237 protein-coding genes, 6 tRNA genes and 41 pseudogenes are annotated in these 192,138 nt (G+C 44.9%); 144 read left to right on the plus strand and 140 right to left on the minus strand.

Annotated features, from left to right (window positions below; all coding sequences use genetic code 11):
- Positions 1 to 747, minus strand: a pseudogene (locus JCM11217_RS04795) (hypothetical protein); the annotation flags it as partial.
- A gap of 584 nt (positions 748 to 1,331) precedes the next feature.
- Between JCM11217_RS04795 and JCM11217_RS04800 the strand changes: the two are divergent.
- A complete protein-coding gene (locus tag JCM11217_RS04800; RefSeq protein ID WP_243678388.1) occupies positions 1,332 to 2,039 on the plus strand; it encodes a hypothetical protein in 708 nt (235 codons plus the stop codon).
- Positions 2,040 to 2,522: 483 nt separating this feature from the next.
- Here JCM11217_RS04800 and JCM11217_RS13915 read toward each other — a convergent pair whose 3' ends face one another.
- The 4 genes and pseudogenes from JCM11217_RS13915 to JCM11217_RS04820 all read right to left on the minus strand — a co-directional run bounded on the left by JCM11217_RS13915 (position 2,523) and on the right by JCM11217_RS04820 (position 6,067).
- A complete protein-coding gene (locus JCM11217_RS13915) occupies positions 2,523 to 2,798 on the minus strand; it encodes a hypothetical protein (RefSeq protein ID WP_243678389.1) in 276 nt (91 codons plus the stop codon).
- A 182-nt stretch (positions 2,799 to 2,980) separates the two neighbouring features.
- Positions 2,981 to 3,897, minus strand: a pseudogene (locus tag JCM11217_RS04810) (fumarylacetoacetate hydrolase family protein).
- A 46-nt stretch (positions 3,898 to 3,943) separates the two neighbouring features.
- Positions 3,944 to 5,011 (minus strand): FAD-dependent oxidoreductase, encoded by a 1,068-nt coding sequence (locus JCM11217_RS04815; RefSeq protein WP_054842244.1) that lies wholly within the window; start codon positions 5,009 to 5,011, stop codon positions 3,944 to 3,946.
- Between the two features lie 213 nt (positions 5,012 to 5,224).
- The gene (locus tag JCM11217_RS04820; protein ID WP_054842245.1) at positions 5,225 to 6,067 is read right to left on the minus strand and encodes an ARMT1-like domain-containing protein; all 843 of its coding nucleotides are present in this window, start codon (positions 6,065 to 6,067) and stop codon (positions 5,225 to 5,227) included.
- 120 nt (positions 6,068 to 6,187) lie between these two features.
- Here JCM11217_RS04820 and JCM11217_RS04825 point away from each other — a divergent pair, with 120 nt between their 5' ends.
- The 4 genes and pseudogenes from JCM11217_RS04825 to JCM11217_RS04840 all read left to right on the plus strand — a co-directional run bounded on the left by JCM11217_RS04825 (position 6,188) and on the right by JCM11217_RS04840 (position 8,765).
- Positions 6,188 to 6,697, plus strand: a complete 510-nt coding sequence (locus tag JCM11217_RS04825) for a hypothetical protein (protein WP_054842246.1) — start codon at positions 6,188 to 6,190, stop codon at positions 6,695 to 6,697.
- Positions 6,694 to 7,050 (plus strand): hypothetical protein, encoded by a 357-nt coding sequence (locus JCM11217_RS04830; RefSeq protein WP_054842247.1) that lies wholly within the window; start codon positions 6,694 to 6,696, stop codon positions 7,048 to 7,050. The genes JCM11217_RS04825 and JCM11217_RS04830 overlap by 4 nt, the downstream gene beginning before the upstream one ends.
- Complete coding sequence (locus JCM11217_RS04835; protein WP_243678390.1) at positions 7,028 to 7,498, plus strand: YkgJ family cysteine cluster protein; 471 nt, start codon at positions 7,028 to 7,030, stop codon at positions 7,496 to 7,498. The genes JCM11217_RS04830 and JCM11217_RS04835 overlap by 23 nt, the downstream gene beginning before the upstream one ends.
- 37 nt (positions 7,499 to 7,535) lie before the next feature.
- Positions 7,536 to 8,765: pseudogene (locus tag JCM11217_RS04840) on the plus strand (DegT/DnrJ/EryC1/StrS family aminotransferase).
- A 53-nt stretch (positions 8,766 to 8,818) separates the two neighbouring features.
- On the opposite strand, the gene JCM11217_RS04845 reads toward JCM11217_RS04840, so the two are convergent.
- Positions 8,819 to 9,010, minus strand: coding sequence for a chromatin protein Cren7 (locus JCM11217_RS04845; protein ID WP_054842248.1), 192 nt, complete (start codon positions 9,008 to 9,010; stop codon positions 8,819 to 8,821).
- Between the two features lie 261 nt (positions 9,011 to 9,271).
- On the opposite strand from JCM11217_RS04845, the gene JCM11217_RS04850 reads away from it, so the two are divergent.
- The gene (locus JCM11217_RS04850) at positions 9,272 to 9,937 is read left to right on the plus strand and encodes a PRC-barrel domain-containing protein (protein WP_054842249.1); all 666 of its coding nucleotides are present in this window, start codon (positions 9,272 to 9,274) and stop codon (positions 9,935 to 9,937) included.
- Between the two features lie 2 nt (positions 9,938 to 9,939).
- On the opposite strand, the gene JCM11217_RS04855 is transcribed toward JCM11217_RS04850, so the two are convergent.
- The 6 genes from JCM11217_RS04855 to JCM11217_RS04870 form a co-directional block, all read right to left on the minus strand.
- Positions 9,940 to 10,152 carry a hypothetical protein gene (locus JCM11217_RS04855; RefSeq protein WP_054842250.1) on the minus strand — a complete coding sequence of 71 codons (213 nt, stop codon included), beginning with the start codon at positions 10,150 to 10,152 and terminating at the stop codon, positions 9,940 to 9,942.
- A 35-nt stretch (positions 10,153 to 10,187) separates the two neighbouring features.
- Entirely contained in the window at positions 10,188 to 10,847 is a 660-nt protein-coding gene (locus JCM11217_RS04860) for a RimK family alpha-L-glutamate ligase (RefSeq protein WP_243678391.1), read from the minus strand.
- A 35-nt stretch (positions 10,848 to 10,882) separates the two neighbouring features.
- Positions 10,883 to 11,101 (minus strand): hypothetical protein, encoded by a 219-nt coding sequence (locus tag JCM11217_RS13920; RefSeq protein WP_243678392.1) that lies wholly within the window; start codon positions 11,099 to 11,101, stop codon positions 10,883 to 10,885.
- A gap of 77 nt (positions 11,102 to 11,178) precedes the next feature.
- Positions 11,179 to 11,361 carry a hypothetical protein gene (locus JCM11217_RS13925; RefSeq protein WP_243678393.1) on the minus strand — a complete coding sequence of 61 codons (183 nt, stop codon included), beginning with the start codon at positions 11,359 to 11,361 and terminating at the stop codon, positions 11,179 to 11,181.
- A 122-nt stretch (positions 11,362 to 11,483) separates the two neighbouring features.
- Positions 11,484 to 11,750 (minus strand): hypothetical protein, encoded by a 267-nt coding sequence (locus JCM11217_RS13930; protein ID WP_243678394.1) that lies wholly within the window; start codon positions 11,748 to 11,750, stop codon positions 11,484 to 11,486.
- 16 nt (positions 11,751 to 11,766) lie between these two features.
- Entirely contained in the window at positions 11,767 to 11,985 is a 219-nt protein-coding gene (locus tag JCM11217_RS04870) for a hypothetical protein (RefSeq protein ID WP_054842251.1), read from the minus strand.
- A 106-nt stretch (positions 11,986 to 12,091) separates the two neighbouring features.
- Here JCM11217_RS04870 and JCM11217_RS04875 point away from each other — a divergent pair, with 106 nt between their 5' ends.
- The 5 genes from JCM11217_RS04875 to JCM11217_RS04890 all read left to right on the plus strand — a co-directional run bounded on the left by JCM11217_RS04875 (position 12,092) and on the right by JCM11217_RS04890 (position 14,464).
- Complete coding sequence (locus tag JCM11217_RS04875) at positions 12,092 to 12,313, plus strand: hypothetical protein (protein WP_054842252.1); 222 nt, start codon at positions 12,092 to 12,094, stop codon at positions 12,311 to 12,313.
- A 35-nt stretch (positions 12,314 to 12,348) separates the two neighbouring features.
- Positions 12,349 to 12,783, plus strand: a complete 435-nt coding sequence (locus JCM11217_RS04880) for a hypothetical protein (protein ID WP_054842253.1) — start codon at positions 12,349 to 12,351, stop codon at positions 12,781 to 12,783.
- A 138-nt stretch (positions 12,784 to 12,921) separates the two neighbouring features.
- The gene (locus tag JCM11217_RS13935; RefSeq protein ID WP_243678395.1) at positions 12,922 to 13,200 is read left to right on the plus strand and encodes a hypothetical protein; all 279 of its coding nucleotides are present in this window, start codon (positions 12,922 to 12,924) and stop codon (positions 13,198 to 13,200) included.
- Positions 13,197 to 13,583, plus strand: a complete 387-nt coding sequence (locus JCM11217_RS13940; protein WP_243678396.1) for a hypothetical protein — start codon at positions 13,197 to 13,199, stop codon at positions 13,581 to 13,583. The genes JCM11217_RS13935 and JCM11217_RS13940 overlap by 4 nt, the downstream gene beginning before the upstream one ends.
- On the plus strand, positions 13,583 to 14,464 hold the full coding sequence (locus JCM11217_RS04890; RefSeq protein WP_054842254.1) for a PfkB family carbohydrate kinase: 882 nt from the start codon (positions 13,583 to 13,585) through the stop codon (positions 14,462 to 14,464). The genes JCM11217_RS13940 and JCM11217_RS04890 overlap by 1 nt, the downstream gene beginning before the upstream one ends.
- Here JCM11217_RS04890 and JCM11217_RS13945 read toward each other — a convergent pair.
- The 4 genes from JCM11217_RS13945 to JCM11217_RS13955 form a co-directional block, all read right to left on the minus strand.
- Positions 14,444 to 14,614: a winged helix-turn-helix domain-containing protein gene (locus tag JCM11217_RS13945; RefSeq protein WP_243678514.1), complete on the minus strand. Its 171-nt coding sequence runs from the start codon at positions 14,612 to 14,614 to the stop codon at positions 14,444 to 14,446. The two genes, JCM11217_RS04890 and JCM11217_RS13945, sit on opposite strands and share 21 nt — an antisense overlap.
- A gap of 29 nt (positions 14,615 to 14,643) precedes the next feature.
- A complete protein-coding gene (locus JCM11217_RS04895; protein WP_054842255.1) occupies positions 14,644 to 14,919 on the minus strand; it encodes a hypothetical protein in 276 nt (91 codons plus the stop codon).
- 99 nt (positions 14,920 to 15,018) lie between these two features.
- Positions 15,019 to 15,447: a hypothetical protein gene (locus JCM11217_RS13950; RefSeq protein WP_243678397.1), complete on the minus strand. Its 429-nt coding sequence runs from the start codon at positions 15,445 to 15,447 to the stop codon at positions 15,019 to 15,021.
- Positions 15,444 to 15,728, minus strand: coding sequence for a hypothetical protein (locus JCM11217_RS13955; RefSeq protein ID WP_243678398.1), 285 nt, complete (start codon positions 15,726 to 15,728; stop codon positions 15,444 to 15,446). The genes JCM11217_RS13950 and JCM11217_RS13955 overlap by 4 nt, the downstream gene beginning before the upstream one ends.
- A gap of 53 nt (positions 15,729 to 15,781) precedes the next feature.
- Here JCM11217_RS13955 and JCM11217_RS04905 point away from each other — a divergent pair, with 53 nt between their 5' ends.
- Positions 15,782 to 16,900, plus strand: coding sequence for an aminopeptidase P family protein (locus JCM11217_RS04905; RefSeq protein WP_054842355.1), 1,119 nt, complete (start codon positions 15,782 to 15,784; stop codon positions 16,898 to 16,900).
- 316 nt (positions 16,901 to 17,216) lie between these two features.
- Here the strand turns inward: JCM11217_RS04905 and JCM11217_RS13960 are convergent, their stop codons facing one another.
- The 3 genes from JCM11217_RS13960 to JCM11217_RS13970 all read right to left on the minus strand — a co-directional run bounded on the left by JCM11217_RS13960 (position 17,217) and on the right by JCM11217_RS13970 (position 18,927).
- Positions 17,217 to 18,077, minus strand: a complete 861-nt coding sequence (locus JCM11217_RS13960) for a hypothetical protein (protein WP_243678399.1) — start codon at positions 18,075 to 18,077, stop codon at positions 17,217 to 17,219.
- A 62-nt stretch (positions 18,078 to 18,139) separates the two neighbouring features.
- Positions 18,140 to 18,655 carry an HD domain-containing protein gene (locus JCM11217_RS13965; RefSeq protein WP_243678400.1) on the minus strand — a complete coding sequence of 172 codons (516 nt, stop codon included), beginning with the start codon at positions 18,653 to 18,655 and terminating at the stop codon, positions 18,140 to 18,142.
- Complete coding sequence (locus tag JCM11217_RS13970; RefSeq protein WP_243678401.1) at positions 18,628 to 18,927, minus strand: hypothetical protein; 300 nt, start codon at positions 18,925 to 18,927, stop codon at positions 18,628 to 18,630. The genes JCM11217_RS13965 and JCM11217_RS13970 overlap by 28 nt, the downstream gene beginning before the upstream one ends.
- A gap of 58 nt (positions 18,928 to 18,985) precedes the next feature.
- On the opposite strand from JCM11217_RS13970, the gene JCM11217_RS13975 reads away from it, so the two are divergent.
- The 3 genes from JCM11217_RS13975 (at position 18,986) to JCM11217_RS13985 (ending at position 20,164) form a co-directional block, all read left to right on the plus strand.
- Complete coding sequence (locus tag JCM11217_RS13975; RefSeq protein ID WP_243678402.1) at positions 18,986 to 19,183, plus strand: NAD(P)-binding protein; 198 nt, start codon at positions 18,986 to 18,988, stop codon at positions 19,181 to 19,183.
- A gap of 67 nt (positions 19,184 to 19,250) precedes the next feature.
- Complete coding sequence (locus JCM11217_RS13980; RefSeq protein WP_243678403.1) at positions 19,251 to 19,571, plus strand: hypothetical protein; 321 nt, start codon at positions 19,251 to 19,253, stop codon at positions 19,569 to 19,571.
- 146 nt (positions 19,572 to 19,717) lie between these two features.
- Positions 19,718 to 20,164, plus strand: coding sequence for a hypothetical protein (locus JCM11217_RS13985; protein ID WP_243678404.1), 447 nt, complete (start codon positions 19,718 to 19,720; stop codon positions 20,162 to 20,164).
- A gap of 2 nt (positions 20,165 to 20,166) precedes the next feature.
- On the opposite strand, the gene JCM11217_RS04920 is transcribed toward JCM11217_RS13985, so the two are convergent.
- Entirely contained in the window at positions 20,167 to 21,300 is a 1,134-nt protein-coding gene (locus JCM11217_RS04920; protein ID WP_054842356.1) for a tyrosine--tRNA ligase, read from the minus strand.
- A gap of 128 nt (positions 21,301 to 21,428) precedes the next feature.
- Here JCM11217_RS04920 and JCM11217_RS04925 point away from each other — a divergent pair.
- From JCM11217_RS04925 to JCM11217_RS13995, 3 genes and pseudogenes are all read left to right on the plus strand, one after another.
- Positions 21,429 to 21,738, plus strand: a pseudogene (locus JCM11217_RS04925) (DUF371 domain-containing protein).
- 51 nt (positions 21,739 to 21,789) lie between these two features.
- On the plus strand, positions 21,790 to 21,948 hold the full coding sequence (locus JCM11217_RS13990) for a hypothetical protein (protein WP_243678405.1): 159 nt from the start codon (positions 21,790 to 21,792) through the stop codon (positions 21,946 to 21,948).
- A 143-nt stretch (positions 21,949 to 22,091) separates the two neighbouring features.
- Positions 22,092 to 22,520 carry a hypothetical protein gene (locus JCM11217_RS13995; RefSeq protein WP_243678406.1) on the plus strand — a complete coding sequence of 143 codons (429 nt, stop codon included), beginning with the start codon at positions 22,092 to 22,094 and terminating at the stop codon, positions 22,518 to 22,520.
- Positions 22,521 to 22,536: 16 nt separating this feature from the next.
- Here JCM11217_RS13995 and JCM11217_RS14000 read toward each other — a convergent pair whose 3' ends face one another.
- From JCM11217_RS14000 to JCM11217_RS04965, 10 genes and pseudogenes are all read right to left on the minus strand, one after another.
- A complete protein-coding gene (locus tag JCM11217_RS14000; RefSeq protein ID WP_243678515.1) occupies positions 22,537 to 23,001 on the minus strand; it encodes a hypothetical protein in 465 nt (154 codons plus the stop codon).
- 78 nt (positions 23,002 to 23,079) lie between these two features.
- Positions 23,080 to 23,477: pseudogene (locus JCM11217_RS14005) on the minus strand (NAD(P)-binding domain-containing protein); the annotation flags it as partial.
- 116 nt (positions 23,478 to 23,593) lie between these two features.
- Entirely contained in the window at positions 23,594 to 24,517 is a 924-nt protein-coding gene (gene hemC / locus JCM11217_RS04940) for a hydroxymethylbilane synthase (RefSeq protein WP_054842256.1), read from the minus strand.
- A gap of 27 nt (positions 24,518 to 24,544) precedes the next feature.
- Positions 24,545 to 24,910 carry a hypothetical protein gene (locus JCM11217_RS04945; protein WP_054842257.1) on the minus strand — a complete coding sequence of 122 codons (366 nt, stop codon included), beginning with the start codon at positions 24,908 to 24,910 and terminating at the stop codon, positions 24,545 to 24,547.
- Positions 24,889 to 25,965 (minus strand): hypothetical protein, encoded by a 1,077-nt coding sequence (locus JCM11217_RS04950; RefSeq protein ID WP_054842258.1) that lies wholly within the window; start codon positions 25,963 to 25,965, stop codon positions 24,889 to 24,891. Before JCM11217_RS04950 ends, JCM11217_RS04945 begins: the two co-directional genes overlap by 22 nt.
- 50 nt (positions 25,966 to 26,015) lie before the next feature.
- Positions 26,016 to 26,411, minus strand: a complete 396-nt coding sequence (locus tag JCM11217_RS04955) for a hypothetical protein (RefSeq protein ID WP_054842259.1) — start codon at positions 26,409 to 26,411, stop codon at positions 26,016 to 26,018.
- Positions 26,402 to 26,677 (minus strand): hypothetical protein, encoded by a 276-nt coding sequence (locus JCM11217_RS14010; RefSeq protein ID WP_243678407.1) that lies wholly within the window; start codon positions 26,675 to 26,677, stop codon positions 26,402 to 26,404. The genes JCM11217_RS04955 and JCM11217_RS14010 overlap by 10 nt, the downstream gene beginning before the upstream one ends.
- Before the next feature lie 23 nt (positions 26,678 to 26,700).
- On the minus strand, positions 26,701 to 26,856 hold the full coding sequence (locus JCM11217_RS14015; RefSeq protein ID WP_243678408.1) for a hypothetical protein: 156 nt from the start codon (positions 26,854 to 26,856) through the stop codon (positions 26,701 to 26,703).
- 193 nt (positions 26,857 to 27,049) lie between these two features.
- A complete protein-coding gene (locus JCM11217_RS04960) occupies positions 27,050 to 27,286 on the minus strand; it encodes a hypothetical protein (protein ID WP_054842260.1) in 237 nt (78 codons plus the stop codon).
- A gap of 29 nt (positions 27,287 to 27,315) precedes the next feature.
- Positions 27,316 to 27,519, minus strand: coding sequence for a helix-turn-helix domain-containing protein (locus JCM11217_RS04965; protein WP_054842261.1), 204 nt, complete (start codon positions 27,517 to 27,519; stop codon positions 27,316 to 27,318).
- A gap of 133 nt (positions 27,520 to 27,652) precedes the next feature.
- Here JCM11217_RS04965 and JCM11217_RS04970 point away from each other — a divergent pair.
- A pseudogene (locus JCM11217_RS04970) lies at positions 27,653 to 28,609 on the plus strand (isoaspartyl peptidase/L-asparaginase).
- 12 nt (positions 28,610 to 28,621) lie between these two features.
- On the opposite strand, the gene JCM11217_RS04975 reads toward JCM11217_RS04970, so the two are convergent.
- Complete coding sequence (locus JCM11217_RS04975; protein ID WP_243678409.1) at positions 28,622 to 29,905, minus strand: amidohydrolase; 1,284 nt, start codon at positions 29,903 to 29,905, stop codon at positions 28,622 to 28,624.
- 14 nt (positions 29,906 to 29,919) lie between these two features.
- Positions 29,920 to 30,631, minus strand: a pseudogene (locus JCM11217_RS04980) (diphthine--ammonia ligase).
- Positions 30,632 to 30,795: 164 nt separating this feature from the next.
- Between JCM11217_RS04980 and JCM11217_RS04985 the strand changes: the two are divergent.
- Entirely contained in the window at positions 30,796 to 31,038 is a 243-nt protein-coding gene (locus JCM11217_RS04985) for a hypothetical protein (RefSeq protein ID WP_054842263.1), read from the plus strand.
- 481 nt (positions 31,039 to 31,519) lie between these two features.
- On the opposite strand, the gene JCM11217_RS04995 is transcribed toward JCM11217_RS04985, so the two are convergent.
- Both JCM11217_RS04995 and JCM11217_RS05000 read right to left on the minus strand, forming a co-directional pair.
- Positions 31,520 to 32,458 (minus strand): malate dehydrogenase, encoded by a 939-nt coding sequence (locus JCM11217_RS04995; protein WP_054842265.1) that lies wholly within the window; start codon positions 32,456 to 32,458, stop codon positions 31,520 to 31,522.
- Positions 32,459 to 32,588: 130 nt separating this feature from the next.
- Positions 32,589 to 33,673, minus strand: a pseudogene (locus JCM11217_RS05000) (L-threonylcarbamoyladenylate synthase).
- Between the two features lie 127 nt (positions 33,674 to 33,800).
- Here JCM11217_RS05000 and JCM11217_RS05005 point away from each other — a divergent pair.
- A pseudogene (locus tag JCM11217_RS05005) lies at positions 33,801 to 34,324 on the plus strand (metal-sulfur cluster assembly factor).
- A 55-nt stretch (positions 34,325 to 34,379) separates the two neighbouring features.
- Positions 34,380 to 34,802, plus strand: a complete 423-nt coding sequence (locus JCM11217_RS05010) for a hypothetical protein (RefSeq protein ID WP_054842266.1) — start codon at positions 34,380 to 34,382, stop codon at positions 34,800 to 34,802.
- A gap of 24 nt (positions 34,803 to 34,826) precedes the next feature.
- Here the strand turns inward: JCM11217_RS05010 and JCM11217_RS05015 are convergent, their stop codons facing one another.
- From JCM11217_RS05015 to JCM11217_RS14025, 3 genes and pseudogenes are all read right to left on the minus strand, one after another.
- Positions 34,827 to 35,288, minus strand: coding sequence for a helix-turn-helix domain-containing protein (locus JCM11217_RS05015; RefSeq protein ID WP_054842267.1), 462 nt, complete (start codon positions 35,286 to 35,288; stop codon positions 34,827 to 34,829).
- Between the two features lie 93 nt (positions 35,289 to 35,381).
- A pseudogene (locus JCM11217_RS14020) lies at positions 35,382 to 35,892 on the minus strand (hypothetical protein).
- Entirely contained in the window at positions 35,856 to 36,365 is a 510-nt protein-coding gene (locus tag JCM11217_RS14025) for a hypothetical protein (RefSeq protein ID WP_243678410.1), read from the minus strand. Before JCM11217_RS14025 ends, JCM11217_RS14020 begins: the two are co-directional and overlap by 37 nt.
- 130 nt (positions 36,366 to 36,495) lie before the next feature.
- Between JCM11217_RS14025 and JCM11217_RS05025 the strand changes: the two genes are divergently transcribed.
- Complete coding sequence (locus JCM11217_RS05025; RefSeq protein WP_054842268.1) at positions 36,496 to 36,792, plus strand: hypothetical protein; 297 nt, start codon at positions 36,496 to 36,498, stop codon at positions 36,790 to 36,792.
- Positions 36,793 to 36,809: 17 nt separating this feature from the next.
- Here the strand turns inward: JCM11217_RS05025 and JCM11217_RS05030 are convergent, their stop codons facing one another.
- The gene (locus JCM11217_RS05030) at positions 36,810 to 37,379 is read right to left on the minus strand and encodes an alpha/beta fold hydrolase (RefSeq protein ID WP_243678411.1); all 570 of its coding nucleotides are present in this window, start codon (positions 37,377 to 37,379) and stop codon (positions 36,810 to 36,812) included.
- Positions 37,380 to 37,606: 227 nt separating this feature from the next.
- On the opposite strand from JCM11217_RS05030, the gene JCM11217_RS05035 reads away from it, so the two are divergent.
- The gene (locus JCM11217_RS05035) at positions 37,607 to 38,197 is read left to right on the plus strand and encodes a hypothetical protein (protein WP_243678412.1); all 591 of its coding nucleotides are present in this window, start codon (positions 37,607 to 37,609) and stop codon (positions 38,195 to 38,197) included.
- 67 nt (positions 38,198 to 38,264) lie between these two features.
- Here the strand turns inward: JCM11217_RS05035 and JCM11217_RS05040 are convergent.
- A pseudogene (locus JCM11217_RS05040) lies at positions 38,265 to 39,018 on the minus strand (isopentenyl phosphate kinase).
- Between the two features lie 91 nt (positions 39,019 to 39,109).
- Complete coding sequence (locus JCM11217_RS05045) at positions 39,110 to 40,147, minus strand: polyprenyl synthetase family protein (RefSeq protein ID WP_054842269.1); 1,038 nt, start codon at positions 40,145 to 40,147, stop codon at positions 39,110 to 39,112.
- Between the two features lie 155 nt (positions 40,148 to 40,302).
- Here JCM11217_RS05045 and JCM11217_RS05050 point away from each other — a divergent pair.
- Together JCM11217_RS05050 and prf1 are read left to right on the plus strand one after the other, a co-directional pair.
- Positions 40,303 to 41,498, plus strand: a pseudogene (locus JCM11217_RS05050) (thiolase family protein).
- Between the two features lie 91 nt (positions 41,499 to 41,589).
- Positions 41,590 to 42,695: pseudogene (prf1, locus tag JCM11217_RS05055) on the plus strand (peptide chain release factor aRF-1).
- Between the two features lie 20 nt (positions 42,696 to 42,715).
- On the opposite strand, the gene JCM11217_RS05060 reads toward prf1, so the two are convergent.
- From JCM11217_RS05060 to JCM11217_RS14035, 5 genes are all read right to left on the minus strand, one after another.
- Positions 42,716 to 43,000 (minus strand): MoaD family protein, encoded by a 285-nt coding sequence (locus JCM11217_RS05060; RefSeq protein WP_054842270.1) that lies wholly within the window; start codon positions 42,998 to 43,000, stop codon positions 42,716 to 42,718.
- A gap of 51 nt (positions 43,001 to 43,051) precedes the next feature.
- Positions 43,052 to 43,336, minus strand: coding sequence for a MoaD/ThiS family protein (locus tag JCM11217_RS05065; RefSeq protein WP_054842271.1), 285 nt, complete (start codon positions 43,334 to 43,336; stop codon positions 43,052 to 43,054).
- A 77-nt stretch (positions 43,337 to 43,413) separates the two neighbouring features.
- Entirely contained in the window at positions 43,414 to 43,905 is a 492-nt protein-coding gene (locus tag JCM11217_RS05070) for a DUF1641 domain-containing protein (protein ID WP_243678516.1), read from the minus strand.
- Positions 43,906 to 44,084: 179 nt separating this feature from the next.
- On the minus strand, positions 44,085 to 44,354 hold the full coding sequence (locus JCM11217_RS14030) for a hypothetical protein (RefSeq protein WP_243678413.1): 270 nt from the start codon (positions 44,352 to 44,354) through the stop codon (positions 44,085 to 44,087).
- A 139-nt stretch (positions 44,355 to 44,493) separates the two neighbouring features.
- Positions 44,494 to 45,093, minus strand: coding sequence for an FAD-dependent oxidoreductase (locus JCM11217_RS14035; RefSeq protein WP_243678414.1), 600 nt, complete (start codon positions 45,091 to 45,093; stop codon positions 44,494 to 44,496).
- A 290-nt stretch (positions 45,094 to 45,383) separates the two neighbouring features.
- Here JCM11217_RS14035 and JCM11217_RS05080 point away from each other — a divergent pair, with 290 nt between their 5' ends.
- Complete coding sequence (locus tag JCM11217_RS05080; protein WP_243678415.1) at positions 45,384 to 46,544, plus strand: ABC transporter permease; 1,161 nt, start codon at positions 45,384 to 45,386, stop codon at positions 46,542 to 46,544.
- Between the two features lie 6 nt (positions 46,545 to 46,550).
- On the opposite strand, the gene JCM11217_RS05085 is transcribed toward JCM11217_RS05080, so the two are convergent.
- Positions 46,551 to 47,921, minus strand: a complete 1,371-nt coding sequence (locus JCM11217_RS05085; RefSeq protein WP_054842272.1) for a tRNA (N(6)-L-threonylcarbamoyladenosine(37)-C(2))-methylthiotransferase — start codon at positions 47,919 to 47,921, stop codon at positions 46,551 to 46,553.
- 119 nt (positions 47,922 to 48,040) lie between these two features.
- Here JCM11217_RS05085 and JCM11217_RS14040 point away from each other — a divergent pair, with 119 nt between their 5' ends.
- Positions 48,041 to 49,234, plus strand: a complete 1,194-nt coding sequence (locus JCM11217_RS14040; protein ID WP_243678416.1) for a hypothetical protein — start codon at positions 48,041 to 48,043, stop codon at positions 49,232 to 49,234.
- On the plus strand, positions 49,201 to 50,007 hold the full coding sequence (locus JCM11217_RS14045; RefSeq protein WP_243678417.1) for a hypothetical protein: 807 nt from the start codon (positions 49,201 to 49,203) through the stop codon (positions 50,005 to 50,007). The genes JCM11217_RS14040 and JCM11217_RS14045 overlap by 34 nt, the downstream gene beginning before the upstream one ends.
- On the opposite strand, the gene JCM11217_RS05095 is transcribed toward JCM11217_RS14045, so the two are convergent.
- Entirely contained in the window at positions 49,970 to 50,614 is a 645-nt protein-coding gene (locus JCM11217_RS05095) for an HAD hydrolase-like protein (RefSeq protein WP_054842273.1), read from the minus strand. The genes JCM11217_RS14045 and JCM11217_RS05095 overlap by 38 nt on opposite strands.
- Before the next feature lie 105 nt (positions 50,615 to 50,719).
- Here JCM11217_RS05095 and JCM11217_RS05100 point away from each other — a divergent pair, with 105 nt between their 5' ends.
- Positions 50,720 to 50,950: a hypothetical protein gene (locus tag JCM11217_RS05100; RefSeq protein WP_054842274.1), complete on the plus strand. Its 231-nt coding sequence runs from the start codon at positions 50,720 to 50,722 to the stop codon at positions 50,948 to 50,950.
- A 199-nt stretch (positions 50,951 to 51,149) separates the two neighbouring features.
- Positions 51,150 to 51,733 (plus strand): annotated as a pseudogene (locus JCM11217_RS05110) (substrate-binding domain-containing protein).
- Here JCM11217_RS05110 and JCM11217_RS05115 read toward each other — a convergent pair.
- From JCM11217_RS05115 to JCM11217_RS14070, 8 genes are all read right to left on the minus strand, one after another.
- Positions 51,721 to 52,332, minus strand: a complete 612-nt coding sequence (locus tag JCM11217_RS05115) for an ATP/GTP-binding protein (protein WP_243678418.1) — start codon at positions 52,330 to 52,332, stop codon at positions 51,721 to 51,723. The pseudogene JCM11217_RS05110 and the gene JCM11217_RS05115 overlap by 13 nt on opposite strands.
- Before the next feature lie 11 nt (positions 52,333 to 52,343).
- Positions 52,344 to 52,493 (minus strand): ATP/GTP-binding protein, encoded by a 150-nt coding sequence (locus JCM11217_RS14050; protein WP_243678419.1) that lies wholly within the window; start codon positions 52,491 to 52,493, stop codon positions 52,344 to 52,346.
- Positions 52,494 to 52,537: 44 nt separating this feature from the next.
- Positions 52,538 to 53,680, minus strand: coding sequence for an MFS transporter (locus JCM11217_RS05120; RefSeq protein WP_054842277.1), 1,143 nt, complete (start codon positions 53,678 to 53,680; stop codon positions 52,538 to 52,540).
- A gap of 145 nt (positions 53,681 to 53,825) precedes the next feature.
- Positions 53,826 to 54,449: a hypothetical protein gene (locus JCM11217_RS05125; protein WP_243678420.1), complete on the minus strand. Its 624-nt coding sequence runs from the start codon at positions 54,447 to 54,449 to the stop codon at positions 53,826 to 53,828.
- Positions 54,450 to 54,491: 42 nt separating this feature from the next.
- Positions 54,492 to 54,593 (minus strand) — tRNA-Ala (locus tag JCM11217_RS14055).
- Positions 54,594 to 54,846: 253 nt separating this feature from the next.
- A complete protein-coding gene (locus tag JCM11217_RS14060; protein ID WP_243678421.1) occupies positions 54,847 to 55,584 on the minus strand; it encodes a hypothetical protein in 738 nt (245 codons plus the stop codon).
- Positions 55,571 to 55,840, minus strand: coding sequence for a hypothetical protein (locus JCM11217_RS14065; RefSeq protein WP_243678422.1), 270 nt, complete (start codon positions 55,838 to 55,840; stop codon positions 55,571 to 55,573). Before JCM11217_RS14065 ends, JCM11217_RS14060 begins: the two co-directional genes overlap by 14 nt.
- A 62-nt stretch (positions 55,841 to 55,902) precedes the next feature.
- Complete coding sequence (locus JCM11217_RS14070) at positions 55,903 to 56,322, minus strand: hypothetical protein (RefSeq protein ID WP_243678423.1); 420 nt, start codon at positions 56,320 to 56,322, stop codon at positions 55,903 to 55,905.
- Between the two features lie 70 nt (positions 56,323 to 56,392).
- Here JCM11217_RS14070 and JCM11217_RS05135 point away from each other — a divergent pair, with 70 nt between their 5' ends.
- From JCM11217_RS05135 to JCM11217_RS05160, 6 genes are all read left to right on the plus strand, one after another.
- On the plus strand, positions 56,393 to 56,791 hold the full coding sequence (locus JCM11217_RS05135; protein WP_243678424.1) for a hypothetical protein: 399 nt from the start codon (positions 56,393 to 56,395) through the stop codon (positions 56,789 to 56,791).
- Positions 56,792 to 56,953: 162 nt separating this feature from the next.
- A complete protein-coding gene (locus JCM11217_RS05140) occupies positions 56,954 to 57,337 on the plus strand; it encodes a hypothetical protein (protein WP_054842279.1) in 384 nt (127 codons plus the stop codon).
- Between the two features lie 8 nt (positions 57,338 to 57,345).
- The gene (locus JCM11217_RS05145) at positions 57,346 to 58,710 is read left to right on the plus strand and encodes a GMC family oxidoreductase (protein ID WP_054842280.1); all 1,365 of its coding nucleotides are present in this window, start codon (positions 57,346 to 57,348) and stop codon (positions 58,708 to 58,710) included.
- 47 nt (positions 58,711 to 58,757) lie between these two features.
- Positions 58,758 to 59,102 carry a hypothetical protein gene (locus JCM11217_RS05150; protein WP_243678425.1) on the plus strand — a complete coding sequence of 115 codons (345 nt, stop codon included), beginning with the start codon at positions 58,758 to 58,760 and terminating at the stop codon, positions 59,100 to 59,102.
- 370 nt (positions 59,103 to 59,472) lie between these two features.
- Complete coding sequence (locus JCM11217_RS05155; RefSeq protein ID WP_243678426.1) at positions 59,473 to 59,979, plus strand: hypothetical protein; 507 nt, start codon at positions 59,473 to 59,475, stop codon at positions 59,977 to 59,979.
- Positions 59,980 to 60,013: 34 nt separating this feature from the next.
- Positions 60,014 to 60,337: a hypothetical protein gene (locus JCM11217_RS05160; RefSeq protein ID WP_054842283.1), complete on the plus strand. Its 324-nt coding sequence runs from the start codon at positions 60,014 to 60,016 to the stop codon at positions 60,335 to 60,337.
- Between the two features lie 222 nt (positions 60,338 to 60,559).
- On the opposite strand, the gene JCM11217_RS05165 is transcribed toward JCM11217_RS05160, so the two are convergent.
- Together JCM11217_RS05165 and JCM11217_RS05170 are read right to left on the minus strand one after the other, a co-directional pair.
- A complete protein-coding gene (locus JCM11217_RS05165; protein ID WP_054842284.1) occupies positions 60,560 to 61,030 on the minus strand; it encodes a hypothetical protein in 471 nt (156 codons plus the stop codon).
- Between the two features lie 200 nt (positions 61,031 to 61,230).
- A complete protein-coding gene (locus JCM11217_RS05170) occupies positions 61,231 to 61,890 on the minus strand; it encodes an RNA 2'-phosphotransferase (protein ID WP_054842285.1) in 660 nt (219 codons plus the stop codon).
- Between the two features lie 89 nt (positions 61,891 to 61,979).
- Between JCM11217_RS05170 and JCM11217_RS05175 the strand changes: the two genes are divergently transcribed.
- On the plus strand, positions 61,980 to 62,327 hold the full coding sequence (locus JCM11217_RS05175; RefSeq protein ID WP_054842360.1) for a hypothetical protein: 348 nt from the start codon (positions 61,980 to 61,982) through the stop codon (positions 62,325 to 62,327).
- 16 nt (positions 62,328 to 62,343) lie between these two features.
- On the opposite strand, the gene JCM11217_RS05180 is transcribed toward JCM11217_RS05175, so the two are convergent.
- The 6 genes from JCM11217_RS05180 to JCM11217_RS05195 form a co-directional block, all read right to left on the minus strand.
- Complete coding sequence (locus JCM11217_RS05180; RefSeq protein WP_054842286.1) at positions 62,344 to 63,069, minus strand: CoA-transferase; 726 nt, start codon at positions 63,067 to 63,069, stop codon at positions 62,344 to 62,346.
- Positions 63,070 to 63,152: 83 nt separating this feature from the next.
- Positions 63,153 to 63,524: a CoA-transferase gene (locus JCM11217_RS14075; protein ID WP_243678427.1), complete on the minus strand. Its 372-nt coding sequence runs from the start codon at positions 63,522 to 63,524 to the stop codon at positions 63,153 to 63,155.
- Positions 63,509 to 63,661: a hypothetical protein gene (locus JCM11217_RS14080; RefSeq protein WP_243678428.1), complete on the minus strand. Its 153-nt coding sequence runs from the start codon at positions 63,659 to 63,661 to the stop codon at positions 63,509 to 63,511. The genes JCM11217_RS14075 and JCM11217_RS14080 overlap by 16 nt, the downstream gene beginning before the upstream one ends.
- Positions 63,662 to 63,696: 35 nt before the next feature.
- On the minus strand, positions 63,697 to 63,882 hold the full coding sequence (locus JCM11217_RS14085) for a CoA-transferase (RefSeq protein ID WP_243678429.1): 186 nt from the start codon (positions 63,880 to 63,882) through the stop codon (positions 63,697 to 63,699).
- Between the two features lie 142 nt (positions 63,883 to 64,024).
- Complete coding sequence (locus JCM11217_RS05190; protein ID WP_243678430.1) at positions 64,025 to 64,204, minus strand: hypothetical protein; 180 nt, start codon at positions 64,202 to 64,204, stop codon at positions 64,025 to 64,027.
- Positions 64,205 to 64,209: 5 nt separating this feature from the next.
- A complete protein-coding gene (locus JCM11217_RS05195) occupies positions 64,210 to 64,449 on the minus strand; it encodes a hypothetical protein (RefSeq protein WP_054842288.1) in 240 nt (79 codons plus the stop codon).
- Positions 64,450 to 64,524: 75 nt separating this feature from the next.
- On the opposite strand from JCM11217_RS05195, the gene JCM11217_RS05200 reads away from it, so the two are divergent.
- Entirely contained in the window at positions 64,525 to 65,010 is a 486-nt protein-coding gene (locus JCM11217_RS05200) for an NUDIX hydrolase (RefSeq protein WP_054842289.1), read from the plus strand.
- Here JCM11217_RS05200 and JCM11217_RS05205 read toward each other — a convergent pair.
- On the minus strand, positions 64,985 to 65,266 hold the full coding sequence (locus JCM11217_RS05205) for an acylphosphatase (protein WP_054842290.1): 282 nt from the start codon (positions 65,264 to 65,266) through the stop codon (positions 64,985 to 64,987). The genes JCM11217_RS05200 and JCM11217_RS05205 overlap by 26 nt on opposite strands.
- Before the next feature lie 48 nt (positions 65,267 to 65,314).
- Between JCM11217_RS05205 and JCM11217_RS05210 the strand changes: the two genes are divergently transcribed.
- Positions 65,315 to 66,982: a serine/threonine-protein kinase gene (locus tag JCM11217_RS05210; protein ID WP_054842291.1), complete on the plus strand. Its 1,668-nt coding sequence runs from the start codon at positions 65,315 to 65,317 to the stop codon at positions 66,980 to 66,982.
- 2 nt (positions 66,983 to 66,984) lie between these two features.
- Here the strand turns inward: JCM11217_RS05210 and JCM11217_RS05215 are convergent, their stop codons facing one another.
- Entirely contained in the window at positions 66,985 to 67,395 is a 411-nt protein-coding gene (locus JCM11217_RS05215; RefSeq protein WP_054842292.1) for an FHA domain-containing protein, read from the minus strand.
- A 59-nt stretch (positions 67,396 to 67,454) separates the two neighbouring features.
- A pseudogene (locus JCM11217_RS05220) lies at positions 67,455 to 67,798 on the minus strand (30S ribosomal protein S26e).
- Between the two features lie 183 nt (positions 67,799 to 67,981).
- Here JCM11217_RS05220 and amrS point away from each other — a divergent pair.
- Positions 67,982 to 69,131: pseudogene (amrS, locus tag JCM11217_RS05225) on the plus strand (AmmeMemoRadiSam system radical SAM enzyme).
- A gap of 1 nt (position 69,132) precedes the next feature.
- Here amrS and JCM11217_RS05230 read toward each other — a convergent pair.
- From JCM11217_RS05230 to JCM11217_RS14110, 6 genes are all read right to left on the minus strand, one after another.
- Complete coding sequence (locus JCM11217_RS05230; RefSeq protein ID WP_243678431.1) at positions 69,133 to 69,405, minus strand: hypothetical protein; 273 nt, start codon at positions 69,403 to 69,405, stop codon at positions 69,133 to 69,135.
- Positions 69,395 to 69,535: a hypothetical protein gene (locus tag JCM11217_RS14090; RefSeq protein ID WP_243678432.1), complete on the minus strand. Its 141-nt coding sequence runs from the start codon at positions 69,533 to 69,535 to the stop codon at positions 69,395 to 69,397. The genes JCM11217_RS05230 and JCM11217_RS14090 overlap by 11 nt, the downstream gene beginning before the upstream one ends.
- Before the next feature lie 150 nt (positions 69,536 to 69,685).
- The gene (locus JCM11217_RS14095; RefSeq protein ID WP_243678433.1) at positions 69,686 to 69,925 is read right to left on the minus strand and encodes a hypothetical protein; all 240 of its coding nucleotides are present in this window, start codon (positions 69,923 to 69,925) and stop codon (positions 69,686 to 69,688) included.
- A gap of 103 nt (positions 69,926 to 70,028) precedes the next feature.
- Complete coding sequence (locus tag JCM11217_RS14100) at positions 70,029 to 70,283, minus strand: hypothetical protein (RefSeq protein ID WP_243678434.1); 255 nt, start codon at positions 70,281 to 70,283, stop codon at positions 70,029 to 70,031.
- Positions 70,243 to 70,572 (minus strand): molybdopterin-dependent oxidoreductase, encoded by a 330-nt coding sequence (locus tag JCM11217_RS14105; RefSeq protein WP_243678435.1) that lies wholly within the window; start codon positions 70,570 to 70,572, stop codon positions 70,243 to 70,245. The genes JCM11217_RS14100 and JCM11217_RS14105 overlap by 41 nt, the downstream gene beginning before the upstream one ends.
- A complete protein-coding gene (locus JCM11217_RS14110; RefSeq protein ID WP_243678436.1) occupies positions 70,569 to 71,495 on the minus strand; it encodes a hypothetical protein in 927 nt (308 codons plus the stop codon). The genes JCM11217_RS14105 and JCM11217_RS14110 overlap by 4 nt, the downstream gene beginning before the upstream one ends.
- 44 nt (positions 71,496 to 71,539) lie before the next feature.
- Between JCM11217_RS14110 and JCM11217_RS05240 the strand changes: the two genes are divergently transcribed.
- Positions 71,540 to 72,685 carry an FAD-binding oxidoreductase gene (locus JCM11217_RS05240; RefSeq protein ID WP_054842293.1) on the plus strand — a complete coding sequence of 382 codons (1,146 nt, stop codon included), beginning with the start codon at positions 71,540 to 71,542 and terminating at the stop codon, positions 72,683 to 72,685.
- A 5-nt stretch (positions 72,686 to 72,690) separates the two neighbouring features.
- On the opposite strand, the pseudogene JCM11217_RS05245 reads toward JCM11217_RS05240, so the two are convergent.
- Positions 72,691 to 74,113 (minus strand): annotated as a pseudogene (locus tag JCM11217_RS05245) (amidohydrolase).
- A 305-nt stretch (positions 74,114 to 74,418) separates the two neighbouring features.
- Here JCM11217_RS05245 and JCM11217_RS14115 point away from each other — a divergent pair.
- Complete coding sequence (locus JCM11217_RS14115; protein ID WP_243678437.1) at positions 74,419 to 74,586, plus strand: hypothetical protein; 168 nt, start codon at positions 74,419 to 74,421, stop codon at positions 74,584 to 74,586.
- Positions 74,587 to 74,667: 81 nt separating this feature from the next.
- Positions 74,668 to 75,142 (plus strand): annotated as a pseudogene (locus JCM11217_RS05250) (PaREP1 family protein).
- Positions 75,143 to 75,152: 10 nt separating this feature from the next.
- Here JCM11217_RS05250 and JCM11217_RS05255 read toward each other — a convergent pair.
- Both JCM11217_RS05255 and JCM11217_RS05260 read right to left on the minus strand, forming a co-directional pair.
- Positions 75,153 to 75,253: transfer RNA gene (locus JCM11217_RS05255), tRNA-Ala, on the minus strand.
- 25 nt (positions 75,254 to 75,278) lie between these two features.
- Positions 75,279 to 76,001 carry a GNAT family N-acetyltransferase gene (locus JCM11217_RS05260; protein WP_054842294.1) on the minus strand — a complete coding sequence of 241 codons (723 nt, stop codon included), beginning with the start codon at positions 75,999 to 76,001 and terminating at the stop codon, positions 75,279 to 75,281.
- Between the two features lie 85 nt (positions 76,002 to 76,086).
- Between JCM11217_RS05260 and JCM11217_RS05265 the strand changes: the two genes are divergently transcribed.
- Positions 76,087 to 77,208 carry a Clp1/GlmU family protein gene (locus JCM11217_RS05265; RefSeq protein ID WP_054842361.1) on the plus strand — a complete coding sequence of 374 codons (1,122 nt, stop codon included), beginning with the start codon at positions 76,087 to 76,089 and terminating at the stop codon, positions 77,206 to 77,208.
- Here JCM11217_RS05265 and JCM11217_RS05270 read toward each other — a convergent pair.
- Both JCM11217_RS05270 and JCM11217_RS14120 read right to left on the minus strand, forming a co-directional pair.
- Positions 77,205 to 78,113 (minus strand): DUF4147 domain-containing protein, encoded by a 909-nt coding sequence (locus tag JCM11217_RS05270; protein ID WP_243678438.1) that lies wholly within the window; start codon positions 78,111 to 78,113, stop codon positions 77,205 to 77,207. The two genes, JCM11217_RS05265 and JCM11217_RS05270, sit on opposite strands and share 4 nt — an antisense overlap.
- The gene (locus JCM11217_RS14120; RefSeq protein WP_243678439.1) at positions 78,110 to 78,535 is read right to left on the minus strand and encodes a DUF4147 domain-containing protein; all 426 of its coding nucleotides are present in this window, start codon (positions 78,533 to 78,535) and stop codon (positions 78,110 to 78,112) included. The genes JCM11217_RS05270 and JCM11217_RS14120 overlap by 4 nt, the downstream gene beginning before the upstream one ends.
- Before the next feature lie 53 nt (positions 78,536 to 78,588).
- On the opposite strand from JCM11217_RS14120, the gene JCM11217_RS05275 reads away from it, so the two are divergent.
- From JCM11217_RS05275 to JCM11217_RS05285, 3 genes are all read left to right on the plus strand, one after another.
- Positions 78,589 to 79,203 (plus strand): haloacid dehalogenase, encoded by a 615-nt coding sequence (locus tag JCM11217_RS05275; RefSeq protein ID WP_054842295.1) that lies wholly within the window; start codon positions 78,589 to 78,591, stop codon positions 79,201 to 79,203.
- A gap of 164 nt (positions 79,204 to 79,367) precedes the next feature.
- Positions 79,368 to 79,820 carry a hypothetical protein gene (locus tag JCM11217_RS05280; RefSeq protein ID WP_054842296.1) on the plus strand — a complete coding sequence of 151 codons (453 nt, stop codon included), beginning with the start codon at positions 79,368 to 79,370 and terminating at the stop codon, positions 79,818 to 79,820.
- 64 nt (positions 79,821 to 79,884) lie between these two features.
- Entirely contained in the window at positions 79,885 to 80,658 is a 774-nt protein-coding gene (locus tag JCM11217_RS05285; protein WP_243678440.1) for a SagB/ThcOx family dehydrogenase, read from the plus strand.
- 54 nt (positions 80,659 to 80,712) lie between these two features.
- On the opposite strand, the gene JCM11217_RS14125 is transcribed toward JCM11217_RS05285, so the two are convergent.
- Together JCM11217_RS14125 and JCM11217_RS14130 are read right to left on the minus strand one after the other, a co-directional pair.
- Positions 80,713 to 80,919 carry a hypothetical protein gene (locus JCM11217_RS14125; RefSeq protein ID WP_243678441.1) on the minus strand — a complete coding sequence of 69 codons (207 nt, stop codon included), beginning with the start codon at positions 80,917 to 80,919 and terminating at the stop codon, positions 80,713 to 80,715.
- A complete protein-coding gene (locus JCM11217_RS14130; protein WP_243678442.1) occupies positions 80,916 to 81,161 on the minus strand; it encodes a DUF2258 domain-containing protein in 246 nt (81 codons plus the stop codon). Before JCM11217_RS14130 ends, JCM11217_RS14125 begins: the two co-directional genes overlap by 4 nt.
- A 118-nt stretch (positions 81,162 to 81,279) precedes the next feature.
- Between JCM11217_RS14130 and JCM11217_RS05295 the strand changes: the two genes are divergently transcribed.
- On the plus strand, positions 81,280 to 81,552 hold the full coding sequence (locus JCM11217_RS05295; RefSeq protein ID WP_243666457.1) for a DUF211 domain-containing protein: 273 nt from the start codon (positions 81,280 to 81,282) through the stop codon (positions 81,550 to 81,552).
- A gap of 2 nt (positions 81,553 to 81,554) precedes the next feature.
- The gene (locus JCM11217_RS05300; RefSeq protein WP_054842297.1) at positions 81,555 to 82,034 is read left to right on the plus strand and encodes a hypothetical protein; all 480 of its coding nucleotides are present in this window, start codon (positions 81,555 to 81,557) and stop codon (positions 82,032 to 82,034) included.
- 29 nt (positions 82,035 to 82,063) lie between these two features.
- Here JCM11217_RS05300 and JCM11217_RS05305 read toward each other — a convergent pair whose 3' ends face one another.
- Together JCM11217_RS05305 and JCM11217_RS05310 are read right to left on the minus strand one after the other, a co-directional pair.
- The gene (locus JCM11217_RS05305; protein WP_054842298.1) at positions 82,064 to 82,483 is read right to left on the minus strand and encodes a Trm112 family protein; all 420 of its coding nucleotides are present in this window, start codon (positions 82,481 to 82,483) and stop codon (positions 82,064 to 82,066) included.
- A gap of 57 nt (positions 82,484 to 82,540) precedes the next feature.
- Positions 82,541 to 84,309, minus strand: a pseudogene (locus JCM11217_RS05310) (succinate dehydrogenase/fumarate reductase flavoprotein subunit).
- Positions 84,310 to 84,413: 104 nt separating this feature from the next.
- On the opposite strand from JCM11217_RS05310, the gene JCM11217_RS14135 reads away from it, so the two are divergent.
- From JCM11217_RS14135 to JCM11217_RS14145, 5 genes are read left to right on the plus strand one after another with little or no spacing between them, the layout of a single operon-like run.
- Positions 84,414 to 84,566, plus strand: a complete 153-nt coding sequence (locus JCM11217_RS14135) for a hypothetical protein (protein ID WP_243678443.1) — start codon at positions 84,414 to 84,416, stop codon at positions 84,564 to 84,566.
- On the plus strand, positions 84,563 to 85,411 hold the full coding sequence (locus tag JCM11217_RS05315; RefSeq protein ID WP_243678444.1) for a hypothetical protein: 849 nt from the start codon (positions 84,563 to 84,565) through the stop codon (positions 85,409 to 85,411). Before JCM11217_RS14135 ends, JCM11217_RS05315 begins: the two co-directional genes overlap by 4 nt.
- 3 nt (positions 85,412 to 85,414) lie before the next feature.
- Positions 85,415 to 86,521 (plus strand): DUF373 family protein, encoded by a 1,107-nt coding sequence (locus tag JCM11217_RS05320; RefSeq protein WP_054842299.1) that lies wholly within the window; start codon positions 85,415 to 85,417, stop codon positions 86,519 to 86,521.
- The gene (locus tag JCM11217_RS14140; RefSeq protein ID WP_243678445.1) at positions 86,481 to 86,873 is read left to right on the plus strand and encodes a hypothetical protein; all 393 of its coding nucleotides are present in this window, start codon (positions 86,481 to 86,483) and stop codon (positions 86,871 to 86,873) included. Before JCM11217_RS05320 ends, JCM11217_RS14140 begins: the two co-directional genes overlap by 41 nt.
- Entirely contained in the window at positions 86,867 to 87,253 is a 387-nt protein-coding gene (locus tag JCM11217_RS14145; RefSeq protein ID WP_243678446.1) for a hypothetical protein, read from the plus strand. Before JCM11217_RS14140 ends, JCM11217_RS14145 begins: the two co-directional genes overlap by 7 nt.
- Here JCM11217_RS14145 and JCM11217_RS14150 read toward each other — a convergent pair.
- From JCM11217_RS14150 to JCM11217_RS05345, 5 genes are all read right to left on the minus strand, one after another.
- Positions 87,250 to 87,432 carry an orotidine 5'-phosphate decarboxylase / HUMPS family protein gene (locus tag JCM11217_RS14150; RefSeq protein ID WP_243678447.1) on the minus strand — a complete coding sequence of 61 codons (183 nt, stop codon included), beginning with the start codon at positions 87,430 to 87,432 and terminating at the stop codon, positions 87,250 to 87,252. The two genes, JCM11217_RS14145 and JCM11217_RS14150, sit on opposite strands and share 4 nt — an antisense overlap.
- A 488-nt stretch (positions 87,433 to 87,920) precedes the next feature.
- The gene (locus JCM11217_RS05335) at positions 87,921 to 88,361 is read right to left on the minus strand and encodes a hypothetical protein (protein WP_054842300.1); all 441 of its coding nucleotides are present in this window, start codon (positions 88,359 to 88,361) and stop codon (positions 87,921 to 87,923) included.
- Between the two features lie 61 nt (positions 88,362 to 88,422).
- Entirely contained in the window at positions 88,423 to 89,424 is a 1,002-nt protein-coding gene (locus JCM11217_RS05340; protein ID WP_243678448.1) for a CCA tRNA nucleotidyltransferase, read from the minus strand.
- Positions 89,391 to 89,795, minus strand: a complete 405-nt coding sequence (locus tag JCM11217_RS14155) for a nucleotidyltransferase domain-containing protein (RefSeq protein WP_243678449.1) — start codon at positions 89,793 to 89,795, stop codon at positions 89,391 to 89,393. Before JCM11217_RS14155 ends, JCM11217_RS05340 begins: the two co-directional genes overlap by 34 nt.
- Before the next feature lie 53 nt (positions 89,796 to 89,848).
- Entirely contained in the window at positions 89,849 to 91,204 is a 1,356-nt protein-coding gene (locus JCM11217_RS05345; RefSeq protein WP_243678450.1) for a hypothetical protein, read from the minus strand.
- Positions 91,205 to 91,354: 150 nt separating this feature from the next.
- Here JCM11217_RS05345 and JCM11217_RS05350 point away from each other — a divergent pair, with 150 nt between their 5' ends.
- The 10 genes from JCM11217_RS05350 (at position 91,355) to JCM11217_RS05380 (ending at position 98,367) form a co-directional block, all read left to right on the plus strand.
- Positions 91,355 to 92,476: an NDP-sugar synthase gene (locus JCM11217_RS05350; protein WP_054842302.1), complete on the plus strand. Its 1,122-nt coding sequence runs from the start codon at positions 91,355 to 91,357 to the stop codon at positions 92,474 to 92,476.
- A 37-nt stretch (positions 92,477 to 92,513) separates the two neighbouring features.
- Positions 92,514 to 92,999 carry a 30S ribosomal protein S13 gene (locus tag JCM11217_RS05355; protein WP_054842303.1) on the plus strand — a complete coding sequence of 162 codons (486 nt, stop codon included), beginning with the start codon at positions 92,514 to 92,516 and terminating at the stop codon, positions 92,997 to 92,999.
- 227 nt (positions 93,000 to 93,226) lie between these two features.
- Entirely contained in the window at positions 93,227 to 93,724 is a 498-nt protein-coding gene (locus tag JCM11217_RS05360) for a GNAT family N-acetyltransferase (protein ID WP_054842304.1), read from the plus strand.
- A 20-nt stretch (positions 93,725 to 93,744) separates the two neighbouring features.
- Positions 93,745 to 94,221, plus strand: coding sequence for a hypothetical protein (locus JCM11217_RS05365; protein ID WP_243678451.1), 477 nt, complete (start codon positions 93,745 to 93,747; stop codon positions 94,219 to 94,221).
- A gap of 31 nt (positions 94,222 to 94,252) precedes the next feature.
- A complete protein-coding gene (locus JCM11217_RS14160; RefSeq protein ID WP_243678452.1) occupies positions 94,253 to 94,432 on the plus strand; it encodes a hypothetical protein in 180 nt (59 codons plus the stop codon).
- Positions 94,433 to 94,570: 138 nt separating this feature from the next.
- Entirely contained in the window at positions 94,571 to 95,839 is a 1,269-nt protein-coding gene (gene glmS / locus JCM11217_RS05370) for a glutamine--fructose-6-phosphate transaminase (isomerizing) (RefSeq protein ID WP_243678453.1), read from the plus strand.
- Positions 95,758 to 96,330 carry an SIS domain-containing protein gene (locus JCM11217_RS14165; protein WP_243678454.1) on the plus strand — a complete coding sequence of 191 codons (573 nt, stop codon included), beginning with the start codon at positions 95,758 to 95,760 and terminating at the stop codon, positions 96,328 to 96,330. Before glmS ends, JCM11217_RS14165 begins: the two co-directional genes overlap by 82 nt.
- Positions 96,327 to 97,193 carry an NDP-sugar synthase gene (locus JCM11217_RS05375; RefSeq protein ID WP_243678455.1) on the plus strand — a complete coding sequence of 289 codons (867 nt, stop codon included), beginning with the start codon at positions 96,327 to 96,329 and terminating at the stop codon, positions 97,191 to 97,193. The genes JCM11217_RS14165 and JCM11217_RS05375 overlap by 4 nt, the downstream gene beginning before the upstream one ends.
- The gene (locus tag JCM11217_RS14170; protein WP_243678456.1) at positions 97,151 to 97,300 is read left to right on the plus strand and encodes a hypothetical protein; all 150 of its coding nucleotides are present in this window, start codon (positions 97,151 to 97,153) and stop codon (positions 97,298 to 97,300) included. The genes JCM11217_RS05375 and JCM11217_RS14170 overlap by 43 nt, the downstream gene beginning before the upstream one ends.
- 251 nt (positions 97,301 to 97,551) lie before the next feature.
- Positions 97,552 to 98,367 (plus strand): hypothetical protein, encoded by an 816-nt coding sequence (locus tag JCM11217_RS05380; RefSeq protein ID WP_243678457.1) that lies wholly within the window; start codon positions 97,552 to 97,554, stop codon positions 98,365 to 98,367.
- A 133-nt stretch (positions 98,368 to 98,500) separates the two neighbouring features.
- Here the strand turns inward: JCM11217_RS05380 and JCM11217_RS14175 are convergent, their stop codons facing one another.
- Positions 98,501 to 98,845: a hypothetical protein gene (locus tag JCM11217_RS14175; RefSeq protein WP_243678458.1), complete on the minus strand. Its 345-nt coding sequence runs from the start codon at positions 98,843 to 98,845 to the stop codon at positions 98,501 to 98,503.
- 119 nt (positions 98,846 to 98,964) lie between these two features.
- Positions 98,965 to 99,432: a hypothetical protein gene (locus tag JCM11217_RS14180; protein ID WP_243678459.1), complete on the minus strand. Its 468-nt coding sequence runs from the start codon at positions 99,430 to 99,432 to the stop codon at positions 98,965 to 98,967.
- Positions 99,433 to 99,553: 121 nt separating this feature from the next.
- Between JCM11217_RS14180 and JCM11217_RS05390 the strand changes: the two genes are divergently transcribed.
- The 3 genes from JCM11217_RS05390 (at position 99,554) to JCM11217_RS05400 (ending at position 100,832) form a co-directional block, all read left to right on the plus strand.
- Positions 99,554 to 100,066: a hypothetical protein gene (locus JCM11217_RS05390; RefSeq protein WP_054842305.1), complete on the plus strand. Its 513-nt coding sequence runs from the start codon at positions 99,554 to 99,556 to the stop codon at positions 100,064 to 100,066.
- Positions 100,056 to 100,523, plus strand: coding sequence for a DUF1743 domain-containing protein (locus JCM11217_RS05395; protein WP_243678517.1), 468 nt, complete (start codon positions 100,056 to 100,058; stop codon positions 100,521 to 100,523). The genes JCM11217_RS05390 and JCM11217_RS05395 overlap by 11 nt, the downstream gene beginning before the upstream one ends.
- A 78-nt stretch (positions 100,524 to 100,601) precedes the next feature.
- The gene (locus JCM11217_RS05400; protein WP_243678460.1) at positions 100,602 to 100,832 is read left to right on the plus strand and encodes a hypothetical protein; all 231 of its coding nucleotides are present in this window, start codon (positions 100,602 to 100,604) and stop codon (positions 100,830 to 100,832) included.
- Positions 100,833 to 101,004: 172 nt separating this feature from the next.
- On the opposite strand, the gene JCM11217_RS05405 is transcribed toward JCM11217_RS05400, so the two are convergent.
- Entirely contained in the window at positions 101,005 to 101,652 is a 648-nt protein-coding gene (locus JCM11217_RS05405; RefSeq protein WP_054842308.1) for an HAD hydrolase family protein, read from the minus strand.
- A 220-nt stretch (positions 101,653 to 101,872) separates the two neighbouring features.
- Here JCM11217_RS05405 and JCM11217_RS14185 point away from each other — a divergent pair.
- The 4 genes and pseudogenes from JCM11217_RS14185 (at position 101,873) to JCM11217_RS05420 (ending at position 104,937) form a co-directional block, all read left to right on the plus strand.
- A pseudogene (locus JCM11217_RS14185) lies at positions 101,873 to 102,579 on the plus strand (aconitase X catalytic domain-containing protein).
- A complete protein-coding gene (locus JCM11217_RS14190) occupies positions 102,573 to 102,734 on the plus strand; it encodes a hypothetical protein (RefSeq protein ID WP_243678461.1) in 162 nt (53 codons plus the stop codon). The pseudogene JCM11217_RS14185 and the gene JCM11217_RS14190 overlap by 7 nt, the downstream one beginning before the upstream one ends.
- A gap of 313 nt (positions 102,735 to 103,047) precedes the next feature.
- Positions 103,048 to 103,464 carry an HAD family acid phosphatase gene (locus tag JCM11217_RS05415; protein WP_243678462.1) on the plus strand — a complete coding sequence of 139 codons (417 nt, stop codon included), beginning with the start codon at positions 103,048 to 103,050 and terminating at the stop codon, positions 103,462 to 103,464.
- Positions 103,465 to 103,506: 42 nt separating this feature from the next.
- Positions 103,507 to 104,937 carry a glutamine amidotransferase gene (locus JCM11217_RS05420; RefSeq protein WP_054842309.1) on the plus strand — a complete coding sequence of 477 codons (1,431 nt, stop codon included), beginning with the start codon at positions 103,507 to 103,509 and terminating at the stop codon, positions 104,935 to 104,937.
- Here the strand turns inward: JCM11217_RS05420 and JCM11217_RS05425 are convergent.
- Positions 104,906 to 105,298: a CPBP family intramembrane metalloprotease gene (locus tag JCM11217_RS05425; protein ID WP_054842310.1), complete on the minus strand. Its 393-nt coding sequence runs from the start codon at positions 105,296 to 105,298 to the stop codon at positions 104,906 to 104,908. The genes JCM11217_RS05420 and JCM11217_RS05425 overlap by 32 nt on opposite strands.
- Positions 105,299 to 105,424: 126 nt before the next feature.
- Positions 105,425 to 105,667: a hypothetical protein gene (locus JCM11217_RS05430; protein WP_054842311.1), complete on the minus strand. Its 243-nt coding sequence runs from the start codon at positions 105,665 to 105,667 to the stop codon at positions 105,425 to 105,427.
- Positions 105,668 to 105,791: 124 nt separating this feature from the next.
- On the opposite strand from JCM11217_RS05430, the gene JCM11217_RS14195 reads away from it, so the two are divergent.
- From JCM11217_RS14195 to JCM11217_RS14205, 3 genes and pseudogenes are all read left to right on the plus strand, one after another.
- Positions 105,792 to 106,379, plus strand: a complete 588-nt coding sequence (locus JCM11217_RS14195; protein WP_243678463.1) for a hypothetical protein — start codon at positions 105,792 to 105,794, stop codon at positions 106,377 to 106,379.
- Positions 106,352 to 106,579: a hypothetical protein gene (locus JCM11217_RS14200; protein WP_243678464.1), complete on the plus strand. Its 228-nt coding sequence runs from the start codon at positions 106,352 to 106,354 to the stop codon at positions 106,577 to 106,579. The genes JCM11217_RS14195 and JCM11217_RS14200 overlap by 28 nt, the downstream gene beginning before the upstream one ends.
- A 62-nt stretch (positions 106,580 to 106,641) precedes the next feature.
- Positions 106,642 to 108,289 (plus strand): annotated as a pseudogene (locus JCM11217_RS14205) (DNA-directed DNA polymerase I).
- A 183-nt stretch (positions 108,290 to 108,472) separates the two neighbouring features.
- On the opposite strand, the gene JCM11217_RS05440 reads toward JCM11217_RS14205, so the two are convergent.
- The 3 genes from JCM11217_RS05440 to JCM11217_RS05450 form a co-directional block, all read right to left on the minus strand.
- Positions 108,473 to 108,916 (minus strand): DUF2286 domain-containing protein, encoded by a 444-nt coding sequence (locus JCM11217_RS05440; RefSeq protein WP_054842362.1) that lies wholly within the window; start codon positions 108,914 to 108,916, stop codon positions 108,473 to 108,475.
- An 82-nt stretch (positions 108,917 to 108,998) separates the two neighbouring features.
- Positions 108,999 to 109,544, minus strand: a complete 546-nt coding sequence (locus JCM11217_RS05445; RefSeq protein WP_243678465.1) for a CDP-alcohol phosphatidyltransferase family protein — start codon at positions 109,542 to 109,544, stop codon at positions 108,999 to 109,001.
- 51 nt (positions 109,545 to 109,595) lie between these two features.
- Entirely contained in the window at positions 109,596 to 109,943 is a 348-nt protein-coding gene (locus JCM11217_RS05450) for a PadR family transcriptional regulator (protein WP_054842312.1), read from the minus strand.
- A 128-nt stretch (positions 109,944 to 110,071) separates the two neighbouring features.
- On the opposite strand from JCM11217_RS05450, the gene JCM11217_RS05455 reads away from it, so the two are divergent.
- The 4 genes from JCM11217_RS05455 to JCM11217_RS05470 all read left to right on the plus strand — a co-directional run bounded on the left by JCM11217_RS05455 (position 110,072) and on the right by JCM11217_RS05470 (position 112,858).
- Positions 110,072 to 111,358: a Glu/Leu/Phe/Val dehydrogenase gene (locus tag JCM11217_RS05455; protein WP_054842313.1), complete on the plus strand. Its 1,287-nt coding sequence runs from the start codon at positions 110,072 to 110,074 to the stop codon at positions 111,356 to 111,358.
- A gap of 138 nt (positions 111,359 to 111,496) precedes the next feature.
- The gene (locus JCM11217_RS05460) at positions 111,497 to 111,904 is read left to right on the plus strand and encodes a hypothetical protein (protein ID WP_054842314.1); all 408 of its coding nucleotides are present in this window, start codon (positions 111,497 to 111,499) and stop codon (positions 111,902 to 111,904) included.
- Positions 111,905 to 111,997: 93 nt separating this feature from the next.
- A complete protein-coding gene (locus tag JCM11217_RS05465) occupies positions 111,998 to 112,723 on the plus strand; it encodes a hypothetical protein (protein ID WP_054842315.1) in 726 nt (241 codons plus the stop codon).
- 58 nt (positions 112,724 to 112,781) lie between these two features.
- A tRNA-Asn gene (locus JCM11217_RS05470) sits at positions 112,782 to 112,858 on the plus strand.
- Positions 112,859 to 112,988: 130 nt separating this feature from the next.
- Here JCM11217_RS05470 and JCM11217_RS05475 read toward each other — a convergent pair.
- Complete coding sequence (locus JCM11217_RS05475) at positions 112,989 to 113,534, minus strand: nicotinamide-nucleotide adenylyltransferase (protein ID WP_054842316.1); 546 nt, start codon at positions 113,532 to 113,534, stop codon at positions 112,989 to 112,991.
- Between the two features lie 165 nt (positions 113,535 to 113,699).
- On the opposite strand from JCM11217_RS05475, the pseudogene JCM11217_RS05480 reads away from it, so the two are divergent.
- From JCM11217_RS05480 to nucS, 4 genes and pseudogenes are all read left to right on the plus strand, one after another.
- A pseudogene (locus JCM11217_RS05480) lies at positions 113,700 to 114,896 on the plus strand (citrate synthase/methylcitrate synthase).
- A gap of 54 nt (positions 114,897 to 114,950) precedes the next feature.
- Positions 114,951 to 115,181, plus strand: coding sequence for a hypothetical protein (locus JCM11217_RS05485; RefSeq protein ID WP_054842317.1), 231 nt, complete (start codon positions 114,951 to 114,953; stop codon positions 115,179 to 115,181).
- On the plus strand, positions 115,178 to 115,555 hold the full coding sequence (locus tag JCM11217_RS05490; RefSeq protein WP_054842318.1) for a hypothetical protein: 378 nt from the start codon (positions 115,178 to 115,180) through the stop codon (positions 115,553 to 115,555). The genes JCM11217_RS05485 and JCM11217_RS05490 overlap by 4 nt, the downstream gene beginning before the upstream one ends.
- 229 nt (positions 115,556 to 115,784) lie before the next feature.
- Positions 115,785 to 116,362, plus strand: a pseudogene (gene nucS, locus JCM11217_RS05495) (endonuclease NucS).
- Here nucS and JCM11217_RS05500 read toward each other — a convergent pair.
- Both JCM11217_RS05500 and JCM11217_RS05505 read right to left on the minus strand, forming a co-directional pair.
- On the minus strand, positions 116,363 to 116,914 hold the full coding sequence (locus JCM11217_RS05500; protein WP_054842319.1) for a hypothetical protein: 552 nt from the start codon (positions 116,912 to 116,914) through the stop codon (positions 116,363 to 116,365).
- 53 nt (positions 116,915 to 116,967) lie between these two features.
- Positions 116,968 to 117,672, minus strand: coding sequence for a phosphoribosyltransferase (locus JCM11217_RS05505; protein WP_054842320.1), 705 nt, complete (start codon positions 117,670 to 117,672; stop codon positions 116,968 to 116,970).
- A 107-nt stretch (positions 117,673 to 117,779) separates the two neighbouring features.
- Here JCM11217_RS05505 and JCM11217_RS14210 point away from each other — a divergent pair, with 107 nt between their 5' ends.
- From JCM11217_RS14210 to JCM11217_RS05520, 7 genes are all read left to right on the plus strand, one after another.
- Complete coding sequence (locus JCM11217_RS14210; RefSeq protein WP_243678466.1) at positions 117,780 to 118,019, plus strand: EamA family transporter; 240 nt, start codon at positions 117,780 to 117,782, stop codon at positions 118,017 to 118,019.
- Entirely contained in the window at positions 118,001 to 118,141 is a 141-nt protein-coding gene (locus tag JCM11217_RS14215) for a hypothetical protein (protein ID WP_243678467.1), read from the plus strand. The genes JCM11217_RS14210 and JCM11217_RS14215 overlap by 19 nt, the downstream gene beginning before the upstream one ends.
- A gap of 62 nt (positions 118,142 to 118,203) precedes the next feature.
- Positions 118,204 to 118,650: a DMT family transporter gene (locus tag JCM11217_RS14220; RefSeq protein WP_243678518.1), complete on the plus strand. Its 447-nt coding sequence runs from the start codon at positions 118,204 to 118,206 to the stop codon at positions 118,648 to 118,650.
- A 56-nt stretch (positions 118,651 to 118,706) separates the two neighbouring features.
- The gene (locus JCM11217_RS05515) at positions 118,707 to 119,201 is read left to right on the plus strand and encodes an ERCC4 domain-containing protein (RefSeq protein WP_243678468.1); all 495 of its coding nucleotides are present in this window, start codon (positions 118,707 to 118,709) and stop codon (positions 119,199 to 119,201) included.
- Between the two features lie 130 nt (positions 119,202 to 119,331).
- Complete coding sequence (locus tag JCM11217_RS14225; RefSeq protein WP_243678469.1) at positions 119,332 to 119,499, plus strand: hypothetical protein; 168 nt, start codon at positions 119,332 to 119,334, stop codon at positions 119,497 to 119,499.
- Positions 119,500 to 119,540: 41 nt separating this feature from the next.
- Complete coding sequence (locus JCM11217_RS14230; RefSeq protein WP_243678519.1) at positions 119,541 to 119,678, plus strand: hypothetical protein; 138 nt, start codon at positions 119,541 to 119,543, stop codon at positions 119,676 to 119,678.
- A 70-nt stretch (positions 119,679 to 119,748) separates the two neighbouring features.
- Positions 119,749 to 119,979 (plus strand): histone family protein, encoded by a 231-nt coding sequence (locus tag JCM11217_RS05520; RefSeq protein WP_013336951.1) that lies wholly within the window; start codon positions 119,749 to 119,751, stop codon positions 119,977 to 119,979.
- A 51-nt stretch (positions 119,980 to 120,030) separates the two neighbouring features.
- Here the strand turns inward: JCM11217_RS05520 and speD are convergent.
- Positions 120,031 to 120,431: pseudogene (gene speD / locus JCM11217_RS05525) on the minus strand (adenosylmethionine decarboxylase).
- 75 nt (positions 120,432 to 120,506) lie between these two features.
- Between speD and JCM11217_RS05530 the strand changes: the two are divergent.
- The 4 genes and pseudogenes from JCM11217_RS05530 (at position 120,507) to JCM11217_RS05540 (ending at position 123,787) form a co-directional block, all read left to right on the plus strand.
- Positions 120,507 to 120,974 carry a hypothetical protein gene (locus JCM11217_RS05530; RefSeq protein WP_054842321.1) on the plus strand — a complete coding sequence of 156 codons (468 nt, stop codon included), beginning with the start codon at positions 120,507 to 120,509 and terminating at the stop codon, positions 120,972 to 120,974.
- A gap of 14 nt (positions 120,975 to 120,988) precedes the next feature.
- Positions 120,989 to 121,150 carry a hypothetical protein gene (locus tag JCM11217_RS14235; RefSeq protein ID WP_243678470.1) on the plus strand — a complete coding sequence of 54 codons (162 nt, stop codon included), beginning with the start codon at positions 120,989 to 120,991 and terminating at the stop codon, positions 121,148 to 121,150.
- Complete coding sequence (locus JCM11217_RS05535) at positions 121,129 to 122,028, plus strand: diphthamide synthesis protein (RefSeq protein WP_243678471.1); 900 nt, start codon at positions 121,129 to 121,131, stop codon at positions 122,026 to 122,028. The genes JCM11217_RS14235 and JCM11217_RS05535 overlap by 22 nt, the downstream gene beginning before the upstream one ends.
- 62 nt (positions 122,029 to 122,090) lie before the next feature.
- Positions 122,091 to 123,787, plus strand: a pseudogene (locus tag JCM11217_RS05540) (TCP-1/cpn60 chaperonin family protein).
- Here JCM11217_RS05540 and JCM11217_RS05545 read toward each other — a convergent pair.
- The 4 genes from JCM11217_RS05545 to JCM11217_RS05560 form a co-directional block, all read right to left on the minus strand.
- Positions 123,776 to 124,552 (minus strand): hypothetical protein, encoded by a 777-nt coding sequence (locus JCM11217_RS05545; protein WP_054842363.1) that lies wholly within the window; start codon positions 124,550 to 124,552, stop codon positions 123,776 to 123,778. The pseudogene JCM11217_RS05540 and the gene JCM11217_RS05545 sit on opposite strands and share 12 nt — an antisense overlap.
- 30 nt (positions 124,553 to 124,582) lie before the next feature.
- Positions 124,583 to 126,121, minus strand: a complete 1,539-nt coding sequence (gene tadA, locus JCM11217_RS05550; RefSeq protein WP_054842322.1) for an ATPase, T2SS/T4P/T4SS family — start codon at positions 126,119 to 126,121, stop codon at positions 124,583 to 124,585.
- A 28-nt stretch (positions 126,122 to 126,149) separates the two neighbouring features.
- Complete coding sequence (locus tag JCM11217_RS05555; RefSeq protein WP_054842323.1) at positions 126,150 to 126,983, minus strand: TFIIB-type zinc ribbon-containing protein; 834 nt, start codon at positions 126,981 to 126,983, stop codon at positions 126,150 to 126,152.
- Between the two features lie 109 nt (positions 126,984 to 127,092).
- The gene (locus tag JCM11217_RS05560; RefSeq protein ID WP_054842324.1) at positions 127,093 to 127,443 is read right to left on the minus strand and encodes a hypothetical protein; all 351 of its coding nucleotides are present in this window, start codon (positions 127,441 to 127,443) and stop codon (positions 127,093 to 127,095) included.
- Positions 127,444 to 127,500: 57 nt separating this feature from the next.
- Between JCM11217_RS05560 and JCM11217_RS05565 the strand changes: the two genes are divergently transcribed.
- Positions 127,501 to 127,923, plus strand: a complete 423-nt coding sequence (locus tag JCM11217_RS05565) for an Lsm family RNA-binding protein (protein ID WP_054842325.1) — start codon at positions 127,501 to 127,503, stop codon at positions 127,921 to 127,923.
- Between the two features lie 69 nt (positions 127,924 to 127,992).
- Positions 127,993 to 129,489: pseudogene (gene tgtA / locus JCM11217_RS14240) on the plus strand (tRNA guanosine(15) transglycosylase TgtA).
- A gap of 151 nt (positions 129,490 to 129,640) precedes the next feature.
- Here the strand turns inward: tgtA and JCM11217_RS05585 are convergent.
- Positions 129,641 to 130,299 (minus strand): annotated as a pseudogene (locus tag JCM11217_RS05585) (PAC2 family protein).
- 171 nt (positions 130,300 to 130,470) lie between these two features.
- Here JCM11217_RS05585 and JCM11217_RS05595 point away from each other — a divergent pair.
- The 4 genes and pseudogenes from JCM11217_RS05595 (at position 130,471) to dcd (ending at position 133,699) form a co-directional block, all read left to right on the plus strand.
- Positions 130,471 to 130,701, plus strand: a complete 231-nt coding sequence (locus JCM11217_RS05595) for a 30S ribosomal protein S17e (RefSeq protein ID WP_054842331.1) — start codon at positions 130,471 to 130,473, stop codon at positions 130,699 to 130,701.
- Positions 130,702 to 130,735: 34 nt separating this feature from the next.
- Positions 130,736 to 131,276: pseudogene (locus JCM11217_RS05600) on the plus strand (Hsp20/alpha crystallin family protein).
- Between the two features lie 44 nt (positions 131,277 to 131,320).
- Complete coding sequence (gene metG / locus JCM11217_RS05605; protein WP_054842332.1) at positions 131,321 to 133,081, plus strand: methionine--tRNA ligase; 1,761 nt, start codon at positions 131,321 to 131,323, stop codon at positions 133,079 to 133,081.
- A gap of 75 nt (positions 133,082 to 133,156) precedes the next feature.
- Positions 133,157 to 133,699, plus strand: a pseudogene (gene dcd / locus JCM11217_RS05610) (dCTP deaminase).
- Between the two features lies 1 nt (position 133,700).
- Here the strand turns inward: dcd and JCM11217_RS14245 are convergent.
- The 5 genes from JCM11217_RS14245 to JCM11217_RS05625 all read right to left on the minus strand — a co-directional run bounded on the left by JCM11217_RS14245 (position 133,701) and on the right by JCM11217_RS05625 (position 136,194).
- Entirely contained in the window at positions 133,701 to 134,177 is a 477-nt protein-coding gene (locus tag JCM11217_RS14245; RefSeq protein WP_243678472.1) for a hypothetical protein, read from the minus strand.
- Entirely contained in the window at positions 134,174 to 134,569 is a 396-nt protein-coding gene (locus JCM11217_RS14250; RefSeq protein ID WP_243678473.1) for a hypothetical protein, read from the minus strand. Before JCM11217_RS14250 ends, JCM11217_RS14245 begins: the two co-directional genes overlap by 4 nt.
- A 415-nt stretch (positions 134,570 to 134,984) precedes the next feature.
- Complete coding sequence (locus JCM11217_RS05620) at positions 134,985 to 135,656, minus strand: pyridoxal-phosphate dependent enzyme (RefSeq protein WP_243678474.1); 672 nt, start codon at positions 135,654 to 135,656, stop codon at positions 134,985 to 134,987.
- Positions 135,583 to 135,849, minus strand: a complete 267-nt coding sequence (locus JCM11217_RS14255; RefSeq protein ID WP_243678475.1) for a pyridoxal-phosphate dependent enzyme — start codon at positions 135,847 to 135,849, stop codon at positions 135,583 to 135,585. Before JCM11217_RS14255 ends, JCM11217_RS05620 begins: the two co-directional genes overlap by 74 nt.
- Before the next feature lie 268 nt (positions 135,850 to 136,117).
- Positions 136,118 to 136,194 (minus strand) — tRNA-Ala (locus JCM11217_RS05625).
- 376 nt (positions 136,195 to 136,570) lie between these two features.
- Here JCM11217_RS05625 and JCM11217_RS05630 point away from each other — a divergent pair.
- From JCM11217_RS05630 to JCM11217_RS14270, 7 genes and pseudogenes are all read left to right on the plus strand, one after another.
- Entirely contained in the window at positions 136,571 to 136,870 is a 300-nt protein-coding gene (locus JCM11217_RS05630; protein WP_243678476.1) for a hypothetical protein, read from the plus strand.
- An 81-nt stretch (positions 136,871 to 136,951) separates the two neighbouring features.
- Entirely contained in the window at positions 136,952 to 137,323 is a 372-nt protein-coding gene (locus tag JCM11217_RS05635; RefSeq protein ID WP_243678477.1) for a hypothetical protein, read from the plus strand.
- 61 nt (positions 137,324 to 137,384) lie between these two features.
- A pseudogene (locus JCM11217_RS05640) lies at positions 137,385 to 139,260 on the plus strand (phosphoadenosine phosphosulfate reductase family protein).
- Between the two features lie 22 nt (positions 139,261 to 139,282).
- On the plus strand, positions 139,283 to 139,495 hold the full coding sequence (locus tag JCM11217_RS05645; RefSeq protein WP_054842334.1) for a hypothetical protein: 213 nt from the start codon (positions 139,283 to 139,285) through the stop codon (positions 139,493 to 139,495).
- Between the two features lie 23 nt (positions 139,496 to 139,518).
- A complete protein-coding gene (locus JCM11217_RS14260; RefSeq protein ID WP_243678478.1) occupies positions 139,519 to 140,007 on the plus strand; it encodes a hypothetical protein in 489 nt (162 codons plus the stop codon).
- Entirely contained in the window at positions 139,977 to 140,210 is a 234-nt protein-coding gene (locus tag JCM11217_RS14265; protein ID WP_243678479.1) for an aminotransferase class V-fold PLP-dependent enzyme, read from the plus strand. The genes JCM11217_RS14260 and JCM11217_RS14265 overlap by 31 nt, the downstream gene beginning before the upstream one ends.
- Positions 140,156 to 140,716, plus strand: coding sequence for a hypothetical protein (locus tag JCM11217_RS14270; protein WP_243678480.1), 561 nt, complete (start codon positions 140,156 to 140,158; stop codon positions 140,714 to 140,716). Before JCM11217_RS14265 ends, JCM11217_RS14270 begins: the two co-directional genes overlap by 55 nt.
- Here the strand turns inward: JCM11217_RS14270 and JCM11217_RS05655 are convergent.
- A pseudogene (locus tag JCM11217_RS05655) lies at positions 140,706 to 141,419 on the minus strand (7-cyano-7-deazaguanine synthase). The gene JCM11217_RS14270 and the pseudogene JCM11217_RS05655 sit on opposite strands and share 11 nt — an antisense overlap.
- A gap of 227 nt (positions 141,420 to 141,646) precedes the next feature.
- Between JCM11217_RS05655 and JCM11217_RS05660 the strand changes: the two are divergent.
- Positions 141,647 to 142,910 (plus strand): annotated as a pseudogene (locus tag JCM11217_RS05660) (MmgE/PrpD family protein).
- Between the two features lie 271 nt (positions 142,911 to 143,181).
- A pseudogene (locus tag JCM11217_RS05665) lies at positions 143,182 to 144,814 on the plus strand (DNA topoisomerase VI subunit B).
- Positions 144,815 to 144,876: 62 nt separating this feature from the next.
- On the opposite strand, the gene JCM11217_RS05670 reads toward JCM11217_RS05665, so the two are convergent.
- Positions 144,877 to 145,332: a DUF123 domain-containing protein gene (locus JCM11217_RS05670; RefSeq protein WP_054842335.1), complete on the minus strand. Its 456-nt coding sequence runs from the start codon at positions 145,330 to 145,332 to the stop codon at positions 144,877 to 144,879.
- Positions 145,326 to 146,012: a hypothetical protein gene (locus JCM11217_RS05675; protein WP_054842336.1), complete on the minus strand. Its 687-nt coding sequence runs from the start codon at positions 146,010 to 146,012 to the stop codon at positions 145,326 to 145,328. Before JCM11217_RS05675 ends, JCM11217_RS05670 begins: the two co-directional genes overlap by 7 nt.
- An 84-nt stretch (positions 146,013 to 146,096) precedes the next feature.
- Here JCM11217_RS05675 and JCM11217_RS05680 point away from each other — a divergent pair.
- The 5 genes and pseudogenes from JCM11217_RS05680 (at position 146,097) to JCM11217_RS05695 (ending at position 149,316) form a co-directional block, all read left to right on the plus strand.
- Positions 146,097 to 147,112: pseudogene (locus JCM11217_RS05680) on the plus strand (RNA-guided pseudouridylation complex pseudouridine synthase subunit Cbf5).
- Positions 147,113 to 147,309: 197 nt separating this feature from the next.
- Positions 147,310 to 147,753 carry a radical SAM protein gene (locus tag JCM11217_RS14275; RefSeq protein ID WP_243678481.1) on the plus strand — a complete coding sequence of 148 codons (444 nt, stop codon included), beginning with the start codon at positions 147,310 to 147,312 and terminating at the stop codon, positions 147,751 to 147,753.
- Positions 147,750 to 148,472 carry an SPASM domain-containing protein gene (locus tag JCM11217_RS14280; protein WP_243678482.1) on the plus strand — a complete coding sequence of 241 codons (723 nt, stop codon included), beginning with the start codon at positions 147,750 to 147,752 and terminating at the stop codon, positions 148,470 to 148,472. The genes JCM11217_RS14275 and JCM11217_RS14280 overlap by 4 nt, the downstream gene beginning before the upstream one ends.
- On the plus strand, positions 148,472 to 148,654 hold the full coding sequence (locus JCM11217_RS05690; RefSeq protein WP_054842337.1) for a hypothetical protein: 183 nt from the start codon (positions 148,472 to 148,474) through the stop codon (positions 148,652 to 148,654). The genes JCM11217_RS14280 and JCM11217_RS05690 overlap by 1 nt, the downstream gene beginning before the upstream one ends.
- 107 nt (positions 148,655 to 148,761) lie before the next feature.
- A complete protein-coding gene (locus JCM11217_RS05695) occupies positions 148,762 to 149,316 on the plus strand; it encodes a GNAT family N-acetyltransferase (protein ID WP_054842338.1) in 555 nt (184 codons plus the stop codon).
- Positions 149,317 to 149,332: 16 nt separating this feature from the next.
- Here JCM11217_RS05695 and JCM11217_RS05700 read toward each other — a convergent pair.
- Positions 149,333 to 149,424 (minus strand) — tRNA-Leu (locus JCM11217_RS05700).
- A gap of 116 nt (positions 149,425 to 149,540) precedes the next feature.
- Between JCM11217_RS05700 and JCM11217_RS14285 the strand changes: the two genes are divergently transcribed.
- The 4 genes from JCM11217_RS14285 to JCM11217_RS14300 are packed head-to-tail and all read left to right on the plus strand — an operon-like array spanning position 149,541 to position 151,243.
- Complete coding sequence (locus JCM11217_RS14285) at positions 149,541 to 150,101, plus strand: ABC transporter ATP-binding protein (protein ID WP_243678483.1); 561 nt, start codon at positions 149,541 to 149,543, stop codon at positions 150,099 to 150,101.
- A 41-nt stretch (positions 150,102 to 150,142) separates the two neighbouring features.
- Positions 150,143 to 150,787 (plus strand): hypothetical protein, encoded by a 645-nt coding sequence (locus tag JCM11217_RS14290; protein ID WP_243678484.1) that lies wholly within the window; start codon positions 150,143 to 150,145, stop codon positions 150,785 to 150,787.
- Positions 150,787 to 151,089, plus strand: a complete 303-nt coding sequence (locus JCM11217_RS14295) for an ABC transporter permease (RefSeq protein ID WP_243678485.1) — start codon at positions 150,787 to 150,789, stop codon at positions 151,087 to 151,089. Before JCM11217_RS14290 ends, JCM11217_RS14295 begins: the two co-directional genes overlap by 1 nt.
- 7 nt (positions 151,090 to 151,096) lie before the next feature.
- Positions 151,097 to 151,243, plus strand: a complete 147-nt coding sequence (locus tag JCM11217_RS14300; RefSeq protein ID WP_243678486.1) for a hypothetical protein — start codon at positions 151,097 to 151,099, stop codon at positions 151,241 to 151,243.
- 4 nt (positions 151,244 to 151,247) lie between these two features.
- Here JCM11217_RS14300 and JCM11217_RS05715 read toward each other — a convergent pair whose 3' ends face one another.
- The 3 genes from JCM11217_RS05715 to JCM11217_RS05725 form a co-directional block, all read right to left on the minus strand.
- On the minus strand, positions 151,248 to 152,456 hold the full coding sequence (locus tag JCM11217_RS05715; protein ID WP_054842339.1) for an MFS transporter: 1,209 nt from the start codon (positions 152,454 to 152,456) through the stop codon (positions 151,248 to 151,250).
- A 38-nt stretch (positions 152,457 to 152,494) separates the two neighbouring features.
- Positions 152,495 to 153,151 (minus strand): SDR family oxidoreductase, encoded by a 657-nt coding sequence (locus tag JCM11217_RS05720; RefSeq protein WP_243678520.1) that lies wholly within the window; start codon positions 153,149 to 153,151, stop codon positions 152,495 to 152,497.
- 154 nt (positions 153,152 to 153,305) lie between these two features.
- Entirely contained in the window at positions 153,306 to 153,854 is a 549-nt protein-coding gene (locus JCM11217_RS05725) for a nucleotidyltransferase family protein (RefSeq protein WP_243678487.1), read from the minus strand.
- 342 nt (positions 153,855 to 154,196) lie between these two features.
- On the opposite strand from JCM11217_RS05725, the pseudogene prpB reads away from it, so the two are divergent.
- Positions 154,197 to 155,142, plus strand: a pseudogene (gene prpB, locus JCM11217_RS05730) (methylisocitrate lyase).
- A gap of 57 nt (positions 155,143 to 155,199) precedes the next feature.
- On the plus strand, positions 155,200 to 157,200 hold the full coding sequence (locus tag JCM11217_RS05735) for a 3-hydroxyacyl-CoA dehydrogenase/enoyl-CoA hydratase family protein (protein WP_243678488.1): 2,001 nt from the start codon (positions 155,200 to 155,202) through the stop codon (positions 157,198 to 157,200).
- A 182-nt stretch (positions 157,201 to 157,382) separates the two neighbouring features.
- Here the strand turns inward: JCM11217_RS05735 and JCM11217_RS05740 are convergent, their stop codons facing one another.
- From JCM11217_RS05740 to JCM11217_RS14310, 3 genes are read right to left on the minus strand one after another with little or no spacing between them, the layout of a single operon-like run.
- On the minus strand, positions 157,383 to 158,030 hold the full coding sequence (locus JCM11217_RS05740) for an ABC transporter permease (RefSeq protein ID WP_243678489.1): 648 nt from the start codon (positions 158,028 to 158,030) through the stop codon (positions 157,383 to 157,385).
- Positions 158,031 to 158,035: 5 nt separating this feature from the next.
- Positions 158,036 to 158,476 carry a hypothetical protein gene (locus JCM11217_RS14305; RefSeq protein ID WP_243678490.1) on the minus strand — a complete coding sequence of 147 codons (441 nt, stop codon included), beginning with the start codon at positions 158,474 to 158,476 and terminating at the stop codon, positions 158,036 to 158,038.
- A 50-nt stretch (positions 158,477 to 158,526) separates the two neighbouring features.
- Positions 158,527 to 159,153, minus strand: a complete 627-nt coding sequence (locus JCM11217_RS14310) for a substrate-binding domain-containing protein (RefSeq protein WP_243678521.1) — start codon at positions 159,151 to 159,153, stop codon at positions 158,527 to 158,529.
- 154 nt (positions 159,154 to 159,307) lie between these two features.
- Between JCM11217_RS14310 and JCM11217_RS05750 the strand changes: the two genes are divergently transcribed.
- The 7 genes and pseudogenes from JCM11217_RS05750 to JCM11217_RS14330 all read left to right on the plus strand — a co-directional run bounded on the left by JCM11217_RS05750 (position 159,308) and on the right by JCM11217_RS14330 (position 163,244).
- Entirely contained in the window at positions 159,308 to 159,871 is a 564-nt protein-coding gene (locus JCM11217_RS05750) for a hypothetical protein (protein WP_243678491.1), read from the plus strand.
- A gap of 286 nt (positions 159,872 to 160,157) precedes the next feature.
- Positions 160,158 to 160,615: pseudogene (locus JCM11217_RS14315) on the plus strand (ABC transporter ATP-binding protein).
- Positions 160,588 to 160,815, plus strand: coding sequence for a hypothetical protein (locus tag JCM11217_RS14320; RefSeq protein WP_243678492.1), 228 nt, complete (start codon positions 160,588 to 160,590; stop codon positions 160,813 to 160,815). The pseudogene JCM11217_RS14315 and the gene JCM11217_RS14320 overlap by 28 nt, the downstream one beginning before the upstream one ends.
- 9 nt (positions 160,816 to 160,824) lie before the next feature.
- The gene (locus tag JCM11217_RS14325; protein WP_243678522.1) at positions 160,825 to 161,289 is read left to right on the plus strand and encodes an ABC transporter permease subunit; all 465 of its coding nucleotides are present in this window, start codon (positions 160,825 to 160,827) and stop codon (positions 161,287 to 161,289) included.
- Positions 161,232 to 162,491, plus strand: a complete 1,260-nt coding sequence (locus tag JCM11217_RS05760; protein ID WP_243678493.1) for an ABC transporter permease subunit — start codon at positions 161,232 to 161,234, stop codon at positions 162,489 to 162,491. Before JCM11217_RS14325 ends, JCM11217_RS05760 begins: the two co-directional genes overlap by 58 nt.
- A gap of 79 nt (positions 162,492 to 162,570) precedes the next feature.
- Positions 162,571 to 163,095, plus strand: coding sequence for a hypothetical protein (locus JCM11217_RS05765; RefSeq protein ID WP_243678494.1), 525 nt, complete (start codon positions 162,571 to 162,573; stop codon positions 163,093 to 163,095).
- Positions 163,095 to 163,244 (plus strand): hypothetical protein, encoded by a 150-nt coding sequence (locus JCM11217_RS14330; protein WP_243678495.1) that lies wholly within the window; start codon positions 163,095 to 163,097, stop codon positions 163,242 to 163,244. The genes JCM11217_RS05765 and JCM11217_RS14330 overlap by 1 nt, the downstream gene beginning before the upstream one ends.
- A gap of 48 nt (positions 163,245 to 163,292) precedes the next feature.
- On the opposite strand, the gene JCM11217_RS05770 is transcribed toward JCM11217_RS14330, so the two are convergent.
- The 4 genes and pseudogenes from JCM11217_RS05770 to JCM11217_RS05785 all read right to left on the minus strand — a co-directional run bounded on the left by JCM11217_RS05770 (position 163,293) and on the right by JCM11217_RS05785 (position 166,791).
- Entirely contained in the window at positions 163,293 to 163,730 is a 438-nt protein-coding gene (locus JCM11217_RS05770; protein WP_054842340.1) for a 50S ribosomal protein L14, read from the minus strand.
- A gap of 41 nt (positions 163,731 to 163,771) precedes the next feature.
- Positions 163,772 to 165,549, minus strand: a pseudogene (gene glyS, locus JCM11217_RS05775) (glycine--tRNA ligase).
- A 182-nt stretch (positions 165,550 to 165,731) separates the two neighbouring features.
- Entirely contained in the window at positions 165,732 to 166,496 is a 765-nt protein-coding gene (locus JCM11217_RS05780) for an arginase family protein (protein ID WP_243678496.1), read from the minus strand.
- A complete protein-coding gene (locus JCM11217_RS05785) occupies positions 166,489 to 166,791 on the minus strand; it encodes a hypothetical protein (RefSeq protein WP_243678497.1) in 303 nt (100 codons plus the stop codon). Before JCM11217_RS05785 ends, JCM11217_RS05780 begins: the two co-directional genes overlap by 8 nt.
- 443 nt (positions 166,792 to 167,234) lie before the next feature.
- Between JCM11217_RS05785 and JCM11217_RS05790 the strand changes: the two genes are divergently transcribed.
- The 6 genes and pseudogenes from JCM11217_RS05790 (at position 167,235) to JCM11217_RS05815 (ending at position 170,875) form a co-directional block, all read left to right on the plus strand.
- A complete protein-coding gene (locus tag JCM11217_RS05790; protein ID WP_054842341.1) occupies positions 167,235 to 167,801 on the plus strand; it encodes a 2-oxoacid:acceptor oxidoreductase family protein in 567 nt (188 codons plus the stop codon).
- Positions 167,798 to 168,118: a 4Fe-4S binding protein gene (locus JCM11217_RS05795; protein WP_054842342.1), complete on the plus strand. Its 321-nt coding sequence runs from the start codon at positions 167,798 to 167,800 to the stop codon at positions 168,116 to 168,118. Before JCM11217_RS05790 ends, JCM11217_RS05795 begins: the two co-directional genes overlap by 4 nt.
- A pseudogene (locus tag JCM11217_RS05800) lies at positions 168,118 to 169,359 on the plus strand (ferredoxin oxidoreductase). The gene JCM11217_RS05795 and the pseudogene JCM11217_RS05800 overlap by 1 nt, the downstream one beginning before the upstream one ends.
- Positions 169,356 to 170,305: pseudogene (porB, locus tag JCM11217_RS05805) on the plus strand (pyruvate synthase subunit PorB). Before JCM11217_RS05800 ends, porB begins: the two co-directional pseudogenes overlap by 4 nt.
- 18 nt (positions 170,306 to 170,323) lie before the next feature.
- Positions 170,324 to 170,761 (plus strand): hypothetical protein, encoded by a 438-nt coding sequence (locus tag JCM11217_RS05810; RefSeq protein ID WP_054842365.1) that lies wholly within the window; start codon positions 170,324 to 170,326, stop codon positions 170,759 to 170,761.
- An 11-nt stretch (positions 170,762 to 170,772) separates the two neighbouring features.
- Positions 170,773 to 170,875: transfer RNA gene (locus JCM11217_RS05815), tRNA-Ser, on the plus strand.
- 247 nt (positions 170,876 to 171,122) lie between these two features.
- On the opposite strand, the gene JCM11217_RS14335 is transcribed toward JCM11217_RS05815, so the two are convergent.
- Both JCM11217_RS14335 and JCM11217_RS14340 read right to left on the minus strand, forming a co-directional pair.
- Entirely contained in the window at positions 171,123 to 171,509 is a 387-nt protein-coding gene (locus JCM11217_RS14335; RefSeq protein WP_243678498.1) for a hypothetical protein, read from the minus strand.
- Positions 171,470 to 172,435 carry a hypothetical protein gene (locus JCM11217_RS14340; protein WP_243678499.1) on the minus strand — a complete coding sequence of 322 codons (966 nt, stop codon included), beginning with the start codon at positions 172,433 to 172,435 and terminating at the stop codon, positions 171,470 to 171,472. Before JCM11217_RS14340 ends, JCM11217_RS14335 begins: the two co-directional genes overlap by 40 nt.
- A 130-nt stretch (positions 172,436 to 172,565) precedes the next feature.
- Between JCM11217_RS14340 and JCM11217_RS05825 the strand changes: the two genes are divergently transcribed.
- From JCM11217_RS05825 to JCM11217_RS05835, 3 genes are all read left to right on the plus strand, one after another.
- Positions 172,566 to 173,012, plus strand: a complete 447-nt coding sequence (locus tag JCM11217_RS05825; RefSeq protein ID WP_243678500.1) for a hypothetical protein — start codon at positions 172,566 to 172,568, stop codon at positions 173,010 to 173,012.
- Between the two features lie 800 nt (positions 173,013 to 173,812).
- On the plus strand, positions 173,813 to 174,262 hold the full coding sequence (locus JCM11217_RS05830; protein ID WP_054842344.1) for a hypothetical protein: 450 nt from the start codon (positions 173,813 to 173,815) through the stop codon (positions 174,260 to 174,262).
- A gap of 124 nt (positions 174,263 to 174,386) precedes the next feature.
- Positions 174,387 to 174,704 carry a hypothetical protein gene (locus tag JCM11217_RS05835; RefSeq protein ID WP_054842345.1) on the plus strand — a complete coding sequence of 106 codons (318 nt, stop codon included), beginning with the start codon at positions 174,387 to 174,389 and terminating at the stop codon, positions 174,702 to 174,704.
- On the opposite strand, the gene JCM11217_RS05840 is transcribed toward JCM11217_RS05835, so the two are convergent.
- The 9 genes from JCM11217_RS05840 to JCM11217_RS14355 form a co-directional block, all read right to left on the minus strand.
- On the minus strand, positions 174,699 to 175,274 hold the full coding sequence (locus JCM11217_RS05840; RefSeq protein WP_054842346.1) for a hypothetical protein: 576 nt from the start codon (positions 175,272 to 175,274) through the stop codon (positions 174,699 to 174,701). The genes JCM11217_RS05835 and JCM11217_RS05840 overlap by 6 nt on opposite strands.
- Before the next feature lie 78 nt (positions 175,275 to 175,352).
- Positions 175,353 to 176,528 carry a DUF58 domain-containing protein gene (locus tag JCM11217_RS05845; protein ID WP_243678501.1) on the minus strand — a complete coding sequence of 392 codons (1,176 nt, stop codon included), beginning with the start codon at positions 176,526 to 176,528 and terminating at the stop codon, positions 175,353 to 175,355.
- Between the two features lie 54 nt (positions 176,529 to 176,582).
- Entirely contained in the window at positions 176,583 to 177,539 is a 957-nt protein-coding gene (locus tag JCM11217_RS05850; RefSeq protein ID WP_054842347.1) for a MoxR family ATPase, read from the minus strand.
- Positions 177,532 to 178,176, minus strand: a complete 645-nt coding sequence (locus tag JCM11217_RS14345) for a hypothetical protein (RefSeq protein WP_243678502.1) — start codon at positions 178,174 to 178,176, stop codon at positions 177,532 to 177,534. The genes JCM11217_RS05850 and JCM11217_RS14345 overlap by 8 nt, the downstream gene beginning before the upstream one ends.
- A gap of 196 nt (positions 178,177 to 178,372) precedes the next feature.
- Positions 178,373 to 178,645, minus strand: a complete 273-nt coding sequence (locus tag JCM11217_RS14350; RefSeq protein WP_243678503.1) for a hypothetical protein — start codon at positions 178,643 to 178,645, stop codon at positions 178,373 to 178,375.
- Complete coding sequence (locus tag JCM11217_RS05860) at positions 178,629 to 179,783, minus strand: DUF4129 domain-containing protein (RefSeq protein ID WP_054842348.1); 1,155 nt, start codon at positions 179,781 to 179,783, stop codon at positions 178,629 to 178,631. The genes JCM11217_RS14350 and JCM11217_RS05860 overlap by 17 nt, the downstream gene beginning before the upstream one ends.
- Positions 179,784 to 179,814: 31 nt before the next feature.
- The gene (locus JCM11217_RS05865) at positions 179,815 to 180,501 is read right to left on the minus strand and encodes a hypothetical protein (protein WP_054842349.1); all 687 of its coding nucleotides are present in this window, start codon (positions 180,499 to 180,501) and stop codon (positions 179,815 to 179,817) included.
- A gap of 39 nt (positions 180,502 to 180,540) precedes the next feature.
- Positions 180,541 to 181,083, minus strand: coding sequence for an MBL fold metallo-hydrolase (locus JCM11217_RS05870; protein WP_243678504.1), 543 nt, complete (start codon positions 181,081 to 181,083; stop codon positions 180,541 to 180,543).
- 119 nt (positions 181,084 to 181,202) lie between these two features.
- Positions 181,203 to 181,352, minus strand: coding sequence for a hypothetical protein (locus JCM11217_RS14355; RefSeq protein WP_243678505.1), 150 nt, complete (start codon positions 181,350 to 181,352; stop codon positions 181,203 to 181,205).
- Positions 181,353 to 181,454: 102 nt separating this feature from the next.
- Between JCM11217_RS14355 and JCM11217_RS05875 the strand changes: the two are divergent.
- The 3 genes and pseudogenes from JCM11217_RS05875 (at position 181,455) to JCM11217_RS05880 (ending at position 183,949) form a co-directional block, all read left to right on the plus strand.
- Positions 181,455 to 183,160, plus strand: a pseudogene (locus JCM11217_RS05875) (long-chain-fatty-acid--CoA ligase).
- 37 nt (positions 183,161 to 183,197) lie between these two features.
- Positions 183,198 to 183,404 carry a hypothetical protein gene (locus JCM11217_RS14360; protein WP_243678506.1) on the plus strand — a complete coding sequence of 69 codons (207 nt, stop codon included), beginning with the start codon at positions 183,198 to 183,200 and terminating at the stop codon, positions 183,402 to 183,404.
- The gene (locus tag JCM11217_RS05880; protein WP_243678507.1) at positions 183,401 to 183,949 is read left to right on the plus strand and encodes an exodeoxyribonuclease III; all 549 of its coding nucleotides are present in this window, start codon (positions 183,401 to 183,403) and stop codon (positions 183,947 to 183,949) included. Before JCM11217_RS14360 ends, JCM11217_RS05880 begins: the two co-directional genes overlap by 4 nt.
- Positions 183,950 to 184,011: 62 nt before the next feature.
- Here the strand turns inward: JCM11217_RS05880 and JCM11217_RS14365 are convergent, their stop codons facing one another.
- Both JCM11217_RS14365 and JCM11217_RS14370 read right to left on the minus strand, forming a co-directional pair.
- Positions 184,012 to 185,064 (minus strand): YeeE/YedE thiosulfate transporter family protein, encoded by a 1,053-nt coding sequence (locus JCM11217_RS14365; RefSeq protein ID WP_243678508.1) that lies wholly within the window; start codon positions 185,062 to 185,064, stop codon positions 184,012 to 184,014.
- Positions 185,049 to 185,387, minus strand: coding sequence for a YeeE/YedE thiosulfate transporter family protein (locus JCM11217_RS14370; RefSeq protein ID WP_243678523.1), 339 nt, complete (start codon positions 185,385 to 185,387; stop codon positions 185,049 to 185,051). The genes JCM11217_RS14365 and JCM11217_RS14370 overlap by 16 nt, the downstream gene beginning before the upstream one ends.
- A gap of 531 nt (positions 185,388 to 185,918) precedes the next feature.
- On the opposite strand from JCM11217_RS14370, the gene JCM11217_RS05890 reads away from it, so the two are divergent.
- The 3 genes from JCM11217_RS05890 (at position 185,919) to JCM11217_RS05900 (ending at position 187,554) form a co-directional block, all read left to right on the plus strand.
- Positions 185,919 to 186,383 (plus strand): 30S ribosomal protein S6e, encoded by a 465-nt coding sequence (locus JCM11217_RS05890; RefSeq protein WP_054842350.1) that lies wholly within the window; start codon positions 185,919 to 185,921, stop codon positions 186,381 to 186,383.
- A gap of 242 nt (positions 186,384 to 186,625) precedes the next feature.
- Positions 186,626 to 186,829, plus strand: a complete 204-nt coding sequence (locus tag JCM11217_RS05895) for a chromatin protein Cren7 (protein ID WP_054842351.1) — start codon at positions 186,626 to 186,628, stop codon at positions 186,827 to 186,829.
- 74 nt (positions 186,830 to 186,903) lie between these two features.
- Positions 186,904 to 187,554, plus strand: coding sequence for a type-4 uracil-DNA glycosylase (locus tag JCM11217_RS05900; protein ID WP_054842352.1), 651 nt, complete (start codon positions 186,904 to 186,906; stop codon positions 187,552 to 187,554).
- Between the two features lies 1 nt (position 187,555).
- Here JCM11217_RS05900 and JCM11217_RS05905 read toward each other — a convergent pair whose 3' ends face one another.
- The 3 genes from JCM11217_RS05905 to JCM11217_RS05910 form a co-directional block, all read right to left on the minus strand.
- Complete coding sequence (locus JCM11217_RS05905) at positions 187,556 to 188,839, minus strand: glycosyltransferase family 2 protein (protein ID WP_243678509.1); 1,284 nt, start codon at positions 188,837 to 188,839, stop codon at positions 187,556 to 187,558.
- 156 nt (positions 188,840 to 188,995) lie between these two features.
- Positions 188,996 to 189,184, minus strand: a complete 189-nt coding sequence (locus JCM11217_RS14375) for a phosphoribosyltransferase family protein (protein WP_243678510.1) — start codon at positions 189,182 to 189,184, stop codon at positions 188,996 to 188,998.
- Positions 189,181 to 189,738 carry an adenine phosphoribosyltransferase gene (locus JCM11217_RS05910; RefSeq protein ID WP_243678511.1) on the minus strand — a complete coding sequence of 186 codons (558 nt, stop codon included), beginning with the start codon at positions 189,736 to 189,738 and terminating at the stop codon, positions 189,181 to 189,183. The genes JCM11217_RS14375 and JCM11217_RS05910 overlap by 4 nt, the downstream gene beginning before the upstream one ends.
- A gap of 142 nt (positions 189,739 to 189,880) precedes the next feature.
- On the opposite strand from JCM11217_RS05910, the gene JCM11217_RS05915 reads away from it, so the two are divergent.
- Positions 189,881 to 190,558: a transcription factor gene (locus JCM11217_RS05915; RefSeq protein WP_054842353.1), complete on the plus strand. Its 678-nt coding sequence runs from the start codon at positions 189,881 to 189,883 to the stop codon at positions 190,556 to 190,558.
- Here JCM11217_RS05915 and JCM11217_RS05920 read toward each other — a convergent pair.
- Entirely contained in the window at positions 190,555 to 190,827 is a 273-nt protein-coding gene (locus JCM11217_RS05920) for a hypothetical protein (RefSeq protein WP_243678512.1), read from the minus strand. The genes JCM11217_RS05915 and JCM11217_RS05920 overlap by 4 nt on opposite strands.
- A gap of 333 nt (positions 190,828 to 191,160) precedes the next feature.
- Positions 191,161 to 191,337: a hypothetical protein gene (locus tag JCM11217_RS14380; RefSeq protein WP_243678513.1), complete on the minus strand. Its 177-nt coding sequence runs from the start codon at positions 191,335 to 191,337 to the stop codon at positions 191,161 to 191,163.
- Between the two features lie 59 nt (positions 191,338 to 191,396).
- Between JCM11217_RS14380 and JCM11217_RS05925 the strand changes: the two are divergent.
- A pseudogene (locus JCM11217_RS05925) lies at positions 191,397 to 192,138 on the plus strand (hypothetical protein); the annotation flags it as partial.

Raw genomic sequence — 192,138 nt, forward strand, 5'->3', positions numbered from 1 at the left:
GCCATCTATGCACATATAATTCCTCCCGGGCCATGCAATTAACCAGGCAATGGCTTGCCAAAGCTGGTTCGTGCTCATCTCTGGGTAGCCCTTCTTGTCGATTGATCCATCCGTAAGCAACAAGCCGTACCGCATGGCCCTTAGCGTGTTTTCGCCGAATAGCTTTGGCACGGCTACGCGAGAACCACCGAGGCCGGTGAGTGTTATACGTATTGTTATGCCTCCCAACTTAGCCATCCTCGCCACCTCAATCGCCAGGTTCTCCGTGTATAGGTGCACTATGAATGATTTATTGCCGTCAAACGGCTCACCGCTTATGATTATTCTCGCCTCACCCCCCCTCTTAAGTTTATTGATTAACTCCTCGAGCTCTTGCTTGTAGGTCTTTAGCCACTTCTCGCGTGCTCTCTCGGCTAGCTTCAGAATTCTCTTCCCAGCTTTGAGCATCGTTCTCCTCAGGTTAGTGATGGTTTCGTCATTGCCTTCATTAATCTCCTCCTCAATCTTTGGCGGCCAATTGCTTAAGGCTTTGATCGAATCATTAAACGGCGTTGCCGAGTCACTCAATAGCACGTTTCTGTGCCTCTCTACTCGGTTTAGGAACTCACTTATCAACTTCATCGTTTTCTCGATGATCCTTGGTTCATCAATTGGCTCACCGCATTTTAACCGATTAAAGCCCCTTACCCTCACACCCCCCCAGCAAATCCTTGGTTCAACGGCTTCGAGAGCCATAAAGACATCCATAGGACTAAATTAACAGCCAAGCTAATAAGTCACTACCAAGCCAGTACTAAACGGGCTTAAGCACTTGATTGATTGGATTGTGATGGGGGGGATTGACACGTGGAGGTTGAGGTAAAAAGCCAATGGGCAGTGACGTTGTTAAGCCGAGGCAAAAACTCACGTACATAATAACGAGCAACGAGCCGTCTAAGCCGAGGAAACGAGGATCAAGACCGAAACCTGTCACGAATAAAAACCGGCACCCGGGAGGTGGGTGATGGTGCTTAACGTATTGCCGGGAGATGCGTACTGCATTTTACCTACCCACAGCCTTCCAAGGCATCTTGGGAGAACCATTACGAAGTCCCTCCTGCCCCTTAGGCTGAACCACCCAAGCCTTTACGGCTTAAGCCTGTACTTGCCACCCTCAACCCCCCCGTACTCCCTCCTAGCCAGTTCCTCTATGTTGGAAAGTACTGGCTTTAACAACCCAACAATCGTAAATGACGAACAAAGCAGCGCCCCAGCCAACCCATCACACAACCACAACACCTTAACAACCAGGACGCCCAGGGTTTTATCCAGGAAACCGGATCTATGCCTTCGTGATTGGCATGAGCAGGACTTGGGTTTGGATTGTGGTTGGTGTTGCTATTGGTTTAGCGATTAGTATAGGTTTGGTTTATGCAGTTATGCCTTATTACTACAATAATTACTACTATGGTAATTACCCTGGCGCTTTGCCTATAGGTCCTAGTGCGAGTAATTACTATGGTGGTTATACCTATGGTACATACCCAATAAGTCAGGTCATTAGGGAGGTTATGGAGATGCCGAGCTATGTCCATGTTTACCCGAATAACAATACTATAGTATTTACCGGTAAGAATATTAACTTACTAGTCGTGGCTATGGGTCATAAGCGGGCTGAGAGACTATTCAACGCAACTCCACCACCTTATGTGCAGGGCCCTGTCTTCGTAATCTACGGCCTTATAGACCCAACACTGGTTATACCGGCCGGTGCTGTAGTGCATGTAACCTTCATTAATCTTGATGGCGACATGTACCATAACTTCGTGGTTACTACGGTGCCGCCTCCGTACCCATACTATGTAATGCCCTACGTGGGTATGTACGGTGGCATGGGCCCTCAAATGATGCTTCTCATGAGGTGGTTACCACCAGCTAATTATAATGCTGGTTATGCCTATGGCTACGAATACACATTCACGATCGCCGCACCAGGTACGTATTGGTACTTATGCACCTACCAGGGCATGCGGAGGAGGGTATGTATGGGGGGGAGATAATTGCCGTAGATAGTGGCTTAAGCACGTCAACATACCCGTATCCCACTGTTCAATATCCAGGTACGTACTATGGACCTGGTTGGATGGGCGGTATGATGGGGGGGTGGTGGTAATGCCTTGCCCATGTATGTGGGGGGGGTTGGTGGGGGGGTTGGGGGGGTTTTGGTCCGTGGTTCGGCTTTGGATGGTTTGGGTGGATAATTGGTGCCCTAATCGCCATATTATTCCTAATACTCATAATACTCGTAATAGTTTGGATAATCAGGAATTTAGTGAGGACCTCATCAAACGGTAACCATCAACATGAAGGCCATGAGCATGGTTCATGCCATGGCTAAATCGTAAAAGGCATCACTTATTGCTCTTAAAATCCTTAAGTCTCACTATGTTCCTACCTTTAACCTTAATGACCTCGACTAAGCTTCTCCTCAAGCCTACGTACTATCCTCCAGGCCTGGACCTTTGACAAGCCTAGGTCCTTCATTATTTGATACTGAAAACCTCACCCCCAGACTTAATCACGTACTCAAGGACCTCACGTTCAGCCTTAGGCAATAGCCTTAAGACCTTACTATAATAAACATCGGAATAACCCGTCACGGAATCAACCTTCACCGTAGTCTCCTGCATCGTAGCGTAACTCAACCCCTGGGAATTTCCTGTGGATCTTATGAGGATTATTGGCGTAACTACTGTAATTATGCCACAGTTAGCAACGCCAAAGGTAAGAATAATGGGTAGTACACCATCATTCCGCACATCATCCCCATGCAATGATAATAGGCCATATAATTAACCATGACCAATGCGCCATAGAGTAAATACGCACTTACGCCTAATATGATCGCGCCTATTATGATTAATACATTACGCAATGCGTTATGGTCTCCACCCATTATTGTTTATTTAATATCGTAATTTAATAAATCCTTCTAAGCTATTCACTCCTCGATGACTGTATTCCTTAGTGTGCCTATCTTCTCGATCTCCGCCTCAACAACATCACCGCCCCTCAGGAACTTACCCTTTGGGAATCCAACACCTGATGGTGTCCCTGTGCTTATGTAGTCGCCGGGCTTAAGCGTTACTCCCTGGGATGCCCAGTGGATTAGTTCGGGTATTTTGAATATTAGGTTCTTAGTGTTATCATCCTGCTCCACATTACCATTGACCCTGAGCATTAACCTGAGGTTGTGCGGGTCCTGTACCTCGTCCTTAGTCACGATGTAGGGACCCACCGGCGTTGATGAGTCCATGCTCTTGCCGTATATCCAGTCCATCCCGTATGGCTCCTTACTCGGAAATTGCCAATCACGCATCGACACATCATTCAGTATTAAATACCCAAAGACGTAATCGAGTGCCTTATTAACGTCTATGTACTTACCCCCCCTCCTACCAATGATTAGGGCTAACTCAACCTCCCAATCAACCTGCTTAGAAACCCTGGGCTTTAGTATTGGTTGATTATGGCCAATGAGCGCGTTGGGGGGGAATTTTGGGAAGAAGTATGGCCTATCCAGTGGTTTTGCCTGGCTTTCCTCACCATGGGCCCTATAATTAACAGCGACGCATAGGATCTTCTCGGGATTTAGCACCGGCGGTAGCCAGGTTATTGCACTTGGATCCCTAAATAGTGCTGGGTCACCGCTCCTCAATGCCTTATCCACCAAGTCCCTAACTATTGCCAGGGCAGGCTCGCCACCGCCTATGAGGGATTTCATGTCGTAGAGAAAGCTCGGCGCCTCCGTCGTTTCGTAAACACTCATGTAAGCGCTTGGTAGGTCTAGGACCCCCCCCTATCAGTATATACACCAACCCTAACCACACCATTCCATAGGAAGGAGAGGAGCTTCACGGTTATTAAATGAATAATGACAATTTAAACATCACTACTAACTGGTTTACTGCTCCCTCCATCCACCCTTTAGTAGGTATTCCTCAATGGCCATTGCCGCATCAATACCATTCTTCAACGCCTTACCTATTAGGCTCGGTCCAGTGGCTACGTCACCAGCCGCGAAGACGCCCTTCCTTGTTGTCCTGTGCCTCTGATCAATATCAATCGTACCATGCGGAGTTAACTTAATGCCGCAACAGCCATCCTTGAATGGTGGTGTTGGTATTTCACCGACTGCGGCTATCACGGTGTCCATGTCCATTGTGTACTCACTACCTGGTATTGGCTCCGGCGCAGGTCTACCGCTTCTGTCGGGTTTACCAAGTCTCATCTTAATTAACTTAACAGCCTCCACATGGTCCTTACCGAGTACTTCGGTTATGCCGACAAGCTCAACGAACTTTATGCCCCTCTTTATTAATCCCTGTATCTCCATCTTACCGGCTGGCGCCTCATTTATAGTCCTCCTATAGAGCACATAAACCTCCTTCGCACCCTGCCTCTGCGCCTCTATTGCCGCATCAACAGCCGTTAATCCCGCGCCAATAACCGCCACCTTCTCGCCTGTTGGGTAGATAACCGACTTGGGTAAGTAGCCAAGCTCGCTCGTGTATATCCTATATAGGTAGTCAAGGGCTAGGTAAACACCCTTTAGGTTCTCGCCAGGCACACCGAGGGTTCTTGATTTCCAGGTACCTGTGGCTATTAATACGGCATTATAATTATTAATTAACTCCTCAAGGTGAACCTTATTCTCTATGAAGTCATCGCCATCTACGTGCTCCTCCTCATCAGCAATCACCTTAGTCTTTAATATGAAGTTCACGCCTAACTCAATCAGCTCCTTAACACCAGCCCTAACATTCTTCTTAGGAACCCTATACTCAGGTATTCCAAATATCATCAATCCACCAGGCTCCGGCAACTTGTCATAAACATCAACCTGAAAACCCCCCCTGCATATTAAGTAACCGGCGGCACCAAGACCAGCTGGCCCAGCACCAATAATAGCGACCTTCTCACTACGTCTCTCAATCTTCTGACCTGGAGAACACTTAAGTGCGAACTTCACGGGGTTATCGAGGAAATCCTTTATATAAGCCTTTCCTAATGCTTAATTCAACCGTAATTTTACGACCCATTAATTCTAAATAATTAACAATTATAAAGATTTTAATGTTAATAATAATGATTACATTCCTAAAAATTATTATTATAAAAGAATAATCTATAAATAAATAAGATACGATAGATTATCTATAGTTATATATTAACTTCGGATAACCTATTTATCCCTCCTCAAGTATACAACCGGGCTATTTTTAGGAACCCGTAATAACCTAATCATCGGCCCGCACTTAGCCCTAAATAGGAATAAAACCCTCAATCTCAACCCACTCTCCAGGTAGGCTTCAAAATTACCAACACCTTTAGAAATTATTAATTCATGATTGCCTAAATCACGCCATAAACCTTTATTGTAAAATGCTGGGTACCTATTACCCGTGGACACGACCCTCACCTTATCACCTAACACCTTACTCACGTAATCAGCCGTTACGTCAACCTCGTAGGGCATGCCCCTGGCATATACCGTGACCCGAAGACCCATGTCAATTAACTTCCTAATTAACAACGCATCTACCTGAAATTCTCCGGAATTATCAACTACATAACCAACATCCCCAATACTACCTAATAACTTCGTCAATTCCTCCCTTGACGTATTAAGCCAGACCGCCTCCTCGAGAAGCTTATTTACGAAGTCATTAATGTCAAATTGATAATCCCTCATTGGTACATCGACGGAGTTAGCCGCAGCCGCTATTTCAAGGTACCTGGCTATGTCATTACCCGCATCGTTAATCAACCTACTTATGACCAGTGATGCTGTATCCTCAAGTTCCCTCTTCTCATCTGCGTGTGGGTCCTCATTATTTAAAATCCTCGTTATTAAGTCGAAGGACTCTATGAAAAGCGGAGTTCTACCTCTCGGTACCAGGTTTGATATGTGCATAGTTATGCGTGCGTAGGTATGAACATCATCAACCCCCCCAAACTTCCTTATTTCCTGCATCCTGGACTCTAAGGCACAGAGTATGCACTCCGGGGTTTCTATATATAGCATTGAAACCCAGTAATTAGTGGATTATTAAGTAATTTGTTTAGTAATTATTTTATATCTTCATTCAAAGATTCATGAACAGACATAGCTTTTAATTGCGCCCATTGCTGTTAATTAATTGGCATGAGCGTTGATGAGATATTGAGGGAGTTGAGGGAGGATAGGGTTCATGGCGCTTCCTGGTACTTCCTAAGGAGTATCGAGATGATTAAGGTTGCGGTTGAGCAGGGACTCAGCCCCAGCGACATTAGGGCGTTGCTTAATGAATTAAGGAGCGTTAGACCTGGCATGGCGTCAATTAGTAACTTAGCCGACATAATCGAGCATTCGTTGGGTGTTGGTTTAGACCTCGGTGGTGTCATTGGTAGGTTAAGGGATTGGTATGACACGGCATTTAAGCGATTAGTTACTCAATTGGATAGATTTCCTGTTATGTGTGGGTCGAAGGCAATAACCATTAGTTACAGTTCAGCAGTTAAAACAGCCCTTTCAAGGTGGGGGGGTAAGTGCCTCGATGCTCTATACGTCATGGAGTCAAGACCAGGTAATGAGGTTTCCCAAGCAATAAGGATTATTCGAATCATGTGGGTAATGTTATTCCAATACCGGACTCTGCGATTGCGTATTTTATGAGAGAGGTGAATTACGTAATCTCTGGGGGGGCGGATGGACTATATAGTGATGGTTACTTCCTCAATAAGGTGGGTACTGAGACCCTATTCATCGTTGCACATAGGTTTAATGCGAGAACTATCGTAATCGCCGAGTCTTACAAGGCCATAAGTGGAGGCGTTGATGAAGTTTACATGGTGGATTTCAGCATTAATGATTTTAACGTGAAAGTCCCATTATTTGATAAGGTGCCCCCCCTTGATTTAGTCGATTACTTAATAACCGATCTCGACATTATTAAAAAGCCAAAGCCTGAGGATATTGAGAATCTGAGGGAACTCCTTATTAACAATGTACTTAACCCAAGTGGGTAGGATGAGGCTGTTTCAGTGCCTGCGGTGTGATGAGTGCTGCTACTTTGATAATGAGGAAAGGGGGGGCCCTATACTGTTTGAGGATGAACTCGTTAGAATAAGGGCCTTGGCTAGGGCTAGGGGGGGCTTTGATATTAAGTACCGTGAATTAAACATCAATGGTGTTAGGGTGTATAGGTGGTTGATAAGGGGGGGTTATTGTCCATTTTATGATAGGGAGGGTAGGGCATGCACGATACACCCAATGAAGCCTCTTGCCTGCAAGATGTACCCACTACTGTATAATCCGAATACTGGCGAGGTGCTGATATCGAAGGAGTGCAAGTGGGTTAATGATGCTTTAGGTTCTGGCGAGAGCCTTGGTCTTGAGAACTTCCCTGAGGAAACCAAGGCGCTTGAGAAGGCGCTAACACGATTATATAGGGTTAAGGTTAGGATCCATAGATAGTAAATACTTATAATTGGCCTTGGCTTTGATTCACTGAATGAGCGAGTTACCTGCAATTGAAGGTGGAAAACCAACTAGATCCTCACCTCTTCGTTTTAGGCCTTGGATAACCGATGAGGATATTAATCTCGTAGCTGAGGTTCTTAGGTCAGGCCAGTTATCAGCCATTGGCGGTAGGTGGAATACACTACTTGAGCAGGAATTGAGTAAATACCTTGGTACTAAGCATGCAGTGACTGTTTCCAACGGTACGACTGCACTCCACGTGGCACTTAAGGCCGTTGGTGTTGGACCGGGTGATGAGGTCATTACAACACCCTTCACATTCGCCGCATCAGCAACGACAATACTCCACGCAAATGCAATACCAATATTTGCCGATATTGATAGGGAGACCCTGAACATAGACCCAGCGTCCATAGAGGGCGCGATTACCGATAGGACTAAGGCAATAATCGTTGTTCACCTGGCAGGCTATCCCGCAGAGATGGATGAAATAATGAAGATCGCCAACGAGAGGGGGGGGTTATACGTAATTGAGGATACTGCACAAGCCCTGGGGGGGGCGATCTATAGGGGGGGAGGATGGCTGGTTCGATAGGTCACGTCGGTACACTAAGCTTTTACCCGACGAAGACGATAACCACGGGCGAGGGTGGCGCGGTGGTTACGAGTGACGATGAGATTGCCAATAGGGCTAGGTTATTGAGGAGTCATGGCGAGACCGGGAAGTATTACTATGAGCTGTTGGGTTATAATTACAGGATGACCGAGTTTCAGGCTGCACTTGGCTATTCACAATTAAGGAGGATTGAGGAGATAATCAGGCGTAAGGAGGCATTTGCAAGGTGCTCATGGAGGAGTTGCAGGATATTGAGGGTGACCTTATTCAATTCCCACGTCCAAAGCCATACATTAGGCATGCATGGCATCTATTCCAGGTACTCCTAAACCTGGAAAGACTTAGGGTTGGCAGAGATAGGGTGGTTGATTCATTAAGGGCTGAAGGCATTGAAGCAGCCACCGTGGCCTACCCAATACCTCTCCATAAGGAACCAATAATAACCAACATGATGGGTCATGGCAGGGGGGTTGCCCATGGACATGCCCATACTACGGAAGGAAGATCACATACAAACCACTGCCTAACGCAGAATGGGCCGCCGAGCGTGTGGTGACTATCCTAATTGGGCCCTTATACACTACCGAGGATGCTATTGATACTGCAAAAGCAATTAAGAAAGTTCTTAATTACTACAGAAAATAAAAGTAAATAAAGAAATTATTAAATTTTGATTTTGAGTTTTTTGTTTGTTTTTGTTAGGTTATTATGTTTCCTTGTTCGTCTACTTTGGCTATTACTTTTCTCACTGTCTTGCCATCGGGCGTCTTGAACAACGCCATTACGAAGCCCTTCCTACCCTTAGGCTGAACCTTCCAAACCTTCGTAGGCTTAAGCTTCCTACCCTCCACCTCATACTCCCTCTTAGCCAAGTCCTCAAGCGAGACCATACCGGTCGTTAATTTATTCTGTAACGCTGGTTTATAAATATATCGCTTCAGAAAGAGCCATAAAAATAAAATGATAAAAAGATGAAAAACAAAAACAGGGATTTATACTTAAGATTAATGTTATGTTTATTTTTATAACGTATACGTTTACCATTGATTATTAAGTGGTTTCGCCATGTCAAGGCTTATTGTATTACCTGGTTGAATACGCGTGTTTTATCAAATAATACATATTTATATTGATGCTTGATCGTCTTAACGATGGTATTTAAATTCTTTAGTTCGGTGAGGTCGACAGAGAAGAAGTTTAGAGGATACGTTGGTAAGCCTGTGGTTACCAATGATGGTAAGGTGATCGGTACGGTAATGAGCATAAAATTAAGTAAGAGTGATTTAAAGCCGATCTCAATAACGGTTAAACTAAGTGATGGAAGTACTAGGGAGTTTAATGTTGGTGATGTTGGTGCCGTGTTTGCAGCGGATAAGGTCGTGTTCCAGAGGTTTAATGATGAGTATTCTGGTCTTGTTAGTATGTACAGGAATGAGGTGGATAGTATTAAGGAGAGGCTTAGGGATATCATGGATAAATTGAATAAACTCAGCGACCTACTTCTTCAGGGTGGTATTAAGGAGGACTTGTATAGGGATATTAGGGATAGGCTTGAGAAGGAGAGGGTTAAGTGGATTAGGCAGTGTAATGAGAAGATTAGTGCGATAAATGATACGATATCTGAGATAGATAAGAAGATTAGTGATGCGGAGAGGAGGAAGGGTGAGTTAATGATTAAGCAGGTTGTTGGTGATTTAGGGGGGGATGATGAGAGGAATGAGTTAACGGGGGGGCTTGAGGAGTTACTCAATCAATTAAGGAAGGTTAGATCCGAATTACTCTCACTAAGAATGGAACTGGAGAAGGAGTGCTATTAGCATCATAGCGACTTATACCTAAATGATAATGCCTTTTCGAATGGCACGAATTCGTTCGTGTCGTCATCGTAATAACCAAGCACCGTATGCTCAGTATTCCTCTTACACCTCTCGCAGTAAAGGTATAATTTGCTGCCTAAGTTCGTTAAGTCATACCCAGCATTAAATACTGTCTCAGTGCCACACCTATCACACTTAATTAGCCACCTCGTCATAGACCCTAACTAGGTCAGGTTTAGGGAAATAAACCTTACGTTATTATGCCTTTAACCTCTTCATCATGGATAAAACAAGGGCCTTGGCGGGGGTTTCTACCAGTAACCGCCGTTAACTCGGCCCAATCAGGTGAGCCATTGACTTCGAAGATTACGTAGCCATCCTTACCCTCACCAATATCAACACCACCGTAGATAAGGTCGAGGGCCTCCACAGACTTCACGGCTAACTCCATGACAGCCTTATCAATGTTTGTGCAGGGTTTACCAACGGCTCCCTGGGCAACATTAGTCTTCCACTGACCAACTGGGGGGGCAACCCTAATCATGCAGCCGAAGACCTCACCATCGATCACCATGACCCTAATATCACGGTTAGGCTTCTCCACGTACTTCTGTAGGTATATCGGCTTCTTAAACGTGAGTAGTGTCCTCATTATTTGGAATGCTATGTCGGCATCATCCACCTTCACCGCGCCATAACCCCCCCTGGAACCTTGCAATGGCTTGATCACGACATCCTTCATGCTCTTAGCCATTTCATACGCATATAATATGTCCTCAGTACCTATTGTATCTGGCACGGGCAAACCCTTACTCTTCAGTATTACCGTTGTCTCAAGCTTATTCCTAGTCCTTAATAGGCCATCCAATGGGTTAATAACCACGGTACCGCTCTCCTCAATTAACCTCATGGTTATTACCCTCCTAAAGAAGGTCTCAACATCGATTAAGACCCCCCCAAGACTCCTAAGGAAGACCCCCCATCAACCTTAAACGGCCTATCCCTAATAACCGTGAGTGGGCCATCCTTATCAACCTTAACCGATATCCGTGAAATGGGCATATACATGGCATTCAAACCAGCATCCCTTGCATAAATAATTAAGTCCCTGCTTGGCCTGTCCGGTATTGGCGAATCACCTATTATAACGACTGAATTAGGCATACACCGTGCCCAATTTAAATTAATTTATAAATCTTTTAACGTAAAAACATGTACATAACGCTTTACCAATTTTTATTTTAATCAACCTGAGGCGGTGGGGGGGGTGGGGGGGGTTGGCGCCTCCTTACCCTACGTGGTGTGTACCTTCTCCTTAACTCATTAGTCATCATTAGAGCTAGAAATGTAAGTACAAGCGTGATTACCAGGAGTATTATTGATAGCATGAGCGAAAATGTTCCAGGCAGTAGTGGGCCCATCATTCCGGAAAAACCAACGTAGTATTGATAAATGACGTATACACCAATTGCTGATATTAATGCGATTAGAATTAAGATTAGGCTCGTCGTGATTATCGAGGGTAACCCCAGGAACTCCCTCCTATTTAGCTTGACCTAGCCATGTATATCATGAAGCCGCCAACCACAGCCATTATTGATGCCGCGGCTATAAGTCCCGTAATGGCGTTTAACCCGGGGGGGAAGGTAAGCACTTGGAAGTACTTCACCGCTATTGATGGGGGGGGTAACTCATCCGATAGGAAGTCGGCGGCTATGAATATCGTGATTACCGATAGTAATGAGGCTATTACCGAGATGAACATAAACATTGACGACCTGTCAATCAGCCTTTGTATCTCGTCTGAGTACATGGATCGAGCACCCTAATCACTGCAGATATATGTACTGCCTTATCTTAACCTTACAGTTGGGGGGGCATGTTAATGACCTCTCGATTAATTTAACCCTATGCCTACTATCCTCCCTGACCCACTCACCATCAATGACCATCACAGACCCACAACTTGGGCACTTATTAACATATGGGTTTAGGCTATAATACGGTATTGATGATAATATACCCCTAACATCCCTTTGCGTCATCATTTAGGTCGTCATATCAATAAGTGAACTAATTAATAAATGTTTAATGAACAATAAATCAACACGGCAAACAAAGCACTAAAATATTCCCGAGATCACTAATTAATTAATGGGCAATGAATTGAAAATGCCCGAAATACCCGCGGAGTTAAAGCCCGTTTTAGAAATCGTGTACGAGGGCAACGCACCTCATATTAAGTGCAAATACAGGGGGGGTAAAGATGGTAAGGAGTGCGGGGGGGCATTATTCTTCAGTCTTAGTGATGCGATTAGGCATTTAATTACGCATGATAGTAAGTATAGGAGGTTTTTATCCCTCATAAATACGTAATGCATTTAAATCCTAACACCTTACTTCGTAAAAATATGGCGAGGCAAGTATCATTGAATGAATTACTGAGCATTGTCAATAATGTTGAGAATTTTGAGGTTATTGATTATCAAGGCGACTCAATAATTATTGATGAGGTTAGGGGGGGAATTGTTAAGATAAAGGATGAGGAGACAAAGAAGGAGCTTAGTGAATTACGTAAGAGGAGTCCAAGGGGTAAGCCAACGCCTAAGCAAATATCAACAACGGCGGAGGCCGTTAAGAAGCTTGCCGAGAATAAGGTTAAGTTTAAGGTAATCTTTGGACCTAAGGAGGTAATTATTAGGTTCGACCTTGATCACTACATTAGGCTTAGTGATAAGGATGTTAGGGTGATAGGGTTCTCAAGTAGGGATGAGGGTGCTCTAGGCCTGATTGCCGATGTCCTTGAGAGGTATGGACCGCTTGTCTTCCTTAGGAGGGTTAAGTAATGTTTTTAGTAATACCTCGAAATTTGAGTTTTAGGCTATTAAATATCGTGGCAATTAATGATTGTGCTACCTAAATTCCTAATCATGAGAAGGCACCCGATCCTACCACTTAGACTGGATAATGAGTTACTTTGTATTATGCATAGGGATAATTACATTGATTTCATTACGTCATGCAATGAGGCTGGTAATTACGTAATGGTAATTCCATACCAGGGCTCGTACATAGAAAGTAAGCCAATTAGGCCCATCATTTGGGGCGACTTATCAAGTATTGAGGTTTATGCCTTGTTAAGGGGGGGTGAATTGGCTCTTTATGAATTGAGTATTAGGGGGGGTGGTAAGGCATCATACGTTAGGTATCGTGTTAATGAGGAGTTTCTTAGGGGGGTGTTAGTTTTCATGGTAATGCCGTGAATGAATTACTAAGTGTGGTTGACATCATACTGAGGAATTACATAAAGTCCAGCTTTATGATATATACGGCTTACCTAAGGCTTATGGTAAATAGCAGTATTAAGTTCCCTGGATATAGGGAGTATGTTAGGGGGGGTAGGATTAGGATTTATGGCAAAGATGGCTTGATAATAGTGAAGGAGAGCGCTGGCGACGAGGTTAGGTTATCATTGGTATCAACTATTGAGGGCATTAATAACTTCACGAATGTAATAATGTCGTTAATAAGGTCCTCAAGCATCATAAATGATATTAAGCTTGGCAGGATTGGACACTCCATCAAATTGCTGCTTGACGTTTTTATCCCTAATAATTTATTAACCACTGTTAATAAAGGTGCTTAATGCTTGGGATAATAGGGCACGCGGCCATCGACATAATAAGGAGGGGGGGTTCAATAGTTAGAAAATCGCCGGGTGGTGCACCGACTTACTGCTCATTTTACCTAAAACAATTGGGTATTGAGCCGTTACCAATCACATTGGTTGGTAATGACTTCAATGAGTACATAACTGAGTATAGGGTTAGGGGGGGCATAGTCACAGATAGGATTAGGGTATTAAACGAATGTAGCAGTACTTCATATGAAATAACGTATTACGATACAACGAGGAGGCTAAGGTTATTGGCTAGGTGCAGGGACTTCTCAATTGATGACCTTCATGATCTACCTGACACGGTTACGGTAAATCCAATAGCTAGGGAGGTTAATCTGGATGCTTTATGGTATGTTAGGAAGAATGTTGAATTCATGGGTGTTGATTTACAGGGATTCACTAGGGTGTTTGATGAGAATAATTATGTAAGCACTAGGATTAATATTGAGGATCTCACGAAGATAATAGAATACGCTGACGTGATTAAGGCCAGTGTTGATGATGTGTCAATAAGTGAATTTAATGCCCTGGCCAATAAGTATTCAGGTAAGGTCGTGGTGCTGACCATGGGCGCTTATGGGTCATTATTGCTATATAAAGGTCATAAACTCCGCGTTTCTACAGACAGCATAGTCAATGTGAGGGATCCAACAGGCGCTGGTGATGTATTGACTTGCTCATTAACATACATGCTTAGTAGGGGGGGTGAGGATCTCGAGTGGTCATTCATTTTCTCAAATGCAGTGGCGGTTGCTAAGATCATGGGTGAGGGACCCTATGGCATCATCAATAATGATACCTTAAAGGAGATTACTGATAAGTTATTCTCACGACTTATCAAGACCTAACCTACTAACTATGTCACTCACGTAATCGATATCCGTAACCTGAACATAACTAAATCTGCCAACCCTCCTGACGGTTATCAACCCCTTATCATGCAATCTCCTAATTATCCTGGAAACAGTACTCTTGGGCAATCCCAACTCCCTTGCAATCTCCGCCTGATATGCATCGCCACCTCTATTTAATAGGTAGGATAGGACCTTACCTCATCCTCATTTATATTCATAATTAACTCATTAATATCTGTTGTGTTCTCCCTACCCCCCCTGCTCACGGTATCATACTCCAATTGATTAACAACGGATGACGACTTATTAATCCTGGCATTATCCGCATCCTTATCTATCGGTTTCCTCGATTCTCTAAATACTTGGTAAATGAATGATGATAATATTGCAAATTGAATAAAGGCCACGGAAATCACTAAATAATAATTGTATGTACTCATCAAAACCATACAAGGCATAGTAAATGCCATACTTATTTATAAATTACACTGGTCCTTAAATAAATCATATGATTAAGTAAAAGAAATAGATTGTGAATGCACGGCCATTCATGAACATGAACTTTCTATCTCACTAATCATATCATCGATCTTTGAGGCTATTAACGTTAATATCCCAAGGCTTGGAAAATCAGCCGTTAGATGCGCTATGCCTAGGTCATCATAGACTATTTGCGCGTTGAATCCCTTGCTCACTAGGGAATCAACTACGCACTTCAATGCCGTTATAGCCCTGACCAGCACATCCACCTTAACCTTACCCAGCTCTAATTGGCGATGCTCAAGTTCCACGGATACCCTAATTACACCAACCTTTGTATCATAAACCTTAAACATACTCGCTGAGGTGTCGCTTAAATCGAGTATCCAATTCCTCGATGCAAGCTCATAATTAATTTCGGTCCTTAATAATGGATTACTTGAGTAGCTCAATAACTCAATTATTAGTGTTATTAATGAGTCGACGTATGTGCTCACAGACTGCAGATCATCATATAGCTCAGCCTCAGGCTTGGGTATATCATCGCCACCTTACTGTCTTGAACATAGTCAATCGTGAATTTAAAATGAGGAGTTAATATTGTGAGTAGGGATATTTCGATCTCATTTGTAGGCCTTATCGATATGAACCTCAGCTTATACTTATTAATTGCCTTATCATATACGACTCTCGTCTCGATGGTCTTGCCGAGTACCGAGTATCTATGCACGTACGTAGTCATCAAAGCATCCTCTGACTCAACGCTCCAGTTAATCATTAATGTTGAATAGAGAGAAGTTATTTAAAAATGTATTAACTTCTAATCATGTCGTGGGTATAATTAGGGATCGAGCAAATAAGGTGTTAGGTCTTTTTGATGAATTAAGCTTGGACGTAATCGTAATAGTCAATGAGGCAAATCTTGAGTATTTCACGGGCATTGATAGCGGATTAATGTTTATCGTTAATAGATCAATGGATACTACATTAATAGTTCCAAGACTTGACCTACAGAGAGTTCAGGAGATTGTTGGTAATGATACGAGACTCATCGGGTACTCCACAATCGAAGTACCACAGAGAATGCCGGGGGGGGAAAGCTTATTCGTGTCCAAGAGCCTTGGTGATTACCTACTTAGGGAGGTTGGGCTTAAGCCTAATAATATCGTTGGCATTGATAATCCAGACTCAACAGTGGCTAAGGAGCTTAACTCCGTGGGTGTCAAAACCGTGAATATTAATGAGTCAATATTGAGATTAAGAGAGATTAAGGATGAGTATGAGGTAAGAATGATTGAGGAGGCTACGCGAATAACCGAGGAGGCCCTAGACGATGTACTGAAGAGCGGTCTTGAGGGTAGGAGGGAGAGGGATGTAGCTGCAATGCTATATCAGGGAATGATTAGTAGAGGCGCTGAGGATGTGGCGTTCAAACCCATCGTTGCTTCAGGACCAAATGGAGCGTATCCACACCATGTATTTACGGATAGGGTAATAAGGAGGGGTGAGCTTGTGACTGTTGACGTTGGTGCCCGATACCACCTTTACTGCACAGATATGACGAGGACCATCGCAGTGGGGGGGCCAATAAGCGGTAAAATAAGGGATGCCGCGTTGGCAGTGCTTGAAGCCTTTAGGAAGGCATCTAATTCCGTTAGACCTGGCGTTAGGGCTAGGGATGTTGATTCAATAGCGAGGGATGTACTTGCGGAGTACGGTTTTGATTCATACTACATACATAGTACGGGGGGGCATGGTGTTGGGATAGAGGTTCATGAGAGACCGACAATAGGTCCTTCAAGCGATGAGGAATTACAACCAAGTGAGGTAATAACGGTGGAGCCTGGCGTTTACATTAAGGGCGTTGGTGGCATTAGGATTGAGGATACCATATTAGTCACAGAATCAGGTTCAAGGGCAATAAGTAGGTATCCTGTTGATTTATTTTAAATTATAAAAATCGAAAGTTTCAACTAACACGGAGGTAATGTTTTATTCATTAGCTTAATAAGTGAGTTACCATAAATAGTATTGATGAGTTCACGAAAAATTCCAGACTCATTAATCCTTAAGTTGGTGGTTGTTAGGGAGCTCAATAGATTGGGGGGATGTAAGCGTTAATGAATTTCCCAGTCTCATCTCAAAAATAACGCAGCATCTGAATAGTATGGGGTACTCAATTAGTCCTGGCGATATCATTCATTTACTTGACGTAATAAACATCAGTAATGGTAGAGTAACATTAAGTAATGAAGGACTTCATTACTTAAGAACCATTGAAATACTTACTAATAATGTCACCGAAACCTCTTAATGCATTATACATAGCCTTCACAACTAAACTCTTGAGGTGATCCAGGGCAGTATTAATGTCAATGCCTGGACAGGCATTGCTCAACTCTTCAATATCCACGAATGCAAACACGTGCGGAGACCTTTTCCAAGCATCTGACACGGACATGGCGAGTGGTGATAATTCATTAATACTAACTAGGGAATCTCCATGAATTATATTGAGTCTCGTCTCAGGTTCAAATGTCCTGAACCCTATTATTACTGATGACTCAATGGAGTAATTATTAGTTAGGTTGCGTAAGCAGGTAATCGATGACCCACTGAGCTCCTTCTTCAACTCGTTATAGAATGCTCGTAAAACCTCATCCTTAGACTCACCCTTACTGAGTAAGTATGGAAATACGTCATTTATCAGCGTGAGTTCAACTCCCTGCTTATTAACGAGATTTATGAATTCGAAGTCCCTCTTCCACAATGCCTTAAATGTCGTACTCCTCGTTATTAAGGGATCCAGGAACTTGGAAATACCGCGTATCCTATCTATGAGATAACGCCTATTCCTTAATAGTACTGATAGTAAATAATCATCTATTATATACATGACGTCGTAGCCCTTTAAATAACCAATTGAAAAGCGATATAATAGACACAGGTAATCCTTAATATCATCATTAAGCTCATCATAATGCCTCAACAATTCATTCATTAAGTTCCTAGCTAACGTATTAAATAGTACGACCTTATGATGCAGATAGACGAGCTTGTATATGTTAAAGCGCGCGATTATGAATCCCTCCAGGTTAGCCCTCGCCTTCTCATCAAATGCTAGCACGTAATCTCTATTGCCCCCTCACAATCTTCATATTATCAAGTATCCTCTCAATATCGCCAATGCTAATTACGGAACCAATGCTGGCCCCCCGTTAGGTAGGAATCCCTAAGCACGTACTCCACCCTATCAGCGTCAAGGTCCCCAGATATCAGGTTCCTCAAAATATTGAGCGACTTCAACTCATCACCAAGTGACTTAAGAAATGCTACGTCATCATAGCCAATTACGTCCATGTATTGCGGCAGTAACTCTGAAATCTTAATTACCATGTCACTGTGCAGCAACGCTTTTATTACACGTAAATCAATACTCGGCATTGATTCTTTAAGCACACCCTTAAATTCATCATTATTCGTAAGTATAAAATACGTTATTAACTCATGCTCCTTAAAGGGACCCTTAAAGACCTTACCCAAAACCTCCTCATTAACTCCCCTACTGCAGTTCGTAATTAATGGATCAATACCCTGACCGAAGACACCCTCAAATACGTGCGAGAAGGGTAGATGACCCAGGTCATGAAGTAATGCCGCTATTCTCATGTGCATTATTATTTCATCCTCAGTGTCGAGACCCATGGACTTTCCAAGATCGAGTAAAGACCCCCCCTGACTTCATTAGACTTAAGCATTCTTTCGAGCATTAACGTCACTATTTGAAGAGCACCAAGTGAGTGCTCAAACCTACTATGGTGGGCTGATGGATAAACCATGAATGTTAAGCCAAGCTGGTGTATATACCGTAGCCTCTGTATGTACCTGCAGGAATCAATAAACCTGGCTTCCTCGCTAGTTAGCCTAATCCAACCAAGCGCTGGATCTGCAATAACCTTAGTGTAGCTTAGCGTCATTTAGAGATAAGGACTAAAACATATATTAAATTGTTAATTCCTCCACAGACAATTAAGAATGAGCAAGAGCGATGCAGTAATCATTGGTGCTGGACCCAGCGGACTTTACTTAGCCCGTGAGTTGAGCAAGGTCATGAACGTAACGATATTCGAAGAAGATAAAATGCTTGGAATACCGCCCCACTGCACAGGGCTTGTTAACCTGGATTCCCTAAAACCACTTAGTATATCACCCCCCCATCATAAATACCTATAGGTATGTAAGGATAACAGACCTGAGCGGTAATAGCATAACCTTTGATTTCAAGAGAAAGGCCATAGCAATGCTTGATAGACCAGGTCTTGAGCATTACTTAGCTGATGAGTTAGGCAGCGCCACGCTATTGCTTGGTGAGAGAGTTACGGAGTTAAGTAATGAATCAATTAGGACTAGGTCACGGCAGGAAGCGTTCAATCTCGCAATAATTGCTGAGGGAGCCAACATGGCGCTAACGAAGAATATTATTCCGTGGAGCCCAGTGCATGTTTACGGTGTGCAGACCGATACCAAGTCATTCACTGTAAGCGAGTTAATGCCTAGGAGTGATGATGAGATCGTGGTTATCTTCGACAGAAACTTAGTGAGCATTACTTCGCCTGGATAGTTCCAAAGGACTTCCATGAATTCCGGGTTGGATTAGCTGATGATGCGAATGTATGGGTTAAGTTTACGGAGTTACTAAAAATAATAAAGGCTGAGCAATTAAAGCCATTTGGAGGGAAAATAGTAATAGGTGGTTCGCCGAGTCACGTGGTTGCAGGTAACATCGCAATTATAGGTGATGCTGGTGGTTTCGTTAAGCCAATGACTGGAGGCGGCATCATAATGGGTATGCTAAGTGCGAGATTACTTGCTGAGAGTATAAGTAGCGCTATAAAGGAGGGTCTCTCAATAAGTGATGCGTTATCTATCTATGATACATTGTTTAGGAAATACGTTAGAGGGAAGGTAAAGGCGCTGGGTTCGGCTTCGTATATCCTGCATATGATGATGAGCAAGAGCTTAGGTGAGGTAATTCAGTTGATGAGTAAGGTTAGCGTTGATGTTGATGATTACGACAACCATATTGACGCAATACTGAGGGCGGCATCGAGGAGGCCTTGGTCATTTATTAGGGCTGTATTTTCAGTAATTGATGAATTATCATTGATTGACCCAGGCATGATTGGTAAATTAATTAGGGAATTGATGGATTAGTATTATCTCGTTATCTTCATTATACTGCTCATCTCCTCTATTAACTTGGCGCCCTGATCCTCCTGGAACCACTTAATTATTGGCTCAAGGTACTTAACAACCTCTTCAGCAACTGCATTCTTAAGGTCTAGCGGATGTATCTTACCCTCAGTATATGCCTTAGTTAATTCATCGAACGTCCAGAACTCCAGTCTTCCGCCACCGTATTGCTGGGGGGGTCTCTCGATCACGAAGGGCTTATCTCTACGATCCCTAAATGAGAATAGATGCGCAAGCTCAATCACCGGGTTCATCTTAATCTCCCTGGGTGGGCAATACGCCTTGAGTATCTTCTGGCGAATCGCCTCAGCACTGTCGTGCAGGAATATTGCCGTGTCCGGTAATGACTTACTCATCTTCATCTCACTCAACTCCTCCTTGGATTCCTTGCCCGTGATGTTTAGGGCAGGTATTAGGCTGTGGAATAGGGCTATTGGCTTCACCTTCTCATTATTGAGCATTAATGGGTAAAACCTAACCTTTAGAGCAACCTCCCTGGCGAGTACGTAGGCCTTCCTTTGGTCAATACCGCCATGTGCAATGTGTGAACCTATCACGAAGACATCAGCCACCTGAAGCAACGGGTAAACGAGCCATGACATGGGTATTGACTCACCCATTTTCCTACCGAGTATCGTCAGGCTATGCCTAATATCGGCTAGGTTGGTCATCCTGGCTAGGTCAAGTATTAGGTACCAGTACTCATCATTATTATGATACAAGTCACTCGCCATGTAGAACCTCACATTGTCAGGATCACCGCCGAGAACCTCGATTGCCTTCTTAAATGTCTCGACGTAGTACCTATTCGCGACCCTCCTAATTAATTCGAGGTCCCCCCCACCAAGTTTGTTATTGAGCCATGAGTGAATATCGGCTAGTAGTATGGAAACCTCAATACCAGCCCTCTGCAGGTCAACAACCTTTGATAGGCTTACAATGCCTGTGCCAATGTGTATGTAACCGCTTATCTCAAAGCCTATGTAATGCTTCAGCTTGGCCCCCCCCGTCTCCAGGTACTGCCTTAACTCATCAACCGTGAGCACCTCCTCGGTTGGGTACCTGGTTATCAATGATAATTTCTCCTCAATATCCATCATTATTACCGTTAAAATTAAGATAATTAAGCTTTATTAATATAAAATCTACGTGGTCAGAGTAGTCATTGATAGGGTAAGGGCTTGGGGGGGGTCACGTTAACGTTAGGGCTAGGCATAGGACGACGATTGAGGTTACGAGAGACGATTACCTAACACCTAGGGGGGGTGATTGTATAGTTGGTATTAAGGCTGATAAGGGGGGGCTATCTGATATAAGTCCTGAGCTTAAGGAGATCATTAGGAAGGATGGGTCATTGGTGATAGTGATATTTGCCGCTGATGATTATTTTGACTACGTAATTGGAATGGGGGTCGTCAAGGCTCACCCTGGGTAATAATAATAAGTTAATTATCAGGAAGAGTAATTATGTAGATGATGCGACACTGATGATTAGGGCGAATAAGGCGGCCATTGACTCGATAGAAGGCTCATAGATAGGTTAAAGAGGGAGAGCCCATTAACAGTTTATATTGTAGGTGTTGACCTTGAGCAGGATAGAGCAGCTAAAGGCGATGGCACTTAGGAAGTTGATTCACGTCGTGCTTTCCGTATTCCTAATCATACCATTCATAATTAATCTGAACGCGTATGGCATATCAACAACGCTTTACTTCACGTTAATTACCCTGGGGGGGTCTCCGTAATATACATTATTCAGGTTAAGAGACCCATAATTACCATAGTCCTGTTAGATGCTTTAACAAGCGCTAGGAGATCAATACTCCAACAAATAACTAAGTCGCCAATAGGCTCAGCGATACCAATAGATACCTTAGATGATGGTTTAATGAGGCTTGAGAAGACCGTTAAGGAATTACTTGAGAGTGTCGAGAGGGATTACGAAAGGAGGGGTGGTTATTTGGGTATTTTAATGGGTGCCATTGGGGGGGTATTGATTAGTCAATTGTTGACAGGTAATTACGTTATTTACGGAATAATATCGGTAATAGTCTACGATACTATGAGCGCAATTGGCGGTGTACTCCTTGGTAGGGTTAGGCTCCCCCCCTTCAGTAATGCCACCATGGAGGGCACGTTGGTAGGCATGGCATCGCTGGCCATAGTTCTATTCCTATTCACGAATCAATTAATTAGTTCCCTGGCAGTAACCGTGGTCGCCGCATTGGCGGAGGCTTATGGGATGGAGGATAACCTCGCAATACCTGTAACCACGTCTTTAATAGCCATGGCCCTCAGACTACCCGTAATCACCTAATGGCATGCCACCCAACCTACTTACGCCTACCCAAGGCTTTATAGAGCCTATCCTCATCCTGCCAAACCCTACTTCTCATAATCTCATCCCAAAGTCTATTGAAGACCGGGTAGCCAAGCATTCTCTCCAGGGCCCACTCCCTGGCGAATGTGCCATCCTTAATCTGCTTAATTGCATCTCTCATTAGTCTCTTGACCTCATCAGTCACATACCTAGGACCCCCCCAGGTTAAGTGGCCATACTGACTAGTGGTGGAGTGACCCTTTAACTGCGCGAATAATCCCTTCTCAACAATCGCCTTAGTAATGGCTATCAATTCACCTGAGGCCCAAAGCTCAAGCATTGCCGCCTCAGGCGACACGCCATTCTCAATAAGTACATTATAACCCTCAGCCAGCAGGAATAGGAATGCCCCAGCCCACGTATGCTCACTGAATAGGTCCGTTATAGTCTCCTCCTCAAAGCTAGACTCAACAGCCACACCTCCAGGTCTCCCAATGGCGCCAATGGCCTTTGAGTACGCCAGTGCGTAGTCCCATGCCTTACCACTGTGATTATTCGCAACACCAATTAGTACGGGGAATCCCCCCCTACCATTCACGAAATTATCCCTAACACCCTCGCCAATCATCCTTGGGGCAACCATCACCGTATCAATGTCCTTAGGCGGCTTTATGAAGCCGTAATACACATTATAACCACTTAGGAAGACCACTATTTTACCTGGCGATAGGTTAGGTGCAATATCCCTCATCCAAACCTCCGGCTGAACCTCGTCTGGGATTGCCATAACCACAACATCACCACGCTTGACAGCCTCTGGTATCGAATACACGGTGAAACCCAGACCCCTAGCCCTGCTTGCATACTCATCCTCTATATTGCCTACTATAACGTTGAAGCCACCATCCTAAGATTCAATGCCTGCGCACTTCCCTGATTACCAAACCCTATCATCGATATAACCTTACCTCTTATCAACTCGGCATCTCCATCAAAGTAAAGTCTCGCCATAGTAGTAGGTAATTAACATTAATATAAACATTCATAATAATGCATTAGAATTCAAGACCTTACTCCTCATTCCATCGCTTAAGTAGTTCACGTGCAGCATTTACTCCAAGCTCCTCAGGATTTGATGGCGAACCACTTAGCCTAACAAGGACTTTCCTCTCCCCCCCATTTAAGTCCGCCATACCCGCAATGAACTCCACACGATCCCCCTCATGAATGGCTATGCCGCCAACGGGTACGTGGCATCCACCACCGACGGTTCTTAAAAACGCCCTTTCCGCCAGCGCCTCAGCCCTAGTCCTGGGATCACTAGCCCTATTTAAGAGATCTACCAGATCCGTGTCCTTTTCGCGGGCAACGACTGCTATTATGCCTTGCCCAGGCGCTGGCGGTAACACATCAGGAGGTATACGAGTATATTTAATATTGAGTGATTTCACATCACTCATCAACCTCACGAGGCCCGCCTCTGCAATTACAATGGCGTCATAATCCCCCCCTCTAATCAACTTATTTATTCGTGTGTCAACGTTACCCCCCCTAATTACGTTTATTGAAATATCCCTCCTGACATTAAGGAGGAATGCCCTACGCCTAACGCTTGATGTGCCAACCCTAGCACCACTGGGCAGCGACATTAAGTCGCTTGGGTAATCATCCCTAACAACCAAGATGTCAAATGGAGGATCCCTGGGTGAGAACCCAGCCACCACAAGGCCTGGGCTGATCTCACTAGGTAAATCCTTAAGACTATGCACGGCTATGTCAGCCTCGTTCCTCAGCAACGCCAGGTTAACCTCCTTCTCAAAAATTCCCTTAACCCCAATGGCGTATAGAGGCTTATCCTGGACAATATCGCCAGTTGTTCTTACGATAATTACGTCAAACTGCACGTTGGGCTCAACACTCCTAATCATATTCATTACAATCTCCGTCTGTATCAGCGATAACTTGCTACCTCTCGTTGCAATCCTAATCCTCATTACGCAGCAACCAGTAATCGCAATTATTTAAACACTAAATGATTGGGCAAAGTCCTGGTACTTCTTAAACATGTCCTCACATATTATGCTCGCGCCATCCCTAGAGGATAAGTATAGCTTTATCTTCTCAATAGCCTCAATGGCTGGGCATGACTTAATTATTCCCTTAATCACCTCACGATCCTTATCACTAACCCTAAGCTTGTCCTCAATAACCTCATCAATGTATTCATCATGAATGGGTGATATGGGTATTACGGCATCAACGTTTTTCCTAATAAATTCTGGGTCTATGGACCATGGATTACTGCTCTCAAATATTACGACGAGGTGCTTAGCCCTGGCAATGCTCAGGAGCTTGAGTATGTGATTTAAATCTTCATTGATGGCCATTTCAAGGTTGGTACATGGATTACCGCATTATCGATTATGGAAATGCTTGGATCTTTATAATCAATAATCGCCACACCGAGGTGCTTAGCGACGTAGTTTATCAACGCCGTCTTTCCCGACTTAGATGGGCCTATCACTAATATTGATACTATGTACTTAAGCCCTAGGTTACTCATCATGTCCCTTAGCCTAATGGATGAGTCAACATAATCAATGAGCTTAGACCTTGTGTTCATGCTTATTAAATCGATGGGGTCTATCCCAATCATCACATTGGTATTAACGACCTTACTCCTTACCTTAGGTCTCTCCTTCATAGTATCACTTCTTCTCTCCCTACGTATTGAAGGCTTAGGAACCTCTAAGGTCTTTTCCTCCTTCGTGGCACTTCCCTCCGATAAATTATTTAATGCCCCCCCATTATTCTTATCCACACCTTCCTCATTAACCACCTTAGCAGGGGTTGTTGCGATTTCCGTACTTGTTAATGCATTCGTACCTGCTTGATTAATTACTTCATTAATTGGGACTAAGTTATTATTGGGGGGGATGTTAGCGTTATTGATCTCCTCAATCGCATTACCCTGCATTGGCTGTATCTTCTCAACATACTTTGTCTCTTCCTGTTTACCCTCAATATCTTTCGTCACGCCATAACTTATAATTTCAATGCCGTACTTCTTCAATCTACTTATAACGTTATTATTACCATTTATTATTAGGGTGTATAACTTGGTGCGTTTATTATAATCAATTAACCTGGACAAAATGCCCTTATTGATCTCATTGGGAATCAGTACGAGTAGTGCCTTCTCATGGGTTCTAATAAACCAATTAACGTCACTTGCCAACTCATCAATATCGCCCTTAATTATAAATCCCTTAGCCCTGGTTAACCCGAACAACACCTTAGCTATTATCTCGGCCTTATCCTGAGGTAATGAGGCATATAATGCGGCAACGCCAGTCTTGGATAGGGTATTCACTACGGTATTCGTGAGGTCCAGGTCCTCCTTAGGTAATTTCTTAGCCCAATAACCATATTCGGTGATCATTAATGGATCAATTATTGGTATTACAATTGGCGACTTACTCCTTATACGTATTAGCTGAGCCTGGTCTTAAGCTTGGCCTGCGTAACGTCAAGTGCGTAGGTGCCAAGCCCCGTAATGAGCGCACCAACGATGAGTAATGGGGTTACGTAGTAATTCCATGCGTTGATAATTAACGGTATGTAAAGAATGGATACAGTCGCTAATTGCGGTACTAAATTCATTATTATCTGTGATGTGTCTGTACTCAAAGGCCAAATCATGGTGAGCCTCGGTAAATACCTGCTTATTAAGGGTGGTACTACCATAATTACTACGAAGATGAAGTATAGAGCTGCATTACTTAATTCATTATATATAGTAAGTAGGTTACCTTGACCATCAAATATTAGAGACTCCATTCCATGCATTAGGTCTAGATTTGCTGCGTGAATGATCGTTATTGGCACCCACGTAATGCTTGATACGCGATGCCAATTACATAAAGTAATGTGAGTAGTGCGAAAATAATTGCTGACCTGGTGCTATATCCCTTTATAGATGGTGCTATTGAAAGTGGTATCGATAACCAGTATAGAGGCGTGAACAGTAAGGCCCATGATGCTATGGCTATATCATTAATAATACCGGCCTCGGTTATTAAGTAGGTGATTAAGAGCAATGGCATTATTAGTAATGATGCATGGCCTAGGGCTGTTATAAACGTTAAAACCACGTATGTTATTAAGATAGCCGCCGTTAAGCCATACTTCCTGAGGCTGATGATGCCATGACTAGGGCTAACAACGTTATGAAAACGTACAGTGGTATTATTGGAAAGACTATGTAAAGTAGTACGGCTATGGCAGTATCCGCTGATGCGTAAAGAATGTTTGTTACTACGTTCTGTTTCACATAGTGAAAAACTACGGGATACTTTATAAACCGTTTCTTTCTTAATAATTGAAAGAGAGAAACAATGTGAAACTCAGGAGAAACTTATGGAAACTATGCATTGGCATGAATTGACTTAATAACGTCAATCCATGGATTATCTCGTATAAACTCAGGTAATGAATCATCACTAGACCGCTCATTACTAATAATGTTAACTTGCCCCCCTCACTGAACTGGGGGGGATGCATCCATCCTTACTTCTTTTCTCAAGCTCCTCAACCTTCTCAATGAGTTTGCCAATTAATTCTCTGAGGGATTTCAACTCCTTTATTAATTCACCCTGATAGGCACCCTCATATACATAATCATTATTATTCCTTAACTGAGAATCTGGTATTCCCGTAACGATGGATAGACTTACGTTAAAGACATTTCCATAATTACCCAATAAGTATGAATTACCACTTACCTGGGCATCTACCCCCCATTTAGTTGCTTACCATCACTTAACTGGTTTGGTGCCTGGTCGGAATTTTTGGCAAAGGCTCTATACTTGGATATTGCCTTATATACGGTGTTCACGGATATACCTAGTTTCTGAGCTATTTCTTTAGGTTTCAGTCCCTCATTAAAGTAAAGCTTAGCAGCCAACTCCTCAGTCCTCGTCAATTTACTCGACATATACTAAATGGATATTGCCCTCGGCTAAAAATCAGTTTATGCCCCTAAATTAGTGAATTACCCATGTAATACTCATTAATATACAATAGCTAATGATAAATAATATAAGGGAAGGCTAACCACCCTAATTTTAATGAGCGTAAGGGCCACGATCGCGGTTCACGGAGGCGCTGGTAGCTAGGATACTTCATTAATGAAGAGCACAGGCGAAGATACTTGAGTGGCTTAGTAAATGCCGTAAATGCAGGTCTTGAGGCTGCTAAGAGGGGGTAATGCGCTGGACATGGTTGTTGAGGCAGTCACGGCTATGGAGATTGATGGTTCATACGATGCCGGTAAGGGGTCGGTACTGAATTTATATGGTGAGGTTGAGCAGGATGCTGGCGTCATGTGGGGGGGTAAGGACCTAAGTGTTGGGGCTGTGGCGTCTGTTAAGCATGTAGTGAATACGATAAGGCTTGCCAGGCTTGTTATGGAGAAGACGGATCACGTATTAATAACCGGAGACGGAGCTGAGGAACTTGCTAAGCAATTCGGTCTTTGGGTACCATCTACGGAATTAATAAATGAAACTAAAATTAATAGGTATAAGTCCCTTATTAGGAACTTGCGTTCACGGTACGAGAAAAACACGGATCTCGCCAGGAAACTAGGCTTGTTGGGCACGGTAGGTGCAGTGGCGCTTGATAGGGATGGCAACTTAGCCGCGGCAACATCGACGGGTGGGACGATACTTAAATGGCCCGGTAGGGTTGGCGATTCACCAATACCTGGTGCTGGTTACTGGGCCGAGAATGGTGTATGCGCGGTATCTGCCACGGGCATTGGGGAATTCATCATTAGGGCCATGGCCTCATTTAGAGTTGCCATGCTAATTAAAGGTGGTGTTGGGATTAACGATGCTGTTAGGCAGGTCGTTAATTACGTGACAAGCCTATTTGGTCCAGGTAATATTGGGTTGATAGCGATTGATGGTTCAGGTAATGTGGCATCGGCATTTAATACGGAGGTTATGGGGGGGAGGGCATGGAGTAGGGAGGGCATGGACAAAGTAGTAGTGGCGCATTTCCCCGACGACCCATTCCCCTAAGTAGGTGCCACCCTATAGGAACTTGCTTATGAAGTCATTAAGTCTCTCACCGATTTTCCTTGCCCGTTCCTTAAGCACTTGGTAATCCCTGGACCTATCATAAATCACCTTACCATTAACAATCACCATATCCACGTCCGAGCCATCAGCCGAATAGACAATATTTGATAGGATATTGTCAGACCTAGCAGGTTGAAGCCTTGGGCTACCTAGGTCAAGTAACACCAGATCTGCTACGCAACCACTGTTTATGCAGCCGCCATTAAGACCTAGTAATCTGTAACCATTAAGCGTCGCTGCCTTAAATGCATGAAGAGCCTTAATACTTACATCCCAATATGAGTGTCTCTGAAGAAGTACTGCCATCTTCATCTCCCTAAACATATCAAGGGAATTATTACTGGCTGGTCCATCAGTGCCCAACGTCACCACAACACCCATGTCCATTAACTCCCTCATTGGGAAGTGACCGGCAGTGGCTAGTTTCATATTTGATGATGGTGCGTGGGTTACACGGGCATTAGCCCTGGCTATAACATTCAACTCCCAATTAGTGACCCAGCCTAGATGAACGAGTTGAGTCTTGCTGGAGATTAAGCCTAGCGAGTTTAGGTATTCCACAGGAAACACGCCATACTTCTTCTTCGACTCATAAACCTCATCCCTCGTTTCAGACACATGAATTTGAATTGGCAGGTTAAGTCCATCACTTAGATCTTTAATCCTCAGCAACGTATCCCTACCCACAGCGTAGATACTATGGACATTTATTACCGGCCTTATTAACGATGAATCACCATACTTATCCACGAAATTTCTTAATTCATTCTCAACGCATGAAGGCTTCCTTAATGTGTCTATGAACGTAGGGCCCAAGGCGGCTCTCAACCCGTACTTTAACGCTACATCGGCGGTCACGTCTGGGTAATGATACATGTCTATGAATGCCGTTGTACCGCTCATCAACATCTCAATAATAGATAACTCACTGCCGAGGGCTATTATGTCTCTCGTCAATTCACGCTCCACACTCCACATCTTACTAAGCCATGTCATTAATTCGGCGTCATCATAGAAACCCCTCAATAGAGACATCGGTGTGTGAGTATGCGCATTAACAAGCCCTGGAATTACAGCATGACCTGAACAATTAACCTTCTCGAATCCGCCCTCGGTTATGGTACCTACATTCATTATTAACCCATCACTGATTGTTATATCCACGTTCCTAAGTACTTTAAGCTCATTATCAATCCACGTTAATACAAAGTCGCAGTTCTTAAGTAAATAATTCATGCGTGACTCAATTATTACAACTTATTATTATCTAAAACCTTTGGTTCTAAGTGCACGGACTTAATTATGTAAATCCACGAATATTGACCCAATTTCCTAACTTCACCATCATCAATGACAACCCTATACCTAAATAGTGGCGCATCGACGACAAACGTCTCCCCCCCCTCACCACCTTCTAATGCTGGGTTAAAGCCGTACTTCAATGCCGAGTTTATTAGTTCCTCAATGTCATTAAGCGATAACACCTTACCTAATAATCTAGGGCTTATACATGGTACTTATCGATGTTAGTACGAACCTAAATCCCTGACGATACAAATCCCTTAAGTAAGTGACTTGGTTCTTCCTCCATAACGGTGAGTAAACCCTTAAACCCACATCATGGGCCGTGATGTTTATCATCATCCTTTGATAATCAGATAACAAAGCCCCAGTCACTATGCCAATGATACCGTACTTACTCTTACTTCGTTAAAAGCTATCCTTAGGTCCTCAAGCTCAAGATCCTTAACACCACTGGTCTCATAAATAACCTGGGGGGGATGCCCAACGCCTCTGCTTGATACCTTGTCCACTCAATATTTGGATAATGAAACATCCATGAGTCAGTGCGGTGGGGGGGCATTAACGTGAGTAGCAAGTGACGTCAAAACCCTTAAGTACGGCCCAATGTAGGGCATAGGTCGAGTCCTTACCACCCGAGAATAATGAACAAACCCTCATTATCAATGTCTCTAGGTCTATAAAAATTTAAAACACTAATTTTAGATTGTGCCTGAAACTGAATTGTAAATTCGCACGTAATGAGAAATAACTTATGGAAATGCGAAATTCGTAATCCGTAAATAGAAATGTTTTTAATTCACTAAGTAGCGCCCAATCCCTCGATGAGCAGCGAAGGAGAAGAGTGGCAGTTCCCTGAGGATTGGGAATACTCAGGCGGTGTACCAGAGAGATTATTGAAGATTAGAGCTAAGTGCCCATACTGCGGCCATGTCTTTGAGATTGAGATGGGAGAGTCCTGGTACAACATGGGCATATCAATAACTTGCCCTAAGTGCGGTAAGCAATTTTCAGTAAGCATGTATGGAGAAGTCATTGGAGAGGTTAAAAAGACCGCGAAGAAGTGATATTAAAAATTACAGCTCAGTGATATTTAATAATGAATGATCAGGGATGTATCGAAGACTTATTGAACGCTTTAATGACTTTTTATTCCGTAGCTGTTATAGAGCATTACATGATAATTCTATTATTAATTAGGTCTAGAAATACCGAGGAAGTTCGCGATCAACTACTAAACGCTCTGAGGGATCACTTGGATAAGGAAAATAGAATATTAAATAATATGTCAGGGTTGATGAAATGCCTTGATGAGCATAGCATATCTTTAATCAATGAGTTCATTAAGAATGTGCGAGATGGGATTGCATTAATTAATGACCCAGAATTCATGAGTAATTACATTAATGATTTTATGATTACCATAAAGGCCATTACTAAATATATTCTAAATCATGATGAAATACTATCAAATATTATTAATTTATTGCAGGATATCATTAGAAAATATGTAAGCAATTTTACATGATTTTTATTTAATTACCTCTCTTATGATAAGAACTGTGGAGGTACCTGGGTTAGGTTCTTCCTAATAGCCTCAACACTAGCTAGGAACTTCTTTCTCTGTTCATCATTTAGGTTAAGTTCAATTATTTTCTCAACACCATTCTTACCCAGCACAACGGGAACCTCGGCAAATACGTCCCTTACTCCATACTCACCATCTAAGTATACTGATGCTTCGAATATCCTCTTTCTATCCTTCTTTATTGAGTCAACCATCATGGCGAGTCCAGCCGCGGGACCCCCCCAATTACTACTAAAGCCCCCCCTTAGATTTGTTATATCTGCACCTGCCTGAATTGTCTTCTTAACAATCTCGTCATACTGCTCCTTAGTTATAAACTCAGTGAGTGGTTTACCATATACGAAGGATGCCTCCGGCACTGGATACATGTTTTCGCCGTGCTGCCCAAGAACAACGGGTATTATTGATTCAGGCGCTATGCCAATGAGTAAGGATGCGTAGTAAGCCATTCTATTTGAGTCTAAGACGCCGCTAAATCCAATGACTCTATTCCTCGGAAAGCCTAACTTCTTATAAAGTACGTAAACCATAGCATCAAGCGGATTTGTTGTGATTATCACGATAGAATTCGGCGCATACTTCTTGATCTGCTCAGCTATTGATGCAACGATCTCAGCATTCTTGCCAGCTAATTCCTCCCTGGTCATTCCAGGTTTTCTGGCGAGACCTGCGGTAACTATTACTATGTCACTACCCTCCATATCCTTATAGTCATTACTACCCCCCCTGTACCTAACGGACTTACCCAGTATCGCAGCTGCGTGATTCAAATCGAGGGCTTCGCCCTGCGGTAGGTTCTTTATTATATCTATAAGGACTATTTCATTATCCACTTCAAAGAACATTAGGAAGGCGGCTGTGGTTGCACCTACACGGCCACTACCTATTATTGTGATCATCTAATTCACCCATTACTGGCATCAATGACGCGTTTTTAACTTTAATCCATCCACAATGTATCATCAATAATATACATTACTTAATTCATGATTTCAATTTATGATAAAACGTTACTGAATCACCTATTACCTACATTTTACATTTAACTATGGAAAAGCCAGATGCCTTCCTCAACCTATTCATTACGGCTAATCCAATGCCCCTCTCCTCAATACCCTCGCTATGCCTAAGTCAACATTTAATTTATCAAGGTTCCTTAATGAATCGAAGAGCGCTGCAGCTATTGTGTATGGGTTGCTCCTATAGCCTAGGATTATTACCGGTAATTCATTAATTTCAGGATACTTCATCAGTTCATTAGCCGTCTCTTTAGTAATTAGTAATGCTACTTTCAGTTTCTTATCTAAGTAATCCATGGCCACGTCACGCAATAACTTAACTAGTGAACCATAATCTTCACATTCAACAACCACTAATCTCGTACGTGGCGCATAATGCCTATACTTCATGCCAGGCGCCAACGCGGCATCAGCCTCTCCCAAACCCCTCGCAAATTCGGGGGGGACTATTATTTCAGTGCCGAATAGCGACCTCAATTCATCAATTGTGAAGGGACCAGGCCTTAGTAGTACGGGTGGGTTCCTGGTCACATCCACTATTGTGGATTCAACTCCGAAAAACGTAGGACCTGCATCGAGCAGTATCATCTCAACATCATCATTAGCATAGTCCTCAATTATATGCTCAGCCAATGTTGGGCTTGGCCTACCTGACTTATTGGCGCTTGGCGCGGCTATGGGCGTTCCCGAGGACTTAATTAATGCAAGCGCCACAGGGTGTGCAGGTGATCTTACGGCCACCGTATTACGACCACCAGTGACCTCCTTAGGTACATCGGGTGATTTAGGCAGAATTAATGTTAGAGGACCAGGCCAAGCCCTCTTAACAACTGGTAATACGATTTCCGGTATATCAATAGCGACCTTGTAAAGTTCGTTAATATCAGCTATATGAACAATAAGTGGGTTATCCGGCGGCCTGCCCTTGGCCTTAAAGACCATTAAACAAGCCTTACCATTAAATGTGTCTGCGCCAAGTCCATAAACGGTTTCCGTAGGGAAGGCCACCAGGTAGCCACGTCTTATATAATCACTTGCCTCCCTAATTATGGAACTGTCAGGATTTAGAGGATCTACCTTACGTACTTTAAGCATCAGGTTTGTCCACATTATAACATTTATAAATCCATCTACGTAGTTTATGGCTGCTTTACGAATAATTATCGCCAATAAGCTAGATAGGTTTATAAATAAGTCTCCGTGACACTGTTGGTGATCATTAATGGCAGTGTCTAATGAAGAAGCTACAGGCACTGCAGATAATGAAGAGGTTGAGGAACCAATATTCAAAACGAATTTGCCCAGCGATAAGGTTAAGGAGTTAATAGAGATTTTGCGCAATGTATATGACCCGGAGATACCAATAAATGTGTATGATTTAGGGCTTATTTATGAAGTAACGATGGATAATGATAAAGTCGTTCATGTAAAGATGACACTAACAGCAGTGGGCTGTCCACTATCCGAGAATCTTGGTTATCAAGTTGGCGCAGCGATTCAACAAGCAATACCAGATGCGAAGGATATTGAAATTGATGTTGTATTTGACCCACCATGGACCCCTTAAAAATGACAAGGCTAGGACGTGAGATGTTTAAGGCAATTTATGGTTATGATATCGTTGAACAATGGATGAAAACCCAGGGCGAACAAAACACTCAGGTTAATGAGGGTGAACAAGGAGTTAGTGGAGGTCAGGGGGGCAGTAGGATTAATGTTTTTGCCTTCATTGTCATTTCTAAATAACTGAACCTCTGTATTATGAATAAAAGATTTAAAAGGTATATTTAGAATAGAAAATGTGCTATCATCAACAAGCAGTGTACCATCAAGAAGAACATTAACTGAGCGGGTACAGCAAAAGCTAAATGAGATTTTAGAATCAAGCGACTTAATAAAGTTCGTTGCCTTAGTTACCATGGATGGATTCACAATAGCGTCGGGTATGAGAAACAATGTTGACATTAATCCAAAGTGGTTAGGCGCATTAATAGTATCATCAATAAAGAACCTCGAATTAAACCTAAGGAAGGCACTGAATGAGGCAAACCTATCTGAATTAGTCATATCCCTTGGGCAGGATTTGTTGATTGTAAAATCCATTGGTAAGTTAGCGTTGATAATGATTGTTGATAGGGCGTTAGACATGAATTTTGTGATGTACGAGATTGAGGAGGGATTAAGCGATTTGTCGACCGACTTGGGTTTAGGGAGGAAGGAATAATCATTTTAATTTATTGTTAATTATTTAATTGGAACCGTTGTCTGGCTCTTCCTCAGTAGCCATGCTGTTTAATGACTCTATTAATGCGGCTGATGTTAAGTTCTCAATTAATTGCTTTGACTTCTCATAATAGGCATTTATTAACTGCAGTAGTTTTTGCTTAACATAGTCTATTGGCTTTGTGTAGTAAACATACGTGTAACCTCCATTCTTGGCAAGTACTGGTCTTCTGGCGATTAAACCAAGCTGAACAAGCTTGACCAGAGATCTCTCAATGGTACTTCTTGACTTATTCATTTCCTTCGCTATTTCAGCCACGGTCAGTGGCTCCTTAGCCTTATTCTGTAGCAGGTAGTAAATCTCAACCTCGGTTGGTGAGAGCCTAAGTATGCACCTAAGGATGTACTTAATATCAACATCCTCAAGGATCTCTTCGGTACTCTTCTCCTTAATTGTTATGAGAGACACCACGTTAACCACCAACATCAGTGTCACAGAGTCTCTTTATAAATCTTTTTCTCCAACATTTTCCACTATGAATGCATGGTTTTATCAAATTATTTATATATAATTAAGACCTTATAGCTCTACAGTGACACCCATACCCTTACTTTTCACTAAGTTATATATGTAAGTCGCCGCAGCGAGATCCTCAACCGCAATACCAACCGACTTAAATAACGTGATATCATCACTCCCCCCCCAGCCTACCCTGTCTTACACCACTTATTATCTCACCTATCTCAATTAAATTATTTTCATGTATTAATCCACTCCTTATTGGAATTATTACATCGCCAGTCTCATTCATAACAGCAACACGTGAATCAACGGCGATTACCGATGCCTTACGGATAGTATCATCATCAAGCTCCCTTGCATTAACCTCTGGTGCGCCAATTGACGCTATGTGCATTCCTTCATGAAGCCATGATCCACGAATGACAGGCTCTCTACTCGTTGTTGCCGTTATCACGATATCGGCATATTTAACGGCATCATAGCCTGAATCGACGACTACAGCGTCAATGCCTCTACCCTGGGCTAACTCCGCTAATTCAAGAGCTCTCCCTCTCGTTCTTGAGAATATGTATAGTCTCTTAATGGGGAAGGCCTAGATAGCAGCATTAAATGGTACCTGGCCTGTAATCCAGCACCTATTATTGCCAGGTTGTGCGTATTTCGCGCCATATACTTAATTGATACGGCCGTTGCGGCCGCGGTTCTCCACGCCGTTAATGCTGTACCATTAATAACCGCTAATGGCTGCCCCGTAATATCATCCATAAGCACGACGATTCCCTGGGTCGTTGGCAAACCACGCGTTTTATTACCCTCAATGACATTAACTATCTTAACGGAGAAACCGGCATTGCGTGCACCGCAGGGCATAACACCCCACCAATCATTATCAAGGTAAATAACCGTTCTTTGAGGCATCCTCACCCTACCAGAACTATAATCACTAAAGGCTGTGGCTATGGCATTTATTAACCCTGCAACACCAACTGCATTATCCAGCACTTCATCGACCTCCCTCCCACTTATTATTGTTAGCTTCATATTACATTTGAATTATGATGAAGAATTTAAGCATTATTATCTATAGGCATGAATAGAGAAATACCGCTTCTACATTTTGCGACAGATTTATTAACTCTAGTTATAAGTAAAATAGTGGGGGGGTGAAATTATGGAGATTAAATGTATTAATTGCAGGTACTTTAGACTTCATGAGTTACGCGACAATATTGGTATTTGCACGAATAAGGATAGCCCATACTACATGAGGTTAGTCATGACTGAGTGGCAATGCCCATTCTTCGTAGAATTTAATGAGGAGAGTGATGAGGATGAATTCTATTGGTGCTCGGATTGCAAGACAATGGTTCATAAGTCATTATTATCACTTCATAAGGGGGGGCACAAATTAGTTAAGATACCGTACATTGATGAGGAATCTCACTTGGAAACCTACGTAGCTGATTAGGCCTGTCCCTCTTTAAATCATGCATTTAAACAGTATTTTCTCACAAAGCTTTCAATGGCCTTAGCTATTACCCTAATATCCTTACCCCCCCTAGGTGTATGCGGCATGCCCTCAACCCTTATGAGCTCAATCACATTACCAAGGGATTTAGCCCTCTCGTAATAATCCTCCACCTGCCTTATATTTACTAATTCATCGTTAGTACCATGTATTAGAAGCATTGGCGGCAGGTTAGGCCTTAAGTAGTTAATTGGCGAGGTCTTCGTGAGAAACTCCTCAGTGACCTGCCTACTATCAATCCTCACTAATTCCTCATAAGTCCTCCTCCTAACACTACCGGGCTCACCTGAGAGTAACCACTTAATTTGTGCCAACCTATCGGTTGGCCCTGACACGGAAATGGCGCATGCGATTCGGTCCATAGTCGATGCTGTAAGTAATGCTATTGTACCGCCCATTGAGTGGCCGGCGATTATGTATCTGTCATTGGTTCCCTCAAGCAATTCCCTGATCTTATTAAGACCATCCTCAAAGTCTTTGTATGTTGGTGCTATCACCTCTAGGTTTAGTGATTTCAAGGGGGCCAATAAGCCAGTTTATCTTCTCGGGGGGCTTGAACCAAAGCCATGTAGTGCTAATGCCTTCATTACTAGGGCATGCACATTGAATTGGTTATAAAGTTTTAGTGCCAGTGGGGAGAGTTAACCTAATAAATTTATTATAGGATCCTCTCATCAATCATGGCGAAATCAAGAAAGACAAAAAGACCTCAAAGGCGTAGGGGGGGAGACTATTCTACTTAGCACTTGCGTTAGTGATACTTGGTGAGGCAGCATTCATAGTAGTCCTATTCCTACCTGGCATGGTATCTAAGCTAACAATGCCATCACAGACCCAGACGGAGCTTAATGCTACGATTATTACCAAATACATGCTCTCAACATTAATAAATCCATACAATAACTCACTCATAAACGCCACAGCGCTAGGGTTAATAAACAATACGAAACCCATACTAATGTACCTAACAGTTAATGACCCATACCTAATAGATGAATCATGTAATGTTTGGCCAATATTTTATAATGCCACGCAATATCATAATTATAACGTAGTGATCGTGGTATTCCCCAACCCACCAACGCAGGCTCCTGCGACATTGTCGGTGATTCAACAATTCAATAGTTATGTGTATGAGCTTTGTAATTTCAATCCTGAATCGCCAAACTTCGTAATAACAACGGCATTTTGGGGCAATTACACGTATGGCTCACAAGTGCTCATTGTTGGTTACGGAACATTACTACCACAATTACTTACTAAGTTGGGTGTTAATGCAAGTAATGTCTACTTCCCATTGCTAATAGTGATTAAGCCTATAATACCGTGGAGGCCTCAGGGATAATCTATGGCTCGCAACTCACGAATAGTACGTACTTAAGTGAGGTATTATTTACGTCATCAGGGAACAGCTAATCAGGTAAAAACCTCGTACATTTAATGGGCTCCTCCCCCCCATGAAGTATTCTACTTATTGATTCCAAGTCCCAAATTGCGCATAGGTAGGTCCTCGTATACCTGGCTAATTCCATTGCAGACCGTATCTTTCTCATGAGACCCCCAGTCACGTCTATGTAACGCGTACCTCTCTCATTCACCACCGACGCGTTGGTTAATTGCTTAATGACATTACCATCAGCATCAAGTATGCCGGGCACGTCAGTTAAGAATATCGATGCTGATGGCCTTAACTTTGAGCCTAGGTCTAGCATTATATCATCACCGCTAATTATGGAGAAGCCCTCATCGCTGGCAACAACGTCGCCGTAAAGTATTGGTATTACGCCTCTTTCGATTAATTCCATTATGTGCATGGGCTCTATTAGTAATTGAGGTTTACCATCTAATTACGTATATTGAGCCTGTCCTTAACGGGTAAATGGGTAACCCAACTGATGCTAATGTAAGCGTTATTTTCATACTTAAATAACTAAGAACAGCCGAAGTAAGAGAAACTCCGGCTAATTGCTCGTCATCTCTATACGCACTTAATCCGTAGGCCAAGGCCACGGGGTGCGCAAAGCTACCACCTCCATGAACAAGGACAAACTTATTACCTGAGCTAATCTCTCTAGCGAGTAATGTACCTAATTCCCTTACCCAGTCCTCCCTGTAACTAAGTGGTCTTGACTTATCACTTATTGCGCTACCCCCCCCTAATTTCATCATGAAAAGTCTCATTAACTCCTCCGGTGATTAATACCGTAGGTCCAGGCTTATAAGTGTGAAGGTTATTTGTGATTTAACGCGTCATTTACTAAAACTCCCTAGTTACAGTGAACCTTAAGATTTCCCTAAGATCATCAACAAATTCATTACTTCCCAACTCATTTAATGCCTTCTCAGACTTCTCCGCAAAATCCATAGCTATTTTCAACGCATTTTCCCTAGCATTAGTCTTCGATATTATCTCCACAGCCCTCTTGACATCGTCATTGGTGACCGCGGTCTTACCAAGAATACCCAGTAACTCCTCCTTATCCTTATCACCCAACTCCTTCAGCGCCATGACAACTACTGCATTGCCCAGCTTATGCTCCTTAATGTCCTTACCAATCTCCTTACCGAACTTCCTAACATCACCAAAAATATCAAGTATATCATCTAGTACCTGGAAGGCGAGTCCAAGGTACGTACCATAGTCAGACAGCGGATTTACACAGTGCTGCGCATTGACAGACATCGCGCCGAAAACCGCAGCCGTCCTTATCAGGGCTGCCGTCTTAAGGCTTATCATCTTCACGTAGGTATTGTACAGGGCCTCCCAATTACTCAATAACCTGGGCCCCCCCAACCTATTCTCTGCGAAGTAGGGGGGGTCTCTACGCCCTGCATATTCAAGTAAGATATCGAGACGCTCACCCTCATCTATTGCGCGTATTGTACTTGCCGTCTCCCTGGCAAAGGCTATTGGATCCCTGGTCTCGAGTATGGCCTCCTCAATGGCCTCCCTATACCATATACCGATTAGTATTGCCGCATTATCGCCATATTTAGCCCTAACCGTCGGCTTATTCCTCCTCAGTAATGCCTCATCGATTATGTCGTCATAAATTAAGGAGTAATTATGTATTAACTCTACAATAGCCGCAGCCGGTAATGCTGCCCTATAATCACCGCCGCAAGCCCTCGCGGCCGTTAATGTTATTAACGGTCTCAACCTCTTACCGCCAGTGGATACTTGGTAAATCACGGCATCCCTAAACTCCTCACTCACTTCCTTGCTTAAGTATTTGATTAACTGTTCGTCGATTTCACGTCCATAGAGGCTATGAAGCTTCTCTAAAATATCCATCGAACCTACGACTAATGCCAGTAATTAAGTTATATCCTTATGATGCCCACGACATTTTTTAACTGTTGAATATAAATTAGTTAATGTCTAAAGCCATTGTTAATAATTAATTATGGACAAAGCTTAATATTGCTTAATCAATTGCTAAAGAACGTATGAGCCAGGACATAGTCATTACGGGCTTCGTAAGGACACCCATTGGTAAATTTGGTGGTGCATTTAAGAACGTGAAGACACCCTACTTAGCGGCTGAGGCAATAAAGGCGTTGATTAGGAGAACGGGCATTGATGGTAAATTAATTGATGAGGTTGTCTTTGGATCGACACTCCAGGGTGGTATGGGGGGGCAAAACCTCAGTAGGTTTGCGGCATTACTCGCTGGGTTACCAATTGAGGTCAGCGCGTTTACTGTTAATAGGGTTTGCTCATCAGGGATGCAGGCAATTATTGAGGCTGTTAGGGCCCTTAAGGTTGGTGATGTTAATGTGGTGATAGCCGGCGGCGCGGAGTCAATGAGCACACAACCACTTGCATTACCACACGAGGTTAGGTGGGGGATTAAGCACTTAATCGGTAGGGACTTGAAATTCATAGACTTGATGATTTATGATGGATTAACAGACCCCCCCACAAACATGATGCTCATGGGTCAGGAGGCCGATAAGGTTGCCATGGAGCATGAAATAACCAGGGAGGAACTCGATAAGGTGGCTTATGAAAGCCATATGAGGGCTCTAAGGGCTACGGAGAATAAGTACTACCTCGAGCTTGAACCTGTCGATACCGTGATAAATGGGGAGAGGGTTTACCTGGATAGGGATGAGGGTATTAGGCCGGACACAAGCCTAGAGAAGCTGGCTAAGTTGAAACCTGCCTTTGGACCAAATGGTCTACATACCGCAGGTAATTCATCGCAATTATCCGATGGTGCAGCTGCGTTGTTATTAACTACGATGGATAAGGCTAAGGAGCTTGGGTTAAGGCCTATCGCTAAGATCGTTGGTTATGCATGGCATATGGTTGAGCCCTGGAGATTCCCAGAGGCGCCAATTTACGTGATTAGGAAATTACTGAATAAGGTTGGTTGGAGTGTTAGTGACGTAGATGTTTTTGAGGTTAATGAGGCCTTTGCCGTAGTTACGTCCTGGTTAATAAGGAGTTAGGTATACCATATGATAAGATGAACATATTCGGAGGCGCGATAGCCCTGGGCCACCCACTCGGTGCCAGTGGTGCTAGGATAGTCACGACATTAATATCAGCATTAATTCATGTTGGCGGTAGGAGAGGCGTGGCGGCGCTGTGCCATGGTACTGGCGGTGCCACGGCGGTGGCTATAGAGATGCTTTAACAAAAAGCAAAAGGCTTTTAAATGCGACAGTCCCTACCATTCATAGTATGGTTGATGCCCTGGAATAAAGGATTTCTCGGAACTGAAAATAATGATAAACCTACTCAAGAAGTATAGGGGCTATGCAACGACGCTCATAAGCCTATACATCAACGGTAACAGGCCAATACCTGATGTGGTATCAATGCTTAGGCAGGAGTGGGCGTTGGCGAGTAATATTAAGGATAAGACCACTAGAACCCATGTTCAGGACGCGCTCGAGAGGATTATAAATTCGATAAAGGGCATTTCAAAGGCTCCAGAGAATGGACTGGCAATATTCGCAGGCTTCCACATGATAAACCCAGGCAATTATGAGTGGGTCTTCTACGCAATAATACCACCAATACCAGTATCAACCTTCAAGTACATATGCGATACCTCATTCCACACGGAGATACTTGAGGGCATGGTTAAGAGCAGTGATACCTATGGCATAATAGTGATCGAGAGGGGCGAGGCAGTCATCGCATTGCTGAGGGGTAATTACTGGGAGATTGTTGATAAGGTGGAGTTCTTCGTACCGAACAAGCACGCGGCTGGCGGACAGTCAGCCCTCAGATATAAACGACAGACGGAGCATTTAGCCGAGACATTTTACAAGCTAGTCGCTGAGAGGGCCAATAAGGTGTTTACCGAGATACCGAGCCTAAAGGTATTGTCGTTGCTGGGCCAGGACCAACGAAGGAGGAGTTCCTTGAGGAGGGTGAGCTTGACCATAGGATTAGGGATAAGGTCATCGCCATTGTATCTGCATGTTGCGCGGACATTGGTGGTGTTCTCGAGGCCATTAGGAATGCCGAGGATAAGCTTAAGGAGACCGAGTACGTCAAGGCCAAGAAATTAATGGAGGAGATAATGTACCTAGCCGTTAAGAAACCCGAGTATTTAATCTACGGTAAGGACTCCGTGATGGACGCGGTTAAGAAGGGCATTGCTAAGGTGGTTGTTGTTAGTGAGGATGTTGGTGAGGATGAGATAATGAACCTAACACTAATGCTTAAGGGTAGGAAGGATGTCGAACTATTCGTAATGCCCAAATCAGTTGAGGAAAACCTAACACTGACCCAGACATTCGGTGGTTATGTGGCTATTTTATCAACACCGTCATGGATCCTCGAGAGTTATAACGAGAATCAGGATAAAGCCAGTTCATAAGCTACCGCTTAAATCACTCTTTAACCACCACCCGCTGGTGGTAGGAATACTACCTCATCACCATTAGATAGTTTAGTGCTTAACCCATTTAAGAAGTCTATTGATCTACCATTAACCAGTATGACGTATTGATCCTTAAGTCTGCCGTTATCGTCTAGTATGACCTTTGAGAAGTTTGGACTTACTGAATCATCAATGATTTGTATCAGATCCTTAATTGTCGCGTTGTCGGGTATGTTAAGTTCAGTCTTAAGTACCTTGGTTATGTCGTATAATGATGCCAAGAACTTAACCTGAACCTTCATCAAGCACTAGCAGTAAAAATAGTTTAAAAAGCTTAATACAAAAGGCACTAATTATGCAACACCGCAATGTGGTAAGAATGTTACCTCATCACCATCTGATAACCTCGTATTAATACCATTAAGAAATTCCGGAGACCTACCATTAATTAAGACTAGGAATTTATCCTTAATTCTATTGTTACAATCAAGGATCACCTTAGAAAAGCCTGGGTATATAACGTCATCAATTCTCCTTATCAAGTCAAGTAGTGTTGCTCCGTCAGGCAATTCGATCTCAGCCCTTAACGTCTTAGTCATTTCATATAGTAAAGTCAAAAATTTGACTTGCACCTTCATCGCTTTTGCTATTAATGTCAATATATAAAAATCTTATTATTAAATCCTAATTTAATAACTCAGCCCTAGGTGATTGTTTATCCCTGTTGCTGAGCCGAGCATTTACCCAACGCCTTCAAGAGCGCCATCGCGACGCCAAGACCCCCCCTCTGCACGTCCTTATCCCCCCCTAACGCCCTCCAAAGCCCCCCCATCAAGCCACCTACGGGTTTAGCATTTGCTAAATCCACATTCTTTCCCAAACAACCACCTAGATCCTGCACTAAACCCTTCAACTTAAGCACATCCTGGGTATCCAATTTATTCATTGCCTGCAAACTACCATCAACTAAGATGGACAGCAGCCTAAATATTGCTGGGTCTTGGAATAGGTATTGTATGACCTCGTCGAATCTATTAACGATTAGCATTAATGCGTCAATTACGCCGCTACGCTTAAGCTCAATTAATTGATCAAGCAAACCCCCCCTAATCTCATCAATATTCTGAACAAGTATGTTTAAAGCCTCAGCAAGCTTCTCATCAGGGCTCTTCTCAACCTGTGCTTGTTGTGCCTGTGCCATGACCATCACCTCACATTGTTGTTGCTAGCCAGGTTTTATAAAATAGATCCTTAATCAATCTACCAAGTGGTGACGTTAATATACTATAGCAACTACCTACCACGCAGCCTTATTACCTGTTAAATCAAGCTTAACATCGCAGTTAAACATCATGCCTAAGTCCCCCCCATAATCCATGGCACAAGTCATCGCGTTAATCTGGCTGGTTCAATGGGTTCGCCAAGCAATTCGCCTGCTATTACGGTGGCGCTCGCTAAGGCTGTGAAATGCACCGGCACTCCCGCCGTTGGTAATCCTATGTAAGGCATTGAGTGCTCACCAGGTAGGTAAACGTCATCGTACTTAAGGCTCCTGCCCGTGTAAACATCTATTGCCGTCCACTTACCAGTGGGTGTGTCAGCAATTAATGGCGTCCCCCCCTCGAAAGGCTTTGGAAGCCTTGCTGGCGGTACCACTATGAGCAAGTCATATTTATACTTCTCACCGTTCGCTAGTTCAACGACCTTCTCCTTATCATTAACGGTTCCTGGCTTCGCATTACCAACGTACTTAATACCCTTCTTCGCATAGACCTCCTCCGTTATTTTAATAGCCTCAGGTCCCAGGGGGCTGTATTGGCTTCTCGAATGGGTGAACCAACGTTATGTCGACCCTATCCCTAATACCCCCCCTTTTCCTAAACACCGTGTCAAGCTGAGCCGCAAACTCAAAGGGATATACACCACACCTATATACTGGCTCAGGCGTGAAAATAACCACCTTACCTCCGCTGAAGGACTTAAGGGCATCCCTAAGTTTAAGTGCACCATCTAATGTATAATTGTGATAACCAACACCTAGGTTGTAAGATTGAAAGTCAAAATCAACGCCTAAACTCGCCAGGAGATAGTCATAGTTGAATTTGCCTTGGTCCGTCTCCACAACCCTATTATCGGGATCTACCTTAGTGACCTTAGCCTTAACAAACTTAACGCCCCCCCTCCTCTCCAGCATGGATAACGGTAATTGCGCTTTACTTGGTTCAATATCGCCAAGTGCTATATTAACTAGTAATGGCGGTAGTAAGTAATAGTCTGTGTCGCTTATCACCGTTATCTCAGCATCAGCTCTACCCCCCCTTATTCTCTCAGCAATTCTTTTAGCAGCGACAACACCACCAACACCACCACCTAGGATAAGTATCTTCTTAGGCACGTAGCCCTACATGAATACTACTATTTAAGCATTATTATTAATTAAGTTACAAATTTATGAAAGTATAAAAGACAATTGATTTATGAACCAATGCATTTAAATGAATTAGTACTTAGCATCATGACGTGTAGTAGCATGGTAATAAAAATTATTAATAGTAGCGATGCCAATAATTATTAGTGTGATGATGGATCAACAGACTGATACGCAGTAATGAGGAGGGAGGTGAAGACTGACTATCCTTAGTTAGAAGCGTTTTTAAGCGTAGTATGATTACATTAAACCGCCTCATGAGCCTAAGGACCTTATTCACAATGTCAATTAGGAACCTCGGCGGTAGAAAGACGAGGGCTATACTAACAATGCTCGCGATAATCTATAGTGTGGCGTTGATGATAACACTTGAGACCATGACCTACGGATTCAAGGTAGCGATCACGAATGAGGTTGAGAACATACTACCCACGGATCTAATGGTTTATTCACAAAGTGTTTCAATACCCGAGGCTGTGGCTCAGGTCATTGCGAGACTCCCCCACGTATCCTATGTGGTTCCTGCGATAATAATAAGTACGGCTCAAGTTGATGGACATGCAGTTACCCTAATTGGGATACCCAGTCAATACTTCTCGTACTTTGAGGTTCGCATGGAGAGTGGTTCACTACCCATGAGTGATGGTGAGGCAATAATACAGGATACCCTGGCTCAAAGGGATAACATCAGTATTGGTGATACAATCTATGTCCAGGTACTAACGGGTATTCAAGGAGGCACTGAAATAATACCCCTTAAGGTCACTGGAACGTTTAGTAGCATACTTGGTGGTTTCCTTGGTTTTCATCTTAACATGATCGTGACGCCAATAGGCACATTACAAAATGATTTAGATGATGAGGGCTTTGTCAATGCGATATTCATAAAACTATCCCAGGAGAATCCGGAATACCTTAATCAATTGGCTACGGCATTGAGTGAGTACTTCCCTAATGCAGATGTTTATGAACAGAAGTCTGTTCTTAGTTCAATCTCTAATGCATTGTCCATGGTCAACCTATTCTTCGTGGTAATAATAGCGCTAAGCCTAATAGTTACTGGGCTTAGTGTTGCGAATACGGCCATAATGAATGTTAGGGAAAGGACTAGGGAGATCGGAATTCTAAAGGCGTTAGGCGCATCTAATAACCAGGTAATACTGATATTCCTCCTTGAAATACTCATAATGAGCATCATAGGCTCGATAATAGGCATAGTACTCGGCATAGCAGGTGCTTACCTGGCTAGGTACATAATGATTAGGCTAAACCTGCCAATAATAATACCCGTAATATTACTACCAACACTGTATGTATACTCATTGGTAATAGCCATAGCCACTTCCGTAATCGCATCGATACCGTCGTTAGTATCAATAACGAAGATCAGGCCTATGGAGGTGCTAAGGATTGAGTAATTAAGCTTAGGAAATTAGGTCAAGGCCCTCAGTAATCCTGAAATCAACCCTATACCTGACGCCTAAGCTCTCCGTTTCAAGTAATTGACCAAAGAGCCTCTGCGATGTTGCGTCCGTGACCCTCACCTTCACGAATGCGCCAATGTCGGCTCTCCTCACAGCAATTGGTTTGTAATTGTATGAACGAATAACGTAATTCTCACCCTTAAAGTCAACCTCACTCACAATACCCCCCCACATCTCCCTACCAATGAACATCCTATTCCTCTCTAAGGCGACCTTGTTAAACACGTCAGTGGCAATTTTACTCCTCTCCTTCTTAACCTGCTCAGGCACCTGCTCCATGTATGCTGCCTCGGTAAATGGCCTACGGCTATACCTAGCCAGGTTAACCTTATCAATACCCAACTCCTCAATTAGCTTCACGCTCGCCCAGAAGTCCTCATCGGTCTCCCCCCCAGGGAAGCCCACAATAATGTCCGTGGCGATGGTCGCGTCAGGAAAGACCCTCCTAATCCTCATGACGATGTCCCTAAATAGGTCGACTGAGTACTTCCTCCTCATTAGCATCAGCACCCTATCACTACCACTCTGTACTGGGACGTGGAAGAACCTATACACGCGCCAGTCAGACCTTACAATGTCGAGGAGCTTGTCAATTATTCGGCTTAACTCAAGGGGCTCCATCATCCCTAGCCTAATCATGAACCTACCATCGACCTTACTCAGTATTTTTTCGAGGAGGTCGGCTAAGTCATAACCCCCCCTATCGCGTCCATAGGCACTGATTTCCTGCCCCCCCGTCAAGTAGATTTCCCGTGCGCCCTTACTAACGGCATTCGCGATGGCATTGACTATATCGTCTATATCGTAACTCTTCACCCTGCCGAAACCCATCCTACCAATCTTCGTAACGCAGAAGCTACAATTGCCCAGGCAACCAACCTGTATCGGTACTACGTACCTATGCCCATGAAGCTCGGGGTAGTAATTGGGCAGGTACTTCGCCGGTCTATCCTCATATACATGAACATCAGCATTACCATTCACTACCTCATCTATGAGTTCAGCTCCGTGGGATGAGACGAGCACGGCGTTGGGAGCAACATCCTTTATAGTTGCGGGCCTAACTTTAGTTAAACAACCAGTAACAATCAACCTCTTACCCGGATACTCCTCGCTTAATCTCTTCAGGAGCTTGAGCTCGTTTCTCTCCGCCTCCTCCCTAACGGCGCAGGTGTTCACGATTATTGTGTCGGCAGACCCCAGGTCCTCCACGTACTCCCAACCCAATGACTTAAGCTTCGTAATCATTATGTCACTATCCGCCTTATTCAACCAACAGCCAAACGTTACCACAGTAAACCTATTACCCATACCCTCAGTTGCTGTTGCCCGTAAGCCCTTAAAAACCTAGATGCGCCTGGCAATGAGGCTTTACATCTATCATTACAGGTAAGCAGTGTTTTTAAATGAGTAATTAATTGCTATCGTGGATGGTAATAATAGCGTTGATTATGCACATAGTGCTAACGGTACTTGGTGCGGATCCACCTGCCCCCCCATTCACAGTCACGGGAATTACCTGGTACTACGGATCCTACCCTGAAACTATAGGCAATTACACGCACGTGTACACAGGCGCTGGCTTGAATAGTACCATTGCTATTAACATTGATGATAATGCACCAATACCAATTAACGTATCTTACGCACTGAGTATTGGAAATTACGTGGTTCAGGGCTCATGGACGTTACAGCCTGGGGAAAACTCATTTAACATAACTGTGCCGGCTCTAACTGAGGGTAATTATAACGCGTCACTATCGTTATCCACGGTGGGTTATGTAGTGAATTATTATTTCACGGTGTCCTCAGTAATTCCTGGTGTGACAATAAACACCGCAACAACGAAGCTTTACAGCGGCGTGCCTCAGACAATTACCCTTTATATAACTAATAGCACGCCCATACCAATAAGTTCAGCGTTAATAGTAATGGCTGGGACAGGCGTGGTAATTAGTAGTAACATGATTTCCGTGAAGCCACCAGTAAATGAGAGTATAACAGTAACGCCGGGGCCCTACTCGCTAGGTACAGCCACAATAGCATTCAGGATTAGTTACACGGATGCTGGGGGCTATACATGGAATGAGAATGAAACACTAACCTTTACAATAGTGCCAACGCCCGTATCCCTAGCCCTAAGCATGCAGAGTACCGCCAATTACGGTAATTATATGTCAATAACTATAAATGCAACAACGCCGGTGGGACCCCCCCTGCAGTATCAGCAATTAAGTATTTACGTCGATAACAATTATGTGGCGTCCGTAACCACCAATAATTATGGAATTGCGCAATACTCATTACTTGTCGACTATGGTGTTGGCTATCACGTATTAACGGTTGAGTTCACAAATACCACGTATTTCCAGGAGGCCCTTGTTAACTACACATTCATAGTGTTGCCGGGCACGGTATACATAATCGCCTATGTGAATAGCACCAACGTAACTTATGGAAGCGCGGTTAATATCTATGTAAAGTTATCACCACCCATCTCAGGTGGAACATTGACAATAGGGTATGAAGTAAATGGACTGGCATCAACAATAGGTAGTTACACGCCAGTAAACGGCGCCGTCCAGGTAACTTGGATACCGCCCCCCAGGCCGGTACGTACTTAGTAACTATTTACTACACGAACCCACCAAATTACCTGCCAAGCTCCACGAACCTCACAATAATCGTTAGCAAGGCATTATGCTCATTATCGATAACTGTTAATGGGACGCCGGAGGTGTTTCATGAAATCACGATAATAAGCCAGATGAAGCCCATAATCGTTAATGCGCAGTTGAACATAGTAATCACAGGCAGCGCCTCTCCAATAAGCGGAACAATGTACGTTAATGCAAGTGGGATAGGCACATACATCTTCATGCCCAAATTACCTGGCAATTACTCGGTGACCGTGTCCTGGCCCGGGAATATTAATTACCAGGGGGGGTGTAAGGCTACTTATGTATTAAGTATAATGAAGGCTCCCCTGACGCTTAACGTGAATGGAAGTAGTAATTTAATCGCCGCCGGTGGCTATGAGACATTTAATGTGGGTATCACCACCAATATACCTGTTAATTACGTTAGTGGAAACCTAACTATAATAATCAAGAGTGGTAATAGGACCGTGAGCATCTATGAACTGCCAATTACTGGGTATTACGTGAAGGGCTCCATACAATTCACCAAGCCGGGTATTTATGAGGTATTAATAGAGTATCCAGGCAATGATTACGTTAGCCCAAGTATGTATGGTCCGTACTACATAACCGTGATACCAGGTCTCCTAGGAATACCCTGGTACATGCTCCTCGCATACCTAGCACCGATAATCCTTGGAGTATCAATAGGCATAGTTATTAATCGGAGGCTCCATCAAGCATGGCAACGAGCCTAGGTAGCTCAGCCACACTCCTAATTACGAATTTCGTCGGGAAGTCCCTAGCCCATGTCGCCACGCCTATATTTATCGTACCCAAACCATTAACTAAGAGTATGTCCCTTGGATGGTCGGTCACATAGGCTACGTTATTAGGTGGTAATCTAAGGATATCAAGCGCCTTTTTAACTAGGTCGAGCTTGTCATGCCCTGGGCCTAAATCACCGAGTGATACACATCCTTCTATAAATTCCGTAAACCCGTAATACCTAAGTTCATCCATCATACGCGAACATTCCAGCTCCCTCCCTGTGGCTATAACCAATCTCTTTCCCATACCACGTAAAACCTTCACAGCATCTAAAGTCCCTGGAAAGACCTCACCGTAATCCCTCCTCATGGAGTACAATGCCCAGCACTCATGCCAAAACCAGAAATTTCTCGATAAATCACCCAGCACCTCGCTTAACGATGGATCTCTATAGTAAATGTTAAGTAATTTATTGATATCACTATCTATATTCCTGCCATACCTGGCGGCGCACTCCCTAAGAATGCTTAGAAATTTAGGTAGTGTATTTACAAGGGTCATGTCAAGGTCTAGTATAATGGCTTTAATGACCATAGTATGGGGGGGAATATGCTTTGTTCTTAACTCATTAATAAACCATTCTATTATAACCAATGAACAGTAAAACACTTATTAAGGAATTAGAGCCTAATCATAATAGTGGGTAAGCCTAGATTTAAGATTGAGGTGCTTCTTGAGCAGGATGGAAAGGTCCTAATGGATGACCTAACGGCTAAACTTCTCGAGATCCTTGAAAAGAGGGGTTCCTTATTGTCCGTGGTTAAGGACCTTGGGCTGCCGTACTCGAGGGCTTGGGAGTTAATTAATAGGCTAGAGAGTGGTTTGGATGTTAAGGTTGTTAACTCAAGACGAGGCTATAAGGCGGAATGACACTAACTACCGAGGGCAGGGAATTACTAAATACGTATAAGTCGATCGTGAATAGGTATGTATGGAGCCTGATGGTACTGTGTGCGACACGGTATACGCCGGGAGTGATGATTGTATTGTTAGGGACATAATTAACGAAATGAGGAGTGAGGGTTACTGTATTGATGCCTATTGGGTTGGCTCAATGGGTGGGTTGAATATGGTCATTAATGGCTTGGCTGACATAGCCGGGATTCACCTGATTGACCCAGTGAGTGGTGAGTATAACATACCCTATATGAATTCATTGGGTGCCTGGGATGATGCCGTCTTAATAAGGGGGGTTACATGAGGCTACTGGGCATAGTGCATAGGCCGTACTTAAGCATTAGTGATTTGACGGACATACTGGGGGGGCTTAGGATGGTTAATAGGAACCCAGGCTCTGGAACTAGACTCGCAACGGAATTACTGCTTAATGGAATAGCCAGGTACACTGGGTATAGCATGGATGAAATAAGGAGAATTGTGAAGGGGTATAACGATGTCGTCAAGACCCACGTAGAGGTTACTGAAAAGGTTGCCAGAGGGTTAGCTGATTATGGCATAGCCATTGCTGGGCAGGCACTCACAATGGGGGGGCTTACCGTTAAGCCCATAGCCCTCGAGGAATTCGACATTGTGGTCTCTAAGGCAAGCATTAATAAGCCAGCGGTCAGGGAGTTTATACGCAGGATAGGTAAGGTGGGGCTTAGGCCTGGCTACATAATGCTTAGGAACACTGGTGAGGTTTACTCGAGGTAATCATAATCACTACCACCAATGTACACATTATGTAACACTCTATAGAGCGCGTCAAGGCCCTCACCAGTCTTGGCACTTATCGGTATTGGCTTCGGAATGGTACCAATAGCCGTTAGTATGTCCGACAGCCTAACGCTTAAGTCAGCCTCCAACTTATTTGCTTGATTAGACATTAATGCTTCCCTGAGGAGGTCCGTCTCCTCACCCCCCCACTCAAGTATTTCATCAACCACAGACCTATCGAGCAGGTCAATCTTATTCAATACGTTAACCTGGGGCATGTTGAACCTAAACTGTGTTGATAATGCCAGGAGCATCGAGGATACGTAACCACTTGGCGTCTGCGCCTGCGTTGCGTCTATTACGAAGACGACTGCCGACCTATCCATGCTTAACCTATTAATTAATACTGAACCAACGCTTCTAAATGCGAATAACTCCATCTGCCCAGGCGTGTCTATCAGGACGTAATTCGCGCCAATATCCATTATTTGGCTCTTGATTTCCTGAGCCCTAACAGCAAGCATGTCTATTGCGGCTATTATCGAACCATTAGGACCAAGCTTATACTTCCTCATTAATTCCCGAGCTGAAACCACATCCCTAATGTCTATATCTGGTATGTAGGCACGTACTCCACGGCTGGGTCCAAATTAACTATGGCAACATCGTACTGATTATTCTCAAGCCACTCAGCAAAGGTGCTGACAAGCGTCGTCTTACCCGATCCGGCGGTCCCAACAATAAATACTGTGAACATTCACTACGGAAGTAAAAAACCTCAATAAAAAACTTCCGAACCGCCTAAACACTCACGTAGAGCATGGCCGTTAATGCCCTGGCCGTGGCATCGCCAAGCAGCATGTACCTAATACTATCCTTTAAACCCACGTAGTTGGCAACCACAGTTACTAATGCACCACCTATTAATGACCCAATTAATGTACCAACACCATAAAATAGGTTGTACAGGCTAACCGCAGTTCTTCTATCTTCAGAATTGTCATATACGAAGGATATATAGGCAACATTAGAGGCGGAGTTCGTGAACCCCCCCGCCACCGTGTTTGCCAGGTAAATCACATAAACATTATTGGCTAAGGCATATGATAATGGAAACGTCACAAGCAAGAGCCTCCCCCCCAGGAGCATTACTAACTTCCTATTCCTATCAAACCACCTACCCACAAATCTCTGCAGGGCTAGGGTTGATACACCACTAATTACATTAACAATAGCCAACTGCTCAACATTCATATTAAGCAGATAAACCTGAGCCAATGGGAAGAGCGGCCATGCAAAGCTCCATACAATGGCGAATAGAGTATTGATGAGGAGGAACCTTGTCAATTTTCTATTACTCCTAAGCATTGATAACGGCTCGGTAATTACCTGATCGCTGGGATCCGCCGATTCTATGCTCCACGCGTTAATTGCATTAATGAAAATAAGCGATGCTGTGGTCATGAATACATAGTGCATTACCACATAATTACTACCGACTATGACACCCGTAATTAACGTAGCCAATAAACTGCCTATGGAACCATAAAACGCAAAATTAGCCAATACCCAACCCCCCCTACTACCCCCCCTACTCAACCTCTCCATTATTAATGCCCACGCGAACGAATTCGCACCACCAACGCCGGCTATCAGGACGTAAGTTATTAAGTACATTATGGGATTCCCATAGGCTATGAATGCCATTATGAACCATAAAACGGCAAGCAACAGCGTTGAAAACTTCAGCAACTGTTCAACCCGCCTAACCCTCCTTAATGGTAATTGAACTACGCCACTAAAGAATGAGGATGCTGACGAAACAATACTAATACCAACGTTGGGCACACCTATTACAGTGGCTAAGAAACTCATGAAGGGTGATGCAAGTCCATTAGCGAGGTTCTGGATGAGTATGTAGTTTTTCAATTTCTTATTATCCATACATCAATTAATCATAAAATTAAACCACTTAAAAACCATACCCAGAACTTAGACGTCAGCCCGGGTTCTACCAATCATTAAATCATCCTGGTCTAGCATTCATCACCATAATTATTCTAGAGATGCGATGAATTAAGGCTTACCACTACGGACTTTTAATAACCAAATACGTTAAGTCACTAATAAACAATGCCAACACAAAAAGCGCTATTACGAACACTATTACCAACCTCACTGAGACGTAAAGTGCGTATAGGGCAATTACCAACTGAGGCAATGAGTAGAGTATCGCGTTCATGCGCCCAACATCAAATAACTTCCTACTCGCCCTAACATACATAATGAGCGACTCAAGAAATAGAGTTACGGTGGACATGAGGTTAATCATTAGAATATTAACTATAGAGTTAAGCGATATTAACGATACGGCCGCAGAAACGATGGGTAAGTCGAGGTCGAGGTCATAAACATCGAGCGCTCTTATGAAGCCCCTCCTCATTCTATTAAAAAATACCTTACCACCAACGGTTAGGCCGAGCACCGTGACGTAGGACACATAGACCTTGTACCAAGGCTCAATCCACGAAATTAGGGTTAAAGCCACAGCAGCAGCACCAATGATGTATAACGGCGTTAGGTAATTCAGCCTCTCCTTAATGTACGACAACCTATAATCAGCGCTAAGTCGAAAAGCCGAGGCATACTCAAGAGTAAACCAGGAAACACCCAGCAAACCAAAGCCAACGCCCAACAACCACAGAATCATCATACAAAAAACAATGATTGAAACAAAAAACTAACTCCCACGATGTGGTGGACCGGCCGGGATTTGAACCCGGGATCTCCCGCGCGCCAAGCCTATGCGGGGGGGCGTTAGCCCCCTGGGCATCCTTCCAGGCTAGACTACCGGCCCAAGGTGATTGGTTTCATGAAGAATTTAAGTTTTTTGTTTTGGTGAGTTTGTTGTTTCTATGCATTGCGGTGATACGTGGGCCTTATTTTATTCGTTGCTTACTTGCTGAACGCCTTTCCTAAGGCAATCCGCACTTACCATCGGTATTACCACGTCAATGAGCCCGGAACTCCAGGTGTGTGGTTTTATTGTGCCCGTGGGCCTTGGGCGGGCTATTGACAGCCTAGGCTCGCCATTGCCTTTGTTATTGCCTTTACCCTCCTTTCCTTGCCCTCGCTAACCGCCCCCCCTCGAGCATCCTCCTCAGCACCTCGCAGACTTTGGTGACGAGCTCTGGGTACTTTTTAATCGTATTTATGCCCATGTAAACCACGAAGTAATTGCCTCGCTTACTCAGCTCAACCTCTCCGTAGTCCGCACCCCCCCTCAACCTCTCCAAGATGGCTCTGGCTTCCTCATAGTCCCTACGTGTGACCCTAAGCTCAATATGACCAACACCATTCACACTGACAGTCATCTTAATGCCAGCGACCTCAACTGATGACTTACCCTTCGGCTCACTCTTCATGTTTGTCAGCGTTGTTAGTCGCTTAAGTTTCTCGGCGTCTGGCAGTAGGGCCAGGTCCTCAATCGATGCCTTGATTGAGGGGGGGTTGTCAAGCATTTTCTTAGCCAACTCGGCAGCCTTTGAGGACTTAACTACGTATGTTATTTTATGCTTTCTTTTCCTCTCCTTAAACCCTAGACCCTCAAGCCTCTTGATAACTTCACCCCACACTTCACGTTTTGACTCGCCCATCACAAGCCTAATTGACTTCCACCTAACGCTGATGTCGCCATCACCGAGTATCGCAAACAGTAGGAACGTCATGAAATCACCATCGCCTAGTTTACTAACATCCTCAGCAACCACAGCCTTACTCCCGAATGAACCCTTGTTGTCATTAGCCCTTAATTGCCATTTAACGCTTACACAGTTATTGATGTTCACGCTGTGTAATGTATACGTGGTTTTCTCCAGGCCACGCTAGTAGCCAGGCGATGACTTGCCAGAGGTGATTTGTGTTCATCACCGGGTAGCCTCTCCTGTGGATTGTTCCGTCCGTCAGCAATAGACCGTACTGCGCTGCCTTTAATTTACTATCATCGAGTAGCTTGGGCGTGACAATATGGAAGCCCTCAAGCCCAGTGAGTAATATGATTATTGTTATGCTTTCTGACTCAGTGACTCTGCTTATGATAATCACTAGATTCTCTGCATATAGGTGTACCGTGAATGACTTATCCTCATTAAATGGCTCTCCGCTTATTAATATCTTGCTCTGCCGTTCCTTAACTTCTCAATCAATTCCTCGAGCTCTTGCTTGTAGACTTTGAACCATCTTTCGCGTGCTTGCTTAGCCAACCTCAGCATCTTCTCGCCTATTTCAAGCATCACCTTTCTTAGCATGATTACTTTTTTGTCACAGCCCTCCTCAACCTTCGCCTTAATTTCCTGTAACCAACTGCTTAAGGCTTTAATTGTTTCGTCAAACGGCGTTGCCGAGTCACTCAACAAGATTGATTTGTGCCTCTCTACCCTATTGAGGAACTCATTGATTAGCCTATTGACCTCATCAATGACCTTTGAGTCATTGACCTCCTCACCGCATTTTAACCGATTAAAGCCCCTTGCCTTAACTCCCCCAGCAGATCCTTGGTTTAACGACTTCAAGAGCCATGGAGACATCCATGGATTGACTCCCAACGAGACTAATAAATCACTACCGAACCAGTGCTGAATAGGCTTAAGCAAGCGATTGAAAGGAGCCTTAGTCCATGTCGAGGGGGGAGACTCGGCGAGGCTTATGGATGGTAGGTACTTCTGCAGTTGCTTCGAGACTAACTGGGGGGGAGTGAGGAGGAAGAGCGAGGTCTGCACGCACATAGCCGCAGTCATACTACACAGAGAATACTCAAGACTACTACAGCCGATTTATGCGGCTGTAATAATCATGTACTGCGAAGGAGACTACCGCCTCGAGATCATGGACAAGGAGATCAAAGTCATCAAGCAGGTAAAGCTAATGATTAATGACGTCCTTAAGCTAAGATACAAGGTCACATACATAATAACGAGCAATAAGCCAAAGACGGTCCTTTATAAATCGATTTATATTTTAGATATATACAATAATTTAAATGCTAATTATATATAATATATAGAAATATTACTTTAAAATTATATTTGCCGCAAGTGATTAATGTCAGTATCTGTAGGCTATATCCATGATAGAACCTTACGTATTATAAATGCTCTATCTAAAGCGAATCTTGGTTCTATTATGAATTATTCAATTATACAAAACGCTTTAAATGAGATGTCACCTGAAAGTAAGAGAATAATAAGTCTCTCCGCAACACTTACTGACTGGGCGCCATTCTTTAGGTATTTTAAAAGATTTTTACAATTAAGTGATATTGAGAAAAAGAAATGGCTTAGTAGTATTAAGCCAGGTAGTCTTATAGATGTTATAGTCAATGACTTATTGATGTTCATGACCGCAGCATTATTTTTCGTTGATGAGAATAATGCTAAGGCCATTAATTATGATCGATCACCATTAAAGTCTCCTACAATCATTACACACGTACCTAAACTATCAAGTGTTAGTAAACCTAAGAATATGTATGATGTAGTAATTATTGGTAGCGGCGCTGGTGGTGCTGTTGTTGCTTGGGAGTTAGCTAGGAGGGGGGGTTAAAGGTTGCGGTGTTTGAGGTAGGGCTTGAACCAACGGTTGAGGATCTTAAAAAGCCACCTGTATTTAGAGCGCTTAAATATTATTGGAATAATGGATTAACAACGGCAATTGGTAATGCTGTTATAAGTCTTCCCTTTGGTAAGGTGCTTGGCGGAACAACTACGGTTAATTCTGGCACCATGTTTCGAATAACGGACTTTGTTCTTAAGAAATGGAGTGAGGAAACCGGCGTGAAGTTATCCATGAGTCAGTTAAGTGATGCTTATAAAATTATTGAGGAAAAATTACATATTCAGCCAATTCCTGAGGAATTGCTTGGTAATAATGCTCTTGTAATGCGTAAAGGCGCTGAAATGCTCGGTTTAAGCCATGGACCTATTAGAAGACCCTTAGGTACATGCTATGGGCAGGGCGAGTGCGCGTTTATATGCCCACACGGTGGTAAGCTCGATATGAGACTTACATTTTTAAAGGAGGCCAAGGATTATGGCGCTGAGATATTCACATCATCTAATGTACTTAAAATAATCATTAAAAACGGAAAAGCAGTGGGGGGGGTTTTAGTTAATTATGGTAATGAAGTACATGAAGTGCGGGCTAAGGTAATCGTGGTTTCAGCAGGCGCTATAAATACACCGAGAATTCTGCGTAATTCAGGAATTAAAAATAAAAATTTAGGCAAGCATTTGCACATACATCCTGCGGTTGGTGTTGTTGGTAGAATGGACTATGATATATATGGCTGGAGAGGGACCATGCAGTCATACTATGTAGATAGTCTACTTAAGGAAGGAATTCTGTTAGAAGCGACATTTCCACCACCTGGGCTTGGCTCTAATGAAGTAACTCCTTCACTTTATTCAGAGTTTAAAAACATACATAAACTTGCGACTATAGGTGTTCTGAGTGATGACTTAATAAGTGAGGGATATGTTTTTCCAAGTCCCTTACATAAGTATATGGGCGCTGTTGCTGATTATAACTTAAAAGGTGAGGATTTAGAACGAATAAAAAGAGGCATCGAATTAACCTCAGAAATACTCTTTGCTGCTGGTGCTAAAAAGGTTTACTTGCCATTACGTAAAAACGGTGTTGCAGGAAGCGTATCTGAGGTTAAGCGTATCTTGGACAATATTAATAATCCTAAGATGTTTAAAATAAGCGCCTATCATCCTATGTCGAGCGCCAGAATGGGCAAAGATCCTGATATTGGCGTTGCTGATATTAATGGGCACGTATTTAACGTGGATAATCTCTATATTGCTGACGCATCAGTTCTGCCATCAAGTACTGGTGGTATTAATCCTCAATTAACTATAAACGCTATTAGCCTGTTAATAGCGCAAAACATAGCGAAGGAATTCGGTGTATAAGTATGAGAGAAAGGGTTCTTATTATAACGATTAAGGTAATAGCTTTCATGGGCTTTATAGGTTTTGCAGCATTCACGGCATTATATGCGTTAAGGCCTGGATATTTCAGCCCAATCACGGAGAATTCAGCATTTTGGTACGCGCTTGGCTTAGCATTTATGGTTACTGTAACGGTATTAGCATTTATGGTGTTTCTAAACCCAAAAAAGTATTGGATATTTCTAATACCCCCCCTCGCTGCGGGTAAAATAACATCATCTCTCTCAAGTCTTTACTTATCGGAAATTTACGTGACAATATCATGGTTAAAAATCACGGTAGTAACTGACGGATTAATTGCCTTAATAGCGGTAATACTCATAGTGCTTTCATATCTTTATTTGAGGGGTTGAATTATGGGTAAAGTTATCTTTTTAGCACTTTCAGGAAATGGCGTAGGAATTTGGTTAAGATATACTTTAAATCCTACTTCAGCTGGATTATGGTTAAGCATTTTTGGCCTTAACAAACCAGTTGGATATAGAGTTAATTATCCACGTAATTATTTTCAGTTAGACAGAGGTTATAATTTAATGTTAGGCAATTCTCGATTCTCCCTTAAAGATTCTATTGCATTGGGTGAAAGTAATGCGTTTTCCTGGAACCTTAGATTTGAGTCTCACGAAGGTATTTATAACCCCCATACCATTATTATTTCGTGTTTTGCGTAGTAAATACTTATTATTAACACCGTTAGCGACATTTAATGGTAAAGTATTTATCATGCAAAAGGAAATAGAGGTTAATAATTATAAGGGTATGATTGGGTTTATATCAATTCCTAAAGAGTTAAATGAATGGGGGGGTTGGGTTCATTGCAGCGGTTTTGATGAGGATGAGAAAGGGTGGCTAGATTTACTAATTACAAAGGTTCAAAATGCATATCTCGGGATTGGATTCATTAAAGTTAATGGTAAAACCATTAACATTGGCAGAGTTTTTGGCAAATCGTTTAAAGGGTATTTAAGTATTGATGGACTTAGATGGATATTTAAAATTAGCAAGAATAATATTAAGATTAACGTTAATGCTGATCCTAGAAATATGATTATGGCAGAGTATGAGGATCCTAACGGAAATAAGTATTGCCATAACACAGAAATAGCAAATTTAGTATTGAATATAGATAATAAAGCATTTACATGCATTGGTAGAGCATTTTTCGAATATGGAACAAGTAAACCTCTATTAAATAATAAAATAATTATAGTTACTACAACACCAGCATAAAATTAATTAAGGTAGTTATTCTATTAATTATTGCATGAATGATGATATTCAGGTTAAAGTACGTAACTTTCTTCAGGAGGCTTCAGAGTGGCTTCATGAAATTACTTATAATGATATACCACCGTTAAGTATTGAGAGTGCCAAATTAATGTTAATTGATACTTTAGCCGCTGCTTTGAATTCCTTATCAGTTAATTGGGCGATATCATTAATAAGTAACCATGATATAATTGACGTATATCCTATGTTAAGCGTTATGTTTGATTATGATTCAACATTATTATATTATGGTCATTTAGGGCATGGTATAATTGCTCCAATACTTTATTATTACTTAGTAAATAAAGGGGGGGCTTGATGGACAAAGACTTATAGAATCTATTGTAGCATCTACGGAAATAAGTGCTAGAATAGCAGCATCTCTCTCACTAAGTAATTACAGAGGACAAATGATGAACTACTTGGATAAATAAATAATTATGCACTTAAGGCTACATCATCTTTCTCACCGATTTCCCTGTTTATGTTTGATACGAATTTTATAAATTCCTCATCTTTTATGATCCTGTGATCCTGAGACCTAGTAACTCATTAATGCCTTTAATTTCGAAAACCTCAGGTTGAGGGTACTGTGTGGGTGATGGTTAGGTTGCGGGATATGTAGAGTGCCAGGGGGGGAGTCATTAGCATGGGCAGTATTGGGTCTATTACTAAGCCGTCTATTGGTCTTAGGGTTCCAATCACTGGCTATAGTCCCTTCGCTGTGGTGATAATCACTGAGTCTAGTGGGTCGGTTAGGTGGTCTGTGATTAGGGCGTTGGTGTAGGTGATTAGGGCGAGAGCCACTGTCCCCCCCCAGGCACTCCCTAGCCTTGAGTAATACGCATATAGCCGTTACCGCGATTACATTAACCATTAATGCTATGAATATCGTGAGTAGGTTAACCTCGTAAATGGCTAAACCACTTAATTCATGAACAATGAGTGGGTAGAGGGTTGCGAGTAGTAACGCGCCGATTATGCCGGCTAGTATTGGCTCGACACCACTCACACTCTACGCATAACAACCACTCAATACCAAGCCCCCCCAGCGTTTCAAGAAGACCTAAGTAACGAACTAATCAATACCTAAAGGGTTGTTGTTGAAGCCAATAACAAGTCCCTAAACCGAGTCGAGAAGCACAGAGGCGGCATCCTAGCCAGGCTAGACTACCGGCCGGTAATTGTCATTTCGTGGGCAATTTTAAGCTTTTAGTTTCGTGGGTTCATTACCGACTCTATGCATTGTGGTGGTACGTAATGCACGAGCCTTATTCTATCCGTCGCTATCAGTACTTGCTGGCCGCCTTTCCTAAGGCAATCAGCGTTCACCACTAGTATTACTACGTCATTACCATGCCTAATAGCCACCTCATACGCATCCCTTGGGTCTAGTACTAGGTGCACGTACTTCCTATTCATGGGCTTTATCCCCTCACGCATTATTCGTACCAGCGCCTCTTTCGTGGTTCCGTGATATAAGGTCTTCACTTTACTGTCGACTTCATACTTTATATCAACATTGAGTGACTTGCTATGGCCATACCTAGCCCTGATCATTCCGTTCCTAATCTCAAACCTACCCTTTGGGTCGAGCAGCGCCACCGCTATTACATGCTCCTTAGTTAGCCATGAGAGTGCCTTTGGATCCCATCTACTCCTCAATGCATTTACTAACTCGTCAATGCCTACCCAACCCTCCCTATCCATTGATAGGTTTACCGCGCCTGGATTATGCCTAAGTAGGTAAGTCATTAAATGACTCAACCTGCTCCTTAATTTACCATTTAGTAACAACTTAGTTTGTACTCCGCAGTGCACAGTGTCTTCAGTGTATGAACCGCAGATCACGCATTTGTATATGCTCCTCATTAGTCGTTTAATTAATGGACCAACATTACTTTAGTCTTTTCTTTATCTTGTGTGATTAATTGAAATAATTGATCATGTTCAATTCAAGCGTGAGCGCGGGAGCCAATTTACTTAGGATGATTGAGGATATGCAGAGACTATTCACGAAGCTTTATGACCTAGCCATGACAATACAGGGCGGCGTATTCGTAATACACATAGCAATGCCCAATGAACCAGGTACTCTAGGCAGGGTTTTAACCACGATAGAAGCAGCCACAGGACTCAACCTGCTGTTAGCCTATGCCTACGGTTGGCCCGGCGAGGCCATTGGCTACGCCCTACTTGTTTACCCAGCGGAGGGTGGTGATGAGGTTGGTAAGAAGCTTGTTGAGGCTTCGAAATCCGCTGGTGCAATAATACTTGGTGCATATAAGATTGAGAATAAGATGCTGTGATTATAATTTTAATAAATTACGAATACCTAACACCGCCTGGGTCCAGCTTATTTAGGAATTGTAGCTCATCCTGCGTTACGGTTTCAAGAACACTCAATGTCTCCCTAACCCTTGGTTTAAAGGCCATATTATTAATCACTTCATCAACGCTTATACCAGGGAATAAACCGGTCAGTACCAATTCACCTAATTCATGGTCAAACTCGAACATGGCCTTTGGCGTACATATGGTTAAGCGTGGACCCTGCCTTGTGGGCCCTGGGGCGGTTATGAAGTCAACCCTCTCAACAAGCGTCCTCCTCGAGTGCTCCTTAAGCCACATCACGATCCTACGGGCTCTCCTGTATAGGTAAGCCGCAGCTGCACCACCTGGTAGTCGAACTCTAGGCTTCTCATAGCTACCAATGACTGATAGGTTCATGTTACCACGGCGATCGACCTGGGCCGCGGAGAAGAACATAACGTCAAGCTGCCCACGCCTGGCTAGGTCAAAGGCGTCTAGGCTTGTTACGAAACCTTTACCATCAATGAATAGGTATGGGTCTCCCGATGATGGTGTTATCAATATATCCTTAGGCTCGTATATCTCGGCCACGTTTATGAACCAAATATTCAATCCCCAATACCTAGCCAACGCAACTGCCAACACCGCTGGGACTGAGGCGAGGCCCGTATATATAATGTCCCCCCCATCCTTTAATTGCTTAGCCATGCACTTAATGACGTTATCCATGTCAGCCATGGGCAAACACCTCAAGCACCTTCTCAATACTAAGCCCAGCCTTAACACTATCAAAGTACCTCTTGATAATTTCGTAATCAGCCTTATAATAACCGTACATAGACGTCGGCCACGCACCCCCTTGGCGAATGCACAACCGCGGTTATCATGAAGCCAGGTATTGTTAATCGCTCTGGGTGCTCCCTAAAGTAATCCTCACTGACTATCTCCTCCGCCGTAACTATAACCTTCTTGGCAGCCTGAATCTTAAGTAAATCCTCGTATTTAGGGCCATAAATCTCAACATCACCCCCCCTCTCATCAGCCCTATGAACATGCACTAGGGCCACGTCAGGCCTTATCGCCTTAACCGCGACCAACTCCTGGTCATTAAACGGATCCCTAATCACCTTCCAAATACCCCTCTTGACGTTCAACGGGACTAAATCGCTATCTAACGCTATTGCCGATGGCATGAAGGGAAGTCCATAAGCCCTGCACGGAGTCCCGCCATTACACCCTCACAAACATCCTCTATGAACTCCACCTCGCCACTCTCAACCATTCTCCTGAACCCAGGGGGGGCAATGCCGAAGTGCTCGAAGGTCACCATGGCAGCTCTAATTCTCTTAACCCTACCCGATATCGTTAATAAATCGAAGGCAAGCCAGGTTCCCTATCCACCAGCGCCAAGTCCCTCTTATTTGACCTTGCTATGGCTATGGCCATAGACATGGGATTGCGGTGAAAGGACATGCCTCCAATCGCTATTTCATCGCCATCGTTTATCAAATCTAATGCCTCGTTAATGCTCATTAACTTGTTCCTAGCCATTCGCAATCACGAGTACTAAATTACTTAAGTGGAGGTATTAAGTTTTACGATATGAACGCCTTAGGCGCAATTAGCACTTCATCGCCATCACTTAGATTAGTGAGCAAGCCCTTTAGCCAGTATATATCCCTACCATTCACGATCACGACATAATTCTCATTAAGTTCACCACCCTAAGCAGTATCCTCGGAATCTCCGGATTCACCTCACCAAGCTTCATTATTAAATCCCTAACCGTATACCCACTCGGTACCTCCAAGGTGATACTCACAGCATTGGCAAGTTCATGAAGATTCGCTGACAATACCACCCTTACCTTCATAACAATCAAGAACAAACGGAATCAACAAATGCCCTCGCTAACTCCCTGGCTCTGTCTATTGAGTTCGTTTCCTCGATACACGCATTCTCCTCATCCTTCATGTATACTAAGTACTTACCACCAACGTCGTAAATCATGCTCCTACCGAAGCAGTTCTCCTCAAGCAGTGTCTGATAAGCCTCAATGGGTTCCTTATCCGATAAAGCCTCAATAATGCTTCTCACCTTATCATTATTGCACTCCATTGGATACACCGTGCCATGAACCCTTTTAAATATAGCGTTAATACTTAATTAACTTAAGACATGCCAAGCCACTAAATGAGTAGGGAGTACCCAAGGTATCCATTAGTTGGCGTTGGCGCCATAGTCATTAAAGACGATAAGATACTGCTAATAAGGAGAGACGCCGAGCCCAATAGGGGGGGTAAGTGGTCAATACCTGGTGGTATGGTTGAGCCAGGCGAGGACCCAGATAAGGCAGCATTGAGGGAGTTACAGGAGGAGACCAGCATTATTGGCAAAGTGACTGGCCTCTTCGGTATTTACCAATACATAGAACGAGATAAGGAGGGCAGGGTTAAGTACCACTTCTTACTGCTGGATTATTTAATTGAGCCCGTTGGTGGTGAGCCCAGGGCATCGAGTGATGCCATTGAGCTGAGGTTTGTCGATTTAAGGGAGTCATTAAGCCTTGACTTGACAGATACAGCTAGGCAGTTGATAATGGACCTCCTGGATTCGGGACCTAGACCGTGCGGCGGCGGCTTAATTAAGTACGTTAATAAAGTATCTCAAAATCGCTAAACTCATTCCTGGGCTCCTCATACTCCACATCAACATCCTCAACCACAGCCCCCCCGGGAGGCCCCCCCTTACTAACAATACTTATTAATTGGTCGACGGCATCATCAGGCCCTTCCGCAACTATCTCTACCGTGAAGCCATCAGGTAAATTCCTAACAAAGCCCTTAACGCCCAGTCTCTTGGCATTCCTCCTCACAAATGCCCTGAAACCAACTCCCTGGACCAGGCCTTTAACGAGTACGTGAACCCTCTTCATTCATTATCTAAATAACGTTTTAAATTAGGACTTTAAAGAATAACTAACGTGCTGATTACCGACGTTAATAAGGTACTTAAGGCATTACCGGGGGGGATTGTGCTTTTCATAAGTTTACTATTTATAACCGGTATTAATGCTGCACGGGCGTTAATCGTGGTTTCATTATTCGTGTTATTTTATGAATTATTTAGGAAGTATCCATTGAGAAATAACTGGTTCTTAATACCGTTGATTTCAGAGATAATCCTTGCATTATCCATGGTATTTATCATGAGTAATGTCTATGTTTATGATGTATTAGCGGTATTTCTAGGGATTATAGTGCTGGTTTTATCGTTAAGGGTTGCTGATTTAAGGGCTATGATTGTATTAATGTTGCTATACGTTCTATACCTATTCTATAGGGGTTATGTAAATCCCGCACCTCCGGCGCTCTATTTACTAATTAATTCGCTCCTTATATTCGCATCATCCTTCATAATAGCGATTAGAAGTTCAATCCTAATGTATAGGATTGACTTCCCTGAGGATGTAATTGATAAGGCGATAACATATATTGGCGTGCTTCTAATAATACCTGCCGCCGTGTTTCTCCTAGTGCTAAATCAACCCTACGTATACATGGCATTAATACCGTCAATAATATCCGCAGTGCCCATGATGCGCAAATTCCCTGGCTACGTCTCGGTGGCTGTATTACTGGTGACCTTGGTTTACGGTGTATACCCGGTGATTAGGGTTTATTGGCTGAGCATTACCGCCTTAATACTCGTCTTTATAATAATGTACTTAAGACCAACCAGGCTAAGGTTTGTTAGGGGATTGAAACCACCATTATCATGGTTAGGCGCGTGGTTAGGCGGTAAGTACTTAATAGACGATGTCGTTGCCACCGGTGGTTTTAGTTACGTGCTTAGAGGCAGGGATGAGTGGGGGGGTAGAGTTTACGCCATTAAGGTTCTTAAGGATAGGGATTCGAGGGGGGGTAACCCGCTGGCTAATGACCCAAAGGTGCTCTCGTCATTCAAGAAGGAGATGAGTGAGTACCTACTTATTGAAAGCCCGCACATTGTTAAGGTGTTCGAGGTCCACATACCACCTGACGAGAAGCTCCCGTACAAGTCACTGGAGGATTACCTGGGTGAGCCGCCTTACGTGGTTATGGAGTTCATGGAGGGAGGATCACTGAGGGATTTAATGAGGGAGAAGGGACCGCTAGAACTCGGTGAGTTCTTGAGGTTGGCGTACTCAATAACGCTTGCGCTGGCCGAGCTCCATAAGGCGAATATAATACACCTAGACCTTAAGCCCGAGAACATACTATTTAAGGATAGGGAAAGGAGGATCGTTAAGATTGGCGACTTAGGCGCGGCTAAGATAATGGTTGGCGGTAAGTCCTACGTATCGCAATTCTCAATCGCTTACGCGGCCCCCCCTGAGGTTAGTAAGGGTATTGCCGACGTTAGGTCGGATATCTACTCACTATCATGCATATTCTACGAAATGTTAACGGGAGTAAACCCACATATTCATAGGCTAAGTAGTGGGCAGGCCATAATACCCTTAATAACCAGTTATAGACCTGACGTACCGCCTGAAATCGCATCATTGATAATGAGGGGGGGTCTTGAGTTAAACCCATCATTAAGACCGTCAAGTACTAATGAAATACTGGCTGTGTTAAGTAGGTTCGTGAATCCACAAGCTACTTAGTGCTATGGGTTTTCCTCCGTCATTAATGATAGTTTAATAACGGTGTAGTAACCAAGCCTAATAACAACATCGCCACTAAACCTATACTCACTTATCTTCTTAAATGCCCCCCCACCCTCAAGTACGTACGTGCCATTCGTACTATTTAAATCCTTAATTAATAACTCATTACCAACCATCGTTATTACCGCATGCTTCCTAGATACTGTTGGGTCGGGTATTATGACCATGTTCTCAGGACTCCTACCAAGCGTTATTTCCCTTATTATTGATAAGTCGAAAACCACCTTAAAGTCCTTCATAAAGTCTCTGGGGGGGCTCTCGATAAACACCAGTTCAAGCTTACCTGGACCCCTCCTCACAGTTTCTGTGTTGGGCAGCTCCATCCTCCTTGTTTCCTCATTATGCTCCATTATGCATTATCATGAACTTGAAATGTCTTATAAGAGTTACTGCCGTACATTATTTAAACTCAGGGTTTTGCTGGCGCTCCCTGAGTATTTTGTGATGTTGAGGTTGCTGGTGCCTGTGTTTGAGCGGGCTTTGTTACCGGCGGCGCTGTTATCGTCTCTCTACGCACAGGCGCCTTCGTTAATGAAATCCTCCTCTTCCTCTCATCCTCAGCCCTGACCTTCAGTATGCCTAGGTAAATTGCACAATTTATGCAGTAGGTCTTTGTGACGTAGTACCTAGGGACGATAGCGCCCTGCTTCTCAAGCTCTCTGGCGAGGTCGGCTGGCACTGGTGAGTAAGGCACAGTGACCCTAACGGCCTTAGACTAGGTACTAGCTTACCGCAATTGTCGCAATAAACCATCGGTTCCTTGCCCTTATCTCCTTTGTGTCTTCCTCGATTCTTTCTTTTCTTTGGCATATCTTGGTTTCATGCAGTGGGCCGTTTAAAAAACATACCCCCCCCTCCGTAACCACGTGCTGATTAAGGAAACTTGCTTGCCTCATAAGGTTTTTAATCATGAATTAATGATTAAATGTGAGCCTAATGAAGGAGGCGACATTATACAAGGCGTTGCCGGACGGTAGGGTCGAGTGCACGGCATGCGCAAGGAGGTGTAGGCTTTCTGATGGGCAATATGGATTTTGCGGTGTTAGATGGAATTTAGGTGGCAGGCTTTACTTAATGGTTTATGGCAAGATATCGGCAATAGCGTGGACCCAATCGAGAAGAAGCCACTTTACCACTTTAACCCAGGCTCCATGGTCTTATCCTTCTCAACGTACGGCTGCAGCTGGGCATGCCAATACTGCCAGAACTTCGACATAAGCCAGAGAAGAGTCCTCGAGGGGGTTCGAGGTAACCCCCAGAGAAGATCGTTGAACTAGCTGAGACCTACGGGACCCAGGGAATCACATATACGTATAATGAACCATCGATATTCGCAGAGTTCGCGTATGACGTCGGAATCCTCGCAAAGAAGAGGGGGTTGTTTAATACATTCGTTACTAACGGGTACATGACCGACGAGGCCGTTGACTACATATCTAAGTTCCTCGATGCAGCTACCGTGGACTTTAAGGGTAATGCCGAGCCCAAGTTCCTAAGGAAGTTCTCATTAGTCCCAGACCCAGAGCCCATATTCCAGACGCTCCTTGAGATGAAGAGGAAGGGGGGGATATTCATCGAGGTTACAGACCTCGTAGTCCCGGAAATAGGCGATAACCTTGAGTACGCCCGTAAGCTGGCTAGGTGGGTTGTGGATAACCTAGGGCCTGAGACACCCATGCACTTCCTTAGGTTTCACCCCCCCGATTATAAGGTTGATTACCTACCGCCAACACCCATAGAGACGCTGGAGAAACATGCTCAGGTGGCTAAGGAGGAGGGGGGGCTTAAGTACGTTTACATTGGTAATGTTCCAGGGCATAAGCTCGAAAACACCTACTGTCCAAACTGCGGTAGGGTTGTTATTAGGAGGAGGGGCTTCGACATATTAGAGGTTAACTTAACGGAGGATGGCAGGTGCAAGTTCTGCGGCGCCAAAATAAACATTGGCGGTAAGGTGTGGCCAACCTGGAGATTAAGTGATAGGTTCGCCTATGTGCCTATTGAATTACTTTCTAGGTATGTCAAAATAACCAGGGAACAAATAGAGGAGTTTAGGAGGAAAGTCCACGTTAGAATGCAGGAATAAGTTAGGTCACAATCCTAATCCTAATATTGGATATGCAGAATACCCTGCCCGACAAATTAACGGTACCTCCATTAATTAGCATTGTTATTCCCGTGACCTCGTCAGTAAGGTTAAGCTGATTAATGGGAAATACCATGCTTATGGTGCTGACGCTAACGTAAATCCTAACCACGTACTCCCTATTATACCTATCGATGAGCGTTAATACGAAGATTGATGAGTAATCACTGGCTTTATGCTCCTTCCAACCAAGTAACCAATAATCATCCCCCATATTTACTATTAATACTCCTCAACAATGATGTGAACTCAAAATCATCAAAACACCTACCCACGGTTAAGCCCAGATTCTTCAGCAACCTCCTTAAATTCCTGGTGGACCCTTTAGTAAGCTCTACGACCATTTTACCCCCCCGTTAATGGTCATAGTTTAAAAACATGTCCCTAAAAATAATAATTCCACACCGTAAAAATAAGCTACTATTAACTCACTTATTACCGTAAGCAATGCAAAAATAACTAAGTTTATCAATGATAAGTTGATAAAACATACGTTATTTACCCACGACCCTAACCCTAGCCTTAACACCGTTAAGCAATGGCGTACCTGCGTACTTACCCTTAACACGACCCGTGATTGCGTTTATAGGTTTGCCATCAAGATCGACAAGGCTACTCTTGTAAATTAATGCAACACCGGGAGGCACATTACTATCCTTAACGGCCCTAACCCTAACATTGCCAAACTCATTCTCCAGGATAACGATGCCCTCATAATCATGGGTATAAACCACGGGCTCTAAATCACCATAAACCTCGCGGAACTGCGTATTAGTGTAAAGTGGGTGTGAGGTAAAGATTAGGCGAACTTCGTTATCCCCCCCAATTCACTGGGTTCTACGGGGTTTGGCAGTGGGGCTGCGTCAGGCTCGTTAATGGCAGGTATCTTGGCTTGATCTTAACGATTTTTCTTTCCCTCAACTCCTCCAGTGTAACTCCGGTCGGCCTTATGGCCTTATCCACGGCCTCCCAGGGATCCTCAAGAAGCAGTGGATGAGAGATCTCAAGCTCCCTAGCCAATCTACGTATTAAGTCAACCTCCGCTATACCCTTAGGGGGACTTAATTGGTTCGTTGTAAACCAGGTAATCATGCCAATAACTATAAACTACGTCATACTTCTCGAGGAATGTCGGCGCTGGGATAACGACATTAGCCAACTTAGCCGTTTCGGACCAATACGGGTCATGAACAATCAACGCAACCCTACCCTCACGGACAGCCTCAATCAGCTTGTCACCACCTGGTAGGGTAACCACGGGGGGGTTCTCATTCCAGGCATACACGATATCGACCTCGCCACGCTCAATATAATCCCCAAAGTCAGCCATGGGTATAACCCTGGATGACCTAGCCATGTGAAGACCCCCTAAGGTAGTCAAAGTCTATTCCCCCAACCCAAGGAGTTCGAGTAGTAATAACCCCTCTCAAGACCGACCAGGGCTGGGATTAACGAGATCATGCCTATGGCATCACCACCATTTAATGAGCGGCCAAGGGCGAAGCCAATCAATGTTAATGGTTTATGATCATGGTAAAACTCGGCAAGCCACCTAATGTCATCAACAGACACGCCACTAACCCTTGACAGGTAATCAAGCGAAAACCTCCCAACGTAGCTTACTAATTCCTCGAAGTGCCTGACCTTACCCTCGACAAGGCCCTCCTCAATCAACACCTTAATAATGCCTATGGCAAGAAACACGTCGGTACCAGGCTTAACTATGACTGCCTTATCCGACTTCTTAGCCGTGTCGCTAAGCCTAACATCAATAGCCACCTTAAACTTCTTAATAAATAAGGCCCATATGTGCGGTGCCGACACGCTGGCCGGGAATGCCCAGAACACGGCAGCTTTATACTTAATGAAATCCTCCGGCAAAGCGCCCATACTAGTGCCGTAATGCGCCTTAATGGCTGCATGACCCTCGGCAGAGCATATCGACCTATCAGTCTGTGAAGCTCCAATCACATTAAATAACCTGTCTGGATAATACCACGTGAGTAATCCCTGGTTTCCGTCATAGTCCGTGCGTAGTATCCTTGCCGGATTCCTCTTTATGACTTCCCTGAGCAGCTTTGCCACGTATTTAATGGCCTCGTCAACACTAACCTCCTTACCATCTATGTAAGCTGAAGTAACCCTATTCCTCTCATTCCTAATTAGGTCGGCCCTACCCCCCCTAGCGCATGTGAAGCCGTTAATTGGGAATATGTTAAGTGGTTTGTAGTTCTCGTCGAATATGCATGTGTCGTAGCAATCCCTCGTGCATGCAATTACCATGCTAATCAATTGGTCAGTCACGTACTAGTTATAAACTGATTCCCAGTGACAAGTGAGGATTAGCCATGAATAAGGCATTCGATGTTGCTGTGATTGGTGCAGGTTCCACGGGAGTGACGACGGCGTATTACCTCGCTAAGGAGGGCTTTAGGGTTTTGGTAATTGATAAGCGTGGGGTTGCCCAGGGAATGACGGCCTACTCCCTAGGTCTCGTTAGGAGTTATTACGCCAATGAGGATGTGGCTCGAATGTCGCATTACAGTCATGGCTTTTTCATGAACTTTGAGAGGGAATTCGGCGTTGATGTATTTACGAAGACGGGCCTCCTGGTTATTAGTAATGATGAGGCCGGCATGAGGAGAACCTTTGATATGCTACGTAGTATTGGCGCTAATGTTCGATTATTAAGTGGTGATGAGGTACGTGAAGCGCTTAACGCCAGCACTACGTGGGGGGGTGAGGTTGGCGTTTACGAGGAGGACGCCGGCTATGTTGATACGGGCCTATACACAAACACCGTAATGAATAGGGCTAGGGAGTTGGGTGTTGAGCTTGTGATTGATGAGGCCCAGGTCAAGTTTGAAGGTAATGAGGTAGCTGGCGTGAGGCTCATTAATAGTGGTGAGGTTGTGAGGGCCAATCACTACGTTATTGCAACCAACGTTTGGACCCAAAAACTACTACCACAATTAAACCTGCCGATCAAGAACATCATTGAGAGGGTGATTAGGGTCGAAATAGGCAGGTCACTGCCTAACGTGTTTGATTACGTGAACAACTTCTACATAAGGCCCGAGGGCTCTCGCTACGGTTTAATGGGCTTACTATACCCACCAGAGGATGCTTGGCCCAACCCAGACGACTTCAACCCACTAGCTGAGCCTGAGTTTGACTATGCCGTTAATGTGATGGAGAATGCCGCCAAGAGAATGCCGTGGTTCATAAACGCCAAATACCTGGGTGGTTGGAGGGGGGGTTTATACGACGTTACCCCTGACTGGATGCCTATAATTGATGAGCCGGTTAAGGACTTAATAGTGGTTGTTGGCTTGAGCGGTCATGGCTTTAAGTTGGCGCCAGCCTTCGCCCTAATAGTCACGGAATTAGTAAAGTATGGGAAAGTGAGGACATTCAAAGACATATTCAGGCTGAGCAGGTTTAAGGAGGGAAGGTTAATACAGGGAACTGTGCAGGAGAGGGCTGCATTTTAATGAGGTTATGGGTGCACTCTTTGTCCTCCCACGTATGTTTCTATTATCTTTATGTTTCTTAATTCCTTATCGCTTATGCTTAGTGGGTCTTTATCAATTATTATGAAGTCGGCCAGGTAACCTGGCTCGAGCCTTCCAAGCTCATTCTCCTCACGGAGTAGGTATGCAGAGCCGTATGTGTAGTAATGAAGTGAACCTGCCACGCTTACCCTCTCATTCTCCGTGTACTTACACAGCTCTATACCCTCATAGCAACCCCCCCTAGTGACCGCCGCATACACCGTTTCCCATGGATTCAATGGCTCGACGGGTGCGTCTGTGCTGAAGCCGAGCATTACGCCATTATCGATCAGCGTCTTGAATGGGTATACGTACCTAGCCCTATCAGCGCCAACCCTATTCACAACCCACCAATCAGTAATTACGAAGTGAGGCTGAACGGCTAACGCGATGCCAAGCTCCCTAATCCTCTTGATTAGGTCTTCCCTTAACACGGATGCATGCTCAATCCTATGCCTAAGCACCTGGGCGTTGCCCAGCTTACCGTAAATATCGAGTATTACCTCAACCATTTTATCCCCAATACCGTGAATGGCGAGTTGAAGACCAGCTCACTACTCCTCCTGGCAATACTCATTAACTCCTCAAAACCGTAATTCGGTCTACCGGAATTACCTGGGTCATCACTGTACGGTCTCGATAACCAGGCGGTCCTGGCGCCAAGCGAGCCGTCGGCGATGACCTTAATACCATTAATCCTCAGGTACTGAGAGCCGAAGCCAGCCCTAATGCCGAGCTGCCTCAGTAACTCAATGGCATCAATCCCATGGTCGAATGGGTTTAGGTAAGCCCTAACCCTAATCGGTAACTTACCGAACTCCCTCTCAATCATTATCAGTGATTGTAGGCTCTTGAGATCCACCGATACGAAGCCTACGGTCGTGACACCAAGCGATGCTGCGTATTTCATGGAGTTCATCATGAACCCCCCCTATAATCATCAAGTGTGTATGAGCCCCCCCTCACCAACTCCTCAACCCTATCCAAAGCCCGCTCAACAACTACACCCGTGGCACTACCCCCCCTCTCATCCCTAATCACATCCCTATCCACCGCATTTAAGAGCCCAGTTAACTCCATAGCCCTCGTGTTAAGCACGGCAGCATGACCACAGACCCTAACCAGCACAACGGGCCTATCGCTAACCACCTCATCGATGTCAAACCTACTCGGCCAACGCCTCTCCCTAAATAACTCCTGATCCCAACCCCCCCTACCCATTACCCACCTGGTCTTAACACTCTTCACATACTCCCTGAGCCTACCCTTCAACTCCTCAATACTACCAACACCCCCCCTTAAATCCAGAGTCGCCAGGTTAATGCCTATCGAGTCCAGGTGTGTATGGGCGTCGATAAATCCCGGCATCACAACACGGCCCTTTAAATCCACCTCCTCGAGCCCTAGGGCATCCGCAATCCTCAACGCCCTTGCTTCATCACCGACATAAGTAACCCTATCACCAACTACAACCATAGCCTCAGCCCTAACCAAGGGCTTGAATGACGAATAAACCAAACCATTAAACATAACAAAGCCGCTAACCATTATCTAGAGTTACTAAAGCGCCTATGTAAGCGTTACTCAGGGAAACATTAACCACTGCGTATTAAGGGTTAAATTGAGATTTTAATTTACGTAAATAAATCAGGGCGATCGACCAAGGTACGTTGGTGGATAACCTTGAACAAATTCATTATCAGCCAGGTCTCATTAAACTCGACACTGGGCGTGGGTATGGCGTATGCCTGACCGTTATAATTCACGTAACTGATGCCAGGAATAACATTGTAATAGATATACTGCCCAGAAGAAGGGCTTTTTGGCGCGGTAATTCATAAAAGCTGTTCAGAGAAAACTGAAGGATGTACCACTCATTCAGGAGGAGGATTTATATACTTATGGCCTTTATGATTTAATGAATGAGTAATATTGATGAATTAATCAGGAAGTTAATGAGTAAGGGAGTAAACGTGGCCGATTTATTACTTGATGCCTTAAGTATTCAAGACCCTGAGGAGAGCATGAGGGAAAGAATGAGCATCGCGGAGAAATACTTGAACGAGGCCAGGGAATACATTAATAAGGGTGATGCTGTTCAGGCCAGTGAGAAGCTTTACAAGGCTGCTGAGGAGGTTATCAAAGCATTAGCCGAGAAATATAAAATACCCGAGTACCAAGAGTTTATGAGAGGGTAGATGGCACACGTACTTACTCGGCATGGCTAGTAAGACACTGGCGAAGGAACTCGGTTATTGGGTACTTGATGGCTGGAATGCTGCATATGATCTACACGTATGGGGATTCCACGAGAGGAAATACACGATTGAATATGTGAAGGTAAGCATGGCCAAAATAGAGGAGATGGTTAGGGAGGCTAGGAGGATAGTCTCGTGAGTATTGATTGTGGTGGACCGGCCGGGATTTGAACCCGGGATCTCCCGCGTGCAAGGCTTATGCGGGGCGTTAGCCCCCCCTGGGCATCCTTCCAGGCTAGACTACCGGCCCAAGGGAAAGCCGAGAACCAAGAAATTTAAGCTTTTGCCTGTGCTTGGCCTAGTTCCTTCTCGTAAACAATGAACCTGCCGTAATAATTCTCGAAATCGCCATTCTCCGTGGCCAATACCTCGGTTTTGGTGGGTATTGTCGGTGGTCCTACCGAGAATTCGCCGAGGCCTATGCCCCTACCAATATATACTTCGTCTATCATGGTCATTACGAAATCCTCGGTTGCCCTCGTACACATCCAATGCTTCTTCGTGGTGCAGAAATAACCATTGGTTCTTCCCAACGCATTTCTGATTACCTCCCGCATTGCCTCTCCACGGACTGTACTTACCTGGCTTGGTCTCGCCACGCCTGTGAATAGGGTTAGCACCTCGTGGAATCCCAGGGATTTTGCCAGGCGTTGGCTTGGTTCATTCCAATCAGCGATCATCAACATTGCGTACTTGATACCGTTTTTCACGGCCTCATTGAGTACGTACTCCGTTAATGCCCTACCAATTCCCATCCGCCTATAGCTGGGGTGAACCCTTAATCCCTCGAGCCATGCCGTGCTCATTTCCCTTATTAATACCATGTTCACAACACCCACCACTCTGTCCTTGATAATTGCGACGTAGGCCGTGCCCTCACTAACCCACTCATTAATAGCACTAGGTACGTAATCGCCCCATTGAAACGTATTCCTAGTGAACCCTATTACCTGCTCTACGTCGCTCAGTATTGCCCTCCGTATCATTAACTCGTTCATTACAGCCGTAAATGCTAAACACCGCTATTTTTGCCTTTCCTCACTTGCAATAAAGCACTTAAACGCATCTATGGCTTACTCCCCCGTGGGTTCCTTAACACTGAGTTTTAGTGATGGTACTTTAATCGTGGAGGGCCCCGCCACGGTAAATGTGGTCAATGGACAATGCGAGGTATTGGGTTGCCCCCCCGTGAGTGGTTCCCTAAGTGTTGAGAGGTTTAGGGCATTGCCCATATTTGCCAGGGGGGGTTCATGCACATTGTCCGTTAATGGTGGCTCGGTTAGGTATGTTGATGGTAGTACGATACCGAGTGATTGGGATGGAATTAGCCTCGAGGGTATTGCCTTGATCGTAGGCGATATTGATTCCGGCAAGACCACGCTAACAACGTACCTATTGAATAAGCACGTGACAAAGGGCTTGAGCACATGCGTCGTGGATGCCGATGTTGGTCAGTCATCAATAGGGCCTCCAGGCGTCATTGGGCTTTCATGCGTTGGATTACCAACGCCGACACTCGAAGATCTGCACATGATGAGTGGATTCTTCATTGGCTGTAATAGTCCATCGCAATGCGTTGGTAGGTTTATCAGTGGTGTTAGCGCCATGGTTAGGGAGGCCTTCAGTAGAACACCTGGTCTCGTGCTAATCGACATGCCTGGCTGGGTTGAAGATGGAGGTATCGAGTTGATTAGAAACGTGGTTGATGCCGTTGGCGCGGATTACGTCGTGTCCATAGGCATCAACCTACACCTGCGATCAGGCGTTAAGGTGATTAATGTTTCTAGGCCAAAGTACGTGAGACCTAGGACTCCGGACGAGAGGAGATTTCTGAGGAATCAAGCCTTACGTAGGTACTTGAGTAACGAGTTAATTAGTGTCAATATAGGGTTGGACAGGCTCATTGGAAACTCGGTGGTTGAGTGCGTGGTTAATAATTGTGGTCATTACGTAATTGATAATGTGGCCGAGGTCACTAGGCATGGTGGCGTGGTTAAGGTGCCGTCCAGGCTCTTTAATAATATATTCATTGGCTTAATGCGTAGGGGTTTCCTGGCGGGTTTTGGCGTGATTAAGGAATTTAATCTTAAGGAGGGTATAGCCAACGCCCTCGTCACCACTGATTACTTTGAGGAGGCGGTCATGGGTAGGCTACGTGTTGACCCGGAGAAGCTTGAGGAGATTGAACCATTTCCACTACTTTAATAGCCCGAGACGTAGATTGCTGTGACAATGTTTAGGTTACTGCCCGTCCATCCGGTACGTATTATGGTGCTTGATCTTTCGAATATGACCGCGGTATTGTTATTACGTAACTCATTTACTGGGTCAATGCCCAATTTAATGGCTTCATCAATTAAGTGGCCATCGGCGACGCAGCCCGCCGCATCCATGTTTCCGTCAATTCCGTCAGTTGCCATGGAAATCATGGAGATCCCATCAACGCCCCCCCTCACTGATAATGCGAAGCCCATGCACATTTCTGTCGTCCTACCACCCCCCCTACCGTTACCCACCACCGTAACCGTCGGTTCACCACCAGATAGGATTAGGCCGCGCCGAATTGGGACACCCCCCCTAAACCTGGCCTCTAGGGCTATACTCGCCAAGTACCTACCAACCTCCCTGGCCTCCCCCCCATCCATCCTAGACGTGAGTATTAAGGACTCCATACCAAGTGACTTTGCATAATTTGCCAAGTCAGTGAGCACGTCCATATTACTCGCAATCACGTAATTCCACGTATTAACCAACTCCTTAGGCGTCTCCTCAACCATGCCCTTCAAACCCTGCTCAAGAACCTCCCTAACGGTGCTAGGTACCTTATCCCAAAGACCCCCCCTATTCCTCAGTATGGTTATGGCATCCTTATACGTGGTTGGGTCGGGAACCGTTGGCCCGCTGGCAACTGTTGCCGGGTCATCGCCAGGTACATCGCTTGCTATTAACGTTATTACCCTACCGCCCCTCTTAATCACCTCCTTGGCTAGTCTTCCTCCCTTCGTCATTGATAGGTGCTTTCTCACGGTGTTTATCTCATGAATAGTAGCTCCACTCCTCAGTAGCAGGTTATTTACCTCTTTAATGTCCTCGAGACCCAGACCCTTCATGGGTACTTCAACCAGGCTGAGCCGCCACCGCTTATTAGGAATAGTACATAATCACCACCCCCCCTAACATTACTTAGTAAATCAAGTATCTTCAAGCCAGCATTAACACTCGCCTCAGTTGGTAATGGATGCGTTGACTCTAGAATCTTTATTTTCCGTAGGTTGCCCGGAGTTCCCTTGGGCACCACGGCAATGCCATCAATTATTTTGTCGTAAGCAGCATCCTCAATGGCCTTGGCCATCCCAATCGAGCCCTTGCCAATGGCTACCACATAGAAACTATCAATTTCATGCCCCATGATCCTTACCCTACCATTACTAATGCTAATGGCCTTCGAGGTCCTGAGATACAGGTCCGAGGACTTAAGGATAAGGCCTAGTAAATCACTTAATAAATCGCCACCGAATACGGGAAATACCACATGAATTATTAATGGCAATTGATTTTTAAGGTTTGGGCTAATGCCATAACCGTATGATTGACACCGATGGATTGAGGACGAGGTTGAGGGAGCTTGAGGAGGTTAAGGATGAGGTTATTGAGACTGGGGTTAAGGTGAATAGGCTTTCTAAGTCCGTAATATACTCATTGATTAGGGATGACATTGAGACTGCGCGTAAATACATAAGAGAGATGCAGGATCTCGTTAATAAACTCAGGGAATTGATCGCCAAGTACCCAATGTATTATAATAACGCAGTAATTAGTCTCCAGGAGTACGTTGAGGCCATGACAATGTGGTTCTTCATGACCGAGAACAGAATACCAAGCCCGGGCGAGTTAGGTGTCGATGCCGAGCCCTACATAAACGGTATTGCCGACTTCACGGGCGAGCTCAGTAGAAAGGCAACTGAGGAGATGATTAAGAATAACTTGGACTTCGCGTTAAAGGCTAAGAGGGTTATGGAGGAGCTTTACCTGGATTTACTCAGTCTAGAGCCCAGGGATTACGAGATGAGGAAGAAGGTTGATTACGTGTCCTCCAACATTAACTGGCTTAATGAAAAGATATTTTACAAGACATTAAATATTAAGGTGGTTCAGGAGCAATCATCGAAAAACTCCAACGTAAATAATTCACTGGAGTAAAGCTTAAAAATTTTCTAAATATCTCGATCTCGTGACCCCCCTTCACCAGAAATATAGGAAATGAACAAAGTTCTACAGCAAATACAGGTGTAAAGCTGAGAAAGGCACTGACGTTTTGGGACCTGCTCTTCCTATCAATATCGGGGGGGATATATATATATATTGTGATAACGGCCTTTGGCTTACCATTACTAATACTAGGTTGTAGAAAGGCCATTGGTATGGGCAATGGCGAGGCCATGGCTTTCTCAGCGATTTTCTGGATCGCGTTAATTATGGTGATTTATTACGGATTCGTAGTCGGCGCACTACCGTTTTACGAGTATTGGTCTGCGTTCGCATTAATATTGATTGGGGGTATTACGTATCTATACTATAGGTCGAGGAATGATTACGTTAGTAAGGAGGTTAAGGCGAGTACCTGGTTCATTGGCTACATGATCGTGTTTGGCGCTTTATCCTACATGGGCTCGCTGGGAATGGGCTACATTCAATATCCATGGGACTACCTAATTGCGTTAGCCGTATCAATAGTATTCTTCATAGTATCAGTGAAACAGGGATTTGAGACCAAGGAAATAAGGCAGGTTAAGGAGGGTAACCTGCCTATTGAGTAGTCATGTGGTAATGCAATGCTTAGGGTTTAAATCAAAACAATGAATACCTATTGTTGAATTCCTTATGTGTGAGGATGAGGTGTTGAGGGATGTAATACCCAGTGAGGCTTTGTTTATGTTCAGGAAACTCATAGGTAAGGATGTCGGCGCTGCCTGTGACTTCCTAATGAGGCATTATAGGGATGAGTACTGGCCCAGGAGGGCTGGCGTAATGCCTCCATTGAGGATGGTGAGGAGTAGCCATGTGATTAAGTTGCCAAGTCCCAAGGGCATAACAATGACTGTAAGCAATGCAATTACCATAAGAAGAAGTGCGGAGGACTTCATCGATGAACCGATAAGTATTGATGACTTAGCAACAATATTGTTCTTAGGGCTGGGTATTACGGGCTGGACCCAGGCCTATGGGCTTGATAAATACCCACTTCGTGCATACCCATCCGCGGGTGCTTTACAGCCCATTGAGGCTTACCCAGTGATTCATAACGTGACGGGGTTAAGGGAAGGGCTTTATCACTATGACCCATTCAGCCACGCATTAGAAATCCTTAGGTTGGGTCGGTTTAATTCATTAATGGCTGACCTAGCCCTTGGACAGGACCATGTCAGTAGGGCGTCGATAGTAATCATACTCACGGCATTTTACTCACGAACACGCTGGAAATATTGGAAGAGGGCCTTGAGGTATGTCCTTATTGACGCTGGCGCGGTCATGGAGAATATGTATATTGCGGCCACTGGTTGGGGCTTGGTGTTAGGGCCGTGGGCGCCTTCTATGATGAGGAATTGTGCAGATTCCTTGGTATTGACTGTATTGAGGAATTTCCCGTACTCCTAATGCTTATTGGTAAAGAGGCACGTGGTTTTTAATTAAGGGCGGATTATTCAATGCTCATATCGAGCCTATTATGCTCCTTATCTTCTCAATCTTCCTTTCCAACTCACCGCATTTCTCATCAACAATCTTACTCACTTCATCCTCCGTGTATAATCTTTCAATCTTCAAATCAGAGAAATTAAGCTTATTTGCCTTTTGATCGTATGAAACCACGACGCTTATCCTCACGAGAGCCAGCTTATCAATGTTCCTCTTAATCATCTCTCATACACAGCCTTATTCAACTCCGCTATATCCCTAAGTATAACGTCTTCAGGAACCATCTTCGAAAAAGCCGCGAATGCCGCACGCCTTAACTTATCCGCGAACCTAGCAGCTATTATAATGCCTGTCCTTAACTCAACGGTTAATGGTCCATGGAATGTGAATCCGCTGTATAGTTTTTCATATTCTGCAGCTCGTTCCTTATCTCGTTCTATATCCTCACTTGGTTTCCAAGACATATTACACTATTTAGTTGGGCTTCATTTAAAACTTATTTTCCGATGCTGGGTTAAATACTTAAGTAGGGGGGGTATACTCTATTTGTTTTGATCTAAATTGGGTGGGTTACGTAGGGTTGTGCTTGATGTTGATATACCAAGTAGTGTCTCTACCGTGGAACTTGCGGATAGGTTGGGCAGAGTTAGCGGTGTTAAGGCCGTTAACGTCACCGTGACCGACACGGACGTCGAGGTTCTCGGCCTGGTTATCGTTATTGAGGGTGACAACATAAATTATGACGATGTTAAGAGGGTTATTGAGGACCTGGGTGGTGCAATTAGGAGCATTGACCAGGTGATTGTTGGTGAGTACATACTTGAGCTTAATCCTCAACTACTTAAGGAGAGGTGAGTATGGTAAGTATTGACGGTAGGTACCTAGTGCTTGGTTTCCTGGATAGTGTTTTGACGACGCTCGTGTTGGGCGAGACCATGCGAAGTACCGTTAAATTAGTGGTTATAGTTACGACGATAAATCTAATAACGGCGTTCATGGCTGAGTATATCGAGGAAAGGAGCTCATTAAGCCATATCGAGAGAGCATTATTGATGAGGAGGGGTTCGTTACTGAGGACGAGCTTGCATAGGAGGGCCATATACGATGCGTTAATTAAGGGCTTGGTATTTGGCGCCGTGTCGCTGCTGGGCGCCTCAGTTACGAATTATACGATGTACCTGGTTAGGGTGTTTTGGATACCCGTGATTCCGGTGATCATTCTTGGAGTCTTTGGCACATTAATGAGTAGGTACTTTAGGGGGGGTAATGCCGTACTGTGGCTTATCCTCTATGTAATGCTTGGTATTGTAATGTCATTTATAGGAACCGTTGTTTAATGATGAGCGGTAATTCATGATAATAATATTCATGATGATAAGTTAACTGGTTTGCCCTCCTTCAATATCTTATTTCCAAGCTCAGGATTAACCTTAACTAGTTGATCCTTAACCCTGTCAAGGAAGGCCTTATCCTCCTCCTTATTCCTGAGCTCGTCAGGTAGTAATATCGGTATTTCATCCTTTATTGGGTACCAACGACCGCACTTGGGGCAGTACAATATGCCCTCGACGACCTCCCTCTTGATGCATTCATCGCAGGGTAGTTCCTGCGGGTTTGGGTAATTCTTTATGAAGACATTCTTAAGGGCGCAATACTCCTCACAAAACGGTCTCTTATTCCACTCATACTTTCGTTCAGGGTATTCCTTCTCCCTGAGCACTATTAATGTTAGTGGGAATGTCTTGTCGTATGGACATGCCAATACATCCATTAACCTGTACTTCACGAGAAAGCCCTGTTAATACCCTTTAATTACTTTTACCTTTAGTGAATTTTGAGCGCCTCAGTACTTCCTCTCCTCGGGTTTCCATCTAGTTATGCGGACGGGTACGTAGCTAAGCCTTGGACCGTCAGTCGTGTAGAAGTACAGTGTGTGCTTCAACCAATTAACATCATCCCTCTTTGGATAATCAAGCCTGTAGTGGGCACCTCTTGACTCGGTCCTCGTTAATGCACCAACTATTATCAACTCCGCCTGCTCAAGCAGGAAGTCTAACTCAAGCACATCCCTAAGGTTCGTGTTGTAGTACCTGCCCTTATCCTCAATCCTAACATTCGGGAATCTCTCCCTCAATCTCTTTATTGTTGAATAGGCCTCCTCAAGCCCGCTCTTATCCCTAAACACGTAGACGTAGGTGTCCATCGTCCTATTCATCTCCTCCCTAATGGAGTACGGATTCTCGGCACCAACCTCCTTATGCAATAACTTATCGAATATCCTACTCTCCTCATTGGCTACCTTCGTCGCTATATCACCAGTGTACTCCAGCATTGAGTCTGGGGGGGCAGACATTGCATACTTAGCGGCAGCCTCACCAGTTAACCTACCCCAAACGAGACACTCACTCAGCGAGTTACTACCTAGCCTATTGGCTCCATGGACGCTGACATTGGCAGCCTCGCCGGCAGCCCATAGGTTTGGTACCCTGGTCTTATCCTCATCAAGCATTACCTGGCCGTATAAATCAACGTGTATGCCACCCATCATGTAGTGCATTGCTGGTCTAACTGGTATTGGCTCGTCGACTGGGTCTATACCCAATGTTTTAATGGCTATTTCCCTAATCATAGGTAACCTCTTGTTGATTCTCTCCTCACCAAGGTGCCTTAGGTCCAGTAGGACGTAGCAGAGCCCGGATTCCTCATCTATAAAGCCTCTACCCTCCATGCACTCCGTAATTATTGCCCTACTAACTATGTCTCTAGGAGCAAGCTCCATCTTACTCGGTGCGTACCTCTTCATAAACCTCTCGCCCTCCTTATTGATTAAGTAACCACCCTCGCCCCCCCTTGCACCCTCCGTTATTAAGATGCCATTGGGTACTAAGGCTGTTGGGTGGAACTGTGGAAATTCCATGTCCTTAAGTGGTATTCCAGCCCTATACGCCAGTGAGTAACCATCGCCTGTTGATGACCAGGCCATTGTCGTGAACTTGTAAACCCTACCATTACCACCCGTTGCTATTATACCCGCTTTAGCAAGGATTACCTTAAACTCGCCAGTCCTTAGGTCAATTGCCGTAACGCCTCTAAATACCCCCCCATGATCCATCAATAGCGATGTAACGAAATGTTCATGAAGCATTTCAACATTATCGAATCTAAGTACGTTGTCGTATAACGTACTCATGAGGAAGAAGCCACTCTTATCCTGGGCGAATGTCGTCCTGGGTATGGACATACCACCGAAGGGTCTCTGTAATATCCTGCCCTTCTCATCCCTGGACCAAGGAACTCCCAGGTGATCCATGAATATTATCTCCTTAGGAGCCTCTCGTACCAGTAGCTCAACGGCATCCTGATCCGCTAAGAAGTCGCTGCCCTTAACCGTATCGTATGCGTGTAAATCAAGGCTATCACCCGTCTCCTTTGGATATAAAACCGCGCTTGCACCGCCTTCGGCACTCACAGAGTGGCTTCTCATTGCGTGAACCTTTGATAGAACAGCAATCCTGATTTTGCCTGAGAAACCCTGGCAGCCTCAAAGGCAGCCCTTAAACCAGCTAAGCCGGAACCAATAATTACTAAGTCGTACTTAAGTACTTCAGTCATATCCTAACTCGTTTTACATAGGTGGTTTATATTTTCTTCCCTTATCGAGATCTCAGGACCGGGATAAGCATTATTAATACCTTCCTTAGTATGGCTTATTTTGAATGGCGTTTTTAAATGAGGAGGAGCTGGAGAGCAAGATTAAGGAGTTGAGTGGTGAAATTCTTAAGATTAGGAGCGAGATTGAGAGTAGGGAGAAGGAGCGGGAGGGTCTTCGTAATGAGTTGAATAGGGTTAGGGAGGAATTGAGCGCGTGATCAATCAACTTAATAGTAAGAGGGCTGAGTTGAAGGGTGTTAAGGATGAAATTGCTAGGTTGAGGAAGAATAGGGATGATATAGTTAGCACATTGAAGCAGCTTAAGGATAGGAGACTCGAGTTGCTTAATAGGATTAAGGAGTTGATAGATAGGGTGAGGAAGTATAGGGAGTTAATGAAGATGATTAATGATTTAGTTGGCGGTAAGCCTGTTGATAAGGATAAGCTGAAGGAGTTAATCGATAAGCTTGAGTTTGAGCATGAGATCTCGCCCACAGACCCTGAGAAGGAGTGGGAGTTTTTCAGGACGATACAGCAGTTGGAGAGGGAGTTGAATGCGGCCGAGGTCCTCTCAAGGATTAAGGAGTACATAAGCCGTGATTCTCAGGAGATTGAGAAAATGCGTAAGGAGAGGATGGAGTTAGGTCAACAAATGAGGGACCTCTACAGTAATGCCCTCGCCAATATTAAAGCTCAGATACAGGAATTGAGGAAGAAGAGGGAGTCCATCGTGAATGAGATCATTCAATTAAAGAGCAAAAGGGATTCGCTTAAGGCTAGGAGGGATGAGTTGAAGAAGGCGATATTGAGTAAGTCGGCTGAGATAAAGGAGTTGAGGGCTCGTTTAAGGGAATTGAATGACGAACTAAACAAGTACCAATTATTACTAGCCGCTGCGCGCAAGTCAAAGAACTTAGCCATAAAGAGGCAGGAGGAGGCGAGAATTAAGGAGGAGTTGAGGAGGAGGGCTGAGGAGGGTCTTCAGAAATTGATGAGGGGGGGCGAGAGGGTATCACTGAATGATTTATTAGGTCTGGAGTCTGATGAAGATAATGAGAAGTAAGCCATGTCTAAGCTCGTAAGAAGACTAATAGTGTTGTACGTTGATAGGGATAATGACGTAGGCGAGAGACTTGGTGTCCCAACGCCAATAATTGGTAGGGATAACGTGCTTAAGGTGGCTACGGAGTACATACTTAGGTACCCAGATGACTCCGATGCAAATGCCATGTTTGGCGCAATACAACTCTATGACACGTTGATCTCCACGTTCGGGATTAACAACGTGGAGATAGCCGTGGTTACAGGAACAAGTTCTGAGGATGTCACGGCCGACATGAAGATACTTAATGAGGTTGATAAAGTACTCCAGGTATTTGATGCTGATGGCTTCGTCGTAGTTTCAGATGGACCTTCTGATGAGGTCGTCGTCCCGCTTATTCAATCGAGGAGGCCCGTAGTTTCAGTCAGAAGGATTGTCGTTAAGCAGACAAGGGGTTTTGAGGAGTTTGCGGTACTCGCCAGGTATTATATTGGTAAATTATTTAGTGAGCCCAGGTATAGAAGGTATGCACTTGGTGTGCCTGGAGCTCTATTACTCATTTACGGCGCATTCTACAGCGTGTGGCCGTACATACCCACCATGATTAGGACTATGATCGTGGCGAGCATAACGATTTTATTGGGCGTCACGTTTATACTTTACGGCTTTAATCTCCATGAAAGTTTGCTTAGATTTCTTAGGATGTATGAGGCCACATTCTTCATATCGGCACTATCAATATTCTTCGTAATAATATACTCACTATCTACTTATTATATGCTACATCAGACCATACCACTTTGGGGTGCGTTGAATTTATTTGACTTAATCGGGCTTGTGGTTGGTGCAATACTCACAGTTAATGCGATTGAAGTTTACATAAAGTTTAGGGCTAGGCCCTTCGGTAGGATAGCCGCTGATGTTCTCCTGACGGTATTCCTATTACTGGTGGCGAGCGACTTGGCTGGTTATATGCTTGGTAAGGTAAGTACATACACATTACTCTCCAATTTAATGATCTACACTGTGGTAGGGTTAATAACGTTGATCATACTGGGTATTTTGAGGAATAGGTATGGTAAGGTTAAGGGTGGAGGTAAGCCAGGACCTAAGGGCGTTAGCGTACGGTGAGTTGGAGGCATTGAGCGAGTTATCTGGAGGTTCCCTGGACCTTATTGAGGATTCCAGGGATTTGGTGGTGGAGTATAGGGGCGATCTTGAATCGTTAAGGAGGAGGATCTGTAGGGCCGCATTAATTAAGCGTGCCTGGATTAGTAACGGTGCTGGCGAGAAGCTCTTTGCCGAGCTTGATAGGTCGAGGTATAGAGTCTTAAGGAGGGGGGGTAGGTGGGGGGGTGACACCGTTGTTATTGACCTACGCATTGCGAGACTTCTTGTTAATTTGGCGAGGACTGAGGAAGGTGGGGGGGTCTTCCTCGACCCATTTGTTGGCTCTGGGATAATTGCCCAGGAGCTATGTTAATAGGCGCCCACGTAATTGGGGGGGTAGATATTAACCCTAAGTACCTGGGTTTCTTAAGCAATAATGTGTACGTTGATTCTGTGAATTCAGATTCCCTATTGAGCCCCCCCATTAGGAGTGGATCCATTCATTCAATAGCAACGGACCCACCATACAATAGGTTATCAATAAGTGATGTTGACCTTGACTCATTATACAGGGGCTTCGCCGAGGAGGCCTTTAGGGTTTTGAGGAGTAACGGTTATGTGGCCTTTTCACACCCAACATACGTTAACTCTCTTGATTGGTTTCTAAATGCCGGCTTTGAATTAGTAATTAGCGGTCTGCAGTACGTTCATGGCGGATTAACACGGTTAATCTATGTTTTTAAGAAGCCTTAGTCAATACCGAGTAATCTCCTGAGGTTCTTGGCCGCCACTACGGGGTCTGGGGCCTGCGTTATTGCCCTGCCGACGATGACCACGTCGATGTTCGTACCCCCCCTGATCTTGGGTGCCACCCTCTCATCAATGCCGCCGGCTATTGCAACGGCTAAACCATAACTATTCTTAATGCTCACAGCCTCACTTATCAAGTCATCAATCGTTAAGCCCCCCCTACTCCTCTGAACGTCAATCCCAAGGTGGAGGCCGACGTAGTCGGGCCTTAACCCTGCATTGAGCAGTTCCCTAATCCTAGCCGTAGGTCCTTAACGCTTATCATATCTACCAATGACTTACCACCAAGTCTCCTTGCCTCATTGATAAAATCGCTGATTGTCTCATTGGCTGCGGCGCCCAGGACACTGACTATGTTGGCCCCCCCCGCGTTAATTGCTAGCCTGGCTCGAGAGCACCGACATCCATGGTCTTGAGGTCAGCCATTATTTCCATGTTTGGGCAGGCAACCCTTAATGCACTAACTATGAACATGCCCGCTGCCTTTATCAGGGGGAGTTCCTGCCTCAACAATATCCACAGCCCCCCCCGCACTGCACAGTCTACGTGCTAAATCAACAGCTAAACTAGGCTCTGTTAAATCTAGTGCCACCTGTAGTTTCAATTAGACTCACCAACTCCTAAATATTATCTTAACTGGAACACCCATCTTTAACTCAACGAGTATTGGCACCTCAGCCTTATCACCAAGTTTATTAACAATGACATCAAGCACATCCCTAACCCTCGTTAAGGCAGCCAACCTATCCGCCATGGCCTTCCTACTCTCGTCAAGGGTCTCGTACTCATCAATGGGCCTTGGGTCAAAGATTATCTTTAAACCCGTGAGCTCTATTGCCGTGGATAGCGGTAATTGCTGACCCTTACCGACTATCTCCTCTATCATCTTCATGAGCGCCATATACTTATCGGCCTTAACCTTCAACTCACTCATCATACCCTCGATATCCTTAATCCTCCTCTCAAGGTCACTTATTTGATTGTTTACATAGTTAAGAAGCTCCTTAACTCCATTAAAGGTCATTAATTCGAGGTCGGGCGCACTTGACATATCATTGATGTATTAACGAGGTACTTTAAAAAAATATCGCTTATGAAAAATTGAGAGTAATCTAAACCAACCACCAGGGCCGTGACCAAAGAAACTCCTCAATGACGGCCTTCTCGACCTGTCCAAAGTTATTTAGGTCATTAAGTGATCTTATTTTTACGTATTGAGCATTATTAATGGAATCCCTTAAGTGCTTTAATGATACCGCGGACGCTAGGTGTTTAATTGCGTCGACAACGTCATAAAACCTCCTTCTCCTGACCACGAACCAACGTGAACCCTTTATGAAGGGTCCAATAACGCTTAGATCATTAACGTACTTCCTGATAAATCCCTCAGCAGCATTTGAATTAATGGGAGGACCCTCATGTAATTCGTATGGAGGAAGCTCAAGCTCGTTTAGGGAAATCATTAGGAGAATCGTTGATTTATCATCACTCCAAGCCATTAATCGAATTACCTCAAAATCAAGTTTCTTAAGGTTCTTATTCAATGATGACATTAACTTCCTAATTTCACCCCCCCACACGATATCTGGCGATGTATTTCCTGGGTAGGGAATCCTCATAACCACCGTGGGTAATACCCAGGTCGGCTTCACAGTCTTATGTACTCTCATGAAGAATTCTATTCGTGGATTCCTAAGGAATTCCCGTGATGCCGCTATGGCAGTAGACAGCGCATCCCTACTTATTGATGCTGCAGCATTTCGATTTGGATCAACAGGGTCTATTATTATAACCGGCGACTTAAACTTCTTTACGGCGTCTTTCTCGTTATACGTGCCCGTCATGTCTATGAACACGTGCCTTGTTGACCAATTACTGATGGCTTTAACCGCGTTAAGGAATGAACCATAGTATATTATTAGTAACTCGCTTACGTAACCGCTGAATCCCTGAACCTTAATCTCAGCGCCATAAACACCCACCGACTTAAGGAATGCCTTCAATAACCTAACGTCGGTAGTCCTCTGACCAAGCTTACTATTTACGAACTCGGTATGTAATGGCGTTCTATCTGCCGCGGTTAATGGCTTCTCACCAGGCTTATGCGTATGCATGGTACCACGTCGATCTCGAAATCATTAATTAGCAATTGAATGTATGGATGCTGGGCATACTTAATGTTCCAATTAAGGTTATTCTCAACGGCTATGCCTATTAAATCATTAGATATACTACCATCCCTAATCCTGCCGATGTAATCCCTGGGCAGGATAATGAAGATATCAATATCCCTATCACCAGGTAACCACGTATCCTTAGCCACGGAGCCCTGAACCGTTACATTAAAATCCCTGTAACCACGCTTTGATAAACCATCTATTAACAGCTTAACAACCTCGTTCGCCGTATTTACAACCCTGGCTCTCTCCTCAGGGCCTGGCGTAACAATCCTCACGGCCTCCGACAAAACCTCCTCAATATTCACAATGTATATTCAAATTACTAATGAGTTAATAAAGCCACCCTTAATAACCGACATTACCTACCAATGATGTTATTAAGCCTATCCTTAATCTTAATCAATAAATCCCTGACCTTATTAAGGAAATCCTCATCCACAATAAACCCATGCAATTCCTCCATCATTTCGTCAACGCCCATATCCAGTGGGTTCAAGCCAAGCCCCGCCAAATAGGCAAGTACTTCAAGGGCAGTATCCTCGCTCAATCCCTCCTCCCTAACCACATCCATTATTACTTTACCAACTACGTACAACTTAAGCGTATTAACATCAGTATTAAGTACATGAGCAAGATTCTCATAATCGCCCTTACGGAACTCCTCAATAAATGCCTTAAAGTCTCCATACCTATCCTTAACTATGCCATCGAAGTACTTACTCACGGCCTTAACATACTTTGAGTATATCCTGACGGCATCATCGATCTCCTCAACATTGTCTATGGCACCCCTATAGGACATTACCGCACCCTCCGTAGTTAATTCATCGATTAGGCCCTCATTTATTAACTCGAGGAATTTATCACCGGCCTCCTCATAAGTCCTCCAATCACCCTCCTCAATGGCCTTACATAGTAGGAAAAACGCTGAGCATAAATCGCCCTTTATCTTCACGGCACTCCAATAATCCTCACTTAGACCCTGGACATTATTTAAGGCGCTCCTGCAGGTATCGTAGTACTGCATGGCCCTAGTTATATCACCATGCGTGAAGTAGTAATTGGCGAGGACCTCGGAGGAATCCATCATGCTCAATACTTCATTAGCCCTCGCCTCCTCAATGCCTACGGCCTCCCTAAAGTTCACAACAGATGATGCATATAGTTTAGAGGCATCCTCAATTATGCTCCTCTCCGCATCATGATCACCCTCCTCATGAAGCCTTGAAGCCTTAACCCTAAGCTCCTCCGCCCTGGCTATCTTCGACATGGCCTCCATAAATCGCGCCTTACTAACATTACCAAGACCCTCGTAAACCGCGGCTGCCGCACTAAACCTTGTAATGGCATTGTCGTAGGCGGCTATTGAGTATAGCGCTACCCCAAGTACCTCATTTACCCTAGCGCCCAATTCACCCTTTATATCGATACTAACATTCTCATCAATCGCGACTATGCCCGGCTCTAAATCCATATTAATTAATAATTGCACCAGGTCTGGGATGTCGCTTAAGTCTATGAGCTTGATGACCTTAGTAACGCCATCCTTAATACTCACCTCATCTAAACCCCCCCTAATAATTGAGTAATCATTAATAGGTAAGGTGCACCTCTCATTGCAGGATGCCAATTTGCGAAATGCACTATTACTGACTAAATCCTTAGGTACGAAACCCTTCAATAACTGCATAATTACTGATGCTATGGAATTCACTATGCACTCATGATCCCAATGACAAGCATCAGGTATATTGCTCACACCGATCCCTTATATTGCCAAGGCACACCCTTTTAATTCTTATTAACTTCGAATGGGGCAATAATGCAATAAAAAAATTAAAGCTAGAAAGTAAATTACCACTATATGAGAAGCTATGATGTGATTATACTAGCCGGTGGATTAGCAACAAGGCTTAGGCCTCTTAGTTATTCACGTCCAAAACCCCCCCTACTGCCAATACTTGATAGGGAGATTATTGATTGGATTATGGAGTCTATAACGAAAATACCGTTGAATAGGGTCTTCATATCAATAAGGTATATGGGTGATTTAATCAAGGAGCACATGGAGAGAGAGTGGAGTAATTTTAAGGATAAATTAATATTCGTAATGGAGAATAAGCCGCTTGGAGATGCAGGCCCAATCTCATTAATTAATGAGAAGTATGAACTCTCGGATACGTTCCTCGTGGTTTACGGAGATATACTAAGCGACATAGATGCCTCTGCCCTCGTTAATTTCCATGAGAAAATGAGTGGGATAGCCACAATAACGCTCACCAGGGTGGATGACGTGTCTAGGTACGGAGTTGCCCAATTAGATGAAACCAATAGAATAATAAACTTCATTGAAAAGCCCAAGCAGTACGTTGGTTCAAACTTAATAAATGCCGGCTTTTACGTATTTACCAAGGAAATTACTAAACTAATACCAAGAAACCCAGAGAATCAGGTCAAACTGGCCATTGACGTTATACCAAAGCTTTTGAGGATGGGTGAGGTTTATGGGTATATACACAATGGCCTATGGTTTGATATAGGGACACCCGAGGATTACATGAGGGCAAACTTTAGTGTCTTAACCAGCAGGTGTAGGGATGCCAATAGTGGTTGCATAAATATTGATTTGCCATCAACAGTAACAATACAGCCCCCTGTTTACTTAGGGCCTAACGTCACCATTGGAGGCAATACGGAGATTGGGCCGAACGTCATAATACATAGGAATACCAAGATTGGGAGTACTGTTAAGGTTGTTAATTCACTTATCTTTGAAGGATCCTCACTATGTGATGGGGCTTATGTATCGGGAAGCATCATTGGAAGTAATACATACATTGGTAAGTGGGCTAGGGTCGAGGATGGATCGGTGATCGGCGATGGCGTTTACATAAAGGATTCGGTATTCATAGCGAAGAATACGAAGATTGGGCCGTATAGGGAAATAATGGAACCGATATATAGGGAGGGCGAGATCATTCTATAGACTAAAATTTAAATACCCATAGGTGCATTAGAGCCGAATGTCCCAGGAAGTTAGGCAAATAGTGAGGATTGGCGATACTGACTTAGACGGATTTAAGCCCGTGGCCTATGCCCTAACTAAAATTAGGGGTATTGGAATATCAACGGCATACGCAATATGCAGGTACTTGGGGATAAACCCATCAATTAGACTAGGCCAACTCGATGATGAGACTGTAAGGAAGCTTGATTGGGCCGTGAGAAACCTACACCAGTTTGCACCTGGTTGGTTTGTGAATAGGCCTAAGGATCCAGAGACTGGGCGAAATGTTCATTTACTAGGTGCGGATTTAGTGTTAGCGGCTAAGAAGGATATTGACTTGATGAAGAAGTTAAGGAGTTGGAAGGGCATTAGGCATAACCTTGGGCTTAAGGTTAGGGGACAGAGGACTAGGACAACGGGTAGATTAGGCCTAACGGTAGGCGTAACAAAGGGTAAGGCAGCGCCCGGTGGCGGTGGAGGAGGTGGAGGCAGCAGTAAGTGATTCTTAATTCAATTTTTAATTTCATTTAAGCGCTACCGTTATAGCATGATCAATATTTAACGTGATTATTCATTATAGGTATTCTTAAGTATTCAATTCTATTCTATATAATAATGTTCGTGAGAATTTATCGTTATTTCTTTGTATATGATACTTCTACTGGTTATGTTTTACACTTGAAGAGAAAGAAATTTAAAAGGATTAATAGTGATAATGCGTGATCGAGAATGAGTGTCGTGAAGCCATTAGTTAAGCTTGAATTTAGGGAGTTGAAGAGTAGTGATATGAAAAAAGTTCTTGATTTATATAATTCATTAAGTAATGAAAGTATTTACTATAGATTTAGGGGCTTCTTTAAGGATTTTGAGAGATACGTAAAATCCGTCTTTTCTGACCCGCGCAATATAATTTACGGTGCCTTTCTCAGTAATGAATTAGTCGGTGTTTTAGAGGCCGTATACATAAGTGATGGTTGTTACGAAATGGCCATAGTCGTTAAGGACAATTACCAGGGTAGGGGCATAGGTACGAGGCTTGTGGCATACGCAATAAACGATTTAAAGAGAAGGGGGGGTGCCAAGACCTTGATAGCGTATACAACCCCTGACAACCATAGGATATTAGCCATATCTAGGAAGTTCAATGGAATAATAAAGTGCATGTATGATGAGTGCACCACGATATTTAATTTACAGGGCATAAACGTTGATCAGTTCTTAAATTAGCATTCACTTAACTAATTACTGTGGATAAGGTAGTACTATTACTCACCGAGGCTTCACTCGAGACAGTGCCTAAGGAATTGCTGAATGATCCCGTAATAATTAGGGATGCAAGGAGAAGAGGGGTAAACCCAAGGTATCTAATTCTTGATAGGGCTAGGCATCACAGGGCCATGACTAGGTTATCTAATGCGGAGAAGCGGGGTAGGCCCGATATTCTTCACCAAGCACTTCTCCTTATACAAGGTAGTCTACTTGTACGGAATAACATGGTTAAGACGTACATACATACAATAAATGATTTAGTAATTGATGTTGACCCAGAAATACGTCCACCGCGTAATTACGAAAATTTTATTGGATTAATGAGCCAATTATTTGAGGTGGGTAGGGTACCACCCGTGGGTAAGCCATTGATGAGGTTTGTGGGTGGAATTGATTATGTATTAAATACTGAGCTACCTGATCGCAAAATACTTCTTGATGACGTGAGGGGGTAAAGAAATATCTTTAAGGTCATTTATTGATTACGTGAGAGGTTTTAAGAGACCTTTGATAATGATTGGAGCATTTCCCAGAGGCTCGTTCGAGGAGCGTACTTACGGACTTGCTGACGATATTTTAAAAATCGGTAAGTATGTCATGGATACATCATCAATACTATGTAGATTACTTACAGCACTTGAGATTGAATTAGGATTCATATCTTAGGGCTAAATATTTATTAATTCTAATTAATTTATTTAGGATTAAGTGCTTGGGTTATGTGCGGTATTATTGGTATTACGTCGTTGCCGAATAACCTTAGGGAACCCATTGGTAAAGTGGTTAGGAGATGCCTTGAAAGGCTTGAGTATAGGGGGGGGTTATGACTCAGTTGGTATTGCGGTTATTAAGGGTAATTACATAGAGGTTAGGAAGGGTAAGGGTAAAATTGCTGAGGTTAGCACTAGGCTAAACTTCGATGAAGTCAATGGCACAACCGCCATTGGGCACACTAGATGGGCCACCCATGGAAAACCAAGCGATGAGAACGCACATCCACACACGGACTGCACGGGTAATGTTGCCGTTGTTCATAACGGAATAATCTCGAATTTCCTGGAACTTAAGGAGGAACTGATTAGTAAGGGTCACGTATTCAAGAGCGAGACGGATACTGAAGTCGTTGCCCATTTAATTGAGGAATATTTAAAGCTTGGTTACAAGCCCTTCGATGCGTTTAAGGCCGCGTTATCTAGATTGAGGGGGGGTGCTTACGCATTCGTTGTTGCGATAGCCCAGGAACCCAATAGGCTTTACTTCGCTAGAAACACTTCGCCGTTGGTTATCGGCATCGGCAACGGCGCTAATTTTGTTGCCAGTGACATACCGGCCTTTCTCGAGTTTACCAACATGGTGATAGTACTTAGGGATGGTGAGTATGGGTATATCGAGCCTGGCAAGGTCTATATTGAGAAAGATGGCATTCCCGTCAATGTTGAGGAGAGGGTTAGGCTCATTAGTTGGACACCTGAGATGGCGAGTAAAGAAGGCTACCCGCACTTCATGCTGAAGGAAATACATGAACAACCCTTCGCCATAAGCTCGACATTAGCGGGAATTAATGAGAAGGAATTTGATGATGTGGTTAATCTCCTCTTAAATTCGAGAAAAGTGCTAATAATTGGCGCTGGCACGTCATATCACGCCGGCCTTGTCGGTGATTACCTGTTCACGTCAATGCTTGGTCTCGATACGCATACAATCATATCCTCTGAGTATAAGAAGTATGTTAATGCGATCAATGAGGATGATGCCGTGATTGCCATTAGCCAGTCAGGCGAGACTATAGATACCCTGGTTGCCGTGAGGGCGTTTAAAGAGAGAGGTGCCAAGGTTATTGCCATATCGAATGTCATCGATAGTGCAATACCTAGGGAGTCGAATTACGTACTTTACACGAGGGCGGGTCCCGAAATCGGCGTTGCCGCCACTAAGACCTTCACCACACAATTGATTATTCTTACAATACTCGCCTTAAGGCTGGTATTGCCATGGGTAGGCTGGACCAGGGTGAGTATAGGAATCTCATGGACTCCCTCAATAAGGTGCCGGGGATCCTTCAGAACGTTATAACTAAGACCGAGGGCAGGGTTAAGGCGTTAAGTGAGTATATGAAGAATAGAAACAATGCGTATTACCTGGGTAGAGGTATTGGCGTCCCACTGAGTATGGAGGGGGCCCTAAAGCTGAAGGAGATAGCGTATATACATGCTGAGGCATACCCAGCAGGTGAGAGTAAGCATGGGCCAATAGCGCTTGTTGAGGAGGGTTACCCCCCCGTCGTATTCTCGATACTTGATGATGATAATGTAGATGCGCTGCTTGGTAATGTTATGGAAATGAAGGCTAGGGACGCATACACCATAGGTTTTGTCCCTGAGAAATACGTTAGTAAGTTTAAGGAATTACTGAGTGTAACGTTTGAATTGCCAAACATTGACTATAGAATCGCGCCGATAATATACGTAGTGCCTATGCAATTACTCGCCTACTACACAGCAGTTGCGCGTGGTTATGACCCGGACAAGCCGAGGAATTTGGCGAAGACGGTGACCGTGGAATGAACAGCATATTGAATTACAGGGAGGTTCTCGGGGGGGTAATACTCGGTGGTGGTAGAGGTACTAACATGGAGCCATTAACGCCCTATCTCGATAAGCCACTCATTAAGTTGCTAGGTAAGCCACTCATTTATTACCCAACGAGTAACCTGGTTCACCTGGGCTTAAGGACCATCTACATTATTTCTAGGGACCCAACTAAGGTGGGTAATGAAGTTGGTCGATACTTCAATAATGTTTCAATAGAAAATGTTGGTCAGAAGGGTGATGATATTGATAGTGCATTAAAGATGATTAATGAAATTGCCGGTAGGGGTACAACAATAATATCATTTGGCGATGTCATACTGCCCCAGGAGGCCTATGAACTCGCCTTAAACAGTCACGTGAGCTCAGGTAAGTCAGTAACCATATTAATGACCCCACTATCGGATTTACAGGGCTACTTTGAGGTTCAGGTGGATGATGTTGTGGCGATCAATAAAGTAAGCGAGCATAAATCAGGCTATGCGTGGACGGGGGGGATATTAATTGCCGAGAAGGAGTTCCTAACCTCCTTACAGGACTTTAATGGTAACATAAGCAACGCCTTAAGGCAATTTAGGGGGGGCAATATTAATGTGGCCCTTTGGAGCGGGTGGTTCGTCGACGTTAGTTATCCCTGGGACCTATTAAGCGCCATAAAATACTTAATGAACGACCTAAGGGAGGCTAGGATTAGTAAGGACTCCGATGTATCACCCAGGGCGGTAATAGAGGGGGGGCCGGTGATGGTGGACGAAGGCGCTAGGATAGACCATGGCGCAATAGTTAGGGGGGGCCTGTGTACATTGGCAGGAATGCGTACGTCGGTAACAACGCATTAATTAGAAACAACACATCACTTGAGGAGGAGTCTGTGATAGGCGCTGACGCTGAAATAACGGAGTCGCTCATTGGGTATAGGGCTACCGTGGGTAGGGCTCATTCATAGGCAGCTCAATAATCGGTGATGAGAGCACAATAGAACCCGGTGTTGTAACCCTAAACGTGCTACCGAGCGGTGTTGAGGTATCGCACTTATCACCGATTGTTATTAAGGGAAAGCAAATAGCTAAATTGGGCGCTATCGTGGGGGGGCCTAAGGCTAGGTTGGTGCTAATTCCGTGATTTACCCAGGATCAATAATAGAACATAGTAAGTACATACCGCCACTATCAATATTGAAGTAATAATGAGGTAAAGATGTACGTTGAGATATTCACATCAAGGCAGGACTACACCTCAAGGCTTGGGGGGGTGGGTACCTACTTAAGGCCTAGGTGTGATTACGCATTATGGCTATGGAACGCGTATGAATTAGTCAATGCTGAGGTGGATTATTGCGGTGATGAGTTAATGGCTAGATATCTGGACGTGTATAGGAGGTTGCGGTGGGAGAAAAGTGTTAAGTTGATTGCGGGTTTAAAGAATGAGATTGCGAGATTAAGAGGTGAGTTGAGGAGGGGTTGTGCTGATGAGCTAATATGTTTAGCAAATAGGTTATACGAGTATAATAAAGCGGTAAACATGCTATATAATTATTACAGAAAACTGAAGGAGTTGAACCCAGAGGACCTCTCTAAATTAACCATCGCGCTTAATAGATATAACATGCCCTTAATGAGCCTTAAAGTACTCGATGAACTAATGCTCTCACCAAATGAGGAACTGAAGTACCTAACATTCCTATCACTGCTTAATCCAACAACATGGCCCTCGCACATAACAATGGATACGAAGGTCATGCCATACCTCAACTGGGTTCTCATGCACATAAACAATCACTTCATAATCCTCATAGTAAGCCTAAACCGTGCGTATGTAATTAGTGATTTGGACATTAATATTAATGGTGGTAGAGTGGTTCTTAGGAATGATTATGAGGTCATGTCGATAATGCCCACGCACATAATGACTAGGATTGAGTCCTTGGATGGCCATGGGCTAATATTTATGGGTAATTGGAGCGAGTACGCAATTGACTTTAACATTGACTTTAAGCCAAGGGAGGCTCTATAAAGGCTTATCACTTGATGCCAATATCTCCCAATTAATGCCAATAATGGTGCCTCCTCATGATTACTTATCAATTAAGTATAGCGTATAATAAATTAATAAATATATTATTATGTAAATTATTCGATTTGAGGGGTTACGCCACTCTAGGCGCTAGGTAGAATTGTATTGACCCAATCGCGAAGTCCATCGTTAATTTTAACGGCTTATTATTATCAAATTCTATTGTAACAGTCTCGCTAATCTGCTTCATGGGTTTAATGAAGTCAAGCAGTAATTCGACGGAGTATGTGGAATCATGGGAACCCTGCACTGAGTATTCGTAGAAAACCTCATCGCTGCTGGAGTAGGTTGTTTCAATTGCCTTACCACCCTCGCCCTCGGCCAATATGGAGAATGAATCCTCCTTAGCTATGAGCTTCACGGAGTCGGAAACCTCATTGGCGGTGCTTAATACGTCGACAAAGACGTCCATGTCCATCCTAATCCTGACAGGGTACTCAAGCTTGGGTTCAGGGACCTCCTCCTCGGCTATGTTAATTATTGGGAGCCCAAACCTCCTGTAGAAGCCACCCTCTCTACCCTTCTTCGTGTATATCGTTATGAAGAACCTATTCTTGCAGTATCAACGCCTAGCTCCACCTTCTCCCTAGCCTTAACCCTCTTCAAAATCTTCTTAACGAGGTCAAAGCTTATCCCAACCTTCAACTCCTTAGTCACTGTGTACTCCTCAAGGCTTGAACCAGGTATGTTCAGGATTACCAGGGAAACCTTACTCGGGTCTATTGACTTCATCTTAATACCCTCAGAATCAATCACTAGGTTTGATTCCTGAAGTAGATTAGCTAAAGCCGTGAATACGTACCTAAACTCCTTACCCTTCGGGAACATTATCCTGTAATACTCCTCACTCTCAACAACACCGCCTGCACCACCCTCCTCACCTCCACCAACCTCCTCCGCTTCTTCGGTTGTTTCTTCCGTAGCCTCCTCAGCCTCAACGCCCTCAGTCTCCTCTTCCTCACCCTCCTCACGTTCCTCCCTCTCAGGCTCCTCACTCTCAACCATAATTGATTGCTATTAAACTGGTAATTTAATTTAAAAGGCTTTCATCGCCTAAATTAAGATAATTTCGGCAGGGCATTATGAGGAAGGAATTATATTATTCCTCATAGGCCTTATCGCATAAATGCCCTACTTAATGATTGGTATTGATGATACCGATTGGGAGGGCGGTGGATGCACAACTTATGTAATGTACTCATTTGTAAAATATCTAATTAAGGACGGATTGATAAATAATGTTGTTGGACTACCTCGACTAACTAGGTTGAATCCATACGTACCATTCAAGACCAGAGGTAATGCATCACTCTCAATAATTATGCAAATTAAGTATGAGGATGATGCTGTGAATTACGTTGAATTAATGAATTCATTAATTGATCAAATGGTTAAGAGGGTTGGTAAGACGAGCCCTGGAATAGCGTATATGGTGGTGAATGACCTATCGAGTATTAATGAGAAATTGCGTTGGTTTTATAGAAAAAGCGTTAGGGATGTGGTTACGCTGGACCTCGCACGTAAAGTCGCCGATAAGTCAATGCCAAGCTCATGGGCGGTAGGGGGGGGTCATTGGGGGGGCGTTAGCATCCTTAGGATTTGTTCCGGTCGACGCTACGTACGAATTCATCGCATATAGGCCTGAGAATGAGGATAGACCAGCCATTGAACCCAACGATGTTAGTGCGTGGGATGATACAACGAGACCATTCACGTTCCTAAACATGTATGGTGAGCAGGTACTCATCGAGCCCCCCCACGGGCCCGACCCAGTACTTTTTGGCGTTAGAGGTGACTCGCCTTATCACGTGTTAGCCATGGGCAATTACCTAGCTAGTATGTATAATGCCATTGGTTGGATCATCTACCTAACAAACCAGGGAACTGAGGAGCATAGATCACGTAATGGCGAGTTCATACCTTATAGGAATATTGACCTCATGGGTATTATTACGAACGTAGCATTTAATGATAAGGGTCACGCACTCATCACATTCGATCATAACAGGAAGGCCCTGGCATATAGGCACCTAGGGATTTCCAAGGAATTAATGAACTGTATTGGCTGCTTCGCCCAGGTGTGGGGGTGGTATTAAGCCAAACGGTGATTTTAGCCTTTACGTTGAGGGTATGAGGGTTCTTCATGATAGGCTTGTTGAGGTGAGGAATCCGAGGTGCCCAGTGTGTGGTGGCCCCCCATGGAGTCTGTGGGAAAGTCGGGCTTACTAAGGTGTAAGCGGTGTGGTTTTCAGGGTAGGTTGCCCAGGGTATTGATGCCGAGAAATAGGTGGTTCCTAGTGAATCCCAGGGCCAGTGAGTATAGGCATTTAATGAAGCCCAGCGAGAGGGTTGGCCTTGAGGGTCTTGCACTCTATATGCCTAAACCATTTCTATGGGTTTATTGATTACTATAGAGAAAGGTTTTTAACTAATTTAATTACGGCACTCAAGAAGCCTATGAAGGTTGAGGGCATTACTGAGTCTAGGGTCATTAACTCTCTTAGAATTGATTTAAAAGTAAGCATTAATTATGAGATTAAGTTACGGCGATTAAGCAGGTTAATTCGACTACGGAAGTTAATGAACCTTGGACTTTAAAACCGAGAGCAAATCACCGAGAAACGCGGGTAGCTCATCCTCACGAACCCACAGCAATACCGGCAGGTCAAGACCCTCATTATACCTATGCCTAATACCAATGGGATACTCAACAACCTTCATGGCTGGAATATCATTCTCTGAGTCACCCATGTACATTACCGGCCCCCTTATGCCCATAAGCTCCCTGAGCCTTACTACAGCGTAGCTCTTATCAATTTGAATCCCCCCCGGGTATACATCTATGAATGGGTGGCCCCTATACTTAATCACCCTGAGTCCTAACTCGGTTGCTAATTTAATGATGTTATTAAGGGCCTCAATGCTTATGTAACCCCCCCTATTTCTCCAGTCAATCCCTAATCCACCGATTAAATCACCAACTCGCTTAATTTCTAAGTAAACGCCCCCCCTTAATTCATTAACGCCGTTTATAGCATTGATTAAGGACTTAAGCCTATCCTGCCACTTAGGTAGGTCCTCATGCACGTAGCGGTTATTATTAATCCTTATCTCGAGACCGTTTGTGCAGGACCATGCCCTGGCGAAACCTGTCCTTGGTATTAGGAAGTCACAGTCCTTAGTGCTTATTACGGCTATTGGTATATACCTACCTATTTCACTCAATTTTTCATAAATAGGCCCAGGGGGGCTTACTCAGGCTTCTGGCAACGTCTATTGGCGCTATTGTGCATCATAATCAGTAAATAATGCTGAGACATTCCTAAATATGTCGATTTTACTATTGGGCATTATCGAGTTCGTGTAATATAATTAATTTAATAAGATTTATTTTCCCTCATAGATTTCAAGGCACCGAATGTACCTTAGTAAGTATGAGGAGGCGATGCTCCGTGGTGACTATGGAGATGCCATAGCAAGGGCTATGCAGGTAGTGGTTAAGGTCGGTGACGTGCTAAAGGCCGATAAGTTACTCGAGATTGAGACCGCGCATATTGCCGGCGTATCCTACTTAACAATAGGCGATCCAGGCCTTGAGTATCTCGAGGATTTGGCTAAGCTCAATGCCAGGTTCCGCGTATTTACGACGGTCAACCCGGTGGGTATTGACGTATTCAACGATTGGGGAATAGATAAGGAATTCATCGATAAGCAATGGAGGATAATAAACGCATTAAGAAGTATGGGCGCCAGTCTATGGTTGACATGCACTCCATATGAGTATCTACGAATTAGACCAAGGACCTACCACGCTTGGCGGAGTCGAACGCGGTCGCCTACGTAAACGCAGTCCATGACGCGTGGACCGAGAAATTGCCGGGACCCTTCGTAGTCCTATCGGCATTGGTCGGTAGGGTTCCAAGGTATGGGCTTTACACGATTAATGGCAGGATACCAACACACGTGGTTAAGGTTAATGGGAAGCAACCAATTAGTGACCCATTGATTGCGGGGGGGCTTTTGGGTAGGAAAATAGCTGAGTTGGTTGGTGATGGTAAGCCATACCTAGTGGTTAGGTTTAGTAGTAATGCCGTAATTAAGCAATTATTGGCTAGTTACGCGACATACTCACCCCCCACGCATTCATGGTGATTGACGAATTAACACCAAATCATAGGGAGTACTTTTCAATGATGGACAAGCCGGAGGTAATCGATATAGACCTAAATGACATTATTAAGAATGCAAGGTCTGAGGTGCGGGATTTCGATGCGGTATTCCTGGGATGCCCCCCACTACGGTATTGATGAGGTGATGTCGGTCATTAATTACGTAAGGAATAGGGGATTTAAGAAGCTAAGAAGCCTGTTTATATAGCCACGACCCCCTTCGTAATCAATTCATTGGGTCAGGACGTCATTAATATGCTCAGGGACTCCAATATACACTTGGTATTGACCACGTGCCCTGTTGTGTCACCATTCCTCAGGAGTGTTGGGGGTTAATACCGTAGCTACGGAGTCGGTTAAGCAAATGTACTACTTACCTAAGATGGTTGGTATTAATTATATAAGTTGTAATGGCATTGAGTGCCTAGACCTGGCATTCGATGGCTGAGGGGTGGTTATTATTAAGTACGTGTCCTTTGACATAGACGGAGTACTGGTAAATTCAGAAAATAGGTTGAGATTGTGCCTTAAACCTAATAATGAGGTTGATTGGGACTGCTTCCTTGACTGCAATAAGCTATTCATGGATAGCCCAAAGCCGAGGAACATAAACTTCCTCAGGTTACTAAGGGATAGGGGGGGTTTTGGCATAATAATAGTGACGGGTAGGAGGGAATCAATGAGGGAGTGCACGATAAAACAGCTAAGGAGTTTTGGCGTGGGTGATTTTGAGGGATTATTCATGAGACCTGATGATAATACCCAACCAGATCCAATTTATAAGTCATGGATGATTAAGAACCTGGCAAAGAGGTATGAAATACTCGTGCACTTTGATGATAATGCCGATACCGTATCAACCTGGTAAGTAATGGTATTGATGCAGTGGTAATATCCTGAGTGACCGCGCATGAAGAGGATTGGCGTATTAAGCGTTAGAGGTGCGATGCCTTATTATGAAGAATTACCATTTAATGTACGTATTAATGAACCAGGCATTATTAAGGACCTCGACCTGTTAATACTACCTCCAGGAACCCTGGTTGAGTCCCAGGTATTACAGCGCTATGGCTGGATTGAGAGGGAGATTTGGGATTACGTTGAGAGGGGGGGTGGTTTTACCGTAGGTGTTTGCTCAGGTACTCAATTATTATCAAGGGCCGTGAACCTCAACGTTAAGGGATTACCTGGTTACTCCAGGGGGGGTCTTGGCATTCTAGACATAGTCTTTGAGCCCCTAATCGTCACAGGACCCGTGAGGGTTAGGATAACCAGCGAGACCTGGGTCACTAGAGATCTCGTGGGTACCGAGTTAACTGGTTGGCAGGCTCATACGTATGGTAGGATGAGAGTCTTATCAGATAACGTTCAGGTTATTGGAGTATCACACATACCTAGGTATAATTATAGGAATGAGGAGATCAATGCACCCACGCTAGTTGTATCACGTAAATACAATGTATTTGGAACGATGGTTCACGGAATACTTGGGCAGAATTCTCCAATAATGAGGAATATACTCAGTGAGATTGGGGTTACTGAGGATGAGGTGCCGAATTATTACAGGGGGGGTTACCGTGAGAATGACTGGGTAAGTAAGAGAGGCGGTGACTCTGGAGTTGGTACAAGGGTTATTACCGTTGCATCGACAATGACTGGTGAGGGTAAGACGCTAATAACAAGCGCATTAATGCACTGCCTTAGCGGGGGGGCTGGTTATTATGTGGGGGGGGTTGCCAAGTTGGCTGGTGACATTAGGGATTTACACCCGAGCCTTTACATCCTTAATAGGCCGCTTAAACCCTGGATGAGCATTAAGTTAAGGTGGGGGGGTAGTAAGTCACTTGGTTGGGTTAATTGGCGGGAGGTGCTGAGGACCGTCAGGAGTATTGGGTTGGATGTGCTGATTGTCGAGGGTGTTATGGGACTCTTAACGGGCTCATCAAGGAGGTATAGGCGTGGCTTCTCATCGACGCTTGACTTCATAAGGCAGGTAAATACTGATGTCGTGTTGATAGCCTCCGCGAATTTTGATGGAATTGAAGGCGCACTGCTCAGGCTTAAGACCCACATCGACATACTCGCTAGGTATGGTAGGAAGCCTATCCTCGCAATACTCAACAACGCTTACACGGGGTCCCGTGAAAATAGGATGCTTAGGAACTTTGAGAGAAAAATTAGTGAATTAGGTATATTATTCGTAACAGTCGAACCACTGCCTATACACTCAAAACCTGAGGAATTGATTGACCTTGAGGATTATAAGGAGGCTTCAATGAAGATCTCCGGCACGCTCTGTAACGCCGTTATTAATGCGCTAGGTAAATCACGGTTATTATAGATAGGTAATCATTAATCCAATGAATAATTATATCAGGTATTACATTCCTCGTTGATATAAATATAACGCCGGAAATTACCCCCCCATAAACGAGTATGTAAGCAAGCGTATAAATCAATGGAGTTACGTTATTCATTCCGTAAACGGCCAGGTAAACGGGTACGTGCGCCACGGTAAAGTAGATGGCGTCTATAATCACCGCGGGCATTGCCGTGATCACACCAACGGAACCATTCCTAGGTAGTAACCTATTAAGCATGAAGCCCCTAAACACCACTTCTTCACTAACGGCTATTGGGTATAGCGTGTAAACCATGATGAGGATGTTCGTTAGTGAGACCTGGGGGGGTATAAAAATCATGAGGGTATTAAACCGCTAATTAGGAACCATATTAGTGCTAAGGCAATGATTATGGGTACGGTTAACTTACCAAATAGGGGTTTCCATGATAGGCCTAGTTCATTACGTAGCTCATGAATTCTTCGCCTATTTACTATGAGTAAAACCGCAATTACTACGTATAGGTATGGGGGCCAGGTCTCCGAGGAGGTATGTTGATAGGGCATTGATTGGGTTTTTCACGGCATTACTTAGGGTTTGCGTTATTGATGATGCAATGTCGTAGTGGGTATTCGTTAGTATGTATGGCTCGTAGGTGATGAATACAGGAATCACTATCGCTATTAGGAGTATCGTGGGCCAAATAACATCGCCTAAATACCTACTCATTGCTCGATTAACCAGCACACCCTACTTAATAATTCTACTCACACATGGGCGTGAAAGCCGTAGTACCTAAGGCAGGGAAGGCGGCGACTTAATAAGTCAGTTATTATAGCTATATTGCTGAGAAATGAGAGTTAAGGAGTATAGGGAGGAGGATGAGGAAGAGGAGGAAGAGTTTGAAGAGGAGGAGTTTGAGGAACGTGAGGAGGAGGAAGAGGAGGAAATAACGATAAAGGCTGAGACACCGCAAAACACGCCGCCATCAATAGTGCTAACGGTGACCTATGACGGGAAGGTCGGTAAAGCCCTTGTTAAGCTTTATGACCCAGTCAATGATAGAATTTACTTCTGGTATGATAACACAGGGCATAAACCCTACCTACTAACTAACGTAAGGCCTGAGGAGTTGATTACTAAGTTCACGAAGGTGATTTTACACCCAGGATTCAGCCACGTAGAGGCTGTTGAGAAGTATGACCCACTAAGTGATAGGAGGGTTGTACTCACGAAAATAAACGCCAAGGACCCACTAAGCATTGGAGGTAAGGCTGACTCAATAAGGGAGTTGCTTCCAAAGACGTGGGAGTCAAGGATTAGGTATCACCTATGCTATATATACGATAACGAGATCATACCCGGCATGTTCTATAGGATTGAGGATGGGAAATTGGTGCAGGTACCATTGAGGTGCCCGCCGAGATTGAGGAGTTCATAAACAAGTTATATGCGAATGATAAGGAATTCCTTGAGGAGGCGAGGAGGTGGATACCGCTGTTCCAAGCCCCCCCTGTACCAAACATTAAGAGGCTGTCTCTCGACATAGAGGTGTTTACACCGCAGGAGAATAGGGTGCCGAATCCTAAGGAGGCTAATTACGAGATCATAGCCATAGGCTCGCAGGTAGTGATGGGTTAAAGAAGGTCTTGGTCTTAAGGAGACCGGACATGGAGTTAAAGCCCGAGGATCTCGAGGACCTCATGTACGATGATGTCGAGGTCGAGTTCTTCGATAGCGAGTATGAAATGCTTAGGGAGTTATTCTCAATAATACTACAATACCCAATATTAATTACGTTCAATGGCGATAACTTTGACCTGCCCTACATATACCATAGGGCCTTAAAGCTCGGCTTTAAGAAGGAGGAGATACCAATAATACTGAGGAGGAATGAGGCATCAATAGCCCTTGGGATACACCTCGATCTATATAAGTTCTTCAACATTAGGGCCATTGAGGTTTATGCCTTTGGTGGTAAGTACAGGGGGGGTATGGATAGGACGCTGGATACCATAGCCCATGCAGTGATAGGCATGTCTAAGCTGAGTAGGGATAAACCCGTGTCTCAAATGAGCTATGTCGAGCTAATTAATTATAACTTCAGGGATGCATTCCTAGGGCTTTACCTGACGACGTACGACAATAACCTAGTGCTGAGGTTAATAATATTAATGTCGAGGATCTCTAAAACACCGCCCGACGACTTGGTCAGGAGCCAAATATCGGCATGGATTAGGAACATGCTCTATTACGAGCATAGGAGGAGGGGTTGGTTAATACCTGAGAAGGAGGATATCGTTAAGGTTAAGGGTGACGTAGCGACTAAGGCTATTATCAAGGGTAAGAAGTACGCGGGCGCCATAGTCCTGGAGCCAATGCCTGGCATATTCCCGAACGTCTACGTACTTGACTTTGCAAGTATGTACCCATCAGTGATTAAGCGTTGGAATATATCTTACGAGACCGTTAAATGCCCAAGCGAGAAGGAGCAAGGCAATAAGCCAATACCTGAACTACCCCCCCATTGGGTGTGTAATGATAGGAGGGGGTTAACGGCGCTAATAGTTGGTTTGCTCAGGGACTTGAGGGCCTACGTATATAAGAAGTTGGCGAAGACGGCACAAAGCGAATTATTGAGGAGCTACTATAATGTGGTGCAGAGCGCCCTCAAGGTCTTCATCAACGCATCATACGGCGTACTAGGGGGCTGAGGTATTTCAGCTATACTGCCCACCCGCCGCTGAGTTAACGACCGCCCTGGCCAGGTACGTACTATCTAGGACCGTGCTGAAGGCGCTGGAGCTTGGGTTAGTGCCTATCTATGGTGATACCGATAGCCTATTCATATGGAACCCTGATGAGGAGAAGCTCAAGGAATTAATTGAGTGGGTGGATAGGGAGTTCGGGATAGAGATTGAGCTTGATAAGGTCTATAAGTTGGTCGCCATGAGTGGTAGGAAGAAGAACTACGTGGGCATACTACAGAGTGGTGAATTAGACATAAAGGGATTAGTTGGTAAGAAGAGGAATACCCCCCCCGACTTCGCTAAAGAGGCGTTTAACGAGGTCGTAGGACTACTCTCGGACATCCAGGGGCTCGAGGATGTCAGTAAGGTCGTTGAGGAGGTTAGGGATAAGGTAAGGGACTACTACAGGAAATTACAGAGGAAGGAAATACCACTTAATAAACTAGCGATAAGAACAGCCTTAACAAAGCCCCTTGAATCATACACAAAGAACACGCCGCAGCACGTCAAGGCCGCACTGCAGTTGAAGAGCCTTGGTTATAACGTGAGGCCCGGCGATATAATAATCTATGTTAAGACCACAGGTAAGGAGGGGGGGTAAGGCCGATACAGTTGGCTAGGATTGATGAGATCGACCCTAATAAGTACATTGAGTACCTAAGGACGTCGCTTGAGCAGGTCCTTGACGCCTTTGGGATAGAGTTTGAGAGTATAATGGGTTCATCAATAATAGATAATTATTCGTGAAACTACGTAACAAGTACTAATGCGGAATACGAGGCATTCACTCCTCAAGAAATTCCTCACCCTCCCCCCCCTCACTCTCGGAGGCTAATGATGACAATATGTTATTCACTACTTGGTTTATGACGTCATCATTTATGTAGGGCATTATCACGACGAACCTGTCGGCCTCCATGTCCTCACCCATCCACCTATTGCTATATATTATCTCGTAGGTCGGTATCTCAACCTCAGCCTTATTACCAACCCTCTTAACGCCGTACTTCTCAACCTTCCTATAAAGCTCCTTACTCAGCGGTAGGTTTAGGCTCACGGTCTGAGGCACCTTAAGGACTATGAAGTCTGACTCCTCCGGATTCCACTTATCCAATAGCTTCTTAACGTAGCTCTTCACAGTATCCGTGAGACTCGACTTAACAATCTCCTTATTGGCTATGTTCTCATTCTCTATGTAAATAACCACATTCTCACTCTCCTCAGGCATACCCACAATTACTGTGTCTAAGGATTAATTAATAAAGCTTAACTTTCCCCCCCAACCACTAAAGCTGTTAATCTGCATTCAATCATCCCGAGGAACCCAAGGACTTAACAACAGTGACTATCCTCTCTATGGCCGTTATATTCGTTAACAACGCAAGGAGGAGTAAGCCATACAACGCCACAGCGCCTGCGCCCGTGATTATGAATATCAAGAGAATGAGAAGAATCAGGATAAGTCTCTCCTCCCTCTCAAGAAGCCCAACACCAATCATTTTAATACCGAGCGCCTCAGCCCTGGCCCTGGTATAGCTCGTCATTAGGGAACCCAATATGGCGAGTAATAACGAGACCATACTTAGTAGGTCCATATTACTGACGATCCAAAGATCAATCAACGCTATGAAATCAACATACCTATCCAACGTGGAGTCCAGGAAGGCGCCAAGCCTGGACGTCCTCCCCCCCCAATACCTCGCTATTAATCCGTCAAGCATGTCGAAGGCACTCGCAATTATTAATAATGCAAACGTTAATACGTAAGCCCAATAATGATGCAGCCACATCAGGTAGGGTGTCGGCAGCGCTATGATTAAGGACGATACCGTCAACGCGTTGGGATTCCTAGGCATTACCCTAACGAGGCCCCCCCCTCAAGGAGCTTCCTACCAACCCTTTCCACCTTATCCTTGAGTCTTCCCAGAACCACAGTCAACACCACAGTTAAAGATTTGCTTGAGGATTGAGGATATGAAGTCCCTAGCCCTTAACCAAAGCTCTACCGTTTCCGGCTTTAACCTATACATCTTGGAACCGTCACTAACATACGTCTCGACAAGGCCATCCCTCTCCATTTTATAAAGCACCACGTAAACCCCAACGTTTGTTATATTAATATTAAAGCGTTCCCTTATCTCCTTCGCTATTTCATAACCATACATGGGCCTCTCCATTAATAGCTTAACTACGTAAATCCACAGATTCTCCTTGGTCAACTTAGTCATTAACCTATTAAGCGCCTTCTGGCTCATTGCATTTCTCAATAATGGCGTTGATTAATAATTTTAAATGCTAACCTTTGACCTTAATACCCATAGTGCGCTCGTATTACATAAGCCAATAGAGAAAGATTTAATAACCCATCACTTACATAGTCTCGATGTCACTAAGGGGGGGAACTACATTCCTAGAAAGTGTGTTACAAACACTAAAGAGAGCTATAGAGCTAGGCGGGTACCCACAGGAGGTCTATGAAATCCTAAGTAGGCCCCCCCAGAGAATAATAACCGTCAACATACCCGTTAGGATGGACAACGGAAAAATACAGGTATTCACGGGTTACAGGGTACAGCACAACAACGCCTTAGGACCATACAAGGGCGGTATAAGGTTCCACCCAGAGGTCACGCTTGAGGAGGACATAGCGCTGGCCACGGTAATGACCTTTAAGAACGCGTTAAATGGCTTGCCATACGGTGGAGGCAAGGGTGCTGTTGCCGTTGATTACAAGAAGTTAAGCAAGAGGGAGCTTGAGGAGTTAAGCAGGGGGGGTTATGCAAGGGCGTTGGCACCATTCATAGGCCCTGAGGTTGATATACCGGCGCCCGACGTTGGTACTGACCCACAGATAATGGCTTGGATGGTTGATGAGTATAGCAAGATCGCAGGCCACAACGTGCCTGGCGTATTTACGGCAAAGCCTGTGGTGCTATGGGGGGGCAACCCAGTTAGGGAGTATTCAACGGGCTTTGGCGTAGCTGTCTGGGCTAGGGAGGCGGCGAAGAAGCTGTGGGGGGGTGGCATTGAGGGTAAGACTGTGGCTGTTCAGGGATTTGGCAATGTTGGTTATTGGGGGGGAGCGTACTGGCTGGAGAAGATGGGTGCTAAGGTCGTCGCCGTAACGGATAGTAAGGGCGGTGTTTATAACCCGAACGGCCTTAACCTGGCAGAGGTTAAGGCTGTTAAGGATAAGACTGGCACCGTCATGAACTACGATGCTCCAGGAACTAGGAAGATAACGAATGACGAAGTCTTGGAGCTACCGGTCGATATTCTAGTACCTGCCGCGCTCGAGAACGTGATACACAAGGGCAATGCCAATAACATAAAGGCTAAGTTAATAGTTGAGGGTGCGAATGGGCCAACGACGGCTGACGCAGAGAAAATACTGCACTCAAAGGGTGTTTGGATACTACCTGACCTTGCGGCTAATGCCGGCGGTGTCGTGATGTCATACCTGGAGTGGGTTGAGGATCTACAGTGGTACTTCTGGGATGAGGAGGAGACAAGGAATAGGCTAGAGAGGATATTGCTTGACACATTCAATAGGGTAATGAATAGGTGGAGTAAGCTGGGTACGAGCCAGGTAACGATAAGGGAGGCCGCATACGTAGAGGCTGTGGACAGGATATACAACGCAATGAAGGTTAGGGGGGGCTGGATCTAATGAATAAATTTGAATAAGAATAAATATAAAAACATAATTTTTCATATTTTAGTATATTAATTTTAATTGAAATAAAGAAGTTATTTTAAATAAACATACTATCCTTGACTTAAAATTCACATTATTTTAAGTATTGTAATGAAAATCGAGAATAACGTAGTCATAGATAAGGTGAGTAAGGATCTAATTATTCTAAGATACAATGACACATCAACTAAGTACTTTGAGGCTTTATGGGAAATACCGGAGGGGGTCACGTATAATGCGTATTTACTGATTGATGGCGATACTACGGTACTTTTCGATACCTGGAAGAAGGGCTTAGAGAGTGAGTTTCTTAATGCCCTAAATTCCGTAATCGATATACGTGACCTGAATTACGTCGTAATTCATCACATGGAGTCAGACCACAGCGGCTCAATAAGGGCTTTGTATGAGAGGAATCCAGGAATTACCTTCATTGGTCATCCAATGACTAGCAAGTTAATGAGGAGTCTCTATGGAATAAGCCTAGATTTAGGGCTGTTAAGGACGGTGAGACATTGAGTACGAAGAATTACCAGTTAATGTTTATTCACGTGCCATGGCTTCACTGGCCCGAGACCATGGTCACATACATACCCCCCCCAAATAAAGGCCTTGATAACCTGTGATGTCTTTGGTGCATATACAATACCTAAGTCGGTATTCATTGATTACCTAAATGATGAGTATGTATCGTCAATGAGGAAGTACTTCGCAAATATAATTGGCTTTTACAGGGATAATGTCATTAAAAATCTCGATAAGGTGTTGGCAGCAACTAAAGGCAACATTGAAATTATCGCACCTGCACATGGCGCGGTGATTAAGGGAAGTCTCGTAAATAAGGCAATTGACCTATATAGGGAGTTCGCGTTAAAGACTCCTGTTGACAGGAAAGTGATGGTTGTGTATTCCTCAATGTATGGCTTCGTAGATGGAATAATGAGTCATGTAACCCACGTACTCAGTGATTGGGGATTCAACGTTGGTATCTATAAGTTTACGGATAAGGAAAGAGCAAGTATTGGTGATTTAATTGGAGAGGTAAATAACGCGCTTGGCATAGTTCTTGGAGTGTCCACATACGATACCGAGCCATTCCCACTAATGGATTACGTAATCAACCTATTGATAAAGAAATTAAGGGGGGGTGGAAAGCCAGTACTACTAATAGCGGATTATGGATGGGGTGATGTGGTGCTTAGGCATGTAAAAACAAGGCTTGAGAAGGCGGGCTTCACAGTAATAGATGCGATAAGTGTAAATGGTATACTAACAAAGGAGGACTTAGACAAAATAGATATAGCATTACAAAGCTTTAAACAGGCACTTACCCAATGAGATGATCAACTATAATCAGGGCAAAAAACTTAAATTCTAACAAAGGCATCAATGACCAGCCGCCGTAGCTCAGCCCGGTAGAGCGGCGGGCTGTTAACCCGTAGGTCCCGGGTTCAAATCCCGGCGGCGGCGCCACCTTGCATTCAATCACTAAACTAAATATGCACGTGTCATTCTCGATCCTCATGCTATGAAATTATTAATGATCAATGTTTTTCGTTATTAGGAAGTTTATGATTGTTAATTGAGGCTTGTTAGCGATTACTTACCATTTATGCGGTTCTGCTTCGCCTGTGGCTATGGTCTTTAGTCTTTCTATTCCGTTTATCTTTCTTATTATTTCAGCCACTGATTTTGGTACGAGACCTTCCCACTCAGGATCATCTTTAAGCATTAATTCTCTAATCCTTGTGGAGTTATACCTCTGCCTATCATAAAGTGGTTGTTGCCTTACTTCAATGCCTGCCTCCCTGAGTAACATGGCCACGAATGGATTGCCCGTGTAAGCCACTTGGAATGGTGGTACGTATGACCTTAAGTAACCGAACCATGCCGCGTTATTCTCAATATTGGGTATTGGCACTATTATCACCCTCGACAAATCCACACCGCCCTCCCTCAAAGCCTCCCTTAGCATCCAAATCCTCTCCCCCCCAACCGTGAATGGATCCTTAATTATGTAATTGAATTGTGCAGAACCAATTACTACTATTAACTCATCAACCTCATTGAGTATATCCCTTACCGCCCAAACATGTCCCCCCCAGTGCGGTGGTTGAAACCTGCCAATGAAAAGACCCCCCCTAATCATTAAGGATTAGAAAACTCATGCAGTATTAAGCCTTTTATTGCCCACGCACATGAACAAAATTTTCTAGCCATCTATTAGAAATTCGACGCTTGACTAACACCTTAAATATAATTAAATTATATACTAGGATAGTATTTAAATAAGTGCTTGTTGGGTTAAATACGTATGAGCGAGGAGGTTAAGGAGGTTAAGATTGAGACAAGTGGTAAAGTTATTCAAAGTCCGTGTGGGCCAATAATTCACGGCCTTGAGGATGTCCTCGTAAAGACCACCACAATAAGTGATATTGATGGTAAGAATGGCATTCTTTGGTATAGGGGGTTATAGGATTGATGATTTAGCTAAGTACTCAACATTTGAGGAAGTTGCGTACTTAATACTGTATGGTAAATTACCTAATAAGAAGGAGCTGGATGACTTTAAGGCATTGCTGGCGTCATATAGGGACCTACCCAGTGAAGTTTACTCAATAGTGACCACGTTAGGCAAGGTTAAGGCGCATCCGATGCTCGCCCTGGAGGCGGGTGTGGCTGCCCTAGGCGCGTTTGATGATAATCCAAGCGATTATAGTAAGGAGGCTAATCTTAGGAGAGCTATCAAGTTAACGTCGGCCCTACCAATAATGATAGCGGCGCATTACAGAGCGAGTAGGGGCCTTGATCTGGTCCAGCCCAGGAGAGACCTAAGTCATGCCGCCAACTTCCTCTATATGATGTTTGGGAAGGAGCCTGATGAAACATCAACAAAGGCGATAGACCTTTACCTAGTCCTCCACATTGACCATGAGGTACCTGCATCGACATTCGCGACGTTAGTCGCAATATCAACATGGACAGACCTGTACTCAGCGATAGCGGCCGGTATTGCTGCATTGAAGGGTCCACTTCACGGTGGTGCGAATGAAGCGGCAATGAAGCAGTACCTGGAGATTGGGAAGCCCGAGAATGCCAGGCCATACGTGGAGAAGCTACTTGCTGAGGGTAAGAGGTTGATGGGTGTTGGTCACAGGGTTTATAAGGCCTATGACCCGAGGCTAGGATATACAAGGAACTCGTTAGGCAGTTGAGTGAGACTAAAGGTGAAATGACGTGGTATAGAATTGCTGAGGAGGTGGAGAAGGTGGTCCTAGAGAAGTTGGCTCCCAAGAAGCTTTACCCGAACATTGACTTCTGGAGTGGCATAGCGATGTACCTACTGGGTATACCCTACGAGTACTACACACCGATATTTGCAATGTCTAGGGTAGTTGGGTGGGCTGCGCATGCCATTGAGTACTTAGACCAACATAGGCTGTTTAGGCCCAGGGCGTGCTACATAGGTCCTCATGACCTGCCCTACGTACCCATTGATAAGAGACAGTAATGAATCTTCGTTGGTAAAAAGTATTAAAAGGCATTATTTCATTAATCGATTTCAATGAGCAATAATGAATTATTAAAGGAGTTGAAAAGCATGCAGTCCAGCCTAAGGGGGGGATTGGCTGCCAGGGCTGTGATTAATTACATAATGACTGAGCTTAATGAGATTGATTCAGTAGCTAAAGATGAATTTAATGCCATACTACATAATGCCCTAAGCCTAATAGAGATCGAGGAGGTTGACATCCGTAGGGTTAAGGAATTTATTGAAAAGATGATTAATCAATGAGCCTAGTATACTTAATTAAGTGGAGGGAGTGCCTTGATAACGTTATTAGGAATAGAGATGTAAACATAATCAATCTAAGTGGTGAGGGGGCGCTCGTAATGATAGATGACGATGCAGACTTTGTGAATGAAGCCCTTGATAACGGGTGCACGGCATACGCCAGGTATTACAGGTTTAGGTTAATTAAGCTAGGTAATTTAGAACATGCTCAGAGAGCGATCAAGCCCCCCCTTGATATCTGGATTGAGAATAATACACTCAACATAATCATTAACCCATTAAGACTCAGCACATTCGATATCGCCAAGATTCTTTATGAATTAAACTTTGAGCTGGAGTTAATAAGTGAGGATGATGTTGAGTATACGAAATGAATATACGGAAGAAAGTTCTTATGTTTAAATAATAAGTAACATCATAATGGATATCACAAACTTCATAAATAAGGAAGCAACACCAGACCTTGAGTACTTAGTTGATCCATCGCCGACCGAGGCCCTCAGGCTCATAAACCTTAGGAAGAGCACACATGTAATACTCATCTATGGGGGGGACATGACCGCATCCTACGAGGGCAGAGCAAAGTCCCAGCTTGAAGACTTAATGCCTAGACTGGTCATTTCGAAGCCTGATGGGACGTTTATGGTTCACGAATCCAATAAGGAGAAGCCCAGGCTTTGGAACCCACCACCGTCTACGTTATATGCCTCAATAAACCTTGGCGTGCTAACCTTAGGAGCGTTAGGGCTAGCCCAAGGGAGGTTGTTATTGTTGAGGTACCCGTGATTAGGCTCGTAAGCGCCTTGAGACTTGGCGTTACATTGAATTACAGGGTCTTTGGTACTGAGGAGGACTTGGTAAATGCCATAGTGAGTAATCCAGGCATTGTTGAGGATGGGCTACAAATAATTGCCAGGGAGTACCACACGATTGTTGGTGACATAGACCTATTGGGTAAGGACTCTAGAGGTAATTTGGTGGTTATTGAGTGCAAGAGAAGCCAGGCGGGTCCAGATGCCGTTAATCAGCTTAAGCGTTATGTCGAGCACCTAAGCCAGAAAGAGGGTAGGAACGTTAGGGGGGGTATTCTCGTTGCGCCCTCCATCTCATCCGCGGCTTATCATTACCTGAGGCAATACGGTCTTGAGTTCAGGCGTGTTGAACCAAAAGGCCTTGTTTGATTATGGTATTGCCGCGAATAGTATTAGTAATACGATGGCTAGGATTGCGGACATTATGTACCAACGTAGGGAGAGTATCGCCAGGTCTCTGAAGTTCCTATCTCTTCCGTAGTTAATTAATAATAGGGTTAGTAATAAACCGTCGGTTGAGGGTATCGCGATTATGAGTGATAGTAATATTGTCTCCGCCATTATTGACACCGCAATATTGCTGGAAACAGCATTCGTGGCGATACCCGCATAGACCCACTGCTCAGCTGTATTCCAAATACCAAACAGTGGTATTAATGATGGACCCAACGACATCATTAGGTTTGTTAACTTATATGAGAATGCGGCGATCTGGGATACCGATGATAACTTGTTTATCATTGACTCCTCCTGATTAACCTCCTGATTAACCTGGGCTGCGAATTCCTGGCTTGGCTTTACGGCATAGCCGAGGAAGTAAGCCGCTAGGAAAAGCAGTAGTAAAATTAGGTATAGGTATATTCTGAATCTCCCTATCCTACCTATTACTGATGCCCTTATTCTCTCCTCCTGCGTAAGCATTCATGACACATTAATCGCCGGCTTTAAAAATGATTACTCTCTCGCCTTAGTAATCATGACTTAAGCGTTATGTGCTCAACACCATCCTTATAGGTCCTGGTTATCACGCCCTGCCTCTCCAGGTTCCTTAGGGCTAGGTCTATGTAGGTGACCTTAACCTTGAGTATCTCATCCCCCCCATACCAATCAACCATCCTATTAATAATCTCATTTAATGTCCACTCCCTCTTACCACCCCCCCTGGACTCCTCAGTTAATACTCTCTTTATGAAGTTAGTGGTGTCCTCGGTGATGTTCCATGGATAGACGAACCACGTCCAATCCCTAACCTCAATAGCCCAATAATCAGGTTTAAACTTAGCAACGGTTGAGATCCACTGAAGAGCCGCGGTCCTCACCTCCACATTCCTATTATTACGCTCTATGTGTTCCTTGGCTAATTGAATGGAATCCCCCCCGGTATCAACGATGTCATCAATCACGAGCACCCTCTTACCACTTAAGTCAACGGATAGCGGATACTTAATGTATGCCTTCTCAGCAACCTGGGCTGTTGATGGCCAATGAACAACCTGGAGACTAATTAAGTCGGTAATGCCTAGGTAATCACAGACTAGCCTAGCCGGCGCATAACCACCCCTGGCTATCGCAACGACTATGTCGGGCAGCCAACCCGAATCCTTTATTTTCATTGATAATACCCTAGCCCACTCAGCTATTTCATCCCAACTGACAAGCCTTATTGGTACCTTAACCACGTTTTTTGATAATTCTCATGGCTAATTTATAAATTTCATGCCCACGTTAGGATTGATGTATTATTAACAAATTTAAACCTTGATTCTTGTTAATCAGGAAATGCGTTATGGCAATTAAATACTATGCAGTACTTACGGTAGCTGTGGTGGCGATATCCTGGGCATCAATATTAATACTATTGTCTGGCGCTCAACCAATAGCCGTGGCCTTTTGGAGAACGGCAATAGCCGCGGCTGTGTTATCGCCATTACTCATAATTGAAAGAAAGAAGGACGCTTACACACCGTCGAAAAATGAGTTAATACTTATGGTAATTAGTGGCGTTGCTTGGCAACGCACTTCATGACTTGGATCGAGAGCCTATACCTAACCACAGTGGCCGCGAGCACCACGTTAGTCTCAACATACCCAATATTCACATTGGCAATGGGTAAATTAATTGGTGAAAGGCTGGTAAGCGTTCAGTAATAGGCACATTAACAGCCTTCCTGGGCATCGTATTAATTACGGTACCTGAATTCTACGTGAGCATGAGAGCACTAATTGGCGACTTACTCGCACTTGCTGGTGCCGTATCTGGTGCCGTGTATTTCCTGGTTGGTAGGTTCATTAGGGTCAGGGCTTCCCTAGCGACGTACACAGTACCCGTCTATAGCGTCTCGGCAATAACAACATTAATTGTCGGCCTAATGATGCATACGAAGTTCTGGCCATACCCACCATATACCTGGTTTTACATATTAATGATTGTTCTTGGACCAATGTTACTCGGCCATACATTATTGAATTATTCCCTTAGGTATTCGAGGGCCATAACTGTAACTACATCAACATTGGGCGAACCAATTGGTGCATCGTTGCTTGCACTTGCGATATTTCACCAAGTTCCCCCCCAGACATTAACCATCATTGGCATTGCCGTGACGTTATTCGGCATTTACATGGTTGTCTCCGAAGAGGCTCATGGAGTGGCTTAAGTATGGATTAGGTAAATTAATTAGTTCCTATCTTAATTTCATTGAGTGAGGACTCTGTGGATTGCGTTATAATAGTCGATTCGCGGGAGTATGAAACGGCCGAGGAAGTTATTAAGTGGATTAAACGACTGGGTTGTAGTGTCGTTCCTCGTAAACTGGATATTGGCGATTACGTACTACCGAGCGACATTGGTGTTGAGCGTAAAAGGGCTATGGACTTCATATCATCGATAGTGGATGGTAGGTTATTCGAGCAGAGCAGGGAGTTATTACGGGCATTTAGTAGGGCCTACGTAATTATCGAGGGCGATTTATGGAGAGCCCAAAATAGGAGAGACGTGCATAGACACGCCGTGCTTGGTGCGTTAAGTACGCTGGTTGATATGGGCATTAAGGTATTGTATACGCCTGATGAGGAGGGCACGGCTTACGCCCTGAAGTCGTTAGTGGAGAAGATGGGGGGGAGTAAGGGCATTAAGCTGTGCCCGTTAAGAGGAGTGAAACGATTAGGGATGCCCAGATTCAATTCCTCTCATCACTACCCGGAATAGGCCCAAAAAGGGCTGAGGCATTATTGAGGGCCTTTGGAACCCCACTTGACGCACTAAATAATTTGGGGGGGCAGTGGACTAGGAGGGTTGATAATATCAATGAGGGCATAGTTAGCTTGTTAGGAAGGTATTGACTACGAGATATGGTGATGAAGAAAATACTGCAGTGATTCCAATAGATGAGGCTATTAAGGAGACTGAGGAGAGCAAGGGTAACACTAGTGATAGTGGGGATAAAAAGGTTGGAGATAGCATTAATAATAGGCGCAATATAATGGATTTCCTCGGTGATGGATAATGGTGATTACCTGCCCATACTGCGGCATGAATAATTGGACAATGATACAATTCCTAAGTAGAAGAGGCAGTGAGAACTTCATAATCGCATGCCGCTGTAATAACTGCGGTAAAATCTTTTACTTATATAAGACGAAATTCGCAACGTTAACCTATAAATTAGAGGATATTGGTCTTTAATACACGCTTAATTTCTTATGTGTAGAAAGAGGAAAAATCCTTAAATATTAATCCCTAAAGAATATCATTAATGCCGGAATTACCACTGGCACCAATAGATAGAATTTTCCATAAAGCAGGTGCTGAAAGAGTGGGTGAAGATGCAATACAAGCATTGAGAGATATTCTTGAATATATTGCGTTTGATATAGCCTCAAAGAGTATAGAGTTGGCGAGACATGCTGGAAGAAAGACGGTAACAGCTGATGATGTAAAAACAGCAATTAGGATTCTTAGATGTATACCTGCGCCAACATCATAATGCCATTATTTAAATAATAAATATTATTAAACTTATATTTTAAATCATTAATTACTCACTTGATCTATCTGCATAATTAACAACGTATTTCCTTGGCTTAAGAACACTAACGATGTAGTTAAATGCCTTGTCGGGCATGCTGTGGTCGCCACACGTGTATACGTCGACCGTGGCAAACCTGTAGACAGGCCATGTATGTATTGCTATGTGACTCTCCACAACCAATGCCAATACACTTACCCCCCCCTCCTTATCACCGTTAATGAACTTCCACGACTTAACCTCGACTAGATGGACATTGGCTACTTCGGCAGCTTTATCACCAGTGACCGTAGGAATTTCTCATCACTTAGAATGCTTGGGTCAACCCCCCCGTATAAATTACCGTACACGTGCTTACCGATCACCCCCCCATTTAACCTTTCATATTCCAACTGGGATGTTGTGGACATGGCTTTGGGTTCTAAGACCTCGATATGAGCACGCCTTTAAATTCTTTTCCTTTAAATAAAAGAGGGAATACGGATATGGCTGTACCCTATGTGCCCACACCACGTGATATCGCGATTGAAATGCTTAAACTAGCTAATGTAAGGCCTGGAGAGGTTGTCGTTGACCCCCCCGGTGCTGGCGAGTGCGGCATCATTACGTTGGCCGTCACCATGTTTAATGCGATTGGTATAGGTATTGAGATTAACCCAGCATTGGTTAGGTCTTGTATTGAATCCTTTGAGAAGCTTGGGTTGAGGGGGGGTAGGGCGTATGTGGTGTGGGGGGGTGATCTTTTCGATTTCGATTACTCAATAGCGGATGTGGTGACGCTGTATCTGGGTAGTGACGTTAATGAGAAATTAAGGCCGAAATTAAACAGGGAACTTAGACGTGGCTCCCGCGTGGTTAGTCATGACTTTGAGGTACCTGGTTGGCGACCCATAAAGTCAATAGTCGTTGATGGACCATTTAGAGCACACAGAATTTATTTATATACCATCTAGGGTGAGGGTGTTCCGTGGATTATAGCAATAATTTAATAGAGGTGTTAGGCGCATACCTTCTGCCGCTTAGGGATATTGAGGATGCTTTAGGCAGGAATAACGCAGGTGCGAAGATACTAGTCGAGACCCCCCCCTTGGATTTAAGAATGTTGGGTTGGAGGTTGTACGGTACTTAAATAATAAGGGCTATAGAACGTATTTAAGTGGTCAGAATGTTTGGGGCGCCTGTGATTTCTCGGTAGTGAATAATTATCAGTACGTAATTCACTTAGGTCACGCATTACCACCTAATATTTTCCGTATAATAAGTAATAACTTCAGAGTGAGGAGGAGGGGGGGTTCTGGTGACGTTATTATTATTGAGGTTGAGAATGGACCCACGGTATTATTCTCGGCCATTTACTACGAACCAAAGCCTGAATTATTGAGTAGGGCTAGGGATGTTCTTAATGATCTTGTTAAGTCAGGTATTAATCCCTTCATTGCGTATTCATTACCATACAAGCTATACGCCCATGAAATTGCGGAGATGCTTAATGCGCCAATGGCACCCGACCCAATAACCGGCTGTTTTATACAATTTTCAATACCGAATACGGTCTTATTCATAAGCTCCGGATACTTCTACCCATTGACGTTTAAGTTCCTGAGGCCTCAAACGACTGTTTATTTATTTGACGTATTTAGAGGAACGCTTGAGAATGTGGATACAGTGTACCGCAGGTACTTAGCTATGAAGGTTAAGGCAATTCAGGATTTCAATAATGCGAAGCTAGTGGGTATTGCCATCTCGAGAAAGCCCGGCCAATATAGGCCTGACCTGGTTGAGGCATTGATTAATAGGTTGAGGAGGTTGGGTAAGGATTTCGTAATTATTGATTTAAATGAGGTTTCGCCTGATTACGTTAATAACCTGCCCGTGGATGCCGTGGTAAATACTGCATGCCCGAGAATTGGAATTGATGATCTAGACAGGTTTATGAAGCCTGTTGTTAATGCTGGTGATGTTCTTAAGGTGAATAGTCTCGATTTAAACAATTTATTGGTGTGGTGATGCGAGGGTTTACCCTTCATGGGAAAGAAAGGTTTTTATAGAAGTGCTTTACGGAGTCGCCGATGAGCAGCGGTACACAGGCATATCTAGCACAAATCGGTGGTGTGCCAGTACTGGTATTGAAGGAGGGGGGGACTCAAAGGGCCTTTGGTAAGGAGGCAATGAGGATAAACATAATGGTTGCTAAGGCAGTTGCTGAGGTTATGAAGTCAACGCTTGGCCCCCCAAGGGTATGGATAAGATGCTCATTGACAGCCTTGGTGACATAACAATCACGAATGATGGAGCTACAATACTCGATGAGATGGACATTCAGCATCCAATTGGTAAGCTACTCGTTGAAATTTCTAAGACTCAGGATGATGAGGTTGGTGACGGGACAACAACGGCAGTAATACTAGCTGGCGCATTGCTTGAGGAGGCGGAGAAGCTACTTGATAAGAACATACACCCAACAGTCGTGGTTTCAGGGTTTAAGAAGGCACTAGATGTGGCAACAGAGCATTTAAAGAAGATAGCGGTTCCAGTGAAGAGGGATGATGTTGCAACGCTTAAGAAGGTTGCGTCCACGGCAATGCATGGCAAAATAAGCGAGACGGTCAAGGATTACTTCGCAGAGCTTGCGGTTAAGGCTATGCTACAGGTCGCTGAGGAGAGAAATGGTGAATGGGTTGCAGACTTAGATAATGTGCAGATCGTTAAGAAGCATGGCGGTGCCCTTGAGGATACACAGTTAGTTTATGGCATTGTGATCGATAAGGAGGTTGTTCATGCGGCAATGCCAAAGAGGGTTGTTAATGCTAAGATAGCATTACTCGATGCACCACTTGAGGTTGAAAAGCCTGAGATCGATGCTGAGATTAGGATTAATGACCCCCCCAACCAGATAAGGGCATTCCTTGATGAGGAGGAGAACATATTGAAGTCTTACGTTGATAAGTTCAAGGCGCTTGGAGTAAATGCGGTCTTCACAACGAAGGGCATTGATGACATGGCCCAGTACTACCTGGCCAAGGCCGGCATCTTAGCAGTTAGGAGGGTTAAGAGGAGCGACATTGAGAAGCTCGTTAGGGCAACCGGCGGCAGGTTAGTGACTAACATTGAGGACATGACGGAGGCTGACCTCGGCTTCGCAGGCCTTGTTGAGGAGAGGAGGGTTGGAGATGAGAAGATGGTATTTGTCGAGCAGTGTAAGAATCCAAAGGCCGTCAGCATACTAATTAGAGGAGGCTTTGAGAGGCTTGTTGATGAGGCCGAGAGGAATCTAACGGATGCGCTCAGTGTTGTCTCTGACGTCATTGAGGAGCCCTACGTACTACCCGGCGGTGGCGCGCCTGAGATGGAGGTTGCTAAGGTGGTTAGGCAGTTTGCTGCTAAGGTCAGCGGTAGGGAGCAGTACGCTGTGGAGGCCTTTGCAAACGCCGTTGAGGTAATACCGAAGACCCTCGCTGAAAACGCCGGCCTTGACGCCGTTGATGTATTAACTGAGCTGAGGCACATACATGAGAGTAAGGAGGATGGTTGGAAGTACGGTATTAATGCCTTCACAGGTAAAGTAGCCGACATGTGGTCGCTGGACGTCATTGAGCCCTTAACCGTTAAGTTACAGGCTTTGAAGGCTGCCGTTGAGGCTGCAACAATGGTGTTGAGGATTGATGAGATAATCGCCGCAAGTAAGATTGAGAGTGAGAAGAAGGAGGAGGAGAAGAAGGAGGGCGAGGAGAGTAAAAGCGGAGGTTCAAGTTCATCATTTGAGTAAGGTCAAAAGAATTAAACTCAATAAGATACTCAAAATAATCGCCGTAAGGGGGGGCATGTACATATTAATGTCAATATTAAATTCTCTCCTCATTATTCTCGCAAAGATAATTATCATGACCGATATCACCGCCTGGATTAAAATTATGAAAAGAGTATTCCAGTGGATTCCGAGGTATTGAAGGGACTTCGCCACCGCAGGTATTGCGAAAAGCAGTATGTAGTAGCTAAGCATTACCGTTCTTAAGCCCCCCCTCTTCAATGCGCTAATTGTTATCTTATCGCTAGCATACCTTAGCGCCAGTACGTACCTAGCAAGGCTTAATTCGTTCATTGATAGATTACCCTGCAACTCCCTGGATAATATGGAATCAAGAATGTCGCCATTGACGCCGTATAAGGACCTCAGCAGGTAAATCCACCTACGTGAATCATCAGCCCCCCCAAGAATGCTCATGACTAACGACCCATCACCACTTAATAACTCACTCACAAAGCCATCCTTAGAATCCATGGAGCTTAATAACTCATTATTGAGCCTAGCCCTGAACCTGAGGAACATTCTCCTAATGAGGATTGCCGTGAATGTCACGAAGAGAGGTATCAAGAGTGAGAGATATGGGTTTACTAACGTAGAGAATACGAACAGGGCTATGGGTCCTATCGATGTTATTCCAATGAGTATTGTTAAGGACTTATCAAGCGAATCAATTATTTCCTGAGCCCTAGCCCTGGCATTACCCAGTAGGTATTCATTTAGGCTCATTACCATCACCAATGCTATTCAATAGCTTGTTTAATTGAATTGAATACTCAATATAATCGTTATTAACGGCATTGCTACCCTCATTAACGCATTAATTACTGCGTTTATTTCCCATCTTCCTGGATTGAAACTCTTCGGGTAAATAATGGACTTGACCCGACGCATTGAGTTAGTCCTCTCCATCGTCACTAACACGAATTTGCCCAGGTCAATTAATTCATTCAATGAGAAGGCTCTCAACCTATTCATTAATGATTCAACACCATCAGCATGCGTGGTACCTAATACCTGAAGGCCTGCATTAACGCCGTGTATTAAGGCTTCAAAGTGATCCCTCTCCCTTAACTCACCGATTATTAACACGCCATAACCCCTATGCAATGACTTAAGTACCTCCTCAGTCTTACCAATTATTGATTTAACCTTAACACTTGATGTTGGTAATTCCAAGGATTCATCAGTCTCATCAATATATATCCTCCTTAAATTAAGTGGTAGCGCCATATCCAGTGCATTCAATAGCGTTGTTTTACCACTTGATGGTGGACCCATTATCAAGATATTAAGCCCATGACGCAGTGCCAGAATTAACTCACCAGCTTCCTCAATACTAATTGAACCTAAATCAATCAACTCATTAATTGTGAAGGGCTTCTTATGAAGCCTAACGTGCACTGACAAACCCTCAACCAAGGGCCATCTATCAACCGAAACCCTAAGTCTCTTATTACCCACCATAATTGAGAACTTACCACTTGGATTATCTACAGAAACTCTAACACCGCTTATGTTTGCGATCTTAAGGAACTGCCTCGCTATGGCCTGGGCATCGGCATTGATAACCCTGCAAACCCCCCCATACATACTATGATTAATGTATACCGAGTCCTGGGTTATGAATATATCCTCAACCTCCTGACTCAGAATGAGTGGTGCTAAATCACCCAAGCCTAAACTGGCGAGTACTAATGATGATTTAAGCGTGGAATCGTCAATTAGCATTGATAGGAATATCTCCCTTGATGATAATAGTGATGATAAGGAATACTCATTATTAGGAACAACCCTACTCACCAATTCAACCAGGTAATTCAAATAGTCATTATTAATTTTATGAAGCTCAATTAAGCACTCGCCATCCTTAACCATTGTATTAAAGGATGAGGCCATGGATTGCCTACTCACCGATTTAACGTTATCGATAACTAATGAGAATCCATCCATTGTAATGATTAAACCCTCCTTAAACGATTCTATTCTTAAATGAGACTTGGTGCCATACTTAATCAATAAATTAAGAACCCTACTTATGAATCCCTCATTACTGCCTGAATTACGTACGGCATTAAGTAATGACTTTAGATTCGTAAACTCACAGGTACTTAGTGTCTCAATGGCGTCAATGTCGATCTTACCCTCCATAGCCATGTTCGAGAGTTTCTTCGTAAACTCACACCTATTAATTAATGGGCATCTAATGCAGCTCAGGATTTGGTGGGCAATTACTAATTTAGTTAATATTACCTCCCTGCCTTCAGGTATGCCTAGTAGGGATTCGGGTATCTTCATGATACGTATCACCGGGTGTGATATTAACTTAATTGGGGGGGCATAGCCTACGTGCGTAATCTCTCAGGGTGAATTGACTGACTTGGACGGCCTTAGCCACATCCTCAACCTTAATCCTATAACCCAGTCTCTTACTCACGCAGTAAACAATGGCGGCGGCTAATATGGGTGGACTTCTCGATTGAATAACGGACTTTTTTAATGAATCTAGGAACTTTTCAGCCTCGGGATATACCGTGACCCAGGAATCACCAAATAACTTGACAAGCCCTGACTTTATGTGCGATAGTATCCTATCCCTCAGGTTATATTTAACGCCGGTGATGGCCAGGGAGTCCCTTATTGATTCAAAGGTTAGTTTATGACCCCTTGACCTACATGTGTTTATTACCTGCTTAGTACTTATGGGCAGGTTGTGTGACAATATTACATATAGCATTGCGGCGACCGCAGCCTCGTAATAGGTAGCTGAGGACAAGCCCCCCCTGCTCGCCAGCATTTTCCTAAAAATGAGCTTAGCCTCCTCGACATACTCATTACTTATACCGAAGGCTCTAGCTATGAATAGCATACAGTCATAGGCCCTATAAATTGAGTAACTCTCACGTCTCACCCTGAACAACTCATTTATTGCCCTCAACCTCTTATAGATGCTCAACCTAACCTCATTGCTTCTCCTAACACTCCTCTCTACGGATCTCCAAATTGGTGATAAGTCAATCTCTTCACCATCTATTAATGGTGATGATTGCGTATACGTATCGTAAACGTATACAGAGCCAACCACAGTACCGCAATTCATGCATACATATTCTCCATCCCTCTCAATTACTCTTGAACTTCCGCAGTAAGGGCATTGCATTGCATTGTGATTCCCATCCTCGTTATTAATAAGTCCAGTGTTTATATGCTAAACAACTCAGGATTACTAAACTCCAGTGGGGGTGTGGGAGTTTACTGAAACTTTCAGATCACTTTAATACCTTCAAACCAATGTATACCTTCTCGCCAACCCTAACATCATTTTTGAAATTACTAATGTCCATTATTAAGCCACCTATCGATATCTTAACAATACTTTCACCTACGTAATACACGACGCCATTCATGTAAACATCCCAATTCGATACGTAGTTTGGGTCCTTCTCATTACTAATGCTGACCCTGACATTATCTCCCTGCTTAATATCAACGCCAATGACATCCCTAGGGTACTCAAGGGCTAGGGATATTCCGGATTCGCTGCTCATTTCGAGCCTTACAACGCCTCTATAATCCGTACCCTTAACATCCATTACCCTGAAATCACCACTTAACTGCATCGTTCTACGGTAAGGAAAAATACTAAAAAAGCTTATCTTATGTAATCCTGATTAATTATGTCGTTACTCGCCGATGCAGCCAGGAGGTTTAATGCAGAATTACTGAACATGGTAAATAAGGAGGTTAGGGTAACCACGAGCACGGGCACGACTTACCAGGGATTGCTCGTGGGTATAGACAGCTCGTTAAACATAATGCTCGTGGACGCCGTCAATAATAAGAATGAGAGGTTCTCCCGAGTACTGATAATGAGCCACGCCATAGTGGACATAGTCCTTGTTCAGGAATTCGTGGATCTCAGAGAATTCGCCAGGTACATAGATAAGTACTTCCCTGGCATGGTTAAGTACATTGAGGAGGCAAACGTGGTGCAGGTGGGTAATGTAAAGGTGACTACGGCAGGTGTTGAGGGTTCAGGGCCATTGGCTAAGCGTGTTAAGGAATTATTTGATGAGTTTATGTCTAAACGGAGGGCCTAATCGGCAAATGGGCTAAAACCACGATGAATACATTTTTAGAGTGATTCTGTCCCTTATGGTAGTTCCCTAATGTCCTTTGAAATACTGGAGAAGGACTTGGCTGGGAGGATTGGTAGGTTAAGGACTAAGTCCGGAATTATCGAAACCCCCCCAGCCTTATTCCCTGTGATAAACCCTGTGAAACAGGTTGTGTCGCTAAGCGATATTGCGGATATAGGCTTTAACCAAATAATAACTAATGCCTACCTACTTAAGAGACATTATGGTGACCTGGTCAGGGAGGTTGGCGTACATAAACTGCTTAATTGGGGTAAGCCCATAATGACGGACTCCGGCGCGTATCAACTGCTCATGTATGGTAAGGTCGAGGTATCTCCAGACGAGATTCTTAAGTACGAAATTGACATAGGCACGGACATAGGCGTGATACTCGACATACCGACCCAGTGGGGGTAGGCCCAGGGATGTGGTAATGCTTGAGGTTGAGGAGACCCTGAGGAGGGCTAGGGCAGCCCTTGTAAAGGATAGGGTTTGGGACCCTGAACATAAAATGCTTATTGTGGGTCCGGTGCAGGGTGGTGATAAGCTCGACATACTTAGTTACTCAGCCACGAAGATGGGCGAGTTGAACTTCGATATTTACGCCATTGGTAGTCCAACAACGCTCCTTGAGGAGTATGACTTTTCAACGATAATGAGGATGATAGCGTGGTGAAGGAGAGGCTGCCACCAGGTAAGCCCGTGCACCTCTTTGGGGGGGCTGGGCACCCATTAATACTACCCTTTGCAGTCGCCTTAGGCATTGACCTATTTGACTCTGCCAGTTACGTTCTGTATGCCCGTGATGATAGGATAATCCTTAGGGATAGGACTGTTAGACTTAGTGAGGTTAAGGTTGATAGAATACCCTGCAACTGCCCCGTGTGTAGGAAGTACGGTGTTAAGGAGTTAATGAGTATGAATAAGGCTGAGCGTGAGAGGTTATTGGCAATCCACAACCTATACGTGCTTTGGGAGGAGATCCAGGAGATTAAGGCTAGGATTAAGGAGGGAACCCTTTGGGAATACCTCGAGGAGAAGGCTGGTGGTGATGCGAGGGCTAAATCAGCATTACTGGCACTAAGGAAGGGATTAAGGGCTTTATTGAAGGTGATCCCGGACGAATCTGGGCGTGTTAGGGCGCTGCACATAACATCCGTGGAATCACTGCATAGGCCCGAAATCATTAGACACATTGAGAGGCTCCTCAATAATTATGAGCCGCCCCCCCAGGGATGCATTGTCGTGGTATTGCCAGGCGAGCTCCTTGACAGGCCATACATAAGGGATTCACTGGTTTACTGGTTAATAGACCAATTATCAACCAACAACCTACTTAGTAGGGTTCATGTAGTGATAAATAACCCGGTCCTAGGCCCAATACCCTACGAAATAAGCGAGATATACCCACTATCACAGCATGAGTATCCAGAACCAACACCGAACTACCTGCGTACGTTATCTCACCACTTACTACGTAAATACCTAGTGAGATTACGGGATAGGGGGGGTTCACGGATGTCATAGTTATTATGAAGAAAAGCCATGAAAAACTGATTAATGAGTTAATGAGCCTAGGCTTTAAAGGCGTGACGGTGTTAGAGGCTGAGTCAAGGCAGGAACTATACTCATTAATACCCTGGGTAATTAAGGAGGTAGGTAGCAATCAATGTAGTAATTAAATGTAATGGGGGGGAGGTCCCTCCCTACGCTTCATGCTTTCCTGCAACTCCTTAATCTCCTTATCAATCATGTCAGCCAACTCCCTCAGTCTGCTGACGTCGACCTCTACACCCGTTAATTCCTTTAGGAATTGAATGGCGACGATAGCCGCATTCGGGTCTGCGCGGAATGGCTCGGCATAAGGTAGTATGGAGATGGCTGGTACGCCCAACCTCTCAAACTCATTCATTAATAGTGCTAATGGCCCAACCATTGCGTAGTTAAGCTCCATAAGCTTAACCTTACCCAGTGAGTGCCTATTCCTATACTCCGTGGTTACGGCAACCCTCAACTGGTCCAAGTCCTCACCCCCCCTTAACCTATTGTCAAGCCCGCCAAATAGTATGGCTTCCCTAAATCCGTTGATATATACCCAACGTGCAAGTGTCTTAACCACATCATGGGCGTACTTAGTCATGAAGTCGCCGTCCCAATGAATTATGGAAATGGTGAAGTCAGTACCTGGCAATAATAAATCTCGCCAGGTGTTGAGAGCATGTTTGTACTAATGATGTACGCACTCAATGGGGGGGGTTCCCTGGGCATCTCTATGAACCCAACCCTACGGCAATTAAGGGCATTGGATAGGTGCTGAACCACTAAGTAGCCAACCATACCTATGCCAGCGAATCCCGTTAGGAAGTAGATGGGCCTCAGTATTGGCTCCATTACATTAATCCTTACGTTACTCACGGCAGTAGTAATGCCTAAACCAGTTATTAAAAGCATTAGCATTACGTACATAACATAAGATTTTAAAGGGGGGGTTAAGAATACGGCTAATCAATGGGTCGTGTCAGGCCAAGGTACATAAAGAGCCTTGCGAGGAGGTTGCTTGAGGTTTACCCAGACAGGTTTAGTGAGGATTTTGAGACGAATAAGAAGGTGGTCGCTGAGTTGGCGGATATACCGAGTAAGGCGGTCCGTAATAAGGTGGCTGGTGAGATAACGAGGATGATCAAGAGAATGAAAGCCAGTGCTGAGGAGAGGCCTGAGGTTGAACTGGAAGGGCAATAAAGGTTTATTAAGACCATACTATTTTTGTTCTTGTATGTCGTGGTTCGAGGACATTGATAACTGGTTCAAGAGAATTCAGAAGTACTTTGAGGAACTTGAGCGAGAGATGGAGGAGGAGATGGAGAGAATGATGAGAGGAGTTACGCCAGAGGAGGAGGAAAGGCGCGGAGGTAGGGCAAGGCCTAAGTATTACTACTATGGCTTTGAAATATCCATAGGCTGACGGGAAGCCTAGGATTAAGGAGTTCGGTAATGTCAGGCCGAAGGGTGAGAGACCAATCATTGAGGAGGACATTGAGCCATTAACTGACGTTATTGAGGAGGAGGACTCAATAAAGGTTGTAATGGACATGCCTGGTGTTGATAAGGACAAGATAAGTATTAGGGTTACCGAGGATGGTAAGAAACTAATCATAAGCGCCAGGGATAGCGATAGGAAATACTATAAGGAGGTTGACCTGCCGGCTGAGGTTGATCCAAATCAGTCAAAGGCCACGTATAGGAATGGCGTATTAACCGTGGAACTGAAGAAGAAGAGCTCAGGTAAGAAGGGATTCGAGATTAAGGTTGAGTAATCCCTCTTAGTAAATCCTTAAAACTTAAATTTCCGACATGCATTGTGCCATTTGGTGGTGAGGGTGACCAAACTGGAAATGCTAAGAGAAAATGGGTCATAGGCTCTGCATGGCCGTACATATACGCAGTGCCTCACCTAGGTAATTTGATCGGTTCCGTGTTATCCGCCGACGTTTTCACCAGGTACCTTAGGCTCAGGGGGGATGACGTTGTTTTCGTGTCGGGCTCCGATGAGCATGGTACACCAATTGAGGTTGAGGCGCTTCAGCTAGGCATTAAGCCGAGGGAATTGACCGATAGGATGCATGAGATTGTGAAGAGATTGTTTGAATTATGGGAGATTAGTTTCGATAATTATACAAGGACGGAGTCACCGGTGCATAGGGAGTTCGTTAAGGAGTTCTTCATGAAGCTTTACAATAATGGCTATGTATTCACTAAGGAGGATGAAGTGCCCTACTGCCCAAAGGATAAGATTTACTTACCCGACAGGTTCATAATCGGCACATGCCCATATTGTGGTTATGATAAGGCCCGCGGTGATCAATGTGAGAATTGCGGTAGATTACTCGAGCCGAGACTCCTGATAAACCCGAGATGCGCAATATGCGGCTCTAAGCCCATTTGGGTTAAGACCAGGCATTGGTACTTGGACTTAACGAAGCTTGAGGATAGGGTTAGGAAGTACGTTGAGGAGAACACGGCACTACCTGAGAACGCCAAGCAAATGAGCCTTGGGATGCTTAAGGAAGGGTTAAGACCAAGGGCCATTACCAGGGATAATAAATGGGGGGGCATTGAGGCTCCATTCCCTGGCGCCGATAATAAGACGATATATGTATGGTTCGAGGCCGTGCTCGGCTACATATCAGCAACAATAGAGTACTTCAGGAACAGGGGTAATGAGGATGAGTGGAAGAAGTTCTGGTTTGACCCAAGTACACGGGTCGTGTTCTTCGTGGGTAAGGATAACATACCATTCCACGTAATACTACTACCCGCAATGCTCATAGCCTCTGGAGACCCATACGTAATGCCCTACACCACGGCATCGACTGAGTACCTGCTGTTTGAGGGTAAGAAGTTCTCCAAGAGCCAGAGGATTGGCATTTGGATTGATGAAGCACTGGCACTAATGCCGGTTGATTACTGGAGATTCATACTCATTTACCAAAGGCCTGAGGGCAAGGACACGAGCTTCGCGTGGCACCAAACCCTTGAGGTCATAAACTCCATATTGAATGACGTAATTGGCAACTTCATACATAGGGTACTCACCTTCATAAGCACTAGGTTCAATGGTGAGGTACCAAGCGGCTCTCTTGGGGGGGATGTCGATGTTAAGTATAGGGATGAGGCCCTGAATCACTTCAGGAGTGCTGAGGAACATTATGAGAGGATTGAGCTTAGGGATGCGTTAATGGAGGTTGTGGAGATTGCGAGAGTCGGTAATAGGTACCTAAACGAGAGACAGCCCTGGGAGTTAATAAAGAGTAATAAGGATGAGGCAGGCGCAGTTATGCTCAACGCACTGCACATGGTTAAGGCCCTATCAATAGGCCTATGGCCTGTAATGCCCAAGTCGATGGAGGACCTATGGTCAATGGCGGGCTTCGGTAAATTAACCTGGGCGGATGCCTATGAGCCGCCAAGGCCAGGTACTAGGGTTAATAACGTTAGGCCGCTCTTCAGGAAGATTAGTTATGATGAGTTTAAGGCAATGATGAGGAAGTTGGATGAGATAAGGGATGTTAAGGACAGGAATAAGTATCCATGGGAGCAGGTATACCTGCCCAATCAGTAGTGATGAGTAATACGTAGGGAATACCTGTGGCGTTTCATGGTAATAAAAATAAATCGCGAGACTCGTTAGTAATTGATGGCCGTACTAACGAGGGATGAAATACTAAAGCTTGTTAAAGGCGGGGGGGTCCTATCAATTGAGCTTCAGCGAGGATGTCGTTAGGGAGAATGGGCTTGACCTAAGGGTCGGCACTGAGTACGCGATATACGCCTTCGACGGGCAGGTAATAGACCCATGCGAACTGGAGAGTGCGAGGCATTTGTTCAGTATTGTGGAGGCTAAGGATGGCAGGATAGTAATACCACCAAGGAGCTTCGCATTACTGACGACAATGGAGTACGTGAAGTTCCCAAGGGACGTGGTCGGCTTCTGCAACCTCCGCTCAACCCTCGCCAGGTATGGCTTGAGCGTGCCACCAACAATAATCGACGCGGGCTTTGAGGGTAATGTAACGATAGAGGTAATAAACAATAGCGGTAATTACATGGTCCTTAGGCCAGGCATGAGGTTCCTACACGTGGTTTTAGTAAAGACAATTGGCGAGGCGAAGTACCTGGGTAGGTACCTGGGCCAGAGGGGGGGGTCACGCCACCAAAGGGTATGAAGGGCGAGTGCTGATTCACTGCGTATACTTAACGACTTCCATGCCGAGAACGCCGGCTATGGTCTCCAACTCCTTAACCACATTGCCGGGTATTATGACGTGGTGATTATACGGTGCCAGCCTAAGGATGATTGAGGAGTTAACGCCGAGGTCAAGTATGGCCTGTGTCCTGCACATCCTATCGCTCAGCAACCCTGACTCAACAACCCTAGCGCTAAAGATTCCCATCCTCCTGAAGTCGCTTGAGACCGAGACCCCAGTCACATCATTAAACAACAACCTGCCAGTCAAGCCATAGTTAAACCCAGACTCAAAGTGGGTTACAACCCTGGCATCTCTCACCATGTTAAGGGCTATGGTACAATGAGCCATAGTGACCTTGCTGCCCTCAATGTGGTTCGTGTTCGCGATCCAACCACTATAGCCAGTTAATTCCCTGGCAATGACCATGGAGAACAAAGCCCTTAAGTCAGCCTCGCACGCCGCTATCAACCCTCCTCATTAAGTTTAGCCAACGCCAAACATGGTGTGACCCTATGCTTAATTAGGTATGGGAAGCAGTTAATTGCGAGGGCATCGTACTTACCATAAAGACCACGCATGGCAGCGTAGATCCTACCAACATCCCTAAGCCTCTCATCACCAACCTCAAACTTAACCCTACCTTTAATGTAGTTCACGAACTCAGCGGCTAATTTCTCATCAGCATTATTAATCATGTCCTCAAGGCTCTTCATGGGTATAGCATCAACCTTCGCCTCAAACCTATCCTCAAAGGTCCTGACTACGCTGTCCTTAGCTCCAACACCAAGCAGGGCAACCCTAATACCGAGTATGGAGGCTATGGCCCTGGCAATCCTAAGCGCATGGTCAATATGGCTCAAGTCATCGAGGTGAAGTATACCTGAGTCAACCCCAACCTCACTAAGTAGGGCCCTTGCATCAAGGCTGAGGCGAGGCTATTAAGGCCTGGATGAGAAACAAGCAGTAACCTGCGTAGGCCGTAATCCTCGGCGAACTCCCTGACAAGGCGACTAACGCCGCCCGACAGTATTAATGCGACGACGAATGCGTTACTAATGTTTAACCCCCCCTTAACTCATCAGTACTTGATACGACCCTATCAACACCACTAACAGTGGGTAACCTATCCCTATGCAGTGGTGAGACGAAGCCCAGGACGACGATACTCCTCATACAATTAATAATTCTCAAGGGCCTTCATAAACAGTTCTGGGTCTATATTACCGCCGGTAACCATTACAACGACCTTCTTACCCACTAACTGGCTCCTCAACTTCATTGCAGCAGCCAATGCGGCGGCGCCCGCAGGCTCCGCGACCTGCCCGGCGTTAAGGCTAATTCCTTAATGGCCCTGAGCATCTCATCATCACTAACGAGAACCACATCATCAATCCTACCCCCCCTCAATATGCTGAACGGCAACTCATAGGCCCTAGCCGTGGCCAAACCCTCGGCTATAGTCCTAGCATAGCCCGTGGAAATCAACCTACCCTCCTTAAGCGATAGATAAACGCTTGGCGCACCCTCCGCTTGTACGCCTATGACCTTAATTGATGGGTTAACGGATTTATAGACTATCACGGCACTTGACGCTCCCGAGCCACCGCCTATTGGGTTAATCACCACATCAACGTCGGGCAGGTCCTCAACAACCTCTAGGTGCATTGTGCCAACTCCAGGATAGAGCAGTGGCTCATTGGTGCTATGCACGAATAACAAGCCCTCCCTGTTGGCGAGGTTTATTGCGTAGTCCAGGGCCTCATCAAACACCTTACCGTGAAATATAATCTCGGCGCCCAAATCCCTCAAAGCCTCAACCTTAACCCTAGACACGCCCTCGGGCATTACGATCACGACCCTGGCACCAATTAACTTACCGGCGTAGGCAACGGACTGCGCGTGATTGCCCGTGGACGCCGCAATTAATCCCCCTCCTCTGTGCCTCATCCCTCCTAACCATCGCGAAATACACACCACCCCCCCTAACCTTAAACGCCCTGGTTGGCTGAAGATTCTCAAGCTTCAGGTAAACATCAAAGCCAAGCAACCTAGATAACTGACGTGAATAAACAAGAGGAGTCCTCGGCAAATACCTACTAATCACCTGCCTAGCCCTATAAACATCCAATAACGAAAACATTAAAGGCATTTAACGTTACACCCTAAATAAGCTTTACAACCTATGGTGAAGCCTTGCCGGAATTTAAACCCGCATTAGGTGCTGCATCATGCATCACCTTATTAGTTCCTATTAATAACGAAACTGAAAGCCAAACCTACTCGTCTAAATTCTCTGAGCACTCGAAAATTTAAAATAATGATATAAGGAATTCAATGATGAATTCTCTAAAATAGGTTATTACGCAGATAAAATCCTAAACTGACGATAGAGGGGAAAGGATTGATTGTGGTGGACCGGCCGGGATTTGAACCCGGGATCTCCCGCGTGCGAGGCGGGCATCCTTCCAGGCTAGACTACCGGCCCAAGGGAAAGCCGAGAACCAAGAAATTTAAGCTTTTAGCCTGATTCCTGCCTACTCATTAACTATGCGTACTACCTTCTCATAAGGCAGCTCCTTGACTAAGGACGAGCCCTCAATTACACATACTATTAATTGCGCCATTATCGCTCTTCTTCATACTGCATATAGCCAGTGACATCGGTCTTGCATCGATTAGGAAGATTACCTAGAGACCGCTTTATACCTGCGTCACATCCTCAGCGTTCATAGCGTTCCTCTTAATCATCATGTACCTCTATAGCCTATTAGTGATTATTTAATTAAGTACAGTATCAACACTACTCCGCACCACCTAGGTTAATACATAGGTTTTTAACCCATTGATTTAATGGTATGTTAATGAGTAATGACAAGCAGTCTGTGCAGGCAGGGCAGGTTATTAATCAGGAAATGCTCGTGACTGGGATACTAGCGTCCGTTAAACCATTAATACAGGTGGTGCTGGCGGACCTTGTTAACGACCCAAACCTCAGAAAGATAGTGATATCGTCAATGCTCTCGGTAATTAATGACAGGGAGTTCAGGTCGTCACTTAAGGCATTAATAATCGAGATCCTGCGCGATGAAAATGTTAGGCGCGAACTCCGCGACTTCCTGAGGGATGTCGGTAACCCACTGCGTCTTCTATTACCTCCATAAAACTGGGATTAATTTGGGATTTTGTTATTTTTACTGGTGTGCCGGGATTCATTTATTTTGGCAATACATTAACAGTGATCAATGAGTTCGCAGGTGGACCCAATACAGATAGCCCGATTACCCGAGAACCAGCGTGAGCAGCAAATAAGGTCAATACTACAAATGCTATTCACACTTAAGGAGGACCAGGCATTCCAAGCACTCCGTGGGGGGGTCATTGAGACCCTCGCCAAAAGGGCCACTGATGATGAGTACATTAATTGGTGTAAGACGACCATGAAGATCCTGGCCTCGTACCCAGACGAGGTCGTCAAGGCGGGGCTGGCGTTAAGGAGTAGAGTGGTCTCAAGCTGGATAAGAACCTGCAAAACAGGGACCAGGCAATCGTGGGTAGGGTGTTGCAACTGCTTGATGAGGGGGTCACGGCAGAAGTTAATGAGGAATATGAAGTGAGTGCCTCCGGCTTCGTCAAAAGAATTAAATTTATCTTCATTATCCTCAAACCCGCAGTAAGATGCCCTCAGTGATTTATTGGTGCGATGACTTAAACGTGCCGGTACTCAGTAAGGACTTGGGAGCTAAGCGATGCTCATCAATGAGTATTGCCAGGATTACGAGACCTGGCGATGTTAGACCTGCCTTTCACGCTGACGTTGAGATTACTAGGAGGGCTGTGATTAATGAGTTTGGGAGTGAGGAGTTGGCTAGGTTATTAATACCCGATAATGAGGTCATCCTCCTCAATAAAATACCCGGCTACGCAGACCAGGCAGATGAGGTCATCGTGAGGGGTAGGGTAATTGGCCACAGGTTTTATGATATAGAGAGGAGAATGTGGAGGTTTAGGCCGTTGTACGAGGGTGTCACCGAGATGATCAATAGGGGGCCTTGGTTATTGGGCCTTAGTTAAATTAGATAAACTTCCTGAAAGGTACGATGTTCATAGGGAGTTGATCATTAGGGGGTAACCTACCCAGCGAGAGGTACGCGCACGTTGCCGTATCCACAGAGGATGGTAAATACCACGGCATTGCCAAGTCAATGAGGGGGGGCGGCAGACTCAGGATAATCAAGAGCTGGTTAGCAAAGGGATCGCTGCCAAGCCCCCCCAAGCCTAGCACGCTGAAGGACTTCATTGAGTTGAACAGGGATTACATAGAGCATAAGGCCGAGAAAGCCGTGGAGTTCTTAAGGAGGGTCTTCAGTGAGTATAGGAAGCCAATCGTGGTCTCATACTCAGGTGGTAAGGACTCCCTAGTAGCCCTTGACCTGGTGGCTAGGACCGGCGTTAAATTCTACGTATTATTTAATGACACAGGCCTCGAGCCACTGGAGTCCTATGATAATGTTAGGGAGGTTGCGAAGCTCTACAATGCCGAGCTGATAATAGCCTCGGCAGGGGATAGGTACTGGAGGGCGATTAGGGAATTCGGACCACCAGCCAGGGACTACCGCTGGTGCTGCAAGGTCATTAAGCTCGGGCCAATAACCGATGAGATGCTGCGTAGGTTTCCAGGGGGGGGCTTTATTAGCGTCGTTGGTCAAAGAGCCTTTGAGTCGTTCCAAAGGGCTAGGTTGCCTAGGGTCTCGGTTAGTAAGTGGGTTACTAAGGATATTGTTGTTGCTCCAATACAGGACTGGACGGCGCTCGAGGTTTGGGGCTACATATTGCTGAGGAACCTGCCCTACAACAGGCTTATGAGTATGGCTTTGATAGGCTTGGCTGTGTCATATGCCCGGCGAATGAGTTGGGGGAGTTTGAAGTTGTGCGTGAGAAATACCCCCCCGGTATTTACACGAGGCTTCACGAGGTACTTAAGGAATTCATAGCTAGCCAGGGATTGTCGAGCGAATTCATTGATTACGGCCTTTGGCGTTGGAGGAGGGGCTTACCAGGTGATATCCGTAGTCGAGTTAGGGCGAGTTTCAGGGTTAAGTATCCAGTCAGGTTTAGTGGTGATGGTGGGTCGCTGATAGTGGATGCCGATAAGCCCATTAACATGGGCACCTTCACGGAGTTCCTAAAGATGCTTGGTTCGGTGGAGGGCACTGATGGTTCATACATTGTGAGAGGTAAGTTTGGGGAGGCCGAGGTCAGGGTTGGGCAGGGTGGTAATAAGGTGCTTATCTCCTCGACCAGTAAGGAGTTGAGGGTTCATATTGCGGGCTTTGTGGCTAGGGCGTCGATATGCGGTGAGTGTAATCTATGCGTTAATTGGTGCCCAACAAAGGCATTGAGGCGTGTTGGTTCGGGGGGGCCTTCATTCATTGTTGATGAGAGTAAGTGTATAAATTGCCTGCTTTGCTCCAAGGCCTGTCCTTCGGCTCAGTACCTGGTTTATCGCCGTCCTGAGATTCGCGGGGGGGGCCTGAGTTTATTGCCTTATTAATTATTTAGTGAGTGTTTTATTGATGGATAGGGAGGAGGCCGTTAAGGCAATTTACCACTTAATTGATTGGTTGGTTAACCCAAGTGAGGAGTTTAGTACGGTGCTTCAGTACCTGAATGAGTTGTGTATGGAGTTTGGGACCTGCGTTAAGGTTGATGAGCCAACGAGGGTATCGGTCATGAAGGCGATTATAGAGGTTGTGATGGAGTTGCTTAGTAGGTGCGATAAAAATTAATCCCGGTAATACTCACTTAATCAATGGGTTGGTTGGAGGAGCTTAGGGGGGGTAGGATAGAGATAACGCGGAGAAAGATATACCTTGATAATGCTGGGGGGGCTGGTCCATTAACGAAGGATGCCGCTGAGGCAATTATGAATTTCGTTAATCTATGGCAGGAGGAGGGTGAGCCGTGGGAATTGGCCCTTGACCATATCGTGGAGGCTAAGAGAGTCTTTGCGCAGTTGATTAATGCCCCGTCGTGGCAGAGTATTGCTGCCGTGCCGAGCGCCACGTATGGGTTAAATGCGTTATTATCGGCTATGGAGTTTAGGCCCGGTAGTAACGTGGTCATTAGCTCACTCAATTTCCCAACAGGCGTCTTCTCATTCCACGCTCTCAAGTCCCGTGGCCTAATTAAGGAGGTTAGGATCGCGAGGCCCGTTAATGGTACGTACCCCTGGAGGAGTATGAGAAGCTCATTGATGATAACACCGCGGTGGTCTTTGTTGATTATGTTTCTTGGATAACGGGATATAGGGAAAGGATTAGGGAGATTGCTGAGATTGCACATGCGAGAGGTGCCGTTTTAATAAGTGATGCATTTCATGCAGTTGGCGTCCTACCAATTGATGTAACTAGGGATGGCGTTGATGCCCTAATTACAGGTTCATATAAATGGTTGCTCGGCCTCATGGTGCCGGCTTCGTCTATGTTAGTGACGAGTTATTAAATAGGCTTAAGCCATCGTTATCGGGTTGGATGGGGATAGACGATAACCAAGTGAGTAGGAGGTTGAGGGGTGAGAAGTTGTTTGAGAGGCCGATAGATATAAGCACGTACATGCCTGCCAGGGATGCTGCAAGGCTTGAGTGGGGGGGTACGTGGCCGATAATAGCGTTTGAGGGGGGGACCCTGGCATCCATGAGATTACTGCTTAGGTACGAGGTGCCTCATAGATTTGAGGAACATACCAGTAGGTTAATTAGGCATTTGGCGGATTCATTAGGGGGGGATTTGGGGGGGTTGAAGGTAACGACACCGCTCGAAAGCCATGCAGCGATACTGACCTTCGAGTACTCGGATCCCTACGGCCTTGCCGAGCTCCTCGGTAGGGATGGTATCGTGGTCTCCCCAAGACCTGGTACTATCAGGGTGTCACCGCATGGTTATAATACCGTTGATGAGATTGAGAAGTTTATTGAGGCCTTGAGAGCGTATATTAGGGCTAGGGCTTGATCAGTGATTTCTTCCTTAATAACCACCAATCCCTCCCATTACTTATTGCTTCTTCGAGTGGGTCCTTAATGCCTAGCTCATTAAATGCCCTCTTCCTGGCCAGACACCCGCTGCATTGGCCGCATGGCACGTCGTAATTATTATGGCAGGACCACGTGTATTCAAAGGGCACGCCCAATTTAAGGCCTAGCCTAACGACATCTGTCTTACTCAGCTTAGAGAGCGGTGCTATGACTCTGAGCCCCCCCTGGCCCTGCTATGTAGGTACCTATTGTTAATGCCCTCGAGATTAACCTCCTAAATTCCCTCGATGTATCTGGGAAGTACTTCGTATCATCAGCATTATGGCCCGCGACTATCGTGTCTATCCCCCCCAGTATCTCCGCGTAATACGCGGCAATCGCGTATATTATTGCGTTTCTCGCGGGTATAGTACTTGGGTGAGCACTCCTTAGGTGGCTCGGTCTTTCATTATCATCGTCCCACAGTTCATCAACCTCCCTCATGAACGGTAGATCAACCTCAATCAGTTCCGTATTTGTTAACCTGGCCAGTTCCCTCGCCGATTCCTTCTCACGTTCACCCCCCTGCCTGGGTAATTTATTGATATGGCGATCACGTCATAACCACGTGACTTAAGTAGGTACAGCGCCACGGCTGAGTCAATACCACCAGAGAGTAATACAATGGCTCTTTTCCTCATTCATTAATGGTCACGTCATTAATGTTAATAAGTAATTTGTGATTGTTCATTGAGGTTATGCATTAAAATTAGGCGTTGTCTCATTAGGTGAGTATGGTTAAGGATAGTGTTGGTGAAGCCATAATTCATTATGCACTTAATGTTAAGTTTGAGGACTTGGATCAGCAGGTCATTAATGAGGTTAAGCGTAGGGTTCTTGACAGCTTGGTGTTGCCTTAGCGGCCTTCATGGCTGAGCCCGTTAAGATAGCGAGAAGCGTCGCTAAGAATCATCGGTCGAGTGTTGAAGCTACGTTGTGGGGGGGTACGCTCGATACATCATCGATTGAGTGGGCTGTGTTTACGAATGCGCTCATGGTTAGGTACCTCGATTATAACGATACGTACCTAAGCAAGGAACCGCTTCATCCAAGCGACATGATCCCTGCATTACTCGCGGCTGCCGAGTATAGGGGATTGAGTGGTAGGGATTTGATAACGGCCATAGCAACGTCGTATGAGATAGGCGTTAGGCTTTGCGATGCGGGTAGTCTTAGGCTTCACGGTTGGGATCACGTCAATTACATAGGAATTGCAGTTACGGCAGGCCTCGCGAAGCTCATGGGCCTTAACGAGAGTGAGGCCTTGAATGCATTATCGATAGCCACGGTACCGCATGCAGCCATGAGGCAGTCAAGGGTTGGTGAACTTAGTCACTGGAAGGCGGCAGCAACCGCTAATTCCTCGAGGAATGCCGTGTTCGCAGTGTTACTGGCTAGGGAGGGATTCACGGGGGGGCCGGACGCACCGTTGAAGGGCGAGATGGGTTTCATAAGGCAGTTACTGGCTGGGGGGGAATTTAATGATAAGTTAATACTTGACCTGGGCTCAATACCGAGTCCCAAGAGGATACTGGACACGTACATAAAGCCATACCCAGTGGAGTACCACGCGCAGTCGGCCGTTGATGCGGCTAGGATGATTAGGCAGGAGTATGGAAAGGCCATTGAGCCTGACGATGTTGAGACTATAACAATAGACACGTTCAAGGCTGCCTACGACATAATAGTTAAGGACCCCCGAGAAGTGGGATCCAAAGACTAAGGAGACTGCGGACCACAGCCTAATGTGGGTAACGGCGGTGGCGCTACTTTACGGTACCGTTGAGCTATACCACTATAAGCCCGAGAATATACGTGATCCTAGGGTACTCTCATTAATAAGGAAGATGAGGGTTAATGTGGATCCAGAGCTTGATAAGCTATATCCATCGGCAATACCCAATAGGATAACCGTGAAGTTCAAAGACGGTAGGGAATTAACAGCCCGTGTAGATCATCCAAGGGGGGGCCACCCAAAGAACCCGATGACAGATGAGGAGGTTGAGGATAAGTTTAGGAGATTAACCGACGGCCTATTAACACCTAGTCAAGCCAACACCGTGATAAATCTCGTAAAGAGCCTCGAAAATATAAAGGACATGAAGCAAATCCTCAAGGCCATAGTTATATGAACTCATGTAATTAATAGTTTACTCCCGATCACTTCATTTTTAAGTCCCCCTACATAAAACACCTTCAGCGTATCAACCCTGTTCGATAATCACTTAATACATGAATAATGATTATTTTAGTCATGAATGCAAAATACCGTGTGCTATTCTTTCAATTACGGTTTACATGATGCGTTATTGCATCATCGTGATTTTATCGATTATTAATAACTTTTGCATATTATAAAATGCAAAAAGTTTAAATTGGCTCTCGTTTCCTAGGCTTTAGATCATGGGTAGTAACGATATTGTTAAGTTTGAGGCTTTATCGCCGGCTGAGTTCTTTAGGCGTAATCGAGAGATAGCAGGATTTAGTAATCCGACTAGGGCTGTTTATCAGACGATTAGGGAACTTGTTGAGAATAGTCTTGACGCGACTGAGACGTTTAAGATACTGCCGAGCATAAAGATATACATTGATTATGCAGATCAATCTAGGAATTGGGTCAGTATTTACGTTGAGGATAACGGCATTGGAATACCTGGGGGGGATGAGATACCAAACGTCTTTGGCAGGGTATTCTACAGTAGTAAGTATAGGATTAAGCAGCACAGGGGGGGTATCTTCGGGCTTGGCGCCAAGATGGTTGTGCTATATGCTCAGTCGACCACGAATACTCCAATACTCGTTAGGAGTGCGCCGTTGAAGAGTGATGTTATTTATGAGTATCAGTTGATGATTGATATTACGAAGAACGAGCCCGTGATAGTCTCACAGAGAACGCTGGAGAATAAGTATGGGTGGCATGGCACGGCGATTAAGGTGATTCTTGAGGGTGACTGGTCAAAGGCTAAGCGGAGGGTTGAGGAGTACCTGAGGAGGACTGCCATGGTCGCGCCGTATGCCGAGTTTGTACTCAGGGGGGGTCCTGATGAGGACGACGCCATTAAAATACCTAGGGTAACCACGAAAATGCCCGATCCACCAGAGGAGGGTCTTCCGCATCCCAAGAGCGTTGATGTGGAGTTGATAAAGCAATTAATACAGAGGGACCCAAATATGCCACTGCTTGAGTTCCTTGTTGAGAACTTCGATGGTGTTGGCGAGACCATTGCTAAGACATTCCTCGATTTCGTTGGGCTGCCGCCGGACATGCCCGTGGGTAAGCTCGTGAACGATGAATTGGTTAATTTCGTAACGAAGATGAGGGAGTTTAATGGGTGGAGGAGGCCCAGGCTGATTGCTTTCGCCGATTGGTGAAGACATACTTGCTGAGGGTGTTAAGTTTGTGCTTAGGCCGGAGGTTGTGTTTACGGTCACTAGGAAGCCTAGTTCATACATGGGTAATCCATTCATCGTCGAGGCAGCGCTGGCTTGGGGGGGTGGGGGGGCTATCGAGCCCAGTGATAAGCCATTAATCTACAGGTTTGCTAATAAGGTTCCGCTTATTTATGATGAGGGTAATGACGTTGTTAGGAAGATTGTTGATGAGATTGACTGGACACAGTATAAGGTTAAGTTTCCGGCGCCGCTGGCCATTGTTGTGCACATATGCTCTACCAAGATACCATACGCGAGCGCGGGCAAGGAGGCTATTGCAGAGGTACCTGAGATAGAGTCGGAGGTCAGGAATGCGATTAGGGAGGTTGCCAGGAAGTTAAGGCTCTACATAACCAGAAAGGAGAAGGAGCAGGAGCTCCTAATGAAGTACGCAATATTTAGCATGTACGCAGAGGAGGTGGCTAATGCCCTCTCCTATGTGAGTAAGGCGGATCTGGATGAATTAAGGAGCAGCATTAATGCCTTAATAAGGGAGAAACTGAGAATAAAGAGTCTTGAGGAGTTATTAACGAATAATGTTAACAATACCGAGAATGGGGGTAATGAGGACGAGGGTAATCAGGAACACGAGCCATCATCATGAGTCCTCAGACGCACCAGCAACATCACTAGGCTACATTGAATAGTGAGTTTATATGATTATCTCTATAATGACTTATTATAATGATCATTGAATTTACGGCTATATCCGTTACTCAGTTCCTTATGAATGGCCATGCTTAATTCATGGAGAATCTTAATGATCGTTTCATCACCTGAACCCACCCTAAATAAGTGTGTTTTATCCTCCCTCTTATCGCTATTTCCAAAACCTGGAATTCCTGGGAACTTATCAAGTAATGCCTTGGCGACATCCTCCTCCGTATAGGGCAGTATCATGACAGCTACCTCATTGCATATTTCGTGCAGGTAATCAACATGCCAAAACCTATTAACGACCTTACCAAGATGCCTAACTATGCGTGCCGCGCATGCATTACCGCACGAACCCACGTACGCGTAAAACCCATCAACTATTGCAAACTTGCTACCCCCCCTGGTAATTACATCGCCACCCCCCCTACACCTGAATAGGGCTATATAGCTACGCCACTTCACCATACATAGGTCACATTAATAACGGCGTTCTCCGGTATCTCGCCATTAACTATCGTACCCGCATTCGTTGGTGGGTAATACTGAGCAACATAGCATGTAAAGCCGAGGGTAAGTACGTACGTTGAGTTTGGTAGTACTGGGATGATTAATTGCCCATACTGACCAGCTTCATAGGCGTATGCTGAGCTCTCGTATGTGTACATCGCGGTCATGGGCATTGAGGGCATCGCCTGGGCCATTACATATACGTAATACGATACTGAACCCTCAATGACTTGGGGGGGATTCGATAATCTATACGTTATTACTAAGTAACCAGGCCCCTTCGTTTCAAAGTAAAGATCCTTAGTTGACTGGAGTGTGTAGCCATTACAACTCGTTATTGATAACGTGGCGCTCATGATTAGGTTACTCGCAATAACCTCTTTATGACTTAGTGAGCCCTGGTACTGAATCGAGCTTTCATTTGTCATACACTCATTCAGCTTCTGAAGGAGTGCGGTGTATTTGATGAGTAGGTTCGTGTAATTGTTCATTAACTCTTCATACTCAACAGAGTTAACGTAGGAACTACTTGCCGTAACACCATTCCTAGCCAGGTATAGTGAGTGTATCGAGTACACCAGTACTATTGCGAGCACCAGCGCCAGAATTACCATGCTCAACGTCTTTATACTGGGCACTTGCGTTTATTACTGTGGGGTAAAATAAAAGTTAATTTACCATAGCGTGGAGATAGACTTTTATAATCCATAGGTCCTGCAATTATGATTGGCGTGTCGTTACCCAATTATTGCAGTGAGCCGGAGATCCTCGTTAAGATACCTAATGAGCAGACCAACCAGAGTGGGGGGGTATACCACCGGAGAAGAGGCCCATGGACCTGTACCTCAAGTACGGCTTTGTGGTGATCGATAAGCCAATGGGGGGACCAACAAGCCACGAGGTGGCTGCCTGGGTTAAGAAAATGCTTAACCTCGATAAGGCTGGTCACTCTGGGACGCTTGATCCAGGGGGGGTTTCGGGCGTATTACCCATAGCGCTTGGTGAGTCCACAAAGGCGATGCCGGCAATAAACACGCTGGATAAGGAGTACGTAATGGTCATGAAGCTTCACGGCGATGTTGATGATGAGAAGTTGAGAGCCGTGCTTAGGGAATTCACCGGCGCCATTTATCAAAGACCACCATTGAGGAGTGCTGTCAAGAGACAGTTGAGGATTAAGCACGTTTATGAGCTTGAGCTTCTCGAGAGGATGGTAAGTACGTATTAATTAGGATGAATGTGGAGTCTGGGACCTACGCCAGGAAACTTGCCTACGATATTGGCGAGGTACTGGGGGGGTTGGTGCTAACATGAGGGAGCTTAGGAGGACTAGGGTTGGTTGTTTCACGGAGAGGGAGGCGGTTACACTCCAGGACCTTAAGGATGCGTACACACTCTATAGGGATTACGGTGTTGAGGACTTGCTCAGGACCTACGTGAAGCCCGTTGAGTACATGGTTAGGCACCTACCAAGGTCTGGATTAGGGACTCGGCAGTCGATGCTGTATGCCATGGCGCCGCGTTGGCAGTTCCAGGCATTGTTAAGTTAACGAACAATATTAACAAGGGATCGCTTGTGGCAATAATGACGCTTAAGAATGAATTAGTTGCCCTTGGTTATGCGGAGATGACTAGTGATGAGATAATGAGGGCGCAGCGAGGGATTGCCGTTAAGACGACTAGGGTAATCATGAGGAAGGGTACGTACCCCCCCAATGTGGAAGAGAAGGAAGGCTGAGGAAAAGGCTGAGAAGAAGCCACAGGGCTCTGAGGGCGAGTCGCAGCAATAGTTTTATTACTCCATTTATTGTAAATAGGCTGGCTGATGAGAATTGAGGGTCAACTGACCTGGTGAGGAACAGCGGATCGCCTGATTTCTATCTCGATATCTATAATTTAAACCAGAGCATGTAACTATAGGGATTAGGCGATTAGGTGGTTGATGATACCGAGATATACCTGGATGAGTGCCCTGCATCGCCACTCGGTCACATACTGGCTTTACGGAGTAGTGTCGAGGGTAGTAATGAACCTCCATACCTGAGTATGGATTCGATAAATGACGTAACCATATACCTAACCCACGCATGCAACCTTAGATGCAAACACTGCTATTTATCGGCAGGTAAGCCGTTAAGTAGGGAGTTGAATGTTGATGATTGGCTTCTCATACTCGATAAACTAAGGGATTTGGGAGTTAAGTACGTGTATTTATTGGGTGGTGAACCAACGTTGCTGATTAAGAGGGGGGGTTTATTGAGGATAATAAGTCATGCGAAGGATCTCGGCCTCTACGTATCGATGAGCACCAATGGTACATTGATTAATAGGGAGAACGCGCTTCAACTTAAGAGGCTTGTCTTGACCAGGTCCAGGTGAGCCTTGATGGTCCAAATCCCGCGGTTAATGACGTGATTAGAGGTTTTGGCAGCTTTAATAAGGCTATCAGGGCTATCAATGTATTTAAGGAGGTTGGTATTGCCGTGTCGTTATCATACACGGTGATTCCTGATAATGCTTATTACGTAACTGACATGGTTAAGCTAACGGAGAGGTTGGGAGTGCCCGTGCTCACCTTTATACGTGTTCAGGAATTTGGTAGGGCTCGAGAAAACGGTCTATCACTTAGCGATGAACTGGCGAGGATGGTGATTAATGATTTAATGCGCATCAGGACTAACGTCAAGCTAGTCCTAAATGGCTTTAGGTTTAGTCTCAGCGATTTATACGAGGTATATGGAAAGTCAAGGGAGAGACTTAATGCCCTTAAAATCATTAATTACTCAACGTGCCCCCCCGCAGGCAGGAGTAGGTTCGTAATAGACCCAGACGGTAGTGTCTATGGGTGTGAGCTATTAATGAGTAAGGAGTTCTACGAGGGCAATGCGTTGAGGGATGACCTTAGGGCTATTTGGAGGGATGGCTTTAGATCCTTTAGGGATAGGAGGTATGTGGAAATAAAGCCATGCAGCACCTGCCCAATGGCTGACCTATGCAACGCAGGTTGTCCTGCCCGGGCATTTACGGCATTCGGTTCCGTGAATTTGCCTGATCCTTACTGCCCAATCGTTAAGGAACTGATTAATAAATACAGGTAATGATTTACTCCCTAATTAAGGAAATGATTGTTGATGTATTCAGGGAGTTGAGTAGGGATGTACTTAGCCTAATCAAGAGAGCCTACATGGCGGATCCCATTAGGCATGCCTATCTGTTTTACGACATTACTTACTACCCGGAGTTCACTGAGGCATACCTAAACGTGTTGGTAATGAGATAATTGGTTACATATTAATATTCAGGGGGGGATTACCGCACACGGCGATTCACGTAATCGGCAATGCACCCATTAACGTACTTAATGAGGTTCCATTAAGCAATCACCTAGTGATTCATGCAGAGACCGAGCCTAAGTACGTAAACAACCTAGTCAATAAACTATCCAGTAAGGGCATGGTATCACTATCCAGGGGGGGCATAACGATGATTTGCCAGGGAAGCACATTCAGGGAGTTCGTAATCCGCGGTAATGCCGTAGTCCGCAAATTATCGATTAATAACGTTGACGAATTCGTCAAGATCAAGAGCGTTCAGGGAACACAGATAAGTAAGGCTGAGGCACTAATTAGACTGTCATCACCCCCCCACTGGCATTACTACGGCTTATTCATCAATAATGAGTTAGTGGCTATTGCAGGCACATACCTAAAGCTACCGGAAGTTTGGATCATAGGTGACGTATTCACAACACCCAACCATAGAAATAAAGGTTTTGCGAAGGCCGTGGTTTCCGCAGTCACAAAAGACGTAATTAATGCTGGCGCTATAGCAATGCTGCACGTCGACGAAGATAACATACCCGCAATCAAAGTTTATAAACGACTTGGCTATATCGCCATTCAATATTTTACTTGGTTACATTATGAGAAGCATGATCCCTGAAAAATAATGATATATTTGGTGCGGGGGGGTGGGATTTGAACCCACGCAGGCCTTCGCCAACGGGACCTCAACCCGTCCCCCCCTTTGACCTGGCTCGGGCACCCCCCCCGCCGATTATCATCTTGCGGTTTTAGTTTTAAGTGTTTTTCTGTGATTTTGTTATGGCGCATTATCTCGTGTTATGGGGAGAAAGTGTTATTAATGTTGTTTTCGATAACGGCTTCGTGTCTGCTGTTCTTTATGATCACGTTACTAAGAGGTTTGGGCGTATTGTGGCTGTTGAGGATGTTTACCTTGAGGTTCCCGAGGGTAGGATAGTGGCGCTCGTGGGTCCTAATGGTGCTGGTAAGACGACGATGCTTAGGCTTGCGGCTGGCATACTTGTTCCTGATGGTGGTAGGGTCCTTGTTTATGGTTATGACGCAATGAGTGTCAGGGCTAAGAGGAGGGTTGGGTTTATGACGCCCATGGACCGCGGTGTTTACTGGAGATTGACGGCGATGGATAACCTGGTCTTCTTCGGCACATTATACGGCCTATCGCTCAGGGAGGCTAGGGAAAGGGCTAAGGAGTTACTCGAGGAGTTAGGGCTTAGTGGAAGGGCTAATGATTGGGTTGCCACGTATAGCACGGGCATGATGAGGAGGCTCGAGATCGCCAGGGCGTTGATGCATGACCCGGACGTGCTGTTGCTTGACGAGCCGACGAGCGGCATAGACATTGATGCGAAGCACAGCATACTCAATTTCATTAGGGGGGGTCTTAGGGGGGTAGGAAGACCGTAATCCTCGCGTCCCACGATCCTCAGGAGATCGAGTTAGCCGATATGGTCGTGTACATAAATAGGAGGATCCTAAATGAGGCGCCCGCTCTTAAGATTGTTAAGGTCCTTGTTAAGGGTTCCGTGGATGGACTTAACGGTTTTAATGTGGAGAGTATTGGTGGTGATGAGTACGTCATAGTAACAACAATTGATAGATTTAATGAATTGATGAGTAGGTTAGCCATGTATGATGGTGGGGGGGTTAGGGTCATGGACATAGATGTTGAGGTTGCGGTGGCTGAGGGTAATGCCAGGAGAATGGAGAGGGTTATGAGGAGGAGGGAGGGGGGGGTGATCGTGATGGGCATTATTGATAGGCTATACAGCTTTGTCGTGATTAGGGGGGGTTGGAAGATGTGGGTTTCGTATAAGACCCAGGTTGTGCTTACAATGATTAACTGGGTCATCCCAGTATTCATATACTTCTTCATTGGCGTTACCCTAGGGTTTGGAAGGTTAAGTGCAGTTAGAGACTACACGGCATTCATGGTCATAGGCACGGCATTCCAGGGATACTTCTCAGCATCAGTAACGACGCTAGCCGGTCGTATTAGGAATGAGGAGCTCATTGGGACCCTGGAATACCTAATGGCAGCGCCACTGAGGCCCATGGCGCTGATGATGTATAACACCGTGTGGGGGGGCTAGTGATAAACTCGATAAGCGCGGTCACGGTCTTACTAATTGGGCTTGGTCTCGGTATCTCATATAAAGTAAATGCGCTTGCCACGATTACGTTCCTAATACTCTACCTGGCATCAATAATCGGTCTAAACCTAATCGCTGGTGCCGTCGTCCTAATCGTTAAGCAGGGTAATCCCATAGCCCTATTCACCTCGGTTGCCTCAAACCTATTGGGTGGTGTTGTGTTTCCCATCTCGGTACTGCCAACATGGCTTAGGTACATAAGTTATTCATTATCCCTGACCTGGGCGTTATCGGGGGCTTAGAGGCGCCATGCTCAGTGGCTATGGCATACCGCAATTACTTAATTACCTATGGCCGTTGGTTATCCTAGCCCTGGCATACATAGTGATTGGCATTGCCCTATCTAACTACGCCTTCACAAAAATACTCAGAGAGGGCTCAGTCCACATGTACTAAGCACCTATTCACTCTCCGCCTGGTAAGTCCTACGGTCATAGCGCCTAAAGAATACGTAGTAAAGTATTGGGTCGAGCAACGCTATGGCGCCTCCCAGCACCATTGATAACGAGAATTCTGCATAATCCATGAGCAACCCAGCTATAGTACTGCCCAGGCCATACGGAACCCTACGTGCGAGTCCGGTTATTGATAATCCCCCCCGTGCTCTCTCGTTCTCATCGATTAATTCCATCGATAGTGATTGGCGTAGGGGGGGTATAGTTATCATGTAAAGGGCGACCCTAATTACGTAGAGCGCGGCGTCAATAATGAATATCGGTATGAATGCCATTACGATGAATAGGGATACCGAGAGGGACCTGAGTAGTGATATGGCCCTCACACGGCCCATTAGGCCCTCGACCCTCCTAGCCAACAACGTGAGGACTATCGACACTACGTAAGACGCCGTATATACCTCGTTAATCTCAACCTCACTTGCATGAAGAAATAGCCTGAACCATAATGGCAGTAGTGGGGGGGTCACCATGCCAAGACCAAGACTCCCCCCCAGCGATCCTGCAATGGCGATCCTCGTTATTGGCCTTGAGGACCTCCTGGGTAGGACCTCATTGATACCTAAATACTTAATTCGAGGCTTATCCCTCCTGACTAGGGCGAGTAATGCCGTTGATATAACGCTCAATGCGAGGGATAATCTAAAGAGGGTCAAGTTGCCAAGGCCCATACTCAGTATTGTGTAGGATATTAGGGAGCCCATTAACGATGAGAATAGCGCTATTGACGTGGTAAGGCTAAAGACCCTGGTCCTCTCCATGGGCTCCGTATTGTCCGCAAGCAATGATGTCTGCAATGGAGACACAGGCCCACCACCGGCACCACCTCCGCCGGCACTTCCCGTGGTTGTACCGAGTATTGACGTTATGAAAAGTAGGGCCTTATTATTCGTCACGCTGAAGATTGCCATGGAAATCACGAATAGGCTCGACATTATGATGAGGGCATCCCTCCTACCTATTAAGTCACCGAGAAACCCAGAAACAAGCACTAGGGCTGCTGAGGATATTGATGCAACGAGGAAGTAAAGGCCAACGAGCGCTGCCGAGAATCCAATGGACTTCAGATACAGTGGTATTACAAATGTTAAGTAACCAAAGGCCAGGCTTCTAATGGCCCTAGACGCAATTAGCAATGCGATATCTCTACGCATTCATCATCACCTTACAGGATCACTTATTAAAGGAGTGCTTAGTCACATGCCGTGCACTCACCACCATCGATTACGATCGTGTGTCCGGTTATGAATGAGGAGTCATCACTAAGTAGAAAGACCACGGCCCTAGCCACCTCCTCAGGCTTACCAAGCCTGCCCATGGGTATGTAACTAATCAATTTCCTAACCTCATCACCACTTAGCCAATTAACCCAGCCAGTCTCGATGCTACCGAGTACCACGGCATTCACCCTAATTCTGGGTGCCAGTGAGAGGGCCATGGACTTAGTGAGGGCTATTATACCAGACTTAGCAATTAGGTAGGGTATTCCCGCAGTATCGCCGGTCCTCGCGGTTATTGAGGCCACATTGACTATGGAACCGCCATCCCCCATCAACTCAACGCCAAATTTACTGCATAGGAATGTGCCCTTCAAATCAACATTAATTACCTCCTCAAAATCGTTCCAGGTTAATTCATGGAATCCCCTATTCCAGATGGTTGCGGAGCCATGGCCTGCATTGTTGACTATTCCATGCAGTACTCCGTAATCCCTCCTAATTAATTCAAACATCGACCTGACCTCATCCTCTCTGGATACGTCAGCCCTAACTATGGCTGCGTCAAAGCCGTTCTTTCTTAATTCGAGCATTAATTCCTCGGCCTCCCTGACTGAGGACCTATAGTTTATTATTACCCTGGCCCCCCCCTCCTCAGCAACTGCCCTGCTATGGCCCTACCAATGCCCCCCCTGGAAGCCCCCCCGTAACCAGTATTACCCTATTCCTGAGCTTACCCATTAATGACTTATCAACTACCTGCGGTAAAAGGCATTCCTCCTTTTCTCACTTTTCCTGGTACCTTCTGAATCTCTCCTCTATTGTTCTCCTTATTTCATTCAATTTGTCAAGAACACCCTCACGCCTCGCCCTATCGATTAAGTAATTCCAATCCACATTACCCCCCCATTGAGTAGCCAGAACCGCTGCAGCTCTCTCGCAGTCAGCGTCTGATGACCAATAAACACAGGCGTTTAGGCTCGTAACCACGTTATCCTCAGGCGACTCAACATAAACATGCCCATCACCCACCCTTAACATCTTAACCCTACCCACGTAGGTCACCCCCCCAACCACGTCTAGGGCCAAAACCCCCCCGAAGTAATCACTAACCCACACCCTACCCTCTCTCCTTGCGTTTATACGGCCCAACTCCTCATAAAGTATGCCCATGGCTCTCTCCGAATCCCTGGAATCAATGATTACGTCGATATCCCCCCCAGTCCTGTAAATACCGCCACTATATAATTCGGCGGCAAAGCCACCAACAATTATGACTCTACCCACACCCTCAGACTCAAGCCTATTATTAACCCTGGCCAGGAAGCTCAGCAATGTGTTTCCCTGCCCTCATCAACCCTGATAGCCATTAATGTACAATCATCATTGACGCAATTAATAAGGTAGCGGGTGAATAATGACCAGTTATTAATGATTAAATATTCATTGGTAATACGTACATCACCCCCCCTCCTCATTATGGCGCGTGATAGGTCTATGATTAATTCAAGCCTATCCTTAGCTCGATCCGGCGGTAACCTACGTATGCCCCCTTCTACCGAATATTGACCTAACGCTACGCATTACAGCGTCATTATAATGGTTGGGTGGGTAATAAAGCTGAGTTTTAACTGATCATGGAATTACTTATTAAGGGATTATTGATTAAGCGCAATGATGGATGCTGTATTATTAAGAAGGAATAAGAGGGATCCCAGGGAGGTTAGGGCTTGGTTTAGGGAGAGGCTGTCAAAGCCCGGCATTGTCATTGCGCCAGGGGGGGCTTTCGATGCCTTTGTCGCCCTAATGATTCAGCAACTGGGCTTTGAGGCCCTCTACGTCTCTGGCGCGGCCTTCAGTAGTTCCCTGGGTTTACCCGACCTTGGCGTATTCACCCTTGATGAGTTAGTCAAGTTTACTAAGTACATTACAGATGCCGTCGACATACCCGTCATTGTCGATACAGACACGGGCTTTGGCGAGACGCTTAACGTAGTTAGGACCGTGAGGGAGTTCGAGTCGATAGGAGCCTCGGCAATTCAAATCGAGGATCAGGAGTTACCCAAGAAGTGCGGTCACCTGAGCGGTAAGCATGTGGTTTCTGCCGATGAAATGGTTAAGAAGATTAGGGCTGCGGTTGAGGCGAGGAGGATGAGAACTTCTTAATTATTGCTAGGACTGATGCCCGCGGTGTTTACGGCTTGATGAGGCGATTTGGAGGGCTCAGGCATATGTTGAGGCTGGGGCGGACGTAATATTCCCTGAGGCCCTAGAGAGTAAGGAGGAGTTTGCCAGGTTTGCTAGGGAGGTTAAGGCGCCATTGCTTGCTAACATGACGGAGTTCGGCAAGACGCCTTACATAACGGCTAAGGAGTTTGAGGAGATGGGTTATAAGATAGTGATATTTCCAGTGACGACCTTTAGGGTCGCCATGAAGGCCGTTAGGGATGCACTGATTGAGCTTAAGGAGAAGGGTACTCAGAAGGACCTTCTTAATAAGATGATCACTAGGCAGGAGCAGTATGAGGTAATTCATTACTGGGATTATGAGAATTGGGATAAGGATTTGAATGAAAGAGTAAGTAAGGAATTCGCTGGAAAGCTAAGGCTTAAGGAGCAATGAGGCCACGTGAGGCATGGTAATACTAAATAAACCCTTAATTAAAATCACATACTTAATATGTCAAGCTTAGGTATCAAACGGGTTGCTGTGTTAGGTGCAGGCACAATGGGTCATGGCATAGCCGAGGTCTTTGCAATGGCTGGTTTTGAGGTAAACCTCATGGACATATCCGATGATATATTAAGAAATGCCCTTAACAGGATTCGGGATAGTCTCGAGAGACTCAGCAGGAGGGGGGGTGAACTGAGGGAGAGTGTTGATTTAATAATGTCTAGGATACACACAACCACAAAGGTTTCCGATGCCGTTAAGGACATTGACTTCCTAGTCGAGGCCGTACCTGAAAACGCTGATTTAAAGAAGAACATATTCAGGGAGGCCGATCAGCATGCACCACCCCATGCAATATTCGCGTCTAATACGAGCACCATACCGATAACGGAGCTCTCCGAGGCCACGTCACGTAGGGAGAGGTTCATCGGCATGCACTTCATGAATCCACCGCCTCTCATGAAACTCGTGGAGATAACGAGAGGTAAATATACGAGTGACGAGACGGTTAACATAACGGTTCAGTTAACTAGGATACTCAATAAGGAGCCTGTTGTTGTTAATAAGGATGTACCAGGGTTCATAGTTAATAGGGTTTTGTTTAGGGTTATGCTTGAGGCTTGTCGTGAGGTAACGCAGGAAGGTGTTAAGATAATTGACCTGGACGCCATGGCGAGGAACGTCCTCGGCCTACCAATGGGGCCATTTGAACTACTTGATTACATAGGTCTCGACACAAGCCTCTTCATTGTTAAGGCGATGACAGAGAGGGGGTTCAAGGCCCATCCCTGCCCATTACTCGAGGATTTAGTGAGTAAGGGTAAGCTTGGTGTTAAGTCAGGTGAAGGCTTCTATAAGTATCCAGGGCCTGGGCAGTACGTGAAGCCCAGGATACTGCCCGAGCAGGGACTTGAGCTTGACCCAGTTAAGTTAATGGCACCCGCAATCAATGAATTGGCATGGCTCGTTAGGGAGGGCGTGGCTACCGTGGATGACATTGACAAGAGCGTGAAGCTAGGCCTTAATTACCCGTGGGGGGGATTATCGGAATTCGCCGATGAGGCTGGTATTGACAATATCGTCGACGCCTTAACACAGCTTAGGAGTGCCAGTGGTTGGGAGGAGTATGAGCCTGACCCATTACTGATTAGTTATGTTAAGGAGGGTAGGTTGGGTAGGAAGAGCGGTAGGGGGGGCTTTAGGGAGTACCCCCCCGAGGTTGAGTTTAGGAAGTACGACGAGGTAATGCTCAGGATTGACCCACCGAGCGCCTGGATAATCCTGAACAAGCCCGATAAGTTAAACGTGCTAACGCCGAGGATGGCTGATGAAATAGTCAATGCGTTGAGGAGTGTTGAGGATGATCCAAGGATTAGGGTTGTGGTTATCACGGGCAGTGGTAGGGCGTTCTGCGCAGGCGCAGATATTAATCAGTTCCAGAACGCAACGCCAATGCAGATGTTTAAGGCGATGAGGCACTACCACTCAATGACTCTTGAGATTGAGTACTACACGAAGCCTGTGATAGCTGCGATAAACGGCTATGCCCTTGGTGGCGGTTTAGAGATTGCAATGGCCTGTGACATTAGGGTGGCGAGTGAGGACGCGTTGATGGGTCAGCCTGAGATAAACCTAGGCATAATACCGGGTGCAGGAGGAACACAGAGGCTGACCAGGTTGACTAACCTGGGCATTAGTAAGGAGTTGATACTCACGGGTAAGCAAGTAAGCGCTAAGGCGGCTCTTGAGTACGGCATTGTCAACAGGGTCGTGCCAAAGCATGCCCTTGAGTATGAGGTTATGAGATGGGTTAAGGAACTAGCCTCAAAGCCGCCACTAACGCTCATGCTAGCCAAATACGCGATTAATTACGGTTATGAAGCTCCAATATGGAGCGCACTAAGCAATGAGGCCTCATTATTTGGCGTGGCAATATCGACTAAGGACGCGCAGGAGGGTGTCAGGGCCTTCCTAGAGAAGAGAAGGCCGAGGTTCACCGGTGAGTGAATTACCAAAGTTTAAACCTGGCAACCCCCCCACCACTTATTAATTCAATCAGTACTATAATTATTATGGAGATTATCAACGACGCAGATGCATAACCAAGAGCTAAGGTAGGCCATAAACCTCATATGAATACCAAATTAATATTGGCAGTGGATATACGTAATTAAACAGTGGTGGATTAACTATGTAGTAAGCAGGATGACTATTGAGCCAAACTCGCTGATTGACCTACCCCCCCATGCAAGTAGGAATGAGGATATTAACTCCTTACGCGTCATTGGAATAACAACCCTCATAAAGACACCCCCCCACTGACTAAGCCCTAGGGTTAGGCCCACATACTCATAGACTGGGTCGAGATTATCAAACACCTGTCTAAGGGCCCCCCCTATGGTTATTGGTGCCGAGACTATGAAATAGGCGGCGACTAAGCCCCCCCATATCGTATCCATGAGTGGTAATTTACGTATTATGGGTATTGGCGAGATTGGCGATACGAGTATTAAGAGCGATAAGCCAACTATTGTGTGGGGGGGTATGGTTAATGGACTCGTTAAAAGACCACCAACAATACTATCGAGGGGTTTAGGTATTAATTCACGGGATATGGCATAAGCCGTTGGTAATCCGAGCGCTAACGTTAATGCGGCTGCTATTGAGGCACCAAGTAATGTTACCACGGCACCATAAATGAATAACGTGCTCGTGAATGCACTTAATAAATTGTTTGAGCCCTCATATAGCAATACGGCTATTGGTAGTAACAACATTAACGACATGAGTACTATAAACGGTGTGAATGCATGCCTTGAGTTGTCCAACCCCCCCATCACCATTAACCGCCGTACTCAAGCAATGAGGAGTTGACAAGTATCCTAATAAGCGGCGGAGCCGCACTTACATTTCCATAAAATATTGCCGGTGTTAATGGCTTAATTCCAAGGCTCCTCATTAATTCTTGACCGCCTGGTGTCATTAGGTACATTATTAATTCCTCGGCTAACACCTTATTTGGTGCCTGGTTAGGTATTGTTAGGGCTAACTGAATTGGCGCACCTCTAACCACTAGGCTCTGCCCGTTGACCACTATGATCACGTAAGCCTCACTATAGTAATTCGAATATGCAGGGTCGCCCAGGTTGACCTGAGGCGGCAATGGGAAGTAGGGTAGCCCAGCGCTTTCGGCTGAGGATTTATAAATTGCAATGTCGAACCAAACCTTACCTGTCTCTAGGGGGGGGCCAAACAACTCACTGCCAGCGAGTACCTCATACACATTACCCGTGCTATTTGCGTAGTTAAATAGGTCAATGTAGTAATTCCTGCCTAAACCCCCCAGTAAATACCTGTTAATTGGAGCACCATTAATGCCCTATAGCCCTCAGGGTCTGTGTTTGGGTTTGATGTACCTACCGCGTAAGCTCCGTACTCACGGGCTAGGTTGAGCGTCTCGTTAGAGAATATGAGGTTTAGGAATTCCCTCGTTATTATCATGGCCTCGGTATAATTACCCTCACTCAATGCTCTCTTCTCAGTTGCCGTTAAATTGCTTACTATGCCCAATAGGGGGGGCTTGGGCATGTTTGGTGAGTAGGCAATGACCATTTGGTCACTGGCAATGGCTATGTACCAACTCGTTACGTTACTTGGGTATAAAAGTGACGTTAATATGTACGGGTCTATACTCGCATAAATCGAGTAACCACCCGGGTTTAGGATAACCTGCCTAGCAGCCTGTACGGAGCCCATGCCGGTCACAACGACGTTAATACCCAACTCCTTACCTGCCTCCCTAAATAATTGTGCATACAGCGAGGCCGTTATAACGCTTAGGGTTTGTGGAGCCGTCGGTTTAGTTACTTGTTGAGCATGTTGAATCGTCGGTATTGAATACCCTATTAGTAATCCTATCATTAGTGATACCATTACTGGAACTAATACGCCGGCCCTCATCACGTTATAACGCCCTAATGCGCCTATTTTAAGATAGTAAGTCGATGTGATCTGATCGTATAAAGTATTTTAAATTAATTAATGATGGAAGTATTGCGCGGGATGACAAGGACAAACTTTGACGCGCGTAAATCAGTGTTCATTAAGAGACTAATTGAGGAGGGGGAACCAGCATAGGGTTGATTTTGACATTTACGATTTCCTACTAGCCTTTAATAAGTCCCTGAATGATTATTATACAACGAGTAGTTGTAGTGGCCGTATTGCCCTGGCCAAAGCCCCCCCACGGCTTAGTTACTCAAAGGGTTCGGGGCTCTTTAAATTCATCGCTAAATGGCATAGACCTGTCACTTACGGTGAGATTATCGGTGTCATTAATGGAATTAGTGATGGTGATGTATGGCTGCTTGTTAGGGCACCGATAATGCATTTCGTGGCCCGGGATCTAAATGGTGCATTGAGGATTTTAAGAATAGCGAGGGAGGCTGGTTTTAAGCATAGCGGTATTTACTCGGTGACCCATGATGGTGTTGTGGTTGAGGTTCAGGGCGAGGATCGTTTTGAGGTTCCAATAATTATTAATGGCAAGCTAATAGTGCCAGCGGAAGACTTAAGGCGTATAATCGATATTGCTAATGAGACTTTGATGTTTGGTAAGTTCAGGTTGGTGCACTTAATACGGTTAATAGAGGTTAAGTTGCTTGGTAGGACTGACTAGGTGATATGCCTAGAACTTATTTCAAGGAATCTTATAGAGAGTTTAATACTGAAAATATAAGTATTGAGAGTTCCATATAATTACGTATTAAGCAATCAATGGGTTATTTCCGCAGAATAAGATTTTTAAGTGAATTTTCATTCGCAGTCATGGTGGGACAATTGCAACGGTAAAGGAACCGATCCTTGAGGTTATTGATGTTAGCTATAGCTACAAGACTGAGAAGGGTCCTATACCGGTCCTTAAGAACATAAGTTTCAGGGTTTATTCTCATGAGTTTGTTTCAATAGTTGCACCAACAGGTACTGGAAAAACCACATTACTAAGGATAATAGCTGGTTTGAGGAAGCCTGATAGTGGTAAGGTCCTCCTCATGGGTGAGGAGGTTAGGGGGGGCCAACGCCTAAACTCGCAATGATATTTCAGGACTTCGCCCTTTACCCGTGGCTTACCGCGCTCGAGAATGTGGAGTTGGCGTTACTTCATAGGAAGGACCTTAGTAAAGAGGTTAGGAGAGAAATCGCTAAGAAGTATCTGGAGCTTGTTGGCCTTGGTGGTTTCGAGGATTATTACCCAAGGGAGTTGAGTGGTGGTATGAAGCAGAGAGTCGCTATCGCAAGGGCATTGGCGGCGCAGCCGGTGGTTTTGCTTATGGATGAGCCATTTGCGAATCTCGATGCCATAACGGCCGAGGGTTTAAGGCTGAGATCTACAACATGGTATTTAATGAGGAGTCCACGGTAAAGGCGATAATTATGGTCAGCCATAACCTCGAGGAGGTTGTGGAACTGAGTGATAAGGTGATAATACTTGGCGGAAGACCTGCGAGTATCATTGCTGAGGTTGAGGTTAAGTTGCCTAGGCCTAGGAACACAAGGGATATTGAGTTTCAGGATTACCTAGATAGGCTGTACTCATTACTTTCAATAAGCCTTAAGGTTTAGGCGGTGGCTATGGACATTTGGTCCATAGCCCTTATAGCATTCTTAGCAACACTCGCCACATTCGGTAGGGTCGCATTAACGATAATGCTGAGTATAGTGCTTGGTTGGTTCCTCGGTTATGCCGCGGCCAAGAGTGGGCTCTTTGAGAGGATATTCCTATCAATCACCCAAACACTTGAGGCTGTACCTGTAATTACGTTCTTCCCAATAGTCCTGATATTCTTCGTTAAGTCAATAGGTGGTTACATAGGCACTGAACTAGCCGTGGACTTCCTGGTATTCACGGCGGTTGTATGGAATATATGGGTTGGTGAGTACGAGGCCATTAAAACAGCGCCGCAATCACTTGAGGACGCCGCTGAGATGTTAAACCTAGGCTTCTGGGTAGGTTTAGGTACCTGTATATACCCATTACGATGCCCAGGATCGCCGGTAATGTCCTCGTTAGCTTCGCCGATGCCCTATTTTACATAGTGGTTAGTGAGGTGATTACGCTGGGTACGACGCAGTACGCCGTTTTTGGTATAGGCGCATTAATAGCTTCATGGACAAGTAGGGGGGAGTGGGCAGCAGCATTTACTGGGCTTGGTATATTGGTGGTTATGGTGACTGTGGTTCTCTTCGGCGTACTTAGGCCATTTGTTAACTGGGCTGTTAAGTATAGTTATGACCCATTTATGGAGGTTACTAGAACTAGGATTAGGAGGCCTGTGATCACGAGTCGTGTTAGGTCATTAGCGGCTAGGAATATGAGGTATCTAAGGAGGGTTGTGGCTGTTGAGGATGCCATAATGCCCATATTCGTTAGGGCGTCGAGCTACGCCGTTAGACATAGATTACTTGTGAGGCCTAGACCTAGGAATATAATAACGAGTACCGAGAGGTACATAGGTATTGGGCTGGTTATTCTCATTCTTGGTTTAATTGCTTATTCAATCTATGGGACTTGGCAAACGACATGGGTTCCAATAATGATTAACTTATACAAGTACGGGTTGCTTTATCTTTATTACCTTGGGCTTGATTGGTTGAGGGTCGCCCTGGTAACTATTGCGTCAATATTAACGGCAATCCCCATTAACTACTTAATGGTAACTCATAGGAGGGTTGAGACGGTACTACTACCAATACTTGAGGATTTAGCATCAATACCCGTGTCTGCTTACCTGCCATTAATAGCCATTCCCTTTACCACGTACTTAGCCATAACCCTCGGGCTTCATATATCCCTTGAACTATTAGTGTTTCTAGTGGCCTACCTGAGCACTGCCTGGTACGTGATTTATAACATGTACGTGGGCATGAAGACGATACCCAGAAGTCTTTGGGATGTAGCTGAGAACCTCAAGTTAAGTACATGGCAGAGACTTAGGAAGTTAGCGATACCGGGTGCTATGCCAGCTACGATAACGGGATTGGCAAGTACGGTTGGTTCCACCTGGGGGGGAGGTCTTGAGGTTGCTGAATACATTCAGGGCCTTAATGGGCAGGTTTACATGGTTCACGGATACACCGCCCTAATGGACTACTACACGGCGATAGGTAACGTGGTTGGCCTTGAGGCCATGAGCTTAATACTCGCCATAAACGTAATACTACTTAGCCTCTTCCTCTGGAGGAGGCTATTTAAGTTGGCTAGAGAGAGGTATAGGCTTGAGGGCGCAATAACCCTTTGAGCTATTCCACATTAATTACCTCAATCGCGTGTAATAAGACTTATAAGTATTCTAATGCATACATGTAAATAGAAGTGCTATGTCTAAGGAGGGACAGGGAAGTGAGGAGACCTACTCTAGAACTACGATTATGGTTCCTAAGAACATAGCAACCGAACTTTCACGCGTAGCTAAGGCTAGGGGGGGTAGAACATTATTCCACGTAGCCGGTGAAGGCTTAAAATTAACCACCGAACTTATTAAGGATGGTTTCGAACCATCAGACCTAATCTACTTCTGGCGATTATACAAAATACTCAGCTCGATGGATATAATACCAATGCCCATGAAGTTAATCGAAGAGGTGTGCACACACATAGTGTCGATGTTAATAAGCTTCTCCAATAATGATAAGATACCGAGCGACCTTAGGGAAGAGGCGGGTAAGGCAGTTAATGAATTATGGAATATCTATGAGAAGTACGGCCACCAGGTTGGCGCACTGGTGAGGATGGAATTTGAAAATCTCGAGGAACTACTTGAGGCGGTCTCAAGGGTTAGTCGATTATTAGCTGTTAGGCATGTTGAGATCAAGAAATTAGGCCCCCCAACATCATTGAGTTAATGGCTATTGGGCCTAGCGGGACTTCCGATATTGGTAATAGGGCACTTCTATCATTTATAAGAGGTTTTGTTGCGCAGTATGATTATGAGGTTGTTTCTGAGGAGGCGAGGGCTAACGTGCTCAGGGTTGTGCTACAAAAGAAGACTTAATGCGATGTTTCAGTGTAGGCATTAATTTATTAGAGACAGTATTTTTCCTTATATTATTATTGTTGCTAGGTTTGAGATGCCAGGCCACCTCAGTGCTGCCTCCATGGCCACCGGGCCATGTATTTCACTACCCTTTGGTGCGCCATTCTCATCAGTAATAACCACGGCATTATCTTCAAAGGCGATCCAAGTACCATCGGGTCTCCTATACGGTCTTCTCTGCCTAATGACGATGGCTCTAAGTATCTGTTTCCTAACCTCAGGCTTACCCTCAACAACGCTGACAACGACCATGTCGCCCACCGAGGCTCCAGGTATTTCCCTATGAACGGGCTTGGCGGTATGCCCAACAATGCCTATGACTCTGACAAGCTTGGCGCCACTGTTATCCGCAACAGGGACTAGGCTGTTTATGAATATGCCAGGCGTCTTGTGAAATCTCCAACTAACACCTACTTGACGCGCACCACCCCCCCTCTTCGCCATTGATAAATGCAGGCTAGACTTGGCTTATTAAACTTATCCACTTATTCCCTAACGATTAATTGAAGACCCATTGACCTAGCGATCTCAGCTATTGTTAATCTCCTTGAAACCGCATCATTTATTATCCTAATAACATCGTCTATGCCAACCCTGACCTGGGCCTTGGTATCCCTATCCCTAATCGTTACTGTGTTATCGATGGGCGTCTTATCATCTATCGTTATTGCGAATGGCACGCCCATGGAGTCGTACTTGGCATACCTACTGCCTATGGTTCCATCATCATCATAAACAGCCCTAATACCTGCCAGTGATAATTCCCTGAACATCATCCTACCAATACTAACGTATTCCTGCTTCTTAATTATCGGCAGTATCACGGCCTTTATTGGCGCAATATCTGGCGGTAACTTAAGTAATGGTTTTCCATTAACCTCCGTGTAGGCATGTTCCAGGGTTACGTAGACGATCCTATCAACACCAAAGGATGGCTCAACATCATGCGGAATAAACCTCTCAACATGGACTTTCCTCCTCTCCTCCTTAATGAAAACCATATCGCTCGTTATGGCATATCCATCAATGACGACCTTACCCTTGTTAGTTAATTCATTAGTTAACCACCTTGGGTCGGCCTTACTAATGGCTTGCATGACCTTAGCCATCTCATTACCAAAGACCTCCCTAATCCTCTGTGGGTTTGGATAAACCCTAACCTCGACAATCTCCTTTGGCGTGGTTAACCTTCTTTCGACGGTTAAATCATAACCGCTATATCGAGCATGCCTGCTGAGGTCATAATCCGTCCTATACGCATGCCCGCTAACCTCAACCCAGCCGAACCTCTCACTATAAACCATTTGATCAAAGCTCGCCGCCGCATAGTGGGCCCTCTCCTCAGGTAATTTGGCGAGGAAGTACTGGTGATCAAGTGGTATGCCGAGCTCGTTCATGTAAATCGTGGCCAAGCCCATGAAGAATGCCATCCACTCATTAGGCACAACACCACTCTCAACAGCCTCCCTAGGCCTGAACTCCCTGGGCTCCTTAACGCCCGCGGCAACATCCTTCTCAGGTATTATCCTCAACTTAACATCCAACTCATCAAGATACGGGCACTTGGCGTTTTCCGGGTCGAAGAAGAACTCAATCTCCATCTGGGTGAATTCCCTAAGCCTAATTAAGCCCTGCCTAGGCGATATCTCGTTCCTACCAACCTTACCAATCTGGGCAATACCGAGCGGCAACCTCCTACCCACTAGGTTGAATACCTTTGGGAATGACACGAACATTCCCTGGGCAGTCTCAGGCCTTAGATAACCAACGTTATCGCTATAAGGCCCTATCGTAGTTTGAAACAATAGGTTAAAGGGCCTAACACTACCCAATTCACCACCACAAACAGGGCATCTAATGTTGTACTTCCTAATTAATCCATCAAGCTCCTCTAAACTTAAACCCTCAGTCTTTATTGAAATACCCCTCTTACCGAGCTCCTCCTCTATTAAGTGGTCAGCCCTAAACTTACGGCCACACTTCGTGCATTCGACAATTGCATCTGTGAAATGCTCGAGATGCCCGCTAGCCTCAAAGACTATCTTCGGCATTATTATCGCGTCTCCACCTCAACTATGAAGTCCTGGTAGGGATAGATGAAGACCCTACGCCACTTCTCAATAATATTCCTCTTCAACTCGACACCGAGTGGTCCATAATCATAGAAACCACCAACCTCAGCCTTACCCCCCCTATAAATCTCAAAGCTCGGGTAGAAAAATCCGCTCTCGCTCATTAACTCCAGGAATTTCTCGAGATCCATTCGTCGCGATAATTACTGGGCGTATTTAAATAATTTTCACAGGTAATTAAGTACGTCTAATATTAACTTAATAATCGTTGGTAACGACATTAACCCCCCCGGGTCATTAGGCGGTGAGTACTCAACAATATCCATAGCCTTAACCCTGGAACCACCGTAGTCAAGAACCGCCTTAATAATCCTTAGTAACTCGCCGTAATCAAGCCCAAAACCTCCGGGTTTCCAACGCCTGGCATTATTGATGGATCGAGAACATCGACATCAATACTAAGGTGGATCGGTCCAGGGTAACTATCGATTATACCTCTAATGAAAAGCCTGAGCTCGTGGTAATCCATGGACTTTATGTCCCTGGTCGATAACAACGTGGAGTCCTCGAGACTTTTCACGAAATTTATTTCCTCCTTATCATATGACCTAAACCCAAGGAAAACAAGTGACTGAGGCCTAACCTGATTAATTAGGTGCCTTACAAATGTGGCGTGCGATAAGGACTGCCCCACCGGCCACTCCTCCCTTGAATCTAAGTGCGCATCTACATGTATATAAATGCCGTATGAACCCTGGGACTCCCTAACCGCCCTAGCAACACCAAGGCTTAGCGTGTGTTCACCGCCAATATTGACCACCCTACCCCCCCACGTATTAATGGCGTCCCTAACCACTAAGCCGATCCTTTCCAAATTCCTGTCAGCCATGCCCTGCAATAACGATAGATCACCTAAATCACAAGCCTTCTCAAGCGGGTCGATGCCCAGGTCCTCGGTAGGCGTGAATTCGAAGTACTGGCTCCAGGCCCTAATAACGTCGGGTGCAAATCGGGTTCCTGGCCTAAAACTAACCGTGTCCTCCATGGGAATACCAAGTATTGGTATACCACGGCCACACTTAGGTACCCCGAATAACGTGTATTGGGAAGCGACGTAAAAATCAATATTACTACTCATGGGAAATCACCTCCATAATCCTCTCCTTAATGGCTAAGAAACTTGAATACGCAACTTCCCAGGCGTTGGCCTTATCATACTCATTGAGGTTATTACCCAATTTCTCACCAGGTCTAACCACGTAAATGCCAATGCCGGCCCTCCTAAGTATTAGGTACGAGGGGGGGTAACAAAGCGAGCCGTGTGGAGCCAATACCGCCGTTGCATTAAGCTCAACGCATCTCCTGGCAACCGTTGGCCTCTTATTCACGGAGTTCAAGGCTGGGTTAACCTCCTTATGAATTATGACCCCCATTCTTAATAAGGACTAAGTATTGAGCCTTTGAAAATAAATTAAATGTTAAATCCTCATTAACCGTAGTGCATATAACATCATCCTCCCTAATCATTAATATCAACAACGTGCCTTAAACAAGTCCTTTAAAAGCATTCGGAGTTAAGCCATAGGTCTTACCTTAAGTTGGATAATACACGTGAATTACTTTACGAAAATCTATTTAAGGGAATTAGAAAATGATGGTTTAGAGCCCATACCTGCCTTGCATTCACACCATTGGGCCACCCACGACCCGGCAAAACTGGGCCGCGGGACCCAATGGTGTGGGTGCATGCAGGGGGGGCAAAATCCTTATCGGTAATCGTGCTTAATGAATAATATCCGTATTCTCAATGGTTTATTTATGGGAATATAGAATAAAGGGTTTATAAAAGGGCTCTATAACGACTCAGTGACCGAGAATGAGCGCCTCAACCATTGAAATAACATTCTTTGGCAGGGGGGGTGGGCAGGGCGCCGTAACTGCCGCGCAGATTATTGCTCAGGCGGCTATTAGGCGTGGCCTATTTGCCAGTTCATTCCCTGAGTATGGTGCTGAGCGTAGGGGGGGCGCGCCTGTTAGGGCATATGTTAGGTTGTCTAGGGAGCCAGTACTGGCCAGGGAACCCATTGAGAGGCCAGACATATCCGTGGTCTTTGATACTAGGTTATTAAGTGTCTTCAATATACCGCAGATAACGAAGAGCTACATAGTCATCAATGCAACGAGCATTGATGATGTTAGGCAGTCAATAGGTAAGTTCGGTGGTAAGGTCGTCTACGTAAATGCGTATGAAATATCCACAAAGCACCTGGGTAAGCCCATAGTTAATACAACGATGCTTGGCGCACTACTTAAGATTCTTGATCTAGTGGATATAGAGACCGTTAAGGAATTAGTCCTGGAAACCTTCGGCAAGAAGCTTGGTAAGTCAAATGCGGAGGCTTTAGAAGAGGCTTATAAAGTGGCTGAGGTGGTCGTGCTATGATGAAGCAATTAACCTGGAAGGACCTGCCGATCGGCGGCATAATCATTGAGCCAGGTAACGCGCGTAGGAATGTGACTGGTTCTTGGAGGACTGAGAGGCCTGTGATTGACCAGGACGCATGCATTAGGTGTAGGATTTGCTGGATGTACTGCCCAGAGCCTGCAATACTTGAGTTGAAGAAGCCGTACACCACAAAGTCAGGTAAGAAGTATGACTTGACTTATGAGATTGACTACGATCACTGCAAGGGCTGCGGAATATGCGCCCACGAATGCCCAGTCAAAGCAATAAAAATGGTACCGGAGGTGACCGGGTAATGGCTCTCGCAAAGGCATTGAGTGTTAGGGAGGAGATCGTCAAGGAGAGGCTTGGATTAACGTCAAATTATGCTGCGGCCTATGCGGTCAAGGCCGTTGATGTTGACGTAATTGCGGCGTACCCAATAACGCCGCAGACCACTATAATAGAGAAGCTCGCGGAGTTCGTGGCTAATGGCGAGATAGACGCCGAGTACATACCGGTGGAGTCAGAGCACAGTGCCTTATCGGCTGTCGTCGGCGCGGCAGCCGCTGGGGGGGCTAGGGTATTCACTGCAACGTCGGCTCAGGGTCTCGAATTCATGCATGAAGTCCTCTACATAACCTCAGGTCTTAGACTACCAGTCGTTATGGCTGTTCCCGGCAGGGCATTATCAGCGCCAATAAGCATTCATGGTGATTACCAGGACATAATGAGTGCTAGAGATGCTGGTTGGATAATGCTCATTGCCTCCTCTGCTCAGGAGGTTTATGATTCGATAATCATGCCTACAGAATCGCCGAGGACAGCAGGGTCCTACTACCCGTCATGGTGTCCTACGACGGATTCCTAATGAGCCACACCACAGAGCCAGTGGAGATTTATCATGAGGAGTATGTTAGGAAGTTCACACCGAGAAACTTAAATAGGCATAGGCTTGACCCGAGAAACCCAATAACCATTGGCGTTATTGCAAGCCTGATTGGTACTACGAAATTAAGTACCAGGCAATTAAGGCGCTCAAGGATTCGAGGAGCGTGATTAAGGAGGTTCATGAGGAATTCAATAAGACTTTCGGAACTAACTACGACATAGTCGAGAAGTACATGCTTGATGATGCCGATTACGTATTAATAACCTACGGAGGCGCATCAAGCGGCAATGCTAAGGAGGCTGCATTAAGGGCTAGGGAGAGGGGATTGAAGGCGGGCGTCTTAAGAATAAGGTTGTTCAGGCCATTCCCCCCCACCGACGAGGTTGTTAACGCGATTAAGGATGTGAAGGCTGTAGCTGTGATTGATAGGCATTGTCGCCAGGTAATACGTATGAGGGCCCTGTGTTTAATGATGTGGTTTCGGCATTATATAGTAGGGGGGGTATTGATAAGCCCGTGGTTTCCGTGGTTCACGGCATATCCCAAAGGACTATGCTCGTTGATGACTTCTATAACCTTTATAAAATGCTTGATGAGTACGCAAGGACTGGTGAATACCCGAGGAAGACTATATTCATGGGTTTAAGGGGGGGTGGTGAGGCATGAAGGTGTACTTTAGGACAATAAAGGATTTACCAGTGGAGGAGTACTATGGACCTGGTCAGTTAACCTGCGCTGGCTGTGGTCCTTCAATAGCCGTTAGGTGGTTACTTAAGGCAGCTGGGTCAGACATTATTGTAGTTAACGCGACTGGCTGTATTGAGGTGACTACTACTTCGTACCCATACACCGCATGGAGTGTGCCTTACCTGCACGTGGCCTTTGAGAACTCAGCCGCGGCGGCATCTGGCGTGGAGTCTGCGTTAAAGGTGCTTAGGAGGAAGGGTATCCTTGATACTAAGGCTAAGGTAATGGTTATTGCTGGTGATGGTGGTACTTATGATATTGGTTTGCAGTCTCTCAGTGGTATGCTTGAGCGTGGTCACGGCGTGCTCTACGTACTCTACGACAATGAGGCATACATGAACACAGGAATACAAAGAAGCGGAGGGACACCGCACTTTGCCTGGACGACGACTTCACCGGTAGGTAGTAAGTTGAGGGGGGTAAGGTTCAGAGGAAGAAGGATATAATGAGCATTGTCATTGGGCACCACATACCATACGCAGCCACAGCAAACATAGCCTACCCAATAGACCTGGCAAATAAGGTCAAGACAGCCCTTGACTACCTCGATGAGGGTCCAGCCTTCATACACGTACTAGCACCATGCCCACCAGGCTGGCGCTACCCGGAGGAGATGACCGTGGAAATAGCCAGGCTAGCCACGGAAACAGGCTACTTCCCACTATACGAGTGGGACCACGGCAGAATAAGGTTCAACCCACCAAGCAACGCCCACTTCGATAAGTCGAAGAGAAAGCCAATAATTGAGTATCTGAAGAGGCAGGGTAGGTTTGCGCACTTGACGGAGGAGGACATTAAGGAGATTGAGAAGGAGATCGATGAGTACTGGGACTACCTAGCAAGGCTTGCCAAGGCCTTTGGTTAAACCATGAATTGCTTCCTAATGTCCTTAAAACCACAATTTGCATATGAAATTTTAATAGGCAGTAAGAAATGCGAGGTCAGGACCTTTATCAGCCCAATAGGTAGGGGGGGCGATATTGTCCTAGTTTATTACTCAAGCCCCGTGAAGGCTGTTAAGGGGGGGTTCTTCATAGCTGGTGACTCAATCGTAGTAAGGCCAAGCGAGTTAATGGACGTATTAAACAATAGATGCAGCGACATGCCCAGGGACAACCTGGAGTATGTAATGACCAGGTACTTAAGGTCGAGGAGGAAGATACTCATACTTGAAGTAATAAATCCAACAATACTACCAAATGCGGTGACAATGGAAGAATTAAGGAAGCTGAACATAAAACCACCAAGAAGCTACATGAAGATAAACAATAGGGCCTGCCAGGAAATAATAGCAAAAGCTTTAAATCGAAAAACACAGTAAAAACAACCGCCGGGGGGGTGGCCGAGCTAGGTCCAAGGCGCGGGACTCGAGAGCAAGACCAAGGCATCCCGTCCCCGCAAGGGGGGGGCCCGGGTTCAAATCCCCGCCCCCCCGGCACCACCATGGTGTTGGTTTTTGTGGTTTGTTTTGCCCGTGGGCTTTGGGTGGGTCTTGGCAGTTTAGGTTCGTCATTGCCATGGCTATCCTTTGTGCCCTCTTTTTGTTATCCTCATTTACTGCCTCCTCATGCATTCTCTTCAATACCTCGCAGGCCTTGGTCATGAGTTCTGGGTGCTTCTTTAACTCGCCCTGCCCTATGTAGACTTCGAAGCCCTTTTTGAGGCTCCTAAGCCCAACATCCTCATAGCCGGCTTCCTTCAACCTCTCCAAGATGCCCATGCTCCTCATAGTCCCTACGCATAACCCTAAGCTCAACAGAGCCACTATTATTCACGTGAACGTTCATTTTAACGCCAACAGCCTCGATTGATGACCTACCTAAAGGCTTAATCCTCGTGCCTGCCAGTGTAATTAAGTTCCTGAGCTTCTTGGCATCCAATAATGAGCTTAAATCATTAATCAAGGCATTGTTTAATGAATCGTTTAGCATCTTCCTAGCCAATTCAACAGCCCTCGAGGACATAACCTTATACATTACTTTGTGTCTCTCATCCCACTCCCTAAACCCGAGGCTCCTCAACCTCTCGATTATGTTGCCCCCCCACAATTCACGCTTCGACTTACCCATTGTGAGCCTAACAAACTCCTCTTCAACATCCACATTGCCATCGCCAAGCATTGCGAATAGTAGGAACACCAGGAATTCTTCATCACTGAGCTTGCTGGCTTCCCCAGCGACCACGCTTTGCCCTCGAACACGCCCCTATGGTCAATAGCTCTTAAATGCCACCTAACGCTTAAGTCACCGTCATTGAGGCTCACGCCATCTATGCGCATATAATTACTCCCGGGCCAAGCCATTAGCCAGGCGATGGCTTGCCAGAGCTGGTTCGTAACCATCACTGGGTAGCCGTACTTGTCAACCGAGCCGTCAGTCATCAACAGCCCGCACTGCATTGCCCTTAGCTTGTTTTCGCCGAATTGCTTTGGCACGGCTATGTGAGTGCCCTTGAGACCGGTGAATATAATTTCTATCGTTGTGCTTCCCGACTTAGCCACCCTCTCCACATCAATTGCCAGGTGATCCGTGTATAAGTGAGTCATGAAGTTCTTGTCCTCATTAAACGGCTCACCGCTTATGATTATCGTTGCCTTATTGCTCCTCAACTCCTCAATCAACTCCTCCAGCTCTCTTCGATAAGTACTGAACCACCCCCCCTCCCTGCCTTGCTCAGCTAGCTTGAGCATCTTCTCTCCGACATCATGCATTACCTTCCTTAGCATGATTACGTTTTCGTCACCGCCATCCTCAATCTTCGCCTTAATTTCCTGTAGCCAATCACTGAGCGATTTAATGGCGTAGTCAAACGGCGTGTTCTCATCACTCAACAGCATACTCCTGTGCTTCTCAACTCTATCGAGGAACTCGTTGACTAATTTCATCGCTTCCTCGATGATCCCTGGGTCATTGACTTCTTCACCGCATTCAAGCCTCCTCGAGCCCCCCCTTACCCTCACGCCCCCCCAGCAAATCCTTAAGCCGTTAAGAGCCATGAGACATCCATGGATCTAACTCCCAACGAGGCTAATAAATCACTACCAGGGAAGTGCTGAATGGGCTTAAGCAGGCAATTGAAAAGAGAGTCTTAGTCCACACTAAGGGGGGACTCGGTGAGGCTTAGGGATGGGAAATACCACTGCTCATGCTTCGAGACCAGTTAGGCTTATACAGAAAAGCGAGGTTTGCACCCACATAGCAGCCGTGATCCTACAGGGAGTACTCAAGGCTAATGCAGCCAGTCTATGCAGCCGTAATAACCATGGAGTGCGAGGGGGGGACTACCACCTAGAAGTCATGGACAAGGAAGTCAAGGTGATTAGGCAGGTGAAGTTAATGGGCAGTGACGTTGCTAAGCCAAGGTACAAATTCACGTACATCATAACAAGCAATAACCCAAAGACGGTCAAGGTTAGGTACGCATGCGGTGATGAGGTTGACGAGCGAGAGGTGGTCTTGAGTAAAACCATGAGGTACTTAGTCGAGTTGCTATTGGGGGGGAGTTGGTGTGTTAACGCACTTGGCAACACGCTTAAGCCGAGGAAACGAGGATCAAGACCAAAACCGCCATAAACAAAAACCAACACCCAGGAAGTAGGCAATAATACTCAACGTATCGCCGGGAGACAATGCGTACTGCATTTTACCTCCCCCCCCACAGTCTTCCAAGGCATCTTGAACAGTGCCATTACGAAGCCCCCCCTCCCACTCTCTTGACTGAACCTTTCAAGCCTTAGTAGGCTTCAACCTCCCACCCTCAACCCCCCCGTACTCCCTCCCAGCCATCCTCTATATTGGAAAGTACTGGCTTTAACAACCCAACAATCGTAAATGGCGAACAAAGCAGCGCCTCAGCCCAACCCATCACATGACTACAACACTTTAATGATTAGAATGCCCAGGGCTGACACCCCACACAAGCCCTACCAGCGGGAGGTCCCGGGTTCAAACCTCGGCCCCACACCACGGATTTATCAATTTCATATTTAGTACTTGAGCCGTTAATCATCATGTGTTTATTGAGTAGTCTGTTACGTAATCATGGCCGTATCATTGACTTTACTCGGTTCTTCTTAACTGAACTCCGGAGTAAAAAATCCAGTGAATTAAGGAAAAATCGATGGGTATGGGTTTACATAATAGGTTAGTTGCTTCAATAATAGCTATCGCCGCATTAACTTTACTATTTCTAATAAGTGCCGAGGTATTTGGCGCAGTGCCATTGATGCCGCTTCATCGTATGAGTACTACTACGTGTCTGGTGAGGATACCTTCTTCTACGGGCCTATAGCTCGGCTCCAGGCTCAATAACGGTTACCAGTAGCTCTAACTATGAGTACCCGTTACAGTTAGCTAATACTGCCGTTGAGATAATGAACATAGTAGTTGAGCTTGCCACAGCCTCGGATCTTGTCAATATCATTGAATCAACGATACAGGCACAGAACTCCGCCATTGCCGAGAATGACACGTACGTCTTTAATCCACAGAATCTTGCCTTTGGCTATGCCTTCCAGTTTGGCATTGATGATCAGATGAACATGTACATACCGAGCCTCGAAACCATTTCTGCGTACGTACCCATTGATGAGAATTTCACGCTTGTTAGTCCCGAGTACGTAGTTAATGGCGGTGTTGGTTATTACGTGTGTCAGAACTATGCTTATTACGCGATGCAGGTTCTTTGGGATGTAACCTTTGTATGGGGTAATCCATCTAATTTGAATTTCCAGGTTGGTCCAATAACCGCGCCTGGCTATACGTACAGCGGTCCATTAGCCGCAGGTCAAGTATGCACGTATTACATTGGCGCACCTTCGTAATTTACTTTCTATTTTAATCTTAAAATCATTAAATAGTTACTTAGTCTACCGTTTCTCTGACTTATATTTAATGATTAACCTCATTAATGATTAATTTTTATACGGGTAATTTGTTGGGTATTTTGTGCCCTGCAGTGTTTATCTTGATAGGAGGGTGTTTTCGAGGGGGGGTGAGCCCATCTACATCACACTCGTTAACCTGGGTGATACTCCCGTTACGATTGGTTCGTGGCAGGTAATTGATGCCAGCGGCAGGGTTGTTTATTCAATTGAGCCTCCTCAGATTGTCATTAGCCCAAGCTCCTCCTTCGTTGTTGTTTGGTTTCAGTTTGATAATGATGGTAAGCCCGTTGATAGGGGGGGTAGGTATAGGGTTGTTTGGCGGCCTATGGTTGATGGTAATGCCCTTGAGTGCTTTAGTGATTTCTTCGATGTTTTATGACTGGCTTTTCATCTTTGTTAGTAGGTATCTGGATATGACTATGTAGGTTACGGCGAAGATTACGAGGGCTGTGAATGGGTCTACCAGTGGTACCGTAATGGTTGTTATTACGTAATAAGTAGTAAATGATGCCAATAGGGATATTGTTAGGAATGTGAGTATCCACTTGATTAGGCTATTCAATGCATTGTTAACCTCGTCCTTATCATAACCCCCCCTACTGCTGAATTCCCTCATGTACCTCACGTAGTTATTATAGAGTTGAGACAGTATTAATGAGTACTCTATGATGATTATTGACCCATCAAATGCGGTTAAGCCCTGAGATGGAATGAGCGCCATGTGAAGAATGTACGGTACATAACCCTGTGACATTACTGATATTATCAACGCCATTATTAGGGCTACCCAGGACTCGGCGGATAAATTGCCCATGAGAAGTCCAATAAGCCCTATTGAGAGAGTTATGGCAATTAATATTAGGCTAATTGATGGGCTACTAAGCATTAATACTATGAAGGGTATCACGGGGGGGAGCACCAGTGATAATGCGGCTAGGACTTGCCTCATTTCATAACCACCTGCCTAGGTACGTTGATACCCTGGCTATTAACGAGCCAATGCCCTCACAGGCTGGGTCCCAGGTAATTACCCTGCATTCCTCGGCAATGCCCTATATAACTTCATTCTATTCCTAATAACCCATTGATTACAGGGCAACCCCTTTACTAAACTCCTCATTAATATTGTGTCGGGCACTATGTCAATTATAAGGGCCCTTGATGGTAACTTATTAAGTAGGGTAGTAATAGTCCCAATACTTTCCGTGTTCATGTTCGTTACAATGATTAATGCTGGGTCGGTCTCCTGAATCAACCTATACAGGGCTGGGTCCATGGTATAGCCCTTAATGGGCAGCGCCTTCACAACCATTAACTCCCTCAGTAACCTATAGTACTGCGTAGTTCCTGAGCTGGGTATGACCCTTGGGCCCATTGGTATTGTCCAAAGACCAACATTGTAACCATACCTAAGTAGCACCCTACTTAGGGATAGCGTCAGGGATATCCCATACTCAAGGGGATTATCCTCAACAGTCCCATACCTCATCCACCAACCAAGGTCTAGCAATATTATCGTTGTCCTAAGACCCTCCCTCTCATACTCATTAACCATGATCCTACGGTTAGGATCCCTGGCAGTCGCCTTCCAATTAATGAATTTATAGGGGTCGCCAGGTACGTAATTCCTCACGGATCTAAACTCCGTAGAATACGGCCCAAGCCTAGACGGCGAGTACCTGGGCAGTCCCTGCCTCGGCTTAACTATGCCAAGAACCCTCCTTACAATTTTAATCCTAGGTATTACCTGAACACCCTCCTCAAGTTTAATGAAGCCCTTAATCGGCTCGTGAACCCCCCCCAGGATATTATAGTACACGTAGTCAATACCACCCAATGAATAGTTGCCTCTTTTAACGGCCCTTAATGTGTACGTAAACCTCCTATTCACATCGCCAAATCCCTTAAAGATGACATGGACGTTATTGCCCCCCCTAACTAATTCGAAGCCCTCAACCATGGAGGTACTGGGAATTGGTGGTGCCCTGATTATTAATAGGCCGAAGCCTCCGTGAACCTTAACGTTTAATTCTATATTCAATTCCTCATCAACGTATAGAACGCTCTTATCGGTATTAAGGATTATCGATATTATGGGCTTATCGCTCAGGCTCAGGGCTATCACTAACGTGATTAAGGGAAAGAGTATAGAGAGGATGTAAAGTTTAGATGTTGTTAATACAGCGATCACGGCCATAACCATTGGAAGTAATACAAGGAGTAAGAGTATTCTCGAGATTTCCCTCATTAACAATCACTATTTAGGTATCGGTATCTTCTCAACATACTCCCTAACAATATCCTCACCACTGACCCCCTCCAGGGCAACCTCAGGCTTAAGCACAATCCTATGGCCGAGAGTCTCAATAACAACCCTCTTTATATCATCGGGTATTACGTAATCCCTACCATCAATGACCGCCATGGCCCTACCCATACTCATCAACGCCATCAAGCCCCTGGGGGGGCTTGGCCCAGCGAGTACCCTGGGATCCCTCCTAATAACGTTGAAACTCGCTATGTACTTCATGACATCATCGCTAACCGTGACATTGCTTTCCACGAAATCCCTTATCAATAGTAATTCATCGCCGTTTAACACAGCCCTTACCTGAGGTGTTGGGTCGTTACTACGCCATGAAATCCTACGCCTTAATAGCTCAACCTCATCCCTCGGGTATCCTAGTTTTATTCTTATCATGAATCTGTCTAGTTGTGCCTCTGGTAGTGGGTATGTTCCCTCAAGCTCAATAGGATTCTGAGTAGCTATTACGATAAATGGTTGTGGAAGCTTGATGGTTTCACCCTCAATTGTTACTTGACCCTCCTGCATAGCCTCAAGCAAAGCAGACTGAACCTTAGGAGGAGCCCTATTAACCTCATCAGCGAGTACGAAATTTGCGAATATTGGACCAAGCACCAACTCGAAATTACCCTTATCCGGTCTCCAAACCTTAGTACCAATGATGTCGCTAGGCAATAAATCGGGCGTGAACTGGATCCTGCTAAACCTAAGCCCGAGAACTTTAGCTAGCATTTTTGACAGAAATGTCTTGCCGATTCCTGGTACGTCCTCAATGAGTACGTGACCGCCAGCAATTATTGAAGCCAATATTTTCATGAGAACCTCCTCATCGCCGACAAAGTACCTAGTTATTTCATTAATTACGGCCCTTATCCTCTCCGTTACGTAGTCAATGCCGACCTTACTCATTACCAGGCCTAGATTGAGTATTAAGGGAGTTAAATTTAGTATTTTTGGTGCTTAATAGTTCATTGAGCAATTCATTAACGAGATCTATCCTTTCCTTAACCTCCATTTCAAGGACCCTCCTCTTAACCCTCCTGCAGGTTGCTACGCTTGAGTAATTAATCAATTTATCGAGCCTATTAATGATTGTTTCATAGTCTAAGCCGTCATTTGTTAATTCATGTACCAGGTACGCAATTAACTTATCCTTCTTCCCATTGGTTATGAATTCTTTAACAGCTTCCTCAAAGAGTGAGTACTCGGGTGATGGGACGACTTCAATCTCGCGCTTATGCCTTTCATATAATTCCTCCTCAATGCTCTCCACAACACTCAATCCACTGAGGTATAGCCTATAGCCTGCGTATATTATGGATATTGAGGCGATTATTATGAATGTAATCAATATGTATAGGTTCCATGACGATGGTTTTGGAATTGAAAGCAACGAATACAGCAAACCAATACCAAATGCCGCAAGGGCTAATGGACGTGAATTTCCAATAACTCCCTTAACGTTAATACCACGTAACCCAAGCACTGTTATTGGGGGGGCAAGTACTAAGTAAGTAATGGATATGGCCGCGAATGGGTAAAACAACGGCAGGTAAATGGCACCGAATAGGTAGCCAAGCCCAAGGAATATGAAGAAGTATGATAAGTACTTAAGCAGTAACTCAATGGGGGCTTGTCCAGGTTATTTGGCTCGTTGAGTACCTATTAATTATTATGCCGATTATCGTCAGGGCTAGGAAATTCATGATATAACCAATAATGAGTGAGTACCCCCCCTGTAATTAGTAGTGAGTATGAAAGTTAACCCCCCCAATTAATAAGTACGTGAACAACGAAGGTGACACCAACCTCCTAAGTATATCCGCGGCGGCATTACTACGGTACTTAACGAAATCGCTCACCAAAATCGTCGTTACTAGGGCTATTACGGGTATTATCACTGTAATAATTAGGTAAATACCAATGGGTCTCACTAGAAGCATTAGTAATGTAAGTGATGCGAGTATTACGTACGTAATTACGTACCTAATAATTGAGTCATGACGCGCCCTCACAAATAATCACCCTGGCATCCCTAAAGACCCTTCCCAAGGCCCTGAGGAATTCCTCATAATCACTCCTATCAACATCCCTAAGCCCATACCTAACCCTTTCAAATAACTTAATAATCGTATTAATTGATGCCCAATCACCATTAATAACGCCATCATTAACCAACCGCTTCATCAACTCCCTAATGGTTTCCGAATCCCTAATCGCGAGGTCTCCTATGTTCAATCTAACAAAATTAACAACATCATCCCTATAATCACCGGCCCTAACGAATAGATCCTCCTCCCTATCACCAAGCTTAATGCCGATGCCGTAACAACCCCCCCTTGAAGGCATTATTAACGAGCTCTCCCTGATAATGCCTGGCCTCGTTACCACGACCTGGGCATTACTCCTGACAATCATAGGTAGTGGGTCATTGAACCTCCAAATTAATGGTAAATCCCTGGGTATCCCTAAATCAATTATGTCGTTGCCACCCCCCCAACCACTAAGCCTCTTCACGGTCTCTCCAGGGAGTAACTCAATATTCCTTGAGAATTTAGGGAACTCCTCATCACCGTTTTTTGGGCCTACATTAATTCTGGGGGGGCTTATCCTTGCACTGACATTAGCAGTGTTACCTGGTTGATCACTTTTGCGAATTTCTCTCCTTATTATTGCCAATGAGCTGATGCCGATAATCGCGATGGCGGTGATGATAGCGATCATTATTAACAGCGGTGGTATTCTTAATGGAACCACAGTATTACTCACATACTGCTGACTACTCCCCCCCAAGCCTTCCTGTGAGCCTAAGGTACCTGGAGATCCACCACTTAATGCCTGAGAAGGCTTTGGCGCACTTACTGCTAGGTATTTCGTTATGTTTATCGATACGTTTGGCATTATTACCGGCAGTGGTATTAATGGTACGTACAACTCCGCATTACTGGTTTCATTAACTCGTTGTGGTATTGTTAAGTTTATTGGCGGTAATGTTATCGCTGGTTGTGGTAAACCAACATGAATATTTAATGAGCTACTTCCCTGCGAACCCCCCCTCGATTCGCTCAACTTTATTAATATGCCTATTGAGGATGTCAATAACCACGTTATTAATAATCCAATGACCAGTATTAAAATTGCGGATTTATTCACACAATAATTCGCAAACCCTGACTTAAAATTCTTAGTGGCCTTGATTCACTTTATCAATTTCATTAATTTCATTAAGTATCCTGCCCAGGTCAAGCATTAACAATGCGGTGCCCGCACTAATGAGCAACCCGCCAATTAATGGCGCCTCTATCGTTAAAACACCGATTATCGTAATTAAGGCGCCGATTTTGACCCTTGCCACATTAAAGTCATTACCTAACCTATATAGAGTTACCATACTTAGGATGGATCCGAGGATTCCCAGGATTAACGATACGAATAGCGGTAACGGTAGGTAAAGTGAAAATACTATGAAATACCTATTATACATTAGGATGAGTGGCTCCAGCATTATTGGTCTAGGGATTAGGGCATTTCCCACGAGTTCATTAGCTATGAGGTAGCCCATGTAGGCTATGTTCATGAAGTACGACACTGTAATAATCACCGAGCCAACAAACCCCCCCATTAAATACCTCCCACTATAGCGCATTAAGTCCCTAAACCCAAGTAGCCAGAATAGCACTACGAGTACGTATGGTATTACCGTAGATATTAGGAGGAAGTAGGAGACCACGACCGTGAATATGTACGCGGCCATGGGCGTGATTAACAGCGATAAAAGTAATAATAATGCCAGAATAATGGTATCAGCGGATATTATGAGTAGTGACCAGCGAATATACACAATCCCACGCTCCAGAAGATCAATCGACATCCCTCAGTAATTTTAATCAAAGGCTAATTTAAAACATTATTAAAGCTCAATAACTAAACCAACACCGCCAAGCCTGGTTGCCTTGGGCAAGGCATTGTATAATGCCGCAATGCCTAGGATACCCGTGCAGTGCGTACCCACGACAATACTAGGCGATTTGCTGACTAAGTAGTTAGTTACCTGTTTAATTCTGTCCTCGCTTAATCCCATGAAGTGAAGCCCACCAATAATTGCGTATAGCTTACTCAACCCAGTTACCTGGAATCCATACTCCACAATATTCTCAACTCCAGAATGCCCACAGCCAGTAATTGCTATCAATCCACTTGGGTGCTTTATATATAATGCCATATCATCAGGCACCTCATCAGTAACCGCGCCAATATGCGAAGGACCCCACTTCCTGGGTATCTCACCTGATACAATAACTTCATTAGTTATTCTATAGGGTTCCCTAATCAATACTAAATCAACACCCTTACTCTCTAGGTATTCTCTCGTGAAATCCACGCTTATGTCCTCGAGCTTACCGCCTTCACCGGTGGCGTAGGCTTTCGTGAATAGGTTGGCGTGTGCGATCATTTTTATGGGCTTTGATCTGGCGTTTAGAAATGCCTTGACACCGCCTGTGTGGTCGATATGCCTATGGCTGATTACTAGGTACTCTGGCTCATTAGTCTATGCCCAATGCCTCATGTTATTTAGTAAGGCCGTCCCTGTAAGCCCCCCCGTATCGTATAATATCTTATAGTCATGCACATACGCCGCGAACCCCCCCACTCACTCAACAACCTCCTACTTAATGAGGATAGTTGTGTTGCGTAGTTATCCACTAATATTGTTATTTTCATAATTTTTACACTGGTTTACTTAAATTTTAAGTTTTAATGTATATATTTCTATATATGAGTTATATCCAGAAGTCTTATAAATCATGAATAGGAATCACTGACATGCCGTCCGAGGAGGTTAAGTCCTTTTTCTACGACTTTCAATTGACAATAGACAAGATACTTGACTATGCAGCCACTGCCTTTCCTAATAATGAGATTGTTTATTGGCCCCCTGGCGGCTCCAGGACATCAGTCACATTCACGCAACTTGCGGATAGGGTTCGAAGGGTCGCAGCCGCCTTAATGGACCTAGACCTAAAGCCGGGCAAGGCCTGGGAGCTGGGTAGTAAGGTCGCGGTGCTTGAGTGGAATACCCTTAGGTACCTAGACCTTTACTACGCGGTCCCAAGCATTGGCGTTGCCCTATTCACGGTCAACGCAATGCTTGCCCCTAAGGAGATCATATATACAATGGGTGTTGCTAAGCCTGAGGTATTCGTTGTAAATATCGATTATTTCGAGCCATTGCTGAAACCAATTCTTGATAATGTCAAGAGCATAAAGGCTGTTATTTATATGAGTGATAGGGGTAAGGTGCCGAGCCAGGATTACGGCGTTAAGATGATACCGTACGAGGAACTCCTAAAACACGAACCACTAAAGGAATTCCCTGAAATAGACGAAAGAACGCCAGCCACATTAATGTTCACGTCTGGAACAACAGGACTGCCCAAGGGAGGGTATCACACCCATAGGGGGGGTTAGTGTTGCATACGTTATCTACGGCGCTCGCCGTGAAGAACCCGCCCATAAATGCCTCACAGGATGATGTTGCTATGGTTTTGGTGCCCATGTATCATGTCCATGCATGGGGTTGGCCGTGGTCAACAATGCTTGGTGGTCATAGGAAGATTGTGTATCCAGGCCGCTTTGATTGGGGGGGTCACATACTCAAGCTAATACATGAGGAGGGGGGGATCACATTATCGGCAGGTGTACCAACGATACTTTACAATCTACTAAACCACCCAGACTCGCCTAAGTACGATCTTAGTAGGTTGAAGTTTATAGTTGGTGGTGCGGCATTACCTGAGGGCTTGTTAAAGGCCGCCCAGGCGAGGGGGGGTATGACTGTAATAAGCGGTTATGGTTTGACCGAGACAGCGCCGGTACTTACCATCGCCTACTTAAGGCCTGATCATAGGGATTTACCGCCTGAGAGGAAGAACGAGATTTACCTAAGGACTGGGATTGTGATACCTCTTGTTCAGTTGCGTGTTGTTGATGAGCAGGATAGAGATGTTCCAAAGGATGGTAAGACCATTGGTGAAATCGCGGTTAGGGCTCCTTGGTTGTTCAAGGAGTATATTGGTGATCCTGAGAAGACGAGGAATGCATGGCGCAACGGCTGGTTTCACACAGGGGGGGATGCGGCGGTTTGGTTCCCTGACAATTACGTTAAGATCGCTGATAGGCTTAAGGACGTGATCAAAAGCGGTGGTGAGTGGATACCGAGCCTTAGGCTTGAGGATTTAATAAGCACGCACCCTGGCGTTAACCTAGTCGCCGTTGTAGGCGTGCCCCATGAGAAGTGGGGGGGTGAGAGGCCTGTGGCCATTATAGTGCCCAAGCCTGGCTATGAGGGTAGGCTTACTGAGGATGAGATTAGGAGTTACCTGATGCAGTTTGTGGAGAGGGGGGGTGAGATACCGAAGTGGTGGATACCAGACAAGGTGATATTCGTGAAGGAGTTACCATTAACGAGCACTGGTAAGATAGATAAGAAGGTGCTTAGGGATCAGTATAAGGACGTGCTTAGTAAGTAAGTGCTTAAATCCAAATCATTGAATTAACTTAAATAAAATGAGGATTATTTCCTGGAACGTTAATGGTTTAAGGAGTATAATGAGGAAGGGCTCGCTCGATAGGTTACTGAGTATGGGTAATTATGATGTTGTTCTACTTCAGGAGATTAGGAGTTTAGGCGATGTGCCACTAACGATAATGGGCTTGGGCTATGAGGCATATCCATTCCCCCCCGCCGAGAGGAAGGCTACGCAGGCGTTATGACGCTCACGAAGATAAGGCCCATCTCCATTATTAAGGGCCTTGGTATTAAGGAGTTTGATGCCGAGGGTAGGGTGATTACGGTCGAGTTTAACGACTTCTATGTCGTTAACGCGTACTTTCCAAGGGCCGGTGACGACCTCAGCAGGCTGAGCTTCAAAATGTCCTTCTGCACCGCCATTGAGAGGTTTTTGGTTAATCTAAGGAGTGGGAAGCCTGTGATTGTGTGCGGGGGGGATTTCAACATAGCTAGGGACAGGATTGATTCCTCATTCTGGGATGAGAAACACCCTGGCTTAACCCCTGAGGAGAGGGCTTGGCTTAATCAATTCCTTAAGGAGGGTTTCATAGATACTTTCAGAGAGCTACACCCAAGCGCGAAGGTATTTACGTGGCGTAGCTACCGAGAGAGATGGAGGGCAATGAGGATTGATTATTGCATAGTTAGCGAGGAATTGAGGAATAAGGTCACTAAGGCTGAGGTTTTAAGCGATGTGGAGGGTTCTGACCACGTACCAGTCATGATTGAGATAAATAATGAGGATTAAGAAGAGGAAAAAGAAAAATTAAATTTTGAAATAATCGTAAATAGATTATTATTTAAATTTACTTATTTAGATTCCTGTGCTGTTTGTAATGGTTCGTAGTTCTGTACCACCTGTCCATCGACGGTCATTGGGGTCTGCGAGTAGTAAGCTGTTATGGCTAGTAATAGAAGTATTGGTATTATTGCGGTGAGTGCAACTGCGTTTGGTGGTATGGCGTAAGTTGTGCTGAAGCCTGTGGCAAAGGCTGCGACCAGCACTGTGGCTATGACGCCTATGACCATTGCAGCGGCTATGTACTTGTAGTTCTTGTCTAGCTTAGCAACCCATTCCTCAGTAGCCTTCTCATCAACAGTACCCCTATAGCTCATTTCACTGGGTGTGTTGCCGTATAACAGCCTAGCTGTGATTATGGCGAAGAGGAGGACCATTATGCCAAATAATAAACCACTATCAGCCATCTGAAGCCAGCCGCTCAGTATATGGCCAGAGGCACAGCCATCGGCCATTCTAGCGCCAAACAGCATTAGGTAAGCCCCTATGAATGAGCCAAGAGCTCTCTTAGTCCAGCTATTGCCAAACCTATTCCTCCAGCTTGGTGGTATGACAGGCTTAAAGGCAGTGAACCTCTTAGTAACTAGCACAGCCGTGAAGAATGCACCTAGGAATGTGCCTATATCACTTAGTGGCTCCCAGCCAATAGTCTTAAACACTATTTGGCTATACCTAAAGCTGGGCATGAATAAGTAACCGGCTATCCAGCTATCAGTAGTGGATTCACCGAATATCTGATGGAATATTATGCCTAAGATGACGGCTATGGCTATTAAGGCGCCTATCAGCACCATGAACCATGCATAAATATTACTTTCAACCGCATAATAGTTGTTAATCTTCCAAGCGAACGAACCCTTCTTATAGGGTAAGCCGCCCTCAGTTAGGTAATTCCTAGTATCCTCCATCTTCTTAGCCTCAAGCTCGGTTGGTCCAACTTTAATCTTAGTTACACCTACCCTAGCGGCAGCCCTGCCAAGGGCATTCATTATGCATGACCTCTTGCCGCCTTTAAACCTTGGTAAGAAGTAGGCTATCAGCATCATTATTATGCCGTAGACCACGCAATGCCAAATAGGGCCAGTGGGGGGGAGATGCCCATAATGTAGGGTGGCTTAGCGTTCCATAGCAGTATCTTGGGGGGGCCTAAATCAATTACATTGTGCATCCATAGACCAACAGGCGTCTGGTAAAGAGCAGTCCAGGTAGCTGCGCCTAAGATTGCTCCAGCCAATGCAAATACTGCATCTCTCCTACCCTCACCAAGCGCCATCCATATACTACCTGGGAAGTAGCCGCTTATGGCTAAGCCAATACCAAATAAAGCGCCGCCAACAATGTCAGTTACTGGAGTCAAGCCCTTTGGACCCCCCCAGTGCATGCCTATACCAGCCGCGTATAAGCCGAATAGTATTATTGAGCCGATACCAACACCTAGGGCGATGCAGGATACGAATAGCCTATCTTCCCACTTAGCTAGCCTTATTAGGGTTTCAGGGTTAGCTATGCCCCAGCCTCGGCCAGGGCGCCTATAGTAAACCCTACCAGAACTCCCCCCCAGAAGAGAGGTGCGGTTATATATATTATATCTGACATTTTATCACCACTTTTCGCAATTATTGCCTCTTTTTAAACATTAAGTTGTCAAAAATAGGAATTATTACGTTAAAATAAGGATATTCATATTCATGCAATTTATGCCGTTAATTACGATACGATAATTATAATGGATAAAGAATTATGTAGGCCTATAAAAGCTGAGGAATTGAATGTAATAAATCACAATATCCAGTTGACTTATTAGTGAAAAATTGTCAATATTTAAATAAATATTTCAAAAATCTTGACGTTTCGTATTACTAGGTCGTTATTCATAATGATAGAAGTATTTTAATAGCCCCTATCTACGTTCAAGTCGATGCCAACGTTTAAGTTAGTACTTAGTGACCCAATGAGTGGGAGAGCTAAGCAGTTTGAGGTTAAGGACCCAGTTGCCCAAAGGTTTGTGGGTTTGAGGATTGGTGATGAGGTTGATGGTGGAGTGATTAAGGAGGTCTTTGAGTTGCCGCCTGGTTTTAAGATAAGGATTACGGGTGGTAGTGGTGTTGATGGTGCCCCCCCAATGTTGCCAAATATCGAGGGTGCTGTTAAGAAGTACCTGCTAATGAGCGAGGGCGTTGGCTATCACCCTGAGAAGCATGGCATGAGGAAGAGGAAGCTCGTTAGGGGGGGCAATACAATAAGCGATCAGATAGTCCAGGTAAACGCGGTCCTTGTATACCCAAAGGATTGGAAGGAGGGCCCCCCCATCATACCACTTAGCGATAAGGAAGTTCAAAAGCTTAGTGGCGGTGCTGAGCAGAAGGCTGAGGAGAAGCAGTAAGCTTTTCGAGCTATTACTGCCATTATTTAATTTTTAATAATAATTAACGTAATTCCTGATTATTAAGGAGAATAGAAAATAATACTCAGACCTTATCATAATCATGGACTTTATAGATAAAAATTTACCTTTTTATGTTTGTATTATTTCTTGTTTTTGTTTCTCCTCTTTTTATCATTTTATTTTTATGGCTCTTTCTAAAGCGATATATTTATAAACCAGCGTTAAATAAAAGACAATGTATGGTAAAGCTGGAGGACCTGGCTAAGAAGGAGTATGAAATAGAGTATGAAGGTAACAAGTACAAGCTTAAGCCTACGAAGGTTTGGAAGGTTCAGCCTAAGGGTAGGAAGGGCTTCGTAATGGCACTGTTCAGGCTTCCCACCGGCAAGGTTGCTAGGAAGGTTATAGCTAAGGTTGACGAGCAGGGCAATATAATAACCTAAGCGTGTTCTTGAATTGCCATTTAATTAAAAAATAAATTAAAACGATTTTTTATTTTCCTAACAAAGGGATTAGCATGGACATTATTAAGATTAAGATAAACGTTGCGAATTACGACGAGTTAGTCCACCTAATGCTGAACTGCACTAAGTGTAAATTGCATTCATCAAGGAGGAGGGTTGTACCTGGGGGGGAGGGTCCCTTAAATGCTAGGATAATGATAATTGGCGAGGCACCTGGCGAGAAGGAGGATGAGGAGGGTAGGCCATTCGTTGGCGCTGCAGGTCAGTTACTAACTAAGTTATTGAGTAGCGTGGGTATTAGGAGGGAGGATGTTTACATAACGAACGTCGTTAAGTGCAGGCCACCTAACAATAGGGATCCTGAGCCTGACGAGATTGAGGCGTGCAGGCCATACCTAGTCACTCAAATATTAATGATTAAGCCTCAGATAATCATATGCCTAGGAAGGCATAGTGCCAGGGAGATATTAACAATGGCTGGTTATCCTGAAAAGTCTGTATCCAATATAAGCAGTATTAGGGGTAAGGTGTTCAATGCAAGGCTTGGTGATCTCAGTGTTAAGGTTTTACCAACTTACCATCCAGCCGCCGCGTTGTATAATCCGAGGCTTAGGAGCGTCATTGAGGAGGATTTGAGAAAGGTGAAGACGCTACTCGGCAAAGGTGAGGGAGGCGGAGGAATACTTGATTATTTAGGGTCTTAGGTCATAATGTACCGTTGAGTATCCTCCATAGTCCTCTCACGTATCCTGCCAGGTATGGTAGGGTGATAAGTATGTTGGTTAGGTTGAGGTGTATTATGGAGAGTATGAATGCTGTGATCACTAAAACAGTCATTAAGTACTCCGGTAATAAATTAATGCTCTCCCTGACCCACTTACGGGAACCCTTTGGCGTTGGTATCCACTCAATTCTGCCAATATTAAGTAGGCCCATTAGGTTTGCAGCGGCTATCCTGGGTAATGCCATTATGAAGGCTAGGTTTGCGCTATTGATCGCGAAGATGTCTCTACGAGGATCACCGCCAAACTCCCTATCAAGCATTAGTAGTGAGTATAGGTACATCAGTAATGGTAACACAACCAATATTAATAATGCAACAAATGCCCAGAGGGGAATGCTTATTCCGGCAATATTCATGGCCACGAGCATGAGTATCGAAGTTAATTGAAGAACATAGGCAAAATACTGCCCCCCCAGGTAAAGTAGTACCGTGGCGCCATGCCTCTTACGCATAACCTGCCAAAAATACTTCCTAACAACCCTACCAACACCAAAGCTCCACCTCAACTGCTGCCTAAGGAATCCAGTATAATTAATGGGGACCTCCACGTTAACAAAGGCATTATCGGCGTATGTAACCCTTAAGTCATTGATGAAGAATCTCACGCCAAGTTCCACATCCTCAAGAACATCCTCAGGCCAATAACCAACCCTCCTCAACGCACCAATGCTTACTAAGGAACCACTACCAAGTATTGGCACCCAGCCAATCAATTCATTGAGAGCCTTCAAAACCCTAAAGAAGAGTAGGTAACCAATCCACTGTCCACGCGCGAGTAATGAGTCGTTCCCATTACTGGCAACCCAGTGAGGGACTACGGCGCTTGCTGAATTAATGTGTTTGAGTAATTCATTAATGGTTTCTCGGTTCATTACTGAGTCTATATCAAGTACAAGCATGTAGTCGCCGTCCCTCATATCAGCCCTCCTAATTACATGGTTCAATGCACCACCCTTATAACCACTCGGCTTTTCCCTATGAATTACCCTGAAGCCATACTTATTACCTAATGCCCTTATTACATTTAAGGTACTATCATCGTAATTATCGAGGATATAAATTACATTGAGGTCAGGTTGTAAGGATGCTAACCTCCTCATGGAGACTTCCACGAGGTCCAGCGGCTCAGATTTAACGGGAATTACCAGGAATACCCTCCCTCCAGCCCCCCCTGAATTGATTCCCCCCCCTTGCCTTATCTTCATGAATATTTCTAGCCATTTTAATAATAATTAATTGGTACATTATTGGGTAAAACGATGCTATCGTTACCACGAGGTATATTATTACAATTACCGTTTCATAATTCATAATCATTATGTTGTGTGTAATCGTGATAATTTAATAATTTATTCTCAATTTCAACTCCTCAAATCGCTCAAATCCAGGATAACATCAACACGTACATTCCTATCTCTTAACTTATCAATCCAAGACTTACTCATAGAGATCAATACTGAAACACCCACCAACCTGGCTCCCGCACTATTTACTAGCTCGATTAACGCATTCAATGTTCTGCCTGTCCTCACGATATCATCAACGATCAAAACATCATCACCCTCTCAAGTAAATGCCTCGGTAGGTATAGGGATACTCTACGCGGTGGTGAGTCAACTATGTAACTAACCTCGTAGAAGTCCTCCGAAGCCACATCCTTATACTGCTTGGCAATGGCTAACCTGGCATTTAATGCGTACGACGCCATTACCGATAGGGGGGGTATTCCATCCGTGGCCGCCGTTAATACCTTATTAACCGGTAGGTCTGAGAATAGGTCCTTAACCCTCCTTTGATAAAGTCTGAGGATGTATGGATTAAATAATACATTATTTAGATCAATAAACCCATCCTTAATCACCACATTCCTCCTCAAAACCTCCGTCAGGTCAAGCATGGGTCTCAACCTCTCCTTAATTATTCCAACGGTGTCTAATGACGGTAATAAATCACCATTGGCATACCTACAAAGCAAGCTCTCCGGTATGCTCAGTATCTGCGATAACTCCCTATACGAGAGGTTATAAATGGACTTTGCTGAATTTAGCAGCTCAACGGCTTCTAATTGCTCATCAACCTTAGCGAGTCTCCTGCCTGCACGCATTTAATTAATTCTTTAAACAATTGTTTAAAAAGTTAATTAGTAGAAATGTTCCGTAGATCATATAGACACGGTAAAACTAAATATATAACTAATGAGTATGTGGTGAAAGGTTTTTATTAGAAATTAGTTATTTATTTAGTGTATGAGTGGCGAAGAGAGAAGGGAGGAGGTTGGTAGTGAGGAGGAAATTGAGAGAGGAGGCGCGACAGCAGAGCTTGTTAAGGGTAATGTCCTAAAGATTAGGTGGGTTACGGGCAAAACCTCGGCAGCAAGATTATTTGGTAAGTACGGTAGGGAGGGCAGGCCAGACTTCTTTAGGCTGCTCTTCGGAGCCATTGGTGGTAGTCTTAGGTCGCAATTCCCTGAGGATAAGGCCAATGAGTTATTCAATAATATTAGGAATTCCCAGGGATTCAAGGATTCACTTGATGAAGTCTTTGAATCCATGAAGAGGTGGTTCTTTGATGAGATAGTTCCTAAGTATAAGCTCGAGAGGGGGGGTGACGTATTTGTGATATCGACGACGCTCGAGCTCAATATCGAGACCGGCGAGCTTAGGTGGGATAAGGAATCAACCCAGGTTATTTATTGGATTAGGAGCGATAGGGTTGCCGAGAAATGCAAGGAGCTCGGCATTACGGCGGGGGGGGCTGGCGCTGAGGATGTTGATAGGCTGAGGAGGGAGAGGGATGAGTTGGCAAATAGGGTTAAGGAGCTTGAGAATAGGGTGAATGAGTTAACGAATGAGAACAACAGGCTGAAGGCTGAAAATGAGGAATTGAAGAAGAAACTAGAGAGTATTAAGCAGCTGGTTGGTTAACCGCCATAATACCCAATTAAAACTCCATAACCAACAACATCACTCACATTAATAGACCTTACTAAGTCAAAATCGCTCTCGCTCGATGGCGGTAACTCCCTGTTTAGAGCCAGGACTATTATCACGTACTCATGTGGAGGACCGGGCGGTGGACATGGCCCGCCATAACCAACCTTACCAAAATCATTAATACCCTGATAACCAATGCCAGGCACGTAGTATTGAGCTGGAATGCCCTGGGGGGGCAATTCCGTTATATTGGGCGGCACGTCATAAAGAACCCAGTGAATGAAAACGCCACCAGGTGAATTGTATCGTATATTGTTTTCTGTTCCCTGGGTTTGGGAGAACTTTGTTTGGTGGGTTGGGGGGGCTTTGGTTTTTGTTGGCTTTAACCCGCGTGCTCAATCCATATCGCCTTTTTAGCGTGTTTGTTCCCAGTCACCTCGTTAGAGCGCCATGGTTGCGTTGCCGATGTCGATGTTACCCTTAATTATGTCGCGCTCTCTACATGGCTTTGATGCCCTTTACTTGGCCGTATTCTTGGCGATTGGCTTTCTCGTCGCTGAACTCAATGCTAGGGACCAACCCATGGCCAGCTCTTATGAATCCCTAAATAACTCGACTATGAACCTCATTGTCCTGCTTAGGGTTATTTCCCGCTCATAAACCTCATCACCATACACGTACCTCATTCTAACGGATTTCGGACCATCGCTCGTTATTACATGCATGACTTTGCTCGCAGCCTCTCTTTTCAATCGCCTGCTTAAGCCCATTCAGCACTGGTTCGGCAGTGACTTATTAGCCTCGTTGGGAGTCAATCCATGGATGTCTCATGGCTCTTGAAGTCGTTAAACCAAGGATCTGCTGGGGAGTTAAGGCAAGGGGCTCGAGAAGGCTTGAATGCGGCGAGTCAGTCAATGACCCAGGGGGGGTCATTGAGGAAGTAATGAGGCTAATCAACGAGTTCCTAAACCGAGTAGAGAAGCACAAATCAATCTTGTTAAGTGACTCGGCAACGCCATTCGATGAGACAATCAAAGCCTTGAGTAGTTGGCTACAAGAAATCAAGTCGAAGATTGAGGAAAACAATGACGAAACCATCACTAACCTGAGGAAGGCGATGCATGACATCGGAGAGAAGATGCTGAGGCTAGCCGAGAGAGCACGCGAGAAGTGGCTTAAGACCTACAAGCGAGAGCTCGAGGAGCTTATTGAGAAATTGAGAAAGGGCGAAGCTAATGTAGCCGTTAGCGGTGACCCATTTGACAATAGCAAGTCATTTGCAGTCCACCTATACACGGAGAACCTAACTATTGAGGTGGCGAGGATGGCTAAGTCGGGAAGCACAACGATAGAAATTATATTCACCGGTCTCAAGGGCACTCACATAGCCGTGCCAAAGCAATTCGGCGAAAACAAGCTAAGGGCAATGCAGTGCGGGCTGTTGATGACTGACGGCTCGATTAATAAGAAAGGTTACCCAGAGATGAACACGAACCAAATATGGCAAGTCGTTATTTGGCCGATTATATGGTTTAGGGGGGGGAATCTCGTGTACATAAATGGCGTGAGCC

This window comes from Vulcanisaeta distributa JCM 11217, assembly GCF_001316005.1.
GTDB lineage: Archaea > Thermoproteota > Thermoprotei > Thermoproteales > Thermocladiaceae > Vulcanisaeta > Vulcanisaeta distributa_B.

Excerpts from the sequence above, each read along its gene's own strand:
- JCM11217_RS04820 (WP_054842245.1), bottom strand. The coding sequence starts at position 6,067 with ATGCTATATATAGAAACCCCGGAGTGCATACTCTGTGCCTTAGAGTCC.
- JCM11217_RS04825 (WP_054842246.1), top strand. The coding sequence starts at position 6,188 with ATGAGCGTTGATGAGATATTGAGGGAGTTGAGGGAGGATAGGGTTCAT.
- JCM11217_RS04830 (WP_054842247.1), top strand. The coding sequence starts at position 6,694 with ATGAGAGAGGTGAATTACGTAATCTCTGGGGGGGCGGATGGACTATAT.
- JCM11217_RS04835 (WP_243678390.1), top strand. The coding sequence starts at position 7,028 with ATGTACTTAACCCAAGTGGGTAGGATGAGGCTGTTTCAGTGCCTGCGG.
- JCM11217_RS04845 (WP_054842248.1), bottom strand. The coding sequence starts at position 9,010 with ATGGTCTCGCTTGAGGACTTGGCTAAGAGGGAGTATGAGGTGGAGGGT.
- JCM11217_RS04850 (WP_054842249.1), top strand. The coding sequence starts at position 9,272 with ATGGTATTTAAATTCTTTAGTTCGGTGAGGTCGACAGAGAAGAAGTTT.
- JCM11217_RS04855 (WP_054842250.1), bottom strand. The coding sequence starts at position 10,152 with ATGACGAGGTGGCTAATTAAGTGTGATAGGTGTGGCACTGAGACAGTA.
- JCM11217_RS04860 (WP_243678391.1), bottom strand. The coding sequence starts at position 10,847 with ATGAGGTTAATTGAGGAGAGCGGTACCGTGGTTATTAACCCATTGGAT.
- JCM11217_RS13920 (WP_243678392.1), bottom strand. The coding sequence starts at position 11,101 with ATGCCTAATTCAGTCGTTATAATAGGTGATTCGCCAATACCGGACAGG.
- JCM11217_RS13925 (WP_243678393.1), bottom strand. The coding sequence starts at position 11,361 with ATGATGGGCCCACTACTGCCTGGAACATTTTCGCTCATGCTATCAATA.
- JCM11217_RS13930 (WP_243678394.1), bottom strand. The coding sequence starts at position 11,750 with ATGTACTCAGACGAGATACAAAGGCTGATTGACAGGTCGTCAATGTTT.
- JCM11217_RS04870 (WP_054842251.1), bottom strand. The coding sequence starts at position 11,985 with ATGATGACGCAAAGGGATGTTAGGGGTATATTATCATCAATACCGTAT.
- JCM11217_RS04875 (WP_054842252.1), top strand. The coding sequence starts at position 12,092 with ATGGGCAATGAATTGAAAATGCCCGAAATACCCGCGGAGTTAAAGCCC.
- JCM11217_RS04880 (WP_054842253.1), top strand. The coding sequence starts at position 12,349 with ATGGCGAGGCAAGTATCATTGAATGAATTACTGAGCATTGTCAATAAT.
- JCM11217_RS13935 (WP_243678395.1), top strand. The coding sequence starts at position 12,922 with ATGCATAGGGATAATTACATTGATTTCATTACGTCATGCAATGAGGCT.
- JCM11217_RS04890 (WP_054842254.1), top strand. The coding sequence starts at position 13,583 with ATGCTTGGGATAATAGGGCACGCGGCCATCGACATAATAAGGAGGGGG.
- JCM11217_RS04895 (WP_054842255.1), bottom strand. The coding sequence starts at position 14,919 with ATGGTTTTGATGAGTACATACAATTATTATTTAGTGATTTCCGTGGCC.
- JCM11217_RS13955 (WP_243678398.1), bottom strand. The coding sequence starts at position 15,728 with ATGATTAACTGGAGCGTTGAGTCAGAGGATGCTTTGATGACTACGTAC.
- JCM11217_RS13965 (WP_243678400.1), bottom strand. The coding sequence starts at position 18,655 with ATGGGTCTCGACACTGAGGATGAAATAATAATGCACATGAGAATAGCG.
- JCM11217_RS13970 (WP_243678401.1), bottom strand. The coding sequence starts at position 18,927 with ATGACGCTAAGCTACACTAAGGTTATTGCAGATCCAGCGCTTGGTTGG.
- JCM11217_RS13975 (WP_243678402.1), top strand. The coding sequence starts at position 18,986 with ATGAGCAAGAGCGATGCAGTAATCATTGGTGCTGGACCCAGCGGACTT.
- JCM11217_RS13980 (WP_243678403.1), top strand. The coding sequence starts at position 19,251 with ATGCTTGATAGACCAGGTCTTGAGCATTACTTAGCTGATGAGTTAGGC.
- JCM11217_RS04920 (WP_054842356.1), bottom strand. The coding sequence starts at position 21,300 with ATGGATATTGAGGAGAAATTATCATTGATAACCAGGTACCCAACCGAG.
- JCM11217_RS13995 (WP_243678406.1), top strand. The coding sequence starts at position 22,092 with ATGAGGCTTGAGAAGACCGTTAAGGAATTACTTGAGAGTGTCGAGAGG.
- hemC (WP_054842256.1), bottom strand. The coding sequence starts at position 24,517 with ATGAGGATTAGGATTGCAACGAGAGGTAGCAAGTTATCGCTGATACAG.
- JCM11217_RS04945 (WP_054842257.1), bottom strand. The coding sequence starts at position 24,910 with ATGGCCATCAATGAAGATTTAAATCACATACTCAAGCTCCTGAGCATT.
- JCM11217_RS04950 (WP_054842258.1), bottom strand. The coding sequence starts at position 25,965 with ATGATCACCGAATATGGTTATTGGGCTAAGAAATTACCTAAGGAGGAC.
- JCM11217_RS04965 (WP_054842261.1), bottom strand. The coding sequence starts at position 27,519 with ATGTCGAGTAAATTGACGAGGACTGAGGAGTTGGCTGCTAAGCTTTAC.
- JCM11217_RS04975 (WP_243678409.1), bottom strand. The coding sequence starts at position 29,905 with ATGAATTATTTACTTAAGAACTGCGACTTTGTATTAACGTGGATTGAT.
- JCM11217_RS04985 (WP_054842263.1), top strand. The coding sequence starts at position 30,796 with ATGAGCAGCGAAGGAGAAGAGTGGCAGTTCCCTGAGGATTGGGAATAC.
- JCM11217_RS04995 (WP_054842265.1), bottom strand. The coding sequence starts at position 32,458 with ATGATCACAATAATAGGTAGTGGCCGTGTAGGTGCAACCACAGCCGCC.
- JCM11217_RS05015 (WP_054842267.1), bottom strand. The coding sequence starts at position 35,288 with ATGTTGGTGGTTAACGTGGTGTCTCTCATAACAATTAAGGAGAAGAGT.
- JCM11217_RS14025 (WP_243678410.1), bottom strand. The coding sequence starts at position 36,365 with ATGAAGCTAACAATAATAAGTGGGAGGGAGGTCGATGAAGTGCTGGAT.
- JCM11217_RS05025 (WP_054842268.1), top strand. The coding sequence starts at position 36,496 with ATGGAGATTAAATGTATTAATTGCAGGTACTTTAGACTTCATGAGTTA.
- JCM11217_RS05045 (WP_054842269.1), bottom strand. The coding sequence starts at position 40,147 with ATGGATATTTTAGAGAAGCTTCATAGCCTCTATGGACGTGAAATCGAC.
- JCM11217_RS05060 (WP_054842270.1), bottom strand. The coding sequence starts at position 43,000 with ATGAAGGTTCAGGTTAAGTTCTTGGCATCATTATACGACATAACCAAG.
- JCM11217_RS05065 (WP_054842271.1), bottom strand. The coding sequence starts at position 43,336 with ATGAAGGTGCAAGTCAAATTTTTGACTTTACTATATGAAATGACTAAG.
- JCM11217_RS05070 (WP_243678516.1), bottom strand. The coding sequence starts at position 43,905 with ATGGTCATGGCACAGGCACAACAAGCACAGGTTGAGAAGAGCCCTGAT.
- JCM11217_RS05080 (WP_243678415.1), top strand. The coding sequence starts at position 45,384 with ATGAGCCTAAGGACCTTATTCACAATGTCAATTAGGAACCTCGGCGGT.
- JCM11217_RS05085 (WP_054842272.1), bottom strand. The coding sequence starts at position 47,921 with ATGGGTAATAGGTTTACTGTGGTAACGTTTGGCTGTTGGTTGAATAAG.
- JCM11217_RS14040 (WP_243678416.1), top strand. The coding sequence starts at position 48,041 with ATGGTAATAATAGCGTTGATTATGCACATAGTGCTAACGGTACTTGGT.
- JCM11217_RS05095 (WP_054842273.1), bottom strand. The coding sequence starts at position 50,614 with ATGGTCATTAAAGCCATTATACTAGACCTTGACATGACCCTTGTAAAT.
- JCM11217_RS14050 (WP_243678419.1), bottom strand. The coding sequence starts at position 52,493 with ATGTTCACAGTATTTATTGTTGGGACCGCCGGATCGGGTAAGACGACG.
- JCM11217_RS05120 (WP_054842277.1), bottom strand. The coding sequence starts at position 53,680 with ATGGATAATAAGAAATTGAAAAACTACATACTCATCCAGAACCTCGCT.
- JCM11217_RS05125 (WP_243678420.1), bottom strand. The coding sequence starts at position 54,449 with ATGATGATTCTGTGGTTGTTGGGCGTTGGCTTTGGTTTGCTGGGTGTT.
- JCM11217_RS14070 (WP_243678423.1), bottom strand. The coding sequence starts at position 56,322 with ATGTCTCCATGGCTCTTGAAGTCGTTAAACCAAGGATCTGCTGGGGGA.
- JCM11217_RS05140 (WP_054842279.1), top strand. The coding sequence starts at position 56,954 with ATGTCACCTGAAAGTAAGAGAATAATAAGTCTCTCCGCAACACTTACT.
- JCM11217_RS05150 (WP_243678425.1), top strand. The coding sequence starts at position 58,758 with ATGGGCTTTATAGGTTTTGCAGCATTCACGGCATTATATGCGTTAAGG.
- JCM11217_RS05155 (WP_243678426.1), top strand. The coding sequence starts at position 59,473 with ATGCAAAAGGAAATAGAGGTTAATAATTATAAGGGTATGATTGGGTTT.
- JCM11217_RS05160 (WP_054842283.1), top strand. The coding sequence starts at position 60,014 with ATGAATGATGATATTCAGGTTAAAGTACGTAACTTTCTTCAGGAGGCT.
- JCM11217_RS05170 (WP_054842285.1), bottom strand. The coding sequence starts at position 61,890 with ATGAGGAGCATATACAAATGCGTGATCTGCGGTTCATACACTGAAGAC.
- JCM11217_RS05180 (WP_054842286.1), bottom strand. The coding sequence starts at position 63,069 with ATGGCTGACATGGATAACGTCATTAAGTGCATGGCTAAGCAATTAAAG.
- JCM11217_RS14075 (WP_243678427.1), bottom strand. The coding sequence starts at position 63,524 with ATGCCATCGGCAATAGCGTTAGATAGCGATTTAGTCCCGTTGAACGTC.
- JCM11217_RS14080 (WP_243678428.1), bottom strand. The coding sequence starts at position 63,661 with ATGGTGACCTTCGAGCACTTCGGCATTGCCCCCCCTGGGTTCAGGAGA.
- JCM11217_RS14085 (WP_243678429.1), bottom strand. The coding sequence starts at position 63,882 with ATGGCTAGGAACAAGTTAATGAGCATTAACGAGGCATTAGATTTGATA.
- JCM11217_RS05190 (WP_243678430.1), bottom strand. The coding sequence starts at position 64,204 with ATGAAGGTAAGGGTGGTATTGTCAGCGAATCTTCATGAACTTGCCAAT.
- JCM11217_RS05195 (WP_054842288.1), bottom strand. The coding sequence starts at position 64,449 with ATGGAGTGCAATAATGATAAGGTGAGAAGCATTATTGAGGCTTTATCG.
- JCM11217_RS05200 (WP_054842289.1), top strand. The coding sequence starts at position 64,525 with ATGAGTAGGGAGTACCCAAGGTATCCATTAGTTGGCGTTGGCGCCATA.
- JCM11217_RS05205 (WP_054842290.1), bottom strand. The coding sequence starts at position 65,266 with ATGAAGAGGGTTCACGTACTCGTTAAAGGCCTGGTCCAGGGAGTTGGT.
- JCM11217_RS05215 (WP_054842292.1), bottom strand. The coding sequence starts at position 67,395 with ATGGAGCATAATGAGGAAACAAGGAGGATGGAGCTGCCCAACACAGAA.
- JCM11217_RS05230 (WP_243678431.1), bottom strand. The coding sequence starts at position 69,405 with ATGGGGGATGATTATTGGTTACTTGGTTGGAAGGAGCATAAAGCCAGT.
- JCM11217_RS14090 (WP_243678432.1), bottom strand. The coding sequence starts at position 69,535 with ATGGTCGTAGAGCTTACTAAAGGGTCCACCAGGAATTTAAGGAGGTTG.
- JCM11217_RS14100 (WP_243678434.1), bottom strand. The coding sequence starts at position 70,283 with ATGATTACCTGGTTTACAACGAACCAATTAAGTCCCCCTAAGGGTATA.
- JCM11217_RS05240 (WP_054842293.1), top strand. The coding sequence starts at position 71,540 with ATGAATAAGGCATTCGATGTTGCTGTGATTGGTGCAGGTTCCACGGGA.
- JCM11217_RS05260 (WP_054842294.1), bottom strand. The coding sequence starts at position 76,001 with ATGAACGAGTTAATGATACGGAGGGCAATACTGAGCGACGTAGAGCAG.
- JCM11217_RS05270 (WP_243678438.1), bottom strand. The coding sequence starts at position 78,113 with ATGAAGGGTCTGGGTCTCGAGGACATTAAAGAGGTAAATAACCTGCTA.
- JCM11217_RS05275 (WP_054842295.1), top strand. The coding sequence starts at position 78,589 with ATGATTGACACCGATGGATTGAGGACGAGGTTGAGGGAGCTTGAGGAG.
- JCM11217_RS05285 (WP_243678440.1), top strand. The coding sequence starts at position 79,885 with ATGTGTGAGGATGAGGTGTTGAGGGATGTAATACCCAGTGAGGCTTTG.
- JCM11217_RS14125 (WP_243678441.1), bottom strand. The coding sequence starts at position 80,919 with ATGATTAAGAGGAACATTGATAAGCTGGCTCTCGTGAGGATAAGCGTC.
- JCM11217_RS14130 (WP_243678442.1), bottom strand. The coding sequence starts at position 81,161 with ATGTCTTGGAAACCAAGTGAGGATATAGAACGAGATAAGGAACGAGCT.
- JCM11217_RS05300 (WP_054842297.1), top strand. The coding sequence starts at position 81,555 with ATGGTAAGTATTGACGGTAGGTACCTAGTGCTTGGTTTCCTGGATAGT.
- JCM11217_RS14135 (WP_243678443.1), top strand. The coding sequence starts at position 84,414 with ATGGCGTTTTTAAATGAGGAGGAGCTGGAGAGCAAGATTAAGGAGTTG.
- JCM11217_RS05320 (WP_054842299.1), top strand. The coding sequence starts at position 85,415 with ATGTCTAAGCTCGTAAGAAGACTAATAGTGTTGTACGTTGATAGGGAT.
- JCM11217_RS14145 (WP_243678446.1), top strand. The coding sequence starts at position 86,867 with ATGTTAATAGGCGCCCACGTAATTGGGGGGGTAGATATTAACCCTAAG.
- JCM11217_RS05335 (WP_054842300.1), bottom strand. The coding sequence starts at position 88,361 with ATGTCAAGTGCGCCCGACCTCGAATTAATGACCTTTAATGGAGTTAAG.
- JCM11217_RS05340 (WP_243678448.1), bottom strand. The coding sequence starts at position 89,424 with ATGCATACGCATAAGCCTGGTGAGAAGCCATTAACCGCGGCAGATAGA.
- JCM11217_RS05350 (WP_054842302.1), top strand. The coding sequence starts at position 91,355 with ATGAGAAGCTATGATGTGATTATACTAGCCGGTGGATTAGCAACAAGG.
- JCM11217_RS05355 (WP_054842303.1), top strand. The coding sequence starts at position 92,514 with ATGTCCCAGGAAGTTAGGCAAATAGTGAGGATTGGCGATACTGACTTA.
- JCM11217_RS05360 (WP_054842304.1), top strand. The coding sequence starts at position 93,227 with ATGAGTGTCGTGAAGCCATTAGTTAAGCTTGAATTTAGGGAGTTGAAG.
- JCM11217_RS14165 (WP_243678454.1), top strand. The coding sequence starts at position 95,758 with ATGGGTAGGCTGGACCAGGGTGAGTATAGGAATCTCATGGACTCCCTC.
- JCM11217_RS05375 (WP_243678455.1), top strand. The coding sequence starts at position 96,327 with ATGAACAGCATATTGAATTACAGGGAGGTTCTCGGGGGGGTAATACTC.
- JCM11217_RS05380 (WP_243678457.1), top strand. The coding sequence starts at position 97,552 with ATGTACGTTGAGATATTCACATCAAGGCAGGACTACACCTCAAGGCTT.
- JCM11217_RS14175 (WP_243678458.1), bottom strand. The coding sequence starts at position 98,845 with ATGGACATGGACGTCTTTGTCGACGTATTAAGCACCGCCAATGAGGTT.
- JCM11217_RS14180 (WP_243678459.1), bottom strand. The coding sequence starts at position 99,432 with ATGGTTGAGAGTGAGGAGCCTGAGAGGGAGGAACGTGAGGAGGGTGAG.
- JCM11217_RS05390 (WP_054842305.1), top strand. The coding sequence starts at position 99,554 with ATGCCCTACTTAATGATTGGTATTGATGATACCGATTGGGAGGGCGGT.
- JCM11217_RS14190 (WP_243678461.1), top strand. The coding sequence starts at position 102,573 with ATGGTGATTGACGAATTAACACCAAATCATAGGGAGTACTTTTCAATG.
- JCM11217_RS05420 (WP_054842309.1), top strand. The coding sequence starts at position 103,507 with ATGAAGAGGATTGGCGTATTAAGCGTTAGAGGTGCGATGCCTTATTAT.
- JCM11217_RS05425 (WP_054842310.1), bottom strand. The coding sequence starts at position 105,298 with ATGATTTTTATACCCCCCCAGGTCTCACTAACGAACATCCTCATCATG.
- JCM11217_RS05430 (WP_054842311.1), bottom strand. The coding sequence starts at position 105,667 with ATGAGTAGGTATTTAGGCGATGTTATTTGGCCCACGATACTCCTAATA.
- JCM11217_RS14195 (WP_243678463.1), top strand. The coding sequence starts at position 105,792 with ATGAGAGTTAAGGAGTATAGGGAGGAGGATGAGGAAGAGGAGGAAGAG.
- JCM11217_RS05440 (WP_054842362.1), bottom strand. The coding sequence starts at position 108,916 with ATGCCTGAGGAGAGTGAGAATGTGGTTATTTACATAGAGAATGAGAAC.
- JCM11217_RS05445 (WP_243678465.1), bottom strand. The coding sequence starts at position 109,544 with ATGCCTAGGAATCCCAACGCGTTGACGGTATCGTCCTTAATCATAGCG.
- JCM11217_RS05450 (WP_054842312.1), bottom strand. The coding sequence starts at position 109,943 with ATGAGCCAGAAGGCGCTTAATAGGTTAATGACTAAGTTGACCAAGGAG.
- JCM11217_RS05455 (WP_054842313.1), top strand. The coding sequence starts at position 110,072 with ATGTCACTAAGGGGGGGAACTACATTCCTAGAAAGTGTGTTACAAACA.
- JCM11217_RS05460 (WP_054842314.1), top strand. The coding sequence starts at position 111,497 with ATGAAAATCGAGAATAACGTAGTCATAGATAAGGTGAGTAAGGATCTA.
- JCM11217_RS05475 (WP_054842316.1), bottom strand. The coding sequence starts at position 113,534 with ATGATTAGGGGGGGTCTTTTCATTGGCAGGTTTCAACCACCGCACTGG.
- JCM11217_RS05485 (WP_054842317.1), top strand. The coding sequence starts at position 114,951 with ATGAGCAATAATGAATTATTAAAGGAGTTGAAAAGCATGCAGTCCAGC.
- JCM11217_RS05490 (WP_054842318.1), top strand. The coding sequence starts at position 115,178 with ATGAGCCTAGTATACTTAATTAAGTGGAGGGAGTGCCTTGATAACGTT.
- JCM11217_RS05500 (WP_054842319.1), bottom strand. The coding sequence starts at position 116,914 with ATGCTTACGCAGGAGGAGAGAATAAGGGCATCAGTAATAGGTAGGATA.
- JCM11217_RS14210 (WP_243678466.1), top strand. The coding sequence starts at position 117,780 with ATGGCAATTAAATACTATGCAGTACTTACGGTAGCTGTGGTGGCGATA.
- JCM11217_RS14220 (WP_243678518.1), top strand. The coding sequence starts at position 118,204 with ATGAGAGCACTAATTGGCGACTTACTCGCACTTGCTGGTGCCGTATCT.
- JCM11217_RS14230 (WP_243678519.1), top strand. The coding sequence starts at position 119,541 with ATGATACAATTCCTAAGTAGAAGAGGCAGTGAGAACTTCATAATCGCA.
- JCM11217_RS05520 (WP_013336951.1), top strand. The coding sequence starts at position 119,749 with ATGCCGGAATTACCACTGGCACCAATAGATAGAATTTTCCATAAAGCA.
- JCM11217_RS05530 (WP_054842321.1), top strand. The coding sequence starts at position 120,507 with ATGGCTGTACCCTATGTGCCCACACCACGTGATATCGCGATTGAAATG.
- JCM11217_RS05545 (WP_054842363.1), bottom strand. The coding sequence starts at position 124,552 with ATGAGCCTAAATGAATACCTACTGGGTAATGCCAGGGCTAGGGCTCAG.
- tadA (WP_054842322.1), bottom strand. The coding sequence starts at position 126,121 with ATGAAGATACCCGAATCCCTACTAGGCATACCTGAAGGCAGGGAGGTA.
- JCM11217_RS05555 (WP_054842323.1), bottom strand. The coding sequence starts at position 126,983 with ATGCAATGCCCTTACTGCGGAAGTTCAAGAGTAATTGAGAGGGATGGA.
- JCM11217_RS05560 (WP_054842324.1), bottom strand. The coding sequence starts at position 127,443 with ATGCAGTTAAGTGGTGATTTCAGGGTAATGGATGTTAAGGGTACGGAT.
- JCM11217_RS05565 (WP_054842325.1), top strand. The coding sequence starts at position 127,501 with ATGTCGTTACTCGCCGATGCAGCCAGGAGGTTTAATGCAGAATTACTG.
- JCM11217_RS05595 (WP_054842331.1), top strand. The coding sequence starts at position 130,471 with ATGGGTCGTGTCAGGCCAAGGTACATAAAGAGCCTTGCGAGGAGGTTG.
- JCM11217_RS05620 (WP_243678474.1), bottom strand. The coding sequence starts at position 135,656 with ATGAGGCACAGAGGAGGGGGATTAATTGCGGCGTCCACGGGCAATCAC.
- JCM11217_RS14255 (WP_243678475.1), bottom strand. The coding sequence starts at position 135,849 with ATGTTTTCGTTATTGGATGTTTATAGGGCTAGGCAGGTGATTAGTAGG.
- JCM11217_RS05630 (WP_243678476.1), top strand. The coding sequence starts at position 136,571 with ATGAGTAATGACAAGCAGTCTGTGCAGGCAGGGCAGGTTATTAATCAG.
- JCM11217_RS05635 (WP_243678477.1), top strand. The coding sequence starts at position 136,952 with ATGAGTTCGCAGGTGGACCCAATACAGATAGCCCGATTACCCGAGAAC.
- JCM11217_RS05645 (WP_054842334.1), top strand. The coding sequence starts at position 139,283 with ATGGATAGGGAGGAGGCCGTTAAGGCAATTTACCACTTAATTGATTGG.
- JCM11217_RS14260 (WP_243678478.1), top strand. The coding sequence starts at position 139,519 with ATGGGTTGGTTGGAGGAGCTTAGGGGGGGTAGGATAGAGATAACGCGG.
- JCM11217_RS14270 (WP_243678480.1), top strand. The coding sequence starts at position 140,156 with ATGGTTGCTCGGCCTCATGGTGCCGGCTTCGTCTATGTTAGTGACGAG.
- JCM11217_RS05670 (WP_054842335.1), bottom strand. The coding sequence starts at position 145,332 with ATGGTGAAGTGGCGTAGCTATATAGCCCTATTCAGGTGTAGGGGGGGT.
- JCM11217_RS05690 (WP_054842337.1), top strand. The coding sequence starts at position 148,472 with ATGATTTACTCCCTAATTAAGGAAATGATTGTTGATGTATTCAGGGAG.
- JCM11217_RS14290 (WP_243678484.1), top strand. The coding sequence starts at position 150,143 with ATGGTCGTGTACATAAATAGGAGGATCCTAAATGAGGCGCCCGCTCTT.
- JCM11217_RS14300 (WP_243678486.1), top strand. The coding sequence starts at position 151,097 with ATGCTCAGTGGCTATGGCATACCGCAATTACTTAATTACCTATGGCCG.
- JCM11217_RS05715 (WP_054842339.1), bottom strand. The coding sequence starts at position 152,456 with ATGCGTAGAGATATCGCATTGCTAATTGCGTCTAGGGCCATTAGAAGC.
- JCM11217_RS05735 (WP_243678488.1), top strand. The coding sequence starts at position 155,200 with ATGTCAAGCTTAGGTATCAAACGGGTTGCTGTGTTAGGTGCAGGCACA.
- JCM11217_RS05740 (WP_243678489.1), bottom strand. The coding sequence starts at position 158,030 with ATGGGGGGGTTGGACAACTCAAGGCATGCATTCACACCGTTTATAGTA.
- JCM11217_RS14310 (WP_243678521.1), bottom strand. The coding sequence starts at position 159,153 with ATGAGGGCCGGCGTATTAGTTCCAGTAATGGTATCACTAATGATAGGA.
- JCM11217_RS14320 (WP_243678492.1), top strand. The coding sequence starts at position 160,588 with ATGGTATTTAATGAGGAGTCCACGGTAAAGGCGATAATTATGGTCAGC.
- JCM11217_RS14325 (WP_243678522.1), top strand. The coding sequence starts at position 160,825 with ATGGACATTTGGTCCATAGCCCTTATAGCATTCTTAGCAACACTCGCC.
- JCM11217_RS05760 (WP_243678493.1), top strand. The coding sequence starts at position 161,232 with ATGCCCAGGATCGCCGGTAATGTCCTCGTTAGCTTCGCCGATGCCCTA.
- JCM11217_RS05765 (WP_243678494.1), top strand. The coding sequence starts at position 162,571 with ATGTCTAAGGAGGGACAGGGAAGTGAGGAGACCTACTCTAGAACTACG.
- JCM11217_RS14330 (WP_243678495.1), top strand. The coding sequence starts at position 163,095 with ATGGCTATTGGGCCTAGCGGGACTTCCGATATTGGTAATAGGGCACTT.
- JCM11217_RS05770 (WP_054842340.1), bottom strand. The coding sequence starts at position 163,730 with ATGGCGAAGAGGGGGGGTGGTGCGCGTCAAGTAGGTGTTAGTTGGAGA.
- JCM11217_RS05780 (WP_243678496.1), bottom strand. The coding sequence starts at position 166,496 with ATGAGTAGTAATATTGATTTTTACGTCGCTTCCCAATACACGTTATTC.
- JCM11217_RS05785 (WP_243678497.1), bottom strand. The coding sequence starts at position 166,791 with ATGGGGGTCATAATTCATAAGGAGGTTAACCCAGCCTTGAACTCCGTG.
- JCM11217_RS05790 (WP_054842341.1), top strand. The coding sequence starts at position 167,235 with ATGAGCGCCTCAACCATTGAAATAACATTCTTTGGCAGGGGGGGTGGG.
- JCM11217_RS05795 (WP_054842342.1), top strand. The coding sequence starts at position 167,798 with ATGATGAAGCAATTAACCTGGAAGGACCTGCCGATCGGCGGCATAATC.
- JCM11217_RS05810 (WP_054842365.1), top strand. The coding sequence starts at position 170,324 with ATGTCCTTAAAACCACAATTTGCATATGAAATTTTAATAGGCAGTAAG.
- JCM11217_RS14335 (WP_243678498.1), bottom strand. The coding sequence starts at position 171,509 with ATGGGTAAGTCGAAGCGTGAATTGTGGGGGGGCAACATAATCGAGAGG.
- JCM11217_RS14340 (WP_243678499.1), bottom strand. The coding sequence starts at position 172,435 with ATGGCTCTTAACGGCTTAAGGATTTGCTGGGGGGGCGTGAGGGTAAGG.
- JCM11217_RS05825 (WP_243678500.1), top strand. The coding sequence starts at position 172,566 with ATGGGAAATACCACTGCTCATGCTTCGAGACCAGTTAGGCTTATACAG.
- JCM11217_RS05830 (WP_054842344.1), top strand. The coding sequence starts at position 173,813 with ATGAACATAGTAGTTGAGCTTGCCACAGCCTCGGATCTTGTCAATATC.
- JCM11217_RS05840 (WP_054842346.1), bottom strand. The coding sequence starts at position 175,274 with ATGAGGCAAGTCCTAGCCGCATTATCACTGGTGCTCCCCCCCGTGATA.
- JCM11217_RS05845 (WP_243678501.1), bottom strand. The coding sequence starts at position 176,528 with ATGGTTATGGCCGTGATCGCTGTATTAACAACATCTAAACTTTACATC.
- JCM11217_RS05850 (WP_054842347.1), bottom strand. The coding sequence starts at position 177,539 with ATGAGTAAGGTCGGCATTGACTACGTAACGGAGAGGATAAGGGCCGTA.
- JCM11217_RS05865 (WP_054842349.1), bottom strand. The coding sequence starts at position 180,501 with ATGTCGATTGATCTTCTGGAGCGTGGGATTGTGTATATTCGCTGGTCA.
- JCM11217_RS05870 (WP_243678504.1), bottom strand. The coding sequence starts at position 181,083 with ATGATCGCACACGCCAACCTATTCACGAAAGCCTACGCCACCGGTGAA.
- JCM11217_RS14355 (WP_243678505.1), bottom strand. The coding sequence starts at position 181,352 with ATGAAAATAACAATATTAGTGGATAACTACGCAACACAACTATCCTCA.
- JCM11217_RS14360 (WP_243678506.1), top strand. The coding sequence starts at position 183,198 with ATGAGGATTATTTCCTGGAACGTTAATGGTTTAAGGAGTATAATGAGG.
- JCM11217_RS05880 (WP_243678507.1), top strand. The coding sequence starts at position 183,401 with ATGACGCTCACGAAGATAAGGCCCATCTCCATTATTAAGGGCCTTGGT.
- JCM11217_RS05890 (WP_054842350.1), top strand. The coding sequence starts at position 185,919 with ATGCCAACGTTTAAGTTAGTACTTAGTGACCCAATGAGTGGGAGAGCT.
- JCM11217_RS05895 (WP_054842351.1), top strand. The coding sequence starts at position 186,626 with ATGGTAAAGCTGGAGGACCTGGCTAAGAAGGAGTATGAAATAGAGTAT.
- JCM11217_RS05900 (WP_054842352.1), top strand. The coding sequence starts at position 186,904 with ATGGACATTATTAAGATTAAGATAAACGTTGCGAATTACGACGAGTTA.
- JCM11217_RS05905 (WP_243678509.1), bottom strand. The coding sequence starts at position 188,839 with ATGAAGATAAGGCAAGGGGGGGGAATCAATTCAGGGGGGGCTGGAGGG.
- JCM11217_RS05910 (WP_243678511.1), bottom strand. The coding sequence starts at position 189,738 with ATGCGTGCAGGCAGGAGACTCGCTAAGGTTGATGAGCAATTAGAAGCC.
- JCM11217_RS05915 (WP_054842353.1), top strand. The coding sequence starts at position 189,881 with ATGAGTGGCGAAGAGAGAAGGGAGGAGGTTGGTAGTGAGGAGGAAATT.
- JCM11217_RS14380 (WP_243678513.1), bottom strand. The coding sequence starts at position 191,337 with ATGGGCTTAAGCAGGCGATTGAAAAGAGAGGCTGCGAGCAAAGTCATG.